General features: G+C 34.9%; 203 protein-coding genes, 4 tRNA genes, 2 other RNA genes and 4 pseudogenes. 155 read left to right on the forward strand and 58 right to left on the reverse strand.

Annotated elements, in window-relative coordinates; translation table 11 throughout:
* A pseudogene (locus ACN5L8_RS12460) lies at window positions 1-370 on the forward strand (hypothetical protein); the annotation flags it as partial.
* On the opposite strand, the gene ACN5L8_RS12465 reads toward ACN5L8_RS12460, so the two are convergent.
* A complete protein-coding gene (locus tag ACN5L8_RS12465; RefSeq protein WP_419173186.1) occupies window positions 363-1,571 on the reverse strand; it encodes a UTP--glucose-1-phosphate uridylyltransferase in 1,209 nt (402 codons plus the stop codon). The pseudogene ACN5L8_RS12460 and the gene ACN5L8_RS12465 sit on opposite strands and share 8 nt — an antisense overlap.
* Before the next feature lie 313 nt (window positions 1,572-1,884).
* Here ACN5L8_RS12465 and ACN5L8_RS12470 point away from each other — a divergent pair, with 313 nt between their 5' ends.
* Entirely contained in the window at window positions 1,885-2,136 is a 252-nt protein-coding gene (locus ACN5L8_RS12470; protein WP_199506612.1) for a helix-turn-helix domain-containing protein, read from the forward strand.
* Window positions 2,137-2,140: 4 nt separating this feature from the next.
* On the opposite strand, the gene ACN5L8_RS12475 is transcribed toward ACN5L8_RS12470, so the two are convergent.
* Window positions 2,141-4,183, reverse strand: coding sequence for a sulfatase-like hydrolase/transferase (locus ACN5L8_RS12475; RefSeq protein ID WP_419173187.1), 2,043 nt, complete (start codon window positions 4,181-4,183; stop codon window positions 2,141-2,143).
* Window positions 4,184-4,419: 236 nt separating this feature from the next.
* Between ACN5L8_RS12475 and ACN5L8_RS12480 the strand changes: the two genes are divergently transcribed.
* Window positions 4,420-5,157 (forward strand): polyprenol monophosphomannose synthase, encoded by a 738-nt coding sequence (locus ACN5L8_RS12480; RefSeq protein ID WP_419173188.1) that lies wholly within the window; start codon window positions 4,420-4,422, stop codon window positions 5,155-5,157.
* Window positions 5,158-5,564: 407 nt separating this feature from the next.
* Entirely contained in the window at window positions 5,565-5,843 is a 279-nt protein-coding gene (locus ACN5L8_RS12485) for a hypothetical protein (RefSeq protein WP_419173189.1), read from the forward strand.
* Here the strand turns inward: ACN5L8_RS12485 and ACN5L8_RS12490 are convergent.
* Window positions 5,823-7,247 carry a sulfatase-like hydrolase/transferase gene (locus ACN5L8_RS12490; RefSeq protein WP_419173190.1) on the reverse strand — a complete coding sequence of 475 codons (1,425 nt, stop codon included), beginning with the start codon at window positions 7,245-7,247 and terminating at the stop codon, window positions 5,823-5,825. The two genes, ACN5L8_RS12485 and ACN5L8_RS12490, sit on opposite strands and share 21 nt — an antisense overlap.
* 290 nt (window positions 7,248-7,537) lie before the next feature.
* On the opposite strand from ACN5L8_RS12490, the gene ACN5L8_RS12495 reads away from it, so the two are divergent.
* The gene (locus tag ACN5L8_RS12495) at window positions 7,538-8,296 is read left to right on the forward strand and encodes a hypothetical protein (RefSeq protein WP_419173191.1); all 759 of its coding nucleotides are present in this window, start codon (window positions 7,538-7,540) and stop codon (window positions 8,294-8,296) included.
* Window positions 8,297-8,305: 9 nt separating this feature from the next.
* Window positions 8,306-8,770, forward strand: a complete 465-nt coding sequence (locus ACN5L8_RS12500) for a hypothetical protein (protein ID WP_419173192.1) — start codon at window positions 8,306-8,308, stop codon at window positions 8,768-8,770.
* A 33-nt stretch (window positions 8,771-8,803) separates the two neighbouring features.
* Here the strand turns inward: ACN5L8_RS12500 and ACN5L8_RS12505 are convergent, their stop codons facing one another.
* The gene (locus tag ACN5L8_RS12505) at window positions 8,804-9,988 is read right to left on the reverse strand and encodes a hypothetical protein (protein ID WP_419173193.1); all 1,185 of its coding nucleotides are present in this window, start codon (window positions 9,986-9,988) and stop codon (window positions 8,804-8,806) included.
* Window positions 9,989-10,338: 350 nt separating this feature from the next.
* Between ACN5L8_RS12505 and ribD the strand changes: the two genes are divergently transcribed.
* The 4 genes and pseudogenes from ribD to ribE all read left to right on the forward strand — a co-directional run bounded on the left by ribD (window position 10,339) and on the right by ribE (window position 13,228).
* Window positions 10,339-11,472 carry a bifunctional diaminohydroxyphosphoribosylaminopyrimidine deaminase/5-amino-6-(5-phosphoribosylamino)uracil reductase RibD gene (gene ribD / locus ACN5L8_RS12510; RefSeq protein WP_419173194.1) on the forward strand — a complete coding sequence of 378 codons (1,134 nt, stop codon included), beginning with the start codon at window positions 10,339-10,341 and terminating at the stop codon, window positions 11,470-11,472.
* Entirely contained in the window at window positions 11,472-12,122 is a 651-nt protein-coding gene (locus ACN5L8_RS12515) for a riboflavin synthase (RefSeq protein WP_419173195.1), read from the forward strand. Before ribD ends, ACN5L8_RS12515 begins: the two co-directional genes overlap by 1 nt.
* A pseudogene (gene ribB, locus ACN5L8_RS12520) lies at window positions 12,115-12,723 on the forward strand (3,4-dihydroxy-2-butanone-4-phosphate synthase); the annotation flags it as partial. The gene ACN5L8_RS12515 and the pseudogene ribB, both read left to right, overlap by 8 nt.
* A gap of 37 nt (window positions 12,724-12,760) precedes the next feature.
* The gene (gene ribE / locus ACN5L8_RS12525; RefSeq protein ID WP_114706036.1) at window positions 12,761-13,228 is read left to right on the forward strand and encodes a 6,7-dimethyl-8-ribityllumazine synthase; all 468 of its coding nucleotides are present in this window, start codon (window positions 12,761-12,763) and stop codon (window positions 13,226-13,228) included.
* Window positions 13,229-13,385: 157 nt separating this feature from the next.
* On the opposite strand, the gene ACN5L8_RS12530 is transcribed toward ribE, so the two are convergent.
* The 6 genes from ACN5L8_RS12530 to mfd all read right to left on the reverse strand — a co-directional run bounded on the left by ACN5L8_RS12530 (window position 13,386) and on the right by mfd (window position 23,153).
* Complete coding sequence (locus ACN5L8_RS12530; protein ID WP_419173196.1) at window positions 13,386-14,120, reverse strand: TrmH family RNA methyltransferase; 735 nt, start codon at window positions 14,118-14,120, stop codon at window positions 13,386-13,388.
* Window positions 14,117-16,924 carry an excinuclease ABC subunit UvrA gene (gene uvrA, locus ACN5L8_RS12535; RefSeq protein ID WP_419173197.1) on the reverse strand — a complete coding sequence of 936 codons (2,808 nt, stop codon included), beginning with the start codon at window positions 16,922-16,924 and terminating at the stop codon, window positions 14,117-14,119. Before uvrA ends, ACN5L8_RS12530 begins: the two co-directional genes overlap by 4 nt.
* 3 nt (window positions 16,925-16,927) lie before the next feature.
* Window positions 16,928-17,770: a PdxA family dehydrogenase gene (locus ACN5L8_RS12540; protein ID WP_419173198.1), complete on the reverse strand. Its 843-nt coding sequence runs from the start codon at window positions 17,768-17,770 to the stop codon at window positions 16,928-16,930.
* Window positions 17,770-18,678 carry a peptidylprolyl isomerase gene (locus ACN5L8_RS12545; protein ID WP_419173199.1) on the reverse strand — a complete coding sequence of 303 codons (909 nt, stop codon included), beginning with the start codon at window positions 18,676-18,678 and terminating at the stop codon, window positions 17,770-17,772. Before ACN5L8_RS12545 ends, ACN5L8_RS12540 begins: the two co-directional genes overlap by 1 nt.
* Window positions 18,679-18,768: 90 nt before the next feature.
* On the reverse strand, window positions 18,769-19,575 hold the full coding sequence (locus tag ACN5L8_RS12550; protein ID WP_120403972.1) for a peptidylprolyl isomerase: 807 nt from the start codon (window positions 19,573-19,575) through the stop codon (window positions 18,769-18,771).
* Window positions 19,576-19,658: 83 nt separating this feature from the next.
* Window positions 19,659-23,153 carry a transcription-repair coupling factor gene (mfd, locus tag ACN5L8_RS12555; RefSeq protein ID WP_419173200.1) on the reverse strand — a complete coding sequence of 1,165 codons (3,495 nt, stop codon included), beginning with the start codon at window positions 23,151-23,153 and terminating at the stop codon, window positions 19,659-19,661.
* Window positions 23,154-23,305: 152 nt separating this feature from the next.
* Between mfd and ACN5L8_RS12560 the strand changes: the two genes are divergently transcribed.
* From ACN5L8_RS12560 to ACN5L8_RS12610, 11 genes are all read left to right on the forward strand, one after another.
* A complete protein-coding gene (locus ACN5L8_RS12560; RefSeq protein WP_114706043.1) occupies window positions 23,306-23,722 on the forward strand; it encodes an NADH-quinone oxidoreductase subunit A in 417 nt (138 codons plus the stop codon).
* The gene (nuoH, locus tag ACN5L8_RS12565) at window positions 23,722-24,930 is read left to right on the forward strand and encodes an NADH-quinone oxidoreductase subunit NuoH (RefSeq protein WP_114706044.1); all 1,209 of its coding nucleotides are present in this window, start codon (window positions 23,722-23,724) and stop codon (window positions 24,928-24,930) included. The genes ACN5L8_RS12560 and nuoH overlap by 1 nt, the downstream gene beginning before the upstream one ends.
* Window positions 24,931-24,948: 18 nt before the next feature.
* On the forward strand, window positions 24,949-25,482 hold the full coding sequence (locus tag ACN5L8_RS12570; RefSeq protein WP_114706045.1) for an NADH-quinone oxidoreductase subunit J: 534 nt from the start codon (window positions 24,949-24,951) through the stop codon (window positions 25,480-25,482).
* Complete coding sequence (nuoK, locus tag ACN5L8_RS12575; protein WP_120403974.1) at window positions 25,479-25,784, forward strand: NADH-quinone oxidoreductase subunit NuoK; 306 nt, start codon at window positions 25,479-25,481, stop codon at window positions 25,782-25,784. The genes ACN5L8_RS12570 and nuoK overlap by 4 nt, the downstream gene beginning before the upstream one ends.
* Window positions 25,785-25,806: 22 nt before the next feature.
* Window positions 25,807-27,990 carry an NADH-quinone oxidoreductase subunit L gene (locus tag ACN5L8_RS12580; RefSeq protein ID WP_419173201.1) on the forward strand — a complete coding sequence of 728 codons (2,184 nt, stop codon included), beginning with the start codon at window positions 25,807-25,809 and terminating at the stop codon, window positions 27,988-27,990.
* 18 nt (window positions 27,991-28,008) lie between these two features.
* Window positions 28,009-29,541 carry a complex I subunit 4 family protein gene (locus ACN5L8_RS12585; RefSeq protein ID WP_233500237.1) on the forward strand — a complete coding sequence of 511 codons (1,533 nt, stop codon included), beginning with the start codon at window positions 28,009-28,011 and terminating at the stop codon, window positions 29,539-29,541.
* 18 nt (window positions 29,542-29,559) lie between these two features.
* Window positions 29,560-31,035, forward strand: a complete 1,476-nt coding sequence (locus ACN5L8_RS12590; RefSeq protein WP_419173202.1) for an NADH-quinone oxidoreductase subunit N — start codon at window positions 29,560-29,562, stop codon at window positions 31,033-31,035.
* A 1-nt stretch (window position 31,036) separates the two neighbouring features.
* Window positions 31,037-31,336: a hypothetical protein gene (locus tag ACN5L8_RS12595; RefSeq protein WP_114706050.1), complete on the forward strand. Its 300-nt coding sequence runs from the start codon at window positions 31,037-31,039 to the stop codon at window positions 31,334-31,336.
* A gap of 33 nt (window positions 31,337-31,369) precedes the next feature.
* Window positions 31,370-32,185: a hypothetical protein gene (locus tag ACN5L8_RS12600; RefSeq protein ID WP_114706051.1), complete on the forward strand. Its 816-nt coding sequence runs from the start codon at window positions 31,370-31,372 to the stop codon at window positions 32,183-32,185.
* Between the two features lie 13 nt (window positions 32,186-32,198).
* Window positions 32,199-32,624 (forward strand): hypothetical protein, encoded by a 426-nt coding sequence (locus ACN5L8_RS12605; RefSeq protein ID WP_419173203.1) that lies wholly within the window; start codon window positions 32,199-32,201, stop codon window positions 32,622-32,624.
* A 249-nt stretch (window positions 32,625-32,873) separates the two neighbouring features.
* Entirely contained in the window at window positions 32,874-34,160 is a 1,287-nt protein-coding gene (locus tag ACN5L8_RS12610; RefSeq protein WP_419173204.1) for a hypothetical protein, read from the forward strand.
* A 70-nt stretch (window positions 34,161-34,230) separates the two neighbouring features.
* Here ACN5L8_RS12610 and ACN5L8_RS12615 read toward each other — a convergent pair whose 3' ends face one another.
* A complete protein-coding gene (locus tag ACN5L8_RS12615) occupies window positions 34,231-34,956 on the reverse strand; it encodes a hypothetical protein (RefSeq protein ID WP_419173205.1) in 726 nt (241 codons plus the stop codon).
* Between the two features lie 8 nt (window positions 34,957-34,964).
* Between ACN5L8_RS12615 and ACN5L8_RS12620 the strand changes: the two genes are divergently transcribed.
* The 5 genes from ACN5L8_RS12620 to ACN5L8_RS12640 all read left to right on the forward strand — a co-directional run bounded on the left by ACN5L8_RS12620 (window position 34,965) and on the right by ACN5L8_RS12640 (window position 39,811).
* Window positions 34,965-35,969, forward strand: coding sequence for a hypothetical protein (locus ACN5L8_RS12620; protein ID WP_133296885.1), 1,005 nt, complete (start codon window positions 34,965-34,967; stop codon window positions 35,967-35,969).
* A gap of 31 nt (window positions 35,970-36,000) precedes the next feature.
* Complete coding sequence (locus ACN5L8_RS12625; protein ID WP_114706057.1) at window positions 36,001-39,156, forward strand: tetratricopeptide repeat protein; 3,156 nt, start codon at window positions 36,001-36,003, stop codon at window positions 39,154-39,156.
* A gap of 57 nt (window positions 39,157-39,213) precedes the next feature.
* Window positions 39,214-39,299: transfer RNA gene (locus ACN5L8_RS12630), tRNA-Ser, on the forward strand.
* Window positions 39,300-39,312: 13 nt separating this feature from the next.
* A tRNA-Ser gene (locus ACN5L8_RS12635) sits at window positions 39,313-39,402 on the forward strand.
* A 139-nt stretch (window positions 39,403-39,541) separates the two neighbouring features.
* Window positions 39,542-39,811: a hypothetical protein gene (locus tag ACN5L8_RS12640; protein ID WP_419173206.1), complete on the forward strand. Its 270-nt coding sequence runs from the start codon at window positions 39,542-39,544 to the stop codon at window positions 39,809-39,811.
* On the opposite strand, the gene ACN5L8_RS12645 is transcribed toward ACN5L8_RS12640, so the two are convergent.
* Entirely contained in the window at window positions 39,808-40,689 is an 882-nt protein-coding gene (locus tag ACN5L8_RS12645) for a phosphotransferase family protein (protein WP_419173207.1), read from the reverse strand. The two genes, ACN5L8_RS12640 and ACN5L8_RS12645, sit on opposite strands and share 4 nt — an antisense overlap.
* A 220-nt stretch (window positions 40,690-40,909) precedes the next feature.
* On the opposite strand from ACN5L8_RS12645, the gene ACN5L8_RS12650 reads away from it, so the two are divergent.
* On the forward strand, window positions 40,910-41,053 hold the full coding sequence (locus tag ACN5L8_RS12650; RefSeq protein WP_419173208.1) for a hypothetical protein: 144 nt from the start codon (window positions 40,910-40,912) through the stop codon (window positions 41,051-41,053).
* A gap of 86 nt (window positions 41,054-41,139) precedes the next feature.
* The gene (locus tag ACN5L8_RS12655) at window positions 41,140-42,120 is read left to right on the forward strand and encodes an alpha/beta fold hydrolase (protein WP_419173209.1); all 981 of its coding nucleotides are present in this window, start codon (window positions 41,140-41,142) and stop codon (window positions 42,118-42,120) included.
* Between the two features lie 10 nt (window positions 42,121-42,130).
* Here ACN5L8_RS12655 and ACN5L8_RS12660 read toward each other — a convergent pair whose 3' ends face one another.
* The 3 genes from ACN5L8_RS12660 to ACN5L8_RS12670 form a co-directional block, all read right to left on the reverse strand.
* Window positions 42,131-43,624 (reverse strand): bacteriohemerythrin, encoded by a 1,494-nt coding sequence (locus ACN5L8_RS12660; protein WP_419173210.1) that lies wholly within the window; start codon window positions 43,622-43,624, stop codon window positions 42,131-42,133.
* 127 nt (window positions 43,625-43,751) lie between these two features.
* Window positions 43,752-45,041 (reverse strand): MipA/OmpV family protein, encoded by a 1,290-nt coding sequence (locus ACN5L8_RS12665; protein WP_419173211.1) that lies wholly within the window; start codon window positions 45,039-45,041, stop codon window positions 43,752-43,754.
* Window positions 45,042-45,050: 9 nt separating this feature from the next.
* Window positions 45,051-45,932 (reverse strand): phospholipase A, encoded by an 882-nt coding sequence (locus ACN5L8_RS12670; protein WP_114706062.1) that lies wholly within the window; start codon window positions 45,930-45,932, stop codon window positions 45,051-45,053.
* Window positions 45,933-46,066: 134 nt separating this feature from the next.
* Between ACN5L8_RS12670 and ACN5L8_RS12675 the strand changes: the two genes are divergently transcribed.
* The 15 genes from ACN5L8_RS12675 (at window position 46,067) to ACN5L8_RS12745 (ending at window position 57,106) form a co-directional block, all read left to right on the forward strand.
* Window positions 46,067-46,143 (forward strand) — tRNA-Arg (locus ACN5L8_RS12675).
* A gap of 28 nt (window positions 46,144-46,171) precedes the next feature.
* Window positions 46,172-46,927 (forward strand): tRNA threonylcarbamoyladenosine dehydratase, encoded by a 756-nt coding sequence (locus ACN5L8_RS12680; protein WP_114706063.1) that lies wholly within the window; start codon window positions 46,172-46,174, stop codon window positions 46,925-46,927.
* Window positions 46,928-46,998: 71 nt separating this feature from the next.
* Window positions 46,999-47,577 (forward strand): hypothetical protein, encoded by a 579-nt coding sequence (locus ACN5L8_RS12685; RefSeq protein WP_114706064.1) that lies wholly within the window; start codon window positions 46,999-47,001, stop codon window positions 47,575-47,577.
* 106 nt (window positions 47,578-47,683) lie between these two features.
* Window positions 47,684-48,415, forward strand: a complete 732-nt coding sequence (locus ACN5L8_RS12690; protein WP_419173212.1) for a hypothetical protein — start codon at window positions 47,684-47,686, stop codon at window positions 48,413-48,415.
* Window positions 48,416-48,428: 13 nt separating this feature from the next.
* Window positions 48,429-49,034: a hypothetical protein gene (locus ACN5L8_RS12695; RefSeq protein ID WP_419173213.1), complete on the forward strand. Its 606-nt coding sequence runs from the start codon at window positions 48,429-48,431 to the stop codon at window positions 49,032-49,034.
* Between the two features lies 1 nt (window position 49,035).
* Window positions 49,036-50,511 (forward strand): hypothetical protein, encoded by a 1,476-nt coding sequence (locus ACN5L8_RS12700; protein WP_419173214.1) that lies wholly within the window; start codon window positions 49,036-49,038, stop codon window positions 50,509-50,511.
* 35 nt (window positions 50,512-50,546) lie between these two features.
* A complete protein-coding gene (locus ACN5L8_RS12705) occupies window positions 50,547-51,275 on the forward strand; it encodes a hypothetical protein (RefSeq protein WP_419173215.1) in 729 nt (242 codons plus the stop codon).
* A gap of 2 nt (window positions 51,276-51,277) precedes the next feature.
* Complete coding sequence (locus ACN5L8_RS12710) at window positions 51,278-51,754, forward strand: nucleoside deaminase (RefSeq protein ID WP_114706249.1); 477 nt, start codon at window positions 51,278-51,280, stop codon at window positions 51,752-51,754.
* A gap of 45 nt (window positions 51,755-51,799) precedes the next feature.
* On the forward strand, window positions 51,800-53,068 hold the full coding sequence (locus ACN5L8_RS12715) for a hypothetical protein (RefSeq protein WP_419173216.1): 1,269 nt from the start codon (window positions 51,800-51,802) through the stop codon (window positions 53,066-53,068).
* Window positions 53,069-53,109: 41 nt separating this feature from the next.
* Window positions 53,110-53,206: signal recognition particle sRNA small type (gene ffs / locus ACN5L8_RS12720), an RNA gene on the forward strand.
* A 70-nt stretch (window positions 53,207-53,276) separates the two neighbouring features.
* The gene (dnaX, locus tag ACN5L8_RS12725; protein ID WP_419173217.1) at window positions 53,277-55,073 is read left to right on the forward strand and encodes a DNA polymerase III subunit gamma/tau; all 1,797 of its coding nucleotides are present in this window, start codon (window positions 53,277-53,279) and stop codon (window positions 55,071-55,073) included.
* An 11-nt stretch (window positions 55,074-55,084) separates the two neighbouring features.
* Window positions 55,085-55,399, forward strand: a complete 315-nt coding sequence (locus ACN5L8_RS12730; RefSeq protein ID WP_114706071.1) for a YbaB/EbfC family nucleoid-associated protein — start codon at window positions 55,085-55,087, stop codon at window positions 55,397-55,399.
* A gap of 9 nt (window positions 55,400-55,408) precedes the next feature.
* Window positions 55,409-56,002, forward strand: a complete 594-nt coding sequence (recR, locus tag ACN5L8_RS12735) for a recombination mediator RecR (protein ID WP_114706072.1) — start codon at window positions 55,409-55,411, stop codon at window positions 56,000-56,002.
* 8 nt (window positions 56,003-56,010) lie between these two features.
* Window positions 56,011-56,502 (forward strand): hypothetical protein, encoded by a 492-nt coding sequence (locus ACN5L8_RS12740; RefSeq protein WP_419173218.1) that lies wholly within the window; start codon window positions 56,011-56,013, stop codon window positions 56,500-56,502.
* Window positions 56,503-56,512: 10 nt separating this feature from the next.
* Window positions 56,513-57,106, forward strand: coding sequence for a GTP-binding protein (locus tag ACN5L8_RS12745; protein WP_114706074.1), 594 nt, complete (start codon window positions 56,513-56,515; stop codon window positions 57,104-57,106).
* Here the strand turns inward: ACN5L8_RS12745 and ACN5L8_RS12750 are convergent.
* Window positions 57,095-58,321, reverse strand: coding sequence for an esterase/lipase family protein (locus tag ACN5L8_RS12750; protein WP_120403995.1), 1,227 nt, complete (start codon window positions 58,319-58,321; stop codon window positions 57,095-57,097). The two genes, ACN5L8_RS12745 and ACN5L8_RS12750, sit on opposite strands and share 12 nt — an antisense overlap.
* A 148-nt stretch (window positions 58,322-58,469) precedes the next feature.
* Here ACN5L8_RS12750 and rsmH point away from each other — a divergent pair, with 148 nt between their 5' ends.
* The 14 genes and pseudogenes from rsmH to ftsZ form a co-directional block, all read left to right on the forward strand.
* Window positions 58,470-59,471: a 16S rRNA (cytosine(1402)-N(4))-methyltransferase RsmH gene (rsmH, locus tag ACN5L8_RS12755; protein ID WP_419173219.1), complete on the forward strand. Its 1,002-nt coding sequence runs from the start codon at window positions 58,470-58,472 to the stop codon at window positions 59,469-59,471.
* 20 nt (window positions 59,472-59,491) lie between these two features.
* Window positions 59,492-59,824, forward strand: a complete 333-nt coding sequence (locus tag ACN5L8_RS12760; protein ID WP_114706077.1) for a hypothetical protein — start codon at window positions 59,492-59,494, stop codon at window positions 59,822-59,824.
* Window positions 59,825-59,829: 5 nt separating this feature from the next.
* Window positions 59,830-61,752 (forward strand): penicillin-binding protein, encoded by a 1,923-nt coding sequence (locus tag ACN5L8_RS12765; protein ID WP_419173220.1) that lies wholly within the window; start codon window positions 59,830-59,832, stop codon window positions 61,750-61,752.
* Entirely contained in the window at window positions 61,745-63,058 is a 1,314-nt protein-coding gene (locus ACN5L8_RS12770; protein WP_419173221.1) for a Mur ligase family protein, read from the forward strand. Before ACN5L8_RS12765 ends, ACN5L8_RS12770 begins: the two co-directional genes overlap by 8 nt.
* Window positions 63,055-64,365 carry a UDP-N-acetylmuramoyl-tripeptide--D-alanyl-D-alanine ligase gene (locus ACN5L8_RS12775; RefSeq protein WP_419173222.1) on the forward strand — a complete coding sequence of 437 codons (1,311 nt, stop codon included), beginning with the start codon at window positions 63,055-63,057 and terminating at the stop codon, window positions 64,363-64,365. The genes ACN5L8_RS12770 and ACN5L8_RS12775 overlap by 4 nt, the downstream gene beginning before the upstream one ends.
* A 25-nt stretch (window positions 64,366-64,390) precedes the next feature.
* Window positions 64,391-65,467, forward strand: a complete 1,077-nt coding sequence (mraY, locus tag ACN5L8_RS12780; protein WP_114706081.1) for a phospho-N-acetylmuramoyl-pentapeptide-transferase — start codon at window positions 64,391-64,393, stop codon at window positions 65,465-65,467.
* Between the two features lie 3 nt (window positions 65,468-65,470).
* The gene (gene murD, locus ACN5L8_RS12785) at window positions 65,471-66,853 is read left to right on the forward strand and encodes a UDP-N-acetylmuramoyl-L-alanine--D-glutamate ligase (protein WP_114706082.1); all 1,383 of its coding nucleotides are present in this window, start codon (window positions 65,471-65,473) and stop codon (window positions 66,851-66,853) included.
* Window positions 66,854-66,931: 78 nt separating this feature from the next.
* A complete protein-coding gene (locus ACN5L8_RS12790; RefSeq protein ID WP_419173223.1) occupies window positions 66,932-67,396 on the forward strand; it encodes a hypothetical protein in 465 nt (154 codons plus the stop codon).
* A gap of 65 nt (window positions 67,397-67,461) precedes the next feature.
* The gene (gene ftsW / locus ACN5L8_RS12795) at window positions 67,462-68,592 is read left to right on the forward strand and encodes a putative lipid II flippase FtsW (protein WP_412473974.1); all 1,131 of its coding nucleotides are present in this window, start codon (window positions 67,462-67,464) and stop codon (window positions 68,590-68,592) included.
* Window positions 68,593-68,641: 49 nt separating this feature from the next.
* The gene (gene murC, locus ACN5L8_RS12800) at window positions 68,642-70,018 is read left to right on the forward strand and encodes a UDP-N-acetylmuramate--L-alanine ligase (protein ID WP_114706085.1); all 1,377 of its coding nucleotides are present in this window, start codon (window positions 68,642-68,644) and stop codon (window positions 70,016-70,018) included.
* Window positions 70,011-70,919 carry a UDP-N-acetylmuramate dehydrogenase gene (gene murB, locus ACN5L8_RS12805; RefSeq protein ID WP_158536792.1) on the forward strand — a complete coding sequence of 303 codons (909 nt, stop codon included), beginning with the start codon at window positions 70,011-70,013 and terminating at the stop codon, window positions 70,917-70,919. Before murC ends, murB begins: the two co-directional genes overlap by 8 nt.
* Window positions 70,919-71,656 carry a hypothetical protein gene (locus tag ACN5L8_RS12810; RefSeq protein WP_114706087.1) on the forward strand — a complete coding sequence of 246 codons (738 nt, stop codon included), beginning with the start codon at window positions 70,919-70,921 and terminating at the stop codon, window positions 71,654-71,656. Before murB ends, ACN5L8_RS12810 begins: the two co-directional genes overlap by 1 nt.
* 96 nt (window positions 71,657-71,752) lie before the next feature.
* Window positions 71,753-73,015, forward strand: a complete 1,263-nt coding sequence (gene ftsA, locus ACN5L8_RS12815; protein WP_114706088.1) for a cell division protein FtsA — start codon at window positions 71,753-71,755, stop codon at window positions 73,013-73,015.
* A gap of 14 nt (window positions 73,016-73,029) precedes the next feature.
* Window positions 73,030-74,160, forward strand: a pseudogene (ftsZ, locus tag ACN5L8_RS12820) (cell division protein FtsZ); the annotation flags it as partial.
* A gap of 509 nt (window positions 74,161-74,669) precedes the next feature.
* Here the strand turns inward: ftsZ and ACN5L8_RS12825 are convergent.
* Genes ACN5L8_RS12825 through udk form a run of 4 tightly spaced genes read right to left on the reverse strand, consistent with a single transcriptional unit; the run spans window position 74,670 to window position 77,854 of the window.
* Entirely contained in the window at window positions 74,670-75,053 is a 384-nt protein-coding gene (locus ACN5L8_RS12825) for a hypothetical protein (RefSeq protein WP_114706090.1), read from the reverse strand.
* Between the two features lie 9 nt (window positions 75,054-75,062).
* Window positions 75,063-75,578, reverse strand: a complete 516-nt coding sequence (locus ACN5L8_RS12830) for a hypothetical protein (RefSeq protein WP_114706091.1) — start codon at window positions 75,576-75,578, stop codon at window positions 75,063-75,065.
* 18 nt (window positions 75,579-75,596) lie between these two features.
* On the reverse strand, window positions 75,597-77,204 hold the full coding sequence (locus ACN5L8_RS12835) for a ribonuclease J (protein WP_419173224.1): 1,608 nt from the start codon (window positions 77,202-77,204) through the stop codon (window positions 75,597-75,599).
* Window positions 77,204-77,854, reverse strand: coding sequence for a uridine kinase (gene udk / locus ACN5L8_RS12840; RefSeq protein ID WP_114706093.1), 651 nt, complete (start codon window positions 77,852-77,854; stop codon window positions 77,204-77,206). Before udk ends, ACN5L8_RS12835 begins: the two co-directional genes overlap by 1 nt.
* Before the next feature lie 114 nt (window positions 77,855-77,968).
* Here udk and ACN5L8_RS12845 point away from each other — a divergent pair, with 114 nt between their 5' ends.
* The 9 genes from ACN5L8_RS12845 (at window position 77,969) to ACN5L8_RS12885 (ending at window position 86,523) form a co-directional block, all read left to right on the forward strand.
* Window positions 77,969-79,489: an ABC transporter substrate-binding protein gene (locus tag ACN5L8_RS12845; protein WP_419173225.1), complete on the forward strand. Its 1,521-nt coding sequence runs from the start codon at window positions 77,969-77,971 to the stop codon at window positions 79,487-79,489.
* Window positions 79,473-80,441 (forward strand): 50S ribosomal protein L11 methyltransferase, encoded by a 969-nt coding sequence (locus tag ACN5L8_RS12850; RefSeq protein WP_419173226.1) that lies wholly within the window; start codon window positions 79,473-79,475, stop codon window positions 80,439-80,441. Before ACN5L8_RS12845 ends, ACN5L8_RS12850 begins: the two co-directional genes overlap by 17 nt.
* A gap of 22 nt (window positions 80,442-80,463) precedes the next feature.
* Complete coding sequence (locus ACN5L8_RS12855; protein ID WP_114706096.1) at window positions 80,464-81,183, forward strand: RsmE family RNA methyltransferase; 720 nt, start codon at window positions 80,464-80,466, stop codon at window positions 81,181-81,183.
* Between the two features lie 34 nt (window positions 81,184-81,217).
* Window positions 81,218-81,943 (forward strand): hypothetical protein, encoded by a 726-nt coding sequence (locus tag ACN5L8_RS12860; protein ID WP_412473980.1) that lies wholly within the window; start codon window positions 81,218-81,220, stop codon window positions 81,941-81,943.
* A 1-nt stretch (window position 81,944) separates the two neighbouring features.
* Window positions 81,945-82,403: a D-glycero-beta-D-manno-heptose 1-phosphate adenylyltransferase gene (gene rfaE2 / locus ACN5L8_RS12865; protein WP_419173227.1), complete on the forward strand. Its 459-nt coding sequence runs from the start codon at window positions 81,945-81,947 to the stop codon at window positions 82,401-82,403.
* 463 nt (window positions 82,404-82,866) lie between these two features.
* On the forward strand, window positions 82,867-83,700 hold the full coding sequence (locus ACN5L8_RS12870) for a flagellin (RefSeq protein ID WP_419173228.1): 834 nt from the start codon (window positions 82,867-82,869) through the stop codon (window positions 83,698-83,700).
* Between the two features lie 474 nt (window positions 83,701-84,174).
* Window positions 84,175-85,005, forward strand: a complete 831-nt coding sequence (locus tag ACN5L8_RS12875) for a flagellin (protein ID WP_114706101.1) — start codon at window positions 84,175-84,177, stop codon at window positions 85,003-85,005.
* Window positions 85,006-85,099: 94 nt separating this feature from the next.
* Complete coding sequence (locus ACN5L8_RS12880) at window positions 85,100-85,771, forward strand: PilZ domain-containing protein (RefSeq protein ID WP_120404011.1); 672 nt, start codon at window positions 85,100-85,102, stop codon at window positions 85,769-85,771.
* A gap of 32 nt (window positions 85,772-85,803) precedes the next feature.
* A complete protein-coding gene (locus ACN5L8_RS12885; protein WP_419173229.1) occupies window positions 85,804-86,523 on the forward strand; it encodes a UDP-2,3-diacylglucosamine diphosphatase in 720 nt (239 codons plus the stop codon).
* A 5-nt stretch (window positions 86,524-86,528) separates the two neighbouring features.
* On the opposite strand, the gene ACN5L8_RS12890 is transcribed toward ACN5L8_RS12885, so the two are convergent.
* From ACN5L8_RS12890 to fliD, 11 genes are all read right to left on the reverse strand, one after another.
* Window positions 86,529-87,425 (reverse strand): NAD(+)/NADH kinase, encoded by an 897-nt coding sequence (locus tag ACN5L8_RS12890; protein WP_120404013.1) that lies wholly within the window; start codon window positions 87,423-87,425, stop codon window positions 86,529-86,531.
* 7 nt (window positions 87,426-87,432) lie between these two features.
* Window positions 87,433-87,789: a response regulator gene (locus tag ACN5L8_RS12895; RefSeq protein WP_158536794.1), complete on the reverse strand. Its 357-nt coding sequence runs from the start codon at window positions 87,787-87,789 to the stop codon at window positions 87,433-87,435.
* A complete protein-coding gene (locus tag ACN5L8_RS12900; RefSeq protein WP_419173230.1) occupies window positions 87,786-89,273 on the reverse strand; it encodes a sensor histidine kinase in 1,488 nt (495 codons plus the stop codon). The genes ACN5L8_RS12895 and ACN5L8_RS12900 overlap by 4 nt, the downstream gene beginning before the upstream one ends.
* A complete protein-coding gene (locus ACN5L8_RS12905) occupies window positions 89,222-89,845 on the reverse strand; it encodes a hypothetical protein (protein WP_114706107.1) in 624 nt (207 codons plus the stop codon). The genes ACN5L8_RS12900 and ACN5L8_RS12905 overlap by 52 nt, the downstream gene beginning before the upstream one ends.
* On the reverse strand, window positions 89,842-91,482 hold the full coding sequence (locus ACN5L8_RS12910; RefSeq protein ID WP_334677756.1) for a glycosyltransferase family 9 protein: 1,641 nt from the start codon (window positions 91,480-91,482) through the stop codon (window positions 89,842-89,844). The genes ACN5L8_RS12905 and ACN5L8_RS12910 overlap by 4 nt, the downstream gene beginning before the upstream one ends.
* 8 nt (window positions 91,483-91,490) lie before the next feature.
* Window positions 91,491-91,634, reverse strand: a complete 144-nt coding sequence (locus ACN5L8_RS12915; protein WP_158536796.1) for a hypothetical protein — start codon at window positions 91,632-91,634, stop codon at window positions 91,491-91,493.
* Entirely contained in the window at window positions 91,615-93,261 is a 1,647-nt protein-coding gene (locus ACN5L8_RS12920; RefSeq protein ID WP_419173231.1) for a glycosyltransferase family 9 protein, read from the reverse strand. Before ACN5L8_RS12920 ends, ACN5L8_RS12915 begins: the two co-directional genes overlap by 20 nt.
* Before the next feature lie 14 nt (window positions 93,262-93,275).
* Window positions 93,276-93,974, reverse strand: coding sequence for a hypothetical protein (locus ACN5L8_RS12925; protein ID WP_114706110.1), 699 nt, complete (start codon window positions 93,972-93,974; stop codon window positions 93,276-93,278).
* Between the two features lie 106 nt (window positions 93,975-94,080).
* Window positions 94,081-94,494, reverse strand: coding sequence for a hypothetical protein (locus tag ACN5L8_RS12930; RefSeq protein ID WP_419173232.1), 414 nt, complete (start codon window positions 94,492-94,494; stop codon window positions 94,081-94,083).
* Window positions 94,494-94,883: a flagellar export chaperone FliS gene (gene fliS / locus ACN5L8_RS12935; RefSeq protein ID WP_114706112.1), complete on the reverse strand. Its 390-nt coding sequence runs from the start codon at window positions 94,881-94,883 to the stop codon at window positions 94,494-94,496. The genes ACN5L8_RS12930 and fliS overlap by 1 nt, the downstream gene beginning before the upstream one ends.
* Window positions 94,884-94,896: 13 nt before the next feature.
* Window positions 94,897-96,264, reverse strand: coding sequence for a flagellar filament capping protein FliD (fliD, locus tag ACN5L8_RS12940; RefSeq protein WP_158536797.1), 1,368 nt, complete (start codon window positions 96,262-96,264; stop codon window positions 94,897-94,899).
* Window positions 96,265-96,569: 305 nt separating this feature from the next.
* On the opposite strand from fliD, the gene ACN5L8_RS12945 reads away from it, so the two are divergent.
* From ACN5L8_RS12945 to lepB, 5 genes are all read left to right on the forward strand, one after another.
* Window positions 96,570-98,030: a hypothetical protein gene (locus tag ACN5L8_RS12945; RefSeq protein WP_419173233.1), complete on the forward strand. Its 1,461-nt coding sequence runs from the start codon at window positions 96,570-96,572 to the stop codon at window positions 98,028-98,030.
* Between the two features lie 138 nt (window positions 98,031-98,168).
* Window positions 98,169-98,333 (forward strand): hypothetical protein, encoded by a 165-nt coding sequence (locus ACN5L8_RS12950; RefSeq protein ID WP_419173234.1) that lies wholly within the window; start codon window positions 98,169-98,171, stop codon window positions 98,331-98,333.
* 468 nt (window positions 98,334-98,801) lie between these two features.
* Window positions 98,802-99,407: an SAM-dependent methyltransferase gene (locus ACN5L8_RS12955; protein WP_114706115.1), complete on the forward strand. Its 606-nt coding sequence runs from the start codon at window positions 98,802-98,804 to the stop codon at window positions 99,405-99,407.
* The gene (locus tag ACN5L8_RS12960) at window positions 99,391-100,623 is read left to right on the forward strand and encodes a penicillin-binding transpeptidase domain-containing protein (protein WP_114706116.1); all 1,233 of its coding nucleotides are present in this window, start codon (window positions 99,391-99,393) and stop codon (window positions 100,621-100,623) included. Before ACN5L8_RS12955 ends, ACN5L8_RS12960 begins: the two co-directional genes overlap by 17 nt.
* Window positions 100,624-101,349, forward strand: coding sequence for a signal peptidase I (gene lepB / locus ACN5L8_RS12965; protein ID WP_114706117.1), 726 nt, complete (start codon window positions 100,624-100,626; stop codon window positions 101,347-101,349).
* On the opposite strand, the gene ACN5L8_RS12970 is transcribed toward lepB, so the two are convergent.
* On the reverse strand, window positions 101,346-103,685 hold the full coding sequence (locus tag ACN5L8_RS12970; RefSeq protein ID WP_419173235.1) for an endonuclease MutS2: 2,340 nt from the start codon (window positions 103,683-103,685) through the stop codon (window positions 101,346-101,348). The two genes, lepB and ACN5L8_RS12970, sit on opposite strands and share 4 nt — an antisense overlap.
* On the opposite strand from ACN5L8_RS12970, the gene ACN5L8_RS12975 reads away from it, so the two are divergent.
* The 15 genes from ACN5L8_RS12975 (at window position 103,684) to ACN5L8_RS13045 (ending at window position 120,425) form a co-directional block, all read left to right on the forward strand.
* Window positions 103,684-104,985 (forward strand): hypothetical protein, encoded by a 1,302-nt coding sequence (locus tag ACN5L8_RS12975; RefSeq protein WP_419173236.1) that lies wholly within the window; start codon window positions 103,684-103,686, stop codon window positions 104,983-104,985. The two genes, ACN5L8_RS12970 and ACN5L8_RS12975, sit on opposite strands and share 2 nt — an antisense overlap.
* A 40-nt stretch (window positions 104,986-105,025) precedes the next feature.
* Complete coding sequence (locus ACN5L8_RS12980; protein ID WP_419173237.1) at window positions 105,026-105,808, forward strand: hypothetical protein; 783 nt, start codon at window positions 105,026-105,028, stop codon at window positions 105,806-105,808.
* The gene (locus ACN5L8_RS12985) at window positions 105,808-106,983 is read left to right on the forward strand and encodes a class I SAM-dependent rRNA methyltransferase (protein WP_419173238.1); all 1,176 of its coding nucleotides are present in this window, start codon (window positions 105,808-105,810) and stop codon (window positions 106,981-106,983) included. Before ACN5L8_RS12980 ends, ACN5L8_RS12985 begins: the two co-directional genes overlap by 1 nt.
* Window positions 106,976-107,923, forward strand: a complete 948-nt coding sequence (locus tag ACN5L8_RS12990) for an AAA family ATPase (protein ID WP_419168927.1) — start codon at window positions 106,976-106,978, stop codon at window positions 107,921-107,923. Before ACN5L8_RS12985 ends, ACN5L8_RS12990 begins: the two co-directional genes overlap by 8 nt.
* Before the next feature lies 1 nt (window position 107,924).
* Entirely contained in the window at window positions 107,925-108,770 is an 846-nt protein-coding gene (locus tag ACN5L8_RS12995) for a DUF58 domain-containing protein (RefSeq protein WP_114706123.1), read from the forward strand.
* The gene (locus tag ACN5L8_RS13000) at window positions 108,767-109,531 is read left to right on the forward strand and encodes a hypothetical protein (RefSeq protein ID WP_419173239.1); all 765 of its coding nucleotides are present in this window, start codon (window positions 108,767-108,769) and stop codon (window positions 109,529-109,531) included. The genes ACN5L8_RS12995 and ACN5L8_RS13000 overlap by 4 nt, the downstream gene beginning before the upstream one ends.
* Complete coding sequence (locus ACN5L8_RS13005) at window positions 109,521-110,510, forward strand: VWA domain-containing protein (protein ID WP_419173240.1); 990 nt, start codon at window positions 109,521-109,523, stop codon at window positions 110,508-110,510. The genes ACN5L8_RS13000 and ACN5L8_RS13005 overlap by 11 nt, the downstream gene beginning before the upstream one ends.
* Window positions 110,510-112,285, forward strand: a complete 1,776-nt coding sequence (locus ACN5L8_RS13010; RefSeq protein ID WP_419173241.1) for a VWA domain-containing protein — start codon at window positions 110,510-110,512, stop codon at window positions 112,283-112,285. Before ACN5L8_RS13005 ends, ACN5L8_RS13010 begins: the two co-directional genes overlap by 1 nt.
* Entirely contained in the window at window positions 112,285-113,943 is a 1,659-nt protein-coding gene (locus ACN5L8_RS13015; protein ID WP_419173242.1) for a BatD family protein, read from the forward strand. Before ACN5L8_RS13010 ends, ACN5L8_RS13015 begins: the two co-directional genes overlap by 1 nt.
* A complete protein-coding gene (locus tag ACN5L8_RS13020; RefSeq protein ID WP_114706128.1) occupies window positions 113,930-114,850 on the forward strand; it encodes a bifunctional riboflavin kinase/FAD synthetase in 921 nt (306 codons plus the stop codon). The genes ACN5L8_RS13015 and ACN5L8_RS13020 overlap by 14 nt, the downstream gene beginning before the upstream one ends.
* On the forward strand, window positions 114,843-115,523 hold the full coding sequence (locus ACN5L8_RS13025) for a hypothetical protein (RefSeq protein WP_419168921.1): 681 nt from the start codon (window positions 114,843-114,845) through the stop codon (window positions 115,521-115,523). Before ACN5L8_RS13020 ends, ACN5L8_RS13025 begins: the two co-directional genes overlap by 8 nt.
* A 74-nt stretch (window positions 115,524-115,597) precedes the next feature.
* Complete coding sequence (locus ACN5L8_RS13030) at window positions 115,598-117,274, forward strand: GspE/PulE family protein (RefSeq protein WP_419168920.1); 1,677 nt, start codon at window positions 115,598-115,600, stop codon at window positions 117,272-117,274.
* A 22-nt stretch (window positions 117,275-117,296) separates the two neighbouring features.
* Complete coding sequence (locus tag ACN5L8_RS13035) at window positions 117,297-118,436, forward strand: type IV pilus twitching motility protein PilT (protein ID WP_120404032.1); 1,140 nt, start codon at window positions 117,297-117,299, stop codon at window positions 118,434-118,436.
* An 8-nt stretch (window positions 118,437-118,444) separates the two neighbouring features.
* Entirely contained in the window at window positions 118,445-119,659 is a 1,215-nt protein-coding gene (locus tag ACN5L8_RS13040) for a type II secretion system F family protein (protein ID WP_120404033.1), read from the forward strand.
* Between the two features lie 199 nt (window positions 119,660-119,858).
* A complete protein-coding gene (locus ACN5L8_RS13045; RefSeq protein WP_419173243.1) occupies window positions 119,859-120,425 on the forward strand; it encodes a type IV pilin protein in 567 nt (188 codons plus the stop codon).
* A gap of 22 nt (window positions 120,426-120,447) precedes the next feature.
* On the opposite strand, the gene ACN5L8_RS13050 is transcribed toward ACN5L8_RS13045, so the two are convergent.
* The gene (locus ACN5L8_RS13050) at window positions 120,448-121,098 is read right to left on the reverse strand and encodes a hypothetical protein (RefSeq protein WP_334677742.1); all 651 of its coding nucleotides are present in this window, start codon (window positions 121,096-121,098) and stop codon (window positions 120,448-120,450) included.
* Between the two features lie 47 nt (window positions 121,099-121,145).
* On the opposite strand from ACN5L8_RS13050, the gene ACN5L8_RS13055 reads away from it, so the two are divergent.
* The 20 genes and pseudogenes from ACN5L8_RS13055 (at window position 121,146) to lon (ACN5L8_RS13150) (ending at window position 145,617) form a co-directional block, all read left to right on the forward strand.
* Window positions 121,146-122,003, forward strand: coding sequence for an ABC transporter ATP-binding protein (locus ACN5L8_RS13055; RefSeq protein WP_419173244.1), 858 nt, complete (start codon window positions 121,146-121,148; stop codon window positions 122,001-122,003).
* On the forward strand, window positions 122,000-122,767 hold the full coding sequence (locus ACN5L8_RS13060; protein ID WP_120404037.1) for an ABC transporter permease: 768 nt from the start codon (window positions 122,000-122,002) through the stop codon (window positions 122,765-122,767). Before ACN5L8_RS13055 ends, ACN5L8_RS13060 begins: the two co-directional genes overlap by 4 nt.
* Complete coding sequence (locus tag ACN5L8_RS13065) at window positions 122,767-123,540, forward strand: prepilin peptidase (RefSeq protein WP_419173245.1); 774 nt, start codon at window positions 122,767-122,769, stop codon at window positions 123,538-123,540. The genes ACN5L8_RS13060 and ACN5L8_RS13065 overlap by 1 nt, the downstream gene beginning before the upstream one ends.
* Before the next feature lie 63 nt (window positions 123,541-123,603).
* Window positions 123,604-124,776, forward strand: coding sequence for a type IV pilus assembly protein PilM (pilM, locus tag ACN5L8_RS13070; RefSeq protein ID WP_120404039.1), 1,173 nt, complete (start codon window positions 123,604-123,606; stop codon window positions 124,774-124,776).
* Entirely contained in the window at window positions 124,773-125,405 is a 633-nt protein-coding gene (locus tag ACN5L8_RS13075; RefSeq protein ID WP_120404040.1) for a PilN domain-containing protein, read from the forward strand. Before pilM ends, ACN5L8_RS13075 begins: the two co-directional genes overlap by 4 nt.
* Before the next feature lie 26 nt (window positions 125,406-125,431).
* Window positions 125,432-126,061 (forward strand): type 4a pilus biogenesis protein PilO, encoded by a 630-nt coding sequence (gene pilO, locus ACN5L8_RS13080; RefSeq protein ID WP_419173246.1) that lies wholly within the window; start codon window positions 125,432-125,434, stop codon window positions 126,059-126,061.
* Complete coding sequence (locus ACN5L8_RS13085; protein WP_419173247.1) at window positions 126,058-126,519, forward strand: hypothetical protein; 462 nt, start codon at window positions 126,058-126,060, stop codon at window positions 126,517-126,519. The genes pilO and ACN5L8_RS13085 overlap by 4 nt, the downstream gene beginning before the upstream one ends.
* Before the next feature lie 68 nt (window positions 126,520-126,587).
* Window positions 126,588-128,393, forward strand: coding sequence for a type IV pilus secretin PilQ (gene pilQ, locus ACN5L8_RS13090; RefSeq protein WP_419173248.1), 1,806 nt, complete (start codon window positions 126,588-126,590; stop codon window positions 128,391-128,393).
* Window positions 128,394-129,254: a tetratricopeptide repeat protein gene (locus ACN5L8_RS13095; protein WP_114706142.1), complete on the forward strand. Its 861-nt coding sequence runs from the start codon at window positions 128,394-128,396 to the stop codon at window positions 129,252-129,254.
* A complete protein-coding gene (locus ACN5L8_RS13100) occupies window positions 129,247-129,681 on the forward strand; it encodes a type II 3-dehydroquinate dehydratase (protein WP_120404045.1) in 435 nt (144 codons plus the stop codon). Before ACN5L8_RS13095 ends, ACN5L8_RS13100 begins: the two co-directional genes overlap by 8 nt.
* 9 nt (window positions 129,682-129,690) lie before the next feature.
* The gene (efp, locus tag ACN5L8_RS13105) at window positions 129,691-130,263 is read left to right on the forward strand and encodes an elongation factor P (protein ID WP_114706144.1); all 573 of its coding nucleotides are present in this window, start codon (window positions 129,691-129,693) and stop codon (window positions 130,261-130,263) included.
* Between the two features lie 194 nt (window positions 130,264-130,457).
* Window positions 130,458-131,315, forward strand: a complete 858-nt coding sequence (locus ACN5L8_RS13110; RefSeq protein WP_419173249.1) for a hypothetical protein — start codon at window positions 130,458-130,460, stop codon at window positions 131,313-131,315.
* Entirely contained in the window at window positions 131,315-135,265 is a 3,951-nt protein-coding gene (locus tag ACN5L8_RS13115; RefSeq protein WP_419173250.1) for a translocation/assembly module TamB domain-containing protein, read from the forward strand. The genes ACN5L8_RS13110 and ACN5L8_RS13115 overlap by 1 nt, the downstream gene beginning before the upstream one ends.
* Complete coding sequence (locus ACN5L8_RS13120; protein ID WP_419173251.1) at window positions 135,253-138,102, forward strand: POTRA domain-containing protein; 2,850 nt, start codon at window positions 135,253-135,255, stop codon at window positions 138,100-138,102. Before ACN5L8_RS13115 ends, ACN5L8_RS13120 begins: the two co-directional genes overlap by 13 nt.
* 297 nt (window positions 138,103-138,399) lie before the next feature.
* A pseudogene (gene rplM / locus ACN5L8_RS13125) lies at window positions 138,400-138,756 on the forward strand (50S ribosomal protein L13).
* A 15-nt stretch (window positions 138,757-138,771) separates the two neighbouring features.
* Entirely contained in the window at window positions 138,772-139,173 is a 402-nt protein-coding gene (rpsI, locus tag ACN5L8_RS13130) for a 30S ribosomal protein S9 (protein WP_114706149.1), read from the forward strand.
* A gap of 114 nt (window positions 139,174-139,287) precedes the next feature.
* A complete protein-coding gene (locus ACN5L8_RS13135; RefSeq protein ID WP_419173252.1) occupies window positions 139,288-141,834 on the forward strand; it encodes a hypothetical protein in 2,547 nt (848 codons plus the stop codon).
* A 39-nt stretch (window positions 141,835-141,873) separates the two neighbouring features.
* The gene (locus ACN5L8_RS13140; protein ID WP_419173253.1) at window positions 141,874-142,557 is read left to right on the forward strand and encodes a hypothetical protein; all 684 of its coding nucleotides are present in this window, start codon (window positions 141,874-141,876) and stop codon (window positions 142,555-142,557) included.
* 73 nt (window positions 142,558-142,630) lie between these two features.
* Complete coding sequence (locus tag ACN5L8_RS13145; protein WP_114706152.1) at window positions 142,631-143,116, forward strand: hypothetical protein; 486 nt, start codon at window positions 142,631-142,633, stop codon at window positions 143,114-143,116.
* A gap of 14 nt (window positions 143,117-143,130) precedes the next feature.
* Window positions 143,131-145,617, forward strand: coding sequence for an endopeptidase La (lon, locus tag ACN5L8_RS13150; protein ID WP_419173277.1), 2,487 nt, complete (start codon window positions 143,131-143,133; stop codon window positions 145,615-145,617).
* Between the two features lie 49 nt (window positions 145,618-145,666).
* Here the strand turns inward: lon (ACN5L8_RS13150) and rpoZ are convergent, their stop codons facing one another.
* A complete protein-coding gene (gene rpoZ / locus ACN5L8_RS13155; RefSeq protein WP_021267614.1) occupies window positions 145,667-145,879 on the reverse strand; it encodes a DNA-directed RNA polymerase subunit omega in 213 nt (70 codons plus the stop codon).
* Between the two features lie 419 nt (window positions 145,880-146,298).
* On the opposite strand from rpoZ, the gene ACN5L8_RS13160 reads away from it, so the two are divergent.
* Window positions 146,299-146,544: a hypothetical protein gene (locus ACN5L8_RS13160; protein WP_120404052.1), complete on the forward strand. Its 246-nt coding sequence runs from the start codon at window positions 146,299-146,301 to the stop codon at window positions 146,542-146,544.
* Here ACN5L8_RS13160 and ACN5L8_RS13165 read toward each other — a convergent pair.
* The 5 genes from ACN5L8_RS13165 to ACN5L8_RS13185 all read right to left on the reverse strand — a co-directional run bounded on the left by ACN5L8_RS13165 (window position 146,541) and on the right by ACN5L8_RS13185 (window position 151,239).
* Window positions 146,541-146,939, reverse strand: a complete 399-nt coding sequence (locus ACN5L8_RS13165) for a hypothetical protein (RefSeq protein ID WP_114706156.1) — start codon at window positions 146,937-146,939, stop codon at window positions 146,541-146,543. The two genes, ACN5L8_RS13160 and ACN5L8_RS13165, sit on opposite strands and share 4 nt — an antisense overlap.
* A gap of 145 nt (window positions 146,940-147,084) precedes the next feature.
* On the reverse strand, window positions 147,085-148,806 hold the full coding sequence (locus ACN5L8_RS13170; protein WP_419173254.1) for an ABC transporter substrate-binding protein: 1,722 nt from the start codon (window positions 148,804-148,806) through the stop codon (window positions 147,085-147,087).
* A complete protein-coding gene (locus ACN5L8_RS13175) occupies window positions 148,784-149,359 on the reverse strand; it encodes a regulatory protein RecX (protein WP_419173255.1) in 576 nt (191 codons plus the stop codon). The genes ACN5L8_RS13170 and ACN5L8_RS13175 overlap by 23 nt, the downstream gene beginning before the upstream one ends.
* 69 nt (window positions 149,360-149,428) lie before the next feature.
* Window positions 149,429-150,541: a recombinase RecA gene (gene recA / locus ACN5L8_RS13180; protein WP_419173256.1), complete on the reverse strand. Its 1,113-nt coding sequence runs from the start codon at window positions 150,539-150,541 to the stop codon at window positions 149,429-149,431.
* 179 nt (window positions 150,542-150,720) lie between these two features.
* Window positions 150,721-151,239: a phosphatidylglycerophosphatase A gene (locus ACN5L8_RS13185; protein WP_120405629.1), complete on the reverse strand. Its 519-nt coding sequence runs from the start codon at window positions 151,237-151,239 to the stop codon at window positions 150,721-150,723.
* 44 nt (window positions 151,240-151,283) lie between these two features.
* Between ACN5L8_RS13185 and ACN5L8_RS13190 the strand changes: the two genes are divergently transcribed.
* On the forward strand, window positions 151,284-152,513 hold the full coding sequence (locus tag ACN5L8_RS13190; RefSeq protein ID WP_158536803.1) for a TIGR04552 family protein: 1,230 nt from the start codon (window positions 151,284-151,286) through the stop codon (window positions 152,511-152,513).
* On the opposite strand, the gene ACN5L8_RS13195 is transcribed toward ACN5L8_RS13190, so the two are convergent.
* The 6 genes from ACN5L8_RS13195 to ACN5L8_RS13220 are packed head-to-tail and all read right to left on the reverse strand — an operon-like array spanning window position 152,499 to window position 157,184.
* On the reverse strand, window positions 152,499-153,371 hold the full coding sequence (locus tag ACN5L8_RS13195; RefSeq protein ID WP_419173257.1) for an alpha/beta fold hydrolase: 873 nt from the start codon (window positions 153,369-153,371) through the stop codon (window positions 152,499-152,501). The genes ACN5L8_RS13190 and ACN5L8_RS13195 overlap by 15 nt on opposite strands.
* Complete coding sequence (locus ACN5L8_RS13200; RefSeq protein ID WP_419173258.1) at window positions 153,364-153,801, reverse strand: hypothetical protein; 438 nt, start codon at window positions 153,799-153,801, stop codon at window positions 153,364-153,366. The genes ACN5L8_RS13195 and ACN5L8_RS13200 overlap by 8 nt, the downstream gene beginning before the upstream one ends.
* A gap of 38 nt (window positions 153,802-153,839) precedes the next feature.
* Window positions 153,840-155,918 carry an ATP-dependent DNA helicase RecG gene (locus ACN5L8_RS13205; protein ID WP_419173259.1) on the reverse strand — a complete coding sequence of 693 codons (2,079 nt, stop codon included), beginning with the start codon at window positions 155,916-155,918 and terminating at the stop codon, window positions 153,840-153,842.
* Complete coding sequence (greA, locus tag ACN5L8_RS13210) at window positions 155,905-156,381, reverse strand: transcription elongation factor GreA (RefSeq protein WP_120404057.1); 477 nt, start codon at window positions 156,379-156,381, stop codon at window positions 155,905-155,907. Before greA ends, ACN5L8_RS13205 begins: the two co-directional genes overlap by 14 nt.
* 11 nt (window positions 156,382-156,392) lie before the next feature.
* Complete coding sequence (locus ACN5L8_RS13215; protein WP_199506615.1) at window positions 156,393-156,692, reverse strand: hypothetical protein; 300 nt, start codon at window positions 156,690-156,692, stop codon at window positions 156,393-156,395.
* Window positions 156,693-157,184 (reverse strand): hypothetical protein, encoded by a 492-nt coding sequence (locus tag ACN5L8_RS13220; RefSeq protein ID WP_114706165.1) that lies wholly within the window; start codon window positions 157,182-157,184, stop codon window positions 156,693-156,695. It lies immediately after the preceding gene.
* Window positions 157,185-157,274: 90 nt separating this feature from the next.
* On the opposite strand from ACN5L8_RS13220, the gene ACN5L8_RS13225 reads away from it, so the two are divergent.
* The gene (locus tag ACN5L8_RS13225; protein ID WP_334677720.1) at window positions 157,275-158,987 is read left to right on the forward strand and encodes an ABC1 kinase family protein; all 1,713 of its coding nucleotides are present in this window, start codon (window positions 157,275-157,277) and stop codon (window positions 158,985-158,987) included.
* Between the two features lie 4 nt (window positions 158,988-158,991).
* Here the strand turns inward: ACN5L8_RS13225 and ACN5L8_RS13230 are convergent, their stop codons facing one another.
* Entirely contained in the window at window positions 158,992-159,984 is a 993-nt protein-coding gene (locus ACN5L8_RS13230; RefSeq protein ID WP_419173260.1) for a GNAT family N-acetyltransferase, read from the reverse strand.
* Between the two features lie 243 nt (window positions 159,985-160,227).
* On the opposite strand from ACN5L8_RS13230, the gene ACN5L8_RS13235 reads away from it, so the two are divergent.
* From ACN5L8_RS13235 to ACN5L8_RS13245, 3 genes are all read left to right on the forward strand, one after another.
* Entirely contained in the window at window positions 160,228-161,076 is an 849-nt protein-coding gene (locus ACN5L8_RS13235) for a flagellin (protein WP_114706168.1), read from the forward strand.
* A 243-nt stretch (window positions 161,077-161,319) separates the two neighbouring features.
* Window positions 161,320-162,153: a flagellin gene (locus ACN5L8_RS13240; protein ID WP_114706169.1), complete on the forward strand. Its 834-nt coding sequence runs from the start codon at window positions 161,320-161,322 to the stop codon at window positions 162,151-162,153.
* Window positions 162,154-162,250: 97 nt separating this feature from the next.
* Complete coding sequence (locus ACN5L8_RS13245) at window positions 162,251-163,231, forward strand: sugar nucleotide-binding protein (protein ID WP_133296891.1); 981 nt, start codon at window positions 162,251-162,253, stop codon at window positions 163,229-163,231.
* A 2-nt stretch (window positions 163,232-163,233) separates the two neighbouring features.
* Here the strand turns inward: ACN5L8_RS13245 and ACN5L8_RS13250 are convergent, their stop codons facing one another.
* Window positions 163,234-163,764: a hypothetical protein gene (locus ACN5L8_RS13250; protein ID WP_114706171.1), complete on the reverse strand. Its 531-nt coding sequence runs from the start codon at window positions 163,762-163,764 to the stop codon at window positions 163,234-163,236.
* A 79-nt stretch (window positions 163,765-163,843) separates the two neighbouring features.
* Window positions 163,844-164,017: non-coding RNA, 6S RNA (gene ssrS / locus ACN5L8_RS13255), on the reverse strand.
* A 234-nt stretch (window positions 164,018-164,251) separates the two neighbouring features.
* Here ssrS and ACN5L8_RS13260 point away from each other — a divergent pair.
* The 16 genes from ACN5L8_RS13260 to ACN5L8_RS13335 all read left to right on the forward strand — a co-directional run bounded on the left by ACN5L8_RS13260 (window position 164,252) and on the right by ACN5L8_RS13335 (window position 177,405).
* On the forward strand, window positions 164,252-164,443 hold the full coding sequence (locus ACN5L8_RS13260) for a Flp family type IVb pilin (RefSeq protein ID WP_114706172.1): 192 nt from the start codon (window positions 164,252-164,254) through the stop codon (window positions 164,441-164,443).
* A gap of 90 nt (window positions 164,444-164,533) precedes the next feature.
* Entirely contained in the window at window positions 164,534-164,746 is a 213-nt protein-coding gene (locus ACN5L8_RS13265; protein WP_114706173.1) for a Flp family type IVb pilin, read from the forward strand.
* Between the two features lie 6 nt (window positions 164,747-164,752).
* Entirely contained in the window at window positions 164,753-165,259 is a 507-nt protein-coding gene (locus tag ACN5L8_RS13270; protein WP_114706174.1) for a prepilin peptidase, read from the forward strand.
* Entirely contained in the window at window positions 165,229-165,537 is a 309-nt protein-coding gene (locus ACN5L8_RS13275; RefSeq protein ID WP_114706175.1) for a hypothetical protein, read from the forward strand. Before ACN5L8_RS13270 ends, ACN5L8_RS13275 begins: the two co-directional genes overlap by 31 nt.
* On the forward strand, window positions 165,530-166,051 hold the full coding sequence (locus ACN5L8_RS13280) for a hypothetical protein (RefSeq protein ID WP_419173261.1): 522 nt from the start codon (window positions 165,530-165,532) through the stop codon (window positions 166,049-166,051). The genes ACN5L8_RS13275 and ACN5L8_RS13280 overlap by 8 nt, the downstream gene beginning before the upstream one ends.
* Complete coding sequence (locus ACN5L8_RS13285; protein ID WP_419173262.1) at window positions 166,052-166,567, forward strand: hypothetical protein; 516 nt, start codon at window positions 166,052-166,054, stop codon at window positions 166,565-166,567.
* 103 nt (window positions 166,568-166,670) lie between these two features.
* Window positions 166,671-167,486 (forward strand): Flp pilus assembly protein CpaB, encoded by an 816-nt coding sequence (gene cpaB, locus ACN5L8_RS13290; protein WP_114706178.1) that lies wholly within the window; start codon window positions 166,671-166,673, stop codon window positions 167,484-167,486.
* Window positions 167,486-169,012: a hypothetical protein gene (locus ACN5L8_RS13295; RefSeq protein ID WP_419173263.1), complete on the forward strand. Its 1,527-nt coding sequence runs from the start codon at window positions 167,486-167,488 to the stop codon at window positions 169,010-169,012. Before cpaB ends, ACN5L8_RS13295 begins: the two co-directional genes overlap by 1 nt.
* Window positions 169,012-171,258 (forward strand): ATPase, T2SS/T4P/T4SS family, encoded by a 2,247-nt coding sequence (locus ACN5L8_RS13300; protein ID WP_419173264.1) that lies wholly within the window; start codon window positions 169,012-169,014, stop codon window positions 171,256-171,258. Before ACN5L8_RS13295 ends, ACN5L8_RS13300 begins: the two co-directional genes overlap by 1 nt.
* 16 nt (window positions 171,259-171,274) lie before the next feature.
* On the forward strand, window positions 171,275-172,165 hold the full coding sequence (locus ACN5L8_RS13305) for a type II secretion system F family protein (RefSeq protein ID WP_114706181.1): 891 nt from the start codon (window positions 171,275-171,277) through the stop codon (window positions 172,163-172,165).
* A 90-nt stretch (window positions 172,166-172,255) separates the two neighbouring features.
* Window positions 172,256-173,887: an RHS repeat domain-containing protein gene (locus ACN5L8_RS13310; protein ID WP_114706182.1), complete on the forward strand. Its 1,632-nt coding sequence runs from the start codon at window positions 172,256-172,258 to the stop codon at window positions 173,885-173,887.
* A 13-nt stretch (window positions 173,888-173,900) separates the two neighbouring features.
* Window positions 173,901-174,098, forward strand: a complete 198-nt coding sequence (locus tag ACN5L8_RS13315) for a hypothetical protein (RefSeq protein WP_419173265.1) — start codon at window positions 173,901-173,903, stop codon at window positions 174,096-174,098.
* A gap of 191 nt (window positions 174,099-174,289) precedes the next feature.
* Complete coding sequence (locus tag ACN5L8_RS13320) at window positions 174,290-174,475, forward strand: hypothetical protein (RefSeq protein ID WP_114706185.1); 186 nt, start codon at window positions 174,290-174,292, stop codon at window positions 174,473-174,475.
* An 89-nt stretch (window positions 174,476-174,564) separates the two neighbouring features.
* Window positions 174,565-175,929 carry an aldehyde dehydrogenase family protein gene (locus ACN5L8_RS13325; RefSeq protein WP_419173266.1) on the forward strand — a complete coding sequence of 455 codons (1,365 nt, stop codon included), beginning with the start codon at window positions 174,565-174,567 and terminating at the stop codon, window positions 175,927-175,929.
* A gap of 45 nt (window positions 175,930-175,974) precedes the next feature.
* Window positions 175,975-177,045, forward strand: coding sequence for a PQQ-dependent sugar dehydrogenase (locus ACN5L8_RS13330; protein ID WP_419173267.1), 1,071 nt, complete (start codon window positions 175,975-175,977; stop codon window positions 177,043-177,045).
* A gap of 147 nt (window positions 177,046-177,192) precedes the next feature.
* Entirely contained in the window at window positions 177,193-177,405 is a 213-nt protein-coding gene (locus ACN5L8_RS13335; protein WP_114706188.1) for a hypothetical protein, read from the forward strand.
* Between the two features lie 2 nt (window positions 177,406-177,407).
* Here the strand turns inward: ACN5L8_RS13335 and ACN5L8_RS13340 are convergent, their stop codons facing one another.
* The 3 genes from ACN5L8_RS13340 to lon (ACN5L8_RS13350) all read right to left on the reverse strand — a co-directional run bounded on the left by ACN5L8_RS13340 (window position 177,408) and on the right by lon (ACN5L8_RS13350) (window position 180,645).
* Window positions 177,408-177,761 carry a hypothetical protein gene (locus tag ACN5L8_RS13340; protein WP_419173268.1) on the reverse strand — a complete coding sequence of 118 codons (354 nt, stop codon included), beginning with the start codon at window positions 177,759-177,761 and terminating at the stop codon, window positions 177,408-177,410.
* A 3-nt stretch (window positions 177,762-177,764) separates the two neighbouring features.
* A complete protein-coding gene (locus tag ACN5L8_RS13345) occupies window positions 177,765-178,160 on the reverse strand; it encodes a response regulator (protein WP_419173269.1) in 396 nt (131 codons plus the stop codon).
* Window positions 178,161-178,221: 61 nt separating this feature from the next.
* On the reverse strand, window positions 178,222-180,645 hold the full coding sequence (gene lon, locus ACN5L8_RS13350; protein ID WP_419173270.1) for an endopeptidase La: 2,424 nt from the start codon (window positions 180,643-180,645) through the stop codon (window positions 178,222-178,224).
* 206 nt (window positions 180,646-180,851) lie between these two features.
* Here lon (ACN5L8_RS13350) and glmU point away from each other — a divergent pair, with 206 nt between their 5' ends.
* From glmU to ACN5L8_RS13385, 7 genes are all read left to right on the forward strand, one after another.
* Complete coding sequence (gene glmU / locus ACN5L8_RS13355; protein ID WP_419173271.1) at window positions 180,852-182,240, forward strand: bifunctional UDP-N-acetylglucosamine diphosphorylase/glucosamine-1-phosphate N-acetyltransferase GlmU; 1,389 nt, start codon at window positions 180,852-180,854, stop codon at window positions 182,238-182,240.
* Between the two features lie 81 nt (window positions 182,241-182,321).
* On the forward strand, window positions 182,322-184,151 hold the full coding sequence (gene glmS, locus ACN5L8_RS13360) for a glutamine--fructose-6-phosphate transaminase (isomerizing) (protein ID WP_114706193.1): 1,830 nt from the start codon (window positions 182,322-182,324) through the stop codon (window positions 184,149-184,151).
* An 18-nt stretch (window positions 184,152-184,169) separates the two neighbouring features.
* Window positions 184,170-186,407, forward strand: a complete 2,238-nt coding sequence (locus ACN5L8_RS13365; protein ID WP_419173272.1) for an ATP-dependent helicase — start codon at window positions 184,170-184,172, stop codon at window positions 186,405-186,407.
* Window positions 186,408-186,424: 17 nt separating this feature from the next.
* On the forward strand, window positions 186,425-188,674 hold the full coding sequence (locus ACN5L8_RS13370) for a hypothetical protein (RefSeq protein ID WP_114706195.1): 2,250 nt from the start codon (window positions 186,425-186,427) through the stop codon (window positions 188,672-188,674).
* Window positions 188,671-189,579, forward strand: coding sequence for a hypothetical protein (locus ACN5L8_RS13375; RefSeq protein WP_114706196.1), 909 nt, complete (start codon window positions 188,671-188,673; stop codon window positions 189,577-189,579). The genes ACN5L8_RS13370 and ACN5L8_RS13375 overlap by 4 nt, the downstream gene beginning before the upstream one ends.
* Complete coding sequence (locus ACN5L8_RS13380) at window positions 189,560-190,003, forward strand: Crp/Fnr family transcriptional regulator (RefSeq protein WP_114706197.1); 444 nt, start codon at window positions 189,560-189,562, stop codon at window positions 190,001-190,003. Before ACN5L8_RS13375 ends, ACN5L8_RS13380 begins: the two co-directional genes overlap by 20 nt.
* Window positions 189,996-190,373 (forward strand): hypothetical protein, encoded by a 378-nt coding sequence (locus tag ACN5L8_RS13385; RefSeq protein ID WP_114706198.1) that lies wholly within the window; start codon window positions 189,996-189,998, stop codon window positions 190,371-190,373. Before ACN5L8_RS13380 ends, ACN5L8_RS13385 begins: the two co-directional genes overlap by 8 nt.
* Here ACN5L8_RS13385 and ACN5L8_RS13390 read toward each other — a convergent pair.
* The gene (locus ACN5L8_RS13390; RefSeq protein WP_114706199.1) at window positions 190,368-190,799 is read right to left on the reverse strand and encodes a FliG C-terminal domain-containing protein; all 432 of its coding nucleotides are present in this window, start codon (window positions 190,797-190,799) and stop codon (window positions 190,368-190,370) included. The two genes, ACN5L8_RS13385 and ACN5L8_RS13390, sit on opposite strands and share 6 nt — an antisense overlap.
* A gap of 18 nt (window positions 190,800-190,817) precedes the next feature.
* Window positions 190,818-191,243, reverse strand: coding sequence for a hypothetical protein (locus ACN5L8_RS13395; protein WP_114706200.1), 426 nt, complete (start codon window positions 191,241-191,243; stop codon window positions 190,818-190,820).
* 82 nt (window positions 191,244-191,325) lie between these two features.
* On the opposite strand from ACN5L8_RS13395, the gene ACN5L8_RS13400 reads away from it, so the two are divergent.
* Window positions 191,326-192,507, forward strand: a complete 1,182-nt coding sequence (locus ACN5L8_RS13400; protein ID WP_114706201.1) for a thiolase family protein — start codon at window positions 191,326-191,328, stop codon at window positions 192,505-192,507.
* Window positions 192,508-193,833, forward strand: coding sequence for a hypothetical protein (locus tag ACN5L8_RS13405; RefSeq protein ID WP_114706202.1), 1,326 nt, complete (start codon window positions 192,508-192,510; stop codon window positions 193,831-193,833).
* A gap of 124 nt (window positions 193,834-193,957) precedes the next feature.
* Here the strand turns inward: ACN5L8_RS13405 and ACN5L8_RS13410 are convergent, their stop codons facing one another.
* Window positions 193,958-194,503 carry a hypothetical protein gene (locus tag ACN5L8_RS13410; RefSeq protein ID WP_419173273.1) on the reverse strand — a complete coding sequence of 182 codons (546 nt, stop codon included), beginning with the start codon at window positions 194,501-194,503 and terminating at the stop codon, window positions 193,958-193,960.
* Between the two features lie 90 nt (window positions 194,504-194,593).
* Between ACN5L8_RS13410 and ACN5L8_RS13415 the strand changes: the two genes are divergently transcribed.
* From ACN5L8_RS13415 to ACN5L8_RS13450, 8 genes are all read left to right on the forward strand, one after another.
* A complete protein-coding gene (locus ACN5L8_RS13415) occupies window positions 194,594-195,466 on the forward strand; it encodes a HEAT repeat domain-containing protein (protein WP_114706204.1) in 873 nt (290 codons plus the stop codon).
* Window positions 195,467-195,582: 116 nt separating this feature from the next.
* Window positions 195,583-196,080 (forward strand): ubiquinol-cytochrome c reductase iron-sulfur subunit, encoded by a 498-nt coding sequence (locus ACN5L8_RS13420; protein ID WP_114706205.1) that lies wholly within the window; start codon window positions 195,583-195,585, stop codon window positions 196,078-196,080.
* 29 nt (window positions 196,081-196,109) lie between these two features.
* Window positions 196,110-196,892 carry a cytochrome b N-terminal domain-containing protein gene (locus tag ACN5L8_RS13425; protein WP_103218399.1) on the forward strand — a complete coding sequence of 261 codons (783 nt, stop codon included), beginning with the start codon at window positions 196,110-196,112 and terminating at the stop codon, window positions 196,890-196,892.
* Window positions 196,893-196,923: 31 nt separating this feature from the next.
* The gene (locus tag ACN5L8_RS13430) at window positions 196,924-198,000 is read left to right on the forward strand and encodes a hypothetical protein (RefSeq protein ID WP_205570963.1); all 1,077 of its coding nucleotides are present in this window, start codon (window positions 196,924-196,926) and stop codon (window positions 197,998-198,000) included.
* A 30-nt stretch (window positions 198,001-198,030) separates the two neighbouring features.
* Window positions 198,031-200,859 carry a c-type cytochrome gene (locus ACN5L8_RS13435; RefSeq protein ID WP_114706206.1) on the forward strand — a complete coding sequence of 943 codons (2,829 nt, stop codon included), beginning with the start codon at window positions 198,031-198,033 and terminating at the stop codon, window positions 200,857-200,859.
* A gap of 17 nt (window positions 200,860-200,876) precedes the next feature.
* Entirely contained in the window at window positions 200,877-201,515 is a 639-nt protein-coding gene (locus ACN5L8_RS13440) for a cytochrome c oxidase subunit 3 (protein ID WP_199506617.1), read from the forward strand.
* A gap of 48 nt (window positions 201,516-201,563) precedes the next feature.
* Window positions 201,564-201,845: a hypothetical protein gene (locus ACN5L8_RS13445; protein ID WP_133296894.1), complete on the forward strand. Its 282-nt coding sequence runs from the start codon at window positions 201,564-201,566 to the stop codon at window positions 201,843-201,845.
* Window positions 201,832-202,365: a DUF420 domain-containing protein gene (locus tag ACN5L8_RS13450; RefSeq protein ID WP_114706208.1), complete on the forward strand. Its 534-nt coding sequence runs from the start codon at window positions 201,832-201,834 to the stop codon at window positions 202,363-202,365. Before ACN5L8_RS13445 ends, ACN5L8_RS13450 begins: the two co-directional genes overlap by 14 nt.
* Here the strand turns inward: ACN5L8_RS13450 and ACN5L8_RS13455 are convergent.
* The 3 genes from ACN5L8_RS13455 to ACN5L8_RS13465 are packed head-to-tail and all read right to left on the reverse strand — an operon-like array spanning window position 202,337 to window position 205,375.
* A complete protein-coding gene (locus ACN5L8_RS13455) occupies window positions 202,337-203,128 on the reverse strand; it encodes a hypothetical protein (protein WP_114706209.1) in 792 nt (263 codons plus the stop codon). The genes ACN5L8_RS13450 and ACN5L8_RS13455 overlap by 29 nt on opposite strands.
* An 8-nt stretch (window positions 203,129-203,136) precedes the next feature.
* Window positions 203,137-204,279 carry an aminotransferase class V-fold PLP-dependent enzyme gene (locus ACN5L8_RS13460; protein ID WP_419173274.1) on the reverse strand — a complete coding sequence of 381 codons (1,143 nt, stop codon included), beginning with the start codon at window positions 204,277-204,279 and terminating at the stop codon, window positions 203,137-203,139.
* Window position 204,280: 1 nt separating this feature from the next.
* On the reverse strand, window positions 204,281-205,375 hold the full coding sequence (locus tag ACN5L8_RS13465) for a tryptophan 2,3-dioxygenase family protein (protein WP_114706211.1): 1,095 nt from the start codon (window positions 205,373-205,375) through the stop codon (window positions 204,281-204,283).
* 60 nt (window positions 205,376-205,435) lie between these two features.
* Between ACN5L8_RS13465 and ACN5L8_RS13470 the strand changes: the two genes are divergently transcribed.
* The 9 genes from ACN5L8_RS13470 to ACN5L8_RS13510 all read left to right on the forward strand — a co-directional run bounded on the left by ACN5L8_RS13470 (window position 205,436) and on the right by ACN5L8_RS13510 (window position 213,521).
* Window positions 205,436-206,428 (forward strand): COX15/CtaA family protein, encoded by a 993-nt coding sequence (locus ACN5L8_RS13470; RefSeq protein WP_419173275.1) that lies wholly within the window; start codon window positions 205,436-205,438, stop codon window positions 206,426-206,428.
* Complete coding sequence (cyoE, locus tag ACN5L8_RS13475) at window positions 206,429-208,180, forward strand: heme o synthase (RefSeq protein ID WP_419173276.1); 1,752 nt, start codon at window positions 206,429-206,431, stop codon at window positions 208,178-208,180. It abuts the gene before it with no gap.
* A 77-nt stretch (window positions 208,181-208,257) separates the two neighbouring features.
* Window positions 208,258-209,064: a cytochrome c oxidase subunit II gene (locus ACN5L8_RS13480; protein WP_114706214.1), complete on the forward strand. Its 807-nt coding sequence runs from the start codon at window positions 208,258-208,260 to the stop codon at window positions 209,062-209,064.
* Window positions 209,065-209,093: 29 nt separating this feature from the next.
* Complete coding sequence (locus ACN5L8_RS13485; RefSeq protein ID WP_114706215.1) at window positions 209,094-210,833, forward strand: cytochrome c oxidase subunit I; 1,740 nt, start codon at window positions 209,094-209,096, stop codon at window positions 210,831-210,833.
* A 17-nt stretch (window positions 210,834-210,850) separates the two neighbouring features.
* Window positions 210,851-211,420 (forward strand): cytochrome c oxidase subunit 3, encoded by a 570-nt coding sequence (locus tag ACN5L8_RS13490; protein ID WP_419168905.1) that lies wholly within the window; start codon window positions 210,851-210,853, stop codon window positions 211,418-211,420.
* A 10-nt stretch (window positions 211,421-211,430) separates the two neighbouring features.
* Window positions 211,431-212,309, forward strand: a complete 879-nt coding sequence (locus ACN5L8_RS13495; protein WP_114706217.1) for a c-type cytochrome — start codon at window positions 211,431-211,433, stop codon at window positions 212,307-212,309.
* Window positions 212,310-212,330: 21 nt separating this feature from the next.
* Complete coding sequence (locus ACN5L8_RS13500) at window positions 212,331-213,017, forward strand: SCO family protein (RefSeq protein WP_114706218.1); 687 nt, start codon at window positions 212,331-212,333, stop codon at window positions 213,015-213,017.
* Window positions 213,018-213,036: 19 nt separating this feature from the next.
* Window positions 213,037-213,321 (forward strand): cytochrome C oxidase subunit IV family protein, encoded by a 285-nt coding sequence (locus ACN5L8_RS13505; RefSeq protein ID WP_162929486.1) that lies wholly within the window; start codon window positions 213,037-213,039, stop codon window positions 213,319-213,321.
* 17 nt (window positions 213,322-213,338) lie between these two features.
* Window positions 213,339-213,521, forward strand: coding sequence for a hypothetical protein (locus ACN5L8_RS13510; protein ID WP_114706220.1), 183 nt, complete (start codon window positions 213,339-213,341; stop codon window positions 213,519-213,521).
* Between the two features lie 57 nt (window positions 213,522-213,578).
* On the opposite strand, the gene ACN5L8_RS13515 is transcribed toward ACN5L8_RS13510, so the two are convergent.
* Window positions 213,579-214,154 carry a peptidylprolyl isomerase gene (locus tag ACN5L8_RS13515; RefSeq protein ID WP_120404079.1) on the reverse strand — a complete coding sequence of 192 codons (576 nt, stop codon included), beginning with the start codon at window positions 214,152-214,154 and terminating at the stop codon, window positions 213,579-213,581.
* Between the two features lie 176 nt (window positions 214,155-214,330).
* Between ACN5L8_RS13515 and ACN5L8_RS13520 the strand changes: the two genes are divergently transcribed.
* Window positions 214,331-214,406 (forward strand) — tRNA-Ala (locus ACN5L8_RS13520).
* The last annotated feature ends 157 nt before the right edge of the window (window positions 214,407-214,563 follow it).

Raw genomic sequence — 214,563 nt, forward strand, 5'->3', positions numbered from 1 at the left:
TCTTTCTGAAAAAATAGAAATTGATTTAACTTCTGCAGAACAAAAAAGAGGCTTTATATACTATAAGGATTTATTGAATATAATACTAGAAATTTATAATAATAGAGAGAATGTATACTCTAGAGGATTTAAGAATATTCCCGTTGGTACAGGTGAAGGTTATAGGGTAAAGGATATTGTTTTACTTATTCAAGAGATAACTAATGGATTTAAAACAAAATTAAATTTCGGTAAGGTGGCTTTACGTGAAAATGAGCCAGATAAGTTAATCGCTGATATTGAAATACTAGAAAAATTAAATTTAAAGCCAAGGTATAGTATTAAGCAAGGTCTTACAGAGATTTATAATATAGCAAAAGATATTAAATAAAATGAAAAATATTAATATCTAAGCTTTGATTATTTATTATATAGTCAAAATCATCCATCTTCTTAATCGGATTAAAAAACTTTGCTCTATTTTCCTTATTAACATTGAGAATATGAACAAACTTTTTTCCTGTTTCTCTAGCAAGTCGATCCGAATTCAAAAGAACAGAGCCCAGCGCACCCTCAAGCTGTACAAATTCCCCCTTCTGATTTTTTATCAAATCCGGAAGAGTAATTTTACAGTCTCCAAGTGCATTAAAGTTTACGAGTACTAAATTCGTATTGAAAAAAGCATCATCGTCATCTTCTCTTAATCCAAGTTGTTCGAAATATTCTAATTGCCCAGCTTGTTCAGCTTGTGCTTTTTCTACAATTGTAAGAAAAGTCTTATCGCCTTCGACTTTTAGAGCAATTTGGCCACCTTTCATATCACGGTCAGTTTTTGTCGTAGTTACCATAACAACTGGAATATTCTCAGTTAGCATCCAATTGACAATAGCACGATCTGGAGTCGAACTAAGATCTTCTCCATTTCCAATACAGGCAACAATATTATCACCATCTGGACGCGGGCCTTTGAAGACTTCGTAGCCAAAGATACCATGGCCTGCAGGAGCAAGTCTCTCAGTTGTAAGCTTGCCATCTTTAATTGTTGGAAGTTTTTGTTGAACCACTGATTCAAGGCGAGAAAAGTTTTCACCCAAAAGGTGAGAATGCTTCTCCCACATCTTATCTAGGATTGGTTTTACATCATTATTAACTAGGTCCTGTAGGACCACTTTTTTAAATGAGCTAGTTTTCTTTGAAGCTTGAATGATTTGAGCTTCAGCTAGTGAGATATCTCCAAATTCTTTTGTTTCAATATAAAGATCTGTCGATTTTGAGCCTGGAGTTGTGCGGCCATATTTTTTTAGATATTCACTTCGATCAAGGCTTGAGCCAAGGCCTCCGTGCATTTTTCTAAGCCATAGAGTACAGTCGACTATTTCTTTTGTTGAATAGCGCTGCTTGATGTCTTCGTATGAATGAAAAGGAAGTTCGCGACGCATTAGTTCTCGAGGTGCAATTGCTGTAGGGTAAACCCCTGTGTCATTCTCAGGAGTAGCAATTCTTAGTTGTTCTTTTTTCTCATTAAGTTGAGAAAGAAGCCCTTCGAAGTACTCGAGTTCAATAGGATTCGTGATAAATTCTTTTAAATTCATAGACTGGAATAATACCAGATGCTTGGTGAATACTGAAATATAAAATATTCACTTAAAGGCATATGAAATATGCACTTATGTACATATTTTGCGTAAATTTTAGTAGGTTATGCACTTGAGTGAATATTGTGTGGAAAAAGATAAAGAATATTCACTTGATGGCATATCACGGTTGTCTGGAGAGAAAATATGCCATCAAATGAATACTTGATCATTTACGTATGCATTCGAGTGAATGCTCGCAAAAAATTCAAAAGATGATACAATTAAATTCATTACAACTGTTTTACGGAAGAAACGGGGAGAAACTTTAATGAGTTATGATAACTTAGACTTAGAGTTCTTAGAGTATGCCAAGACGGCCATCAAGAAGAATGACTACTACGACATCGATCTAAAAGCTTTAAGAAAATCACTTGGGCTTAAGCAGACAGACTTAATAGGTATAGATCAGCCTGATGTCTCTAAAATTGAAAATCGTCTCGATTTAAAACTTTCAACATTGAATAAGTATGCAAAGGCCTGTGGCCTAGAGATGGAAATTAAATTCCACCCCAAGCATTAATAACTTATTGAATGAGTTCTAACTTTTGAACACCTGTTACAGTTGGAAAGTATGTACGTCCAGTGAACACGTATAGTGTTTTCCTTAATAGGTTATGGATTTTTTTAATCAGCCCAGTATCATTTTTAACGAGTGTTGCTTTATACTTCTTCCCATTTATTTTTATCTCAGGTTTTTGTTTCTTACCTGAAATATAGCGATAAAAGTGATCAGGTGTTTTTGTATTCTTAAAGCTTACTCGGTTGAATGCTTGCTCGAAGTTTTTTGGAAGATGTGTATATTGAATGATTTCACCTTCTTTTGAGCTCTCCACAAGACTTTTAAGAGGCCCATTAAGATTCCAATCGATTAACTTTCGATAGTTTGAGAAATTTTTAGAATCGATCTTTTGCTTAGTTATATCGATAATATCATCATTACTTAAGTGGAAGCCCTCATCTAAAGGTTCAATTTTAAGATTCGCACTTAGCTTTCCAGAGATAGTACAAAACTCATTACTTGGGGCCTCAGTCTTAAAGAACTCTTCAAAAGTGTCACAGTAGTCAATCCACGTGAATGCTTGGTTAGGACTCCTCTTTAAAAGGTCGTTAGTATAACGTCTTTTTTGTTTTGCTCTAAAGTAAGTTGGGGTAGCCTGTCCATTTTCATCAAAATAAAGAATAATAGGCATGTTAAATTTATTGTCACCAACAAATAAATGATCACCATCAACACGAATTCCTTTGTGATTACTTTTAATCGTCCAAAGTTTTAAAAATTCATCATTCATTCCTTTAAGATATGCATCTGTTTTTTCTTGATATTCTTCATACAAGGTCTTTTCTTCTGATAAAAGATCAACTCCTAAACCTACATTGTAATCAGTTCCTAATTGGGCAAGCAGAGTTGTTGCAATATCTAAGTGGGTCCCTTCTTTTTCGATAAGACCTGTCGTTACATTGTTATGGTAATTGATCATAAAAAGGTTTTTACGATCCATAGTTATAGTTTTGTCAGATAAAAGATTTCTCATGGCAAGGTGGTCTGACATAACAACAATAAGTGTATTCTTGCTATATTTACTTGCTCTAATCTTATCAACGAATTCTTTGATGTAGTAATCAGAACATTTGAAGGCTTTAACTAAACGACTATCTCCTTCTTTGTGATTTTGTTTACAAGCTGGAAATACATGTCCTTTCGGATGATGTGTATCAAGAGTGTTCATTGTTAAAAAAAATGGTCTTTTACTTTTTGCAAGATTATCAGCAACGATCTTTGCTTCATCAAATAAATTCTTATCATAGAAGCCCCATGAATTAGTACTAGCCGTTGGGTACTTTTTCTTTAATTCATCTTTACCTTTAACGATGGTGTATTTGTGTGTTTTAAGATAGTTTTTTGTTCCTGAAAAAATGGCAGATGCACCTTTTAAGTGTGCACCAACATATCCGTTACTATGAAGAATATCTGGTAGGCAAACCGCAGCTGGATAAAAACTATAAATACCTTCCATAGAGTTTCCCTCACCGGCGGTAACGAGAGGAATACCACATTGAGATGTAACCATCCCACCGATTGTCCATGTTGCACCATAGTTCGAATACATATTAGTAAATGAAAGAGATTGCTTTTCCAATTCTCTCATATTTGGTGTCATTCCAGGGAAGACTTCGTCATTTAAATAAGTTCTTTCAAACCCTTCAGCGTAAATAATAATGAGGTTTTTCTTATCTTTGATTTCTGCAATCTCGTCGCCAGCTTTGTGAATATCTATTTTTACGCCTTGAAATTCATTAGGCTTTAAAAGAGTATAAAGATTATGTGTCAATGGACTTGAGATAATGGCCAGTAGAAGAACTACTGTAGCAAATTGTGATGCAACCTTCTTTTTCGTTATCTTATAAGTTAAGAAAATTGATAAGATGATCATTAAAGCACTTGCAATAATAATATTTGTGTACTCACCAACTCCTGCTTCTACTGTATCAAGTCTTAAGTGATAGAGGACAACATCATTTAGCCCTACACCAGTAAAGTAATTACTTACGATAAAGATATTACTCATCGTAAAAAAGATAAAAGTGAGGGAGGCCGTTATTTGTGATAATATTTTATTATTATTTTTGGAACGAAGCGTAATCGTTAGGGCAATAAGAAATAAAACAATACTTAAATAGATGTTGAAAAAATAAAACATATGAATTCCTGAAGTCTGCAATGCTTGATTATACAGGTTGTAAAAGGTGTTGAAAAGATAGTGATCTTTTCTTATAGTTCTTTCAGTCATAGGAGATGAAAAAAGTGAGCACTGGCCAACTTCCATGGAATAGATCATTGATCATTATTCCAACTTACAATGAAATCGATAATATAGAGCGTATGATTGATACGATCTTTGGAAAATACCCAGAGGTCTCACTGCTAATTATAGAAGATGGTTCACCTGATGGAACTGCAGATGTGGTTAAAAAGAAGATGGAATCAAATGAGAATCTTCATATAATTGAGCGTACTGGAAAACTTGGACTGGGTACGGCCTATATCACTGGATTTAAGTGGGCCCTCGAAAATAACTACGACTTTGTCTTTGAGATGGACTGTGACTTTTCACATGATCCAGATGCAGTTAAAGACCTTCTAGCAGCAGCACAGGAAAATGATCTTGTTATTGGTTCTCGCTATATTGATGGAATTCGAATTATCAATTGGCCATTTAGAAGACTCCTACTATCTTACTGTGCATCTATATATACGCGTTTCATGACGGGGATTCCTGTTCAGGATACGACTGGTGGCTTTAAGTGCTTTACTCGTAAGGCTTTAGAATCCTTGGATTTAGATGGGATTATCTCAAATGGATATATTTTTCAATTAGAGTTGAATTATAAAGTGTGGGCAAAGGGTTTGAGTGTTAAAGAAGTGCCTATTATCTTTTACGAACGTAGGGACGGTGAGTCAAAAATGGGAGGCGGTATCATTTTCGAAGCTTTCTTTAATGTAATTACTTTAAGATTACGAAAGATTTTTGGTATTCTCTAGAGTGCATTCGAACAAGTTCTTGAAATAATTACTTTCTTTTTGTTTTGCGTAGATCTTGTTAAGATATGAAATCATGTTTTTTACAACTAAGGCCCTATGATTACTTTACTTTTATTTTAATGCTTGGCTAATTATAAAGTGGCGTCTCTATAATGGTCTACATGTAACAGATTATCTCGTTTTGGCAGTAGGCTTTTTACTTATTTTTCTATATAGCGAAGCTATTAATAAGCTTATCAAACCAGTATTTTTGAGAGTTGGTCTTAGTATATTTCTTATTTGTCTTTATTATATCGCAGGAAAATATCATTATCGAGTCAAGACGAATTTTGATTTAGTTGTCTTTGTTTCCAACAGTTTTGGATTTAATGGGGGTTAGCACCAAGATTAATTCAGCAGGAACTTCGATGTTAAAGAATATGGGTTCTACAGCTCTTTTGGTTCAGCCATATAATGGAATTATTTTAAGTGCTGTAAAATGGCCTTATAAACTAGTTTGGCAAAAGAAGTCTGGCAGAAAACTATTATATAACTTGCTAACGGACCCAAAAGAAGAGCATCCTTTAGAAGATCAAGATGAATTAGTTACAAGTCTTTGGGATAAAATGGATTATATAATATTTACTGAGAATTATCTTATGGAGAAAAAGTCTTTAAGTAGAAAGCTACTTACTGTTTCTGAATGATGCTTCTTCTATTTTTGGAGTAAGACTTCTTAGAAAGTTATCTGTTCTACCACTGAATCTTTCAACTAAGGATTTTTCATTTCCTAGTAAATTCGTACCAAGGCCCAAGTTTACATTGAAGCCAAGTAGATGCAAAAGGGTGCTTCCGTTATCAAGAGTAGAGCCGGCTTTTGCAATACTTTGTGATCTACCGACATTATAAAAACGTAAAAGATTTCTTCTCTTTGTTTTATTAAGTAATTTACTGGCATCGTTTTTTAAGGCGAGATGATCCGAAGCTAGTATGATAATCGTATCGCTACTCCTTGGATCATTTAAGATCTCTGTAATCATATTTGAAAGATTGTAGTCAGCACACTTTATGGCGTTTAAGTATGGGTTTTTCCCATTAGCGTACTTTAGTTTGCAGTAATTGGATTTATGTCCATGGGGATAGTGAGAATCTAGTGTCGTGATAAATAATCCAAAAGGCTTGCTTTGACTTGCCAATTCTTTAAATCTCTCTTTTGCTTCAGCTAGTACGTATTCATCATATGCTCCCCACTGACTAAAATTATTCATTCCTTGATATTTCTTTTTAAAATATTTCTTTCCAATAAGTCGCGAGAATTTATGAGTATTATAAAACTTTTCGGTACTTGCAAAACTTAAGTCACCGCCTTGTATAAGCTCCATTATATAACCATGCTTACTTAAAATATCACTAATACAATTTATACCAGGCATGAATTCTTTTTTAATATTTGTCGTTGGAAAAACACCACACTGTGACGCAACCATTCCTGTCATGGTTGCATTTGTGCCGTAGACTTGGTGAATATTTGTAAAGTCGATATATGGAATATCTTTCTTTTTAAGTTCTGTTACAAGATTAGGAAAGATACTTTCATTGAAGAAGCTTCTCTCAAAACTCTCAGCGTAAATATAGATAAAGCTCTTTTTTCTTTGTGGAGGTATAATTTTAAGGTTTTTATTTTGAATATCTTCAATAGTTATATTTTTGATTTCATCGAAATGTGTATATGGCCTAACCCATTCGTAGAGATCGTGAGCCCCAGGGTTTAAACTTATTGCAAAGATACCGAGTAATGTTGCCAAAGGCACATGGTTTAATTTTGAAACTTTAATGCTCACTGAAACTATAAAAGCTGTTGAAACTATATAGATCAGTGCTCCAGCTAGTTGCGGAATAAATTCGCCATATCCCGTTCCTGTCCAACTTGTCATAAGCTGAAACTTTACAGCTTCATTAATTCCATCTCCAGTTAGGCTGTCAGCAACGATGTAGCCAGCAAAGAGAAATGTAAATATTAATATAATTGGTATTGTGTAGAAATAAGACTGCTTCTTTTTAATAGCTGTGAAATAGTAGGCTATAAATATAAGTAGTGAAACTATAAGCATTTTTTAAGTTATACCTTTATGTAATTACAGATGTTTATAAAATATATTGTATTTATTTTATAGTTGCTCTCACGTATTTACTAGTACTTATAAATTACTCCATTCCAATCTGGAATATTTCATTTCATTAGTGAAAAAAATCAGATTTTTCACTATCTAAAGTTTATTTATGCTCTATCAAATACTTAACAAGAACGCTTATTGATACTTTTTACATTGATAATGAAAAAAATTTATTGGCAATGTATGAACAGTGATCAACAAAAAAGCGAATATGAGGGAGAAGCAAAATGGACAAGGTTTTTTTAGAAAGACCTTCGGTTAACGAGGTTTTGCGGGATAAGATCAGAAAATACAAGAAAGAGCATTCCCGCTTAAGTAGTAATCAAATCGCTCGAAGATTGGGGCTTCCACCTTCGACATTCCACCGCCTTGAAATGGGTGACGTTAAAAATCCAGGACTCGACATTTGTGTAACAGTCCTCAATGGCCTTGCCAGTAAAAAGGACACGGCGGAATTCGTACGCGAGTACTTCCCTGAGGTGCATGAAAGTCTTTATGGGTATTTTGATGAAGTATCAAAACTTAAAGAATATGGTCCTGATACCTTAAGTTATTTCAGAGAGAAGCCTACTTATAAGATAATGTTATGGGCTAGTAGTAAGTTTGGAGTAAGTGAGAACGATATTCTACAAGAGTATGGAAGATCTGGTCATAAGACCTTTATGAAGTTAGCTGCTGATGGAGTTATTAAAAACAAAAATGGGCGATTCTTCATTACCGAGGATGTTAGGCGACTTGGACTATTCACAGCTTCGAAAGTCCAAATGATGATTTATGAAGAAATGTCTGAAGAAGCATTGATGACAAATAGGGTACAAAAATGTACGACATCTGTTTGGGTTGAGTCATTAAATGCTGAAAAAGTAATACCAAAACTTAGAGAATTAACTGATGAATATAATTATATGGTCAATAAGATTATGACAAATCCAGAAAACTTTGGAGAAGATCTGATTGTACATTCATCATTATTAAAAAGATTATAAGGAAAAAATATGAAAGCTTTATTAATTATCTTAATTTTTAGTTCAAGTTTTTTTGTAAGAGCGAATACTATAGGGGTTCATAAAAATACGATATCAAGAAGCGGAAATGCTGTAGATGATTGGAAAATTGATTATAGAAGTGGAAATGCAAATGACGACTGGAAAACTCTACCTATAATTGAACTTCGCGGTGGAGTAGTTGGAGACATAGATACACTAAGAAATTTAAACAATATAGGTGATTTTAATCTTGATTCTGAATCAGATAGATGGATTTTAAGAACAAGGTCTAGATTGTTAAGTGTTAGGGATATAGAATTGGTTGATAAGTTTGAAACTAAGCAATTTGAAGTTAAAAAAGTAAGCAATAGACTGAAAAGGTTAAACGACATAGTTGATCAGAAGTATTTAGAATCTATTGTAAAAAGAAGTGTGAAGTTTAAGGATTACAATATAAAAGACTTTGAATATTGATTAAATATGCGGCGACTTTTAAAAGTCGCCTTTTTATTTACAGTAATCGATTTCAAGTAAATTGTGATCCTCAGAAGAAAATTTATAACGCTCAGTTATAATTTCATTGTTAAAAGGATTCCTGAAATAATGTTTTTCAATGCTATTAATATTTTGTGTTGTAGTTATATAATTATATTTGGATGGTATTTGTGACGCTAGCTTGTGCCCGAAATACACTTTTGTTCTAGGTATATAGTGTTTCACAGGATATGTATTATCTATTGTATTTACATTCAATTCTTGAATTTTATTATCGAAAATAATTGAAGTTTCGATGTCTTTAAAAACAATGTCATTACCTCTTTTGAAACATATTAAAGACTTTTTAAACTTAAAGTTATCTTTATTAAATGTAATTCTTTCTTTTAGCTCAGGAAGATCATTTTCTGGAAATGAAAATGCTAAATAGCCGATTTGGTAAACAGCGTCAGTACCTATTTGATAACTAAGTTCCTCTATTTTTGAAAGAATATTAATACTTCTTTGTTCACCATTTAGAGAAATCCCTTCGTACAATTCAATTTCGTTATGTTTCTTTGTAAGAAAACCAATTGATTTACCGTTTTGAGAAATTAGGGCACCGTCGCGGACGCCTTCGCAATTTTTGATGTTAAGAAGTTGTGACTCGTTATCAAATGAGTTGGCATAGGCAAGGGATGCGTATGTAAGTTCACAATCTTGAGATTGAAGCTCGCCTAGTTCATTGAAATAGTTAAGTTGAACTTCGTTATTATCAATTTCTGGAAGTTCAATATTTGCTGTATTAGGTATTTCTTTTTCGAGGTTAAGTTTTAAGATCTTGTCTCCGAATTCATTTGAGAGCTCATCTTCGACAGATGTAACCTTGATTAGTTTGCCGTCTGTTGTTTGAATATTGAATGCCTCATTTTCTGTGGCACAATTTTCTGAAATCAAAACTTCGCTTTGAGATTTTACGATTCCCGAACAAGTAAGTTTCTTCTTTTCTGTTTTAACAGCAACAATTCCCTCTGGGCACTCGTGGCCATCGCAGAAGTTTCCTAATTTTGGATTGAGAATTGTTCTGTCGTTTGAGATTCCACCTAGCGTCTCCTCACTTTGAGAAGCTATATTATTGATCGCTTTTTTCGCATCATCAGAACATGACGTTACTGTAAAAGCTAGGATCAGAATGATTGGTGCAATTAACTTATTCATATTGGTAATTTATCGAAAAAATGAACGCTTATGGGCTTTAGTGAAATTTATTTATAGGGTGTACAATTTTGGTACGTCGATACTTTTCGAATTAATCGTAAGTTACGCTCGATGCTGAGTAAAATACAGTCTTTTTGGCCATGTTATTTATGTAGAACTTTTCTTCTCTTGGCCAGTAAATAGCTAATTATCTGGAATCACATAAATGCAATCTTTATGATCATAAGCTATAAGTGCTAAGTTGCTAAATGTTCGAAAAGTATCGACGTACCCCCTAGAAAAAGTTCTCGATATACTACGTAGGTAAAAGTCTGCTGGAACCCTATGGCCAAGTATGGTAAATCAGGAACATGGAAAAGCAGGATTCTCGAGATATTGCATATATGCGTATGGCACTTGATTTGGCCAAGAAAGGTGAGGGGCAAACGTCACCAAACCCAATGGTTGGAGCAATTATTGTAAAAGATGGAATTATCTTAGGTAAGGGTTGGCATAAAAAAGCGGGCCTACCTCATGCTGAGCCAGAAGCAATCTCAGATGTCCGCGACTATCATAAGGCAGAGCTAAAAGGTGCAACGATCTACGTTACCTTAGAGCCATGTTGTCATACAAAGAAAAGAACACCTCCTTGCACTAACGCAATTTTAAAACACGGCTTTTCAAGAGTCGTTGTGGCCTGCCTTGATCCTAATCCTGAAGTCGCAGGAAATGGAATTAAGATTCTCGAGTCTGCAGGTATTGAGTGTAAAGTTGGAGTACTTGAAAAAGAGGCCCGTGAACTTAATGAAGTATTCTTTAAGTCTATGACTAAAAGGCTACCTTATATTCACCTTAAACTTGCTCAAACATTAGATGGAAAGTTATCAACAATTACAGGTGATTCGAAGTGGATAACAGATGAAAATGCACGCAAGATGGTTCACGCTTATCGTAAGAAATATGATGCAGTCATGGTTGGCCGAAAAACTCTAAATAATGATGACCCAAGTTTAAATATTCGTTTTGGCCTAGATGAAAGTGGAAAAATTCCTTTTCGAATTGTGATGGGCTCAATTTCTAAAATGGATCCATTATCAAAGATCTTTAATGACGAATATACACATAAGACAATTATCATAACTACGGGGGCCGATTACCAAGGCGCGGCGGATGATGTAGTTAAATTCTTTACTGATAAAAAAATTAGAATAGTCTTTGCTAAAAGTGATGAGAATGAAGTTGTCATTGAAGATGCCTTTGCTCAGTTAAAAGCAATTGGTGTTCATTCAATTTTAGTCGAAGGTGGAGGGATGCTTGCTTCCTCAATCTTAAAGAAAAAGCTTGCAGATAAGATGACAATCTTTGTTGCACCAAAAATTCTTGGAGATGGAATCGGTTATTATGATGAAAAATTAGATTCAATGGCCGACGCTTTAAACTTTGATAATGTAGCAGTTAAAAATATTGGTTCTCAAGCAATGTTTGAGATCGACCCGAGGTCATAGTGTTTACAGGACTAGTAAAAGAAATAGGAAAAGTCGTAAGTGTTCGCTCAAATGCGGAAGGCAAACTTATTGAAGTAAGTTCAAAAGAACTTCTTCCAGAGATTGCTATTGATGATTCAGTATCTATCAATGGAGCATGCCAAACAGCTGTGAAACTAACGGACTCAACATTTGTCGTTCAAACAGTTCATACGAGTCTGGAAAAGACCACTCTAGGAAGTCTTCGTACTGGTGATGAAGTTAATCTGGAATTAGCACTTCGTGCTACTGATCGCTTGGGTGGTCACATTGTACAAGGCCATGTTAACGACGTTGGGCAAATTATCCAAATTCAAAGTCGTGGTAATAATTATTTAGTGACTATTAAAGTAAGTCCAAAGCAAATGAAATATATTGTAAAAGAAGGATCTATTACGATTGATGGAATCTCTCTAACTGTTGCGGACGTTTTTAAAGCCGATTGTTCATTCCAACTTTCAATTATTCCACATACTTGGCAGAACACTGTCTTACGAAATCGTAGAGTGCAAAGTCTTGTAAATATTGAAGTTGATATCCTTGGAAAATATATTGAAAACTTGCTTTTTAATGGTGCTAGACGTAGTAATGGTGCGAGCACACATAATTTGGAGTCCTTTTTAAATGATTGAATTTGATACTATTGAAGAAGCCATTGAAGATATTCGTCTCGGTAAGATGGTTATTGTTATCGATGATGAAAACCGTGAAAATGAAGGAGACTTCATCATGGCGGCAGACCGTATTACGCCAGAAGCAATTAACTTCATGGCAACAATTGGACGCGGTTTAATATGTACACCGATTACAAAATCACGTGCACAGGAATTAGAGCTACCACTTATGGTTGCGCAAAATGATTCTGTTCATCATACAGCATTTACTGTTTCAATTGATGCCGCAAATGGTGGTACGGGTATTTCTTGTCAGGATCGTGCTTTAACAACAAATCTTTTAACAAATAAGAATACAAAAGCTTCAGACTTTATGAAGCCGGGACATATATTTCCATTAATTGCAAAAGATGGTGGAGTGCTTGAAAGAGATGGCCACACAGAAGCAGCTGTGGATTTAGCGCGACTTGCTGGTTGTTATCCTGCAGGAGTTATATGTGAAATCATGAGTGCAGATGGAACGATGGCCATGGCACCAGAATTGGCAAAAATTGCTAAAGAGCACGATTTAAAATTTATAACAATTAAAGACTTAATAAAATATAGACGTGAACATGAGGCGCCTTCAAAAGGTGTCACAGATTTAGGAGAAACACATGCCTAGAAATTTAGAAGGTAACTTAAATGCATCAGGGAAAAAATTTGCTATTGTTGCTGGCCGTTTTAACGAGCTAATTACAAGTAAGTTATTAGGTGGTGCAATTGATTGTATTAAAAGACACGACGGAGACGTTGAAGATATGGATATTGCTTGGGTTCCAGGCGCATTTGAAATCCCACTTGTAGCACAAAAGTTAGCGGCTTCTAAAAAGTATGACGCTGTTATTACTCTTGGTGCTGTTATTCGAGGATCAACTCCACACTTTGATTTTGTTTCAAATGAAGTTGCAAAAGGTATCTCAAAAGTTTCACTTGATACTAATGTACCAGTAACTTTTGGTGTTCTTACTGTCGATACAATTGAGCAAGCAATTGAAAGAGCAGGAACGAAGGCCGGTAATAAGGGTTGGGAAGCAGCGATGTCAGCAATTGAGATGGCCACTTTACTTGGTTCAATTGAATAAGAAAAATTACATTCAGATAAAAAATAAGGCCACTAATAATAGTGGCCTTTTTTATGGAAAAACGAAAAATGATTAAAAACTCTATCGGTGTGTGGTTAGAGCTTCGAGGTCTAAATTATAGTTAAACATGATTCTTGTCAGGTTAATAAATCCTGAATTAAAAGATAGAATGATAAAGAAAAATTGATGCAGCACTTGCTGCATTTAAATGTGCAACATAGTTTGTGATAGGAATAAAAAGTTTTTTATCGCAAGCATCTATAACTTCACGATCCATTCCATTTCCCTCATTACCAATAATTAGACATGTTTTTTGCGGATATTTAAAATCATGAATTGAAATTGCACCTTCTTCATTCGCCGTGGCAATAACTGTATACCCTAGTTCTTGAAGCAGTGAGATATCGTTAATAAGGTTAAGTGATTTCGCAACACGCGCTTCAAAAGCATTACCCATTGATACTCTTATGCAACGTCTTAAATAAGGCGATGCGCTTTTAGCATCATAAATAATACTATCAAAGCCAAAGGCCATCGCTGCACGAGTCATTGTGCCGACATTTTCTGGTGATGTAACACCGTTAAATATAATGATACGATCACCAAGCTCTTTTATATTTAGAAGTCCACTTGTTCTAACCTTTGCAAGAATCCCATGATGTAATTTAATACCCGTTATATTTTGAAGTTCTTCTTTTGTTTTTATAAAGACTTGATCGCACTTATCATCAATAAGCTCTTTATTGCGTTCATAAAATTCTTGAGTTGCAATAATTTTTTCAACTTGGTGTTTTGATCTAAGTGCCTTGCAAACAACTTTCTCAGTTTCAGCAATACAGTAGTTATCTTTAATTAAATTCTTATCTTTAAGATTATAGAATTCATCAATCATTTTAAGATCCCCTTAAGAAAGCTTCCGGTATGTGACTCCTTACACTTTGCAACTTCCTCTGGTGTTCCTGTGGCGACAATTGATCCACCTCTGTGGCCACCTTCTGGGCCAAGGTCTATAAGTTCATCTGCAACCTTAAGTACGTCAAGATTGTGTTCAATAATAATAACGGAGTTATTACTATCAACTAGATTGTTAATGGCCTTTAAAAGAACATTAATATCTTCGAAATGCAGTCCTGTGGTTGGTTCATCTAATACATATAATGTATGACCTTTTGTAGACTTTGCTAATTCTCTTGCAAGCTTTAGTCTTTGGGCCTCTCCACCAGAAAGGGTAGTTGCAGGCTGTCCAAGAGTCATATAACCAAGGCCTACATCATTCATTGTTTTTAGGATACGTCCCAATCGTCTATGGTTTTTAAAAAACTCATATCCTTCTTCAATTGTCATTTCTAAGATGTCAGCTACTGATTTACCCTTATATAAAACCGAAAGTGTTTCGTTATTATAACGTCGTCCATTACATTCATTACATGTTACATAGACATCTGGTAGGAAGTGCATTTCAATTTTTTGTACACCATTACCTTCACATTCTTCACAGCGTCCACCTTTAACATTAAAGCTAAATCGCCCAGGTTTATATCCTCTAATTTGCGACTCATTAGTTGCCGCAAATAACTTTCTTACATCATCAAATAGTCCAGAGTAAGTTGCTGGGTTAGAATGTGGTGTTCTTCCAATCGGAGATTGATCTAATTCAATAACAGTTTTAATTTCATCTAGGCCTGTGATTGATTTGTAATTTGCCTTTTCATAGATTGAACGATTTGCTCTTGATAGGTGGCTTTTTACTGCTGGTATTAAAACTTCGTGAATTAGAGTTGATTTACCTGAGCCTGAAACACCGCTAACACAAACTAGCCCTCCTAGTGGGAAATTTACATCAATCTTTTTAAGATTATTATGTTGAGCACCTTTCAATTTAATATGTTTTGTTAATTTTCTTCTTTCTTGTGGGATCGGTATCGTTTGCTTGTGATTTAAATAATCAGCAGTAAGTGATTTCTTCTTTAGAAATGCTTTTGATGTGGCATGGGCAACAACTTCTCCACCATGTAAACCGGCACCAGGGCCCATATCAATTATATAATCACTTGCCTTCATTGTGTCTTCATCGTGTTCTACGACAAGTACTGTATTTCCGAGATCTCTTAATTCTTTTAAAGTCTGTATTAATCGAACGTTATCTCTTTGATGGAGTCCGATACTTGGCTCATCAAGAACATAGAGAACTCCTGATAGCGCTGATCCAATTTGTGTGGCAAGACGAATACGTTGTGATTCCCCACCGCTTAGGGTTCTAGCTGAACGATTAAGGGTTAGATAATCAAGTCCAACGTCATTTAAGAACTTTAGTCGAGAAGTGATTTCAGTTAATAACTTTGCCCCAATCTTTTCTTTGATTCCTTCAAGCTTAAGTTCTTTAAAGAAGTCGTATGTTTCACTAAGGGGAATATCACATAATTCTATAATATTTTTTTCAGCAATTTTCGTACTAAGGGCAATTGTATTAAGACGCTTTCCTTCACACTCTGAACATTTTTGAACTTTCATGCTCTTTTCGAGCTCAACGCGTACTCTTTCAGATGTGGATTCTTTATATTTCTTATTGAGCCAATTTATTAGACCAGGAAATGGCTTTGAAAATTCAAAGTTTGAATTCTCTGACTTAAATTTATAAGTATAAACCTTATCTGTTCCCTCTGATAAAATCTTAAATATCTTCTTTGGCATTTTTGAAAGAGGCTGTTTAATATCGAAGCCTTCTTCTTTTAGCATGCACTCGACCATTTTATAGAGAAAGTTATTTTTCTTTGTCAGTAGAGGAATTGCCCCTTTTAGAACAGGTAAGGAGTCATCAAAGATTAACTCACTTAAGACAAATTCTTTTGATTCTCCTAGACCATTACACTTAGGGCATGCTCCAACAGGTGAATTAAATGAGAAGAGTCTTGGTTCTAAATCAGGAAAGACTTCACCTGTATCATGAGACATATTGATTTCTGAGTATGTGTGAAATTCATCATCAATCATAACGTGGATGATCCCCATCCCTAATTTTAGGCCAAGTTCAACAGAGTCTGTTAGACGTTTTTCGATGTCCGGCTTTACAAGGATTCGATCAATTACAACAAGAATTTCATCGCTGGCCTTGAGTGACTTTATTTCGCTACTATCAAGTAGCATGATTTCATCATTTACTATAAATCGTGAAAATCCCATCGAAAGATACTTGGCCATTTGTTGCTCTAATTCTTTCTTTGTTTCATCAGTTATTTCTACCGTAATATGAAGTTTGGTTTTTTCAGGTAACTCCATTAAATCTCGAGTGATTTGACCTGGAGTATAGCTTATAACTTTTTCTCCATTATTTGGGTCGTAGAGATCTCCAACTCTTGCATAGAGAACTCTCATATAGTCATAGACTTCAGTTATTGTTCCAACAGTTGAGCGTGGATTCTTATTAGTTGTTTTTTGATCAATTGCAATTGCTGGGGATAGCCCTGTTATTGACTCTACATCTGGAGCTTGTTGCTGACCTAAGAATTGCCTTGCATAAGATGAGAGTGATTCGATATATCGACGTTGTCCTTCAGCATAGACAGTGTCAAAGGCAAGTGAGCTTTTACCAGATCCAGATGGCCCAGTGATGACTGTTAATTTGTTCTTCGGAATATCAATCGTTACGTCTTTCAAATTATGAACACGTGCTTTTACAATTTTAATTTCATCTTTCATTTTCTATACCTTTAGGGCAAGTTTTAATACGTAGTAACAGCCCATATAGTTAGCACAATCTTTTCCATAAAGATCGAAGGCCGTGCCATGGTCAACACTAAGTCTTAGAAATGGTAAGCCTAGTGTGATATTTGCACCTTTTGATTTGAACATTGTTTTAAATGGTGCAAGTCCTTGGTCGTGATACATATACACAAATAATTTATCATGAGCAAAGCAGTCATTAATAAAAAGTCCATCAGCAGGTAGTGGACCACTGACTTTCTGTTTAACTGTTAAGCCTTTGATGGCATTTGTGACTTCTTTTTCCTCATCACCGAGTATACCACCTTCACCGGCATGTGGGTTGATACCACTTATGATAATTTCATTTAAATTGCCGAAGTATTTTGTGTAGTTATCAACGCAGATATTGATTTTTTTGTGAATAAGATCAGAATTTATTTTGGTAGGAACTTCTTTAAGAGGTATATGATCTGTAATAAGTAAGACGTTTGCCTCATATGACTTAAAGAACATAACGATATTCTCGTTGTCATATCTCTTTCTAAAGTACTCTGTATGGCCTGATACATTTTTACCATTAAAGAATAATTCATCCTTTGTGGTTGGCATTGTAACTAATATATCGTTTGGCCCACATATATTACATGCAAGCTCTAAAGCATTGTGAGAATAGGGAGCCTTCACAGCTGTATAGCTAAGAGATGAAGGAAGCTCTTTTGTAAATTCTTCACCAACAAAGAGATGAAATTGTTCTTGTTGTGCCGATGATAGAAGAGAGTAGGCTTTTAAGAAAACCTCAAGGCCAATTCCCTTCTCATGTCCAGCTGTTACATAGATCATTAGTATGTTTTAACGTAGTGATTCGACTTTTCTCTTTCAAACCACATTTTTGTAACTTCCTTTGCCTTTCTCTCATAGATTTTGGCACGGATTTGTGGTTTTGATTGTTGATAAAGTGATGATTCAACAACATCACGTGTTTTTACGTAGAAAATATGTGTGGCACCCATCATCTCAATTGGTTGAGTGAATTCACCTTCTTGTGTTTTATTTAAAAGACGTTGCAGCTTCTCTGTTAGGCCATCAGCTGTAATGTCTCCTAGAGTTGATGTTTCGATCGAACCATACTCATTTGGAAGTGGTCCACCTTTTTGGAATGATTGCATCGACTTTCTAAAATGCGCATACTTACTCTTTGGTACAATTGAAGGATCAATTGAGAAGTCCACAAGTGTATAACGATATGAAACAGTCTTATTATTTACATTTTGCTTAAAGAATTCATTCTTTATCTCTTGTTCACTTACAGAGATGAGAGGAATAATAACAACTGAATTAAAATGATTAAATTCAATTGCTTCTTTGTTAAGTTCAAAGAATTCGTTAAAATTTGTATTATTCTTTTTTAAGAATGAAATTAGATCTGCACGACTAAGCCCAAGGCGTTGTTCTTTTCTTTTAATTTCTTTCTCAACTGTAGCGTCTGAAATTACATATCCTTGCTCAGCAAGTGTAGAGCGGATGATGAATTTTCTTATAAATAACTCAGCAATTTCTTTATCAGTGAAATTTTCTTGTTTGTAGATAAAAGGAGAAATGTTTTGACGAATAGGGAGCGATTTTTTAACTCGATCGATCATTGATTTTGTAATGATATGATCATCAACAACGGCCGCTATTTTATCAAGAAGTTTTGCATTGATATTTAATGTTGAAAAAGTAAGGGCCAGTAATAAAAAAAGCCTCATGAACACCTCTATTTATCGTTCTTAGTATCATTATTTACTAGAACAATAATTTATCGTGCCCATGAGGCTTGTGCAAATTATTTGCGCTATTTACTTTAGTTTTTCGTCTAAAATTTTAATTTTTGCTTTTTTACGTAAGTTCTCGAAATAATTAGCAATGATTTTATCTCTCTTTCTATCGTAAACAAACTTTTTATAAACACCCATATTGATCTCATCAAATTTCTTAACTCCTAGAACCTTTACAACATGGTAACCAAGTTGAGTTCTAACAGGGCGTGTAATGTATCCATCTTTTTGGCCTTTAATTGCTGCAAAGTATTCAGGTGCCATAAAGAATGCTGGTTGGTACCCAAGGTCACCACCTGTATGAGCATTTGGCGCTTGAGAATACTTATTAGCTAATTCAGCAAATTTAGTTGGCTCTTTTGTAACTTCTGAATGAATTTCAAAAATTTTCTTTTGTGCTGCTTCAATCTCATTTTGAGATGGGGCAACGCGAACTCTTAGAAGAATATGAGCAGTACGATATTCAGGATATTCTTCATAGAATTTTTTAACATCCTTATCTGTCACTTTAATTTTCTTAAATTCATCTTCAAGATCTTTAGAAACTTGTGCGTTAAATAAAACTTCATTCATTTTTCTTTTAACGTCTGGATCATTTTGAAGCTTTGCTTTTCTTGCTTTTTCTAAACCTAGTTTCTTATTGATAAGATCAGTTAGTACACGCTTCATTGTTACTGGGTCTTCAGAGACAACATATTTATTAAGAAGATACGCTTGATCAAGCTCTTCTTTTGTTATCTTTTCGCCATTAACTTCTGCAACGATCTTTTTAGGGGCAGCTTGAGCTCCTAAAGTGATTAGTAAACCAAGAATGATTTTACCGAACATATTGATATCCTTTTCAAATTATTGAAATTTAGTTCCTTCTTTATCTTAATTGTACCAAATTTATTAAAAACTTATAAATTTCACTAAGATGGAACTATTTTTTCCGCAATTTCCTGACAGAACTCGACTAAAGAGCTCGGAGATATCGTCGTTTTATTGGTAAAAATCAACTTAAAGTCTGGTGTGAAACGATATTTACGTGGCATACCAAGAAAATTGTTTAAAATATTATTTCTAAGCTCTTCATTGGCCTCAACCATGTCGCGATCAAATTGAAAAATGATTGAATTATCCATAAGTTGAGCAGATTTTATTCCACATGGCATCAGATATGAACGTGCTTCAAGAATTGCTATCAATTGATTAAATTCTTCAGGACCTGGCCCGTAGATATCAAAGATTGTTTCTTTTAGAGCTGTGATTTCATCAATTGATGTGGAGTTTGATAGTTGCTTGTAATATTTAAGTCTCTCACTCGACTCACTGATAAAGTGAGCTGGAATGAATGCCGCAAAAGGAGTATTGATTTCAATATCCTTTTTGATGATTTTCTTTTCTCCTCGCAATTCTTGAATGGCCTCAGTTAAAAGTTCCATATAAAGTTCGAGACCAATTGCTTCGATATGCCCTGATTGGTGAGCACCAAGTATATCTCCGGCACCGCGAATCTCAAGATCACAATTTGCAATTTGAAAACCACTTCCCATGTCTGCATAAGTTTGTAGAGCTTTTAATCGTTTGGCCGCAACCTCTGTAATATTGCGATTATTTGGAACAACAAAGTAACAATAAGCTTTTTTATCAGAGCGTCCAATGCGTCCACGTAATTGGTGTAATTGAGCAAGGCCATATCGATCGGCACGATCCACAATCATAGTATTTGCATTTGGAATATCAATTCCAGATTCGATGATAGTTGTGGAAATTAGGATCTGGTAAGCACCGTTATAAAAAGCAGAGATGCGTGATTCAAGCTCTTTTTCCGGTAGCTGTCCATGAGCGTAAACGATTTTGGCATCCGGTACTAGCTCTCTAATATATGCAGTATAGTTTTCAATATCTTGAACTCGATTGTGAACAATAAAAACTTGTCCACCTCGTTTAAGTTCTCGATTAATTGCCGACTGTATAGTGTGATCGTCTTCTTTTATAAGATAAGTTTTAATCGACTGCCTTCTTGGTGGGGCGGTCTTAATTAAAGCAAGATCTTTTAAACCTAAGAATGAAAGTTGTAGTGTTCTAGGAATTGGTGTTGCAGTTAGAGTTAAGAAATCAACTGATGATTTTAAAAGTTTTAATTTATTCTTATGGGCAACCCCAAAGCGTTGCTCTTCATCAACAACAACAAGTCCTAGGTCTTTAAATTTGATCGTTTTACCGAGGAGCTTATGTGTTCCAACGATAATATCAATTTCACCCTTTTCAAGTTTTTCTTTTGTTTCTTTTTCATCTTTACCAGTTTTAAAACGTGATAAGTAATCGATACGAACAGGGAACTTCTCAAATCTTTTAACAAATGAATTATAATGCTGAAGAGCTAGAACTGTTGTTGGAACTAGTATTGCAACTTGTTTTCCATCAAGTACTGCTTTAAAAGCTGCACGCATAGCAACTTCCGTTTTTCCAAATCCAACATCTCCACAAACAAGAAAGTCCATTGCAGACTTTGCCTGCATTTTATCAATTACTGAATCAATAGCATTTTTCTGATCAGGAGTTTCATTAAATGGAAATGATAACTCAAACTCTTTATAATCATGATCAGGTGGTGAAAATGAAAAGGCTTGTGTTGACGCCCTTTCTGCTTGTAACTTTAAAAGATCAAAAGCTAGTTTTTTTACAGAGTCTTTAGCACGTGCTTTAAGCGCAGAGAATTTATTTGTCCTTAAACTATCGACATTGACCTTGACCTCACCACCAGCGTGCTTTTGGATAAGGTTCATTTTATAGATAGGAACAAAAACTTTATCGTTACCTTTATATAGAATGACAAGGTAGTCGGATTTTGAACCGCCAATATCCATGGCCTCAAGGCCTAAGTATTTTCCAATACCATGTTTAGAGTGGATGACATAGTCGCCTTCTTTTAGTGATGCTAATTGTTCAGCAAAGAGATCAATATCTTTAATCTTAGAAACTTTTGCTTTATCTCGACGAATAGCAAAGAGATCACTGTCTGAGATAACTAGTAATTTGTCGCTAGGGTAATAGAATCCCTCAGTCAGTTTAAAATTAATAAAATCAATTCTACTTTGTATTTCACCAGACAATTCAAACATTTCAATTAAATGTTTGATCTCATTTTTTGAATTATCATTTTGAATTGTAAAAATAATTTTACCTGAATATTTAAAGTCGTTTTTTAAATAATCAAATAATCCAGATAAGAATTCTTTTTTTGAATGATAATTAATATCAAACTTAGAGATATACGACTTAAAAGGTGTAAGACCTAGATCCACTACATTAGTATCATGATCAATTTGAGCATTAATATTTAGATGATTTAAATTAAGAACATTCTCTTTACGTAAACGATCGATAGTTGATAAGTCATAGAAATATTCTGGTGAAGGAAGTAGTTCTTCAGTTTCTTCAAAATCTGTTGATAATTCATCATAATAATTTGTGAGATTGTCTTCTGTATTATCTCGATCAAAAACGATAGTTAACCAGTTCTCATCAATATAATCGAGTAATGATTCTGTTTCATTTGGTTTAAAAAATAATGGTGTGTAGACGGGGTGATTTTCAAAGAGCATTCCGTTTGAAAGTTTTGAAAATAATTCATTTCTAGCTTCAAGAAGTTCTCTTTGATTGGCCCTTGGTCTTGGTAGATTATCGCGAAGATTATTTGAATAATGAGATTCACAAAAAATCGAAGGGCCTGGAGTAATTGTTAAGCTTTGAACTTTTTTGTCTTTAATTGTTTTTAAAGTCTCTTTATCGATTTCAAAAATTTCCTCAATCATTTCATCAAAGTAGTGAATACGTATAGGGTGCATTCCTACTGGATAGATATCAAAGATTTCACCTTTTTTAGAAAATGTACCTTGCTCTTCAACAGTGAATGAAGAAGTGTAGCCAAGTGATACTAATTTTCCTGCCAATTCATCAGGAGAGATAATATCTGATTCTTCAATTTTAAAAGTTGTTTCATTAAAAAATTCTTTTGGAGGTACTTTTAAAGATAATGCTTCTATTGATGTAATGACTGTTAGCTCACTACTTTTTCTTGATATTATTTTTTTTAATGCTGAGTGTCGGGCAAGTTGTGCACTTTCTGATGAATACATTCCAGAATATGGTGATGCGTCAAGCCCAGGATAAAAAACAAGATTTATTTTTAAAAAACTAGATTTTACTAATTCATAATACTGTTCAGCTTCATCTTGATTTTCGAAAATCAATAAATTTGGTGGATGGTCATAGCTCTTATTTTGATTAAGTAAAAACTTGAAGAACGCCCAGTACTCCCTGTTTATACCATCAATAGTGAGGTCATGTTGCTTGGTGTCTAACCAAGATAATAGCTTTGTGCGCAGTGGTGTAAATAAATCCATGTCGTTTTTTAACATAATTTCATGTCATGAAAAAGAATTTATGCATTGGCCCATGCGTTACTAAATAGAAGATATTACTCAAAAAAAGAAGGGCCAATTTATTTCCAAAGTGCTAGTAATCGTGTAATATTTGGAAACTTACTTTACTTATACATGGAGAATTATCGATGTCGCAGAACTTTGACGTCTATATGCCGGTGTTAATTTTAGCAGTCGTGGCAGTAGTGGCTTTTGTTGGTACATTGCTTGTTGGTCGTTTAGTAAGACCAAATAATCCAACGGAACTTAAGCAAACACCTTATGAATGTGGTGAGGAGCCAACAGGCGCAGCGTGGTCAAACTTTAATGTTCGTTTCTACGTTATTGCCTTAGTCTTTCTTATCTTCGACGTAGAGGGCGCTTTGATGTTTCCGGTGGCAACAGTTTATAAAAACTTCGTCGACATTGGACAAGGTGGTGCAGTTCTTGGATCACTACTAATGTTCATCATTATTCTAAGTTTAGGTTTAGTTTATTGCTGGAAAAAGGGTGACCTTGATTGGGTTAAGTCTTATGAAGCAAATATAGATGGGAAGGATAAATAATGAATGAAACGATAGTATCGTATTTATCACAAGCTCCTGGCTTTTCTATGGCCGTTGATGGTTTATCAAAGCTATTAGGTTTTGATGCAACTGGAGTTGTAACTTTTTTAATCTTCTTAGTTTTTTCACTTGTGATTGTTGGTGCACTTTCTGCAGTAGGTGGTCTTGGGACTTATGCTGAAAGAAAGATCTCTGCCGATCTACAAATGAGACAAGGTCCAAACAGAGTTGGTCCTTTTGGTATCCTTCAGTTTTTAGCTGATGGTGTGAAGATGCTTTTAAAAGAAGATGTTGTACCACGTGATGCAGATAAATTTATGTTTAATCTGGCACCGATGATGGCACTTGTTGGTGTATTCATGTCACTAGCAGTTGTACCATTTTCAAGTGGCTTTACTCTTACGCATTTAAACGTTGGTGTTTTCTACTTAGTAGGTGTTAGTTCACTTGTTGGTGTTGCAATCTTTCTTGGTGGTTACGCTTCAAACTCAAAGTGGTCAATGCTTGGTGGTATGAGAGGTGCTTCACAAATTATTTCTTATGAAGTTCCAGTAACACTTTCGCTTCTTGCAATTGTTGTAATGACAGGTTCTCTTTCATTTAAGGGAATAACGGAAGCTCAAGGTGGTCTACCTCATCAGTGGTTTGTTCTACACAATCCATTTACTTTTATCGGTTTCTTTATTCTTTTCATTGGTGTTTTAGCTGAGACAAACAGAGCGCCATTTGACCTTCCGGAAGCTGAGTCAGAACTTGTTTCTGGTTACCATACAGAATTCACAGGTATGAAGTTCGCATTCTTCGCACTTGCAGAATATATTGAAGTATTTGTTGTTTGCGGTGTTGTTGCTGCTCTTTTCCTTGGTGGTTATCAAGTACCATTTGGACTTGGCACAGGTGAATTCGTAAACAAACTAGTTCCAGCCGCACATCCTATGATTGGAAAACAAGTTGGAAACTTCTTACAGCTTGGTTCTTTTGTAACTAAGACTTTACTACTTTACTACGTTGTAATCTGGATTAGATGGACACTACCAAGAATGAGAGTTGACTCTCTAATGGTACTTTGTTGGAAATATTTAACTCCAATTGCACTATTTAACTTAATTGGTTGTGCTGTATGGCTTTATCTATTTAATGGTAAGTCAATGTGGGCAATCCTTGGAAAAGTAATCGCATCTGCATCAGCTGGTGCGGGCGGACACTAATATTTAAGGATATTTGAGATGTTTATTAACACAATGTTTTTAATTTCAGCTGCGGCAACTATTATAGGAGCATTCCTAGTCGCCGTTTCTAAAAATTTAATGCATGCATGTATTTTCCTTCTACTTTCTCTTTTTGGAGTAGCTGGGCTTTATGCAACTCTAGGTGCTGACTTCTTAGCAGCAACTCAGTTAGTTGTTTATGCAGGTGGTGTTGTAATTCTTATGCTATTTGCCATCATGTTAACTGGTGGTATTGAACAAGCTTTTAATAAGTTTGGACTTAAGAAAGTTGCAGCCATGGGAACAACAAAAACTTATGCAACAGCAGGCTTTATGATGATTGTTATGAGTTTTGTTCTAATGAAGATACTTGCACCAGTTCTTAAAGTTCAAAAGCATGTTGAGCTTGAAGGTATTAAGCCAACAGTAAATGAGATTGGAACTAAATTAATTACAGACCATGTTTTAGCTTTCGAAATTTCTTCGATTCTTCTACTCGGTGCACTTGTTGGTGCAGCTGTAATTTCTAGACCAAGGAGAATTAGAAAATGATTTCACTAACATCATACTTGTTAATTTCTTTTTTCTTATTCTTGGCCGGTGTTGCGGTTATGGTTGCAAGAAAGAATATTATTGCAATCATGCTAGGAATTGAATTAATTCTAAACGCTGCAGGTTTAAACTTTGCGGCTTATACAAGATTTGCAAACCAGAATATTGACGGTCATATAATGTCATTATTCATTATTGTTATTGCTGCAGCAGAAGCGGCAGTTGGTTTAGCGATTGTGATTCGTTTCTTCCAAGTTAAAGATACGATTCACATTGATGACGCTACTGAACTACAAAGTTAATTAAGAGATATAAGGGAAGAAAATGGATTATACGATTTCTAGTATTGCTCCAATTGTTTTACTACCGTTCTTTGCTTTCGTAATTAATGCATTTATTGCATCACGCTTTACGAGAACGGCCGTTGCAATCAGTTGTGCAGCAATCGCAGGTTCGACAATTTATGCGTGGAGAATTTTTAGCGATTTCGTTTTTGGAACGTATTCAGCTAACTACCACATTCACAAAGTATTCACTTGGTTTGACCTAAATGGTGGTGGTCAAGAGTTCGCAGTTAAGATGGGATTCTACATCGATAATATGACTGCTGTTCTAGTTATGATGGTTACGGCCGTTGCAACACTGATCCACATTTTCTCAACTTGGTATATGAAAGATGACATGAATTACGGTAGAAACGGACGTTTCTTTACTTATATGTCACTCTTTACTTCAGCAATGCTTGGTCTATCACTTTCAGATAACTTACTTTCAGTATTTATCTTTTGGGAGATCATGGGATTCTGTTCATACTCACTAATTGGTCACTACTATGAAAAAGAAGTTGCTGGTGCAGCTAACGTAAAAGCTTTCATGACAACAAGAGTAGGGGATGTTTTCTTCCTTCTAGGTATTGTTGCTCTTTGGACTGTTGTTGGTTCAGTAAGTTTCGTAGATCTTTACAATGCAATTGATGCAGGTGGATTAGTTGGTAAGGCCGTTATTGGAATTCCTTTAGCAACTTTTGCTGGAATGTGTATCTTCATGGGGACAATCGGTAAGTCAGCTCAATTCCCTTTAAACGTTTGGCTACCGGATGCGATGAATGGCCCAACTCCATGTTCAGCACTAATTCACGCTGCAACAATGGTTGCTGCTGGTGTTTATCTATCTTTAAGAATTTATCCACTTCTTGATGCTGGTGGACTATTAACTTTTGTTGCTTATATTGGTGGTATCACTGCTTTCGGTGCAGCGACTATCGCTCTTGTTCAAACAGACTTTAAAGCGGTTCTTGCTTTCTCAACAATCTCACAACTTGGTTACATGGTACTAGGTATTGGTGTTGGGTCTTATAATGCTGCTTTCATGCACCTAATTACTCACGCTGTTTTCAAGGCTTGTTTATTCTTAAGTGCAGGTTCTGTTATTCACTCACTTCATGATCACCACACACATGCTCACGTACAAGAAATGCCGAGAATGGGTGGTCTAAGACATAAAATGAAATTCACTTGGTTTGCAATGTGGTGTTGTACTCTTGCAATCGCAGGTATTCCTTTCTTCTCAGGTTTCGTATCTAAAGATAGAATCCTAGGAGATGCATTAATTGAAGCACTTCATTCACCAGTTATGATTGCTCCGGCAGTACTTGGTTTCATGGGTGCACTACTTACTGCATTCTATATGTGTCGTATGATGTTCCTTGCTTTCCACGGTAAGCCAAGAGACAAAGAAGTTTACGACCACTGCCATGAAGAAAAGTTTTCATGGAATAGAAACCTTCCACTATTACTACTTGCTGTATTTACACTAGGTGTATGGTTCTCAGGTTCTTTAACAGGTCAAGGATTTGTTAAGGTTGCTGATAAGGCAAACGGTAAATATGAGTGGTTCCAAACTTTAATTCAAAAGCCTAAGAAAGGTCAGTTTGAAAATTATAAGAGAGAAGCTCTAGGCTCAATTGATGTTCGTGAAAAAGGAACATTTACTAAGTCTAAGTATGACTCTACTTACGGTCTTTCTGAAGAAGAAGCACATCACATTCACCAGGTTCACTATATTGGTGCTGGTATGTCGATTGTAATTGCTTTTACTGGTGTATTCATCGCTATGATGATGTATCTGTGGGGTAAATGGAATCCAGGATTCTGGGTTAATACTTTCAACCGCTACTACAGAACACTTCAAGGTAAATACTTTATGGATGAATTCTATATTGATGGATTAATCAAGAAAGGACTTCTTCCATTTAATAACCTATTAGCTAAATTTGACATGGGATTCTATGACAGATTTGCAATTGATGGTTGGGCCGTAGTAACTCGTTTTACAATGAGAGTTTCGGCTTGGTTCGATAATTTATTTGTCGACACAATTATGGTTGATGGAACAGGTGCAAGTGTACGTCTTTTTAACGTTATCTTGAGAACTATTCAGAACGGAAAGATCCAGTTCTACATCGCAATTATATTTTTAGTACTATTTGGTTATATTTTAGCTTTATAAGAGAATTAAGGAGTTACAGTGAACGCACATTCTAATCTATTAAGTTGGATTCTGTGGATGCCTATGATCGGTGTTCTTGGGGTACTTTTATTACCTAAGGCAAAAGAGACGGCAATCAGAGTATGGTCATTGATAAATACTGTGATCACACTTGTTTTATCAGGTTGTCTATATTTAAAATTCGACAATACTGTTCCAGGTATGCAGGAAATGTTTACCATTAAGAAAGCATGGATCCCGCAGTTTAATATTTTCTATCACCTTGGAGTTGATGGTATTTCACTTCCAATGGTTCTACTGACAGCGCTTTTATTTGCGATCTGTATCCTTTCTTCTTGGACAGTTAAGAAGCAAATTAAAGGTTACTTTGCATTACTACTAATGCTTCAGTCGACTGTTTTTGGTGTTTTCTTCGCATTAGACTTCTTCCTATTCTATGTTTACTGGGAAGTAATGCTTATTCCAATGTTCTTCTTAATCGGAATTTGGGGTGGAGAAAATAGAGAATACGCAGCTGTTAAATTCTTCTTATATACATTCTTTGGTTCAATCCTAATGCTTGTTGGTATGGTCGCTCTATACTTCGTAACAGGTCAAGGTGTTGACTCATTCAATATTCTAGCTCTTTCTGGTGGTAAGTTTGTAAACGAAACTGTTGAACTATTCGGAATGGCCCTACCATTTGCAAAAGTATTCTTCGTAGCACTTTTCATTGGTTTTGCTATTAAAGTTCCAGTATTTCCGTTCCATACTTGGCTACCTCACGCTCACGTACAGGCACCAACAGCGATCTCAGTTATCCTTGCCGGTGTACTACTTAAGATGGGTACTTATGGTTTCTTAAGAATTGCGTTCCCAATTTTCCCATCAGCTTCTGTTTACTTTGCAGATGCTATTGCGTGGCTAGGTCTTATTAATGTTATTTACGGTGCATTCTGTGCCATGGCACAAAACGATGTTAAGAAACTTGTTGCATACTCTTCAGTTTCTCACATGGGATTTGTAATGCTAGGTCTTGCAGCAATGACTGTTCAAGGTATGAATGGTGCTGTTCTACAGATGTTCAACCACGGTACTTCAACTGCAATGATGTTCCTTCTTATTGGTATTCTTTATGAAAGATCACACCACAGATGGATCGTTAGACCAGATGGAACAAAAGGTTTTGGTGGTCTTTATACACAACTTCCAAAATACTCAATTGTTTTCATCATCGCGATGTTCGCATCAATGGGTCTACCAGGACTTTCAGGTTTCATCTCTGAAGCTTTAATTTTCCTAGGGATCTACGATAGATTTACAACAATCACTGTAATTGCAGTTCTTGGTCTACTACTAGGTGCAGCTTACTTACTATGGATGTTCAAGAGAATGTTCTTTGGTGAAGTTATTGAAGAAAATAAATCTTACACAGATATGAATGCTAGAGAAATCTTCTACATGCTTCCACTTTGTGTGGCAGTAATTGTATTCGGTATTTATCCGTCTCCACTACTGAACATGATGAAGGCTTCTGTAGGTAAACTAGTTTCATTATTAGCGACTTTTTAATAGTCAATAGGTGAAGTGATGGCTTTAAATTATTTAGCGAGTATCTCACATTATATTCCGGAGCTTTTAGTATGCTTCACGATGGGGGCCTTAATCCTTATCGAAGCTACTTACGGAAATGATGATAAAGGTAGCTCGAAAAAAATGTTTTACTGGAGTTCGATGATTGGACTTTTATGTGCTCTGATTTATCAAGTTAAAGGTCTTGGTACTGATGCAACACATATTTTTACAAAGTCTGTTGTCATGGACCATTTCTCTGGTTTTGCTAAGATCGTTATGATCTTAAGTACGGCAGGGGCAATTTATCTTTCTAAAGTTTCTAAAGATCTTTATGAAGGTACGAAAGCTGAGTTTGGTATCTTAGCAATGGGAATCTTAGTTGGTGGTATGCTTCTAGCATCTGCAAACAATATGCTAATTTTCTTTATTGGTATTGAAACACTTTCAATCCTTTCTTATGCAATGGCAGCTCTTAAGAAAAATGATGAGCGCTCTACTGAAGCAGGTCTTAAGTATGTACTATATGGTGGTGCAACTTCAGGGATGATGTTATTTGGTATGAGTCACATCTTTGGAACTCTTGGAACAATTAATTTCTCTGAGATGATCCCAATGATGTCTGCATTAACTGAAGATCAAACACTTATTCTGATTCCTTCGTTCTTATTATTCTTTGTTGGTATCGGATATAAAATTGCTTGTGTACCATTCCATATGTGGTCACCAGATGTTTATGAAGGTTCACCTCTTCCAGTAACTGCTTTCTTCTCATTAGTTCCGAAGTTTGCAGGTATTGCAGCATTTACTAGATTAACTCAAATCTTCTTTGCCGGTGATGTTGGGATGCTAAAACATTCTTGGATCTTCCTATTGATGATGGTTGCAGCGCTGACGATGACAGTAGGTAATGTCTCTGCTATTGGACAAAGATCAATTAAGAGAATGCTAGCTTTCTCTTCTATCTCACACGCTGGTGTTATGATGTTAGGGGCCATTGTTCTTGGTGAAATGGGTGCAACAGCTATCCTTTTTTACGCGGTAACATACCTTTTCATGACTCTTGTAGCATTCTATATTGCTTCATTTATCCAAGATCACTATGGTAATGATCATATCGATCGTTTTGCTGGTCTTATTAAAAAGCATCCGTTTGCTGCAATCGCTATGACAATTACAATGTTCTCATTAGCAGGTCTTCCACCTCTAGCGGGATTCGTTGCAAAATTTAATATCTTAGCTGCAGTTGTTCAGCAAAAGTACTATGTACTAGCTGTTATCACTGCTGTTAACTCAGTTATCTCGCTTTACTACTACATGAAAGTTGTAAGAGTGATGGTACTGAAAGATGCTGAATCAGATGAGAAGGTTGCAGGTCTTGGATTTGTTAATCAACTTATTATTGGTGTTTACACTGCACCAGTACTGATTATTGGTATCTTCTGGCAAAAGTTACTTTCTCTTGCCAATGGAGCCCTGCTTCTAATTAAGTAGTATGGAATTAGTACTACTGACAACTACAATCTTATTTTTATTACTTGGGGTAGTCTTAGGCTACCCTTTGTTTTTCAAGCCGAAGAAGTCTGGCGGCCCATTTCGTAAAGTTCATAACGAAACTAATATTGCGAATTCAAATATTGTCCCTTTAAAATCTGTGTTTAAATACGCGATTGTATTTCTAGTTCTTGCAATGATTACAGTTATTATTACAGGTGCAGGAAACTTAGAATTTTATAAAGAAGCGTATTCAATATTGGCCGGCCTTGCTACAATTTTAATATTATTAATTTTATAGTCTTTTAAGAAATAGGGATAGTTCTTGGAGTTAATGATAACTTTGCCACTATGGCTGATCTTAATTCAATTTGTTGGTGCACTTGTAAACTCACAAGACTTTGCACCTACATACAGTCTCAAGAAGTATCTTATTGCATCTCATAAAGCAGAAGAAGTAGATGCTCTAAGTTTTAATTCTTTTTTTGTAATACTTTTATCTGTTTTATTTTTTCAAACATTATCAATTTTCTTTATATTAACAAATCAGCTCTCTTATATTCTTCCGTTCTATTTCATGATGATAATTTCAACGATTTTCTTAGGGATTTATCGTTTTAGATTATCACTGATAAGAAGAGAGGTTATAGAGATTACACAGATCACTTTGTCGCAGTTAATTTTGATTAGTATCATTGTGTTAACTTGGTTCTTAGTTCAGTCTGATTCAATTATTTTAAGGTCTATTTTCCTACTGCCATTGTGTATCCTCTTTTATTCAACTGAGCTGCAAATGATAAAGTCAGGCTCAATTTATTCAGATAAGAAATACTTAGAAATAAAATCCTCATATATAAGATTGTTATATCAATGTGGATTTATCCTTTTTGTCATAAGTTTGATACTTACGGGAAGCGACTTTTCAAAACTAATTATTTCAAAGTTTAGTCCAGGCTATATCCATTATGGAGCTTTAACTGTTTTGGTAATCGTATTACAGGTAATATCAATTATTTTGAGTAATATATATATTAAGTTTCAACCTCTAAGGGATTATCAAAGTTTGATAACTTCTTCTAAAAAGAGAGTGTTAACTTCATTTTTTATTTTTGTAATCTTTTGTAGTTTAAAGGCTTTTAATGTTTTCTAATATTATCATTATATTGCTTTTCATATTTGCGGCTTTTTCAAAAGGTCGCTACACAATGATGCTCTACTCAGTTGCCCTTTCATCTTTGTTTGTAAGTTTGATGGGAGTGTCTTCAACTGTACTTATTTACTTTTTAGGTCTATTTCTTGTTGTTTTTATTCTTCTTATAACATTAATAGAATATTGTTTTCCCACAACTCAAGTAAAGTTTAAAAAGTTCTCTTATACGCCTTATATACTATTTACCATTATCTTACTGGGTGTTTTCTCTGTTAATATTTATCATTTAAATAACGATAATAATCTTATTAGCATAATCAATAACTACAATGTTGATACCCATATTAATTGGCCAATCCTATTAAAGTTTTGTGTTTTATTAGTATTTACTGCATTTCTGTCACTAGTGAACCTAAATGGAGATGAAGAGAATGCATAATATCGATATATTTACACTCCTAACAATTGTTTTTGTTATTAATATCGGAGTTTATTTATTTACACAGAGATTTACAAAGAAGCTTTTTTCTTTGTTTTCAAATATTGCAATCTTTCTTTTACTAATCGACCTTAGAGTGCAGGAGTCTATATCTTTAAGCGATGGTGTTATGCTTTTTATCTATATAGCGCCAATCTTTCTTCTGATAAATTCTCTGTTTAAGGAATTTCGTGTAAGACAGGGGGCAAATTGATTTATTTTAATGTCTCTTTATTCTTACTTACTCTATTGGCGGTTCACTTCTCATCAAAGATTAATAACTGGGGACGCTCATTTATTTCCTTGATACCTATACTTTCGATTGTTGTCGTATATTTTTCTGGTATGGAGATAAATTACCTTAATTCTATTTTCCCGTTCATTTTATCTTTTTTAGTTATTGATGAAAAAAAACGAAATGTTTACGAAATTTTGCCATTTGGAATCTTACTCTTTCCAATTGATATCAATATAAAGATTATAGCTTTTGCTTCTTGTGTATATCTGAATTTAGGTAGCTATAAGAAACAGTCGCTTAATATTCTTAAACTAGCGATTATCGCATTTATTACGCTCGTTGATAAAACTTTAGCCTTTAAATACTTATTCTCTGTTTATTTATTATTATCTTTTTTAGACACTGATAATAAGGAGTTTGCGATTACAGATGGAGTGATTCTTTCTTACCTACTCACTAGTGATATTCAGTATGTAACACAAAACTCAAACCAATTCTTAATTGGACTCTCTTTTTTAATCTTTTTGAGCTTATTAAATAAAGAAAATATTTTTAAGATCATATTTGTATTAACTGCAATCGTGAGTGTTTTCTTAAATTCTGAATCTCAATTAATGGGTCTTATCGTTTTTTATTATATGATTAGATCTTTTCAAACATGTATAAAAATTTCTGCTAGGGAAATTGCGGTTTTTGATAAGTACGTTCTAGTTAATGCTTTATCTCATCTTGGATTGATTGGAATTCTAGCAATGTCATTTTCAACTCAAAATCCATTCTTTATTGCTCTGTCAATTATACTTACTTTCTTTGTTTATATTTTAGGTAGCGATGAATTGACCTCATTTAAGATGAGTGGCAAATGGTATGAAAGCTTTTATTCACTTGTTTTCTTTAGCGTTTTTGGCTCTCTTTTGTTTCTACTTTCAAGTAAGGCATTTTCTATTAATGACCAATTCTATCTACATGCAATTACATCTTACTTAGTGATAGGTATTACATTTATCGTGATTTGTTATAAGTTTAGAGCAGTGATTGAGCCTATTTCGACACAATTACATTTATCTAATAAAAAACGACTCATTTATATGAATAATATTTTTTATAATGAGAGAAGATCTCTTGCTCAAAATGATCAAGTAGTTAAAGGAAAGAGTATACTGTCACATATTTCAGTACCATATAAGACAGTAAGAACGATTAGTTTAATTGTTACGGCCATTTATTTCTTAGTTTTAATTGTGCAGGTGGCAGGATGAAGTATAAGAATCTTATTATATATTTAGCTGTTTTAATTGGCTCAGTTCTTATTTCATTTTTCTTAAATGGCTATACTGTGGAAACGCCGTTTCCGTATTTTAGTATGTCTTTTAAGTTTGGTCTTCCAACAATTGTTGGAACATTAATAGCCGCAGTACTTGTACGAGAAGAAAGTTTTTTAGATAGAGTTATTAGTCTGCCTCTTTCAGTGTTTGCATTCTCTTCAGCAACTATTTTACCTTTTGTTATTTTTACAGGTGCATTTTTTGCAATTTTAAAAATTGAAAATGTAAAATTCTTATTATTTGCAATTTTGAATTTATTAGCTCTTTTAATTTTTAAGAATGACATTGTTATTAGTAATCTAACTTTTGTTGTATCTGCTTTCTTAATACTTTCATTTACAAAAAAGATATCATTATTAAATTTATTTCTATTCCAATATTTTGTCTTGTTGGATATTAATTCAACGATTAGCTCAGTGCATGTATTCTTGATTCCATTTTGTGTTCTTTTACTTCTTTTCTTATATATAAGAGGAAAGGTTAGAAACTCTATCAATGTTATGTCCTTGGCCTTAATTATTCTATCGGGAGATGTAACGTTATCGGTGATATTAACATCATATAGCTTACTAGGTATTTCTATATTATTTGATAAATATCGTTCAAAAGAAGAGAAGATAATAACTTCTAATGTAACAATTGCTACAATTATAATTTCAATGTCATTTTTATCAGCGCAATCCTTGTTAATACCACTAATTGTGGTACTTACTGTGTTTGTTGAATACAATAAGAATAATGTGGAGGTTAATCATGCAGTCTAACTTCTATTTTCTTCTTCTGCTTTATCCAGTTATATATTTCTTAAATAACTTCCTTATTAAGGTTACTTCAATTAATTCAAAACAGAGAACATCTGTATTAGCTTTCGTATTCTTATCATCATTTTACTTTCTATTTAGAGATTTCATCTTTTCTTCTGTCGATAGAAGTTATTTTGCTATATGTTCAGTTTCATTTTCACTATTCTTTTTAAATAGTCGTGGAAATTCGCGAGTATTATTTAAGGCCATTACATTATTATGGTTTTCTCTTTTTAATATATGGAACTTCACGGGTGTAACAGATATCGTTCTTTTACTTGGGATGTTTTGTTTTTTTGATACTGATAAGAAAAGTGAGCATAGCTTATTTTATAACCTATCGTGGATTATAATTGCTGTAGTTTATTTCTTTGTTAAAGAGTTTCAAGGTGGAGAACTTGGAAGTCTCTTTTATGAAATACTTTTAGTGGTTTCTACTCTTTTATTGGTTCCAAAAGAGAAGGATTCACCTTTTCTTTCTATTCTCCAGTATATTTTCTGCTTATCTGTTTTAAATCGATTTATAGCTTTAAATATAGAATTAAGTCCTTATTTCTATCTATTATTTCTCTTTCTACAAGTAGCATTTTCATTTATTAAAATTGATGAGAAATACCAGGCCATTCAATTGATGTCGATTTGTATGGCCAGTGCAATTATCTTATTACCAGTATTTGGAATTGATAGTTTTTATCAACTATTTTTAATAGTTTATCTTCTTGTTTTTTCTTATAAGTCAAAGCAGTCAGAGATCGTTGCCAAGTTATTGAGTATTGTCCATGTCCTTTATTTATTTTTAATTGGCTATGTCGCATACTTACACAATACTTACTTAACGAATTTACAGCTACTTTCAGTGATATTCTTGATTGTTACACTCGCTTATCGTCAAAACCTATTTGGTATTGTGCAAAATAGTCCACGCAAAGCGATTGTTTGATTTAATTTCAATTACTTAAGATAATAGTCATATGATTAAGTTTCGTGTCAAAACCAAGTCGAACAAGGTTTTGGGCCCTTTTATATTCTCTGAACTAGTTGAATTAGGCGAAAAAGATGCTATCGATCAAAACTGCCTTTTTCAGAAGTTTCCTACAGGAGACTGGGCACCGGTGGGTGCAATTCCAGAGCTTTCAAATCTCTTTGAAAAAATAAATTCAGATGAACCTTTAAAATTAAGTGAGAATACTGACAAAGATGAACCTCAAGAAGAGGTTAGATATGCGCAAACTGATAGTGAGCAAAAGCATCACACATTAATTGGTGAAGATAAAACAGAGTTCAATGAATTCAAGTTCTCTAAGGATAAGAAGCTCGATATTAACTACGATGAAATCGAAGAGAAGTTTAAGGCCAAGAAAGAACAGGAAGAAATTGAAGCACAAAATGCAGGTGTTGAGAAAACAGTAGTTGTTAAAATGCCAGCTTTTAAGTCACCAGAGAAAGAAAGTGATGAAATAGAAAAAACAGTTGTTGTTAATAATCTTCAAGATGTACTTGATGAATCTGATGATGAAGAAGATGAGAAAAAAGAGAAAGCTGAAGAGGTTGTAGAGGAGCCAGAAGAGGTTGTCGAGGATGATGCAGCTACAGCTATGTTCAATCTAGAAGAGCTTAAAAAAGAGCAATTGCCAACTAAGACTGAAGATTACAGTGACTTAGAATTAAAGATTAAACAAGAAGAGAGAAACCTTAAAAAGAAGGGGAAGCCAAAAGAGCAGCCTAAGCTTGAGTCTAAAAAGACAAAGAAAGAAGCCAGTAATAAGAGAAGAAATCTTACGATGGCCCTTTTCTTAGTTGTTACCCTCATTTTTTTAATGCCTGATGAGAAGAAAGATATCGAGACAGTTGTTGTTCCAAAGATTGTCTTTCCTGTCGCAACAGAGGTAGCAGCTCCAAAGAAGGCCCAAGAAAGCTATATTGCGGGGCTTAAACTATTTCAAAAAGATGATTATATCTCACGCGTAGCTGCGGCCCAAAAGTTCTATGAGTCTCTACGTTACAAGTTTAACAAGAACCCAGCATCAGGAAAACTTATTCATGTTTATAGTGATTTGTTGATAGACACTCAAAAAACAAAGAAAGCTGGGCAAGTTATTTCTAAGCTTTTGCGTATTGAGGAAAGTAAATTATTAAATGATATTGATGTTGTAATAGGTGCAGCACAGTTTTATGCCTTTTTTAAAAAGTATGAAACAGCAATCTTTACAATCGAGAGATATAATTACTTAAAGTCTAATAAACCCTCTGTAAAACTATTTTCAATATATCTAAATTACCTATTAAAAGCAGGGGAGTTAGACAAAGCAAAAATCGTTTACGAAAAACTAAGTGGCGCTAAGGTGAAAACAGTAGAGTCAATCGATGCAATGGTTAATTACTTACTACTTAATGAAAATAGTACCGATGCTCTTAAGCTTATTCAAAAACATGAAAATAAGTTTAAAAATAATTATCGATTCTTAATAGTATATGGAGAGCTTCTCTTAGAGCTTGAAAAAATGGATACCTTAAAGAAAGTTGGTGCTATTTTAACAGCAAAATATGGTGGGGGATCTCCTTATAATTTTGCACAAGGTCTCAAGTTTATGGGATTTGTAAAAGCATATGATAAGGATATCCAGGGAGCAACGAAGCTTTTTCAACAATCATTAAAAATTTATGATGATGAATCTCTTAGAGACACCCTCGCTACTTTAGACGTTGCCGGAAGTGATCTAACACAAAAGGTTATTTCAACAAGTAAGATTAAAGTTCTGATTAGACAGTCTAAAGATGAAGCTATGCTTCTAAATTGGGATCGAGCATTTGAATTGGCCCTAAGAGCAGTGTCTTTAGATGAAACAAGTATCGATGCAAAATTATATTTAGCTGAGTTACAAGTTAAGCGTGGATACTTTGATTTTGCTATAAAAACACTTACAAAGCTAAGGGCTCTTCACCCTGTTAATCCTAGAATTAATTATGCTCTAATTATGGCAAATCTGAAGTCTTATAAGAAAGATGAGGCCAAGAGATTATTATCTGCACTTTCAACTAGTGAGGAATTTAGAGAAACATTTGAATTTCAAATGCTACTTGCTCATTATTATAACCTAATTGCTAATGATAAAATGGCATTTGATAAGTTTAAAGCAGCTTCTCAAATTAACCCGTTAAGTGATGAAGCATTCTTTGAAATGGCAAAGATTGCATTTAAGAATAAAAAGTTTAAACAAACAAAATTATTCTTAAATGAGGCCATGAGTTTAAACCCTTCAAATATTGATTATAAAATTCTTAATAGTAAGGTTTTATATGAAACAGATGGTGTAAGAACTGCCATTGGTTACTTAAGACAGGAGCTTCTCGAGCATAGAGATAACCCTAAGTTATATGGTCAGATTGCAGTTTATTATTACCGTGATCAGGACTTTGAAGCATTTAAAGAAATGAAAGAAGTTCTTGATCGTCTTAATAAAAAAGATGGTGCACTATATGCATACCTAGTCGAGGTTTCTGAAATAGAAAGAGATTATAATGACTTGGTTGAAAATGCTTTAAAGTTACTTGTGTATGAGCCAGGAAATTTATTAATACGTGAAAAACTTATCATTACTTATATTCATTTAAAGCAATATGCGAATGCAACTAAGCATATCAATATCTTAGAAAAGAGACTTCCTACTTATCCTCGTATTAATTACTACCGATCAAAAATATTCTTTGAGCAAAATAATTATAAGCAGGCCGAGGCATTTGCTAAGAAAGAGATAGAAATGCATCCAAACTCTGAATATGGGTACTATATTCTAGGCGAAATTTATTTAAGGGCCAAAAAAGTTCAAGAGGCCAAGGCAAATCTTTCTAAAGCTATTCAGATTAATAAACGCTATTTTGATGCGATATTTTCAATGGGGAAGCTTACATTTCAAACACGTGAGTTTGTGCCTTCTCTGCAGTTCTTTCAGCGCGCATACCGCTTAAATCCGACTGATGCAGACTTGAATAAGATGATGGGTTTCCTATATAAAGAGCTTGGACAACCTAATCTTGCTATCGATAAATTTAATCGTTATTTAACATTAAGTCCTAACGCGCTTGATCGTAGAAATATTATGAGCTTAATAAATCAATTAAAGCGTTGACAAATGTATGCAAGAATCTTAATAATATATCTCACGAATGCAAAATTTGTATTTTGCGGAGGATTGGCTGAGTGGTCGAAAGCGGCGGTTTTGAAAACCGTTGAGCGCGAGCTCCGCAGGTTCGAATCCTGTGTCCTCCGCCACTTTTTTCTATGTGGAGAAGTGGGAGAGTGGCCGAATCCAGCACCTTGCTAAGGTGTCGTACCCTTACGGGTACCGCGAGTTCAAATCTCGCCTTCTCCGCCATTTTCGCACCCGAGAAAATCGACTTAAGGGTATGAAATAAAAGAGAAAACTCGAATCACCATATTTGGAACTCTTTACTCTCGGTTTCGTGGGGTACGTTATGAGCGAAACGACAATCAAAGTAAATTAAAAATCCTTTTTGGATCAGGACTTGATAAGCCAAGGAATTGAGCATTTCAATAGCTGCTTGAATGGTGACTGGTACAAAATTCAAGATGATGTTTTGCAAATCAATCCCACTGATTTTGCTACCCTTCTCAATTTCTTTTTGAAAGACAAGATGAGTGAGTTCGACTGGCACAGGCTTAAACGTGAGGCTGAAAAGCTGTTGCAGGCAAAGTTGGACTCAAAGGTCGGTGATGTTCAAGAGTATGAACACGCCTTGGATTCGATTTGTTGGGAAAATTAGAAAGAAGAAAGTTGATCTAGAGTTGTTTTTAGGAAATCTTCAGATTCCTTTTCTGTGAAGTGAAGTTTAGCAACAGAGCATAGCTCTAAATTTTTAATCATTTGATATATTTTCATTCTTTGTTTTTCGTCTTGTGTAAAATCTTGAAGCCCATATCCCTTAAAAAACGCTTCTTGGCTTCCAGGGTAGTCTTCATCCCCTGTTCGCCATCTTGCAAGGTCATAGAGAGGGTCTCCTGCGAGGGCCCATTCAAAATCAACGACTCCTGTTATTTCATCATTTGAGAAAAGAAGATTTCCGAAATGAAAATCAACGTGAATGAGACTAGCGACTTTGACTTGATCGAGAAGATGGGTATTTGTAGAAAGGACGTCATTGAATTTACTTTCTATATCGCTCCCAATTAGTCCAAGCTCAAGAGCTTCATCAAGATGAAATTGTAGCTTTGCTTTTAGATAGTTAGACCACGAACTTGTTTGTGGTAATGGGCCCTTGTTGGGTATCTCTCCAAAGAACTCAAAATGAATTGAGTGAAGTTTTTTCAAAATACTGCCAGCTTTAGTTGCAAGAGTAGTCTTGAGGCTGTCTTCAAGGTTATTCCACTTTGATTCTAGATTTTCACCTTTAAGCATTTTAGAAATTAAAACATCGTATTCTATTTCTCTTTTTGAAGTATCTAAAATTACTTTTTGTGGCACAGGTACTTTAGAATTGTTTAACAAATCAAAAATGATTTTTTCTCTATTGTATTTTGGTAAATGAGGGTCTCTTGCATTGAATCGAAATACATATTGGTCATTAACAAAGAAGCAGGGATTTACCCACCCTTCTGTATCAAGTCGAATTTCCTTTACTTCGCCAAGAGCGTGAGTCTTCATCAAGGACTTTATAGACTTTTTACATTGTTCTTTTATTTTAGATTGCTTTGGATTTCTCATAATTAACTATCTCATAGTAGGACAAAAAATTATAGTTAATTGCCCTCTGAAATTTGAGACCAGCTAAAGCTATCGTCGCCAAATCCAGAACGAATTTCTCTCTCCATTATCTCGTAGACGTGAATGTACTTGTTGAAAACTCTCTCAGTGACGCGACCCATTGGCGGATTTTCCACATGCTGTCTATTTTCGTGGAAGCCTTGGTTCAAGTGATATAAAGCCAAAGAAGAATCTTTGGATTTTAGAAATTCATATTCGCCATCCTGAGAATGAATACGGTGCCTTCTTTGAAGATCTAATTTGAACAACTGTTTCGTCATATTTGTGTAGGCCAGCTTTACACAAATACATGTTTCCTTTTAAAATTTTAAAATAACAAAAGGACAGAACATGAAAATATTCAATCTTCTAATCATATTAATTTTTATATCTTCTTGTGCTTCTTCATCTAAGAACGAACTCTCATTTGATGCAGAATTATCTCAATTTAAATATCCATTTCCAGTTAAAACATATGAATTCTCAACTCAAACGCAAAAGTTAAAAATGAGATATATGGATATTGGTAAGTCAAAGTCAAAAGTTGCTGTTTTACTTCACGGCAAAAACTTTGCAGGATTTTATTGGGAGAGAGTTGCCAAAGATCTTGTTAAGAAAGGTTATCGTGTCATTATCCCTGATCAAGTTGGATTTGGAAAAAGCTCGAAACCAGATAATTATCATTATAGTTTTCCTCAGCTAGCAAAGAATACTCATGGATTAATAAAATCACTAGGAGTGCGTAAGTATATCGTTGTTGGTCATTCAATGGGGGGAATGCTTGCTGTGAATATGGGGGCCATGTATCGAGACATTAGAAAGGTTGTACTCGTAAATCCAATTGGCTTAGAAGCATATCTTGATTATGTCGAATATAAAGACCCTGAATTTTTCTTTAAAAGTGAAATGAATAAAACAGTCGATAAGGCCCGCGCCTATCAGCGAAAGAATTATTATGATGGAGCTTGGTCAGATTCATATGAAGCATTATTAACTCCATTTAAAGGTCAATTAAATGGACCAGATTATGAAGTTGTTGCTTGGAATGCGGCCTTAACTTATGGACCTATATTTGAAGATAATATCGTTGTAAAATTTCCAAAAATCAAGGCCAAGACGGTTTTAATATTAGGTACTCGCGATCGAACAGGTCCTGGACGAGGATGGAAAAGAAAAGGTGTTAAGAGAAAGTTAGGACAGTATCAAAATTTAGGTCGAGAAATAAAAAAAGAAAACCCTAAGCTTAAGCTCATTGAGCTAAAAGGCTTAGGGCATATGCCTCAGTTTGAAGACTATAATCGTTTTTCTAAAGTGTTCTTTAGAGAGTTTTAATTTCTCTTAGTTAGGCAACGAGTTTAATACCTTGTTGCCTAGCATGATCTGCATACTTCGTATCAATTCCCATAATATGTGTGAATAGCCAGTTTTTAAGGAAGCTTGCAAGCTTATCTTTTTCAACTTGTCCACTCTTGAGCTGTGCTTCAAACTTTGCAACATTTGAAAGAAGCTTCTCGTGTACTCTCTTATGAGATTCATAAGATGGATAGTTTATTGAACGCATATATTCTTCTTCTTCATCAAAGTGAAAGACTACGTATCCTTTTAAATCCTCAAAAGCTTTAGCGATACCTTGTTGAGTGTTCATTGCACGGATAAGAGTATTGATTCTTTTTAATAATTCCTCGTGCTCGCTATCTACCTTAGGTATACCAATTGCATATTTTTTATCCCAAGGAATCTCTTCAATTGCTGATGAAGTAACAATATGCTTTTCAGTCTTAGCTTTATGAATTGAGTGTCTTAAATCTTTTAGGTAATCATTAATAGTACTTGCTAGTTTCAGTGTTTGCGAAACGACAAGTGTACTTCTTTGAGTTGAGTTATTGATTAAGTGAATAGCATCTCTTAGTTCAATAACACCATTTTCTTGCTCTCTAGCAGCGACTGTAATTTCTTCGATCTGCTGATTCATTTTTAAAGTTTCTTCATTTGTTTGATTGAAGCTATTTTTAAACTCTAAAAGAGTGTGATCGCAAGAATTGGCCGTTTCATCTAATCTTGTTCCAAGTGATTTACTGCTTTCTTCGATCTTTTCAATAAGTGTATTTAGTTTTGTTTGTGCTTCAGAAAGAGTGTAGTTAATCGCATCCGCACTATCACCACTTGTTGTCGCAAGCTTTCCAATCTCCTCGGCTACAACAGAGAATCCCTTTCCATGCTCTCCTGCTCTGGCCGCCTCTACTGAAGCGTTAAATGATAAGAGCTTAGTCTGGAAAACAATGTCGTTGATAAGTTGTGCCTTACTTTCGACTTCGCTAAAAGTATGTAGAAAGCCATTTAAATTTGTGGCTATGTCACTTAGTGACGCATTAATATCACGACTTGTGTCTAGGCTGGCTTCAATATTTTCTTCAAGCCTTTCAAGGGACTTATCACTATTTCCAATAAGCTGGTTAATCTCTTTAATATTGCTTTCAAATGATGAAATTGATTCAGTTGTTCTTGTGATCATTGCACTAATTTCGTCACTGGTAGCACTTGTTTCTACGACAGCGCTTGCTTGTTCATTAGTACTATCTTCAAGCTGCTCACATGAATCAAAGAACTGAGAGTTTGTCCCAATGATGTTTCTTTGAAGATAATCAAGTTTCCCCATTAATTCGGTAAGTGAATCCCGATGCTTTTTTTGCATAATGTAGAACATGACCAATGTTGGTATTGTTGCGAGCACAAATGGTAGTGATGCAATGATACCTGAATTAGTTAAGTAACCAATTAAACAAGTAATAGTTAGTGATAAGGTAAATGTAGTGGCGATAATATAGTTAGTTTTCATATTAACAATATCGGGCAAGAATCAGTTTTTCGTTAGAAAAAATTTAATGACCTTTGTCACTTTTCGCTAAGAATTATTGTTTAATTTCAACAACTTCCATTAAAAATATTGGAATTTTTCGATTGTTCTATAGTTCTTGTTGAATATATAGTCCAAGATAATTGCTTCCGCCTTTAATTCTTCCAAATACAGATGAAGATTCGAAGATTGAAGAGCGATGGTGAATCAATAACCCGGCCCAAGAATGCTTGAGGCCAAACTTTTCAAGATTGAAGTCGATAGAGAAGTCGAGGTAGTTCATAAACTTGCTATCACGGTATCCCTTTCCAGCTATATCAATTTCTTCAATATAGGTAATTTCATCAACGTATGAAATACCTTCTGCTAATCCAAGTCGCCATTTTGTTGGCCAATTAAATGGAATGAATATTTTTACAGCGATGACGTATTCATTACTATAACCTTGTACTTCACTCTTTAGATGTCTTACATAATTTGGCAGTAGGTATACTGGAATATCCCCACCCATAAATGTGTCTGAGAGAGGGATCCCGTAGGCCAGTGATACCATGTCATTGTTGTATTCATCAGTGGCAGTATGAAATGATAATATGTCGCTTAAGTTTGAAGGTGTTGCTTTGGTGTATGCGGCCCTAATGAACTCTTTGCTTTTAAGCTTTTTCCTTTTTGGAAATTCAATTGCATTACTCTTATGTAGTCTATCTGAAAGAAAAGCGATTCCAAGAAATGTTTCAGTGTTGACTTGGCTGTTTATAGCATCGGTACTAGCTGTGTGATTATCAAGAGTACTTACTTTTGCGTGGGCCAGGAGGTTAAAGTCTCTATGGATGTGTATTGTCGTTTCAACACCTGCTCCGACTTCATAACCAGGGCCAGGCTTAGCAGTTCCATTATAGCCATAGTAACGGTTATTAAATTCTGTACTTCTAATTTGGGCATAGGCAAAAGGTTCAAAGAAAAGACTCTTCCAACTGAAGCCCGCTTTTGTTTCGAAATTTATATAGGGCCTAGTAGAGCTATCAACTAGGATCTGAGCATTCGATTGCCAAAATGTGTTGTGAATAAATTGAAATTCAAGGCCGTAATCAAAGGCAGAGCCACGAACTTCATTTTGAAACTCTTTGGGAATATCAAAGAAACGATAGGTTGTATAAAGGTTGGCGCGCCATTTTTCATGTTTTATTAGTTTCCCTCTAGCGCTTAATCCATCTAGTTCGAAGTCTCCTCTTTTATAGTAAAATAGAGGAATGATATCTGAGACATATTTGTCATCTGAAGTGTATGGAATTCTAGCATTTCTATACCCAAACCCAATTCCCCAGTAATAAGGCTCCTTGCTTTTTGAAAGTACTTGGGAAGAGAGTATACATATAAATACAATTAGAATATTTTTCATCTAAAAAGCCTATAACCAATCTGTAAATGCGACACCTAATCCAATACGTGTCATCTTATAATTATAATCAATTAACGATTCACCATATCCATCAAAATATTGAACATATCCTTTAAGTCTGGTTTCAGGCAGAGGAAATGACCAAGATAACTCGACAGCACCTTTATTATCGCTTCTAAGATTATTTCTTAACATTAGAGAAAGTGTGTGACCATTAACTTTATGAATCGTAGTTAATTCAAAATTACCCATATACTCATTAATATCTGGATTATCGTCACCAGTGTAGTCTGTAGGACTTGTCTTTTTTTCCTCTGGAATTCGATACCACACTTTCAACATGAAAAGTGTTTCACGGTAGTCAAAGAATGTTGTGAAGAAGACTCGATTCCAACTTCTTGATTGTGGGATATCTTTCCCATTAGATTGATGTGCAAAACCAAGGTGATAATAATTTCTAAAGATCGTCCAATTATCTTCAAATGGCATCATGGATAAAAATATCTCTGGTTCGTAATTAGTATCCCTAAATGCTGCTGAGTTTTTCTTGTTAAATAGTTGCCATACGGACTTTTGTGTATAGGCAAAGTTTAAGTCTGTATTTGAATTAAATAATTTTGAAAATACAGTAAATTTAAAGCTTAATTGAAACTTTGTTTCCTCGTTCTTTAATTCGTCGTCATCGTTTATCGAAGACTCATTAGGATCATGCATATAAGTCACAGGCAGGACATAATTTGGTCGATGGGCAGTTACAAGTGAAATGGTATTATTAGAGGCCTCATCTTCTTTTTGTCTCTTTTGTATCGTTTTCTCAAGTGAGTCCTGGGCAAAGATTGAGATCGTGAAATTGAGTAATAAGGCGCAATAAATGCTTCTTTGAAAAGTCATAGTCGTTGTATATTAAAGGGTTTTTAGTTGAACGTATTGTCTAATGAATAGGGCCTCTCTGACAAATAATTTCCATAGACGAAATACTAGATTGACAATATACGACGTTAGGGGCTATAAATACCCCTACATGCGCACTCGTAGCTCAGCTGGATAGAGTGTCTGACTACGGATCAGAAGGTCGCAGGTTCGACTCCTGCCGAGTGCGCCATGTCTTAAGTATTTGTAATCACAAGCCTATGTCAAATCACGAACAAAGATTTAATGGAATTGCTGCTTTATTAGGGGAGCGAGAATTCTCTATTGTTAAAGACTCTCACATTATGGTCATTGGACTAGGTGGAGTTGGTACGTGGTGTGTCGAGTCCATTGCACGATTAGGTGTGAATAAGATCACTCTCGTTGATCTTGATGATATCTGTGTTTCAAATACAAACCGACAACTTCATGCCCTTGAAGGAAATTACGGTAAAATGAAGGCCGACGCTTTGGCCGAACGAATTGCAAAGATTAATCCAGACTGTAAGGTTACATGTCATTATTGCTTCTTTAATGAAAAGAATATGGAAAAGATTTTTGCAGAGAAGCCTTCGATTATAATTGATACGATTGATGCCCCTCGTGAAAAAGCGATTCTTATTAATGAATGCTATAAGCGAGAAGTCAAAGTGGTGAGCTCTGGTGCGATCGGTGGGAAAGTTGATCCTACAATGATCACTGTTGCTGAGCTCTCAAAAACTAAGCAAGATATGCTGTATCGAAAAGTAAGGCAGGAGCTAAAGAAAAAACATCTCTATCCTCTAGGCAGATCAAAAGCAAAGGTTCAGTGTGTTTACTCGCCTGAGCCATCAAAGAAGATTAAAAAGTGCGATCTTGAGCAAACATCTAAGGCTTTAAAGTTAGATTGCAATGGTGGACTAGGAACGGCCACTTATATGACAGGAACAGTAGGTTTCTTGCTTTCTCATTTAGCTATCAAAGAGCTTTTAAAGTAATTTTTCATTGATTTAATCTCGTCGTAAAGTAAAATTAGTTGACTTTAAACAATCAAAAAATGGAGATATCTATGATCAGGCTCGCTTGTCTTTTGGCATTATTACTAACAATTACTTCGTGTTCATCTGGCCCTAAAGAGCGTGAATTTGAATTAGATTATAAAGTCATAAATGCTTCACAAAAAGTTGAACCAGTATGGTTAGAAGATATTAAAAAATATGAAGGAGATAGTGGTTATCATTATTTTTTATCTCAATCTGAAAATAGAAATAGAAGACTTTGTATTAAATCAGCTACCGCAAGGTCTACAGCAGTTATTGCAGCAGAAGTCTCTCAAGAAATATCAAATGACTATACTGAAGTAACAAGTCTAGATAATGACTCAGAAGAAGTTAAAACTTTTTATGAGAAGCTTACACAAACTGTTCGCACCAAAGTTTCTGGAGTACGTGTAAAAGAGCAATATTGGGAAAAGCGTCAGAAAAAATCAGGTGAGGAATTAACGGGTTCACCATACTATGCTTGTTTCTCTGTTGTGGGAATAAAAGAGGAGACTTTAGACCGCGCTAAAAAAGCAGCACAGGAAAGTGCAATAGTCTTAGCACCATCAGATAAGAAAGAAGAGTTGAGAGAGAAGTTTGAAGACTAAAGTGTTCATTCTCTTATTTTTTGCCTTTTCTGGTTTCGCTCAAGTGAAATCATGTCCAGCTGACTTTTTGTGTGCAAAGGCTTGCAGTTTAAGTGAGGCGGAGGCAGTGGAAGATGCTCGAGTTGAAATCGCAAAAAACTTTCAAGTAAAGGTTAAGGCAAAGTTTCTCTCCATTGAGTCTTCTGATGGAAAGTTGGATGAATCTCAGTACTCTGATTATGTCAGTGAAGAAGTAAGTGAAACTCTCTTCGGTGTAGAGACAATTGAAAGTTTTGTTGATGAAGAAGATTATCATTGTGTTCTACTTGGATTGAATAAAAGTCGTTTTCGTCAAAAACTTAAAAGTGACATCACTAATCTTAAGGCCGAGAACGAAAGTATCTATAAACAAGGTCATAATCTATCGATATTAAAAATCAATGCAAATAATAATATTATTAAAAAGCTTGATGTTTACTTAGCTGTATTATCAGACAAGTATAAGTCTAATGTTGTTCAATATAAGAAGAGAGCGAAAAAAGAAATTAATATCGCTATTTATTCACAGCCTAAGTTTGAATCAATTGATAAAATGTTGATAAGTGAACTTAATAAGGCAAATGTTTACGATAATAATGACATTGAGAAGAAACTAAATATCGCAATTGCGCTAAAGAACGAATATCTAAATGTTGAAGGTTTCGTAAAAAGAACTTTGGAAGTTAACTTCATTTATGGAAAGACAAATATAACCAAGAGATATACACAAACGGGTCGTACAGAGCAGGATATAATACTAGATTTACAAAAAGAGTTGTTTGACGATTTACCAGATGTATTTTTAGAACTTGAAATTTAATAATGGAGGATATATGAAGAACTTACTTGTAATAACGCTTATGCTTTCACTGTTTTCATGTGGAGGGTTTCAGGCACAGAGAGTATCTGGAGATGAATCTGATGAGAAGTCTCTCGAGATTACAGATGCATGGGTAACTCGTGATACAGAAAATGCTGTTGAAGATATCTTAAAGAAAATGAATGATCACCGTGGCTTTAAAAATTATCGACTTAAACTAGGTCGAAGACCAAAAGTTTTTATTGCAGATTTTGGTAACCAAACGGCTGAGCCATATTTTCCAGTTGATGATATTTCAGACGAGTTCCTAACTCAGATCAGTGAAACAGGTGAGTTCATTCTGATTGATGCCGCTGCTAGAGAGTCTCTTTTAAAGGAAATTCAGTATCAAAATGACGGAATGGTAAGTCCTGCAGAAGCGAAGAAGATTGGTAATGCTGCTGGAGCGGATATCATGATCTTTGGAAATGTAAGAATGAACCCACGTAAGAGAAATGGGAAAACATTAAAGGAATATACCGTGAACCTTCGCATGACAGATATCTCAAGAGGGGTTGAGGTTATGAGAACAAGGACTCGTGTAAATAAATATTCGGAGCAATCTAAAGTAGGTTGGTAGATTGCATAAAATATCAAAAAATAAATTCCTAAGTTACACCTTCATCTTAATTAGTCTTGTTAGTATCTTAAGTTGTGCTGCAAGAAGAGTTCGAGATGAAGGTGATATCATTGCTTCTTTATATAAAGAAAAAAAGTATCAGACTGTCATTGATCGAATCACTAAAAAAGAAGTTTACGAAAGGCAAGAGGATCGCTTTTTAAAGCAGGCCGAACTTGGAATAGCATATTTTAATCTTAAAGATTATAAGAAGGCCCTCTTTCATCTTAATAAGGCAAAAGAAATAGCTAATAGTTTATATAAGGTGAGCATTTCAAATAAGGTTGAGTCCTTATTTATTGGAGAGGCTACCGATATTTATTATCCAAATCAATTTGAACAAATAAGTATTCGCTTTTATGAAATCTTATCTCACTACATGTTAATTCAATCCTCAGAGTCCTCAAAAGATAAAAGATTTCATCAACAGGCAATGGTCTCGACTCTTAGAGATTGGAGCTCATATATTGATAATTTCAAGGAGCAAAATCGCGGAAGGGCAATATATAAAGGATCGACATTTATCGATTTAATGGGAGTTATTGTTCACGATGTTTATGATCGTTCTAAGGACCGATCTGTAATTAAAAGTTTTAAAAAATTAGGACAAAAAAACTTAGTGGAGCAGATGGGGATTTATCCAAGTTATAATGAATTACATGAGAAATATAAAGATGATTACAACGAGCTTCATCTTCTTTCTCAAAAGAAATTAGCAAACTATATCAGTGAAACACAAACCTCAAATAACATTAAAAAGTTCTTTCAAAATAAAAAGCGCTATAATACCTACATCATAATTTTAGATGGGCATGTTATAAAAAAGACGGCCAATGTATACGAGTTTCCTCTAGGTCTTCCTGTCGGTGTTTATATATATAATGATGAGGGTATGGACGATTTTGTGACCTTCTCTCTTAAAATGCTTTCAATCACAAGAGGAACAGAGCCAAAGATTAGTTTTGAATTACCAAAAATAGATTCTGTACCGATTACGAATACTGAAAAAGTTACTCTCACAAATGCAGATGGAAATGAAGTTCTATCGGATAATCTAATTCTTATGGCCAATACATCAGAAGTATTAAGTGAATCATTAAAAACAGATGTTAAAACTTTAGAAGCAAAAGTAGGTGCTCGTCTGGCAGCCAAGCATATTGCTTTATTAACCTCTGCATACCAAACTTATCGATCTCTTTATAATAATGGTGCATTTATCGCCTACCTGTCGGCCAGTGCCGCCTACGCTGCCGGCAATAAAGCAATTGCTGAGTCTGAGTTAGCTGACCTACGTTCTTGGTATGGTATTTATGATCATGTGTATATGCTTCCAGTTGATCTTAAGCCAGGTGAATATGAAATAACTTATAAAGGAAAAAAATATAAGTTAACTCGATCAGATTCGCCTAAGCAAATACTGCCACTTGTACTCAATTAATTGTTCTTTATTCCGAATTTGCTTAAAATAAATATATGCTTATAGGAATTAACAAATTATCAATTAAAACAGATTTTAATAAGGCCCAGGCTTTATTTACTCTTCATTTCTTTTTGTTCTTTTTAGCGAAAGGATATGAATTCTTTAAATATCAGTTTAATTTCATAGCGTTATTTGGAATTATCTTCTTCATTTTTTTCTATCGCTTATATTATCGTACACAAAAAAATCTTAAGTATTCATTTTGGTCGCTAACGGCCTTATCTTTTTTTATTATCATTTTTCATATTTTAAGATCTCTTTATCATTATAATGATTTCTCAATTTTCTTTTTATATACAATGTCCTTTTTTATCTTAGGGGTCCTTTGTTTCTCTCTATACTCACCTGTTTTTTTCCCGATTATTAATTGGTGGGAATATGACTTCCGTTATCGCAATGACTTAAAAGCAAGCGTGTATATTGATGATGACAAGAAAGCAGACGCAAGGATTGTTGATCTTAGAAGACGCGCTGGTGGATTAAGTATGTTTGAAGAAGTTGAAATCGGTCAGCGTATTGATATTGAATTAGAATCTTCAGGGCTTGATGGACGTTTACAGGTTGAGGTGCTATCAAAAAGACAATACTCAATTGGTCGCCCTTATACTTATGGAGTACGATTCGTCATTACAGATGATGTTGTAAAAAGGAAGTATAACGACTTAGAAAAATATTGGAACTTTGAGCGTAAGGCCAAGAAGAATAAAAAGTTTAAATCATGAAAATGAAGTCACATATATGGAATATGAAGCTAGCTTTAGATGAAGCAGAACTGGCATTTAAGGCCGGAGAGGTTCCCGTTGGAGCAATTGTTGTCGATGAAAATGATAATGTTATTGCTAAGGCACATAATTTAAAAGAACAAAATAAAGATACGACAGCTCATGCAGAAATCCTTGCTATTAAAGAAGCAAGTGAGAAATTAGGTGATTGGCGACTTATTAATTGTACTATTTATATTACGCTTGAGCCTTGTCCAATGTGTTTATATGCAATTTTACAAGCTCGTTTTAAAAATGTTGTTTTTGGTGCTTACGATCATAAAGCTGGAAGTATCTCTTTAGGGTATTCATTTCAAAAGGATAAACGCTTCAATCATAAATTTTCTGTCATTGGTGGAATTGAACATTTCAAGTGCTCGAAAGTATTATCAGATTTCTTTAAATTGCGTCGAAAAACCTATCGAAAAGTTAAATCCTAACTATCCTATATTTACATTGTTTAAAATATTCTAGATCATTAATATATGATCAGATTACTAATACTATCACTTATCTCAACGATATGTGCCGCTAATTCTATGCTATTTGAAGTAGACTCTTTCGATTTGAAAAGAGAGGTGGGGCAAGAGTTTTTAGCGGGAAGTGCATACGCTCGCGATATTTATATAAAGTATGATGCTGTCGAGTTTGATTTAGCACAAGACGGTGAGCTATTTTTAGTTGATGCAGCTTTATATAATAATAAATTCAACTTCAGAAAAGATAATCTAAATTTAACAACGTATATCCCGCAAATAGATGAGATCGACTTTCTCGACTTTATTTATGCAAATCAAGCATTAATTGAATTTACAGAAACAGGATTCAATGCGAATGGACCTCAATTAAGTATCGGTGCTGCGAGCTTCTTGTTTGATATAAGAAATGTCCAAATTAATTGTGCTAGCAATGGCTTTACATTTAGGCTTGATCAAATTTGTTTAAAGAATATGCTCATTAACCCAAGTAAAGGAAGTGAGTTTGCTAAAGTTGAAATAAAGCAAGAAAGCCAAGATACATCTTTTATAAGTATACTTGGTAAGAAAGTTTTATTCACGAATGATCGAATTAATATTGATGCTCAAAGTATTAGTGGAAATATTCTTAATAGTGAAATTGGTCTTAAGGCCATAAATGTTGATTGTTTTAAAGATAGTGAACTTAAAAGCTTTAATCTAGATCTTATTTTTGCTGGTTGTTTAGAAGAGTCTTTAATTGCAGGAAGCGAGATAAGGCTGTTACGTGAAGGTCGCCCTTTCGAAATCTATGATGGTGTTGTTTATTTTAACGAAAATCATGTTGGGGTTGAAGCGGATAAATTATTAGCAGAAACACAAAAAGGTCTTTTTACATTTTTTGATATAGAAGCAAAGTGTTTAAAAACAATCAATGATAAGCGAATAATTTCAGCAGATGCTTTCTATCTTGGTTGTTTAAAAAGCTCATACTTTAAAATAAATAAAATTAATGAAGATCAAATTGAAAAAGATAGCAATCGTATTAGTGACTTAAATATTCACGTTACTGATGGTGAATTTAAGTTGAATGCAAAGCTTCGTGCGCTATTTACACTGCATTTCAGAGCTAGTGGTACGTTAAATATCAATGAGACTCAAAGAGAAGTTAGGGTACAAGTGGCCAAGGCGAAGGTTGCGGGTATGACTGCTACAAAAATGGTTCTTAAATTTGTGATGAAGTTCATAAACTCTGACTCGGTGAGTCTGGAAAATGATACAATTATCATAAAATACTAGCTTTAATTGACATCATGCTTTGAAAAAAATATATTCATTTCGGTGGCCGGCCAGACAAGCGTAACGAGGTGAACTCCGCCAGGTCGGGAACGAAGCAACGGTAGCTTTTGCTGCGTTGTGTTTGTGTCGGCTGCCCCTTTCCAATGCCTATTATTTTGCCTATAGTTAATAAGTAAAAATTTAAAATCATATAAAGTGATGGTGCTCAATGTCATATCAGGTTCTGGCCAGAAAGTATCGTCCTACAAAGTTTCAAGACTTTGTTGGGCAAGAACATATTGTAAAAACAATAGTTAATTCTTTAAGAGAAGACCGTTTTGGTCATGCTTATATTTTTTCTGGTACACGTGGAATTGGAAAAACAACTATTGCAAGAATTTTTGCAAAGGCACTACGTTGCGAAAACCGTGATGAACAACAGAATCCATGTGGAGAATGTGGTGCTTGTCATGACTTTGATTCAGCTGCTTCAATGAATGTCGTTGAAATTGACGGGGCATCTAATAATAGTGTTGATGATATTAGAGAATTAATTAGTAATATTTCTTATCTTCCATCAAATGGAAAATATAAGGTCTATATTATTGATGAAGTACATATGCTTTCTAACAGCGCTTTCAATGCTCTTTTGAAAACACTAGAAGAGCCGCCTGAGCATGCAATCTTTTTAATGGCCACGACTGAGCCTGAAAAATTATTGGGAACTGTTCTTTCGCGATGTCAGCGATTTGATTTCATCAACGCAACAGTTGAAGAGCTAAAGTCACATATTATTAATATCGCTCAATTAGAGAATATTACTTTCAGTCAAGATGAGCTTATTGAAACACTTGCAAAACTTGGTAATGGATCGTTTAGAGATACTCTTTCTCTTTTTGATCAGGTTTTAAGTTTCTCTTATGGCCAAGATATAACAGAGGATATTTTTGCAAGAGCGTTAGGTATTGCAAAATTGAGTTCGATTAAATCTTTAATTGATAATATCATTGCAGGTCAAACTCAAGAGTTAACTAATACTTTTAATATGCTTATTTCACAAAACATCGGTTTAAATAATATTGTTAAATCGATGTTAGAGAATCTTTTTTCTATTATTATCGCAAAAGACTTCAACGATAAAAATCGTATTCAATCTAAAGTAGATGGCGATCTTTTTGATAAGACAACTAGAGCAGAGCTTTATTGGATTTATGAAACTCTTGCTAAAGACTTTGCTTGGACAATGGAATCGATTATACCAGCAGATGCTACTCTACTTGCCATGAGAAAGGTAAGCTTAAGACATCAGTTAATAGCTGATACTGCTGAAGTAGCTGCAAATACCTCTACTGTGGAGGATGCTGCGGGAAAGCCTGAGGCCCCAAGGGCCGCTGAAGTTGAAGAAGTGGCCCAAGAAGAAATCATACCAGAGGAAAAACCAGCTCCAACTAAGATTATCTTTGATGAACAAGAGGTTGAGCAGAATACAAATTTCTCTGCTAGTGAAAATACAGCTGAAGAAGTTGCTATTGAGCCAGCTTCAGAGCCTGAAGAAGTAGTTTCACAAGAAATCACACCAACAATTATTCCTGAAGGGAATAAGACGTGGGATGGCTTCTTAGAGTTCTTATCGAGCTCATCTCCTGTTATGAGTGCGAATATGGAGCAGGGGAATCTCTTAGGGGAACTCGTTGTGGTAGGGAATAAGGCTACCATAGCAATTGGTTATCCTGTTAGTGCAAAAGTTTTCTTTGATCATATGAATAATCAAGAAACAATTGAAAAGGTTAAAGCAGAACTTAGAAATTACTTTTCTGTTGAAGAAATTGATTTAAAACTTGAGTTAGTTGAAAGAGAAAAAGCGCAAGAGACTCAATTTAAATCAAAATTTGACATCAATATTGAGAATGAAAATATTGAAAAAGCAAATATGAGAAAACAAATTGAAGAAGATGAGATGCTCAAAGTTGCAGGATCTCTTTTTAATACAAAAATAGATAAGATCGTTTTAAATAACGACGAATAAACGGAGTATATATGGCAAAAGGTATGCAAGGGCTAATGAAGCAAGCTCAACAAATGCAGCAAAAAATTAGCACTCTTCAAAAAGAACTAGAAAAAAGAGAACTAGAAGTTTCTTCAGGTGGTGGTGCCATTAAAATTACAATCACTGGTAAACAAGAAATACAATCAATTAAAATTGATCCTGAAGCTGTCGATCCATCTGATGTTGAAACATTAGAGGACCTTGTATTAACGGCCGTTAATCAAGCAGTTAAAGAATCACAAGATATGGTTTCAAATGCTATGGGGAAAGTAACTGGTGGTTTAAATATACCAGGCCTTTTCTAGGAAAGATGAATGAAACTACCTGAAAGAATCACAAATTTAATGGACTCCTTTTCAAAAGTTCCAGGAATTGGAGAAAAGAGTGCATTAAGACATGTCTTAAGTCTTACGAAATGGACAGCTGAAGAATTAGGTGACTTTTCAAATGCTCTAAATGATTTGGCAGAACTTAAAAAATGTAAGCAGTGTGGCGTTTTCGCAGATGAGGACATTTGTGATGTTTGTAGTGACATTCATCGTAAAGAATCTACTGAAATCTGTGTTGTGGAATCAATAACAGATTACATGGCAATTGAAAGAAGTGGCCAGTATCGAGGTCTTTATCATGTTTTGGGTGGTGTCCTAAATCCTTTATTAGGAGTTGGGCCAGCAGAACTGAATATCGACAAGTTAAAAAAGAGAGTTACTGAACTTGGAGTTACTTCGATAATTTTAGCGATAGGGCCATCAGTTGAAGGTGATGCAACTTGTAGTTATATCAAATCGACACTTCCTGAAAATGTAATGGTTGATAGAATCGGATTTGGGATTCCTATGGGTGGGAATCTTGATTATTTAGACACAATGACAATCTCTAAAGCTTTAGAGAATAAAACAAAAATGTAAGGAAGCATATGGATAACATCGAATACGTTATTCAAGAATTTTTTAAAGAGTATAGCGGTCTCGATTCTCTTGTGAATAGTGGCCTTGTTGTTTGTAGACAAGATGGTATACCTTTATATTCTTTTAAAAGTACTCAAACTGAATTTGATAGTGATACTGCAGGAGCCTTAATCGCTGGTGTATGGCAAGCTAGCTCTGTTCTATCTCAGTTCATTCCTTATGAAACAGAGGATGATTTCCGATTCAATTATGCGACTTCTTCTAAGGGAATTTATATAACAAAATTATCGGGGCCGTTTGAAGATATTTATCTCAGTCTGATTTATTTTGATGTAGATAACCCTGCTAAGCTTAAATCTCGTGTTAGGCTTATAGAAACAAAGCTAGCTGAGTTCATAGAGGCACATTTAAGTGATGACTTAAACCCAAATGATGTTTTCCTCTTTGATGATATTAGTGACAATGAAGTAGATGATCTATTTTCAGGTGTAATGGGATAGTGGGGGACTTATGTCTTTTGTAAATTATAATACGAAGGAAATTAACTGTAAGATCGTCTACTATGGGCCGGGCCTTGGTGGAAAGACGACTAACATTCAATATATTTATCAAAAAACTGCCGGTGGGAATAAAGGAGAGATGGTAAGTCTCGACTCTGAGAATGAGAGAACAATTTTCTTTGATTTTCTTCCGCTTGATCTTGGAGAAATACGTGGCTACCGTACACGTTTTCACTTATATACCGTGCCAGGTCAGGTCTTCTATGAATCTTCACGTAAGCTAATTCTTCGTGGTGTTGATGGTGTTATTTTTGTTGCAGATTCTCAACTTGAGAGAATGGAAGCAAATATTGAATCTTTAAAAAGTCTTGAGGAAAACCTTAAGGAGCAGGGATATGATATTGATCAAATTCCAATAGTGTTTCAATGGAATAAAAGAGATTTACCAAATGTTACACCAGTCGAAGACTTACAACAGACATTAAATGCAGATGAGCGACCAGCTTTCGACTCTGTTGCTGTAAAAGGTGTTGGTGTTTTTGAAACACTAAAGGCGATGTCTAAATTAGTTCTTATGAATCTTAAGGGGGGACTAAAAGAGTAGTCCTTTGTATTTTAAGAAATGTATATGAGCTTCAATTAGTGCTTCCTGACAATAGAAGGATGATCTTCTTCCAACAAGATGATGTCCTTCTAGAATACCTAAACTAATTCCTTTTTGAAAGTAATATGGAAAAAGGGTGCTTTCAGTATCAACGACGCCATCATTTTCATTTTTACTTCTGATGATGAGCTTCATAAGCATCATCCATAAGTGGCTGTCATACCATTTTGATGAAAACCCAATCGATGTATAAAAAAGATTTGGGTTTAGTTTCTCGTGATTATTTCTAAGCCATGGCCTACGATAAGTAGATGAGAGTGATTTTTGCATTTCTTTAGCAAGTATATCTCTTCTACTATCAATTAATTTATATAGTTTAGAATCAGAGAAGTTATGAATGAGATTAAGAGTTTTAATTAATTTCTTATTAAAAGAATCTGAACCAAGAATTGGACTAGCAATTGTTGAGAGACCTAATATTGAATCTTGTTCTTCGCTATACTCACTTAAGTAGTGAAGAGTATCAAGACCACCTTTTGAAAATGCTACGAGCCATAATTTTTCATTAGGATGCTCTTTCATGTAGTCGTTGATTTGAATTTTTAAAGACTCTGCATTCTTATTACAATTGTCAAAACCATTAATGCTTGGAGTGAAGTATTTAATACCATAATTCTTTTTTAAATGAAGGCATGCCCTTTCAAAAGAAGGGGTAGAAAATAGTTCATTAAATACTCCTGGAATTAATATGATCGTTGCATTTGTTGTTGGAGCTTCTAAATTTGAAATATAATTTGGATGATATTTTGCATATTCAACTTCGTTGTAAATGATTTTGAAAATTTCATCATCTTCTAAATCAATTTCTTTTTTATTTTTTAGATCATTAAAAAAGCGGTAGTTAATAAAGTTGTAATCAAATTTGTTATCAAAGCTTTTAAAATTAGTTAGAGAGTGTAGGTAGCGTGCCGTTGAAAAACTGATCCACGCTGAAGAATTTAAAAGATTTCTCATTAACTTAAGAGTGTCATTTGGTGAGAGATTTTCTTTTGCTTGTAAAAAACGTTGTCTTATATCCGACTTCGTAAGTTCTTTAGCTGAATCAAGAAAAGTTTTAGAATAATTTTTACGTGCATTATAAGCATTAAAGCGACTTTTTAAGTTTAATACTTTTGATTCTATATATTTGTTTAAAAATAAATCAGTATCTCTCATAGTTCTTTCAAATTCCTTGTGCTAGATGTAAAATTTTGTCATTAGGTGCATGTCCAAGTCAAATAAATGAAAGACAATAAAAGATCGTTCATAAATAAATTAACATCTTTTGAGTAAACAACTGATTAATGCATAAATTGGATATAGATTGGAAGATTATAAAGAACACTATTCAGTATTAAAGAATGAATGCCTCGATTATCTTTATTTAAATAATGAAGATAAAGAAAGTTTAGTATTTGCTGACTGTACTTTTGGTGCGGGTGGTCACTCCATGGCCATCGTAGAGAGGAATCCGAATGCAAAATTGATCTCTTTTGATCAAGATCCAGATGCTCTTGCAAATGGCCGAAAGCTTATCGAAAAAAATGGTGTTCAAGATCGACTTTTTCTACATGACTCTAACTTTGTTCACTTTCATGATGTCGTTACTGGAAACCATCAAGAGCTACTTGATGAGAACGAAGGCCTTGACGGAGTACTTTTGGATTTGGGTGTTTCTTCCCATCACTTTGATGAAGGTTCTCGTGGGTTTTCATTTCGTGTTGATGCACCGCTTGATATGCGAATGGACTATGATAACGATGAGATAGAAACGGCAAAAGATATTATCAATAAGTATTCTAAGCAAGAATTAGCTGATCTATTTAGAGAATATGGTGAAGAGAAATTTGCATGGCGCATTGCGGAGCAGATTGAGGCCAAAAGAGAAAAAGAAGGCCCGATTGAAACAACTTTTCAATTAGCTGAGCTCATCAAAGATTGCTATCCAAAAAAACTACAATTTGGTCGAATTCATCCTGCAACAAAATGCTTCCAAGCACTGCGTATACAAGTAAATAAAGAGCTTGATGTAGTATCAGATGTAATTGCTCAGGTGCTACCATTATTAAAGATTAATGGTAGAATATTAATTATAAGTTTTCATTCTCTTGAAGATAGAATTGTTAAGAGATTGTTTAAAGAGTTTGAAAAAAATGGGCTTGGTGAAATGCTTTTTGAAAATGAAGTTAAAAAGCCAATTATACCAAGTGAAGAAGAGATTTCAGAAAACCCACGTTCAAGAAGTGCTAAGCTTCGAATTTTAAAACGAGTGAGTGAGAAGAAATCAAAGAATAAATACGAAAAGTTTTCGAAAATACAGAATTAAAAACAATAGGAGATTGTTTTATGGCCTCTAGGATGAGTCGATCAAAGTCTAAGAAGGAAAGTATTGGGAATAAAATTAAAGGGGCTCTATTAAGCTCACAAGGTTTACCAATTGTTCTTAGCTTAGTTGTGATTACAGTTTTATTTGTACTTTTTAGAATGAAAGGTATTGAGTTAAACTATGAGATTGCAACTGTAAAAAAAGAAGTTGAGAGAGTAAAAATTGAAGGAAAGGAATTAAAGGCCAAAAAGGCACGCCTTCTTTCAGTTTCAAATTTAAGGAAAATGGCCCGTCGTTATAATTTAGCACAGCCAAAACAACATCAAATTATTGTTGTTCCAGCTAAGAAGTAAATAAAGTGAATGAGAGTAACTTAAAGAATAGATTAAAAATAGTTTATGTCGTCTTTGCATTTGCTTTTGTAGCAATTCTTGTGAAGGCATTCCGCATTCAAGTTGTTGATCGCGGTCATTTATTGTCACAATCAAAAAAACAATTCTTCCGTGAACGCAAGGTTTTCCCAAGACGTGGTCATATCTATGATCGCAATGGGAATCCTCTCGCAATTAACATAAGAACATACTCTCTTTTTACCATTCCAAAAAATATTAGAGATAAGAATGTCTTTAAGAAGTTAACGCAAATCATGCCAGAGGCCGAGATTGAAAATATTGGCTCAAAGGCAATGAAGCGAAATCGCTTTACTTGGATTGCAAGAAAGATCAACTTAACAGAAGAACAAGTTCATGCAATTAAAAAGCTCAAGGGTGTCTATATTGAAGAAATCCCAAAGCGTATTTATCCAAATCATGAATTAGCAGCGCAAACACTTGGCTTTGTTGGCCTTGACAATAATGGCCTTGCAGGAATAGAACACCGCTTTGATGATGAGCTTAGAGGTGAGCCACAAATTATAAAATACTTCAAAGACAATAAAGGAAGACCTGTTCGCTATGTGAGTCAAAATATTCCGACGGAAAGATCAAAAGATATCTACCTTTCTATTGATAAAGAAGTTCAGGCCGTTGCTGAGAAGGCCATAAAAGAAGCTGTCGAAAAAGTCGAAGCGAAACGTGGTGGCGTTGGCGTTATGGACGCAGAAACTGGAGAAATTATTGCTGTTGCAAATTATCCTACTTTTGATCCAAACGATTTAGATGGATCTAGAAGTATTGACCGTAAGCTCTCTTTCATTTCAGATCCATTTGAGCCAGGTTCAACAATGAAAGTTATTACAGTGGCCTCGGCCCTTGAAAATAATGTTGTACGTCCGGATACAAATTACTACTGTGAACAAGGGCGCCTGAAAGTTGAAGATCATATAATTAAAGAAGCAGAGTCGAGAAAGAAATTTGAATGGTTATCTGTTGAAGAAATACTCATGCACTCTTCAAATATTGGAACGACAAAAATTGCATTTGACCTAACTTTTCCAAAACTAAAGTCAACTCTAACTAAGTTTAGAATTGGTGAGAAAACTGGAATTGAATTGCCTGCTGAGTCCCGTGGTATCTTTACAGACGATAAAAATGTTTCTCCCCTATCCTTAAGTAATATTAGTTTTGGTCAGGGAGTTGCAACGACAGGAATACAGATGCTTGCGGCATTTGCGGCCATCTCAAATGGTGGGAAATATGTTAAGCCTACAATTTTAAAAGTTGATGAATCTAATAAAACTGAAGCTGAACAGATTATCCCAGAAAAAGTTGCAAAATCACTTACTGATATGATGATTAAAACGGTTGAAGACGGAACTGCTCGTAATGGAAAAATTCCATATTTTAAAATTGCGGCCAAAACATCCACGGCACAAAGAGCTGATAATATGGGACGATATACTGGCTACATTCCTGGTTTCTTAGGCTTTCCAGTTGGCGTTAAGAAGAAGTTTGTCGTTTATGCCTATGTGGATAAGCCAGCAAAGGGAAAATCATATTATGGTAACTCTGTCGCTGGACCAGTGTTCAAGAAAGTCACAGAGTATTTATTGTATAAGAATAAAGAGTTTGAAGGTCTTGCAGAGAACGATCTATTTGAAAATGACATGGCCTTTGATTCTGTTAAAAGAGTTCATTCTGCTAAAAGGTATACTGGTCGTGGACTAGTTCCTAATTTCGTAGGCCTTGACAAAAAATCTGCTATGAAGCTTGCTCGTAAATTAGATATTGATCTTACTCATAGTGGTGTCGGGGTTGTTAATGAGCAGCTACCAGAACCTGGAAGTGAATATACAAAAAACACTATCATTAAATTAAGATATGCCCCACCAACATATGAATAGCCTAATTTCAAAATACAACATTGTCACAGATCAATTTGTTGATTTAACAGTCAATCTAGATCAAGCCAAAAAAGGTGATATTGCATTTTATCGTCTTTATGAAAACGAAAAATCAATTTCTCTGTTCAAGCAAAGATACGAAAAGGGAAATGCAGGTTTAGTAATAACAAATTTAGAAGTTGAAGGCCTTGATTGTCTTGTTGTTGAACTAGAAGACTTTTATCAATTACAAGAAGAGTTAGTAGAAGTTTTATACCCTTTAGACCGAGAAGTCTCATTAATTGGTGTTACTGGAACAAATGGCAAGTCTTCTGTAACTCACTTATGTCAATTAATCTTAAATCGAAATAATTTTAAAGCGTGTTGTATTGGCACTGTTGGTATCATTCGTGAAGATAAAGAGATTATGCCTTCATTATCAGCGACCACACCATCATATCTTGATTTGAGACGAGTAATATATCGATTAAACGATATTGATTATTTTTGTATTGAAGTTAGTTCTCACGCTCTAGAGCAAGGACGAGTTAAAGGAATGGACTTTAGCTCAATAGGTTGGACTAACCTGACACAAGATCATCTAGACTATCATGGGACAATGGAAGCTTATTTCAATGCTAAGGCAAAGCTTCTTAATTATTGTGAAAATGAAGTAATTATTCCAAGTTCACAGGCGGAATATTTTAAAGATAAAATCAAATATAAAGTTGCTCGCGATGTTGATAATAAATACGGTGAAGAATTTAACCTCAGTTATAATAAAGATAATCTTGATTTAGCTTTTGCCCTTTGTGATGAAGCTGCTGGTGAAGAATTAAACCGAGAAATAAAACTAGAGCTACCTAAAGGTCGTTTTAATTTAGTAAGAGACCAGGAAAATATTTATATCATCGATTACGCTCATACTCCTGATGCATTAATAAATATTTGTCGTGAGACTAAGTCATTATTTAAGAACCATCATTTAATCACAATTTTTGGATGTGGTGGTGATCGTGATAGAACCAAAAGGCCTCTGATGTTACAAGCGGCTCTCGAGTATAGTGACAGCGTCGTGGTCACTAGTGATAATCCTAGATTTGAAGACCCTGAAAGAATTATTGAAGATATTCTTAAAGATAATAGTAATGATGTTGATGTTATTGTTAGCCGAGAAGATGCAATTAAAAATTATGTAAAAAGATATAAAGGTCCTACTGCCGTTATTATTGCAGGTAAAGGTCATGAAGAGTACCAGGATGTAAATGGAGTGAAGTCTTTCTTTAGTGATATTGAAATAGTGAAAAAGGCAATTGAAGTATTATGAAGATAACAGATTTAAAAAACATTAATGGTTTAATAAAAATAATCGGTACGGTAAGTGAAGATGAAATTTCTTTATCGACAAATTCTAAGATGCCAAATGGTGAAAACTTATTTGTCGCGCTAAAGGGCGACAGGTTTGATGCTTATAACTTTATTGAGGATGCTATCTCTAATAAGGCAAAGGCTTTTGTCGTTACCAATGAAGAAGGGCGAGAGGAAAAGCTTAAGTCTTTATATGAAAGAGATAATGAGCTTATCTTCTTTCTTGTAAATGATAGCCTTAAATTTCTCCAAGAAGCCGCAAAGTTTCGTATTCAAGAATGGAAAAATAAAGATGGTATCGTCTTTGGTCTTACTGGTTCTAATGGTAAGACTACAACAAAAGAGATCCTTTTTTCTTTGGCCAAGAGTTTCTTAAACGATGCTGTTGTTTGTACTCAAGGTAATTTAAATAATCATATTGGAGTACCTCTTACAATATTCTCGCTAAAAGATGAACATAAGTTTGCCATTATTGAGATGGGGACAAATCACTTTGGTGAAATTGAAACGCTCTGTGAAATTGCACAGCCTGACTTTGGTTATATAACTAATATCGGTCATGCCCATACCGAATTTTTAGAAAACCTTGATGGCGTTTTAAAAGAGAAGTCTGCTTTATATCGTTGGGTTTTAAAAAATGGTGTTAAATTTTATCTGAATTGTGAAGATGCTAAACTAGCAACTCTTGCGCAAGATGATAAAGTTGTGCTCGTAAATAAAGAGGTCGTACATCCTTTTGAAAGTGATATTATTAAAGAGTCATATAATCAATGGAATATTCAGGCTTCAGCTTTCATCCTAGAAAATATCTTTTCAGTGTCTTTGGCCCATGAATTGAAATCAGTACGTCTACCTAAGAATAAAAGAGCACAGTGGATTGATGTTGATAAGACAAAGATATATTTAGATGCCTACAATGCAAATCCTACCTCAATGAATCTTGCGATAAGAGAATTTGCAAAAAATGTACCTAGCGATAAGAAGGTTCTTTTTGTTCTGGGTGATATGAATGAATTAGGTAGTGAAACACAAAAACATCACGAAGATATTTCAAATGTATTAAATTCTGTTAACGCAAAGCACGCTTTTTTTATTGGTCAATACTCTCAATATTATAAGAATATCTTTAAAGGTGAGGCTGAAATATATAAAAATCTTGATGATCTTTGCACAAAGTGGTTATCGGTATTAAATTCGTACGATTATATCTTTTTAAAAGCTTCTCGTTCTTTACAACTAGAGAGGCTAATAGATATAACTATGTAATATAATTTAAAACACGGATAATTACATGTTGTATCATTTCCTATATCCCTTAAGGGATGAATTCTTTGCATTTAATATTTTTAAATACATCACATTTAGAACAGTTGTGGCGTTTTTGTTGGCGACGGTGATCTCAATTATTTGGGGGAAGTATTTCATCGGCTTCATGCAGCGAAAACAATTCGGACAAGTTATTCGTGATGATGGGCCAGAATCTCATTTAAAAAAGGCCGGTACTCCAACAATGGGTGGAGTATTTATTTTAGGAACAATTCTTCTAACCCTACTGATAACAGGGAATTTCAATTCAATTCCTGTTCTAATCACTTGCGGAGTTACAGCATCATATTTTGTTTTAGGCTTCATCGATGATTACGCAAAAATTTCTAAAGGAAATACAAAGGGTGTGTCCGCTAAAGGTAAATTACTTTGGCAATTTGTGACAGGCTTAATTGCTGTCTATGCCATGGTTCACTTCGGTGTGATTGATACTCAACTTTTTGTACCATTTGTAAAAGGGCCAGTATTTAACTTAGGCATGCTATTTGTCTTATTTGGTGCAATTGTTATCGTTGGATCTAGTAATGCTGTTAATTTAACAGATGGACTAGATGGATTGGCAATTGGTCCAATTATTACTTCTGCTGCAACTCTAGGATTTATTGGTTATGCCACGGGGCACAGTGAAATCGCTTCATATCTTTTTGTGCCATATGTTGAAAATGTTGGTGAATTGGCCGTAATTGGTGCTGCAATCGTCGGTGCAGGCGTTGGTTTTTTATGGTATAACACATATCCAGCTCAGATATTTATGGGTGACGTGGGGTCCCTTGCCTTAGGTGGTACACTAGGGACGATGGCCGTTTTAACGAGAAGTGAATTACTTTTTGTCATTATTGGTGGTGTTTTTGTTGCTGAAGCTGTTTCAGTAATATTACAAGTTGGTTCTTATAAAACTCGTAAAAAGAGAATTTTTAAGATGGCACCGATCCATCATCATTTTGAGTTGATGGGATGGGCCGAACCGAAAGTTATTGTTAGATTTTGGATTATAAGTATATTTTTAGCGATTCTTGCTATCGCTACTTTAAAAATGAGGTAATAAATGGAGAGATTTAGAAACAAGAATATCCTAATCGTTGGTATTGGAAAAACTGGTTTCAAGCTCATCAATTTCTTTAATCGTCTTGAGTGTAATATTAGAGTTACTGATATCAAGCCGATTTTTGATTTAAATAAGGCCGTAAAAAAGCTACGTAAAATTAAGCCAGCAGTTGAAATGACTTTTGGTGAACATTTAGATGATGACTTTTTAAATGCTGACGTTGTTGTTTATTCAAGTGCAGTAGATCCAAACCTACCTCAGCTTGAATTAGCAAGAAGAGAAGGTAAGCAGGTTTATTCTGAATTTGCACTTGGTAATACTCTTTGTCGCAAGCCTATTATTGCTGTTTGTGGATCACATGGTCGTACAACTGTAGCACATATGATTGGTTTCACACTGAGACAAGATGGTAAAAATGTATTCGTAGGTGGTACAAGTGATAGTCCATTTATTGAATACTCAATGCTACCTAATAAAGATGAAATCGATTACGTTGTTGTTGAGGTTTCTGCCGTTCAAATGAGAAAGCTTGATGACTTCCACCCTAAGATGGTTGTCTTTACTGATATTGCTGACACTTATCCACAGAATCATTTCACTTCTATGGGTGAGTATATGGAGACTAAGCTTAGTATTATTAAGACTCTTTCTCCAGATGATACTCTTATTGTTAATTTTGATAAGCTTGCAAATAATAGCTTCTTTAGAAATGCTAATTGCCAAACTTATTGGTACTCAAGAAGATCGTTCGTTAAGCTTGGTGTAATGGAAGAGATTCAAGGAACGCATTTCCACGATCGTCGAATCCACTCAAATATTTCATACCATTCAGAATTTACAGTGAAGAAGATGAGAATCATTGGTCAAAACAATCGTGAAAACTTACTTGCTGCAATTACGGCATGTAAGGCCCTTGATCTTTCAGATGAAGCAATTCAAACATGTGTAACAAAGTTCCCAGGAATTCCACATCGAATTGAATTCTTAATGGAAAAAAATGGCGTTAACTTCTATAACGATTCAAAAGCAACTGATATGAAGACTCTTTGTGAAACAACAAAGTCTTTCAAAACTCCTGTGATTCTAATTGCAGGTGGTAAAGACATGGAAGAACTTGAGTACGAGCAATTCAGTGATGAGTTATGTTCAACTACACGTATTATCGTTCTAGTAGGTGAAGCAAAAGAGCGTATGAATCGTGCTCTTGGTGAGCATCCACAAACTTTCATTGTTGGTTCATTTGAAGAGTCAGTTCTCTTTGCTTATCAAAAATCGAGAACAGGTGATACGATTATTCTTTCACCGGGGAATCCTGCAACAGACTTCTTTAGAGATTATGAGGAAAGAGGGAATTACTTCAAAAAACTAGTATATCAATTATAATTGTTTCAAATGCCTGCTTTATGCAGGCATTTTTGTTCCTGCTAATACAGAACAAGTACACAGGAATATGATGACTGCATGAAAGTTGTCTTATTCTTTATCTTCGTCAGTATTATTACCTCTCACATTAAGGCCAATGAGTTCACGCATGATTGTCGTGAAGTCGTTGAGAAACGTTTATCTAAAATGAATCAATACCGCTTTAGAAAGCAGTGTGAACAGATTACTTCTTCCTATCAGCTAAATTGTATTACCGATGTCTTGAATATGAGAAGGGCCATTAGTCTTGTTGAATTTAATGCGTGCACTTATGTGAAATCCTCTGTGGGACTTGAGGCCGTACGAGAGATTACAAGTTATTATAATTCACAAGTAAATAGCTTACATGTGACTCTTGCTGCGCTCGTTAAGAATAGAGGAGAGAAAGCATGTCTTTCACACATCGTACATCATGAAGGGATTACGCCACTTAATGTATATAATTGTTTTGAAAATCGAAAAATCGACTCTCTTCGTACTTTTGCTCAAATGTATATAAAGTAGGGTAACGCTGCACAGCTTCTTTATTTTCTAATGCATCGAATAGCAAATTCATATATGATAAATATATGAACTCATTGGAAAACACGGATCGTTTTGGCAAATTCTTCTTAATCATTACTTCAATTATTGTCGCATTTGGCGTGGTAATGGTTTATTCGTCATCGTATATGTTTTCAAAAGAAGTGTATGGAACAAGTTTACACTTTTTCTCAAGGCAAATTTTCTTCGCTCTTTTTGGAATAGGATTGGCCTTTATCGTCTCTAAGACTAAATATCAATTTTGGTATAAATTTTCATTTCATCTCAATATTGTAATCGGTTTTCTACTTATATTAACTTTTATCCCTGGACTTGGTGTTATCGCTAAAGGTGCAAATCGCTGGATCAATATTGGAGTGGGATCACTTCAGCCCGGAGAATTTGCTAAATACTCAACTCTTATGCTTTCTCTCTTTTTCTTTGAAAGTTATGAAAAGCTAGATCTTAAAAACCGTTTAAAATTCGCTGCCAATATTTTCTTCGTTTTATTGCTTCTTATTTTACAACCAGACTTTGGAACATTCTTTATCTGCGCCTTAGGAATCGGTTTTACATGTTTCATTTCAAATTTTAATCGTAAATACTTTTATATCTTAACTTCAGTCGGAACAGTTCTTTCTGGTCTTATTCTTATTGCGCAACCTTATCGAGTAAAAAGGTTAATGGCCTTTCTTGATCCTTGGGCAAACCCTAGGGGAAGTGGATTTCAGGTTATTCAGTCATGGATTGGTTTTGCCAATGGTGGCTTTTTCGGTAAAGGGATAGGAAATAGTTTAGAAAAATTATTCTTCTTACCAGAGGCGCATAACGATTTTATCTTTTCTGTCATTGGAGAAGAATTTGGTTTTCTAGGAGTTATCGCATTTGTTGGCCTTTTTATGGCCTTTACTCATTTCGGTTTCAGACTTGCTCTTTCATTAAAAGATGTCATTGCAAGAAAGATGGTAACTTCAATTGTTTTCATTATCTGTGTTCAAGCATGTCTAAATATGGGAGTTGTACTTGGACTACTTCCAACAAAAGGTCTTAACCTTCCGTTTGTAAGTTATGGTGGATCATCACTTCTATCAAACTTAATTGCCATAGGTGTTATTTTCTCTTGTGTGTCACGTCAACACACTGATAATGCTCAAAAGCCGTTTTTTTCTCAACAATAGCTCATAGATAGGCTAAATTTATGAGAGAAATTATTTTAAAGGATTAGAAATGAATATTAATATTCAAGATATCTCAGTTCATTTTATTGGGATTGGTGGTATCGGTATGAGTGGTATCGCTGAGATTTTACTTTCACTTGGCTACAAAGTAACAGGTTCTGATATTAGTGACTCGGCCAATGTTGTTCGTCTAAGAGAGTTGGGAGCACAAGTTTATATTGGTCATAATAGAGAGAATATAACAGATGAAACGACAGTTGTTGTTTATTCTTCAGCGGTAAATGATACTAATCCAGAGATGCAACAGGCCCGCGATAATCAGGTTCCAATTATGAGAAGAGCAGAAATGCTAGCAGAGCTCATGAGACTTAAGCGTGGAATTGCAATTGGTGGAACTCACGGGAAGACAACGACAACAAGTTTTCTTGCGACGATTCTTCAAGCAAGTAACTATGAACCTACATATATTATCGGTGGAATTGTATCGAATCTTGCTGGTCATGCAAAAGTTGGTACAGGGGAATATCTTGTAGCAGAAGCAGATGAGTCTGACGGATCTTTTCTAATGCTTAATCCTATTATGTCAGTAGTTACGAATATTGATCTGGATCACATGGATCATTATGGAAGTGAAGACATTCTTATGGCAAGCTTTGAAGAATTCATTAACAAGGTTCCTTTTTATGGACTGTCATCTTTAAATGCAGATGATGATCGCTTAATGAGTCTTGTTCCATTTATTAAAAAACCAATTGTTACTTTTGGTATTAAAAATGAAGCTGATTATCAAGCAACTAATATAACAATGGATGGTCTAAGTTCAGAGTTTGATTTAATCGTAGGTCCTGAGAACTTAGGACGTATTAAAATTAATCTACCTGGAAAGCATAATATTTTGAATGCTCTAGGTGCAATTTCTATTGCTCATAAAATGGGTGTGCCAGTTGAAATGATTCAAAGCTCGATTAGAAGCTTTGAGAATGTTGGACGTCGTTTTCAGCTTCTTTATAAAAATGACAAAATTGAAATCTTAGATGATTACGGACATCACCCAACAGAGATTTCTTCCACACTTGGTACTTTAAAAGAGATTCGAGATCACAAAAAAATTGCAATTTTTGAACCACACCGTTTTTCGAGAACAAAAGATTGTTGGAATGAATTTCTACACTGCTTTAACGATGTTGACGAACTTTACATGTGTCCAATATATCCAGCAAGTGAAGAGCCAATCGCAGGTATTACTTCAGAAAGATTAGTAGAGGATATCAATCGTCTACATCCAGGTCTTGCTAAAAATATAGAATTAAAAGATTTAGATTCAATTATTAAGTCAAATGAAAAAGCAACTATTATGACTCTTGGTGCTGGTTCAATTGGTCGTGTTATCAGAGAGTGGGTTCTTGATAATGACAGAAATGAATAATCTTAAGTTATTACTTAAAGACATTTCAGATATTGAAGTTGAAATCAGAAAGGATCTTTCTCGCTATTCAACGATGAAAGTAAAGTCCTTTGGTAATTTAATTACTATAAAAAGTGTTAACGCCTTAAAGTCTGTTGTTAAAAAATTAAGTGATAATGGTATGACTTATCATTTGCTTGGTTTAGGTGCGAATCAACTATTAAATGAAGAAATAAAGAGGCCAATAATTCATTTAGATTTTTCATATGATAAGACTATATTTGATTCATATCATGACTCTTATATTTTACCCGCATCTATAAAGCTTTCAACTCTAACTTCTCATGCTTCAAAATTTGGAAATAAACGTTGGGAAGTCATTACGGGAATCCCGGCCACTTTAGGGGGCGCTGTTTTTATGAATGCAGGAACAGGTCTGGGCTGGATAAATGAGATCGTAAAGCGCGTCTGGTATATTGATAAAGAAGGCACTGAGCATATCTATGAAGTAGATGAAAGTAGTTTCTCATACAGGCAGAATAATTTTTTAAGGCCAGGTGATGTTGTTTACCAAGTTGAATTAGTTAGTCATGGACAAGATCCGGAACTTGGGAAAAAAATTAGAGATTATTTATTGGTTAGAAATAAAACCCAACCTTTACGAGAAAAAACCTGTGGTAGTGTCTTTAAAAACATCACAAATAAAGAGCGAACTTGCACTGCGGGACGATTTGTTGATATACTAAATTTAAAGGGACTACAAGTTGGTGGTGTTAGAGTTAGCAATCTTCATGGAAATTTTATGGAAAATTTTAATGAGGCAAGCGCTTCTGATGTTAAAGAGCTGATAAAACTAGTCCAAGATGAATTACTACTCCAGTATGGATTAAGATTCGAACCAGAAGTCAGGATAGACAACTAATGAAAAAAGTATTTGGTATTATAACTTTCTTAATGATGAGCACGTCGATACTTGCGACATCACGTCCAATGGAGAAAATCAAATACAAAACGGCTTTTGGTAAATGTCCTTCTCGTGCAGCGGGAACCCTAACTCTTAAACTCGTAAAAGATTTCGAAAAAAATAGTTCATTACGAAGTATGAAGAACTTAATTGATCACGATAAGTTAAAAGAAAAACATTTCTTATCTGATTACACTATCAAGTACGATCCACTTCAAGGAATGCTAAATTTTATATACGAATGTCCATCTCCTCTTATGAAAGTACAAATTTATAAAGAGAATGGAATGGAATCTTACGAAGCGATTCTTGTTGAAAATGGTCAACTATTTGATCCAACTTATGAAATACTTCTTAGAACAGAAAAGAAGTTGAGTTACTCACTACCTTATCTCGCTATTCCAGTAGGAGAGATGGATAAGGACGTTCAAAGAAAAATAACGAAGATTGTCTCAGGACTTGATTTAGTATTTAGGAAACTAATTTCAGAAGTTATTGTTAGTGATAATAAAGAATTAACAATGATTTTATCGATTAAAGGCAAGCCATCAAGTGTCTTTATGGGTAAAGATGAATGGCCTCTAAAGGTTGATAAACTTACTCAGATTATTAGTTACATGAATAAGAAAAAGAAAGTTCCATCTGTAATTAATATTACAAATTCCAAAAAAGTTGTTGTCAAGTTCAACGACTAATCCTAAAATTTCATTATACACGGTAAAAATTGCCGTATTATTTCTTGAAAAAAAGCAGAATGATTCTGTAAGAAAAAACTAGAGAAAGGATTCTCAATGAAAGAAAAAAATATCGTAGTCGGTCTAGACGTAGGTACAACTAAAGTTTGTACAATTGTCGGAATTCAAAATAGCTCAAATACACAAACAACTATTTCTAATCCTTGTGAATTAGAAATCATTGGTATTGGTACACATCCAAGCCATGGCCTTAAAAAAGGTAGTGTTGTTAATATCGATAAAACAGTTCGCTCAATTCAAAACTCATTAGAAGAAGCGAGACTTATGGCCGGAGTTGATATCCATAGTGCTACTATTGGAATTGCTGGAAGCCATATTTATAGTTTCAATAGTTCAGGGGTCGTTGCTGTTAAGGGTAATGAAATCTCGGAAGATGATGTTGAAAGAGTATTAGAGGCTGCAAAGGCGGTCGTAATGCCAAGTGATCGTGAGATTATTCACGTTATCGCTCAAGAATACAAAGTAGATAATACAACAGGAATTAAAAACCCTATTGGAATGTGTGGTACTCGCCTAGAGGCACATGTACATATTGTTACGGGATCAATTTCATTAATTCAAAACCTTGTTAAATGTGTTGAACATACAGGTGTTAAAGTTGAAAACGTAACACTTCAACCGATTGCTTCATCGGAATCAGTTCTTTCTCCTGAAGAAAGAGAAATGGGAACTCTTCTAGTTGATATTGGTGGTGGGACTACAGATCTTGCACTTTGGAAAGATGGTGCTCTTGTTCACACTCAGGTTATTCCAGTTGGCGGTAATCATTTTACTAATGACTTAGCGGTAGCTTTGAAAGTTCCTCACGCAGAAGCAGAAAGAATTAAAATTAATCATGGATCTGTTTTACCAGAGCAAGTAAATCAGTCAGCGCATATTACAGTTCAAGGTATCTCTGGAACTAAGCCACGTGAAGTTCAATTAAATACTGTGGCCAATGTTCTTGGAGCTAGAGCTGAAGAATTATTTGATCTAATTAAAAATATTATTAAAGAAAAGAACCTGGGCGAAGACATCAGTGGTGGTGTTGTTCTTACAGGTGGTGGTGCAATGATTAAGGGTATGCCAGAGATTGGTGAGTACCTTCTTGATCGTCCATTAAAAATTGGTTATCCAATCGCATTTGGCGGGATGACAAACATAATGCAAAATCCAAAGTTTTCAACAGTGCTTGGACTTCTTCTTGAAGCTACTAAAGGTAAAGAAGTGGATGCGGAAGTTGAAGAAGATATTAATCAAATCGATATTGTCGGAAAGTTATCCGGATCGATTAAATCAGTATTTAGAGAAATTTTTTAAATAAGGGGGAACTTATGTTCGAAATTTCTGATAACAATGAATTAAAATTAACTGAAGGCGCGAAGATTCGCGTAGTTGGTGTCGGTGGCGGTGGATGTAATGCCGTAAACACTATGATCAAGGCCGGACTTACTGGTGTTGAGTATATTGTTGCCAACACAGATTCGCAGGCTTTATCTGTAAACCTTGCACCAACAAAAGTTCAACTTGGAGTTGAATTAACAAAAGGTCTAGGTGCTGGTGCAAATCCAGAAGTTGGTCGCAAAGCTGCTCTTGATGAGTATGAAATGTTAAGCCAAGTACTAGAAGGTTCAGATATGGTTTTCATTACTGCTGGTATGGGTGGTGGAACAGGTACTGGTGCAGCACCTGTTATTGCAAAACTAGCAAGAGAGCTTGGAGCTTTAACTGTTGGTGTTGTAACTAAGCCATTTATCTTTGAAGGTAGAAAGAGAATGAGACATGCCAAAACTGGTATTCAAACTCTTGAGGAAAATGTTGATTCACTAATCACAATTCCAAATCAAAGACTTCTTCAATTGGCAGGTGAGAGTTTATCTCTTGTTGAAACTTTCATGAAAGCAGATGAAGTACTACTTAATGCGGTTAGAGGTATCTCTGACCTAATTAATACAACAGGACATATTAATGCTGACTTTGCAGACGTGTCGACTGTTATGTCTAATAAAGGTTTAGCACTAATGGGAACAGGACTATGTTCTGGACCAGATAGAGCTATTAAAGCTGCTAATGAAGCAATTTCTTCACCACTTCTTGAAGATATTTCAATCGATGGTGCAACTGGAATTATCATCAATATTACTGGTGGTTCTGGAATGACTATGCATGAAGTAAATGAAGCAGCTACTTTAATTATGGAAGCAGCTGATGAAGATGCTGAAGTTATCTTTGGATCAGTTGTAGATGAAGAATTAGAGGACGATATCAAGGTTACTGTAATTGCTACAGGTCTTGGTGGTGAAGACTCATCAACTAGAGTTGCTCCTCAACAAGAAATGAGAAGACCTGTTCAAACAGAAGCTCCACAAACATTTGCTAAGCCAATTGTTGAAGAGAGAACTGTTGAAGTAAAGCAAGAACAGAAAGTCGAGCAACCTATTGAGCACAGAACTGAAACAATTTCTCGTCCAGCTTACTATGAATCAACTCCACAACAAGATGAAAATCTTGATGCAATGAGAGAGATTCAAATGGAAGCTCAACGTGAATCAGTTAACTACGAAACTCAAGTTGAAGAAAAACAACAATTGAGATCGAATGGGTTTGATGGAGACACAACTGATACTTCAAGTCGTCCAAGCTTAACAGATTCAATTCGTGAGGCAGCTTCTCAATATGAAGCTTCAAAATCAGAAGTTGATCCTTGGGCAAATGAAAAAGCATTAACTGGTAATAATTCAAATGCTGAAAAGTCAGAGCGTCCTAAGTCAATTGCTGAGAAATTGGGATTTATTAACTTTGATGAAGAAGAACTAGATACTCCATCTTATTTAAGAAAAGATGAAGGTCAAAACACATCAAATGAAACTTTTCGCCAATTAGAGCGATAGGATTCCCCCGAGTATATTGATGGTAACATCAAAAAAAGGGCCCTGAAAAGGGCCCTTTCTTTTTTTCTATATATTAAACTTCTTTAAGATACTAGTTTTGCGATATTTGATTTAAAGGCATCGATTAGCTCGGCCGTATCTATTTTAAAGTCTTCTGGAAGTTTTATTAGTAATTTTGAGTTATCGTGAGGAATATTTCTAAGGACTAGTCGAAAACTTCCTTCCCAGTCTTGCCAGCTAAGCTCATATTGCCAACGAGCAAATTGTCCAGAACCAAACTTTTGCTCACGCTTTTGAGGATCAAGAGAGTCAATTGTGTAAGATACTTTTTGCTTAAGTCCAGATGCAGTGAGTTCTTTCTCGCATTCACGAATAACTCTATCGTACTTGGCATCGAAAATAACCTCAGGTTTATTTTCTTCAATGATTTGATTAATTTGACCTCTAAGAATCTCCATGTCTGTCATAATTACCTCTTACTTTTCGAGCTGTAGCCTTTCTCTTAAATCCAGCTCTCTTTCTTTTTGAACATATAACTGTACGTATGTTTCAATAAGATCATTTGTGACATCAATCTTATATTCACATAGTATGAATGTAGGAATTTTATCATCCTTCCAAACTTTTTTCTTAAAGTTATATATGTAGACACCTTTTTCCGGGGTCTCGCTTGTCGTTCTTTCATTTGTTATGGGGATCCAGTCGCTTGCAGAATATGTGTCGAAGTGCTCACGGCAAAGGTGTAGAGACTCAACATTAAAATAATCGTTTTCAACAAGTTCTTTTTCACAAATACTACATAGCCCCAAGATTCTTTCTTTGGTTTTGTTTTTTTCAAGCATCTGACTTATCTTATTTGTAATATCACCATCTTTTTCTTCTTCATTCTGAAAGTCTCTTTTAAATACTAAATATGCAAAGAAGCCAATAAAGGCAAGTAAGGCCAATACGATGATTGTTAACAACGCTATAATGATGATTGAATTATCCATAATAATATTCTAGATGACTTAACAAATATGAACAATGGCCAGTGGCCTATATCCTAGAATATTTTGAAAATACCGACGTGTCGCAATCCTGATTTTCTCTGATCGTTGATCAAGAGTGCCTTTTTCTTGATAGATGTTAAAGCATAATTCTTTAAGTTGGTTAAGTTGATCTTCTTCGTATGGTATTCCAAGTGCCGTGATATGAACTCTTCCGCTTGCTTTCTTTATACTGTTATTAGCAATTGAAACAAAGACAGAGCCTAGTGTTGCCATCTTTCTTCTTTCTGAGATTTTTTCGCGCTCGATTTCAATTCGATTACCATGAATTAATATTGGTGGTACTTCTTCAGTTTTATTAAGTTTAACTTCTCCATTTGCAAATATCGTTACAACATCACGATTAGCAATCTCAAGAGCTTTAGATTTTGGAAGAATCGTATTTAAAAATTCAATATGCTTTCTTATAAAATAAGTTTCACCGTGAATGGGGATTGCGATCGTTGGCAGATATGCTTCGTAAACGTCTTTTAAGTCTTCTTTCCCTGGGTGACCAGAGGCGTGAATTAAACCATTGGCATTAGTGATAACTTCTGCACCAGAACTTGTTAGTTCGTTATAAAGAAATGCAAGTTTCTTTTCATTTCCAGGAATTGCTTTTGAACTGAAAATGAATGTATCTTTTTCATTCACTTTAAAAAACTTATCGTTACCACTTGAGATTCGTTTAACAGTACCTCTAAACTCACCTTGGCTACCTGAGCAGATTATAATCTGTTTCTTTGAGAGGTCTTGTACGCTTTCTACTTCTCTAATAAGTCCATGATCATCAAATATCTCACATTCACTAGCAATTCGAGTGTATTTTAATAATGATCGGCCATAAGTGATAACTTTAAGATTCTGTTCTTTGGCGATATCAAATATTGTTTGAATACGATGTATGTTTGAAGCAAAGCAGGTGATAAAGACTCTTCCTGGCGCATCTTTTATAAACTTAGAAAGATCGCTTTTTAACTCAGATTCTGAAGTCGTTCTTAAGGTTGAGCTCGTTATATTTGTAGAATCAAGCATTGAAATTCTATTGTTATACTTTCTTGCTAGTGATTTCATTTGCTCGAGATCAATAGGACCTTCGTATGGGCAGTTGAAGTCACTTTTAAAATCAGAAATAAAAAGAATGCCAGTATCGATCTCTTTTATTCCCAGATGTAGTCCTTTTGTATTTGGAATAGAGTGATTCACATGGACTGCATTTATTTCTATTTTATCAATTATTAATGTGTCATCTAAACGATGGATTTTTTTTGAGAGATCGAGATAATTTAACTTATCTTCTATTAATTCTTTGGCAAATTTTGGTGCGTGTATTTGGGCCTCTGGAAATTTTTCTATATAGTGAGAAATCGCACCAATGTGATCTTCGTGTCCATGTGAAATAATAATATTTGAAATTTTTAATTTTACGTCAGAGAGATCAGGGATTAAATAATTAATGTCAAAGCAATCTTCTGAAGGAAAGAGGATTCCTGCATCAATGATGATATTTGTTTCTTCGTAAGATATCAGAGTTGCATTTGATCCAATTTGTCCAACACCACCAAGTGGAGAGATTGTTAATTTTGACATTAATTGCCTTTTGTCGAATTTAGTAAAAGTTCAAACTCTTTATTTTGATCAATAAATTGTAAGAGGCGTGCAGATAAGATCTCTGATGCAACATCAGTTTCTTCACCGACTATAAAGTCAGCGTGTTGTCGTTGAGGTGCAAGAAACTTTTCATACATTGGCCTAACACTATCGTAGTATTGATTAATAACACTTTCAAGGCTTCTGCCACGTTCCGCTACATCTCGGTTAAGACGACGTGTGAATCTTATATCTGCTTCAACATGTAGAAAGCACTTTATATCTAATTGATCGCGAATGATTTGATTGAAAAGTGTGAAGATACCCTCAAATAAGATAACAGGAGTAGGCGTTAATGTAGTTGTTTTATCAAGTCTTCGACTTGTTTTAAAATCATAGTTTGGAACTTCAATTGATTGTCCTTCTTTTAGTTGGACAATGTGTTCTTGTAAAAGATCCCAATCAAAAGCTTTGGGATGGTCGTAATTTGGACGCCCTGATTTTGTATAATACTCTTTTGGTTGTTCTGGTAAGTAATATGAGTCCATAGATAACATGGATACTTTTTCTTGAGGAAGTTTTGAAATAACTTTAGAGGCAAACGTTGTTTTACCCGAGCCTGATCCGCCTGTGATCCCAATTAGCTTCATAGATTACCTTTTGAATAATGTTTTCAGTAACTTAACACGGATTTATTTCACATCAAATAAAAGAGGTGATAATCTTATAATAATTACATTTCATGCTAGTTTGAGGAATAATTAATGCCAAGATATCTGCTAATATCCCTATTTTTTATCGTAACTTCAATAGTTTACGCAGACCCATTGAAGATCGCTATTTCCTCTTCTCCAAATAGTTTAAGCCCATTTTTTTCTACTGATGCAAATTCGCAAAACATTAATCGCCTGGTTAATGGTTCATTGATAGATTTTGATATTAATATGAAGCCAATTTGCCAGCTTTGTGAAAGTTACGAAGAATTTAGAACAATCGATAGTTATAAGATCCGTTTTAAGCTCAAGGAAAATATTTATTTCTCAAATGGTGAGAAAATAACGGCAAGAAGTGTTAAGCAATCTCATTACTACTTCACTGAGACTGAAAAAATTAAATCGATATTTCGATTTGCTTTTTCAAATATTACAGAAGTTAAGATTTTAGATAAATATACATTCGAATTAATATACAAATCATATGGCCTTGATCATTTACCAAATCTTGTGCTTTTTAAGATAATACAGATACCTAATTATAAAACCTTAGACCAGGTTGAATTAAACGATATCGTAGGTGCAGGTGATTATCGAATTACCGATATTAAACCACTTCAAATAGACTTAAAGTCGAATATAGAAGGACGCCAAGACTTAAGCTTTGTGGTTGTTAAAGACGAAACAACACTTGCTCTTAAATTAGTAAAGGGTGAAATTGACTTATCTGTATCAAATATTTCACCACGTAAGGTTAATTATTTAATCAATAAAGGTAGTGTGAAGGTTAAAAAGGTTCTAGGTACAGATTATAATTATATTGGTCTAAATCAGCGCAAAGAACAATTACAAAATCTTAAGGTTAGAAAGGCATTAAGCCATTTAATACCTCGTGAAAAGATTATTAAGTATAAGTTTAAAAACTACGCAGTCGCTTCAAATGGTTTATTTGCTAAGTCTTTTGAGAAGTTCTATTTAGATTCTCCTGTTGATAATTATGACCCGGCCAAAGCTAAGTCTTTGTTTATTGAAGCAGGTTATAAGCATAAAAATGGTTTCTGGTATAATGGTGATGGTAAGAAGTTTAAGATTACTTTTAAAACGAGTAGTAATAAGTTTCAACAAGAGTTAGTTACAATCATTAGAAATGAATTCGTCGACTTTGGAATTGATATCCAAATTGTTCCTCAGGAATGGGGGACATTTCTTAGAGGAATAAAACGTGGTGAATACGATCTCTACCTTGGACGTTGGGTCGGATTTACTGGTCAAGATATGCTTAAATTTGCTTTTCACTCTGAAAATATGGCACCGAAAGGGGCAAATCGTGTTTTCTTTGATAATAAAGAGTTCGATAGTTTAATTGCTCAAGCGGAAGATACTATTAATAAAAGCAAAGAAATTGAAATTTATAAGAAAGCAAATTCTGTCGTTAATAGAGAATACCCTTATATAAGTTTATGGCATCCAGACGTTATTTGGGTCATGAATAAGTGTATTCATCTCGATCAGGTATATCCAAACGGAAACTTTCTAGTTCTAAAGGAAATTAAAAATGTCTGTAAAAACTGAAGTTTTTAAAATTGTGACAATTGAGTTTAAAACAAGTTCTCAATGTGAGGAAGTTAACAAAATCGCTCTAAATGATTTCGAAGTTGATGGGATTGAAGAATTCTCAATGGAAGAAGAGAGAGTAGATGAGATTCTAGGGGAAAGAGCATACTCTGGTGGTGATGTACCCGAGTCAGTAATTGATGAAGTCGTAGATATTTCTGCAAATGAAGATGTGAAAAAGTTTAATTACTTCTTTTTCCAAGGTGACATCTCTAGAGCAGAGGAGTTTGCAAACACTCTAGATCAAATGGACCTTTCTTATGAAATAAAAGAAGAAGAATATTCAGATTGGAATGAAGTTTGGAAAAAGCACTATGCACCGATCGAAGTTACAGATGAGTTGAGTGTCATTCCAGAGTGGTTTAAGGAAGATGATTATAAAACAAATGATAACAATATTTATATAATCCCTGGGATGGGATTTGGTACTGGTGAGCATGAGACAACATATTTATGCTTAAAGCACTATATGGCCGTGAAAGATGATTTCAAAGATAAGGATCTTTGCCTTGATTTTGGTTGTGGTTCAGGGATCTTGGGTATAGGTGCAGTTAAAAAGAATAATATGTTGGTGGACTTTGTCGATATTGATCCAGCGGCTCTCGATAATTGTCATGAAAATTTAAAATTAAATCTCGTTGAAGATCGGTTAAATGGACATCGCCTTATTGCAAGAAAACGCTTTAGTGTAGATGATAAATATAAGCTAGTTTTTGCTAATATTTTAAAACATGTCTTGTTGTCTGAGAAAGATCTCCTTCTGGAGTCTCTCGATGATGGTGCTTATCTAATCTTATCTGGAATTTTAAACGAACAAGTTGATGATATTCTTGAAGAGTACAAGAGCTTGAAAAAAATTGATGTACTTTCTAAAGGGGATTGGTCTGCCATCTTAATGAAAAAAGATTAATCTCAAATATAAAGGAGTCCTTATGCGTGCGATTTACACAAGAGACGATTTATCACCATCTATTGATGGAATATTGAGAATAAATGATGATCGAAGCCATCATTTAATTAAAGTTGCGCGTGTAAAAAATGGGGATGAAGTACTAATCCTTGATGGTCAAGGTGGCCGTTATCTTAGTGAAGTTATTAATTGTACTAAGAGAGAGGTTTCACTTAAGGTGAAGTCTTTTGATAAGGAAGAGAGATATTCAAATATTGATTTGGCCCTTGGCCTACCCAAAAGAGAAGCTTTTGAAAGTGCAATCAAGAATGCTACACAAGTTGGTATTAGTGCCATCTACCCATTTCGTGCAGAGTATTCTCAGTGGTCAATTAAAAACTTTTCTAGAGTTGAAACAGTCATAGAAAGTGCTCTTATACAATCAAATAACTGTTACTTTCCAAAGATAAATGAAGAAGTTAATAGTTTAGATGCGCTATTTGAGATTTTTAGCAGTTATGACTATATCTTTCTGACCACACTTTCTGATGCTGCAAATACAACTAAAGAAGCAACTAATTTAAGGAATAAAAAAATATTAATTATTATTGGTCCAGAAGGTGGACTTTCACCCAAAGAAGAAGAACTTGTATTAAAACAAAGTAATGTTTTTGGTTTAAAGTTGTCGACACCAATTTTAAAAACAGAGACTGCGGTACCAACAATCGTTGGATACATACTCGGAAAATTTGATGTTAAATAAAAAATGTGTCATCCTATTATAAGAGGGATTTGGGATGAATATTGATACTGAACAACTAAATAAAAATAAGTACAACTCAATGAATATAAATAATTTAGATGATATCGATAACTTCGATATAGAAGACATTCCATTTAAACCAATAAATGAAGGCCTCGGTTTTCATCATGGGCAAAAAGAGAAGAGAACTCTTAAGCAAACGCGTGTTGAAGTTACACCTACGCAAGCTCATGTAAACAATTTTAATAAGGTCTTAGGTCGAGAAAAGGAAATGAGTGTTCCATCTGAATTGGAAGCTTTTTACCGTAAAGGACAAGAGTCTGATATCCCTCAAGTTAATCGTGAAATTGAAATTAAAAGTAAATCGAAAGAAGTTTCTATCGTTAGAAGGTTCTTCTCTTATGTAATTGACATGAGTGTATCGACAGTGATCTTTACTGTTATTATTTCTTCAATGTTCTTCATGACATCAATTCCATTAGAATCTTTTGTTTCATTAACACTTAAAAACTCTAGCTACCGTTATTTGATCGCTCTATTTGTTTTAATTCACTTAATTTATAGAATCACTTCTGTTTATCGACCGACTCTTGGTCAATATATTTGTGGTGTTAAGCCAAAGCAATCAAATGAAGCAGCTTTTAATACGATAATTGAAAGAACGCTATTTGAGTTTTTATCAATACCTCTTCTTGGGATTCCATATATCTTTGGACTGGATAAGAAGTTCTTTGGTAACAACCTAAAGAAGAATAAGTAAGATGAGTTACGAAGACGCTAAAGATTATGTAAATAAACATTTCAAAGACAAGAAGGTTGTTTTTACTAATGGATGTTTCGATATTCTTCATCGAGGTCATTTAATGTATTTAAATGAAGCTCGAGCGCTAGGCGATGAGCTTATTATAGGGTTAAATTCAGATGCTAGTGTAAAACGTCTTAAAGGTGATGATCGTCCTGTTAATAATGAAGATGACCGTCTTTATATGCTTGAAAATCTAAAGGCCGTAAGTAAGGTTTTTATTTTTGAAGAAGATACTCCTTATGATCTCATAAAAGCAGTAAAACCAAATGTTTTAGTTAAAGGTGGCGATTGGGCCGTTGATCAAATTGTTGGACACGATATTGTGACTGGCAATGGTGGTAAGGTTTTAAGCTTAAACTTTGAAGATGGTTACTCAACGACTAATCTAATTTCAAGAATTCAAGGCCGCTCATAGGTGTATCTACACAAGTTTACAGACCACTATCAGATATCAAACGAAGTTTCACAAATATTGATTCCCTTTGAACATTTATTAGTCTCAATAAAAGCTTCGTTAAAAACAGGCTTACCTGTAATTATTCTTTATCATGATCATGAATACGATTTAGCAAAAATTAAGAGTAAACATTTTATACACAATGATAAATTTTCATTTATTAATACATCTCTAAAAAATCGATTTGAGACTCATTGTAAAATTAGTAACCTTAGTGAAATGCTCCAGTATATGCTTGAGTTGAACACTCGGCTATCTTAAAAAAACTTAACTTTTTTTCCACTTTTATCTCAAGAATATTTCCGAGTAACCGTTATGGGTATTACAACCAGTTGGGACTGGTTGTTTGGGATTTAATTGTTGAGACAAGGAGTTTCAACGCAAATTACACAAGGAGGTTGCTTATTCGAGGAGAATAGTAATGGGATTAAGAATTAACACGAACACACAGTCAATTGCAGCACAAAGAAGTTTAGGTCAAGTTAAGAGAGCACAAGGTGAATCTTTAAATAAGTTAGCATCTGGTTCTAGAATTAATAAAGCCTCAGACGATGCTGCAGGACTTGCGATATCTGAAAAGTTAAGAGCAAACATCAGAGGTACTCAACAAGCAGCTCGAAATGCTGGTGATGGTATCTCAATGATTCAGATCGCTGAAGGTGGGATGAACGAAGTATCTAATATTTTAGTTCGTCTAAGAGAGCTTTCAGTACAATCTGCATCGGATACAATTGGTGATACTGAACGTGAATTTACTGATAAAGAATTCCAACAACTAACTAAAGAAGTTGATAGAATTGCAGAGTCAGTACAATTTAACGGTACATCACTAATCAATGGTGAAGGTTCAGAAAAAGAATTCCAAATTGGTCTTAATAATGATGAGACGAATGACAGAATTAAGTATGATCCATCAGCAGTATCAGTAAAAACAGAAGACCTAGGAATTGGAGGACTTTCTGTTGCTACTAAAGGTGATGCTCAATCTAACCTTGAGGCTATCGATAAGGCCATGACAACTGTATCAGGTGGACGTGCGGAGCTAGGGGCTTTACAAAATAGACTACAGTCTACAATTAATAACCTAGAGATCTCTAACGAGAACATGAGTGCCGCAAATTCACGAATCAGAGATACTGATGTCGCAGCTGAATCAGCAAACCTAGCGAAGTCAAATGTACTTACTAGTTCTGCAACTTCAGTTCTAGCTCAAGCTAATACTTCGAGCCAGTCTGCACTTAGACTAATCGGTTAAGAAAAAAACCAAAATCGAATGCAACACTTCAAGGGCCCTCTAACGAGGGCCCTTTTATGTTCAGGATGAACGGTATGTCGCGGGAGGCAGGAGCCGGAGCCGACCTCAATGCAGTCTAAAAATCTATCTTAAAAACAGCAAAGCCATGCTTTCGCATGGCCCACTAGAATCTTGAAAGAGCTGAATCTCAGGAGAGAGGTTAAGCTCATAAAAAGTATAACTAACAAACCTGTTCATAAATATGAGATAAGTCATAGAATAATGACAAATTTATGAGTCACTTTTTGCGATTATATGCAGTTATATTTATTGAGGTTGTGGTTTTTAAGTACTTGAATTTATAGTAGTGGCCATATTTTTCTCCAAATATTCGAGGGATTTACTAAAGTATTTACCCGAGTGTTCCGAACAGGTATCTGTGAACACGAGTTTCCCTGAATGGTATTTCAGTAGGACGTAGGAAAGGAGAATAACATGGGTTTACGTATTGCTACTAACACTGCAGCTCAAACGGTGCAGAAAAACATTAAACAAACAGGTAAGGCCTCAACAGAAGCCTTGGAAAAATTATCAAGTGGTAAGAGGATTAATAAGTCCGCCGATGATGCTGCCGGTTTAGCAATTGCTAAGAATATGGAAGCACAGGTAAAGGGTTTAAGACAGGCCTCTCGAAACGCAAATGATGGTATCTCAATGGTGCAAACTGCTGAGGGTGCCATGAACGAAACAAGTAATATTCTAGTTCGTCTAAGAGAGCTTTCAGTGCAGGCAGCATCGGATACTATCGGTGATACTGAACGTGGTTTCTTGGATAAAGAATATCAGCAATTAGTAGAAGAGGTTGATCGTATTGCAGAGTCAACAAAGTTTGGTTCTATTAGCCTCTTAAATGGATCTGGTTCAGAAATGGACATTCAGGTTGGTACATTTGCTGGAGAAAGTGGTCAGATTCAATACGACCCTTCTCAAACGAATGCAACAGCTTCAGCTCTTAATATCTCAGGGCTAAGTGTTTCATCTAAGGATGATGCTAGATCATCGATGGAAAATGTCGATGAGGCGATTACAAGTCTTTCTGAGCAACGTGCAAATTTAGGTGCGATTCAGTCGAGACTACAGTCGTCAGTTAATAATTTAGAGATTCAATCAACGAATCTAGATGCTTCTAGGTCTGTTATTGAAGATGCTGACGTGGCATATGAGTCATCACAATTAGCGTCGGCTAATATTTCTAAGCAAGCTGGTGTTTCTTCATTAGTACAAGCGAATAACCTAAATTCGCAAGCGCTTAGATTAGTAGGTTAATAATAACTTTGGAGTAGCGTGGGGGAAGATCCTCCCTCCTTTCTTAAATAGGCTCAGGAAAAGTTCTTGGGCCTATTTTAATAGACGGTTTGATATGGATAAAAAGAAGTTTGAACAAGATATTATTGAGTCAATTAACGAGGATAATGAAGTTATTATCTGGGATGTAATTGAAAATAATATTCTTAGACTTCCCGTTAAGTTTAAGAGTCTCAACTCCTTTGCATCTAAATTATTTCTTACAATAGAGGATGGACTTAAAGATAGCTTGGCCCATTTTTTAAGAGGTCCGGGACTACTTAAGTTTTACATACCTGAGCTTCAGTTAGCATTTGTGAGTGAATTAAATGCTGTTCATGGGACATCCTTAGAAGTTTCATATCCAGTAAAAGAAAAACGACTCGAAAGAAGGGAGCATAAGAGGTTTGAGCCCTTAACTCCACATTATGCAAAATTTCAAAACCTTAAATATGAAATATACGACATAAGTAAAGGCGGACTTTCTATTGTATTAGGCTCTTCGCAATATGAACAATTATTTCAATTAAAGAATGATACTTTGAATTTTACAATCGAATTCGCAAAAGAATCAGTTCATGTAAAAGGGAAGGTTGTTGATACGAAGAAGATTAAGCCCTATCAAATTTCACGATTTCCATATGGTGCATATCGTTTAGCTGTTCAAGTTGAGGATAATCCAGGATACAAAAAGGAAGTGAAAAAGCTTCAAGATGGCTGTGATAAGCTTTTAAAAGATCTTCTTTGATTATTGGATGAAATCTTCTATGATTAATTAATATGGCCGATTATGTAATTTCAGATATTCATGTCAAATGGGATATGACCAATTCTGAACCACTTAAAAAATTCTTAGAAATTGACTTTAAACCAGAAGATCGTATTTATTTTCTAGGAGATATATTTGATTTAATGGTGGGAAGCTATGATGAGTATGAGGGACACTATGATTGGTTCTTTACTCGTGTAAAAGAATTAGCAAAGGCCGGTCTTAAAATATTCTATATCCAAGGTAATCACGACTTCCATATTGAAGAGCTATTGGCCAAGAGTGGGATAATAGTAAAATCTAAACCTTTTGTTGAAATTATCAATGGCCAGAAGGTTCTCTTTTGTCATGGTGACGAAATTGAAATTGAAAATTTCAATTACAAAATATGGCGTGCATTTATCAGAAGTTATCCATTGGCCTTAATCTCAAAATATATTTTCAATTATAAAATTGTGAAAAAAATTGGGGATTATTTATCTCAAAAAAGTAGAAATAGAAATGAGAAACGCTACGGAGAAACTCAAAAAAACGATCATATACGTGATAAGTTTCGTCAATCTGCTTTGATTGCCAGTAAAAGTTATAATGTCGACATTATAATATGTGGCCATAGTCACTATATGGATAGTTACCAAGGTGATAGTTTTGAATATTATAATTGTGGTTTTGTACCTGCTACAATGAAATACTTAAAAATTACAGAAAGGTATGAATTATTACCGCTCTAAGCTTTCTAGCGATGTCCATACTTAAACTTTTCTTTTAATGTCCTAAAATAATTTCTTTCTTCATTAGCATAGAAGTTTACATAATGTGTTCTTGATTTTTTAATGACAACTTCATCTTTGGCCTCTAAGCGAAATTCTTCCTGCCCATCAATTGTTAAGTAGATATCGTCATGTCCTCTTGGAATTATGATACTGATTACTTCACTGTCAGGTAAGACCATTGGCCTATGTGTTAAGGCGTGTGGACAAATAGGGGTAAGGACAACTCCTTTTACACTAGGGTGAAGAATTGGCCCGTTGGCCGCTAGTGAATAGGCCGTTGATCCAATTGGTGTGCTCACGATTAGTCCGTCACCTGCAAGATTGTATATACTTTGACCATTGGACTCTAGTTCTAAATTAAACATTCTAGAAATACCCGATTTAGTTATAACGGCATCGTTAAGAAAGTTGAACGTAAACGGTTTCTTACCCTTTCGTTGTATCTGAGCTTGATACATTTGAACTTTTCTTGTCTTAAGTTTGCCCTTTAGAGCAAGCTCTAGTCCATCGTAAAAATCTTGTTTGGAAAACTCTGCAATAAAACCAAGGTTGCCCATATTGATTCCAAAGATATTAACTTTCTTAATGTTTTTACCTCTGGCTATTCCAATGAGTGTGCCATCGCCACCCATTGTTATAATTAGTTTACATTTTTTAGATATTTCATCTCGATGAATATAATTAAAATTCTTAGTTGTTGAGCCTTTGAATATCTTCTCTATCCTGTTTTTTTGGGAGTCTTCAAAGAAAATATCAACCTTTCTTCTCTTAAGCCAATTGGTAAGGTTAGGTAGTACTGTATTAAACTCAGTAATTACTTTTGGTTTTAGAATGATAGCTACTTTATTTATTGTGGCCATGCTTACCTCAGCTTAGAACTTCATTTATAAATTGATTGATATCGTTAAAAGGTTTTTGTATGACCTTACAACCATATAATGAAGCTTTTTGTACAATCTGATCAGAACTATATGCCGTAATAATATAAAATAAATTGGCAATCTCATCTTCGTTATACTTTGTTTTCGATTCTTCTATTATATCAAATCCAGTGATATCTTGAAGCATTAAATCACAAATGATTTTGTCGTATGAATTATTTTTAATTAATTCAATTGCTTCTTTGCCGCTAGCGGTCGATTCAACCTCTGCACTTTTACGCTTTAATAAAGTTGAGATGGTTTTTTGTATTAGTAGTTCGTCTTCAATGACTAATATTTTCAAAACGATACCTTTGGAAGTGTTAATCTAAATTTCGCACCAAAGTCTACATCCATTAGATTAATATCTCCATTAATCTTCTTTAAAAGAGTTTTACATATGGCAAGTCCTAAGCCTGTACCTGTTTCTTTAGTTGTAAAGAAAGGGGTGAAAATCTTATTTTTTATATTCTCAGGAATTCCGTTACCATTATCCATAATGTCGATATGTATATCATTACTATTTTCAATGACTTTAATTTCGATTTTACCATTATCAATATTTTCATTTGTGAGTGCTTGAGAACTGTTAATAAGTAGATTAAATATAACCTGACTTAATAGAGTACCATTGCTTTTTATTTCAATATCATTTTCCATCTCAAAGACAACTCGATGTGCTCTAGACTCAGACTTAGTTAATGTTATAGTTTCGTTAATTAAACTTTTTAAAGAAATCAGAGCTAGTTTCTCATCGTCTTTATAGAGATTTGAAAATTCTTGTATAATTGCTTGTGATCTTTTTACACTATTAGATATGTGAGACAGCGTATCTTTAACATCAAAGTCATTAGTTTGATCCATTAAGAGAGTGTGTGAAAGATCAATTCCAAACAGAGGATTACTCAATTCGTGTCTGAGAGTATTTAATAACTCACCCATGAGAAGAATTCTTTCATGGTGAAGAGAGCTCGTATCGTGTTGTGCAGCTTCCAAGTCCTCTACTGTGATTGAATTACCTTCATCGTTAAAGATCACTGTTTTTATGGGGAAGTTATTTATTACATTTGCTTTTTCAAGTTCTACTTTCTTCTTGCTTACACTCGTTATGATTTTAAAGATTTTTGGTATTTGCTTAATTATGTAATTGTTAAATTTAAGGCGGTCATCGTCTGATAAAGGAAAGAGGTCATCTCTTGAGAGTAAAAATATTGTATTAAAGTCTCTAAATGAGAGCTCTTTAGCAAGAAAATGTCCATCAAGCTTTATATGTTTATTAAGCAGCTCTTTTTGATCAAAAGACTTATTTTTACTTTTTCTAACCTTGGTAAAAAGAGTGTTGAAAAATGCTGGGTCTTCAAAGCTTTCATAATACTCGCTATTTTTATATGAAAGAGAGTAGATATTTGTAGTTCCCTTTTCGTGAATTAGTACCTGTGAAGAAGAAAAGCCTGGAAGCTCTGGTGTATTTGTAAATGATTTAACTAGGGTGCGAAGATTGTCTTTCTTCTTAAATTCGTACTCTTTTGAGAAGTCATTTTCAAGAATAGAGCTTGTATTAATAATTTTTATGAATAAATCATGTACGTTTTGTAAGGTGAATTTTTGATCATTTATCTTTGCTACAACTTTATTGTTCTTAGCAGATAAGAGAAGTTGAGAGTTCTTTTTCGCAAGTAAATTAGAAAGTCCATCTTGATTTAAATACTCCAAGATGGACTTTTCTAAATAAATATTTAGATGTTGATTTTCGATTGTTGAATTAGAGGTATTGCTTTTTCTTTCCACTGTTTTAGATTATCCATTAGTTCGTACTCTAGCAAGTCAGAAAGCATAACGATATCGTTCTTCTCTCTAGCTGGAACTAGGGCCTTAATAACTGAAAACAGGTGGATTTCAAGGTTTTTAACCATTTCATTGTCTGCGAAGAATTCTGGATTACCTTTTCTGGCAGTAGCATGAATTCTTGTGATTAAATGGATATATAGCTCTAAAACTTCAATTAGATCAGCAAAGTATAAATTTGCTTCATCTATATTGCCTTTGTTAAATTCTGCAGTTGTAATGATTATCTTATCTAATAATTGATCAATATATCCAAGACAGTCATCAAGTGCTTCAAATGCAATCTCATAAGAGTTTTGAATTCTAAGGCTTGGGTAGTTTAATTCTGCAAGAGTATTATCGAGAACCTCTTCAACGTGATTTAACGCATAAGTTTCTCCATCAATTACAACTGCTGTAATTGATTCATTATTAGACAGTCCTCCGTCACTTTCAACTGCGCTAATCGCTTGGCGTAGCGTGATAATATCCCCATCGAGAGAAAAGCTATCATTTCCTAGTTCTAAAGTAATCATACGTTATCCCTTGCAGCTTCCGGCTGCTTTTTAATAAGAGAGCACTTTTCAAAAAACTCATAGAGCACACTACAAAGTAGTGAGACTTCGTTGTAAGTAAAGAATGCTGACTCTGATAATTTTACTAAATTATGTCCTTGTAGATTGTTTTTCGCTACTTTAGCGTAATCGACAACTGGTGCAAGTAGAGGATATGAGCTTAGTATCATATCACTAAGAGTGTCGACTTCATCAAGCTTTGCAGAAAACTTCTTAATTTCTTCGAGGCTTGGTGTGTTTTTACTGATTTCCTCAATAATGTATCTTGAATACTTTTTACCAAACTCTGAAAGCTCAAATAGTGCCTCAATACCTTTCGTATGAGACATTAACTGTGCTTTAGCTTCACTATTAATAACAGGGATATCCATGCTAATGTTAGCTTCAGTAATAATGCTAGACCACGCAATGTGATAGAAATTTCGCATAATCTCTTTTGCATTTTGTTCCTTATGTAAAAGTTCGTTAATTGTTACATCACCATTTGCAAGCATATCTGTTTTATAGAGATTTAACTTGTTTATAGAAAGTGTAGAGCAGCTATTGTGTAGCTCTTCTATATTAATTAAGTTCTTTTTAAGTAGTTGCTCAATGCATTGATAAGTTACGTTATATGGTAATTCATCACTTTTTTGTCTTGGTGCCAGGTTGTAGTTATCAAGTGCATAGGGAGTGGTTTCATGAGGTCTAACAGGTCCTAGTGAGATTGTAAGAGACTTTACATTCTTATAGCTTAATAAGTTACCAATCATTGAATCGTGTCCAACGAATAGGTAGTTTTGATCAACTTTTTCATAAAGCTCTTGTAGCTCTAAACCTAACCATTGATCGATTCTATCTTTAAATGAGGATAGAAGTTCTGAGTTTACGATCTCTTCTGTTTTTGTCTTATCTAGAGAACTACCACAGATAATCACTTTAGTGTCTTTGTTTCTTTTTAAAGTTTGATAGATTACTTCCACCCATCTATTCGAAGTCCATTGTTTAGACTCTTGTGAAGTGAATGGGTGAATAAGAACATGACTTTTTTCTTCATTTGAGTATTCTTTATTGCTCAAGTGAGTCATTTTCTTATTAACACCAATGATATTTGCAAATAAATCAACAAGGTTAAAAGGGTTGAGATCTCCTCTCATAACTGTTGAGTATAGGTATTGTGACCACTTATCCTGAAGTACTCTTTCATGCATTAGGTTAAAGTATGGTCCAACTTTGTTTTCAGATTTAATAAGAGTGTGAAGATATGTTGATGATTTAGAAAAAGCAAGATTGATAGATACATCAATTCTTTCATCGTTTATTTCGGCCATTTGTTTTTTAAGATTAGATAGAGCATCTTTCGTACTATCAGCTCCAACCATGGCAGATTTGTGATCAATTTGAATGATCTTATCAAAATACTTATTAAGGATGAATTTAATTGGTTCACTAAACTTCTTTCTTGCAATTAAGATGACTCGAAATTCAGGATGATTTTCTTTCATGAGTCTTATTGCATGTGTTGTTTGTAGAAGATCTCCAATTCTTGTCGTTTGGATGATCGCAATTGTCTTTTTTACTTCATCAGAATGATCATTTTGTGTTTTGATTGCGTTCATAAATACCTCTATTGCTCTTCTTCTAGGATTGAACATAGGTATAAAAAGGCCATGTCGTCCTCTTTTAGCGTCTCACGCTTTATTTGCAGCTCTTTTATTCTTTCTAATTCAGAAAAGAAGTCTTTTTTAAAGTTATTCTGATCTTGATTCATGTATAAAGTCCTTTGCCGATTCTGTACGAATCTTGCTGCGATTTTCTCTTATGAGATTTGAAACTTCTTTGACTTGTTCAAATTGAATTTGTAAGTCGTTTTTAAGTCCAATTAGTGTATTTTCAATTTCTTCTATAGTCGGATTGTCTATATTACTTATTTTTGCTTTATAAAATAAGAAAGGTAGTGAACAGTAGTCAGACGCACTAGCTATATAACGACTCATTTCTAACGACTTCTCATTCAGCTTTTGACTGTCTTTAGCTAAGGCCGTTTTTATTGCTGCTAATACATGACGAGATGATTTGATTAATTCACCTTGTGTTTGCTCTAGCCAGCTTGAAGTGAAGTTCAAGTTAGATTCGATTATCCCATGGCTAGAAAGGCTTTTTCTTTCAATTTTTCTTAATATAAAGTCTCTTGAAAGATAACGAGAGATCTCAATTTCTGCATCAAAGCGTCCTTCAATATTTTTATAGAAAGTACCAACCTCGTCATTTTCAGGTCGATAGACTGAGATTTCTTTGTTTTCTAACTTTGCATCTGTGAAACCTAGATAATATTTTTCAAGGCCATAAATGATATCATTAGCTTTTATAACTTCGTTACTTCTTACTTGTTTTTCAGTGTGAACACTTGCTGTATATGTGAAATCACGATCTTTTAACCTTGGAGTCATAATAATGCTCTCTGGGTTTACTGTTCCTTGTTTTAAAAATGGTGAAGGACCCATTGATAATTCTATTAAAGGAACATCGAGTATATCAGCGACATGCTTAATAGCTGTATCTGGAGTTACTAAAATATCGCAATTAATTAATACAGAAGGAAGCGCCGTGAAGGGAGCCTCTATCGTTACTGCTTTCTTATCAAGTTCTGAATTAATTTTGTTCGCAAAATTTCTTTCTTCCGACGTTGGAGCAATTAATAGAAGTGGAATAGTATCAACTCGATTATTTAATTCATTAATAAGTTTGATAAGCTCACTTCTTTCGATCATTTTGCTGAGGTTAGATGCCGTAAGCTGTAAACCAATTATTTTAGGATTATTTTTACTCTCTGATTTGCGCATCTTTAGGAAGTTTTGATGGCAAACCTTATTGTATTCATTTGAAACATTTAACGAGTTAAATGAGTTGTTTTCTTTTAAACAGCACATCTTGTGGTAAGTATCGTTAAAGTTTATAGGTGTATATTTTTGTTGAGTTAAAATATCATTAAAAACAATAGACCATTCATTTGAATAATTTACATTACAATGTGTATCAAATTTTATGCCTTTGTATTCCTTTGCTAGGTAAGATGTAAGGCTTGTTGAAATTCGATCATTAGAATAATTGATAACTAAATTCCAACCCTTGTTAATTTCCTTAATCGTTTTACCAAATTCATCAAGAGCAAAGCCATCAGAATATATTTTATTCTTTTTATAACTAACAATTCTTTTGCGATCGAGAGTGAAGATTTGCTTTATGCCACCTAGTGTTTGAGCAGAAGTTTCAAATTCTTTATTTATTAGAATTGAAATATTTGAATCTGGGTGTTTGTATTTTAAAGAAGAGATGAGTCTTCCCATCTGAAAAATGTCACCATGTCGCTTGAAATTTATTATTAGTATATCTTTCATCTTATCCTCGTGCCTTATCCTTGCTTAATGATTGCATCAAAAGCAAGTAGCAGAAAGTCGTTCTTATTTTTAAATTCACTTGTTTGATAAATATTTTCTTCAATATATTCGTCAACGCTTAAGTTTTGATTGCCATTATAAAGTAGGGTCTTAAGCTCTGCTGATTTTATATGTTCAACACATTCAGAGATTCTCTTATCTGCTTCAAAGTCTAGAAATGCTTTGTAGAAATCTGTGTATAAAGAAAATGAAGGAGCATGTGTAAGAATCGTTGGTTTCGACGAAAGGAATGTAACGACGCTTTTTTCTTTATAAATATTTGCAACTGAGTCAGTTGCATAGACTTCGATATTCTTATTTGGAAATAGATTGTTTTTAATGCATTCAGAATATGTTTGCTCATTAGGCTCTATAACGATGACCTTATAGTTTTGACCATGATAGCTCTCAAGTAGCTTACACGCTTCATACACATGATAGGCAAAACCTAGCCCTAATATTAGAAGATGATTATTTTCTTTAAGTTGATGTTCGATGTTGGCGATTATCTTTTTAGCTTCTTTGGCTGGATGATAATTAGAGTGTAGGTGAACACCATTAATTACTGGAACCTTTAAATTACTTCGAGATTGTTTTATCTCGTAACTTTCAATATTTAAAAATGATAAAGACTTTGGATTAATTTCCTGACTTGAATTTTTTGCCAATTCCATAATTTCCTCTTCCTAAGGGATAATGGGTAAATATAGGTGAAGCTCTTTCCTAGAGCTCCACCAGATTATACTATACTTTTGATTAAGCGGGCAAACAGGTCGAGTATTACCTAGTCTTTGTATTATTTAGGTTATAACCCTGAAACTGTTTACGTGTTTTGTAGACGTTAGAGATTTCTCTTGTAGTTGACTCTTTTGCTTGGGATAGTTCTTCGAGACATTGACGATCAAGCTCATCATTTTTTTTAACTATTTCTGTTACATCACTAATCCAGGACTTGAATACATCGATTTCAGAACTAGTATAATGAGTCGAAGCGCTCTGTAATTTACTTTCGATTTCATCTTGAAGTAGCCTAACGATATTGATTAAACGCTCTCGGTTATCAGCGATCTGCTCCACGCTTTCAAAATTACCTGATTGACTATTCTTTAGCATGGATTGTGTTGCATCCACGAGTACATTCATCAGGTCAAGGTGACGCATGATTTTTCCGGCGAGGCTATCAAAATTGGCCATTATTTTGCCTTCTGTTCTGCTCTTAATTGCTTGATGGCCTGTTGCCAACCTTCATATAGAGTCGTTAAAACATCGAGTACACCTTTTAATGGTTCTTTATCGATCTTGATATTAGCTTGTGTACTTGAATGTAGCATATAGTCATAAAGTGACGACAATTCATTGGCAACATCTCCACCAACTTCAAAGTCTAGACTACTGTTAAGTTCAATAATAATGTCCTGCAACTTTCCAATGTATTGGCCCTTTTCTGCAATATCCTTTTTTTCAATTGCTTCAATGGCCTTCTTACAATTCTTAATTGCAGCTTGATAAAGCATTAGTAGGATTTGTTCCTTACTTGCTGTTTTTACAGATGTTTGTTTGTAAGCACCTAAACCGTAACTCATTTAATTCTCCTTACTATCCCATTGGCGAAGGTGCGCCACCTAGGCCAGCACCTTGTGCCTTAATTCTTGACATTGTTCCTTCTAATCGAGCGAACTTATCTTTTAAGTTTTTTTCTTTTTGCTGTAGCATATTTTCTCGCTGAGCAATTCTTCGGTCGATTGTTTCAATATTATTATCTAATGAACGTTTTCTTGATGATAATAGACCATTTGGAAATTGTAGAAGCTGACCAACAGTTTCTTTAAGATTATCAATGAAACCATTCGTTTTAGTTCCATCTTCATAGCGTCCAGTTAAAACCTCCGCTACGTGATCATAATCCTTTTCCATCTCACTTTTAAATTTTTCTTGATCAAATTCTAAAAGACCTTCTCTTGTAAATTGAATACCGATATTTCCTATACGGGATGTTCTTCCATCAACTTTAATATCTTTAAAGATTGTATTTCGAATTCTTGATTCAATAGACTGTAGTAGGATATCCCCACCTAGTGTTCTAGATGTATCCGTATTCTCATCCATGGTATTTTGTTGTTTAATAAAAGAAAGAACACCGTTGATTTGTTCAATTAGTGAGTTGATCTTTTCACCAACTTTCCCAGCATCTTCACTGATATTTATTGTAAACTCTTCACCTGGCTTCGCTTTTTTTAGATCAATTGTTACACCCGGAATAAGTTCAGCTGCTTTATTTTCAGGGAGTTCAATTTCAAAACCATCAAGGGCAACAATTGCATCTTGGGCCTCTCTTTCAAACTCAATATAAAAGTCTTGCTCTCCATCGACAAAGTAGAAGTATGGAAAGTCAGCCTTATTGATATCTCCAGTGTCTTTAAGGGAGAGAATTAGTCTCCACGGTGTATCTGAGCCGGAGCCATCATTAACAACACTTGCTCTAAGGCCTGCATCGTCATTTTTATTGATTAGCTTTGCAACAGACTTAAGTGAAGCATTATCTGCATCAATATAAATCTCTTTATTTTCGCCGTTTGGTAATGTGTATTGGATAAATCCTACACCGATATAGCTCTCGTCTGGATCAGCAAATCCAGAGGTCATTGCCGATGACTTTTGTGCAAGCTGTTTAACTTCAAATTGATAGGTCGCAGGCTCTGCGATGTTCTTGTCAGCACTGATTTCTACGATATCATCGTTACCAACAACTTCCAGCTCTCTTAGGGATCTCGCACTACCGTTTTGGAGGAGTGTACCACGCATGGCCTCAACAAGAGATGAGAGTTGTTGAACAAGAGCTTTCTTGTCCTGAATCTTTCCCTTGCGCGCTTCCATATTATTAATAGGTATACGCTCAGCTTTCATGATTTGCTGAACAATATCCTTTGGAAGGCCGGTGTTAATGGAGCCCATTGCTATAGACAAAAAATCCTCCTGATTTTCTACGTGAAATTCCTTTTCACGCAAGTCTCCAACACTGATTTTATCATACTTGAGGTTTTTTTTCCGCTGCATCATTAGTGGAAGAATTTTCTTTGTCTGAGATCTTCGTCAATTGGCATCTTGGAGGTTATAATAGGTAAATCCCTGAAAATAAAAAACCCGCCTGTTAAGACGGGTACTTTTCGAGAAAGTAATTTTGGGATTGGGATTTTGTACTAAATTTATCGGGTATTATGGTGAAAACTTTAGAAAAAAAGTCGGATATTTTCGTTGAAAAAACTAAATTCTTGTCATTTCGGCTAGTTACATACTTTACGTTTCTGCTACTTCCAATTTATTTACAAAAAGAAGTGAACTTAGCACCAATTTGGCAAATTATAGCCATGATCTTCTTTTCTATGTTCATTGTTTCTCAATGGTTTCTTCTAGGTAAGGAAATTGATCATCGTTTAAAAATTTATTTTAAAGTGAACTCCTCAATCGATAGGGTGGTTTATCGTCTCTTTATGGGGATGTTCTTTATGGCCATCTATTTTAACCTACTAAGTCTCCTCCCTCATAAATGGAGCTATAATATATTTTGGGTTACGTGGGTTGTTATGGGCCTATTTTATTCATGGCCCACTCGTGGAAAAATTATTAAAGAGTCTGTTTCGACTAACTTTCATGAGTATCGCTATTTAGATAAATTCGAAAAGACAGTTCTATTTTTAACTGTTGTGATGTTCTTTACATCACTTCCTGAACTACCAAACCTTTTTTCAACTGGCTCACTTCGTTTATTCTTTGATCCAGGTGAAAAAGTATCGGGTGCCTTTTGGAACTTTATTTCTATCAATTACATTCCTTTTAGTAAGTATCCACAACTTCTAAATTTATCTTGGTCTGTTCATTTTTACTTTGTGACAATGTCTTTATTTTTGATGACCTTCTATGCTCTGCTGAGAAACTTTGTCTCTCGTAGGCTTTCGTTACTTGGGGTTTTTGCCTTAGTATCTTCGTGGTCATTTTCTAAAATCTTGGCCAATAATTTTGGATTTACGCTTCTAACAACTTTCTCTGTTGTGTGGGTATGGTCAACTCTATGGTCGACTAAGAGTTCAACTTATCGCTCAGGTCTCTTTATTGGTCTACTCGGTGCCTGGGGTACTGTTATTGATAAATCCAATATTATCTTATTGGTTGTACAACTTCTGCTAATTCACTTTGTATTCTTAAAAGAAGAGACATACTGGTATCGCAGACAATTTTTCAAATATACTTTATTAGGTGTTTTTCTTTCAATTTCATTATTCTTTTTCTCAACAAGTAACGTTTCTGTACAGATGATTGAGAGTATAAACATTATCTATGCGGAGCTTACGAGACTCTTTTTTAGAAAGTCATTTTTCATACTTTCTATCTTTGGCCTAGGTGTATTTATTTATAAGTTAATTGGGCAAACTAGAAGTGAAAAAAAACAAGTTTTAAATATCTCGCATGATTTATCGATGAAGGTTGCTATATCAATTCTATGCCTTATCTTGATCGATATTCTATTTAGTTCACGAACATTTCAGGACTTTTCTATTTTATGGCCACTGGCCTTCTTCAGCGTACTCTTAATCGAAGTTATTTTTCAAAAAATTCGCCACCTTAGAAGTCGTCGCAATATGATCTATGCTGTCTATATCATCATTTGCTTATTGGATTCTCACTTTGAGGGACGTGTGAAGATCTTATTACGTACAATAGGAGCAATTGACTAAATTGCTCACTCTTAAATCGCTATCTTTATTTGAGATTTAATTTATAATTAAGATAACGTTAACGATGAAAGGGAGTTTCATCTGTTTAAATCTCATATAACAAGACAGTTATTTGAAGAGTTTTCTGAGTCCTACAAGATGCGAAGAGAAGCATCTAATTCCAACGAGCCATATGTTTTAGTTGATCCACTTGATGGTAGCATCAAGCTGATTGCTAGTTCATTCACATATGATGATGGTGAAGAGTACGGTGCTATTTTAGCAAGTACTGATGAGTTGGAATATATGGTAACGTCAGAATAATCTTATGGGCCAGAAATGGCCCTAAGACCTTTAAAATAAGTATTATTGTACATTTCGTACAAGGGGAGTTTATCCCCAAATTTCTTACAATAAAATTCTAAAAATATTGTTGACAAGCTTTGAAAGCACTTTGAAATGTGTATATGTTGATAACTTGGTGTTTTTTGTTGGTAAGTTGGTTCGCAACCTGTCAAAGTATGACATCACTACGCAACATAGATGGTAAAGTATTGAAAATAAGGGATTTCATTAGTAAAAGTAAAGACAGTGAAAAATAACCAACGATTATAGTCAAGTGTGGATAACTCTGTTAATAATGTTAGTAAAAAACCTGAGTCAATAAGTTTTTTCACAAAATAAAAAAATATTTTGCTCTCAGATGTAAGAAAATATAGATGCGCTTACAAATAAGCATGAATTCAGTTCTGCAAATAATGTTTAGCTAATAGTAAGTATAAGGTTGAGGTCATGACGTTTAAAGTTAAGGATTACTATTATAAAAAGGCCAAGAAAGAGAACTTTCTTGCTCGCTCAATTTATAAATTAGAAGAGATTGATAATAAGTATAAAGTTATTAAGAAGGGTAATAATGTTCTTGATTTAGGTTATTTCCCAGGCTCGTGGATGCAGTACACGAGTAAGAAGATTGGGCCAGATGGCTTTGCTGTCGGTATCGATATCAAACCAGTCAATAAGAAACTTTTAGGGGTTAAGAATATTAAACTCTTTGAAAAGAGTATTTTTGATGTAACGACAGTAGAAGAGCTTGATTTTGATGATCGCTTTGATGTTGTTATTTCTGATATGGCCCCTAATACAACGGGTGTTCGATCAGTTGACCAGTTAAGGAGTTTAAACCTTATTGAGCAGGTTTTTCATCACTTACCTGTCTTTTTAAAGCCTGGTGGAAACTTTGTTATTAAAGTATTTGATGGCCATGAGGCGCAAGTCTTTTTAAAATCACAAAAAAACATTTTTAAAGAATTCCATTTTTTAAAGCCAAAATCGACACGATCGGTAAGTAAGGAATTCTTTGTGATTGGTAAAGGCTATAAAGGTGATCAAAAAGTATAAATTTATCTATAAGTATTTACTAATCTTGGCCCCACTTGCCTTGATTGGTTTTTTCTTTTTAGGAAAAGAAGAGAATAAAAAAGCAAAAGTTGAAAGTAAACCAAGTGTTATTAGTGATCAGCAACTAAAGCACTATCTCTCCAGTCAATTATTGGACCCGGTTGAACCATTTCAACAATCAATTCAACACAATGGCAAATTGTATAATATTGAGTACGCAACAGATAAGAAGCTTGAAAAGTTTGTTCGCTGGAGGTTGCGCTACTATCGTCCTGATAAAGCAGCTGTTGTTGTAATGGATAATAATAATGGAAATCTTTTAGTTTCCCTCGGTTTTACTAGAAAAGGGAAAGTCTTTGATTATTTACTGCCATTTACTGGGACCCATCCCGCCGCCAGTGTCTTTAAGATTGTAACTAGTGCGGATCTTGTAAATAATGCTGACTTCGATATTCATGATAAATTTAAGTACCGAGGAAGAGGGACAACTCTTTATAAGTACCAGCTAAAAAATAAGAAGACACGTTGGCAGAGGTCGACTTCTTTTGATCGTGCCTTTGCATATTCAAATAATGTAATCTTTGGTAAGGCCGCCATTAACAACACAACTCCACAGGAGCTAGAGCAAATGGCGCAAAAGTTAGGCTTTAATGAAGACCTTATGAGTGAAATCGATTTAGCTCGCTCAACATTTGAAGTTCCAAAAACTGATTACGCCTTGGCCGAGATAGCGTCAGGTTTTAATAAACGCACACAGATGTCACCTGTTCATTGTGCTGTGATTTCAAGCATTGTGGCAAATGAGGGAGAGCTGACTTATCCACGTTTGGCACTGCATTTAAGTGATAATAAGAGCGAGGATGTCTGGACAAACGAAATAAGAAAAGAACGAGTTATAAATAAGAAAGTTGCTGATGAGTTATCTGAACTAATGCAGGGAACGATTAAAAGGGGGACAGCAAGAAGAACCTTTAGACGTTATATGAATCGTCGCCTTTCAAGCAAGCTTGAAATGGGAGGTAAAACAGGTTCTATTACAGGTGGATTCCCCTATGGAAAACGAGACTGGTTTACTTCTTATGCAAAACCTAAAAAGGATAATAATGACAAGGGCATCTCTGTTTGTGTTATGATTATTAACTATGAAAAGTGGTATGTTAAATCCACAAAATTAGCACAGGAAATAATCTCAAGATACTATAGAGGGCTTAAGTAAGTGAGTGAATTGATAGAAGAGAAGATTTTAAATCGTAAGAAGACATTTATTAAGATGACTCGCGATTCATTCATTATAATCATTTCACTTTTAATCTTTCGCTCAGTTTTATTTGAACCATATAGAATCCCTTCTGGGTCAATGATACCAACCTTAGAAATTGGAGATTTCATCCTTGTAAAAAAGTTTCAATATGGATTGAAAGTTCCATTTTCTGATATCGCTCTTGGAAATATTAATTTAACACCTACTTATCTCTTTCGTACTAATGAAGTTGAAAGAGGGGATATCATTGTATTCAAGTATCCAAATGACTTGAAAATAAATTACATAAAAAGAGTTATTGGCCTACCAGGTGAGACTATTGAAATTAAAAATAAGGAAGTCCTCATTAATGGTCAAAAAATGTCTGAGAAATTAATTGCTACAAAAAATAATGATAATTATGAATATTTTCAAACAACAGTTAATGATAAAGAATTTGTTGTTAAAAAGGATATGGATAATATCTATAAATTAAATTTCAAAAAAACTAAAATCCCTGAAGGCCATTATTTTGTAATGGGTGATAATCGCGACAATTCCTCAGATTCTCGTGCTTGGGGTTTTGTACCATTTGAAAATATAAGAGGTCGCGCCTTCTTTGTATGGTTTTCGATGAAACAAGATAGTTATTCAGGACAAATGACAATAAACTTTGATCGAATCTTCAAATCAATAAATTAATTATTATTTACCAAGTCAATTCTCGTTGCGCCGTCATTGCCTTCATCAGGTGTCCAAGTTAAGTCTTTGTGCCTTCTCATCTCATTTCTAAGCCATTTCTTAAGTGTTCCATCACCATGGCCATGGACAATGATTAGATATGGTATATGACCCATTCTTAAATCATCAATACAAGAGAAGACTTTTTGCTGAAACTCACTTAGTCTCATTCCACGACAATTAACTTCAGTTGTATAATTAATTGTTTTGAAGACATTGATTTGTACTTCTTTCTTAGGCTTTGCCTTTTTATTGCGATCAATACCTTGTTGATCAAAGAGAGAATTTTTAGGAACTGTTATTTTTTTTCCATTGACCTCGACAATACAATTCTTACCCTTAACCTCAGAAACTACACATGTTGTGTTTAGGCGATCGCAAAAATAGCGGTGCCCCTGTTTGACCTCTTTTGCTACGGTACGTACTTCTTCTTTCGCTTTCTTCTCGTCATGATCAGGCTTTAGCTTTTCAAACTGTTTACTTAGATGAGTAATTTCATTGCTTAGGCTTTTGGCCTTAACGTCATTTAGGCCTTTAATGATTTTTCGTATCTCTTTTTCATAATTATCAAAAGCTCTCTGCTTTTCGAGAAAGAGAATACCTTCTTGGGACTTCTTTTGATTTTTTAATTCAAAGTTGAGCTGTTTATTCTCACGTAGTGTTTTATCGATTTTTTCTTGTTTACGAGATAAATCCTGTAGCAACTTTTCATATGTTACATATTTTGTATCTAACATCTTCTTAGCATTATCGAGAATTTTTGTAGGGATTGAATGTTCATGACTTAAGCGTTTGAAGATTTCAAGGGCCATTGATGAGCCAGGGGTCCCCATAGCAAGTTTATATGTCGGACAATTCTTTTCAAAGTCATAACCAACATGGGCCGAAAGGAAGTCAGGATTGTCTTGCATTTTGGTTTTTAAAAGTTGGTGGTGAGTTGAAATAAGTACATCACATCCAAGCTCATGTGTAACATAGTTAATTATAGAGTATGCAAGAGAAGATGCTTCATCTGAAGATGTTGAATTAAATATCTCATCAGCGGCAATAAGTGAGTTATTTTGAATATTTTCAAGCATACCGAGAATGACTTTAACTTCACCAGCAAAAGAACTAAGTCCCATCTCTAGATCTTGATAGTCGCTATCAAAATAGAAGATATCTGTTTTGTACTGTAATTTTGCCTTTTGTGCAGGAATGAAAAGCCCAAGTTTAAAAAATAGATGAGATATGACAATACTCTTTATACTTACTGTCTTTCCACCTGTATTAGGCCCAGAAATAATTATGCCTTTATGATTACTTTCTAGTTCAATACTATTTGTGACACACTCATCGATTAAAGGATGATAGAAGTCTGTAATGATGGTTTCACCATCAGCACTGATTTCTGGATAGCAGAAGTTTTTTGCATGTGAATAACTTGCTAATGTATTTGTATAATCAAGTGAAATATAGAAAGAATAAATATCTTTCATTACTTGAATATCATTACTAATTTGTTCAGAGTAGCCTTTACAGATCTGAGATAGTGCATAATCTATCTTGGAATTTATTTCGATTAATTCGTTGGCCATTTTTCTCGTCGATACAGGTTCGACAAAAAGTGTATTTCCAGTTGATGATCGAGCGACAATGCTTCCAAGATCACTTCGGTAAGAATCACTTCTAATAGGAATGACAAATCTTTCATTTATGATGTCAAATGTATCCATTTGTAGACGTTTAGAGATATCTTCATCTTTCAATATAAAGTTAATCGTCTCACGTATTCTTCTTTCAAGTGATATTTGTTCCTGAATCAAAGGTGCAATAATTGGATGTTTTTCAAGGTGTACGCTTCCATCGGCATCAACAAACTTTCTAAATGGGTTGATGAATTTACTTTTTAGGCGTTGAGTTTTATTAATGAAATCTTCAAGGATTTCTCTATAGTCTCCAAAGTTAAGTGTTCGCTTAATTGGAAAAAGATTCTCAATAAGATTTGCTAAAAAGTTAAGTTGATCTATTGTTGCAACGCCGCCTTTAGAGATGTAGTTAAGTGCGTTATGATTTTCTTGATTATCTCTTAGATTGCTAAAGAATATCTCATGTAAACTTCCTGTCTCATCAATCTTTTTAATTAATTCGTTTAAATTAGAAAAGTGAGAAGCTAAGGATTCAAATTCGTAAACCTTTGGGTTTTGTTCTATAATGTTTTTATTGGTATCAAATTTCGCATACGTTGTAATTTCTGAAGCAATTTTACTCCAGTCAATATTACTAAGCGTTTGTGACAAAATAGTTGGATTATTCATGAATTTAAATTTCTCAGAGCTTGGACAAAATGTCGATAAAATTAACAAGCAAATTATGGAAAATGGGGAATCAACATGTCCTAAAATCCAAAAGATTTTTTCATCTGGCAAGATGCTATTACTTCAACTTAGGCTTAGGGGAAAAAACCTTTGTATAACGATTGGCAGAGGTGGAGAATACTGTGGGGTTTGGGATACGATTCAAACTATACCTTCAGAATATCGTATCCAAAGAGATCAGTTCCTCGAGTTTTTAAGATCAAATATAAGAAATGCGAGACTCGTTAAAATAGAAGCAGATACACTTGATAAGTGTTTATCCTTTCAGTTTCTAGATAAATCTAGGCTTTTGTTATTTTGGAAAGGCCGACAGCTATATTTCTCATATATTTTTCAATCTAATAACAAATGGATGCACTTCTCTCCATGGATTTCACAAAAGAAACTTGAGTTTAATGAAGAGTCTGATTTTGATTTATTTGATGAAATAGGGCGTAAACAATTAGATATAAAGAATATTAAAGAATCAAAACTTGTTCTAGAGGCGAATGATGTCTTTAATAAAAAAATTGAAACTGGTTACAATAAGAAACTACTACGTAAAAAGTCTCTTATCTCTAAAGACCTTGAGAATTGTAAAATTAGACATGAAATCGAAGAAAAATTAATTAAAGATGACTTAGATTTATCAGGTCACGTTTTTAAATATAAGAACTTCAAAGTTAAATTTGATTATAGTGCAAATTATTATCAAAAAAAGAATAGTGTTTTCACTAAGATAAAGAAATTAAAAAAAGGTGAGGAGTTTCTCACTAAGAGATTACAAGATGTGATCGAAGAATTAGAGAATAAAAAACAAACCTTTGTTCAGGAAAAAGTAAATACTCCAATATGGAAGAAAGTAGCACAAAGTAGTAATGAACCTAAAAAGTCGGATGATCATGTCATTGTAAAATGGGGCGAAATCTCAATCGCCATTGGTCTAAATACGAGAGGAAATGATTATATCAGAAGTAAATGGTCAACTAAGGGAGATATGTGGTTTCACCTAGATGGTGATAAAAGTGCACACCTAATTGCAAAAAATGCTGATACCTTTGATTTTGATACTTATAGTGTCCTTGCTTCAATGCTTGCTGAGTACAGTGAATTTGGTGCAGATCAAATACCTGTGGTTTTTACTCAGGTAGAAAACTTGAAAGGAGTCAAGGGAGCACAAGGTAAGGTCATTTATAAGAAAGAAAAGCATTTAATACTTCCAAAAGTCAATTGGAAGGAAATAATTTCAACTAGTTGGTAATGCTGTATGTCCCTTTTAAAATAGCTTAAAAGGACGTTTTATGCTTAAATTTAATATTTCGCTAATTGTTGTATTACTTCTATCTGTATCTTCAGTTTTTTCAAATAATGAAAAAATTTTTGAAGACCATAAATTAAGAACCTACACACCACTAGCAGGTGAAATTAAAGATCTATTCTTTGATATTAGGGAACCTAACTTGGAAAGTTACGTTAAGTCGAATACTGCATTGGTACCGGATGATGTCTACTATCGAGTGTATTGGTCATTTCCAAATAACATACGTGTTCGAGTCGAAGGACTACCTGAGAAAGGATTTGATTTATTAAAGCAAACACTAATTGCTAAGGTTAAGCCATATGTTGAGTTGATTTTAGCTAAAGATTTAACAACTGCTTTAGAATCAAGTGTTTATAAAAAAGATACAAAAGAGTCGGCCCGATATATTAGGGTGAAATCAAAGAAAGAATTACTAGATTTAGCTGTATCGTTCTATTCAAGTGGTCATATTAAATCAATTGAAACAAAGAGCCCAAACCTTATCACTACAACCGCTTTTTCATACTCTAAGAAGTCGTGGGCCAAAGGCAAGAGTGTTGTTTCTCAAATCGTTATTAGTGAAGGTCGTGGGGTGTCTTCAATTAAAAAAGAAATTGAAATTGAATACGATAAAGTGAATACGTTTGGTCTTCCAAGTGAAATTAATACAGTCTCTTATGCCATCAATGGTGATAAGAAGATTGATCTTGGAAAAATGAATTTGAAGGTGAATAATTATCATATCAATACAGGCAAAGCTAAGAAGTTTATGGGTATTGAATAATGAGAACAATAAATATAAAGAAGAAAATAAATCTTCGGTTTGAAGAAAAAGTAATACTGCTTTCTGAAAATGATATTGAAGATAGTTTGAAATCTTATCGACCTGGTGAATGGTGCTTCTTTGAATTTAATAAAGCTAAGCACATAGGCTTTGTTAATCCAAATTCTTCTCGTAAAAAAAATATATGTGTTTATAAGTATTCACAAGATGACCCCTTATCCTTAATTAAGAACTTAATTAAAAATGCAGTTTCTTATAGAAAAGAGATTGGCTATGCTCTAGATTCGAGACTCATTTACGGAGAAGCGGACGGTCTGCCTGGTGTTATTGTCGATTCCTATGAAAACTGTGCTATTTTACAAATTAACTCAGCAGGTATGGATCAGTTTCGAAATGATATAAAGACATATCTTAATGAATTGATTGATAAAGATGTTTTACTTCTAGATAACGAAAAATATCGAAAGATTGAAGAACTTCCCACTTTTAAAAAAGATGATTTGCCTGAAGTTATAAGTGTAACTGAAAATGGATTCAAATATAAAATCGATAGAGAGTTGATGCAAAAAGTAGGTTACTACTACGATCATAGAGAAAATCGTCGTAAATTTGAAGAGCTAACGATAAGAACTGGGCAATCATTTAAGAAAGGCTTAGATCTGTTTACATATGTTGGTTCTTGGGGACTGCATCTACTTAGAGCAAATGTTTCAAAAGTCGATTTTGTTGATCAGGCAAATATGCAAGGTGTCGTCGATGAGCATCTCAGTCTTAATAATTTTTCGGGCAAGGGAACATTTATTAGAAGTGATGTATTTAAGTTTCTTGATGGTGCAATAAATAGCGGTAATGAATATGATATTATCGTTTGTGATCCTCCAGCATTTAGTAAGAACTATAAAGATAAGAAAGCTGCACTTAAAGGTTATGAAAAATTATATAACAAAATTTTTCAAATAATTGAAAACGGTGGCCTTCTTGCCGCTGCATCATGTACCCAAAATATTAGTATGAGTGAATTAGATCAATGTGTTCTTAAAGCTGCTAATAAAATAGGGGTAAGTGTAAAATTAATTGATACAGGTATTCAAGGGCTTGATCACCCAATATCAAATTTAGATTCAAGATCAAATTACATAAAATATTTAGCTTATAAGGTGGATAGAAATGACTGATAATTCAAGACAAAAAGTACTAAGTGTCTTAGACAGAGCAAAACGTATTGTTTATGGACAAGATGAAATGCTTGATAGCATTATCGCAGCTCTTGTTTGTGAAGGACATTTACTAATTGAAGGTATGCCTGGGCTTGGTAAAACTCTTTCTGTTTCTACAATGAGTAAGCTCTGTGATTTAACCTTTAAAAGAGTTCAATTTACACCAGACTTACTTCCATCGGACTTAGTGGGGACTATGGTCTACTCTCAACAAAAAGAAGAGTTTTCTACTAAGTTTGGCCCAATCTTTACACAACTTTTACTCGCAGATGAAATAAACCGTTCCCCTGCTAAGGTACAATCGGCTCTATTAGAGGCCATGGCAGAAAAGCAAGTAACAATTGGAGATTCTACACATAAGCTATCGAGCCCATTTGTCGTTCTTGCGACACAAAACCCGATAGAGCAAGAGGGTACATATCCTCTTCCTGAAGCACAGCTTGATCGTTTTATGATGAAGGTACAAGTAAATTATCCAGATTTTGAAGCTGAAAAATCAATTCTTGATATGGAAAAAATTAAAGATGAAATGGCTTCGATTCTTTCAACGGATGACATTCTTTCAATTAGAGAGGAAGTCGAAAAAGTATATGTTGATGATAAAATGAAAGACTTAATTGTAAAGATTGTAAGAGCAACAAGACCTGGTGATCAGCACTTTTCTCCTGACTTTAAAGGGTTGGTTCAAGCAGGTGCTTCTCCACGTGCAGCAATTTGGCTACACAAGCTTGGAAGATTTAATGCCTTTATGGCCCAAAGAGACTACGTTTCACCAGATGATATTATGAAAGTTGTTGCCTCTGTCTTAGGGCATAGAATTATTCTTACTTATGAAGCCACTATTGATGGCCAAAACGCAAGGGATATTGCAGTTAAGATCGCACAAAAGATGATTTAATATGAAATCAGTTGAAGTACATAAAATTGTCCAAGGAATGAAGAATAGTCTTTTTAAAAGGGCCAATTCTTTTTCTATTGGAATGCTTAAATCTCACTTTAGAGGCACGGGGCTTAAGTTTAAAGAACATCAAGTGTATGTTCATGGTGATGATGTACGTTTTATAGACTGGAAGATGGTGGCAAAAACGAATACACCATATATTAAGACATTTGAAGAAGAAAGAAATGTTGAAATAACAATATTATTAGATTGTAGTCCCGGAATGGTAATTGGTCATAATGGCGTCTCTAAAATACAGGCGGCTTTTGAAATTATCAGCCTTTTATACTTACTTTCAGAAAAAACACATGACTATATTGAAACAATAATTTGTTTAAACGATAAAGTTGTAAGAGTTCAAAAGAAAAGAGGAGAAGCAGGTCTCGTCGCATTTGTCGACAGCTTGAGAAAATCTAAAGTTATTGATGAAAATGGTGAAGTGAATACGGAATTTCTTGTGAATCAAAAAGAAAGAAATTTCGCAAAATTTGATAAAGAGTTAGTAAGAGAGTTTTATAAAAAAAGAGAGGTCGTTATACTAAGTGACTTCTATGAATTTCTTTCTCCTGAGACCTTAAAGAGGTTAACGGTTAGAAGGCACGTTCATGCCTTCAGGCTGTTAACTCCCTTAGATACTTCTGATGAGTTTAGATTTACTCTAGTTGGACGAATCGCAGGAAAGGGGAGTGGACGAGTTAATACTCGCTTTAAAGGGAAAAATGAAAAGTTAGATTATGATTTTCGTTTGAAAGATATTGATGTTAGTGATCGTTATTTAGATGTTTTTGTAAAGGAGATGCTATGAGATTTCTTTTACTTATTATTTCTATTCTGTCTCTGTCTACGTTTGCACTTGATACAAAGCTAACACTTGAGCTTATCGATAAAGAGAGTTCATGGGATGTTGGTGAAATAAAAGACTTTAAAATCATGCTACATCCAATTAGTGAAGTAAGTGATCAGGATATTAAAAAATCATTACTTTCTAGAAACTTTGTGGACATGATTAAAATCCTAAAAATAAAGAAGCAATTTATTTTAAAAGAAAATCCAGAGTATTATATTGTTGAAGCTAGAGGTGTGCTAATAAGCGAACCTAAGCCTAACTTTCCAAAGATTTGGGACTATCGCGGTATGGCAGTCGCTGTGGATTATTCTGCTATATCATTTTCTAATACTCCGGTTTCAAGACAGGACTTCTTTGTTTTTGATAAGAGTGTGCCTGGCCAGTTAAGTCCTTTAATGATTCTGTTAATTTCTATAACTGCAATCGTTATTCTTATTTTAATCTTTATATTCTTTCGTAAGATTCAAACAAAGAATGCTCAAAAGAAGCATTGGCAGAATATTGTCGATGAATTTAAAAAGGTATCAGATCGTAAAGGTCACGAGTATATATACTCAAATCGTCATAAGTTTTATGAAATATTTTCTAATAAAGATGCTTATGTCGAATATTTAAACTTAACTAATAAAGTTCAGTATAAGAAGAATTGGGATCAGAGCGACTTAATAACATTAGAGGAGGCCCATCGTAAGGCCAAGGAGAATATTGTTGTTAGATAGTTACGTGTTTCAAAATAAATATTTATTTATTGCTGGTCTAGTAGGATTACTCTTTTGGATCTTAGACTTCTTCAGTATCATGAGAAAAGGGGAGTTAATTCTACCTCCAAAATATCGTACACAAAATGCCTTCTCAATTATGCGAGGTATCTTGTTAGTTCTTGGTGTTATCTCTTGGCTTCTTATTAGCTTCGCTCTAATGGGGCCCAAAACCCCGATGGGTAAGAGTAATGTAAAAAAAGAAATTAATGACATCTATTTTGTTGTGGATGTTTCACGTTCGATGCTCGCAGAAGACTTTCCTCCAAATCGCTTGGAAGCAGCTAAGGAACAGATACGAAAGTTCGTTGAGCTCTCGCCAGTAGATCGTATTGGAATTATTATGTTTGGAGATAAGGTCTTTACTCTAATTCCTGTTACAACTGATTTAAAGCTTGTGGAGCAATCAATAGAACAAATTAAAATTGGTTTTTTAGGTTCTGGTACAAATATTGGAGACGCTTTAGGTCTGGCACTTGCAAGATCTGAGACGAGTATAGCGGCGAATAAGTCAATTGTTCTTCTAACTGATGGTAGTGCTAATGCTGGTCTAATGTCACCTATGCAGGCCGCTGAAAAAGCAAAAGAGCTTGGAATTAAGATCTATACAATTGGTATTGGTGGTGATCCTAATGCCAAACTACCGGTTGGTAGAGATGCATATGGACGTAAACGTTATCAAAATATGCCAGGCCAAAGCATGGACTTTGAAACTCTTCGCAAGATTGCACAAGAGTCTGGTGGAAAAGACTTTGTGGCCTCAGACAATGACTCTCTTAATGAAGTTTTATCTGAAATTAATAAGCTTGAAAGGAAAGGCCTCGAAATTAAAGGACGAATAATCTATAAAGAGGACTACTATAAATATCTGATGGCCGGATTCTTCTTATTAGTTTTTGTTGAATCTGTTCGACGTATTGGATATAGGGAAGTTGCGTAATGGAATTTGTTAATATTAAATTATTAGTGATTTCAGTTGTGGTTGTAGCAATTTTTTCTTTGGTTTCACTACGAATTAGAAATAAGTTTTCTAAACTAGTGCAGTCTATTTGGTCATTAAAAATCAAGAAAAGACAAAAAGTTTCAATTATCTTCTATTTCTTATCATTTTTTATTTTTGCTTTTGCTGTAGGTGATCTTAGAGGTCCTGAAGAAGTCGTTGAATCTAATATACCAAATCAACGAACACTCATACTTATTGATAATTCTATGAGTATGCTTGTAGAGGATGTAAGGCCGAATCGAATTTCTAAGGCAGCTATTATTGCAAAACATTTTGTTAAGAATGCCTTTGGCCACCAAATATCATTGAGTATATTCTCTGATATTCAAAGAAAAATTGTTCCATTTACTGATGATTTAGACATACTTGAGTCGCGTCTTGAAACAATGTTGTCGGCAGCACCAGATGGGGGCTCAAATGTTAGTTTAGCTCTAAAGGAAGCATTTCAATACTTTAAAACTTCTAATGGGTACACAAAGGGAAATATCCTCTTAATTACTGATGGTGAAGAACATGGAAGCATTGATGTTGAAATCCCTGAAGAAATTAGTCTTGGAATTGTAGGTGTCGGAACACCAGATGGTGGTAAAATTCCTGTTCGTGATAAGCGTGGAAACTTTAGACGATATAAAAAACATAACAATGTTGAAATCGTATCAAAATTAAATAAAACTTTCTTTGAGGACTTAGTAGAGAAGTCAAAGTATTCAAAAGTATGGTTTATCGAATCATACAGTTTACCAACTCAAGAGATATTGGACTTTTTTAAAAATGTACATTTAAATGCCTTTTCTAAAGGAAGTTTCAGATCTCGTCCTGTTCTGGGGTATTGGATTATTATTAGCGCAATTATTTCATACGTTATCTTCGTGATACTAAGTCGCTTTAAAATGTTTAATGCAATGACAGCAATCTTCATAATGTTAATTGTTGTTGGCCCGAAAGATAAAGCGTTTGCAAATCAAGAAGATCTAGCAGCGCAGCCGAACCCCTATCAAGATGAGCTAGTTGAAAAAATGCGTAGAGGAGAAATTACTCATAACGAAAAGTTAAAGCTAGCTGAACTGTATTTAAAGCAGAAGAATGGTCAAGAGCAGTCCGTAGAAATTTATAGTGAAACATTAAGTAATTATGAGAATGAAAAGGATGAAGACCTTTTTAACTACGCTACAGCTTTACTCAAAAACAATCGACTCGAGGACTCATTAAACTTATTTGATTATATAAGTACACGTACTCAAAACAATGATTTAAAAAAGAAAATTACTGAGCAAATTAAGTTGGCCTTGAAGAAACAAGAACAAAAGAAGAAACAAGATAAGAAAAATAAGAAAGATAAAAAGAATAAGGATCAAAAAGATAAGAATAAGGATCAGAATAAAGACAATAACGGGAACTCTGAGCAGAAGAAAAAGCAGGGTCAAAATAAAGACGATAAAGGCCAAGAGAAGAAAAATAAGAAGTCTGGTCAAGGTAAAGAGGATCAAGAGAAAAAGCAGCAGAGTCAAAAGAAAGATTCTAAAAATGGTAATAAAAAAGAACAAAAAACTAAGCAACAGCAATGGAAGCAGATTGAGAGTCAGGCAAAACGTAAAAAGAAGATGCGTAAGGCCAATGGTGTTTTTAAGCAAATTATGAATGATGACGCTCAGTTGCAACAAAAATTTATAGATACTTCATCTGAAGGTGATAATAATCGTAAGGACTGGTAATGATAAAATGGATTTTAATTTCACTTCTTGGTTTATCTACTTTTGCACAAACAATTACAGCAAAAGTAAATTCAAGTCAGGTAGCATTAGAAGATTCCTTCAAGTTAACGATTTCTTTTGAAAGTCAAAGTAATGTTGAGCCATATGTAAGTTTCAAACTTAATAATGGAGAGATAATTTCTGATAACACTAATGATGCAAGCCGTATGATGGTTAAAGGGATTTTTGCTGGCGGTAAAATGATCCAGAAGAAGATCTATAATTATGTCTACGAAATAAGAGCGAGAAAGCCTGGTACTACTGTTGTAAAAGATATTGAAGTCGACTTAGGTGGAAGCGTTGTAAAGCATCGCTCACTCTCTGTACGAATTTTAAGGCAAAGAGCGGCCCTGCAAGATTATTTTGTTAGAGCGGAGGTTGATAAGTCACAAGCCTATGTTGGTGAGCGCATTGATTTAAATTACTATGTATATTTTAAGGGTGAGATTACAAACCCTGAATTTGTAAAGTTCCCAGTACAAAAAGGTTTTTTAAAGAGATTCGAATTACCTCGCACTAATGTAGAAAGAGTCAGTATACAAGGTGAAGTATATAAAAGGTTACTAGTCTATAAGTCAGTATTGTATCCAGAAAAAACAGGTGATCTTTCAATTGATCCAATTGAGCTAAGGATTCAATATCCTGATTATAAAAGTAGAAGAAGAAATGCTTTTGGAATGTCATTTTCTTTTTCAAGCGCAACTTATAAAACAAAGGTTATACGAAGTGATCGCGTTAAAATTAAATCGATCCCAATACCTACAGAAAATATGCCAAAATCATTTACTGGCCTTGTTGGACAACATCGCTTTGAACTGAGCTTTAATAAGTCTAAGGTTGTTGTAAATGATGTTTTAGAGGCTAGGTTAAACGTTGTCGGTGACGGTGCGTTGGAGAAATTTGAAGCACCTCGTTTAATTAGCTCAGATGCTTTTGAAGTATTTGAGGCCCGTGCAGAAATGATTGAGAAAACACCTCTTGATAAGAATAAACGTTTTGATTACACATATCTTGCAAAATATTCCGAAGATATTCCAAAAAACTCATTGGAACTATCGATTTTTAATCCACTAACACATCAATTTGAAACGACGAAGTTAGAAATTGATGCTCTTTCTATTATTGGTTCGGGAACATCTTCTTCAAATATTTCTTCAAAAGAAGCTACAACTGTAGCCAAAGAAGCAAAAGAAAATATTAGAAGCACTGTCGAAAAGAATATTCAACAAAATGTTATGGCACCTGTCTTTAAACCATCACAAAAACGCAACATTTGGACAATTATAAATTATTCACTCGGTGCGATTGCTGTGTTTATACTTGCCTTAACCGCTTTTCCATATATTAGATTATTTAAGAGAGATCCTCTTAATGATCTTAAGAAAAACTTTGTTTATTCTCAAATCTTTCACTATATCTGTACCTATTCAAATAATAAGTCAGGTGATAGTCTGGGAGATAAGATTGAGAACTCAAACTTAAGCAGTGAAGCTCGTACTTATTTTAGTGATTTAGTTGAGAACGCAAGTAAAAACGAATACAAGGGTGCAAAGCTTCCATTGAAGTTCGAAAAGAAATATTGGAACGAACTAATAAGAGAATCAAATGAAAGTAATTAAATCTTTGAATGAGTTAAATGAACTCGACTATGCTGTCACTATTGGTAATTTTGACGGTGTCCACTGTGGCCATCAGAAAGTTATAAGAAATATTAAGGACGAGTGTGAAAACTCCAACTTAAAATTAGTTGTTGTTACATTCACACCTCACCCAATTCAGATCCTAAATCCCAAGGAGCATTATCTAATTAATAGTTATTCAGAAAGGCGTGAACTTTTATCTGAATTAGGAATTGATTATTTATTTGAAATTGAATTTAATCGAGATATTTCTCTAATGCCACCAAAGGACTTTTTGGATGAGTTTATTTTTAATGCAAAGGCCCCTGCTAAGTTTTATCTTGGACACGATTTTGCATTTGGTGCACAAAAAAAGGGTAATCATAGTTTTGTAAAAAAATACTGTGAAGATATTAATACAGAAGTAATTGTTTTATGCTCTTTTGATGTTGAGGGAGGAAAGGTCTCAAGTACAATTGTAAGAGAGGCCCTTGCTGATGGAGATGTTGAATCAGTTAGAAAGTATCTAAAGCGCGACTACTTTATAAGAGGACGCGTCATTAAAGGTGCTGGACGAGGACGTCAAATCGGGATTCCTACAGCTAATCTCGATCTTGATAGATATCGTCGATATCCCAAAAACGGTGTCTATATAACAAAGACAAAATTTGGTGAGTCAACTTGGTATTCCGTTACTAATATTGGTCATAATCCAACTTTCACTGATGGTATGGGGGTTTTTGTCGAAACTCATATCCTTGACTTTGATAATGATATTTATGGTAACGAGATCGAGGTATCTTTTATTAAAAGGCTTCGCGATGAAAAGAAGTTTGATTCTGTTAACGATCTCATTGAGCAAATTAATTTAGATGTTGATAAAACAAGAGAATATTTCAATGATTAAACTCGCTCTCTTAGGAAAAAGTATTCATCATTCTAAATCTCCGGATATTTATGCTGAACTTTTTAATAATGAAGTCGAATATACTCTTCTCGATATAGCAAAGCCTCAATCAATTCCTTCTCTTGATGAAATTTTTAAAGAGCAGATGGGCCTATCTATTACTGCACCCTATAAAACTCATTTCATTAATGCTGTGGAAATGGATACTACCGTTAGAAAGATTGGCGGTATAAATTGCATTAAAAAAGAAGGAAGTCAGTATATTGCTACAAATACTGACTATTTAGCGGCAAAAGAAATCTTTTTAAGAGAAAACTATAATGAGAGAGAAGTTGTTGTTCTTGGAAGTGGAACAATGGCAAAGATGTTTAATGTCTTATTTGATGAATTAAATATAGATTATGTTCAGTACTCTAGAAAAGTTGATGGAAACTTGAATGATATCAATTTTGAACAAGAATTTAACCTCGATAAATTGTTGATAATAAATTGTTGTGCCCGCGTATTTCATTTTAATTTATCATTATCAAGAAATACTATTTTCTGGGATATGAATTATAAACATTCGTTCCATGAGTCTTCCCTGACAAATAAACTCACTTATATTGATGGAAGTGAACTTCTTTACCTACAGGCAGTGGCCGCAAAAAAATTTTGGAACTTTACGTTATAATATAAACAAATAGTTAATAATTATTTGTTTGTAAGTAGTTAATTTTCAAAGAAATTTATACTGGGTAAAGTAAAGTGATAAGAAAAGAATTCCTCGAAGTTATTGCAAAAACTGGAATGGTTCCAAGAAAAGACTTGGTTCCTCTTTCAGCAAATAAGAATCCTGGCGTTGTTTCTGAGTTAGATTTATTAAAGTTTAACTTCTTTGATGATGTGAAGTTTGCAAAGGCCGTTGCAGAAAATAGTGGCCTTACATATGTTGACCTTTCAGAGACGAAGGTTCCGGGCTCAACTCTTCAAATGATTAAGAAGGGTGTTGCAACAAAGTATAGAATTGTTCCTTTAAAAAGACAGGCCGGCTCTCTTGTTGTTGCTATTTTTGATCCTTCATTAATAGAAGTTAGAGCAGAAATTCAAAAAGATATTCAATCCAATGTCGAGTTTGTCCTTACCTCATTATCAGCATGGAAAGCTCTTTACCAAAATATTACCGCATCAATTGATGAAATTCTTGAAACAGTTAGAGAAGTTAGGGCCGATCAAGCTCAAGGTGATGAGAATGTTAAAGAAGAAGATATTGGTGAAGATGTAATTTCATTTGTAAATAAGATCTTAGCAGAGGCATATCTTAAAAAGGTTTCAGATATTCACGTAGAGCCTTATGAGAATAACTTTAGAATTAGATTCCGTCTTGATGGTTCTCTAATTGAATACGCACAGCCTCCAAAGTCGATGCTTATGCCACTGGTTTCAAGAATGAAAATTCTAAGTCAGTTAGATATTTCTGAAAGAAGAATTCCTCAAGATGGACGTATTAAATTAGAGATCGATGGGAACCCAATCGATTATCGTGTTTCAACGCTTCCAACTTTATTTGGAGAGAAAGTTGTAATGCGACTTCTCGATCAATCAAACCTTCAGCTTGATATGACAAAGCTCGGATTTGAACCAAAGCAATTAGAAGTTTTTCTTGAGGGGATCAGGCAGCCATATGGGATGTGCTTAGTAACAGGGCCAACTGGTTCAGGTAAGACAACAACTCTTTATTCGGCACTATCAGAACTTAATAGTATTGAGAAAAATATTTCAACAGCTGAAGATCCTTGTGAGTTCAACTTAGAGGGGATTAATCAGGTTAACGTTCGAAAAGACATCGGTTTAGACTTTGCTCGAGCTCTAAAGGCCTTCCTTAGACAAGATCCTGATATTATCATGGTTGGGGAGATTCGAGATGAAGAAGTTGGTGAGATTGCTATTGAAGCAGCACTAACTGGGCACATGGTTCTTTCTACTCTACACACAAACGATGCACCATCTACTGTTACAAGACTTTTAAATATGGGACTTGAGCCTTTTCTTATTACAGGCTCATTGAATGTGGTTGTCGCCCAAAGACTTTGTCGAAAGATTTGTGAAAATTGCAAAGCTGTTGATGAATCAGTCGGCGTTGAAGAAATTATAGCCTGTGGTGTTACCCCGAACTCTGCAAAGAATTTAAAAGTCTACAAAGGTAAAGGCTGTGAGTTCTGTGATGGAAGTGGATATAAGGGGCGTGTCGCAATATATGAAGTCTTAGAAATGACTCCAGGTGCACGTGAGCTAGTTTTAAAAAACTGTTCATCTGATGACTTAAAAAAACAGGCCATTGCTGACGGTATGAAAACACTCCGAATGTCGGCTCTCACTAAAGTTGCTGAGGGTGTTACGACATTAGAAGAAGCAGTTAAAAACTCAAGTATCGATAAACTATAGTAGGAACTACAGGAACCAAAAGATGAGTAACGATAGTACACAAACAAAAACTCAGACCGAAACACATGCAGGTGGTGCTGCAATTACAGAATCGCTAAAGATTCAGCAACTATTTAAGTTAATGGTCGATAACGGTGGCTCTGATTTACACCTTACACCGGGAACGGCTCCAGCAATGAGAGTAAATGGTGATATTGTTCGGGTAAAGCTTCCGGCCCTCGATGCCTCGACAAGTAAAGCTTTGATCTATCAAATCTTATCAGAAGAGCAAAGAAACGAATTTGAAAAGAACTTAGAACTCGACTTGGCCTTTGGGATTAAAGGATTAGCTCGATTTCGTGCGAATATATTTTATTCTAAAGGTGGTGTAGCGGCCGTTTTTAGGTTAATTCCAAGTGCTGTACCAGATTTTAAAGCTCTAAATCTTCCAAATGTTTTAATGGAGATGACAGATGTAACTAATGGTCTTTTCCTCGTTACTGGTCCAACTGGTTCCGGGAAGTCAACAACACTTGCGGCACTGATTAATCGTCTCAATGAAATTGAGCCTGCACATATTGTTACACTTGAGGATCCTGTTGAATTTGTTCACCCACATAAAATGAGTATTGTGAACCAAAGAGAAATTGGTCGAGATACACATTCATTTGAAAATGCATTAAAGGGTTTATTAAGACAAGACCCGGACATTGTGCTCGTTGGTGAGATGCGTGATGTTGAAACAATTGAAGCGGCTTTAACAATTGCAGAAACTGGTCACTTAGTTTTTGGTACTCTTCACACAAACTCATGTGTTCAAACAATGAATCGTCTTGTTAACGTTTTCCCATCTGATCAACAAGATCAGGTTCGAACTCTTTTATCTTTTGTTCTCCAAGGGATTGTTTCTCAGCAGCTGATTCCAAAAACATATGAGCCAGGTCGAGTGGCCTGCCTTGAAATCTTAAGACCAACTTCTGCCATTAGAAATCTAATTAGAGAAGATAAGATGCACCAAATTTATTCTCAGATGCAAATTGGACAGGATAAAACGGGAATGACAACCATGAACCAGGCCATAAAGAAGCATGTCGATTCAGGTGCCATTGATGTTGAAACAGCAATGTCTTATTCAACAAACCCAGAAGAGCTAGGTCCACAACTTGGTATTAAGGAGAGATAGAGTAAGTTATGCCACTATATAAATGGGAAGGACTCGATAAAAATGGAAAGAAAGCTAATGGTCAAATTCAGGCCAATAGTGAGAAAGATGCAAAGAAGCGTTTGCGCGCTCAAGGTAATCGTGTCCGAAAAATTATTCCACCATCAATTCTTGAATTTGATATCAATGCTTGGCTAATCGAAAAGGGAATAGGCTCGGCCTTTGGTGCAGCAGAATTAATGAATTTCACTAAGCGTTTATCAATTATGATTAATGCAGGTGTACCGATAATTTTATCATTAGAAATTATCTACAAATCTGAAAAAAATCCCGCTCTTAAAAATGCTATTAAAAATATTGCAACGGATGTTGCTGAAGGTAATACTCTTGCTGAAAGTATGCGTAAGCAGCAAGGATTTGATAATCTCTACTGTAACCTCGTTAAGGCAGGTGAAGTTGGTGGTATTTTAGATGAGATCTTATCAAAGCTAACTGAACATTTAGAAAAACAAGAGAAGATTAAAAAGCAGATTAAATCTGCTATGAGTTATCCATTAATTGTTTCTGGCATCGGTGCTCTCGTTGTTTGGGGTCTTATTACTTATGTTGTTCCTCAATTTACTTCGATGCTAACAGATACTGGTCAAGCCCTTCCCTGGATTACTCAATTTGTCATCGACACCTCTGATTTCTTCGGAGAATATTCTGGAAAAATGATTTTATTTGGAATTGCTGCTTCAATGTTTTTTACCTACTTTGTGAAAACACCACAAGGTAAGATTTTATTTGATAAGTTCTCCATGAATGTTCCAGCTTTTGGAAATGTAATTATTAAAGGAAGTCTTGCTCAGTTTTCAAGAACGCTTGCAACTCTACTTGGTTCAGGTGTGGCCCTTATTGATGCCTTAGAAATTTGTATTGAAACGATTGATAATAGTGTTATCTCAAATGATATCAAAACAGTACGAAAAAAGGTTGTTGAAGGTAAGACGTTAACTGAACCATTAAGTAAGATTGACTACTTTCCAGAAATGGTTGCGCAAATGATTAAAGTTGGTGAATCGACAGGTTCAATTGATCAAATGTTAGCAAAAATCTCTGATGTTTTTGAGGACGAGGTTAATGAGGCCATCACTGGAGCAACAAAGATGCTTGAGCCATTAGTGCTTGTTGTCTTAGGTGGGATTATTGGTGGAATTATGATCGCAATCTACTTGCCAATGTTTATGTCAGCAGGAGCTTAGTAAAAGACAAGAATTGTGGGCAAATTAGTTAATATTTATTGGTATGTTAACTATTTAAGTTGTTGATATTATATAAAGTTAAGATTTTTTTTAGTTATACCGTAAAGTTATACTGAGGGATAAAATGGGTCTAAATTCCATTTATGAACTCAATAAACATTATTAATCTATCTAAATTAGATTAACGAGGAGAACAGAAATGAAATTTACACAGGAATTAAAAAACTCGAAGGGGTTTACCCTGGTTGAGTTGATGGTCGTTGTTGCCATCATCGGAATTCTATCTGCGGTAGCAATTCCAAACTTTAAGAAGTACCAAGCAAAAACAAAAACTTCAGAGGCTAAGCTTCAACTAGCAGCAATTTATTCAGCGCTTACATCACTTCAAACTGATTATGATGCATTCGCAGAATGTCTTGATTACGCAGGTTATGTTCCACCAACTCAAGGTAACTATTATGCAGTAGGTTTTGATTCAGCTGATGATGATAGAGGTGGACGTGCAATTGTTGATGCCAACTCTGGTACTGGTGATTGTACAGCTGATCCTATTTCAGGTGTTGCACAGAGAAAAAGTGTTGCCGGTAATAGTGCAACTCAGGCAAACTTAAGTGAAGTGACAGCTGTTGTATCTGCGGATGGTTCGACATTTGTAGCCGGTGCAATTGGTTATATCTCAGCCGACTCCGCTGCAGACATTACTGAAGCTGATAGTTGGACAATTAACGAAAACAAGTCTTTAATTCATACCAATACTGGTTACTAATTAAATAAATGTAAGGGGCCATCTAAGGCCCCTTTTTTATTTTAAGTTTTCTTCTTATTGCCTCTTTTAATTCTTCGTCTTTAGTTTCACGATAAATTTTTAAAAGTGCTTCTCTTTTCATATTGATATTACTTTTTCTTAATTTGGCATCTGTAATAAGACTGTCGATATTCTTAACTTTGTATGGATCAATTTCTTTGAGTTTTTTAAATTGCTCTAAGGACTTCTCATAGTTATTCAACTCAAAATGATAATTAAATGCAGAGTAGTACAGGAGGGAGGTATCATTTGAAAAATATGTTAAACCTTTATCAAAGAGAATTCTAGCTCCTTCAATATCATCTTTGATAATTGATAAATATATACCGCCCTGTAAGTAATTTTCGTAAAAAGTCGGATCAAGACTGGATATGAGCTTAAATCGATAAAAAAGCCAAGATCTTCTATCTCTCGGTGTATGAGAGGTATCTGCATCGAGTAGTGTTTTAGTCCAAATGAAACTAGAAATAAATCGGTAGTTTCCAAAGGAAAATATTTTGGTAATGGGTGCTGAAAACGTAGTGAATGACTCGGGATTATGTGGTTTCTTAAACTGAAGATAATTATTAATTGTTACAAGACAAATGATAAGTATTGTTGAAAAGATAAAGTTTGATATTACTGTTTTTTTCATATGCATTAATGATTATACTATTATTATAAAAATAAGAAAGGTTTCAAATGTTACAATGTACTAATATATCTAAATCATTCAAAAGAGACTTTTGGGCCAAAGAGTTTATTGCTCTTCGAAGTATTAACTTTGATTTATCTCAAGGGAAGATCGTTGGATTTCTTGGAGCAAATGGAGCAGGAAAAACTACTCTGATAAAGATTATTTTAGGCTTTATTCGCCCAGACTCTGGAAGTATTAATATATTAAACAAAGATTGGCTTGATGAGTCAGTACATGCTCAAATCGGATATATGCCAGAGCGGCCTTTTTACTATCAAAACTTAACGGGTCTAGAATTTTTAGAATATTGTGGAAAGCTACAGAATATAAACAAGAACGATCTCGAAAAAAATATTGATAAGTGGACAACAAAATTTAGAATTAAGTTTGCTCTTGATAGACAAATTAAAGGTTATTCTAAGGGTATGCTTCAAAGACTAGGCTTTGCTTCAGTTCTTCTCCATAATCCAAAATTAATTATTCTAGATGAGCCGTTATCAGGCCTTGATCCAGTAGGAAGAAAAGAGTTTAAAGATGTAATTAGGGAAGTTAATAAAGATGGCGTAAGTGTTTTCTTTTCCTCTCATATCGTTTCAGATGTTGAGGAGGTATGTGACGATGTCGTTGTTTTAGAAGATGGCGTGATTGTATATAATGGACCAATCAAGAAACTTGTTGAAGAAAACACAAGTAATGAATTTATCATAAAATACTATAATGAAGATAATTTAGAGAGTTTAGTAGTAAGTAGTACAGATAAGGATAAGAAAATGTATGAACTACTTAAACAAGGCATGAAAATCGAAAGAATTGAAAGAGTCTCTTCTTCACTAGAAGAAATTATTTATAGGTTAAATAAATGAGAAATATCATAACAATTTCTAAGTTTACTTTTAAAGATATTATTAAAAGTAGAGTGTTATATTTAACTTTATGGATCTCACTATTTATTTTGGTAATGAGCTATGTAACTTCTGAGTTTGCATATGGAAATATATTACGCGTTTCTATCGACTTTGGACTTGGTGGAGCTTCTTTAGCCGCAAATATTTTAGCAGTTTTTGTAGGTGTAAATATTCTCTCTGATGAAATAGAATCCCGAACAGTATATATTTCTCTGTCTCGTCCTGTTTCACGTGTAAGCTTCTTGATTGGTAAAATGGCCGGTGTTTCATCTGTCCTTGTTTTAGCTTCACTTCTTATTTTTAGTGTTTCTTTGATCCCATTCCTCTCAAGAGGCGGGGTAATTGATTATATGATAGTTCACTCATTGTTACTTGGTATTATTGAATCATTATTATTATTTTTGATTGTATTATTCTTTAGTTTGATTACTTCAAAAGCTTTGAGTGTTATTAATACTGTAGTGATATATTTTATAGGACATGCTGTTACACATATATCGGAATTAACGTTTGTTAAAAGCAGGGAGGGGCTTAATTTCATCATTAAGATCTATAAGTTATTTCTTCCAGACTTAAACTTATTAAATTATAAACCATTTGTTTTTAATTCTGAGCTAGTTTCAAATAATATTCTTTTAAAAAGTTATGCCTATGGAATCTCTTATGTCCTAATTTTAGCTTTTATTAATTCCTTAGTCTTTAAAAACAAAGAGTTAGCATAATGATCCTCTTATATAAGATTTATGCTTTTATTTTTGGTGCAATGGTTGGAAGTTTCCTTAATGTGCTTATTTTGAGATTGCCTAAGGGGGAGAAATTCTTCGTTGATCGCTCAAGATGTCCAAAATGTGGATTTCAATTAAAGTGGTATCATAATATTCCAATCATAAGTTATATTTTACTGAGAGGTAAGTGTGCAAGCTGTAAATCAAGGATAAGTTTACAGTATCCAGTAATAGAATTATTAACAGCTGTGATATCTTTATTACTATTTGGAAATGAGATCTCACTCCATACAACTACATCCTATTTATTCTTTTTTACTATAGCTTGTTGCCTGCTAGTACATTTTGTAATTGATATCAGACATCAGATTTTACCTGATTCAATCAATATCTATTTGGGTGTAATTTTCTTTATACATGCAATATTTTTCTTTCCTATTCAGCATTGGCTTCTTGGAGGAATAATAGGTTTTGCAATACCTTACTTAATTACTTTTGTATTCTATAAGTTAAGAGGAGTTGTCGGTCTTGGTGGTGGTGATATCAAGCTATTTGGGGTTTTAGGAATTTATCTAGGTCCTTTGGGAATCATTCACAATATGTTGTTTGCCTGTGTTTTTGGAAGTGTGCTAATGCTACCTCTTTTAATCTTTAAAATTATTAAAAGAGACCAAGCGATTGCTTTTGGCCCATTTATAATTCTTGTTGCAGTGATACAAATATTCCTTCCAAATATTTTTAAAATGATGCTGGGGGTCGTACTCTTTTAAATAACTTCTTGAAATGACTGGACTGTGCAGAGTATAATAAAATAATACTTTTATAGGTCATGGATGAATAAAAATATAGAGATACAGGATGTTATATTCAAAATACGCGAGGCGGTCGGTTTAGTTCCAAAGGAATTAATAGGTGTCGATATTGGTCAAAGTTCAGTTAAGGTAAGTAAAATTACGACAAAGAACGATACTTATACCTTAACTAAATACGCATCAGTTCCTCTTCCTGAAGCAACGATTATTGAAGATGAAATTCAAGATGAAGAAGCATTAAAAGATGCTTTAAGTGAAGCATTTGCAGAAGCAAAGATCACTGAGCCATATATCTGCCTCGGCCTATCTGGTCCAAATACAGTTATTAAAAAACTTCAGCTTGCCGGGGGCGAGGATGAAGAGCTAGAGGATCAAGTTACATGGGAAGCAGAACAGTATCTTCCTTTTCCTGTCGAAGATTGTAATATTGATTGGTATGTAATCGGTGAGAATATGGGTGGTGGTTTAGACGTAATTGTCTGTGCCATTAAAAAAGATGTACTTGAATCATTTCGTTCCATTTTAACCTCTTTAGGTAAGGTTGTTAAAGTTGTCGACCTTTGTCCTCTTGCAATTACTAATATTTTTGAACTAGCAGGTGAAGAAGCGGTAGAAAACGATGATGAACTTGAGGATGAAGAATCTGAAGTCTTTGAAGGAACGTCTGCAGGGACTTCAACCAAAATTTTAATACCCTCGAGACTTCTTATCGATATCGGTTCACAGGCGACCATATTCACTGTTCTAAAAAAAGGTGTACCGGTCTTTGTGAAGGAGATTATTCTCGGTGGTGCAAGTATTACTGAAGAAATACAAAGACAGTTAGGTGTAAAATTTGCTGAAGCTGAAGACTTGAAAAAGATGTCAGCTGGAGGCGGAGTACCAGATGATGTCTTAATGATTATTAATGAAATTAATTCGTCTATTGTAAATGAACTTAAGAAAGCTCATGATTTCTACATAAATGCAACTTCTGATGATTCTTTGAAAGATATTACTGTCACAGGTGGATCCGTAAGGCTACCTAATCTATTGGAAGAAATACGAACTTCTTTTGGAGTCGATGTTAATGTATTAAACCCTTTTAATGAAATTGAATTTGATGAAAGTAAGTTCTCTGATGAGGAGTTAACTGATATGGCCCATGAAGGGGTTGTTTCGTTTGGTTTAGCAATAAGGGAGTTTCCTAAATGATAGAAATTAACTTATTAGAGAAAAAGAAACCATTCGAACTACCGGTTGTTCTAGGTGTTGACTTAAATCAAGTTAATAAGAAGTCTCTAGTTATTGGCTATTTAATTTATTATATCCTAACGGGATATGTTGTACCTGGTTTCAAAGACGAGAACAAAGAGTTTCGTGCGCAGATTTCACAAGCTCGTAGTGAATATAATAAAGTTAAAAAAGAAGTGGATTCATATGGTTCCTTAAATGAAGTAATGAATGCATTTTCGAAAAGAATTGAAGAGCTGAAGTCTCGTGAAGAGCTTGTTGCGAAGGTTATGTCTAAAAAGTCTAACCCTTATAAGGTGTTAAGAGGATTATCTAGTTCGTTAAATGATGATATTTGGTTTAATCAACTATCGATAGATAAAGATCGTGTTATTAAAATTGAAGGAGAATCTATTTCATTCTCTTCAGTTGGTGACTTTGTTAATAATGTGAAGGAGTTAGAATACTTTATATCTAGAGGGAACTTTACTGGTGAAACTTTTGGAATGAAGGAACTTAAAGAAGTTCAAGACGAATTATATGGTGAAACAGTTACACTTCAGAGCTTTACAATTGAGGGTAAAATACAATCTTATGGGGATCTAAATTAATGCTATCAATTGTTAATAAGTTATATTTGTTATTAATTCTTTATGGTTGTTTCTTAACATATGAAGCATATAGTGAAATACAAATAGAAAGAGAAGCGTTGCAAAATGAAGCACAAAGTTTTGAAGCTAGGATTAATAAGAAAAAAAGAGAGCTCAAAAAGCTTAAAGATTATGAGAAGGATGTAGAGCGTAAAAAAGAAGAAATCGAGATAGTCGCTCAGAAGCTTGAAGAGACACAAAGAAGATTACCTAAAGATATTAGTGATAACGAGAGTATTAATTTAATTAAAAAAATTGGGGAGTCTCTAAAGATAAAAGAAGTACAGATTATCCCAAGTGGTCAAGAAGAGAATGGTTTTTATATTACAAAATTCTATACTTTCTCAGGAAAGGGGACATATCTTCAATTCTTATTACTTTTAGAAAATATTTCAAAACAGGAAAGAATTTTAAATGTTAGAGATATTAATCTAAGTAAAATATCAAAAACAAATAAGTCGAGATATGAAATTATTAATTTAGCAGCTACGATTGAAAGTTATATCTATAATTCTAATCACCGTGAGAATCGTGGAATTGAAGAGATTGAACGTCGCATTGAAGAAGCGAGCTCAAAAAAGAAAGTAAAACCTAAACGTAAAAAGAGGAAGAAATGATTAAAGTTTTAATGATAACATTTCTATTCGCTCTACCTGTAGTTGAGATATATTCTCAATCTTTAGATCTGAATTCAGCTCGTAGTATTAGGGATCCCTTTAAAGTTAAATATCGTAAAAAGTTTGGACAAAAAAGAACTCGACGAGAGAAGTTTAAAGGTTTTACTAATAAATTATCAACAGACAATCTTCGAATTGATCGACTTCGCGTAACTGGGATATTTATGGGGAAAAACCCTAGAGCAATTGTTACTGAAGTAGACGAGAAGGAGAATGAGAATAATGGTGCTGCTGCAGAGAAGCGTGAAGTTGTAATTATAAAAGAGGGAATGAAGATAGGACCAGACCAAGTAGAGGTTAAGGCAATTCTTCCTGGTGGTGTGGTATTAGTTGAGAAAATTATTAATGTATATGATGAAGAAGAATATTTAGAAACGATTCTTCCACTATCGGATTGATATAACTTTTTAAAATTCAAAAATATGATAAGATAATTATATAACTATTTTACTTAGGATGAGTAAAAATGAAGAAAATAATATATGTAATAGTAGTCTTGTTTTCATTTGCAGCATTTGGTGCAAATTTAAATATGATAGACTTTCAACAAAAGAATGATCTCAGTTATCTAAATTTTAATTTTGATAATTCAGACTTCAAAATCAAAAAGTTTCAGATTGTAAAAGACAAGCAAGTTGTAATAGACATTGAAAATGCTGTTTCGACAGACCGTGTACTTAGAGCATTTGATACTTCTGAATTCTCCGGTAGTGTAGTTTTTGTTTCAGCCTTTAAGCAACCAGGAAATAAAAAACAAATACGAGTGATTGTTCAGTTACGAGATAATGTAAGGTCAAAGACTCAAACTTCGGGAAATACTGCTAGCGTAATATTTGAAAATCGTTATGGTGCCTTTGCTAGTACTTCTACAGAAGATAACAGTGTTGCAAGACTTGAAGACGATAAGGAAAACGAATCGGCCAAGGTTCTTAAACCGAAGTCGACAAGCTTAGAAGATATTCTAGAGAATCTAACTCTTTCTGGTCAAAAAAAGTATGTTGGAAATAAAATTACATTAAACGTAAAGGATATGAAGGTAAATGATATCTTAGATCTTATTGCAGATGCATCTGGATTTAATATCATAATGACAAATGAAGTTGCTGAGCTTCATCCACTTTCGTTAAATCTTGTAAATGTACCATGGGATCAAGCCTTAGATACCGTTCTTTCAATTAATAAATTGGTTGCAGAGAAAAACGGAGCTATCTTAACAATCAAAACGTTGGCACAAGCAACAGAAGAAAGAAGAAAAGAAAGAGATGCAAATCAGGTAAAAGCAGTAGCAGAGCCTCTTGTAACTAAAGTTCTACCGATCTCCTACTCAAAAGCTAAAGATCTTACTGGACTATTAAAGGATTATGTAACAGTAAATAGAGGATCTATTATAGCTGACGATAGAACTAATAATTTGATTATAAATGATACTCTAGAAGTAACAGAAAAAATCGCTAAGATAGTCAGTTTACTTGATCGACAAACTCCACAGGTTTTAATTGAATCAAAAATTGTTGAAGTAAACGAGGGATATCAGAAACAAATTGGTCTTCAAAATGGTCTTAACTTTGGCTATGACCCTGTAGGGCAAATTCCACCGACCACAGAGTTAACAGGAACCCCGAGTACAACAGCAATCTCTGGTCCTGGGTTAAGCTTTTCTAGTGCTCCTGCCGCAGGGGAAAATGCGAGAAATCTCTTGGGCTTAAGCATTTCAAGATTTGGAAGATTATTCAATTTAGACTTTCAATTACAATTACTTGAAAGTGAATCGAAAGGGAAAATTATTGCAACTCCTAGAGTTGTAGCAAAAAATAATGTTAAAGCAGAAATTATTTCAACTGATACGACATCATTTGAAGAGCGACAAGGTACAGGTGAAGACGTTGTTATTACTTTCAAGGAAACATCTGTAGAGCTAAGTTTAGCAGTAACTCCTCAGGTTTCAAATGATGGTGCAATTGATCTTACTGTCGAATTGTCAAAAGAACAATTTGGGACAGCGCCGGCTGCTGGAGCACCGCCTGATAAAGCGAAAAGAGAAGTTAAAACAAATGTACTTGTTGAAAATGGATCAACGATTGTACTAGGTGGTTTATATAGTTATTCAAAACTAGAAACACATTCAGGGGTACCTTATTTAAAAGACATGCCAATTGTTGGTTGGCTATTTAGAACTCCTTATAATCCACAAGTTTCAAAAACAGAGCTTGTTATATTCATGACTCCTCGTATTATCAATCAGGATCGTGCAGGACTTACAAGTAGTTTATAAATGAAAAACTATAAAACTCTTATAACAAAATATAAAACTCAATTAGATAAAGACCCTCGTTCGAGGGCCTTTGCTCCTCTTGCTGAAATCTATCGAAAAGTTGGAATGACAGATGAAGCATTAAGAATCTTAAAAAGAGGAATTTCTTTTCATCCTAATTTCGGTGCAGCGATCATTATTTATGGTCAAATCCTACTCGAAGAAAATGAACTTGAAGAAGCTTATACAACACTAAAGCCTCAATTGAATCTTAATGGTGACAACTTAAAGTTCTTAAAAACTTTTGCTCAAGTTTGTTTTCGTAGAAATTTCATTCTTGAAGCTTTAAATACCTATAAGCGCGTTTTATTTATCTCTCCAAGAGATGAGGAAGCTAGTGAATTTGTTTCAAAATATGACAACTTTGATAGTCTAGAAGAAGAGGATCTTACTCAGCAGACTTTTGATATTTCCAATCTCGATAATGAAATCGAAAGCTGGAATACTTTAAGTCTTGTACCTAAAGAAGAACCAGAAGTTGAAGAAGTTATTGAGGAAGTACAAGAAACAAATACACCTCAATTCTTTAGCCACACTTTAGTTGATCTGTACTTGAAGCAAGGTGCAAAACAAAAAGCAATTGAAGTTTTAAGTTCAGCACTTCAAGAAAATCCAGATGACCAAAAAATCAAGATGCGACTTGATGAGCTTCAGCATGAAAACGATGCTAGCACTGGCCATGATAGTTTAATGGCCGCTTTTGAAGCAAGTGCGAAAAAATTAGAAAGTAAGCCAAAGCAAGAGTTAGATAAACTCACAATGGCCTTTGATCTTTTTGATTCATATATCAAAAAAAGAAGTAGTGAAGTATTAAATGGATAAGTTTTTAGTAATAAATGGACCTAATCTGAATCTTCTCGGATCTAGAGAACCTGATATATATGGAAAGTACAGTCTTACAGAAATTGAAGACTTAACTAATAAGAGACTTGAAAATGCTGGCCACAAGGTTGATGTCGAATGGTTTCAGAGTAATGGTGAAAAAGAGATTATTGAAAAAATCCAAGCAGCATCAAATGCTTCATACAAAGCAGTAATCATTAATCCAGCTGCTTTTTCTCATACAAGTATCGCAATCTTGGACGCGCTGCGTGTTCTCTCGTGCCCGGTTGTTGAAGTACATTTGTCTAATACTAACCAACGAGAGGAATTTAGAAGTAATAAAATTACTGCAAAATCCTCAACAGCTGTGATAGAAGGTTTAAAAGAAAAAGGTTATTTTCTCGCTATTTTATCTCAACTAATTTAAAGGGTTTTTATGGAGTATCAAACTACTGATTTTAGAAAAGGTTTAAAAATGGAAATCGACGGCAAACCATATGTTTGCATCAAGTGTGATTTCACAAATCCAGGTAAAGGTTCAGCTTTTTACAAGTTAAGAATTAAGAATCTTGAAACTGGTGCAGTAATTGAGAGAACTTTTAAATCAGGTGTTGCTACTGGAGCACTAAAGCCAGATCTAGATGAAAAAGAAGTAGAATATCTTTATGCAGATCCAGATGGATTCAATTTCATGGATCAATCTACATATGAAACGATTCATGTAGCTAGTGAATATATCGATGATTCAGCAAATTATTTACAAGAAGGTATTAAAGTAGGACTACTTTATTATAAAGGCAAGCCTATTTCTGTTGAATTACCGAATTTTGTTGAATTAAAAGTTACAGAAACAGACCCTGGTCTTAAAGGTGATACAGCTCAAGGTGGACTTAAAAAGGCCGTTATGGAAACAGGTCTTCAAGTAAATGTACCTCTGTTTATCAAAGAAGGAGAGATCCTAAAAATTGATACGAGAAGCGGAGATTACGTGGAAAGAGTAAACAAATAATTTTCTTATAAAGGGTCATTTTTATGGCCCTTTTTTCTTAGATTTTCCCCCATTTTTAAAAGGTAAAAAGTACGCTTAATATTATTAAATTTTATAATTTGATATAATAATTTTAGGTAGTTAGTAAAACTTTTGGCCGAGGTAGCGTGTCTAAATTAACGGAATTTCACATTCAATTGAATGAGAGTCTTCTATTGAAAAATTCGATTGAATTCAATTCATGGATCGATTCAATTTTAAAAAACTATAAAAAGATTCCAATAGAAGAATTCAATATCTATAAGAATTTTTACTTAAAGAGTTTAGTTGAAATTATTTATGCAAATCAATTAGGTAAACTACATCGCTTAGATAAATTACAAGAAAAATTATTCCATAAACTATTTAATCAAAAAAAAGTTAATCGTCTCATTGAGTTAAAAGAATTATTTCAAAGGCTTGGTATTTCAACTACTGTTGAACTAGAGAATTTGATAAATAGTTTAACCTTTTTAAAATTTGATAATGAAGACAGATTAAGTACTTCAATTAATACTGCAATTTCAAATCCTGAAGTATATTTAAAATTTGAAAATATTAGAAAAACTCTTGTGGACAAGGTCGAACTACTTGATCCTTTAAACTTCATTGAAAATATCTTTAAAGTTATTCCTGTGATTTTTGAATCTAAGGAGTGGAAGGATTTATTTTATAATTATGCACTCAATACTAATGATCAAGAGTTTGTAGACTCTTTAAATTCAATTTTAGATGATGACGAAGTTTATAAGAAGATAACGAAAAAAGAAAAAAACACAAAGAAATCCACAGCAGAAGTGAGTATACATATGGATTGTTCTGATAAAGGCAAGAGGGACTTTCTTGGAAGTATTGCCACTCTTCGTGAGAAATTGGTTGAAGGATGTGAAACCAAGCAGGAATATGTAAATACACTCTATGAGATTTCGTATAATTATAAAAAAATTGGTGCATTTGAAAGGTCTTACTTCTTTGCCGTAATCGTTAATCGTCTCCATCCTGGTTATCGCAATGTAGGAGATCTTCTAAAATAATGAAAGTAATGAATAAATTCCTCATTGTCTTTACCATTGTTTTCACGATTATTGGTGTCGGTGCTTGGAATTTTATTCAGTCTCAATATGTTTCCACTATCTTGAGTGAGTATATAAATAATAATCTAATCTCTAATGAAAATATCCAGTTGAAATTCTCAAAGGTTTCAGGGGGCTTCTTTCCTCCGCGTACAATACTAAACAATGTAAATCTAGTCGTTAAAGATGAAGTTGAGATACAGGTTAAGGATGTGTCAGCTGTTTTTTCTATTATGAGTTTATTCTCATCTGAGATTAAGTTTAGTCGTGTGTCTTTCGATGATGGGTATATTGTCTTAAATCAAATTAATACAGAAAAAGAAAATGACGAAAAAGATGACATTGGCTATTTTGAAAGATTAACTCAGATCACGAAGAATCTTCCTTTTCAAATTAATCAAGTTCAAATCATGAACTCTGATTTTTATCTTGAACAAGCTGATGTGAATATTCCTATAAGCTTTCTTTCAATAAGTCCTTATGAGAGCAGCTTTGATATTGTTCTTGATATTGAGCGATTTTATTGGAACGGCCTTGCTGTCGATAACCTTTTTCTTGATGCCGAGATTGTTGAAGAAAGTATTAGGCTAAGGAATGCATACGTATTTGTTAAAGACTCAAAAATTACTGGTACAGGTAAGTATGAATTTAAATCGCGAAAGATAGATGCAGATATTGAATATCGTGTAAACTTTGATAGTTTCTATTCTTTACTTAAAAAACATAATTTAAATCTAAATGGGCTAGTTGAAGGGAAAGCAGACCTAACGGGTGACTTAAGTCTTGAAGGGCTATACGTCAACGGTAATGTGGTTGGAGACAATATTAGCTCTGATTACGCTATTGCTGAGAAAGTAAATACGTATTTCACTTATCATAATAAATCTCTTGTGCTTAGAAAGTTAAAAGGTTCAGTGAATAAAGGAACATTCAAGTTATTAAATGATCTCACCTTAGACTTTAAGTCAAAGAAAGTTGTGGCAACGAATACAAGTGTTGAATTAAGTAATCTTCATCTCAACGATATTCTATATTTTTTAGGTGATGATCTGAAAATGTTAAAAGGTCGAATTAACGGCGTTGTAAATTTAAAGATGAATGGTGGTGGCGACTTATTTATTACAGCAGATTCTTCAAGGCGCTTAAGTTTTACTAATCTTTCATTGAGGCCATCGAATACAAATATTCTTAATATGAAAGAAGGGAAAATTAATTCTTTATCAATTATTATTGATAATCGTTTCGCAATAGAGATTGATGCAAATATTAATAAATCGCACCTCTTAGCGAATGGAACTATTAAAGGAAAAGCTGTCGACTTTAATGTTGAGGGACGAGGGCTTGAATTATCAGACCTCGGTGGTGAGGTCGGCGCAATTGGTAGTGGCCGCGGTGATATTGATATAAGAATAAGCGGTAAAGACGAAGTCTTTATTGATGTCACATCTAAAGATGTTAATAACCTTAAAGTATATGACTATTTATTTGAAGGAGCATCAAGTGTTAAAGCTCGTTATTCAATAAATAGCAATAAGATATTCATAGATAGTATTTCAAATGAAGTTAATGGAAAAACTGATTTAATGGGCTTTGTCGATATTCCAAAAGAGTTACTTAATCTTGATTTGAAGTTTACAGAATTAGATATTGCTACTTCTAAAAGAAGATTAGATCCAATCTGGAAAGATGTAAAACTATATGTAGAACCATTTGCTGGTATATTTAATGGTAATGCAAATATAAGTGGTAGCTTCAATAATATTATAACTACTGCAAATCTAACTTCTTCAAAAGTAAGCTTATATAACGAAGCAATGGATAATTTCGCGATAGAAATGGCCGTTGATAAAAATCAAATTGATGTTAAAAACTTATTCCTAAAGAAAGGGGGATCGAGTTTGTCATCTGATTTTGCCTATCGTTATGATAAAGGTTTTGATCGAATCAATCTTGTAACTACTCCTATTAAGTTAAATGACTTCTTCAGATATAGAGATATCGGTCTAGGATATAATGGCTATTTCTCAATTAATTTAAATGCCAAAAGAGGTAAGAACTTTAAAGGGAATGGATCGGCATATTTAACTAGAACTAAAATTGGTAACGAGGAGATTGGATCTTCAGAGCTGGAATTTAAATTCACAGATAGTGTTATTGATTTTGATTCTCAGTTTTTAAATGGAGAAATTGATCTAGAAGGAATATTAGACCTTAGTAAACAATACCCTAAAGTTGATCTAAACTACGACGTCGATATACCAAATTTAAGAACTTTTCTAAGTGTTATTTCTGAACATAATGCATTTAACAATCAACTAAATGGTTTTATGCAAATGGCCGGTCAAATTTCATACGACTTCAACTCTGATATGCCAGTTAGTGCAACTTCTATAATTAATCAATTTCATCTGAATAATTACGGAAGAGATCTTACCTTAAGAAGACCGACGCAAATTGAAATTGAACAATCAGAAATTAAAAAGTTAAACTTTCTACTAGAAGGTTCGGGGGGACGCTACTATGTCACAGGAACAGGTAACGTTGACAGTCGATTTGAACTTATACAAGAACTTGATATAAATTTAAGCTATTTAACATTACTCACAAGTGAGATTGAGCGAATTCTTGGTAATATTAAAGGAAGGGGTATTATTTATGGTAATCGAAGAAATTACGATATCTCTCATTCTTTTTCTACTTCTGGATTTGGACTAAAGTTAAAATCCATCCCATTAGAGATAGCCAATGCAAATGGTATCGGTGCATATCGTGATAAGAAGATCCTAATAAATTCATTAAGTGGTGAATTAGGCTCAGGACGATTTGATCTTTCAGGTTATATTAAGGCCAATTTCCCGTTCCCTGAAGTTTACTTAAATGCTGACTATAGTGATGTTGGCTATCAAGTTGAATCTCGATCTCTCATAAATACAGACGGAAAGTTAAGCTTTTCAGGTAAAAGTTTTCCATACCTTGTTAAGGGAGATGTATTTGTAAACGGTGGTCTTGTTGAAAATGAGTTCAATGACTTTAAATCCACATCTGAATATAACAAAAGCTTAAACAAGTATATTACCCAAACAAAGAGGGGTATTCCCGACTTAATTAACTTAGATATCGATCTAAAGATCAAAGAAACTGTGCGTGTACGTAATCGACTTGCTGACCTTTTAGTTGCAGGTGATCTTTCCATAAAAGGACAATTCAATAATCCTGAAATGCAAGGACAGCTAATTATAGTTCCTGGAGTCAGTAAGTTTAAATTTAGAGGTAATGACTTTATCCTATCGGAAGGCGTTGTCTATTTTACAAGACAAGAAAATCTCGATCCAATAACTTTAAATCTTTTGGCAAACTCTACAATTGGACAATATGATATTGAAATGGGAATTACCGGTTCTGTCGAAGATATTTCAATTAACCTAGAGTCTAATCCGTATTTAACTCGCGATAATATATTCTCTCTTCTCACTTTAGGAGTAACTTCAGACTTTTCGAAGAACTTAGAGGATAGTCAACGAACTAACTTAACAACGATTGGTATTGGAACCTTCTTAGTGGATCAATTAAATATTAATGAAGGACTTGACTCTGCTCTTGGATTAAAACTTAGTGTTCTTCCTGAATTTTCTGAAAGCTCTGATAGCCCGATTGAGGAAGCTACAAAGTCTGAACAATCTGTTAAAACTGCTACTAAGTTACAGATTACTAAAAAGGTTAACGAGAATATTGACTTAAAGTTTTCAAATACCTTTGATAGTGAGAATACAAGACAGTCTATTAATGTTGATTATAGTATAAGTGATAAGCTTTCGATTGAAGGTATTTTTGAAAGTGAAGATGATACAAATAATAAAGAAAGGACAGATGGTTCAGCTGGAGCCGATATAAAATATAAATGGTCATTTTAAAATTATTCATATTCACATTGTTTTGTTTTAGCACTTTTGCTGCTAAGACGATTCATATTGACAATGTCGATGTCGATTGTACTGGTCGCGAGGAATGTCTATTTATTATTGAAAGCTTCAAGAAATACGAAGGTAAAGACTTAACTCGTTCGGAGATTGAGTCGGCGGTACGTTTTGAATTGAGTAAACCATATTATAAGTCTTTCTTTTATGAAATAAAAAATAACAATCTGAAAATTGTCGCAGTGACTAAACCTAAAATATCTAAACTAAACGTTGTTGGAACTGATTCCGTCCTTAATCGTCGTATAAAAAATGAATTTACACTAAAAGAAGGTGATTACTACGATGCTATTAAAGTCGAAGAAGGACTTGAAAAAATTGGTGAGTCGTTCTTTAAGAAAGATGCAAAAGTTGGAACAGTTAAAACTAAACTTACAGAAGATGGGTTAAATTTAGAAATTACTTTAAATAAGAGTGGAATAAGGCTTTTAGAAATAATTAGTCTTGAGGGGATTGATGGTGCAAATCTTGATCAAGCTAAAAAGTTTTGGAATAGGATTAAAGGATCCTCTCTCGACTTCACAAATTATAAGAAGATGTTACAGGAGTACCGAAACCTTTTAATCACTGAAGGCTTTTGGTTATCAAATGTAAAAGAAGAATTACATGTCTTAAATACTGGAAACTATAAATTAGTTTTTAAAATAAAATTAGGTCATCGTTTTGGGATTAGTTTTTATAATAATAAGCGCTTAAGTCACAACGAACTTTTTAATCATGTTAAGAAGTATATTCAGAATAATAAAGGCCGATTTGATGACATTTCATTGAATCGCCACTTAGTTAATTTTTATCGTGAGAATGGATACTATTATGCTAAATCTCAAATTAACGAAGCTAGAGGTAAGGACAGATTTGGTAATAGTGTTATAAACTTTTACATTACAATAGATGAAGGCCGAAAAGTTGAAATAGCTAAAGTTAACTTCACTGGCAATAATTTCAAAAGTCTCGATGAATTAGAAAAAGCTTATTCAGAAAGTAACTCTGATTTATTAAAAGCCGATTATTTACATGAGAAAGGTCTTGAAGATGCTTCTGAAAAAATTAAAGAGATCTATGTTAAAGATGGGTTTATATTTGTAAATATTGAAAAACCTAAAATTGACTTCATTGATGGTGGTGATTCGGCCATTGTGTCCTTTTCAATTTCAGAGTCAGCACAATATAGACTGAGTAAAATAAATATTGAAGGTGTTGATGATAAAGAAGCAGTCTATTTTATTAAGGATGCACTTAAAAATAAGATAGGAAAACCATTTAATGTTGTTCATATCGATGAGGATCTCAAAGCTGCAATTAATACACTAAAGAGTCGAGGGTTTTATTTCAGCTCATATTTAGAAAAGCGTCCTAAGAAGATTGTGACCGTAAATTCCGCTACTAATGAGATTGAGCTTAACTTAAAGTTCTCACTTGGAGTTAAAACATATCTTGGAAATGTTATCGTTACAGGTAATTCGAAGACAAAGGATGTTGTCGTTAGAAGAGAGCTACCTCTTAAAAGAGGGGATCTCGTCACACCAAGGGCGATGAATGAGTTTGTTAATCGCTTAAGAGAGCTTGGCCTATTTTCAAATGTTAATATCTCATCATTTGTTGGTGAAGAAGTTTCGGAAAGTGAAAAGTATTTAAATTTTGTTATAAAAGTTACTGAAAAGGACTTTGGACAAGCAGAAATTGCTCCAGGGTTCCGAACAGATCTCGGTTTTAAATTTTCGACAATGATTGCCTACAATAATATCCAAGGGATGAATCGATCTGTTATTTTCAAAGCACAAACAAACTGGAGAACAGATTTTGACTATTTAGATGAGAGAAGATTTGATGAGTCAAAGAAGTTACTTGAGGGACTCGTGCAGTTTCAATTCATCGAACCATATCTTTTCTATGATTGGCTCGGCTCCAAACTAACTTTTAAAACAACAGTTAAGTTTGAAAGAAAGCGCTATTCAGATTTTGATGCCGATATTTACAGTATTGCCCCTCAACTTTATAAGCAATTCTCTGATGTGCTCTCTACTAGTCTCACATACGAGTTTGATAATGTTAGGCAATTTGATGCCACAGATGAGATTGATGAAGATAAGTACTATATTGGGGCCATAAGACCTGAAGTCACTCTAGACTTTAGAGATAACTCATCAATGCCTAGAAAAGGTTCTTGGTTTAACTTCTCATGGGAGTTTGCAAATCCGTATCTTGGCTCTCAAAAAGAAAATGATCTAACAATCAACTATAATAAGGCGGTTATTAGAAATTATAATTATATTCCATTGGGTGATATTACTCTAGCAACATCGATTACCCTTGGATATGAACATAATTTTTCAGATGATCTTATTACTGATGATAGTGGAAATATAATTATCGATGCTGATGGTAAGCCACAAACTTCAGGTTATATTCCACCTTTAAAAGTTTTTAGACTAATTGGACGAGACTTTCTGAGAGGATATAGTGATTTTGAAAGTGGACGATTATCAGATAATTCTTATATTACTGATACCACTGTAAGAGGTAATGCTTATTTATTTAATTTTAGAGTAGAGCCTCGTTATTATCTTGGTGACTATTCTGCTATTGCAATCTTTTTTGACGCAGGTCGCGTATTTGTTGATAAAATAGATGAATTTGAATTGTTAAAATCTGTTGGCCTAAGTTTCAAATTATTCACCCCAATTGGATCACTAGATTTTGATTACGGTGTTAAATTAGATCGAATCGGTGGAGATTCATTTGGCCGTTTTCACATAACAATTGGCCAATTCTAGCCATTCATTTAAAATCAGTAACTTATAGCCGAAGAAAATATTACGCATGGCCAAAAAAAATAACATTTACCCATTGTATTATTGGTCTAAATTGTTTAATATCTGCCGAAACCCGTTACCCCACAAACAACGGAATTATGGGCCTTTATAGGTCCTAAGTGTTGTAAACAAATCATTTTATTCTGATGATGCGTTTACGTTTTATTGATTTTTAACATTATTAAAGTGGAAGGTTACTATGTACACTGAGAAATCATTTGTGTTAAAGCCAGCAGATGCTGACAAAAATGGCACTTAATTGATGCTACCGATAAGGTAGTTGGACGTTTAGCAACTGAAATCGCTAATGTATTAAGAGGAAGAAGCACCGAAGTACACCTCATACAGATTCTGGTGATTTTGTTGTTATCAACGCAGAAAAAGAATTTACTGGGAATAAGTGAACGATAAAGTTTACTACAGACATACAGGTTATGCTGGTGGACTTAGAGAAAGAACTGCTGTGAGCAACTTGAAAGAAAACCAGAAGCGATTTTTATGAACGTTGTTAGCGGCGTTTCAAAGAACTCACTTGGTAGAAACAACTAACAAAACCTAAGGTTTTGGGATCGGCACGCACATAGCGCTCAAAACCCAGTAGAATACAAATTCTAGTAAGAGGTTATTATTATGGCTAAAGGAAAAACTTGGGATTCACAAGCAGTTGGTAGAAGAAAATCTTCAGTTGCTAGAGTTTATATGGCTGCAGGGACTGGTAAAGTTGTTGTTAATAATAGAGATATCAAAGAGTACTTCACAAAAGGTACTGACAGATATGTTGTTAATCAACCACTAAACCTACTTAAACTTGCAGATAAGTATGATGTTAAAATTAACGTAACTGGTGGTGGAACTACTGGTCAAGCCGGTGCTGTTCGTCTTGGTATTGCAAGAGCAATCCTTAAGATTGATGCAGAGCTTAGAGGCGAGCTTAAATCAGCAGGATTTCTTACAAGAGATCCAAGAAAAGTTGAAAGACAAAAAGCTGGTCAGAAAGGTGCAAGAGCAAAGTACCAATTCTCGAAGCGTTAAGATTTATCTTACAAATTTTCGAATATACAGAAGGCCCTCTTATTCAGAGGGCCTTTCTTTTTTATAGTTAACTGTATAATATTCAAAAAGAACTCAAATATGCTATAAGTCCATATGGCAAAATCAATTAAACTCAAAGGTGTACGTACAAATAATCTTAAAAATATAGATGTCGAGTTTCCTATTAATAAGATTACTTGTGTATCAGGTGTTTCTGGCTCAGGAAAATCATCACTTGTATTCAATACGCTGGCCAATGAGTCTAAAAGACGATTTTTAAATTCAATGCCATCTTCAATGAACTTTTTTGAAAGAGTTCCAACAAGTGCTGAAGTCGATTTAATTGAGCCAGTATTGCCAGTGTGGAGTCTTGCTCAAAATAATCCTATCGTGGGTTCAAGACTCAACTTGGCCGATCAACTTGAAATCAGCTACGAACTAGCACAACTATATTTTGATCAACAATCTTCAAAGTGTTTAATTCATAATGAAGAATTTATTGATGGGCTAGATTTAGCCATACGAGAGATTAAATCAATAATTTCAGATAAGACAAAAGTCTTACATATCCTTATCGGTAAGGATCATTATCAAGAATGTATATCAGGAATGCCTGCTAGAAGTTTTAATTCTAATGAGCAGTTAATTCGTGAATTTAATGAAGAGGATGCCCAATGGGAAATCTTTCGTCTTAAGCCCAATAAAATATCGAATTTTAAAAAGAAATGGCTTGAGCTTATTAAGAACTCGGCAGTTATGCAATTAAGTGTTTACTTCACTGGAGATGATCAATTACATCACTTCAGCTTAAACGCAAAAGAGTTTTGCCAAAAATGTGATGAAGAGGGATTACAGAGTGCAAGACAGATTAGTGACCTCCTTCCTTACAATGGAATAGGTGCCTGTACTGAATGTAAGGGTTATGGATCTACACTAAGTTATGATGTTAATAAAATTGTAAAGTATCCCAAAAAGAAGATAAAAGACAGTGCAATTACTTTCTTAGATTATTCTAAATATAGTGCCTACTACAAGACTTTTATAACTGAAATGAAGAAGCTTGGTGTTAGTGATAATGAACGTTATTGTGATGTAAGTGATCAGGTTGAAGATCTTCTTCTAAATGGTGGTGGAAGATTCTATGGCGTTCTAAACTTTCTTTATGCTTTAGAGGAAAAACGTTATAAGCGATCTGCTAGAATTTTTCTTCGAAAGATGCAAAGTGAAAAAGTCTGTCATATTTGTTATGGGAGAAGACTTTCTCAAAGTGCAATGGCCCACTGTGGACAAGTTGAGAATATATCTACTTATGGTGATTTATTATCTCTTACAGTCGAGGGATTATTAATCGAATTAAAACATCTTAATGAAAATAATATTATTAAAAAAGTTAAAGATAAATTGGCCGTTGCAGTTGAATTAGGTCTGGGGGATTTTCCCTTAATGACAAAATTAAAGTCATTAGAAACAAGTGAATATCAAAAATCATTACTCGTTCGTTACTTAAGTTTTAAAGGAAGTGGCTCTTTATTTGTACTTGATGAGCCGAGTCTTGGGATGACTATTGAAGAACAAAAAGTTCTCTTAAAATATCTAAAAAATCTTTCAAAAAATAATACTGTAGTAATGGTTGAACATAGTACTTATTTACAAAATGGAAGTGATAAGACGATTCATATTGGTCCAGGAGCAGGGCACCTTGGCGGTGAAGTTGTAGAGATTAAAGGTAAATCAAAGAAACAAAAAGAATTAGTCTTAAAGAAGACGAAACCGAGTGGAAAGCTTACTTTTAAAGATATTGAGTTTGAGGACAAAAAGTATAAAAAGATAGAATTCAAATTAGGCACAATCAATCAGGTTTTAACGAATGTTGAATCTTTCGATAAAAGACTAATTATAAATGCACTATTTAATGAATTAAACGAAGAGTTATTTAAAGAAAAATATAATTTTGAGACTGATTATGAGATCGGTTCAATTGATATCACAAATGAAGTTCAAGATATTCATATCTATGAAACTCGAATTGAAAAATCTACAAGTCGCTCAACGGTGGGAACGACATTAGATCTAACTGGCAATGTTCGAAACTATTTCACTAAACTTCCAGTTTCAAAGTCCTTAGGTCTAGAAAAAGGGCATTTTTCTAAGAATTCTAAACTTGGTCAATGTAGTGTTTGTGAAGGAAAAGGTGTTCAAGAGATTGATATGCAATACCTTGAAGATGTGAGCTTTCCTTGTGATGAGTGTGGTGGAACTGGTTTAAAGAAGTTTTACGCCTCAATTACAGATGGTAAATATACAATCATTGAAGCGAGTGAAACTCCTGTATCAACTTTATTTGAGACAATACCAGCTACACCAAAAATAAAAAGAACACTTGGTTATTTGAAATTACTAAATCTTGATTATCTAACATTAGATCGAACAATACCCTCGCTATCAGGTGGTGAACGTTTAAGAGTGAAGCTATTAAAGGCCATTGATAAGAAGGTTAGTGATTCGATTATCGTACTAACAAATATTTCATATGGTTTATCAATGAATGAGCTAACTTCTATTTGTGAACTTCTTCAAGGACTTACAGATCAAGGAAATACATTAATTATTTTAGATAACCACGAAATCTTCAGTAATTTCAACCAGATAAAGCTTGATTAAAAGGTTAAAGTATTAGGCTTAATAACCGATAAGATTGGTATGATAAAGGCCTTTGTGACTCTATTTTTTACTATCTTTTCTCTGACATCATATGGTGCAGAGTTATTTGAAATTCCTTTAAGTAAACAACTATCTGAATCAAATGCCATTATCATGGGCGTTTATCAAGATAGCTACGTGAAAAAGCTAAAAAATGGAAAAATTGTTACCAATGTCACATTCAAGCTTGAAAAGTCTGTTGGGCTTGGAAATAGAAAACAATTGAGTAAGAATTCTTTTAATTTTGTCTACAATGGTGGCCAGTGGCAAGGAATCAACTATCCAAATGAAAATATGCCTCGATTTGTAAAAGGTCGTCGTTATATAGTTCTTCTCGTAAAAGGTGAGCAAGAGTTCTATCCTTTCTATGATCGCCTCGGTGTCTATACTGTCATAGGGCGAGAAGGTGAGGAAGAGGTTGTCTCACAGGCGTTTCCAGCAAATGATACATTTGGTGCAAACTCTTTAAGCACCTTCAGTTTATGGGTAAGTACAGTCTTTGGAGAGAGCTTAGAAGGGCTTGGTTCTGATAAGGATATTTATAAGAATAAAAAGTCAGGCCGTCGAATCGCCTCAATCAATGAAGAGAAATCAAAGAATACCGCATATAAAATTCCTGTATATTGGCTTGTTATTATTTTTGGATTGCTTGGTGCGGCACACTTAAGAAAAACAAAAGCCTAATTCTGAAATTTACTATTCTTTTTTCACGACCAATTTAGTAAAATTTTAAGTAGTTATCCCATGGAAGGTAAATATGATGAATATTTTAAAAGTACTTTTACTAATTTCAATTTTTTCAATCTCAAACACGGCAAACTCACAAGACCTATTAAATGAGAGAATTCGAAAAATTCCAGAAAAGAAGAGATCAATCTTCTTTAAGAAAGGAATTTTCCATTCAACAAATAGCAATACGAGTTCTGTTTTAAAATCAATTAGACATGGAAATGGTTCAAGTCGAGGTTATGAAAGACTTGTTTTTGATTTTAAGACGAAAGAGGCTCCTCGTGTATATGGTTACAAGAGTGAGAAAGAAAATAAAATCTATATTGATTTCTTTAAAACTAAACTAGATAAGAAAGTTGGCTCTTTTGGAACATCTAAGCTTGTTAAGAAAGTTGATTTCTACCCAGTAGGAGATGATACTCTTTCAGCAGAGCTCGTTATTAGTGGCCAACATTCAATTGATGTATTTACTTTAACTAATCCAGGTCGTCTGGTTATTGATATTAAAAAATAAATGGTGTGAAAAATATGAATGAATACGAAGAATATAATGTACAAATAAAAGACTCTTCAGGAGAGGAAAAGTTTCCAGAAGATGTTGTGATTATCCCAATTATGAATAGTCCAATCTTTCCTGGAATGATTGCACCGATTATTTTAACAGAAGATAAATTCACTGCAGAGTTAGATGAGTATCTTATTAAAAGTGGATATCTTGCTCTAAACCTTGTTAAAAATGATCTTAAAAATGATGATGGCGAAATAGATCCAACAATTCAGGATGAAATTGATACTCGTGAAATTACTTCAAAGGACATCTATAAAGTAGGTGTGCTTTGTAAAGTTGTTAAGCGATTAAAACTTCCTGATGGTTCAGTTAATGTCCTGGTTCATGGTATCAAACGCTATCGTGCTTCAGATATTTATGAAGAGTCACCATTACTTAGAGCTAAGTATGAGGTCTTTGATGACATCTTAGAAGAGGATGAGGAACTTGATGCATATACTCGTTCTATCATTAATCAGGTTAAAAAGCTTAGTGAAGTAAATGCTTACTTCAATGAAGAAATGAAGTTAGCAATGATTAACTCATCTTCACCGGGGGCGCTTGCTGACCTCGTTGCATTTGCTTTATCTCTTGATATTCCTGAAGCTCAAGATTTTTTAGAAACTCTGGTTGTTAAGAAACGTTTTGGTAAGTTACTTGTTTATTTAAAACGTGAGAAAGATGTTGCAGATATTCAAAAGAAAATCTCTGATGAAGTTAATGACAAAGTTAATAAGTATCAACGTGAATATTTCCTAAGAGAGCAGCTAAAAGTAATTAAGGCGGAGCTAGGTCTTGAAGAAGATGATAAAGCACGTGATATTAGTAAACTCAAAGAGAGAATAATCGAAGCAAAGCTTCCTGAAGATGTACTAAAGTCTGTTAATGAAGAGATTGAAAGATTAGAGGTTATTCCTGATTCATCTCCAGAATATAACGTAACTCGTACATATTTAAATTGGATTGTTGATTTACCATGGTCAAAGTCGACAAATGACCATGTGGATATGCCAAAGGCCCAAAAGATTCTTGAAAAAGATCACTATGGACTAGAAAAAGCGAAAGAAAGAATCATGGAGTTCTTAGCTGTTCGTAAGCTTAAGCCTCAATTTGATGGTACTATTCTCTGCTTAGCAGGTCCTCCTGGTGTTGGTAAAACATCAATGGGAAGAAGTATTGCAGAATCATTAGGACGTAAGTTTTATCGCTTCTCTTTAGGTGGTATGCGTGATGAAGCAGAAATTAAGGGACATAGACGTACATACGTTGGTGCAATGCCTGGTCGTTTAATTCAAGCGATGAAGCGTGTCGAAGTGAATAATCCTGTTATTATGCTAGATGAGATCGATAAGCTTGGACAATCATTCCAAGGTGATCCAGCGTCAGCTCTCTTAGAAGTTCTAGACCCTGAGCAGAACCATACATTCATTGATCATTACTTAGATGTGCCTTTTGATTTATCAAAGGTTTTATTTATCGCTACTGCAAATTATATCGGTGATATCCCTGAGCCATTATTGGATCGTATGGAAATCATTGAGCTTAGTGGTTATACAATGGAAGAGAAGCTCTCCATTGCAACTAAGTGGGTAATTCCAAAGCAGATCAAGAAACATGGACTTGAGAAGAAAGATATCAACTTAAGTAAAGCAACACTTAAGAAGGTTATTGAAGATTATGCCCGCGAGCCTGGTGTTCGTGTTATGGAGCAAATGGTTGCTAAACTTTGTCGACGTGCAGCTTTAGAAAAAGTAAATGCAAAGAGAAAGAAGGTATTTGCACCTAAGCCAGCTGACCTTGAAGATATTTTAGGAACAGCAAGATATCAGAGTGAAAAGGCCCTAAAGAAATTATCTCCAGGTATGACGACTGGACTTGCGTGGACAGGTTATGGTGGTGATATTCTTTATATTGAAACACTTTCTTTAAATGGAAAAGGTTTCAAGTTAACAGGCCAGCTTGGTGATGTTATGAATGAGTCTGCTAACCTAGCTTATAGTTATGTTAAACAACTTCTTCAAAATGAAATGGATGAATTTTTTAAGATGAAGCCTAAGAGAAAGGCATCCGATGAAAATGAAGAAGAATTAGAAGACTTTTTATCTGAAAGAGAAGTTCACCTGCACTTACCTGCCGGTGCAACACCAAAAGATGGACCAAGTGCTGGTATAACAATGGCCTTAGCTCTTTATACACTTGCTCATAATGTGAAAGTGAAAAGTAACTTGGCCATGACTGGAGAGTTATCTCTTACTGGTAAAGTACTTCCAGTTGGTGGGATTAAAGAAAAAGTTCTTGCTGCAAAAAGAGCAGGGATTACAAATATTATTTTACCAATTGATAATGAAAAGGATTTAAAAGAAGTTCCTGAAAGACATAGAAAAGGAATGAAGTTTTATCCAGTAGCGCACTTTGATGAAGTATTGAAGATCGCACTCCCAAAATTTAAACCTAAGTTTAAGAAATAAAAAAAGCCTCTCGCATGAGAGGCTTTTTTTTATGAAATTTAAATATAAATTAAAATTCGTCTGAATCGTATTCACTTACTGGAGCATGCTTAACTTTTCCAGCTGCAATTTCTCTAAGTGCTGTTACAACATCTTTGTTTTTGCTCTTAACAAGTTGGTCTGCACCATCTCTTAATTGCTTAACACGCTTTGCTGCTAAGTGAACTAACTCGTAACGGTTCTCAACTTTTTCTAAACAGTCTTCAATTGTAATTCTTGCCATTTGTGCACTCCGAAAAATTAAATGTGACTTAAGTTATTTTTATAGGACAAAGCGCTGTTTTTGTCTAGATACTGGACGTAAATATTTAAAATATTTAAAGTATTATTACGATGCACTACGTGATTTCAGCGACTTATGTTGGTTGTGAAATATCGTCCTTTTGCATATCAATTGGGTATGAACAATCAAATATTTATATTTACAGAAAACATAAGAGTGAGACCATCTGCGTTGTTTTTCAAACAGAAATTCAATGGCGTGTGCTGTGGCCATAAATTGAAACGAATCGAGCTGAGTTTTAAAGATGAAAAAGTTAATTTGGCAATCGGCTATTATATTTTTAAGATTGTGGTGAATAGGATAGACTCTCATATACTTTATGGCGATATTGTCAGTTATAAGTTTTTTAAAGAGTAGATATGGATGAAAATACAGTTTTAGAACTTGCCCTTGAAGAAAGAAAGTTCTTACATGAGATATCAAATAAGTTAGCTGTTGCAGATGGAATGGCCGCAAAGGTTCTAAGGCTTATGGAATCTTCTAATGCAGATGAAGACTTAATCCGTCGTCAAAAGAAAGCTTTAAAGGCCATTAAAGATCAAATTGAATTGGTTAAAAAACGTCGTTTTATCCTTCATGAGAGATCAAACGTTAAAAGCATTTAATTCAGATTCACACTTACTTGGTCGCCAACCATAAATGAAGATATTTCAAGTATAGGGCGCTTCTCTTCGCTATTGAAATTCTTTGTAATTGCAATTGAAGTATCTCCATCATGATGGATGACTTCGAGTTGACCTACTTTCATTTTGTGACGATAGCGTCTTTCTTTATCATAAGGATCGTTGAGAATAATAATTCTGTAAACGTCTAAGAGAGTACCGTTTTTGATACCTTGTTTCTCTCCGATATTAACATAATAATTTTTTTGAATTTCAGACACATCGTTGGTCATTGGTAATTCGTGCTCAACAGAGTAGATCATATAATCATTGGCACAGACTTGGATTTGTAGAGTTAATCCAATGACGACAAGTATGAAATGAGCAAGAGTCTTCATAACTAATTATCCTTTGTTGTTGCAGTCATATACTTTTTTACAAGCATACTGATCTACTATTCGGAAATTAGAGGAAAAAAATGATAGTGAAGTGAAGGAGAAGGACTGGGGGAAATATATTCCCCCGGAATTATGTCGAACTTAATTATTTCAATCTTAAGTATTTAACTTTATTAACCACGAGATCATTATATCTGAAGTTATTTAGTCGGTTATGATAAACAATATAGTCTCGAGAGTAGTAGAGAAGTACCCATGGTAAGTCCTCGAGGACAATTTCTTCAACCTCGGCCATCAAGTGATACTTTTGATCATTGTCAGAGAGTACCTTTATTTTTTCAAACTTCTTATCAAATTCTTTATTTGAATAATTAGATACATTTGGCCCTGGTGCTTGGTTTTGTGTTGTTAGTAATTGAAGAACATTTTCACTATCTGGATAATCGAGAGTCCAACCATCAAGCCAAATTTGGAGTTTTCCCTCTTTGGCCTTTTTTAGGAAAGCAGGAAATGTATTGAGTTTGATTTCAATTTTTATCCCAATTGCTTCCAGATCTTGTTTCAATAATTCGGCCCTTTGTCTTTGAGTCGTTGAAGAGGCCCTCGTGTCGTAAACAAGTGTTGGAAGACCTTCTCCGTTTGGATAGCCAGCCTTTTTTAAGTATTCTTTAGCTTTTTCAATATTGTAACTATAAGGAAGCTTACGAGATGGATCGTATCCTGGAATACCTGGAGGATAGATCGAGTTAGCTTTCAGTCCGATATTATTAGTAAATGTTTTAATATACTTTTCAATATTTACTGCATGAGCAATGGCCAAGCGAAGATTCTTATTAGTTCCGACGATAGGGTCTTTCATATTGAAAGAAAACCACCAGTAAGTGAAAGAAGAGAAGATGTCGAGTGTGATATCTTTATCTTTGTACTCTTCAGTTAACTCACCACTAGGTGATACTAGTGAATGATAGTTATCTTTTGGAACTCTTAGGAAGTCGAGATTACCAGACATAAATTGTAACCATCGAGTTTGTGCTTCTTTAATTATATGAAATTCAATTTTATCGATAAACGGAAGACGTTTTCCGGCATCTTCTAATAATTCTTTACTGTGGGCGAAGCGATCACCTTTTCCAGGATAAAATTCCTTATGGTAATTTTTGAATCGACTCATGAATAACTTTGAGCCGCGAAACCACTTATCTAATTTATAAGGGCCAGTACCAATAAGTTCATCAATAAAAGTTTCTTCTTTCATTGCTTCAGCTGGCATTGGGGAAGTAAAACTCATGGCCAATGCATTTAACATTTGTGGATATGGCTCTACTAATTTGATTTGAAGAGTGCGATCATCCAATGCCTTCAGTCCTTCAACATCTGTTGAGAGGAGTTTACTAAAATCACTTCCGACCTCTTCTCTAAATTTATTAAGACCAACGACACGGCCATCAAATAACCACCAACCATTACTACGGTATGGCCTAAAGGCTAGTCGCTTAATCTGGTTAATAAAGTCTTCTGCTTTAACAAACCTTGGTTTTTTAAAAGCCGGATGATCGTGATACTGGATATTTTCTTTGATCTTTATTGTATAAGTGAGGCCATCTTCAGAAACTTGTGGCATATCTTCAGCAAGAAGAGGAACTAGCTTTAAGGGTTTTCTGAGATAGTGGTATTCATATAATTGTTCATAACCTTGATAAACCACTGACATTGAAACAGAGTCATATGCGTTTACTGGGTCAATTGTAGAGATAGATTCTGTAAGTGGGAATCTAAGTGTATTCTTATCAGTTTTTGAAACACGACATGATGTAAGAGTGAGTGTTACAAGTATTAGTAATGTACTAAATAGGGTAATCTTGCGCATTGCTTTCCTCGTTTTGGACATAATTTATTTCTGTTTTTATTTTGTCGTATGAATGCCCTTTTGACAAAAGAAAGCGTATCAGCTTTTGTTTAAAATTAAAATCTTCCAAGGCTACAATGCCTTTAGATCGAATCTTTTTATGGATTAATTCTCGAAGCTGATTATTTTCTGTGTATCGATATTCTTCGAATATTTCCTCGATGATATGACCTTCTACGTTTAATCTTTCCGCTCTTAGCTTATTGATTATATTTCTCTTAGATTGACCTTTGTACATGAAGGTTTTGATACGGGTACGGATATATTGTTCTTCTTGTAGGTATTTGGCCTCTTCAAGGAAGTCGAGGAGTTCGTCTACATATGGAGTGTACTTTTTTTCGTATAATTTACGGGAAAGTTTAAAGCGGGAATAGTCTCTTTTTGAAAGTAACCAGATGCAGTAATGATAAGCTCTTTTAAATGAACGAGTTAAATCGGCCTTGCTTTCATCTTCTGCAAGAATATAATCTTCATTATTAAAGGGAAGCTTTTCGATGGTTTCTTTTAGAGTCATTTAAAAAGTTGCCCCTTAGGTCACTGTCTACAATTCTGTAGGATAGAAATCTAAGAGGCTATAATTTAATTATTGAACAACTTTTTTTGACTTAGACTTTGATTTAGTCTTTTTCTCTTCTACTGGAGTTTCTTCAATAATCTCACCAGTTGCTTCATCAACTACTGAGTTATCTTTAATCAGTCCATGTAGAGCAAGAATTTTATTTTTAATTTCTTGAGCAATCTCTGGATTGTCGGCTAAGTACTGCTTCGAGTTCTCACGACCTTGACCAATTTTTGCATCATTGTAAGAGAACCATGCACCTGCTTTTCCAACGAAATTATTCGCTACGGCCAGATCTAATAGGTCACCCATTTGAGAAATACCTTGTCCGTACATAATATCGAACTCAACGATTTTAAATGGAGGTGCAACTTTATTTTTTACAACCTTTACTTTCGTTCTGTTACCAATAACCTCATCACCATTTTTGATAGCACCAGTTCTTCTGATATCTAGTCTTACTGAAGAGTAGAATTTAAGAGCGTTACCACCAGTTGTTGTTTCTGGGTTACCGAACATAACACCGATCTTCATACGAAGCTGATTAATAAAGATTACTGTCGTATTTGAGCGATTAATTGATCCTGTTAGTTTTCTTAGTGCTTGAGACATTAGTCTCGCTTGAAGACCCATGTGTGAATCTCCCATATCTCCTTCAAGTTCTGCACGTGGAGTAAGGGCCGCAACAGAGTCAACAATTAGAAGATCAACTGCTCCTGAGCGAACTAGCATATCTGTGATTTCTAATGCTTGCTCACCACTATCTGGTTGAGAGATTAATGTGTTTGGAATATCAACACCTAGCTTCTGAGCGTATACTGTATCAAGTGCGTGTTCTGCATCAATGAATGCAACTGTTCCACCTTGCTTCTGTGCTTCAGCAGCAATATGTAGAGTAAGAGTTGTTTTACCTGATGACTCAGGTCCATAAATTTCAATGATACGTCCCTTAGGTACACCGCCAACACCTAGTGCAAGGTCTAGTCCTAGACAGCTTGTAGGAATTGCAGGAACTTTCTCTGGTCCGTTTTCACTATCAAGTTTCATGATGGCACCTTTACCAAATTGCTTCTCAATAGTTGAAAGTGCTAGATCTAGTGCTTTTTGCTTGTTCTTGTCAGTTGATGTTGTCGCCATAAGCTCTCCGTGTTTTTGTATTTAGAATTATTTCTACCAAATTAATCTGCTATCAGCTAATGCAAAAGTTGCTTGTTTTAACTTTCTTTTAAGTTGATGAAATCAAAACAATTCCAAAAAGCTAATTCTAGTTTTTTACATTTTGCTTATTTATATTTTTAGCGTAAGTTTTGCGTAAGTCAAGCGTAAATTTCTAACAATTTGAAAGTAAGAATATAGAGAATACCCGCCATTAGACCTGCTGCGACATCGTCGAGAATAGTTCCTAGAGCGTCTTTACGATCATCGAAGACTCTGACTGGCCAAGGTTTCCAAATATCAAATATACGAAAGAAGATAAAAATAAATGCGTAACTTACAAAAGTTGGCTCAAGAATAAATAATGACGCAATCCAAATACCAATAACTTCATCAATAACAATCCATGATGGGTCAATGCAGTCATATTCTTTTTCAATTACTGAAGTAATAAAGACGGCACCAATTGTAAGCAGTATAAGAAATGGAATAAAGAAAAAGAAAGGTGCATTTAATTTCCCAACAAAATATAATGGGATAATAGTTGCTAGGCTTCCTACTGTACCAGGTGCTTTTGGAGCGAGTCCAGTTCCAAAGAATGTAAGAAATACGATTCTAAGATCAGTTAGTGACTTAAATGTCAGTTTTTTTGTATTTTTTAGCTGATTTTCTGTATTCATGGCCTTATGGTAGCATTACTCAACACTTAGAGAAAAGAAACTTTATGAATCGACCAGATTATTTAAAAAATTATATTTTTGATTGGGATGTCTTCGACGTTGTCGTTGGTGGCCGTTCTGCTCTTGATTCAAATTTCTTTGTAGCGAAGCTAGATGATATTACTGAAGTTAATAAATTCTTAAAAGGTTATGGGCTCGATCCTGATAATCCTGTCGCACGTGCTGAGTTATTTGGTAACTTTCAAGAGGCGATTCAATTTATCAAGCGCTACTTCCTAAAAGATGGCAGCCCTGACGGCCTAGATCTTGAAATTCCAACATCACTTTTTACAGTTACTGATATTAGTGGTCTCTTCTTAATGGCCACAGGTAATTCTGAGCATACAGTTGAAGAGCAGTTATGGGCCGAAATTGTTTTAAAAGTAATGCACACAATACTTCATGCTGACAAAGATTTACGTTCAAATTACTTCAACCAAATTCAAACACAAATCTTTGATAAGTTTTATCGCTACTTACATCGTGATAACGACAACAACCTTTACTTAAAGTCCGGTGAGATTTCGATCCCACTTGTAGACTTTGAAACTAAGTCAAAGAAATCTCGTGATAGTGTTATTATCAAGTTGCTTCATAAAGCAGAAAATGTTGCAGAAGAACTTTTTGATAGAGTTGGAGTAAGACTTGTTACGAAGAATAAATTAGATATTATTAAGGTTCTTCAGTTTTTAATTAGAAATTACATCATTACACCACATAATATTAAGCCTTCTCGATCTCTAAATACTATTTTTGATATCAGTTTATTTAGATCAAAATATTCAAGCTTAGTAAAAATGGCCCTTAGGAATAATCTTTCAGAGGAGCGCTTTGTTTCTGCTGTAAATCGAGAAATTGATGAATGCAGCTTTGAAAATATTGAAAGTGAGCATAATCTTCACTCATCTGCTAAGTATCGTTCAGTACAATTCACTTGTCGCCAATTGATTAAGTATAAGAATCCTTTCCTTGCGGAGTTTTTTAAATTAAGAAAAATGGCCAAGGACGAAGACTCTGCAGTTGCTAAAGAGCTATTAGGTTTAGACTTTTCATCACTTTCTCGAGATGTACGTTTCTTTTATCCATTTGAAGTTCAGGTCGTAGATGAAGCATCTTATAAAATTAATTCAGAAGGGGAAGCATCTCATTCTGAATATAAGAAAGCTCAAAAAATCTATGCAATGAATCGCGTATTTAAAAAGCTTTTATTACATAAAGGCTTAATCCAAGAATAATTCTATTCTCTCATTTATAAATTCTGGGAAGTCTACTTGCGGCACATGGCTTCCATTTTTAATGATATATAATTCAGAATTAGCTAGGCCCTTGTGTAGAATTTGTTGAAGGTAATTTGGGATGACTTTATCTTTATCTCCACCAATTATTAGGGCAGGAGTCTTAATTTGTTCAAGATCCTTAATAACTCTTTGTTCTCTCATTTCATCAAGTAATTGAAAGAAGATATCTGGTGAAAGCTGCCCCAATTTCTTCATATAGTACTGAACGAAGTCGAGATTCGTTTTCTTTGTGTTAAATCCTCCGCGCCAAACCATAAATTTTGCGAGGGGATTGAGATATGCATTTTTCCAAATAAGTTTGAATTGGTTTTCCCATTTATCTTTAATCTCTTTAATATATGGCTCTGATATATCAACGAGATTTGAATCAAACATAACATCTTGTGGAGGAAAGATTGTTCCTGAAATTAAAATCATCTTTTTAACTTCTGTAGGGTACTTGAATGCATATTCAATTGTTACATTAACACCCATTGAGTGTCCGATATGGATTGTCGTTTCAATATTTAGATGATTAATCAATGTATTTAAGTCACTAATAATATTTTCGAATGTAATTGTTTCGATACCTTCTTTCGTCTCTGATTCGTAATGACCGCGATAATCATGCAATAGGATCTTATATCCTTTATTGTGGAAGAAATCGATTTGATATTCAAAATGACGGATATTACAGACAAGGCCATAATTGAAGACTATGACATCTTGGTATTTTTCTCCTTCTACTGGTTCAAAATTTGTCCAGTATTGAATCTTTGTACTTTCATCAATATTTAGAAATTTAGACTTATTCATCCAAGAGGTCATTATCGTATTGTCCTGTTAACTTTATATAGTGTTGTTCAAGTGCTTGTATCAACTGATACTTTTTTGGATCCTTGTGCTTAATATCTTCTAAGTATTGATAATAATCTTCGTGGTCATTATGTTTATTCTCATCAAAGTCGACTATTTTAAATTTTAGATTTTGAACTTCAATAATGTCATTCTTATTTAATTTAACAATGCCTTCAATTCGTTTCTCATTTAATTTAAAAGGTTGCGCACAAACAAATGTAAGTGAGTTTGCCATATGTTTTATGACGCCAACGTAGAGATCTAATGTAGTGTCTTCGATAGGAATATTATTATGAATTGAGCTTCCAATAAAAACACGTGGTAGATTCAATGTATAATGACCAATAGATAGTAAGTCTGGGCTATCAAGGACTTGGATATGTATCATAAAAGTATTTTATCCTGTAACGTGAAAAAATGCGAAAATTAAATTGTAGTAAAGACTTTCTCGTCAACTTCAATTGATTTAAGTACTCCATTGAATTCATCTGGATACTTCTTAATATCCTCAATTGCCTCATAGAGAATATCTTGATTGAGAACAATATTTGCTAATTTCTTTTGAGTGACCACTCCGGATTGTTCCTGTCCAAAGAGATCGCCCTCTCCTCGGATCTTTAAGTCTTCTTCAGCTATCTTAAAACCGTCGGTATACTTTTCAATGACTTGAAGTCTTTGCATGCTTTCAGGTGATACTTCACGATCTGTGACAAGAAAGCAGAATCCTGGTTTATCTCCACGTCCGACTCTTCCCCTCATTTGGTGTAGGCTACTTAATCCGAAACGTTCTGGACTTAAGATTGCCATAATCGTTGAGTTGATAATATTAATTCCAACCTCAATAACAGATGTCGCAATTAAAATATCAATTTCATGTTTTTTAAACTTTGTTATGGCCTCTTCTTTTTCATCAGGTGACATACGTCCATGTAGTGGAGTAATTCGAAAATCTGGAAAATATTTCTTATAAAGTTCAAAAGTATGTTCCAGGTTTCTTATATCTTCATTTTCTGATTCTTCGATGGCCGGAACAACAACATAGACTTGTTCTTTCATTTCAAGTCTCGTTTTTACAAAGCTTAAATAATTTTTGAGGTTTTCATTTGTAACGATTCTTGTTTTTTGACCTTTTCGACCTTTTGGCATGGTCTTAATGATTGAGATATCGAGGTCACCATATTTTGTGAGGCTCAATGATCTCGGGATAGGTGTTGCAGACATGATTATACAATGTGGATTTTCACCTTTTTTCATTAATTTAATACGTTGTTCAACACCGAATTTATGTTGTTCATCAATAATAGCTAATTCAAGATTCGCAAAGCTTACACTATCTTGAAAGAGAGAGTGTGTACCAATAACAATATCAATATCGCCATCTGCTAGTTTTTGATTGATAATTTTTTTCTTACTGGCCTTAGTGCTTCCAACTAATAACTCAACATTAAACTCACTGCCTAGGATTTCTTCTATTTCACGAAAGTGTTGAAGGGCAAGGGTTTCTGTAGGACACATTAATGCGACTTGACCACCTGACTTTAAGATTAAAAATGCACTTGCCACCGCTACGGTCGTCTTACCACAACCTACATCCCCTTGGATGAGTCTCATCGACGGCGTTGAATTTTTAAAGTCTACTATAATATCATTCAATGCTTTTGTTTGGTCTTCAGTAAACTGGTACGGATAAAGGCTTTTCGCCTTTTCAATATCGTCTTTTGAAATATCTATGTATTCACGACTTAGCTGATCTCTCTTATTTTTTCTTAATTTAATTTTCAATTGATCATAAATAAACTCTTCGTAGATGATAGATCTTTTTGCGCGATCAAATTCTTCTTGGCTCCACTCGTTTGGAGGAACTCTTCCATGAAGATATTTAAAAGCCTGGCTACGAGAGAGTAGTCCTTTTTTATCTCGAATTGAGCTTGGAATAATTTCTGGTATTTTATCCCAGAAACCTTTTGGTATTTTATCAAATACTTTTTGAATATGGTGTGACTTTATACTGTCAATTGTCGGATATGTAATTCTAAGACCAGTTTCGGAATCAGACTTTCCAATATCAAATATTTCAGGATTAACGATTTGTAAGCTTTCATTAAAAACTGAAACAACACCTAAGAATTCAAAATGTTTTAATGACTCGATTTTCTTTTGGATTGATTGATATGCATTAAACCATTTCAAGGTAATAAAGTTTTCACTGAGGTCATCTTTAACAGTTACAGTAATATTTAATAAAACAGCGCGACCTTTTCCACGTGCTTTAAAGTTTGGTCTGGCCTGTATTGAGACAACTTCACCACGACCTCGAAAGAAGTCACCGATATTGGCATATTGAAACTTAGCGAGGTCAGGTAATTTGACGATCCGCCTTGGCAGAAGCCAAAGCAAATCGTTTATTGTGGTAATATTTTTCTTATTAAGCGCTTCGAGTGTTTTAGTCGGCTTGCTATAGAGGTCGGCAATCTTCGTATAGAGTGAGTTATTACTTATACTCAATTGACTCCACCTCGTATTCGATATTTCCCTTTGGTGCACGAACTACGACTTCATCGCCTTCTTCTTTACCGATAAGGGCCTTACCAAGTGGACTGTTGTATGAGATTAGGCCTTTCTTCATATCTGATTCTGGCTCTCCAACAATTTTATAAGTAACAGTTTCATCAGTATCAATATTTAGGATTGTTACTGTCGCACCAAATACAATTTTATCTGAATTTACATTACTTGGATCAATCACTTCGCTACTTGCAAGGATCCCTTGAAGTTGAGAGATACGACCTTCAACAACACCCTGCTTTTCTTTTGCTGCATGATATTCTGCATTTTCTTTAAGGTCTCCAAGTTCACGAGCTTCTGCAATTGTTGTTTTTAGCTCTTCTCTTTCAACCTTAATAAGTTGATCAAGCTCTGCTTGAATTGCATCGTATCCTTGTTTAGTAATTGGTTGTTGATTGGCCATTAGTTAATCCTTTATTTAAATAATGCATTTGCAGCAGCAAGGAGATCATCTTTTCCATCTCCGTTATCGCTACCACCTTTTAAAATGAAGTAGTCACAGAAGTTTGCTTTTTCTTTTTCTACAATACGGTCTGCGCTTGATTCACGACATTCATTATATGCTGATTTGTCATAGAACTTGCACATTTTACAACAATGTAGGCTTGCATAGCAATACGGGCATTCTTCCTTAAGTGAGATTTTTTGTCCCGCTTCAAGTCCTGTTACTTTTTGACACGCGTAGCAAGTTACTTCATTACTATTAGTTAACATTTAAAAGCTCCAGCTTTTCTCTATATATACGTCAGGTGAATTGATTTGATCATCTGACTTTAAATAAATTTTAGGCTCTTGTCTTTTATTGTATTCGTCTATACTGCGATACAGAAGCTCTTCATTACCAGTTTGAATGGTCTTTGATAAGAGATAGTTTAACATAAGTATGACAGTTCCAGAAGCAATGAGACTACGCCTTGTGTTAGAACTTGGATTTGTTAAGAAAGCAGAAAGAATTAGTCCACTTCCAACAGTTCCCATAATCGCAGGGCGCCAAATATCCTCTTGTGCATCTTGATAGTCATTTAAGTAAGTTAGTGCAACTTTATCTTTTTCTAAGTGATATCTTAACCCTTCTCCTTTTAGAGAAGAACTTGGGTCAATAAGAATCTCTTGTTGATTAATTACTGCAATGCGAGAGCATGTCTCATCATTTGCTATTGAAGTCGTTGAAAAAAGTATAAATATAGTGAGTAGTATATGTTTCACGTAATATTTTTACCATTTTTCTGGCAATAGGGCTATGCACCTTTTGTCGTTAGCGTGATAAAATACTATAATTTTAAGAAAGGATATTGTGTGGGGCTAATTACAACTAGTTTTAAGATTACTAAAACCATTAGAAATATTTCTCGATTAAGGGAGATTGCAACAGTTTTTGCTAAGAATGGACTAGATGAATTTATTTCACAGAATGTTCTAAATATTATTCCAAATTTTGTTTTTCCTAAAAAAAGTGAAAAAGTAAGACAATTGCCAGAGCATGATAACTCTTGGGGCGATGTTATGGGATATCGTCTAAAGTTATGCTTTGAAGAGTTGGGACCTGCATTTGTTAAATTTGGACAACTATTAAGTACACGTGAAGATATATTTGATGAAGACTTTATCAAACATATGAAAAAGCTTCGCGATCAAGTTAAGCCGCTGCCTTTTTCAAGTGTAAAAAAAGAAGTTGAAGAGTCACTTGGAAAGAAAGTCGAAGAGATATTCAAGTCAATAGAAGATAAACCAATTGGTACGGCCTCTATTGGTCTCGTCTATAAAGCTGAGCTTTTAACAGGCGAAAAAGTTGTTTTAAAAGTTAAACGACCAAAAATTGATAGGCTAATCGAAACAGATCTTTCAATTCTTATTTTTCTGGCCAATCAAGCTGAAAGAGCAACAGATGAAATTAAGTTTCTGGGCTTCTCTAATGTCTTAGAAGATTTTTCATATTCATTACAAAGTGAATTAAATTTTAATGTTGAGGCCTTGAACTGTCAGAAGCTTAAGAAAGTTATTGCTAAATATGATGAGAAAGAAATTTTCTATCTTCCAAAAGTTTATAACGAGTACACATCTGAAGATCTTCTTGTAATGGAGCTGATAGAGGGGATATCTTTTAGTGATTCAGTTGAAATAAAGAAGCACATCTCTCGCTTAGAGCCAAAAATAGATGAAAGTTTAAGTATCTTTATGCGTTGTTTTCTTAACGAAGGATTCTTTCATGCTGATCTTCATGGTGGGAATTTCTTCTTTTTAGAAAATGATCAAATTGCACTGATTGATTTTGGACTAGTTGGTAGCTTATCAAAAACAGGCCGTCAGAACTTTATTGCAATTATTTATGCTATCTTAACGCAGAATTTTGAAAATCTCGTTTATGAGTTTTTAGATGTCGCTATTTATAATGATGTGCCAGATGTTGATAAATTAATTGTCGATATAAAGAATGCAATTGGTCCTCAGATTGGATTAACAATTCAGCAAACAAACTTTGCTCTTATCATTCGTTCCATAATTACAACTTTAAGAGAACATCATATCTTTTTACCAAGAGAGTGGTTTGTCGTCTTCCGAGCATTAATAACTTTAGATGGTGTAGGGAAGTCATTAGATCTTGATTTTGATATCTTTAATCTTTTAGAGGGAGATATTAATGAGATCATTCAAGAAAGCTTCTCAACAGAAAGTTTTGTTGAAGATGGGATGTGGATCGCAAAAGATCTTTTAGGAGCTTCGCGAGTGATACCACGTCACTTCAAATGGTTTTTAAAAGAGTTCTCTAAAAATAATTACGCAATTAAAGTTAGACATAAAGGAATTTGGAAACCAATTCTATCTGTTGCTAGTTCAGTACGCCTTTTGTCATTTTACATACTAGGTGGAATTCTCTTTTTTGCAGGTAAAAGTTTTGTGTCCCAACACTATTTAACAAATCGTGACCTCTTAGATTATCCAACGATTACGTTAGTTTTATGGGCCGCTTCATTATTTTCAATTGGCTACGGTTCACTAAGGCATCGATAATTGTTTAGATACTATCAGCACCAGTTATGTAAATAGAAGGTAATAGATGGCCAATCTCTTGAGCTTTTCCTGGTCCAAATAAGATTGTTAAGATTTCATTTTGATCAATTTGATAAGGTCTCGTTTCGATTTTAAGCTCATCTCTTTTTATCTCAATAGACCCTTTACTTAACTTGTGGATAAACTTTGAAAATATATCATCATTAATAATTTTACCCCAGGCGAGATGAATAAAGAAAGAATCTTCATCCAATGTGCTTGGATTAAGAAGTTGGAGAGGCTTAAATTTCTTTAATTCTTTTTGATTAGAAGAAAAAGAAACTTCATGAATTATTCCTTTTAAGTCCTGTCCTTTCTCAAAAAATAAATATTCATTATTATCTTTATTTCTAAATAGCTTCATTGAAGATATTTGCTTGATATCTCTCCAGTCATTAAGTGTTCTTTTTATTGATATCGTATTCTTATAAGACTGATTATATAATTCATTTAATTGACTTAGTTGAGAATCACTATAGTTTGCAATATTGTCTTTTTGATAACCTCTTTTGATAATCTCTTCTTCAGTAACAGTCTTTTCTCCTATTACAGAAGTGAGTCCGAATTGGCGAAAGCCTAGCTTTTGATAGAAGTCATTCTTATCAGACCAGAGAATAATCATTGAATACTTATCTTTATATAGCTTACATATATATTCATATAACTTCTTAAATTGCCCCTGACCTTGGAATTCCTTCTTTGTAAAGATTCCTCCAAGAAGAAGTACATTAATATTTGCATCATTATAATGTAGTGTTACGGGACGAACTCCAATATGAGCAATCAGCTCTCTATTATCATTTAGAAGTAAGTGGCAATTTTCAAGATTACTATCTTTTATAAGTTGATGAAAATCGATAGCGAAAGAATTCTCTTCATTATATTGAAAAGCATCTTCGATTTCATTTAGAACTTCGCTCTTGTACTGTGAATGTTTCTTTAAATTCGTGAAAATCATGTCTATTTATTTTACATTTTTTTTGAAGATTGATGTTGAGTGAAATACTCTGCTTTCCTCGAAGCCTATTAATACTGACTTCTTTGTCTAACTAGGCAAAAAAGTTCGTATAAGAATTAGACAATTTTTTTCTAAAGAGTTTCATATTTCTAGCGATAAGGAGTTGTAACAATTGTACAGCTGTATGGATTTCAGCTGACTGACAGGAAGGAATCTTGTCGGTACCCAGTCAAGGAGGATAGAATGGGACTACGAATTAACACGAACGTTGCATCTCTAAACGCACAGAGGAACCTACGTGGAACACGTCTTGGTATGCAACAATCTCTAGAAAAATTATCATCAGGTCAAAGAATCAACAGAGCAGGTGACGATGCCGCAGGTCTAGCGATTTCTGAAAACTTAAAGGCACAAATTAGAGGTCTTGGACAAGCAGAAAGAAACGCAGAAGATGGGATCTCTTTAGTTCAAATTGCTGAAGGGGCTTTAGGGGAAGTTTCAAACATCCTAATCCGTCTTAGAGAACTGTCTGTACAAGCCGCTTCGGATACTATCGGTTCAACAGAAAGAAAGTTTCTTAACGTTGAATTTGAGCAACTTACATCAGAAATTGATCGTATTGCTAACTCAACAGAATTCAATAGAGTACCACTACTAAATGGTACAGGTGCAGTTTTTGATATTCAGATCGGGACGCGTAATGACCCTATATCTGACCGTCTAACATTCGATGCTTCATCAGCAGATGTTAACGTCGCTGCCCTAGGTCTTAACCTTGCATCAGTTGCTGATAAGATTTCTGCACAGAACTCTCTATCATCAATCGATCAAGCAATTATTTCAGTTTCTGGTATTAGAGCAGACTTTGGTGCCCTTCAAAACAGACTTCAATCAACGGTAAACAATATCGCAACGTCGATTGAAAACTTAAGTGCAGCAAACTCTCGTGTAAGAGACACAGATGTCGCAGCAGAAACTGCAAACTTAACGAAACAAAATATTTTAATGACTGCCGGTACTTCGGTTCTTGCGCAAGCGAACACAAGTACAAATAGTGCACTAAGCTTAATCCAGGCAGCATCTCAAGGGTAATAAACCCTGAGATCGCCGGATGGCAAAGTGATTTAAAACTAATTTAAACGGAGTCAATATGCAAACTACTGGATAGCTAAGTAAAAGCAATGACAGACTGCAACCTTGATTTGCTTGTTAATACAATACAAGAGGAATGATTGGTTTATCCGTAGAAGCATTATTTAATTATTAACGAATTTATTGAGCTGGACGCTCAATTATCAAACAGGAGGTTTATATGATGATTGAAGGAGACTAATCATGGGAATCAGAATTAATACAAATGTGGCATCAATCGCAGCACAAAGAGCAATGTCACTTACAAATAAAAGAGTTGGAGATAACTTAAGAAAACTATCATCAGGTGAACGTATTACGAGGGCCGGTGATGACGCCGCTGGACTGGCAATTAGTGAAAACTTAAAAGCACAGATCAGAGGTATGAGGCAAGCAAAGAGAAACGCAAACGATGCTATCTCTCTTGTCCAAGTAGCAGAAGGTGGATTAAATGAAGTATCAAATATTATCATTCGTCTTAGAGAGCTTGCAGTGCAGACTTCCTCTGACACGATCGGTGATACTGAACGATCATTTTCAGACATCGAATTCCAACAGCTTAAAGAAGAGATCGACAGAATTGCTAAGTCGACTAACTTTAACGGAGTTCAGCTACTGGATGGAACAGGTGGTAGACTTGAGTTTCAAGTCGGGATTCACAATGATCCAACGCTCGATCGACTCACGTACGACGCAGCAGGATCAGACGCAACAATTACCGCTCTTGGGCTTGCCGCTGACAGTATCGCAACTAAAGAAGGATCTCAATCCGTTCTTAAGAAACTTGATGATGCGTTGGTTGAAATCAACGGACAGCGTGCAAATATGGGTGCGCTCCAAAACCGACTTTCGTCAACTGTTAACAACTTGGGAATTAGCGATGAGAACCTAAGTGCAGCTAAATCGCGAATAAGAGATGTGGACGTGGCCAAGGAAACAGCAGATATGGCCAAAAATAACATTCTTATTCAGGCGGGAGCCTCTGTTCTTGGACAGGCAAACCAAGTGCCAAATGTGGCATTAAAACTAATTGGATAAATCAATCATATAGGCGACTATGGTCCTGAATAGGACATAGTTGCCTCCTCTTATTTCTACTTATCAATTTTTTCATCTTACCCTTATAATAAAGACTATGAGTGAACTTAAACCTAAGACTATTCTAATCTTTGGGATCTCTTCTTTTGTAGGATCATCTTTAGCGGAATTCTTTAAAAGAGACTACAAGGTCGTGGGGACATATTGTCAAAACCCCGTATCAATCAGGGGAATTACGACTTTGCCTTGTGATGTTTTAAATAAGCAAGAAGTTCAACTTGTCCTTTATACTTTTAAGCCAGATATCACTATATATGCGGTAGGGAAGTCGTCAATTGTAGATTGCGCACTTTCTGAAAGAAGTGCCGACGCATTGAATACGAGTGGTCTATTTAACGTTTCAGATTCTTGTCAGCGATATAAGTCTCAAGTTGTTTATCTTTCTTCCAATTTTGTTTTCTCTGGTGAGTCTGATGAATATATGGAACTTGATATTCCTGATGCGACAACTACATATGGAAAGACTCAAGCAGCTGCTGAGTTTTATATTCAAAAATCATCTTTAAACTATTTAATCTTTCGCGTGTGTCGACTATACGGTCGTGGTGGCGTGCACACTCGAAGAAATCTCTTTGAAAAGATACAGTATAAGCTTCATTTGAGAGAGGAGTTTGAGCTCGATGATTATGTTAAGACAGGCTTTCTCGATGTGGACTACTTAGGGATGGTTATAAAAATCTGTATTGAAAGAAAGCTTAAAAATAGATTATTGCAAATAAGCTCATCTGACTTTATGTCGACCTATGCATTTGGAAAGCTATATTGTGAAAAGTTTCACGAACCTGCAAAGTTAATTAGCTCAGGAAAATGGCCTTATCCGATTATGAGCAGTGCTAAAGTTGGAGATAATCATAGTGGTTATCTAAACTTTAATATGAATATTGCCAATGCCGAAGGCTATCTTCACTTAAGACTTCCAACCGTCGAAGAATCACTCGAGTATTCTGCGCAAAAAATGCGAACTCTTGCTGATAACAAAGAAGCATCAGAGTCTAAGGATTCAATCAACTATATTTAAGTCTATCTTGCAGATAATTTTATGAATTCACTAAGGTAGTGCTTCACTAATGCATCACAATTAACTTCTTCATTCTCAAATCGCCACGTAATTTGATTAAAAGGACCAATATGAGCGCGAATTTCGTGAAGATTTCCTGCTCCGTGGTTTTGCGATTCACTCATTCTGGCACTAAAGATGTCTTTTCCATTTGCTAAGAACCCAATTGAAATTAAATCATCAGACTTTCTAGCAAAAATAAGACGTAGTGAGTTGCGATAGATCATGAAGTCATTAATCGTATTAGCAATCTTAAAGATTTTAATCGTATTAGTGTCACCACGATATTCATTGAATTTATGGACATAGATCTCAAAGAGATCTCTTAATTTATTCATAAAATTAACAGATGACTCTTCTAGCTGAAAAGCTGGGTTTAAATGATCATTGAAACTTACGACACCGCTCTCATCCATATTGATCTCTTCAAGAGCGAGATTTTCGATCCATTTCGTTGATACTTCCGTGTTTCTTTCGAATTTTGTAATATCCATAACTTAAATTCTACTAGATATTGGCGATTTGAAAAGATTTTTTTGAAATGCGTAATAATAAAGGGCATTTTGGAGATGTGAATGAGCTAGATGAGCGATTTGAAAGTTTCCGCCCGTCATGTGACAGGTGGATGCAGTGATAATCACTTTAGGCTTCCCACTGATTCATGGGCCTGCTCACCGTAACCAGTGACCGCTTCCTTTCTAAGCTTTGTAGGGCGAAACAACTTTATAGATGCCCATCTAGCTCACCCATAAATTATACCCGAAATTTGTAAACGGCAACAGAAATAGGCACATTTAAATCACCTTGACGAACGTATTTTCAGTCATTTATGAACATAAACCTAAAATATTAGGCCCTGTGAACGCGAGGTGTTAAAATAAACTTAAGAAAAGTTAAAGCTCTGGGCCATTTCAGCCGAAAAGTTGAGATAGTTACTGAGTTTTGTCCCCACGTTTGGGGTTAATTGAAAGGAGTGCAACAATGAAAACCTTACTAGCGTTTCTTAAAGACGAAGAAGGTCAAACATCAACAGAGTATATCTTACTTGTTGCTGTTGCTGCGATGTTAGTTATGAAGTTTAGAGAGAAAGCTTCTCAAGGGATTGAACAGCTTACAGATGGTGTATTTGGTAATACATCTAATCTACTGCAAGATCTCCAAGGCGGTAATTAATATATTTCCCCGCTCCCCAGTTTCTTCTAGGGAGCGGAGGAAAATCTTTCTCACCAACTTCAAAGTCGTACTTAATGTAAAATATTAAGTATGTTACGTCAGTCACAAAGCGGTCAGGCTTTAATCGAGTATATATTTATCTTAGCTTTCTTTGCGGGAATTTCTATTGCTATGGCAAGAGGGATTGGTACGTATACTACTGGCTTCTTTAAAAGTTTTGCATTTCATTTATCGCAAGAACTCTCTACTGGAGCATGCCCAAGAGGTTGCTGGCATTCACCTTTTGTAAATGGAAATGAGTAATTCGATATGCCAGTTAGTGTTTTTATTTTTCTTCTCGTTCAATTAATTTATATTTCTTATATTGATATTCAATCAAGAAAAATAGCCAATGCATGGTCAATTGGAAATATCTTTCTCTTTATTGTGTTGTTATTCTTCTTTCCAAATTCTTATAACCTAAGTGTTCAAACTTTTCTTTTTCCATTGGGGATATTTTGTGCCGGTTTTCTTCTTTTTATTTTAAAGATAATGGGAGGGGGAGACTCGAAATATCTAGCAAGTTTGTTTCTTATTATTCCAGTTGAAATTCAAGAACAAGCATTCATCTCTTTGGCCGTTGTTACAGTGATTGTGGGGCTATCCGTATTTATTACTAATATACTCAAGAATTGGGATTTTATAGTAAAGGCTTTCAAAGAAGGTAACCTGTTTCAGATAAAACGTATATTTGGGAAGAAATTTGCATTTGCTCCTGTTATACTAGTTTCATGGATTTTTCTAGGATGGAAAATAAAAGAACTCATTTACTTCTAAATAAGAAGGGGCAATCAACAGTAGAGTATATTCTGCTCTTTGTTGTCGTCACGACTTTTGCCATGACTATATTTAAAAGCGATGCCTTTCAGGACATGATTGGTGAAGGTATGTTTGGGACACTTGCAAGATCAATGGAGTACTCTGCTCGTTATGGAACGAAGGGAACTGTAGATGGTTATGGAAGCAATTATTCAAATCCAAGACACCCATTATATTATAATGAAGCAAAAGGGCAGACGCATTTCTTCTCACCAAGAGAGCCTTATAATGAATAAGTTATCAAAGAATAATAAAGGTCAGTCGACGATTGAATTCTTATCGACATTCACTTTTGTGATCGCCTTCTTCTTTGTGTTTGCTAAAATTGGCCTAAACTTTACGCATTCTTATTTACTACAATATGCAAATTTTATGGCCTCTCGTGCATACCTTGTTGCAGATAATAAGATACCTGGTGATAGCTTAGCACGCTCAAAGGCAAACCAGGTTTTTCAATCTTATAATGTTGTTAATTGTGGTCCTGAATGTGCTTTAAAGTTCAACTCTAAACAAACAACGGACTGGTTTTTAACAGGAACTTACCTCGATTATAAAACAAAGTTTTCTCTAATGAAGGTTTTAACAGGTGATATCGATATGAGCTTTCGTATTGAATCATTTTTGGGAAAAGAGCCCACGATTAGAGAATGCCTAGTTCGTGTTTGTCAGTCGTTTTCAGAAATTACGACAGCAAGTGGCGCTGGAAATTGTTCGAGTACACTGACAACAATTTACGATAATGGATGTTAATTGAAGAAGAATCGCTACAAAGACATATTCAACAATGAAGAAGGTCAGGCATTATTTGAGGCCATGATATTTATTCCTATTCTTCTCTACTTAGTTGTAATGATGATCACAATCGGTAACTCCATTAACACTGCAATAAATCACAATAAAGCAGCTCGTACCTATACTTTCTATATTATGCGAGGAAACTCTGATGCAGCCGGAAAATTCGATATTAATCGACTAAATGGAACATTAAGTGAACTTGGTAATTTTATGATTGGTTGGAGTGATGAAATGGGTGGCGCTGGTGGAGAAAGTCCGATAGCTCCTACTTTTCAAATCCCAACACTGCCATGGGCCCCAGCAGCTGAGGAAAATTGTCAAGATAGAGGGGATCCAGAGGATACGACATGTATAAAAGTGTTCACTTTATTTGGTGTTTGCGGAGAAACATTTAATAAAACAGGTGATGCTTTATTTAGAAATACAGATCCTGGTATTGCCACACTAAATTCGTCGTGTAATTTCAAGTAGAATTACCTCACTTCAAGTAGCCAAAAATGCCTCTTGGCCACCAACTCCTTGTTTTTTGATAAAATATTAACTGATTACTTAACTAAGTAAAGCAGGATGTTTTATGAATACAAGAGCTTTTACCCTGGCCCTAGTTATTGCAATGGTCGCAATGTTTATGGTCCATACATATATTGAAGACCAGCAGTCAGCGCTAATTAAAAAGTACGGAACAATGAGTTCTGTTCTCGTTGCAAAAGAAGATATTCGAGAGTTCGATCTACTGGATGAAACGAAGGTTTCGATTGTAACTGTTCCTCAGAAGTTCTTAGCACCTGGAAGTTTTAAAACAGTTAAAGAAATTGAAAATACAATTGCCACTGTTCCTATTTTAAAAGGGGAGCAAATCACAAAACCTCGTGTAACTTATCCAGGAGAGAGTACTGGACTTTCTAGAGAAGTTACTGTTGGTATGAGGGCCATCGCATTTCAAGTTGATGAAAGAAGCTCTGTAGGAAAACTTATTCGTCCAGGTGATCGTGTCGATGTACTTGCACCAATGGATTACACTGGTGGAGCGAGAATGGATCGTCAAAAAATTGTAACTATTCTACAAGACGTAAGAGTTCTATCAACAGGTAAAAGTGTATCTAATAATATTCCACTCATTGGTGTGAAGACGGCCGATGTCGTTCGAAAAATGAAGCTTAATACTTATTCAAATTATACAACAGTAACGCTTGAATTAAGTCCATTCCAAGCACAAAAGCTAACACATCTTTATCTCTTCCAATCAAATAAACCGATCTTAACTTTAAGAAATATTAATGATGGAGAGAAACAACTAATTGAAGGAACAAGGCTATACGATATTTTATCAGATGCAGATCGTAACGAGGCAAGAGCCTACTTTAATGAAAAGTATAAGAAGAAAAATTAATGTATATATTTAAAATCTTAATCATATTCTCAATGACTTTTATGAGCTTTGCGCAGCAAAGCTCTTCAGGTATTGGTGTACAAGAAGAAAAAGTCGAAGTTGTTCTGGGTATTGATAAAGTACTTCCAATAGACTTTCGTATTACTTCAAGAAGTGTTCAAGTTGCAAATCAAAGAATCTTAAAAGTTCAACCTGTAAATACAGCAGCAGGAACTAGTGAGCTTGTTTTAAAAGGTGAGGCTCCTGGTATTACTTCCGTGACAGTTCGAGATCGCCTTGGTGCTATCAAGAAGAGATACCTTGTTACGGTAACAGCAACAGAGAAGTCAAAACTTATCTCTGAAATTAAAGAGCAATTAGGGCCAATTGAAGGACTTGAAATTAACCTTCGTGGAGGAAAAGTCTTTGTTGAAGGAAAGATCATTGTTCCAGGTGATATTGGTCGAATTGTAAAAGTATTAGAAGATTACCCTGATGTGAAAAACTTAGTTGAAGTTTCACCTCAAACCTATTTGATTATCTCTCGAGAAATGCAAGAAGGATTACGTCGTAATAATTTAAAAGATGTAACAGTTAGGTTTTTTAATAACTCTTATCTGCTTGAAGGGATTGTAAATTCAGAAGAAGAAAGTGCTCTTGCTGTGAAAATTGCGGCCACTTATTTACCGGATCGTATTGAGAGTTTAGCAAGACGTACTGACTCGGTTCAACAGTTGGGTCGTGATGAAATTATTAAAAACTTTCTTGCAATTAATAGAAAACCACAACCACCTCAGCCTTCAAAGCTTATTAAGATTACAGCTCAATTCGTCGAGTTGTCTAAGGATTATAATCGAGTCTTTGGCTTTAAGTGGAATCCAAGCGTTGGAACCACTGGTGGTCAGATCATTTTTGGCCGTGGTGAAAACGGGGGAACAATTACAACTTCTTCAAGTGGAAACTTCGGTGGAACAATAAATCAATTATTTCCTAAGCTAAGTTCTGCTAAGGCTGCTGGCTATGCACGTATCGTTCAATCTGGAATGGTGATTACAAAAGATGGTGAAAAAGCCAAGCTCTCTAAAGGCTCAGAACGAAATGTTGCGGTAGGTACTGGAGAGTTTCAACAGGCAAAAGTAATTGAAGCAGGCTTTAACTTAGACGTTACACCAAAGATTCTTCAGGAAGAGAAGATCAATCTCGATATTGTCCTAGGTGTTTCTTCTTCACAAGGTACAGATAAGCAAACAAATTCATTAGATACAAAGTTGATTGTTAAATCAAGAGAGTCAGCTGTTGTAGGTGGTATTTCCATTAATAAGACAGCAACAGAATACGATAAAGATCCGCCAGATGGTGTTTCAAGTACTCAGAGTGATGACTCTGACTCATCAGTTCAGACATTTTCATTATTCTCATTTGTCCGTTCAAAAGATGTCTCAAAGTCAAAGGAACAATTTGTTGTTTTTATTACTCCTGAGATTATTGAAAGTGCATCAACTGGAACTGAGGATATAAAAAGAAAGTTTAGAAAGAGGGGGCCATAATGGCCGAAGGTCATATTATAGCAGTTATTGGTGGTAAAGGCGGTGTCGGTAAGTCACAGGTCGCCACGAATTTAGCATTTGCTTTTAGTGGTGAAAAACGCTCAAAAACACTTTTATTGGACTTTGATCAAAAGGCCAGTGGAGATTTAAATCTTCTAACTGGAATAAAGACTAATAAGAACTTAAAAGATCTTTTCAGTTTTAATGGGAATATCGATCCTCGCTCCTTCCAACCATTCGTTAATATGCATCCAAGTGGTGTTCATTATATTGGTTTACCAAATGATCCCGTTGCAACCGAAGGGATGAGTGTTGATAACGCTGGTAAGGTGTTAAAAGCTGCAAAAAATATGTATCCCACTACGATAATTGATGTGGGAACTGAGATTAATGATTTAACAGCTAAAGCTTTAGAGCACGCTACTATGATTCTTGTGGTTATTACACCGGATCTTTTAGCACTTAATCAAACAAAGCGCATGGTTTCAGAACTGATTACCATGATGTTTCCAAAAGAGATGATTCACTTTGTTTTTAATCAGGCACAAAAAGGTCATCCAGTCTCTGCTGATGTTGCAGGTAAGTCTGTGGGAAGGCCAGTATTAGCTCAAGTTCCAAAAGATGATCAAACTTGTGCAATGGCATTAAATCAAAAGAAGCCAATCATGCTGGCAGCAAAAAATAGTGCTTTTGCTAAAGGTATTATCGAGTTAACTCGTACTATTAATGGTAAGGGAATTCTCAATCAGCTTGCTAAGCTAAATAAACCATCGGGTGTGGGTGTAAAGAAAGAGCGATCAGCAACTGGTGCAGAGGCCAATTCATGGAGAGATTTAAAACTTCGAATTCATAAGGCCCTTGTCGAAGAGATGGATCTCTCAAAAGATGATGATAACGATCCTAAAGCTAAAATTATTCTAAAAGAAAAAACAAAGAAGATTGTAATTGAGCTTCTTGGTAAAGAAGATACTAAGGGAATTGTTAATAATCGCGATGAAATGAATAGTATTGTTAAGGAGATTTTGGATGAGGCCCTAGGTCTTGGTCCTTTAGAGGATCTCCTTGCTGACCCACTTATTTCTGAGATTATGGTAGTTGGCCCTAGTAAAATTTATTATGAAGAAGATGGGAAGGTTAAGCTGTCAAAAGTGACCTTTTCCAATGATAGACAAGTTCTAAATGTAATTGAAAGAATCGTAGCACCTATTGGTCGTCGTATTGATGAGAAGACTCCATATGTTGATGCTCGATTACATGATGGTTCAAGGGTTCACGCTATCATCCCTCCCTCTGCCATTGATGGGTGTTGTATTACAATTCGTAAATTCCCTGAAGAAAGGCTAACTCATAAGCACCTTGTGCAATACGGGTCGATTACCCAGAATATGGCCGACTTTATGAGAATTGCCGTTGAAGGGCATAAGAATATTATTGTCTCTGGTGGAACCGGTTCTGGTAAGACGACACTTGTAAATGTTTTAGGAAGTTTTATTCAAGCAAACGAGCGTATCATTACTTGTGAGGACTCTGCCGAACTTAGTTTTCCTCAAGAGCACGTTGTTCGACTTGAAACAAGACCTCCGTCACTTGAAGGTGATGGTGAAATTGATATTCGTTGTCTCGTTAAGCAGTGTCTGAGGATGCGTCCCGAAAGAATTGTCGTTGGTGAGTGTCGTGGGGGTGAAACTCTTGATATGTTACAGGCCATGGGGACAGGTCACGATGGTTCGCTTACAACAGTTCACTCGAATAATCCAAGAGAGTGTATTGGAAGAATTGAAACCCTTGTTCAATATGCAGGAGCAGGACTTACACCAAAGGCCATTCGCGATATGATTGCTAATGCCGTTCACCTTATTATTCAGGCATCAAGACTTGATGATGGTTCAAGAAAGATTACCCATATTACAGAAATAGGTGGAATCCAAGGTGATGTCGTAACACTACAAGATATTTTCTTATTTCAACAAAAAGATATTGATAAGAATGGGAAGATTATTGGATCCCATCAAGCAACAGGGTTTATTCCTAAGTTTATCGAAACACTAGAAAGACAAGGTTATAATATCCCACGAGGTTTATTTTCTAATGCTCCTAGTGGAGGAGCGCCAGGACAAAAGCCGGCAGCACCGCCAAAGGCCCCTGGGAATCGTCCACCACAAAAGGGACAAAAGCCAGGGCAAAGACCACCGCAAGGTAAACCACAACAGCGTCCAGGTGTCCCACCGGTGAAGAAGAAAGCTTAAGGTAGAGGTTTAAACAATGAGTTTCTTTATTGAATTATTAGGTCGAAATGGAATGATAGCCTTCATAGGTCTTATCTTCTTTCTATTTTGTTACCGCTATTCAGTTGGGATCTTTGACCTCATCGAGAAGCAGACTTTCGGAACGCGTACATATATTTTAGAAAAGTTTGAATTACTCTTTATTGATGTAAAACCTGAGCATGTCACATATGCTCTTTTGGCCTTATCTTTTGGACTTGGAACACTGACACTACTTATTTTTGGTGTTTTTGGAAAATGGGGAATCGGTGCATTTGTAGGTTTAATCCTCGGTTTTATCGGATTTAAGGCACCAAAGCCAATTGTCGACTATATGGTCAATAAGAGAGTTACAGATTACCAAAATCAAATGGTCGATGGCCTAACTCTATTATCTAATGGTCTTAGGGCCGGTTTATCTGTACCACAGGCCTTAGGAATGGTTGTGGATGAGATGCCGCCACCTATTTCTCAAGAGTTCGGTGTAATCCTTCAACAGAACCGAGTAGGGGTAACTTTAGAAGAGTGCTTCGAAAACTTGGCAGCTAGAGTACCAACACAAGACAATGATATGTTCGTTTCAAGTGTTAATATTTTACGCGAAACAGGTGGTAATCTTGCCGAAGTTTTTGACACTATCGTCTCTGTTATTCGTGAAAGGATTCGTTTAAAGCAGAAAATTGATACTGCTACGGCCCAGGGAAAGTTCCAAGGACTGACTATTGCGGCCATGCCCTTTGTCATTCTAGCTATTTTCTCATCAAATGACCCAAGTCTATTACCGAAGATGTTTTCGACACCAATAGGGATTGTCTTATTTGTAGTCGCATGTATTTTAGACGGTATTGGGACCTACATTATCCTCCAAATCGTAAAAATCAAGGAATAAAGTTAATATATGTTTAAGTTTTGGTTATTGGATACCGATATATCTAGGGAGAGAATTTAGGATTCTTTAAAACCAAAAAGGAAATACGTCATGAGAATCAGTTTAAAGTTATTAGTACTATGTTTGTTTTCGCTGGCATCGATTGCTGGTGTGAACTTGAAGAACGGAAACTTCTACATCACGTACACGGACATTATTGTGCCTGGTGGTGGGAACGATCTCGTTATTGAAAGAACTTATAATTCAAAATCTCCTGGAAAGGGATGGTTTGGTTATGGTTGGGGTTCTGACTATGAAACACATTTAGTTGTTTCGGCAGATGGGTCTGTAACGATTCATGAAAATGGGTCAGGTGCAAAAACACGCTTCACACCAAGACAGGCCGTTGATCCTAAGGCAGCAGCACAAAAGATTGTGGATGTGATGAGAAAGAAAACATCGCTTTCAACTACAGTTGCAAGTACTCTTGTTAAGAAGCTAACAAATGATGCTGAATTAAGACAAGCGTATGCTAAGAAATTCAATGTTTCTTCAAACCTTGCTGTAGGAACTGAACTTTACTCGAATGTTCGCGGTCTTCAAAAGGTTGTGAAAACTAGAAAGGGTTATATTAGAAAGTATAATGATGGTAAAGAGAACCATTTCAATGAAGATGGTAAGCTTATCGAAGTTAAAGATAAGAATGGTTATGTTGTAAGACTTGATTATTCAAAAGCTGGAACTCTTCAATCAATTAAAGATTCAATGGCAAAGCAAATTTTCTTTAAGTGGTACCCGAATGGACTTGTAAAGTCTGTTGAATCAGGTGCAGGAAAGAAAACTGTTTATACTTATGATTCAGCTTATAACTTAAAAGAAGCAAAAGATGTTTCTGGAAACAACTTTAAATATGATTACGATGCTAATCACAACATGACGAAGATTACATATAAAGATGGTACTTTCCAAAAAATTGATTATGAAAAGAAAACACAATTTGTAAAAGAACTTACAAAAAGAAGTGGTGAGGTTGTTAAGTATTCATATGAAAGTAATCCAAAGAATCCAGATTTCCATTACTGGACTTTAGTTGCAAAGAAGTCACCAACTAAGAAAGAAGTTGTAAACCGTTATGAGTATGAAATTAAGAAAAAACCAGACGGGTCTCATTACACTTACCGTATTCTTACTGTAATTAATGGACTTAAGACTGAAACTATTTATACAGAATGTTGTTCTCTTCCAAAGCAAATTAAAAGAGGAAAGCATGTTACAAACTTTGAATATAACAAAGATGGACTACTTGTTAAAAAGAGCTCTTCAAGAGGTGATTTTGTAGAACTTGATTACCACAAGAAGTTTAAGAAGATTACAAAAGTTGTTAATTCAAGAGGTTGGACTGAATTTGATTATGATAAGAAAGGTAACCTAAAGAAAGCTAACAACTCAAAAGGTATGTCAGTTGTTCTTCTTTATGATTCAAAAGGTCGTATCTCTAAGATGATGGACTACAATAAGAAAACAAAGAAGAAAAGAGCACTTGAATTCCAATACAATGCTCAAGGTAAGCCAGTTGAGATTACTATGAATAAAATTGGTAAGATCAATGTTAAATATGATAACTACGGCGAAATTTTAAAAGTAGAGTCTAAAGCAGGACATAAGATGGCCTTACAAGTAACAAGGGCCTTCCAATCACTTTTAGCAATTGTTAAGCCTGCTGGTGTTAACTTAAATATGTAATTGGAGGGAATATATGAAAAAGTTATTAATGGTTTTATTTCTTATGAGTACTCTTTCTGTTCAAGCAGAAATGTCAGAGGGGCCAACTCCTTGTGATGCAAATAATAACGAGGCTAAGTGTGAAAGTGGTGATAACTGCTTAACTCTTGACTCTGAGTCTGGAGAAAGTTCTCAAACAGATACGTCATCTTCTACAGGTGATGGTCAGTAAAAGAAGTTATTAAAATCGATTATAATGAATGGGCCCTCTTTATCAGAGGGCCTTTTTTTTGACTAAAAAGTGATCACTGTATAAAAATCTACACTTGGAACGCTCTTAACTGTCTAATATTACATAGAAAAAGTTGGCACTTCCCTTGCTTTATATAAGACATAGAAACACACAACCATAATGGGGGAATTATGAAAAAGTTAACATTAGTATTTTTATTAGTTTTAAGTGCCACAAACGTATTAGCTCTATCTGAGACAGAAACGAATTGTGATGAAATGTATGCAAGTAGTGATAGCGTTGCAAGCGTTGAGAGTGCAGCTCCAGCAGCTTCAGGCTCGACTTCTTCATCTTCATCTTCTGCAACAGGACAGTAAGAAGCACAACAAAACCAAACTCAAAAATTTACCCGCACTCCTTATAAAAAGCCTAGTCACGAACTAGGCTTTTTTAGTATACTTGGCCCATGGACAATAATATAGCAACGATATACACAGCTCAGAAAGGGCGAAAAGAACTTAGTTATAATGATCGCATATCAGTTTTAGAAGCCTTAGAAGAGAGGATAAAGGACTTAGAGCCGAGAATCATAGATGCATTAAAAGCTGATCTGAGAAAGCCTCGATTTGAGTCTTTTTTATCTGAGATCGATTTTTGTTTACACGAAATTAAAACTGTAAAGAAGAAGCTAAAAAAGTGGATGAAGCCACGTAGGGTTTGTTCACCGTTACCTTTTATGCCTGCTAAAAGTCGTATTCATTTTGAGCCCTATGGGCAGGTTCTAGTTATCGCTCCGTGGAATTATCCATTTCAATTGGCCATCGTTCCTTTGATTGGAGCAATTGCGGCCGGTAATAAAGTTATTCTAAAACCATCTGAGATTGCCCCCAATACTTCTAGCATCTTAAATGAACTCATATCAAGTGCCCTTGATAGCGAAATCGCTGCTGTTGTTGAAGGTGGTGTTGATGAAACGACTGAGTTATTAAATTTAAAATTTGATTATATTTTCTATACAGGAAATGGCCATGTCGGTCGTATTGTCATGGCCGCAGCAGCTAAGAATTTAACACCGCTAACACTAGAACTCGGCGGTAAGTCTCCAGCGATTGTTGGAACTAAGAATCTTGATTTAGCGGCCAAGAGAATTGTTTGGGGTAAGTTCTTCAATGCAGGTCAAACTTGTGTTGCTCCTGACTATGTTCTTTTACGCAAAGAGGATCAAGACGAATTTATTAATTCAGCAAAGAAATACCTAGTCCAATTCTACGGCGACAATGTTAAGAATAGTCCTGACTATGGACGCATCATCAATGAAAGACATTTTGATCGTTTAAATGCTCTTGTTAAAAAAGATGACGTTCTTATTGGTGGAGATGTTGATAAGAGCGATTTATATATTTCACCGACATTCTTAAAAGCAAATGAATCAAGTGAAATTATGCAGGATGAAATTTTTGGACCAATCCTTCCTCTTGTGAATATCAATAATCTTGATGAAGCAATCGCTTACGTAAAAAGACATGATAAGCCTCTTGCATGTTATGCATTTCTTGATAAAACAAGTGAAAAGAATCGTGTCATCAATGAAATTAGCAGTGGTGGTATGGTAATTAATGATACGATCATTCATCTGTCAAATGACCAACTTCCATTTGGAGGTGTTGGTGAGTCAGGAATGGGAGCTTACCATGGGGAGCATTCTTTTGAACTCTTCTCTCATCGCAAGTCTGTTATGAATAGGGCCTTTTTCTTAGAAAATGACTTACGCTATCCACCATATAGTAAGAAAGAATCATTTATTAGAAAGTTGATGAACTTAATCAGTTAAATTTATTTTACTTATTTATTGGAAATCGCATGCTAGAATTTTCTTATGAAAAATCTAGCATTCTTTATTTTTATCACTTTGTTAAATCCGTTCTACTCCTTTGCTAAGTCCAATGTTAAAGCAAAAGAAGTTTTTAAAACCAATGAAATCATCTGGGGTCTAACATTCATTAATGAAAATGAAATTCTTTTCACCGAAAGAGAAGGTAAGATTAAATATCACAACTTTCTTACTAAAGAGACGAAGTCCTTAATAGCACCTAAAGTCGTTGCTTCAGGACAAGGGGGGATGCTTGATATCGTGATTAAGAATATCGGTGAAAAAACTTATGCTTATTACACTTATTCTGGAAAGGTCGGCAAAACGGTTGCAACGATTCTTGCTAGAGCGCAGTACAAGGATAAGAGTTTATCTCGTCCAGAAGTACTACTTGAAACTAAGGTATATAGTGATACTTCAAGACATTTTGGTTCACGTTTACAGTTCAAAGATAACTATTTATTTATGACTGTTGGTGATCGAGGTGAAAGGGATTATGCTCAAAAACTTAATTATCACAACGGTAAGATCCTTAGGTTAAATCTCGACGGAACTCCTGCTAAAGGAAATCCTTTTGAAAAAACAAAGGGCGCATTAAAAGAGATTTGGAGTTATGGGCATCGCAATCCTCAAGGGATCTTTATGGATGCTAATAAGAGAATTTTTAGCTGTGAATTTGGTCCTCGTGGTGGAGATGAGTTAAACCTAATCAAGCCTGGGCTCAATTATGGATGGCCAATCATTACCTACGGTAAAGAATACTGGGGACCTAGTATAGGCGAGGAAAAAAAGGCCGGTATGGAGCAACCAATTGTCTATTGGACACCAAGTATTTCTCCTTCTGGTATGACCATATATAACGGTAAGAAATATAAAGACTGGAAAGGAAATGTCTTACTTGCGGCCCTCGGTAGTGAACACCTCAGAAGGCTTGTTTTAGAGGGTGAAAAAGTGGTTAAGCAAGAAGTCTATCTAGAGGATTTAGACGAGAGAATGAGGCAAATAAGGGTCTCTCCAGCGGGAGAAATCTACCTCACCACAGATTCTGGAAAGATATTGAAAGTACTTAAAAACTAGAGACTTATGAGTTGTTTAAAAGATGAACACCTATGAAAAAATGTCTATCTTTTTTACGCTTTTATGTCCGTAAGTATTTAATATTACTATCTCGTAAGTTGGCACATGTTATGCATTAATATTAGTGACTAGCAAAGGAGAAGTATTATGAAAAAGCTATTTTTAGTATCAATTTTATCACTATTAACAAGTTATGTTCTGTCTGCACCACGTGAGACACCAACAGAAACTTTTGATGATTCAATTTGTTTAACTAGAGGGTTAGATTTAAAGCAAAAAATGAAAGAAGTAGATGAGTTAATTGCGAAATCTGCTGGTAGTGTTATTGAGAGTGATAACTCTTCAGCAACTAGTCAGTAAGCTTAATTATCTCGTAATACTTTTAAAAGGGCCTCGCGTTCTTCAACAGTGTATTCACCATGTTGATACTCATCAAGAGCGTCGAGGTCCTCAGCTCTCTTTATTTGTTCCTTTGTCACACCTGAAGATTCTCTTTTTACATAATCAACTTTCTTAGCAGTGTTATTAAATAACTTAACTGTCATTTCTTTGCCTTCTGATAGGCTTGTATTTAAATAAAAAGAAATCGTAGAATAAACTTTTTGTGTATAAGGGCGCAGTGGCTTATTGATTGATTCAAAGATTGTTTTCTTCTGACTTACAGGAAAGGCCAATATTAAAAAACTAACTGTAAAATAAATTGCAAAACGAATCATCTTCTAGCTCGCTTGTTCTTGGATCATATCGTGCATCATTTTTTCAACAGACTTCAGCAAATCTTCCTTTTTAAAAGGTTTTACTAAGAAGTCTTGTGCACCAGTTGATATTGAGTCGATACATACAGTTTCAATATCAAGAGAGGACATCATAATTACCTTAGCATCCATAAAGTTATTAACGATTGACTCTGCCAATTCAAGTCCACTTACTTGCGGCATAACAACATCAATTATGAAGAGGTTTGGACTTAATTCAAAAGACAGCTTTAGGGCCTCTTGAGCATTTCCTACAGTGGCAACGACCTCATAACCTTCTTGCTCAAGAATATCTTTTGTTGATGTTCTTGCCATCTCTGAGTCATCCACAATCATTATTTTTAGATCTGTTTTTTCCATACATCTCTCATTTTAAGTGATACTTACCTAAAAAAAAAGAGGGCCAGTTAGGCCCTCTTTTCTATGCAGCCTCTGAGGCCATTGTTTTTTCTTGATGTTTTTTCTCTGTTTTTTGATGAACCTCTTTTTTGTACTCATGCCATCCGACAAGAGCTATATCGAGTACTTCATCAATAGTTTTAACAGGTACAAAGTTGATTTTCTCTCTTAAGTTCTCTGGAATATCTACTAAGTCCTTTTTATTACCCCATGGAATAACTACTGTAGAAATCCCCATTCTAAGAGCAGCTAGGGCCTTTTCTTTTAGGCCACCAATTGGAAGAACTTTTCCTGTAAGAGTAATCTCACCAGTCATTGCTACATCACGACTTACTGGAACACCTGTGCAATTAGATACAAGTGCTGTTGCTAGTGTGATACCGGCACTTGGTCCATCTTTTGGAGTTGCACCAGCTGGTAAGTGAACATGAAATTCATGGTTTTCAAAAATATCCTCATCAATTCCCATATAAAGTGCACGAGAACGGATGTAGTTAATTGCCGTTTTTGCTGACTCTTTCATTACGTCACCAAGTTGACCCGTAAGAGTAAGACCTTGTCCTTTCATCTTAGTTGTCTCAATGTAGAGAACTTCACCACCATGAGATGTCCAAGCTAGTCCTGTTGATACTCCAACTTCATCATCTTCTTTATGATCTTCTTTTACAAAGATAGGTGGACCTAGGTATTTAACAACAGTATCTTTTACGATATGTGTTTTTGCCATTTCGCCTTTTGCAATTCTCATTGCAACCTTTCGACAAAGAGTTCCGATTCTTCTTTCAAGATTACGTAGACCTGCTTCTGAAGTATAGTGCTCAATTACACTTTCTACACCTTCATCAGTAAAGACAACGTGCTCATCGTTAATACCGTTCTCATCCATTTGCTTAGGGATGATGTATCTCTTAGAGATTTCAACTTTTTCTTCTCTTGTATAACCTGAAAGGTTAATAACTTCCATACGATCTCTAAGTGGACCAGGAATATTTTCAAGCATATTTGAAGTAGCAATAAACATACAATTTGAAAGATCAAATGGTACATTTAAGTAATGATCTCTAAACTCAACATTTTGTTCAGGATCAAGTACTTCAAGAAGTGCTGCTGAAGGATCACCCTTGTAGTCACCTGATAATTTATCAATCTCATCAAGTAGAACCACAGGGTTATTAGTTTTTGCTTGCTTCATCGCTTGAATAAAACGACCTGGCATTGCTCCAACGTAAGTTCTTCTATGACCTCTGATTTCAGCTTCATCTTTTACACCACCAAGAGAAATTCTAACAAACTCTCTTCCTGTTGCACGAGCAATTGACTTCCCAAGTGATGTTTTACCAACACCAGGAGGACCTTGGAAACATAGGATTGGCCCTTTCATATCATCACCTTTAAGTTGTCTAACTGCTAGGTGCTCAAGAATTCTTTCTTTGATTTTAGTTAGCTCAAAGTGGTCTTCGTCTAGAATTTCCAGAGCTGCATTAAGATCAATGTGCTCTTGCGACTTTTTATTCCATGGAAGATCACACATCCACTCAATATAATTTCTCATGATGCTAGCTTCTGATGAATCTGGGTGCATCTTTTCGAGTCTAGTGAATTGCTTCATTGTTTCTTTTAAAACATCTTCTGGCATACCCGCTTCATCAATTCTTCTTTTAAACTCTGCGAATTCATCTTGTTCTTGTGATTGCCCATCACCAAGTTCTGACTTTATTGCCTTGATCTGTTCTTTAAGGAAAACATCTCTTTGGTTTGTTGATTCAGATGAAGTATTGTTCTTCATCTTTTGTTGCATCATTAGAATCTCTAATTCACGATTTAGAATATCGTTGATTGCATGTAGGCGATCAACTGGATCTAGTGTTTCGAGAATTGTTTGAGCTTCTGAAACATGGAGGTTTAGATTTGATGCAATAAGGTCTGCAAGTCTAGAAGGATCTGTAATATCTTCTAGTACCATTAGAATATCTGGAGAAAGAACTTTTCCAAGTTGGATAACTTTCTCAAGCTGCTCTTTAATCGTTCTCATAAGAGCAGTTGTTGCAATATTTGCATTATCAGCGATAACATCTTCAACTTTCTCAACTTTTGTAACATAGAAAGGAGACTGTTGTTCAAAAGAAGTAATTCTCGCTTTAGATAGACCTTGTACTAAAATTTTAATACGTCCATCAGGCAGCTTTCTCATTCTCATGATCATGGCAACTGTTCCTAGCTCATAAATTTCTTCAGGGGCTGGATGTTCTGCAACGATGTCTTTTTGGCTTGATAATAATATTAATCTATCTGAATGATTAATAGCATGGTCAATAGCTTTGATTGATGCTTCTCTACCAACAAATAGAGGTAAAATCATAAATGGATAAATAACTAAGTCTCGGATTGGTAAGAGGGCCAATTCTTCCTTAAACTCAATGTTCTCACCCTCGTAATTTGTAACCATAAATCTTTCCTCCAACAGGTCGGCGCAATATAGGCAATATGTTCTTAAATAACATCGGGCAATAAAAAAAACTCTTTAATAAAAAGAGCGAAAATGCGTGATTTTTTTGAGTTTTTTAACTGATTTTTTTGCTATGATTTAGTTAATGTGTTGTAATTCCATAAAGAGTAAGTGGACCTTTATAGTCGGTTATTAGGAGATTAAATATGTCAGATAATTCATCAAAAAAAGTTGCAATTGTTGTTCTTGCTGCAGGTAAGGGAACGAGACTTAAGATGGACATCCCAAAACCACTAGCGCCACTTCACGAAAACACATTAGTCGATTATGTAATCGATACATTTAAAGATTTTGGTGACATCACTTTAGTTACTGGTCACCAGCGTGAGTTGGTGGAAGGCCATGTTAATGAACGCTTTGAAAATATTAATTATGTTTATCAAAAAGAGCAGCTAGGCACTGGTCATGCAGTCCAAACATATTTAAATAACTTCGATAATTCACGTGAGTATGATTACACAATCGTAACATGTGCTGATACGCCTTTAATTACGAAAGAAACAGTTAATATTTTAATTGAAGAAATAGAGAAAGGCTCTAATGCGGTATGTGCAACTTTTACGGCAGAAAACCCTGCTGGTTATGGACGCATTGTTCGTAAAGGGGATGGGTTTCAAATTGTAGAAGAGAAAGATGCTAATGATGACCAAAGACAAATTGATGAAGTTAACTCTGGTCTTTATATCTTTAAGACTCTTTATTTAATGGATCATATTTTTAATCTATCTGATGATAATAAGTCTGGAGAATTTTACTTAACGGACACATTCTCTCCTGAAGCAAATGTTACACCACTTCTATTTGAAGATCCTCGTGAGTTTTTGGGTGTAAACAACTTAATTCAACTTTCTCAAGCGGATATCTACTTAAGACGCTCAATTGCACGCTTCTTAATGCTTGAAGCTGGGGTTCGTTTTACAGATCCTTCTCATACGTATTGTTATTCGAAGAATATTGGTCAAGGAACACATCTATTTCAAAATGCTTTTATCGATGACAAAACAGTAATCGGTAAGAATGTTATTATCGAACAAGGCGTGACAATAAAGAATTCAATTATTGAAGACGGTGCCATTATTAAGGCCAATTCATATATTACTGACTCAAAGGTCTCAAAAGGTGCTTCAATTGGACCAATGGCACAACTTAGACCTGGAAGTAATATTGGTGAAGGGGCAAAGCTTGGAAACTTTGTTGAAGTAAAGAAGTCAAATATTGGTAAGAAGTCTGCTGTGTCTCATCTAAGTTATGTCGGAGATGCTGAAATTGGTGATGGTGTAAATATTGGCTGCGGATTCATTACTTGTAATTATGATGGGGCCAATAAGAATAAGACAATAATCGGTGATGGTTCATTCATCGGCTCTGATACACAAATGATTGCTCCTATTGAAATTGGGAAAGAGTGCTATGTTGCGTCAGGCTCTACGATCAATAAAAGTATGCCTGATGGATCTTTTGCTATTGCTAGAGGGCGTCAAGAGACGAAAGAAGGCATGGCAAAGCGTTTCATTAAGAAAAAAACAGATAAATAAGTCATCCAAAAATTTTAATTTCGCCTGCAAAATGGTATCTTTTCCTAATTAGTATTGTTTTAAACATATAAGGAAGTGACTATGTGCGGAATTGTTGGGCATTTAGGGCCATCAAATTCAGTTGACGTTGTTCTAGAAGGACTTAGAAGACTAGAGTACCGAGGGTACGATTCAGCTGGAGTTAGTTTCATTAATAATGATGACAAGCTCCTCGTTTATAAGAAAGAAGGAAAAATAGCTAACCTTGAAGCAGAGCTTGAAGGAAAAGATATCCATGCCAGATCTTGCATTGGTCATACACGTTGGGCCACTCATGGTGGAGTAACCGATTACAATGCTCACCCTCACGTTTCTACGAAAGATGGTATTGCTATGGTTCACAATGGAATCATTGAAAATGCATCTGAAATTCGTGAAGAACTTAAAGGTCAAGGAATCTATTTTGAATCTGAAACTGACTCTGAAACATTTTTAGGACTTCTTATTTATCATAAACGCCAGGGAACTCCAATTCGCGAGGCGATTGTAAAATCATTTGAAAGAATTGAAGGCTTCTCTGCATTTGTTGTTTTAAACCGCGAAACAGATGAAATCTTTGCCATTAAAAAAGGTGCACCTCTGGTATGTGGGAGTAATGAAGTAAACTCGGAAGTTTTTGTTTCAAGTGACCCTTATGCTCTTGCTGGTATGGCAACACGTATCTATTTTCCAGAAGACGGTGTTCTTTGTCATTTAAGTGTTAAAAATAATCAACTACTAAACTTCTATGAGCTTAGTGGTGAAAAATGTCATCGCTATATGTCTAAAGAGCAAACGATTGATCATGATCCAGCTTCTAAAGGTGACTTTGAGCACTATATGCTTAAGGAAATCTATGAGCAGCCTGAACTAATCCGCTCACTTACTCAATATTATTTTCAAGGTGAAGGGAAAGAAAGCTTAGAAGAAGCGACAAAGCTTCCTATGAAAGCAGTTAATATCTCTGCCTGTGGTACGGCCTTTTATGCAGGCTTAGTAATTAAAGACTATATTGAATCAAAAAACCGCGTTCGCTGCTTTGCTGATATTGCTAGTGAGTTTCGTTACCGAAATCCAATACTAGATAAAGAAGAGTTAGCAATGTTTATCTCTCAATCAGGGGAGACGGCAGATACTCTTGCTGCCCAATCAATGTGTAAGGAGAAGGGCCTTAAGTCACTTTCTATTGTTAATACAGAAGGTTCAACTCTATATCGTGATTGTGATGTAAATCTTATGATTCGCGCAGGTGTTGAAATTGGTGTTGCTTCAACAAAAGCATTCACTCAACAAGTCCTTACGGGAAAGACTCTTTCTGAAGTTCTAGCGCATGGTGGAATTGATGATGAACTAAGAAATACTTTAGCTTCTCGATACAGCTTATTAGCTGAGAGAGTTGAGCAATTACTTGATAATACAAAACCAATTAAAGATGTTGCGGATGCAATCTATAAGCATAAGGGATTTTTCTATACTGGTCGTGGAGCATATTTTCCAATCGCTATGGAAGGGGCACTTAAGCTTAAAGAAATCGCATACGTACATGCTGAAGGCTACGCCTCTGGTGAGTTAAAGCACGGGCCAATCGCTCTTATTGATGAAGAGAAAGTAAATGTTGCTCTCGTGGGTGAAGAATTATTTGAAAAAACGGTTTCAAATATTCAAGAAATTAAAGCACGTAAGGGGCTTATCGTTTCAATTGGTCCTAAGAATCGTTACGAGCTTAAAGAAGTATCAGACCATTATATTGAATTAGATTTTGAAGGACTAGGAGACCTAGCTCCTTTATATGTAAATGTTGTAAACCAACTGTTAGCTTATTACATTGCTAAAAATTTAGGTACAGATATTGATAAGCCAAGAAACCTGGCGAAGTCAGTTACAGTTGAGTAAGACGAAATAGGAATTTTAATGAAGTTAGATCACCTCAATATTCAACAACGACAAGCTGTTAAAGAGATTGATGGCCCAATGATGATCCTTGCTGGTGCAGGGTCTGGAAAGACGAGAACTCTAGTAACGAAGATAGCGTACCTTTTAGAAGAGAAGAATATTTCTCCCTTTCAATTATTGGCCTTAACTTTTTCAAATAAAGCAGCAAAGGAAATGCGTGACCGTGTCGGCCGCGATGTTAGTTGTGATGTTGGGGCACTTCAAGTAACAACATTTCACTCTTTTTGTGCAAGACTTCTAAGAGCAGAGGCCAATTACCTAGGACTAAGTCGTAATTTTACAATTTACGATACGGCCGAACAAAAGAGTGTGGTTAAAGCAATTTTAAATCGCCGAGGTATCTCTCAAAAGGAAACATCTCCATTTGAAGTAATGTACTTCATTGAGGACTTGAAAAATCACGGTCATTATCCAGATAGAGATATTTCAGATAAAGATTATGAAGTTGAAGATGATGACATCTTCTATGATATGTATCTTGATTATGAGAAAGAGCTTCATAAGGCCAATGCGACTGACTTTGGTGGCTTAATTGGTGGAGTTATTCAGCTTTTTGAAAAATTTCCTGAAGTTCTTGAGCGCTATCAGGATCGTTTTCGTTATATCTTAGTGGATGAGTATCAGGATACAAACCGCGCGCAATTTGATCTTGTGACAAAGCTTGCAAAGAAAAGGCGTAATATTTGTGTCGTTGGAGATGAGGATCAATCGATCTACTCTTGGCGTGGAGCAGATATTAGAAATATTTTAGACTTTGAAGAAGTCTATAGCGATGCTCAAATTCTAAAGCTTGAACAAAACTATCGTTCTTCAAAGAATATTATTGAAGCAGCTGGAGCAGTTATTTCCCGGAATACCCAGCGTAAGGGAAAGAGTATGTGGACAGATAATCCGGAAGGAGACTCTATCGACATAATTGAATGTTCTAGTGATCGTGAAGAAGCAGACTTTGTTTCAAAAGAAATCATTAATCTTCATAATGAGCATGGAGCTAGTTATGATGAAATGTCTGTTTTTTATCGTACTAATTCTCAGTCTCGCCAGATTGAAGATGCTTTAAGAAAATCTAATATTCCATACCGAGTTGTTGGTGGAATCAAATTCTATGAAAGAAAAGAGATTAAGGATCTTATTGCTTATATTAGGTTACTTGTTAATGATAAGGACTCGCTTGCTTTAAGTCGTATTATAAACGTACCAACACGTGGTATTGGGGCAACAACCTTAAGAAAAATAGAAGAAGAAGCAATCAAGACAGATAGCTCTCTTTGGGAAGTTGTTAATAGAATTGTTGATAACCCTGAAGATTTTAAACATATTCGTCTATCATCTCGTGTTAAGTCCTCAATGTCACAATTTGTTCACCTAATTACTGAAGCTAAGATAGCTCATGATCAAGGTGAACCACTTGAAACAGTATATGAAAAACTTCTCTACGAGTCGGGATATTGGGAGATGCTAAGAGCATCAAAGGATTATGAGTCTCAGGCGAGAATGGAGAACCTTGAAGAACTAGGTAGTGCTTTTACTCAATTTGAAGACCAGAACCCAGAAAGTCGCTTTGGTACTTTTCTTGAAACGATTACTCTAGATAACTCTGTCGTTGGAAAAGAAGAAGAGAATCAGGGGGAAGTTTCTTTAATGACTATTCACGGGGCCAAAGGTCTTGAATTTGAATACGTCTTTGTTACAGGAGTCGAAGAGACTGTATTTCCTAGTTACCAATCAATGGAAAATGGAGAGGCTGCAATTGAAGAAGAGCGTAGACTTTTCTATGTTGCCATGACTCGTGCCATGAAACATTTGTATATTACATTTGCTCAAGGGCGAATGCTTTTTGGTCAGCTAAGGTTTAATGGTTTTAGTCGCTTTATCCAAGAGATCCCAAACAAATACTATACTTGGAGAAAAATTGGTGGTGGAATCCAGGCCAATGAAAAAGATGATTGGGATGATCTATGTGATCCTGTTTATGATGATGAGCCGGTTTATCGAGTGGATTCATCGGCATCAAAAAAAATGCAAGAAAAGAAGGCCACTTATCCAAAAGGATCAAAAATTGTTCACTCTCTCTATGGTGAAGGTACTGTTTTAGATTGTATTGGGCCAAGTGGGGATGAAAAAGTAACAATTAAGTTTAATGATGGTGCACAGAAGAAGTTTATGGCAAAGTTCGCACCGTTGACTTTAATCTAAATACCATTGGAGGGTATGTGAAAACTAAGTCACCATTAAAAATAATTTTTTTATTTTTAGGAGCCGCTGTATTATTTGCAGCGATTATTCTCTTTGTGGCAAAGAGAAACTTGAAACCAGATGCTATTAGGCAAGTCTTTACTGAGCAATTACAAAAGGCCCTTCCTAATGCACAAGTTTTCACGCAATCTCTTGATTACTCGCTAGGAGTAACTTCTAAGGTAAATATTAGAAAAGTAGAAATACTTTACCCTCATGCTGGAAGAAAGCTTCCTTTAAGTTCATTTGATAATCTACAAGTTGAAGTTCCTTTTTGGACGATGCTTTTAGGTTATGGAACGATTTCCATTAACATTAACAAACCAGAAGTCAGCTATATTGAATTTAAAAAGGGCTCCAATTGGGAAAACTCTTTAGAGAAAAAAGAAGTTGTTAAATTTGGAACAGAAGATAAAGAAAGCAACAAAGCTTCATCAAAAGAAGAAAGTAAGGATAGTAATGACTCGTTTGGAGCATTAGGCTTCTTTGCAAATGCAAGTATCAACTTAAATATCAATGATATTAAGGCAAACTATGCTCTTAGAGATGGTGATCACGGTGAAGTTATTATTAATCGTTTTGCCCTTAGAGATGTCGGTCTAAATACGACAACAACGTTCGAGCTCAAGTCTCGTTTTGACCTGTTAAAAGATAAGCAAAATGCAATGTCTTTTAATCTGGCAATCTTAGGGGAGTCGAAGCTTGATAAGTGGCTTACAGAAAAGAGATTAGACTTTAATGCGGAAGCCTCGATTACAAATATAAAGTCGAATCTTTTTATTAAGCCTTTAAATAAAATACTTTTAACGATTAATGGTGGCCTAAAAGATAAGCAGTTCTCATCGGAGTTAGCTGTTGCGCTTGAAGAGCAGCAATTTATGAAATCTAAACTTGATTATGATTTAAAAAATGGAAGACTATTTTTACATAATCTAAATCTCGATACAGATTTTAAAAACTTTATCTCTTACTTTATCGATTTAACGACTCTCGACATTTTAATTAATGATGGAAGACTTAAGGTTGAAGGGAAGCTAAGCAGTCAAAATAATAAGCTCAATCCAAATATTACAACTTCAGTAAATGGAAATGTTGTTGCATATAATATCCCTTTGAAATTAGATGTAAAAAATAATCTTAATAATAAGCAGATTCGTTCTGCAATTGAGGTCAAAGCTTTAGAGGGAAGTGCAAAAATAGGCCAGTCAACACCATATGTACTTGGAGTTGATCGTTTTGATTATTTAAAAACATCTATTGTAAACGTTCATTTAAAAGATGTTGTTATTCCTACACAGATACAAAGCAGACCAAGAGAGGAAGAAAAGAAAAGCTCCGAGACAGATAAAGATGAAAGTGGTGAGACAAGTAGTAAAAAGTCACTATCCAATACTGAAGGAGAAATTTTTACTCAATTTCCACTAAAGTCCAAAGTTCGATTCTCAAATGTCATCTTAGGAGAGTCACCTATAAATGGGCAAATTTCTCTTAGTGTTAATAGGAAACAATTAAAGATCAGATCTAATAAGTTAAAACTTGGAATTGCTCCTTTGATGCTGAGTTATGATTCTCAAATAAAAGAGAATTCAAAAACTTCACAAGTCAAAAGCTCATTTAAGAACGTTGATATTTCAAGCGCTGCACTCTTTATCCCTGAAAATATAATTGATTCAATAGAAGGAAGCGCAAGTGGTGCTATTGATGGAAAGACTAAGGACCAGGAATACGACTTTAATGTTAATTTAAGAGTTAAAGAAGCAAAACTTAATAAAATAAACCTGACAAAGGTCTTAACCAGTTTATTTTCAAAAGTTGAAAAAATAGCCAAAAAGGATTTCCAAATTGATGGGAAAATAAATGAGATATCATTTAAAGGACGTTTTGATGATCGTCTTCATCAAATTCAAGAGTATCGTGTCATTATTGATGATGGCCTTTACGTTCTAAGAGGTAAAGGAAAGATAGACTTTAAAACGACTGGTGAACTACTTGGAGAAGTTGTTATTAATAAACCAGATTTGAAGCATGATCTTGAAAGAGATTATGGTACATCTAGTATTCCTTTTCGTTTAGAAGGTGTTGGTTACCAATTAAGAAATGATTACGAATATACAGTAAAGAAGCTTGCTGAATATGCAGGTAAGAATTTATTAAAGAAAGAATCAGATAAGATTCTTAAAAAGAACAAAAAGAAAGTAAAAGAATTATTTAAAGGTTTATTTCAATGAGTAAAGATTTAATTGGATCAATTGATATTGGTTCAAATTCAACTCTTCTATTAGTTTTAAATACAAAGACGAAAGAAGTCGTTGAAGAAGTTTCAACTATTACGGCACTTGGTAGAGGACTGGATAAAAATGGTGTGTTCCAAGATAAATCTATGGAAGATACATTCCGTGCTTTAAGTGAATATAAAGATAAATGTAAGTCTCTTGGTTGCGAAAAAATAATCGTTACTGCAACAGAGGCCTCTCGAGTTGCCAAAAATGCGCAAGAATTTTTCTCAAGAGTAAAAAGAGAATTAGGTTTAGAGATTCAAATTATTTCTGGTGAAGGTGAGGCTTATTACACTGCATTTGGAATAAATGAAATGATGAAATCAAAATCGAAGATACAACTTATCTTAGATGTGGGTGGAGCTTCAAGTGAGTTAATACTTATTAAGCCAAAACCTTTTGAAATATTAAAAACAGTCTCACTTCCAATTGGATCAGTACGAGTTGATGATTGGATCAAAGACGGGGAACTAAAAAAGAACCTAGATGCTATTTTCGAAAAATATAATGTTGAAGATTATAGTGGTTACGATGTTATTGGAGTAGCTGGAACATTAACTAGCTTAGCTCTTATGTTTTCTGGGGCCAATGAATTTTCAAACGATGCAATTAATAATTTCTCACTAGCACTTGCTGACTTTAATGAGAGTGTGGATCGTATACAACTGGTTGATGCAAAGGCATTAGGAAAGCAGTTTTCTTTCTTAGGAAAAAGGTCTAAGACAATTCAATCTGGAGCGATTTGTTCTCAAACAATCTTAAATAAGATCAATCCAAGAGAAATAAAATTTTCAACTTACGGCCTACGTTATGGAACGGCCATTTCTGGAGCAATAGATGAAACTTACCTCGTATGAATTATCAACTTTAGAGGCCGAGTCTTTGATTTTTAAAGAAGGGCAAAAAGCGGATTATATTGTTCTTGTGAAGTCTGGTACAGTTGTCACTGTAAAAGATCATAATGGACGTCTTGTTCCAACTGGAATTCATAAAAATGGTGACTTTCTTGGAGTTTCAGGTGGAATAAATCGCGGTGTATATGATGAGTCAGCCTTTACTGTTGGTCAGGTGGAGCTTATGCCTATTCCTATTAGTGAAGTTGCAAAAATTATCGATAATAATGAGTTATGGCTTAAGAAAATTATTAATACGACTATTGATCGTTTAGATAGCGCTGTAAATATTCTTGCTGAACATAAGATTTTTGATACTGCTAAAAGTAGTGATTTTTCGTTTGATGATGAAGCAGAGGCCAAGTTTAGGAAGTTAATGAATGCATAAGTTTATAATTGGAATTTTATTCGTCTTTCTTTTAGGCTGTCAGCAAGAAGAGACTAATTGGCAAGGTGGAGTTGATCAAAATAGTAATGGTATCCGTGATGATATCGATACTTGGATAAAAGAGAAAGCAGGGGATTCAAATCGTCTTAAAAAAGCACTTGAAACCCTGGCCAAAGTAAACCCTGCTGATTGTGAGTATTCTGTTAAGGCAAAATGTTTAGAGCAACTTAGTGAAGATGGAATTTTTCTTCAAATCGAGTTGTTGGAGCTACAATTAAATACGAGTGAATTAAGAGAGAAATTCGAGGACAACCTTAAAAATTGTCCCCGTATTGATGATCGAAAAATTAATTATAAGTGTGATTTATAGGCTAAGTCTTCCACGGTTATTAAGAGCAACAATTGTATCAGTAACTCTTTTTCTGGCCCTTTGAATATCTCTTGTTTCGTTTCCACCAAGATTCTTTACAAGGTAAGAGTATGCCTCTTCAGCACTTTCTCTTGGAAGAAGTGTAAGAATTTTCTTCTGAAATGTTTTTTCACACTCTTTAAGTGCAACACCTAGAATTGGGGCCTTAATAAACTTTAGGACTTGTGCTAAATCAATATCATCTAATGAGTAAATAGTATTGAATGTGATACTTTCAGCATATAGCTCTTTGGCCAGCGTAGGATTTCTCATCTGGATATTTTTAAGTAACGTTGCCCTTTCTTCTGCTCCCATAAATTTGAGCATTTCAATAATTTGAGCTTTACCGTTAATGAATACTCCACCATTTTCTTTGCTAGCTTCCATTTAGTTTCCTTTGGGAGATTAAGCCTCTTCCCATTTCATTTTTTCTTTCATGTATTTTTCGCGAGCTTGTTCAAGTGTATCGCGGTGAGACTCTGTCATTTGCGAAATCTGATTGTCATGGGTTTCTTTTAATTCTGCAACCCTTGCTTCATGGGACTTTTTCATATTATTAAGCTCAAGCTCCATGCGCTCTTTTTCTTCTTTAACAAGTTCAGATTGCTTGTCTCTAATTTGTTTTAATTTAAGTTCCGTCTTATTTTCAAGACTACTGATCTCAGTTTCATAGTGTTTATTAAGTCTTTTAATGTCTGCAAGATGCTTTTTCTCAGTCTTTTCATATTCACGATTATTCTCGATCTTCGCCTTCTTTAATTGATGGGCGTGTCTCTTGTATTCTCGTTGCTTGAATCTTTCGAGCTGCTGACGGTTAATTTCTGTAGACATAATATACTCTTCTTTGACTAGGACCTAAAAGCGTCCTAATATATTTTATAAAGGATTTAACCGTAAGTGAATGGAGGCAAATATGTCCTTAAATAAAGGCCGTCGTGTATTTTTAATAGAGGGAAAACGAACACCATTTGGTAAATTTGGTGGCTCATTAAAAGATATTAAGCCTGTGGACCTAGCGGTGTCTGCCACAAATTCACTACTTAGCGAAGTTGGTCTTAAGGCCGAGCTGATTGATCAGGTAATTCTCGGTAATGTCGTCCCTTCGTCAACTGACACTATGTATGGTGGAAGACATTTGGCCTTAAAGGCAGGATGTGATGAAAAGACTCCTGGAATTACTATTAACCGACTATGTGGCTCGGGTATTCAGGCAATTTTAGATGCGACTAGGTTAATTAAATTAGATGAAGCTAATTGTGTACTGGCCGGTGGAACTGAGAATATGTCGATGGTTCCTCATCTAACATATGGTGCACGTTTTGGTACGAAATACGGATCACTTAAGAATGTGGATATGCTACTCGATGCCCTAACTGACCAACATGCAGGTTGCCCAATGGGGATAACGGCAGAAAACCTTGGTGGGAAATATGAAGTATCTAGAGCTGATTGTGATGAATTCTCACTACTTTCTCACCAAAGAGCAGCTGATGCCTATAACGATGGACACTTACAAAAAGAAATATGTGAAGTCGAAATCAGAAAGGGAAGTGTTTCAAAAGATGAACACTTAAGAGCTGATGCGTCTTTGGCCGATATGAATAAACTGCGTTCAACTTTTGTAAAAGATGGCCTAGTTACTGCTGGTTCTGCATCCGGAATTGTCGATGGTGCTGCTGTGGCCTTAGTTGCTAGTGAAGACTTTGTAAAAGAGCATGGTTTAAAACCTATTGCAGAAATTATTGATGGTACAGTCGTTGGAGTTGATCCGACAATTATGGGAATTGGCCCAGCTCCAGCAATTAATCAAATCTTAGAAAATAATAAAATGGAACAATCACAGATTGATCTATTTGAAATTAATGAAGCTTTTGCTGCACAAACATTAGCTTGTTTAAAAGAACTTTCATTAGATGTGAGTAAAGTAAATATCTGGGGGGGAGCAATTGCACTAGGACATCCTCTTGCTGCTTCTGGAACTAGAATTACAACAACACTTGCACATCAATTAAAAACTGAAAATAAAGAGTACGGTATTGCAAGTGCATGTATTGGTGGTGGCCAAGGAATTGGTATCCTTATCAAAAGAGTATAGATGAATAAGGTAAGTGAAGAATTAAAATTCTTTCATAATGATTATGTAGCTTTTCGTGACTGGCTTTGTCTCGATATTCAAAATGTAACGTGGCAAGGTAAGTACCGTGAGGATTTTGAAAGATTTTGGCAGGCTTTCTTTGATGAGGACTTAACCTTATTTCAAATCTCTAAGCGCTTCACTTATTTAATCGAAAATATAAATGTAGGTCCTCTAGAATCATGGTTCATTTGGCTTAGAGATAAGTTTAATTGCTATGTTTTTATTTCACGTGGAATTACAATTGAAGAGCTTGCACAAAACCTTCACCAAAATGAAAGAGATATTGCAATTCTTTTAAGAAGCTTCTTTGTTGAAGTTTTTCCTGAACATGAAGAGTATATAAACCGTAACTTTACAATTAACGATATCCTTTCAAGCAATAAATCTACAACAGTTCAGAAGTTAGTCGATGATCTCGGCGTGGATCTCACTTTTTCAGGAAGTCATAACCATGAAATTCTAACCTCAATGGAGGTAACACTTTATCAAGAGTGGGTATACTTTGTTAGAAAGATGGAAAAAGACTTTAAAGTTAGAAATTTTAATCTTTCACGTATTAAGTTAAGAGATAACTTAAGTTCAAAAATTCAAACTATGGCACAGATATTTGCCTTTGTCGGTATTGCTATTTTTCTTGTTTGGGCCATTGAGTATGCGAATAAAACTTATGAAAGTTATCTAGCGGATAAAATTAGTGTATATGAACCACAGTTTCGTTGGGAAAATGAAGGTTTAAAATTCACAGAAGAAACAATCGCTGATCAAGAACAGATTGCACAATTTGAATTAGATATTAAAGATATTGAAAATGTTGATGATTCAGAAAACTTTCTTGGTGAAACATTAGAAGACGAAGAACGTGATGAAGTTGAATCAGAAGTTGTTCTAACATCAATTGATACACTTCCAAGAGATATCTCGTCTGCTGATCGCGAGCAGTCGTCTTTTGAAGAAGATATTAAAGGTGGTGGTTATCGTGATTCTCGCTACGGTAATACAAAAGTATATCGAGTGATGATGAACTCTGCTGATACTGATGAAACTCGTCGAAGATTATCAAGACTTTTAGATCTATATAAAGTTACACAAGTCGATAACGTAAAGCCTGGCCTCGCTGTTCCTGGTGGTTTTTATTACAACCTCTATGTTCCTAGATCTCACTTAAAAGATTTCATGGCACAAGTTAAAGGTGATGATGCTGTTGTTATTTATGAATCTCGTACAAGAACACGTCGTAATCCACCTGGTAAAAATAAGGTATTTATTTGGCTTAAGACAATCTAGCTGTCTATATTTCGATAACTTTCCCATTGTTACAACACGCGTTTAAAAGTTGCCCAAAGGCAAGTTTTAATGCGAAGTTGATTCGAGGACTTTTAAGTTGAATTACAGGACTATGAATTGGATACTACATTTGCCCATCTGGAATGCTAAACAATGTCTTTACTTCACGAAGTAGTTGGTGAGTCTGACCAAGGAAGTGCCATTGCCTAACAAATCCAATCAGCATTGAGGCAATAAACCCATACGCAACACCTGAGTGAGTTGTTTTTTCCACCATATTAGTGTCATGGGCACCACCTAGGAAAAATGCAATCATTCCTAGAATGATCATGAGCATTGTCCAAGGAATAGTTTGTCTCTTGGCCAGGTCGGCTTTATGAACATAGCGTTTAACTTTATCTTTATATGGAGTTAGGTCTGCCGGTGCGTCATCAAATAGCTCGTGTAGATTTTTTTCACTCGTAATAATCAGATTGATATTATTAACAAGTCTCGAAACACCAATGAAATAGAACATTACGAATGCTTGTGCGAAGATTGTATAAAGGTAGGCTGGAATGGCCAACTTTATGTGACTGATACCTACATCAATAAATCCTAGTGCTACGCAAGTAGTTAGGCCGATTGCGGCAACCATGATAACGATCAGTCCTCTTAATAGATAGGCCATAATTTCACCTTTTATAATTGTCAACTATACTCTAATTTGCTAATTCTTATTTCATATTTAATAAAACATTTACTATAAGGCAATTTCTTCGTGAGCGAGAAAAATCAAAATAATAAACTAGATAAAAAACTTCTTGAAAGTAATCCGGTAATGGGCTCTTTAATGGTGCCTATTGCAATCGTATTAGTTGGAGCATTAATTATTTTTGGTGTGACTAAAATGCTTTCAAATGATCACTCTTATAAAGATCTTGTCCATGAGATGAAGTCGAAAACCTTTGGTAATAAGTGGATTGCAGCACTAGAGCTTTCAAAAGTTATTTCTGCTGGAGCAATTGAAGAAGAAGATATTCCTTGGGTTGTAGAAAATCTAAAAGATGTTTATCGAACTAGTGTTGATCCAAGAACTCGTGACTTTGTTGTTGTGGCAATTGGGGCCCTTGGTAATGAAGGAGGCCTTCCTGTACTTGAAAGTGCCTTAAAAGATAAAAATCATCCTGAAATTAATTTTCATGCAATGGTGGCACTGTCAAAAATGCCTAAGGGTATTTTGTTTAACTGGGATCTCGTAAAGTCTTTTTTAGGACGAGATGATGCGGCGCTAACTCAGGTGACGATACTGACTCTTGCTACTCACGAAGTGAAAGATACAGAAAATTTATTTGTTGATCAGCTTAAAAGTGAGCTCGGTTTCACTGTTAGATATGCCGCAGCTACAGCATTAATCGCGTATAAGAACGATGAAGCGAAAAAAACGATCAATGAGATTTTAATGCTAAATGATGAGTCTTTAGGCAAAAGATTAACTGTACAGGAGATCCGTGGCCTTAAATACAATGTACTCACTGCGTTGAAAAAGTACGGTTGGAACGAAATGTCGCCAAGCGTTGAAAAAATGATAAATATTGAGAAGGATATAAAAGTTGTCAGCCTTGCAAAGGAAGTTTTAAATTCGTTGAAATAGTGATAACATCCTTCAAAGAATAAATTGAATTTGCAGTAACTTATGAATCACAATTTGAGTCATTGCGACTTAAATTAGTGCATTTTTGAATAAATAAGAAATAGAGGTTTCTAAAAATGTCTGAAAAAAAACAGCTAAACCGAAGAGAGTTCTTTAGCTTTGTAACTGTTGGTTGGGTTGCGTTTACTTCTGCAATCGCAGGTTTCTTAACATTAGCTTTTCGCTATACTTACCCGAACGTTAACTTTGAACCAGAAATGGACTTCGTTGCCGGAAGGCCTAACGATTACGAAGAAGGCGTTGATGAGCGTTGGAAGAACGGTTACGGTGTTTGGATTGTTAAAATGGAAGGGCGATTATTTGCACTTTCAAATATCTGTACGCACCTTGGTTGTGTACCAAACTGGTTACCTGCTGAATTAAAATTTAAGTGTCCATGCCACGGTTCTGGTTATTACCAAAATGGTATTAACTTCGAAGGGCCAGCTCCAAGACCACTTGAAAGATATAAAATTTCACTGAATGCTGAAGGGAAAATCATCGTCGATAAAACTAAGATCTTCCGTTATGAAAAAGGTCAGTGGGATAACCCTCAAAGTTTTTTAAAGGTTTAATTTAGTAAAATATATAGGAAGGAATAACAATGGCTAAAAGAGGTGTTGTTGATTACATTAGAGAGACTCAAGTCTGGAAATCAATCTTTAGACACGGTCCTCCGACAAACGCAAGAAATAGAGCAGCAGTAGTTGCTGGTAACGTGTTTTTACACTTACACCCAATCAAACTTAAGAAATCAGGGGTTCAGCTTGGTTATACTTGGTGTATGGGTGGACTTACTTTCTTTATTTTCTTAGCACTTACTGTAACTGGTGTACTTTTAATGTTCTATTACAGACCAACTGCTGAGTACGCATATAACGATATTATCGCACTTAAAGAGCACGTACCTTTAGGGATTATGCGTGAGATTCACAGATGGGGTGCCCACGCCATGGTTATTACTGTGTGGTTACACATGTTCCGAGTCTTTATGACTGGTTCATATAAACCACCTAGAGAGTTCAACTGGGGTGTTGGTGTTATTCTTTTAGTATTAACTCTTCTTCTATCGTTCACTGGGTATCTTCTACCTTGGGATCAGTTAGCGATTTGGGCGATTGCCGTTGGTTCAAACATGGCCAAAGCAACTCCATTCCTAGGGCATGGTGGTCCAGGTGCAGCGCTAGCGCAAATTGGTGACTTCGTAATGGTTTCTGATAAAAACGACGTTCGTTTCCAGCTTCTAGCAGGACGTTTCGTTGGAGAGCCAGCACTACTGAGATTTTATATTCTTCACTGTGTATTCATTCCACTTGTTGTAGGTGTTCTAATTGCAGTTCACTTCTGGCGTGTAAGAAAAGACGGTGGGATTTCAGCACCACTTTAGAAAGTATATTTTGAGAGAAAGGGATATATAAATGAAAGAACTTATCAACTGGCTAGCCGATCCGATTAGATCATTCCCGATTGTGTCGGTCTTATTCTTCTTCATGATGAAATATTATCGTGTTGTTGGAAGTAAAAAGTTTGCTAAATGGTCGTTAATCGCAGCTGCACCAATTACGGTTTGGTTTTGTATGGATGCGAACTTTAGAGCAATTATTCTTTGGCCAGATAACATTCCTATTAACATTATTATTGTTCTTATTGCTTGGCTTACTTGGTATGCACTTTATAGAGCTGCTGAGAATGATAAGAGAATTGAAAACGGTGAGTGTCCAATTGAAGCACTTCCAGAAAATAGAGAAAAAGTATGGGTATGGCCTAACTTAGTTTTCACTGAACTTATGTGTATGATCGGTTGTACAATTTTCTTAGTTGTATGGGCGATTGTTTTCAAGGCACCTCTTGAGGAACCTGCAAATACTACTTGGGCACCAAACCCTGCTAAAGCACCTTGGTACTTCCTTGGTCTACAAGAAATGCTTGTATATTTTGATCCTTGGATGGCAGGGGTTGTACTTCCTGGACTTATTCTAGTTGGACTTATTGCAATTCCATATATTGATACGAACCCTAAAGGTAATGGTTATTTCACAATTAAAGAAAGACCAATTGCTATGTGGGGATTCCTTTACGGTTGGATTGTTCTTTGGATGTATCTAATTATCGTTGGTACTTTCTTACGTGGTCCAAACTGGACATTCTATGGTCCATTTGAGTACTGGGACTTCCATAAAGTTGTTTCTGAGTACAACGTTAACCTTTCAGAGTTTGTGTGGCTTAAGTGGCTAAATACACCAATGCCTTCAAATATTATTGTTAGAGAGATTGTAGGGATTATCCTAACTCTTGTTTACTGTTGTGTACTTCCAGTTGCAATTGCTAAGTCAAAGTACGGGAAGAAGATTATCGAAAACACTGGTCAGATTAGATATTATATTTTCATTATTCTAGTACTAGGTATGACATCTCTACCAATTAAGATGGTTCTGAGATGGCTATTTAGCTTGAAGTATATTATCGCTCTGCCTGAGTGGGAACTTAACCTGTAAGAAAGAAGAAGTAATAAAGGGTATATAAAAATGTCAAAGAAACATGAGCCAGGCATGGCCTATGATATGAAAAAACTGAATAAGATCTTCGCGATCTTTTCACTAGTTCTTTTGGTCACTGTGATTTGGGTTTTTCTCGATGATTACTTAAGACCTTGGAAAGCTATTCAAGTCGAAGCAATGAAGATCGAAAAAGAGAAGATTGCTAAAGACATTGCTGAAGAAGAAGCAAAGATTTCAAAAGAAAAACTTGAGATCTTAGAAAGAGAACTTGAAGTAGCTAAGAAAGCAGTTGCTGAAAAAGAAAAAACAATTGCTGAAGTAAATGAACAACTTCATAAAATTGAAAAAGAGATTAAGAAAGAACAGATTGTTAATGGTCGTCTTAACTCTGACGTTGCTGCCTTAGCATTTAATTATGGTGTTGCTCATGCTGAGCACGCTCCAAATGCTGGTGAGTTATATTCAAAACTTCAGGAAAAGAAGAAGTTATTTGCTGCATCTACAGATCGCAAGAAAGAACTTCAAGCAAGTGAAAAAGCTCTTAAGAGAAAAGCTGCTTCTTTTAATTCAGATATTGAATCAATTAAGAAGCAGATCAATAGCATCGTAGGACGTAAAGAACTTCTTAAGAAAGCTGAAGCTAGAAAAGAAGTAACTCCTATTTTCGCTTTAAGAAACTTACCATTTATCGACTTTATGGACCCAACAGTTAAGGTTCAACAAGTTGTACTTGAAAACATTACAGATGATCGTTTCTTTCAACAGGTTCCTAAAGTTGACCGTTGTATGACTTGTCACACATTTATTGATAAGCCTGGTTACGAGAATCAACCAAACCCACATAAGACACACCCTAACTTAGACTTAATGGTTGGTGCACAAGGTAAGCACCCAATGAAGAAGTTTGGATGTACAGCTTGTCACGGTGGTGAAGGTCATAGAGTTAATGACTTCAATGCAGCAGCTCATATGCCTGCTACAGAAGAGCAAAAACAAGAGTGGATTGCTAAGTATAATTGGCATGAGCCACACAAAGTCCCAATCGTTCAGTTTAGACGTGGTGACTATGAAGCTGGTTGTGTTAAATGTCACTCAGATGTTCAATATATTCCACAAGCAACGACTCTTAATGAAGGACGTCGTAACCTTGAAAAATTTGGTTGTTATGCTTGTCACAAAATTGAAGGTTGGGAGCATAAGAGAAAACCAGGTCCAAGTTTAGAGAAGATTGCAGCGAAAGTTGATAAAGAATTCTTTAAAAATTGGGTATGGGAACCAAAGGCATTCAATAAGCATGCAAAAATGCCTCAGTTCTTCCAAAATGATAATAACTCAACACCAGAGTTTACAAAGAAGAATATTGCAGAAGTAAATGCAATGGCCGAACTTATCTATGAGCAATCAGAGAGTTACAAGCCATTCATGAAATACACTGGTGGTAATAAAGAACGTGGTAAAGAACTTGTTGGTTCTGTTGGATGTTTATCTTGTCACGGCGCTAAGGACTTCCCACTTGAGTCTCAAAAAATTGATGCTCATAAAGGGCCATATTTAGATGGAATCGGTTCTAAGATTAAAGATGCTAACTGGATGGTTTCATGGCTTAAAAAACCAAGCCACTTCCAACCAGATACAATCATGCCTTCTTTCAGACTTACTGATAGAGAAGCAAATGATATTACTGCTTACTTAATGAGCTTAAAGAATGAAAAATTTGAAAAGCTTAAGTTTGCAAAAATGGATAAAGAAGCAAGAGATGAAATGCTTGTTACTTACTTCTCAGCGTTTGACACTGTAGAAGTTGCAAAAGCAAAACTTGCGACAATGAGTGATCATGAAAGAACAATGGAACTTGGTCGTCGTTCAGTTGGTAAGTACGGTTGTTACTCTTGTCACAGCATTAAAGGATTTGATGGAAGAGCTCCTATTGGTCCTGAATTAAGTAAAATTGGTTCTAAGCCTCTAACTCAATTTGGTTTCTCTCATGAGAAAGTTGAGCACTCTAGAGAAGCTTGGATTAAGGCACACTTACTAAACCCAAGAAGATGGGATAACGGTGTTGATAAGCCATTCAAAGATCTTTTAAGAATGCCTCAATTCCACATGAAAGAAGAAGAGGCCGCAACAATTACAACTGCTCTAATTGGTATGGTTGATCAAAAAATCCCACTTAAGGGTGTTAAGAGATACGATGCTGATGAAACTGTTGTTAACGAAGGTATGAAAGTTGCTGTTAAATACAACTGTATTGGATGTCACCAGATTGATGGACGATTTGGAGATATGCTAGAGATTTACGATGATGTAAATGCTGCACCTCCAAGACTTGTTGAGCAAGGACATCGTGTACAAGCTGATTGGTTCCATTACTTCTTAGGAAATGTTTATCCAATTAGACCTTTTGTTGATGTAAGAATGCCTTCTTTTGATCTTACTGATGAAGAAAAAGAAAAGCTTGTTGATATGTTCCGTGTAAAAGCTGATCAACCTTTCTTTGATAAGAATGAGAAAGTTGTTTGGGAAAGCAAGGAAGAAAGACGTGCTGCAGTTAAGTTATTTAATGACCTTGCTTGTACATCTTGTCACACTCAAGGATTCAATAATGATGAAGCACTAGCTCCAGATCTTCGCTACGCTAAGAGAAGACTTAGAAAGAGCTGGATTAAGAAATGGCTAAGAGGACCAGACCAAATTATGCCTGGTACAACAATGCCTTCTTTCTGGCCTGAAGGTATGGCAGCTGATCCAGATCTTCTTGATGGAGATGCTGAAAGACAAATTGAAGCTGTTACTAAATACGTTTTAGAATTAGGAAGTGACTTTTACTCACCAGAGCACAAGAAGCAGAGTAAATAGGTAAAGGGAGTTAACAAATGGCAGGACATGCTAATACAAAAGATTTAGTTCATGATGGTGTAATTGCTTACCCTGATGATCCACAATTCGGTAAGGCTAGCCCTAATAAACTTGGTATGTGGCTGTTTCTTGGAACAGATGCCATGTCGTTTTCAGGTCTACTAATTGCTTATGCTGTACTTCGTGCAACTAAGCATTGGCCAAATCCTGTTGAAGCACTTGGTGGTGTTCACCTTTCAGGGATTATGACATTTATTCTTATTTGTTCTTCTGTTTCAATGGTTATGGCAATTGATGCTGTAAAAATGAGACAACCTAAGCAAATTAGAAATTGGCTTCTAGCAACGATTATTGGTGGAGTTATCTTCCTTGGTATTCAGGCATATGAGTATGTTCACTTAATGACTGATATGGGAATGACTTTCTCAACATATGAGCACGGAAATAACCTGTTCTCATCAACATTCTTTGCTATTACTGGTTTCCACGGTCTTCACGTACTTTCTGGGGTTATTTACCTAATTTATATGTATGTACTAGCACTTAGAGGTCGCTTTGATAAAGGTGATTATGGACTACTTGAAGTTTGTGGTCTTTTCTGGCACTTTGTTGACCTTGTTTGGATTCTAGTATTCACGTTCATTTACTTAATTTAATAGAATATATGTAAAAAGGGCCCCAGTTAATCTGGGGCCTTTTTGTTTTTGGCCAAAATATTAGACGAAATCAATCGAAAAGAGTATAAGGTCAAGTATATGAAAGCATTTATCGTTCCCTTACTTATACTAATAGTCGTTCTATTTTCTGATTATGTGATGGCATGTCCAGGCTGTGCTGGTTCGATGGATAATCCAAAAGATGCTCGTCTCGTGTGGATTTTAGTTATATTTATTGGGCTAATTTATATTCCATTTTTTATTCTCTATAAAACGATTTACAAATATCGCAAAAATTCAAAAGTTGCTATTGCCAATGAAGAAGAATAACAGCAACTTCATTTATACACTTCTATTTATTTTAAGCGGCTTTATTGCGCTTTTTCTTGTTTGGTTTATTTATTTCAAACCAGAAGCGGCCGTAAAGTTGTGGTGGGTAGATCATCTTCCACTTGTAAACGCTATCTTAAATACAATTTCGGCGACATTACTTTGTATGGGGTATTACTTTGTAAAAACAAAGAGGGTTTCCCTTCATATAAAGAGTATGTCAGGTGCGACCGTAACATCAGCACTTTTTCTGATTTCATATCTACTTTATCATCACTATCATGGTGATACGAAATTCATCGCACAGGGAATGGTAAGGCCAATTTACTTTGCAATTCTCATCTCTCACGTACTTCTGAGTATTGTGATGTTACCAATGATTTTAATCACTCTTTGGAACGCTTTTTCTGGAAATTTTTTAAGTCATAGAAAATGGGCAAAGTGGACTTTACCCATTTGGCTTTATGTTTCAGTAACAGGTGTTCTTATTTTTATTTTCCTAAAGTATCTGAATTTTTAGTCGTTCTACGTTTTTCAATATCAAGTCGTGATTTTGGAAGAACCACTTCATGTGGGGCAACTAGAACTTTTTCACCAATAACGGTGTCACCAAAGATCGATGCTTTCAGTCCTACTGTTGCACCTCTTTTTATTACTGTCGGAGCAATAACGAGATAACCTGCTTGCGCGTAGTGAGCAAAAATTGTAGCAGAGCCACCAATTGTTACATAGTCTTCAAGAGTGATGAGGCCAGGATCAGATATATTTGTTGTATTGATGACACAATTTTTTCCTATTTTCATTCCCATCATTCGATAGAAGAGAATAATAATTGGAGTCGCTTGCCAAAAGTCTAAAACAGTATAACGAACAAGTTGAGTTAAGGCATTGTGATAGTACCAAGGAAGAGTTTCAAGAGAGATCCAACTTCCTTTAAACGGCTTCATCTTTAATGGATAGAGCCAATTGAAGAAGGGAACAATAAAGATCAACGTTATAGTATATGCCCCGTATGACATCACAAAAGCAAGGGACATAGAAAGGCCTTGTACAAGGATATTACTATTGGCAACCATGGCATATGTTTCAGTAAGAAATATATAGCCCGGAGTTAATGCAAGTGTAATACAAATTACATAAGTAATTGCCGGAGGTAACATTGCCACGACATATCCAATGGCATTACTTTTTCTAAAGATATTCTCAAAAAACCTCGCAATTCCCTTTTTGTCAGATGCGCCTGAGCCAAGTTCTTCATGGCTCTTTTTTTCTTTTGTACTCATTAATCAACCTATTTGATATTATTAATAATATTTGTAGCCCTTATTATATCATCAATATCTTGGTAAATGCTAAAGCCAAACCTTAAAATATTTTGTCGGTAATCAGTTTCAATACTTTCTTTTCTCAGTTTTTGAGCAAAAGATTCACATTCTTTAGAGTTTGGAAACTCAAAGGCCAGGAAGTGGCCCCTTGTATCCATTGGGATAAGGTTCTTAGATAGATCAGTATCAGAAATACGATTGAGAAACTCATTCATATTTGTTTTTACGTGATTATGAATTTGTTCTACTGAAATATTCTCTTCTTTCCAAAGTTGTAAAACTGCATTCATTCGATAAAGGGCAGAGAAGTCCATTGTGGATCCTGCAAAACGAAACCCTTCATTGCTAAAAGGAACCTCATTTTCTTTGTAGTTTGTTAGTTCTCCCATTTGAGCAAACCAGCCAGTATTCTTGGGTTTAAGTTTCGTGTTTCTTGGTGAAATTAAGAAACAAGATCCTTCTCCTGAACCACAATATTTATAACCGCCGGCCATATAGAAAATTCGATCCTCAATGGCCGATAAGTCAGTCGGTAATGCCATGAATCCATGGTAGGCATCGATAACGATGGGGGCTTCGGTTTTAATTTCGTTAATAAACTCCGTTAAATTTGGAATTGCATAACCAGAATTAAAGAAGACATGACTAATAAAAATTAGGTCGTATTTATTAGAGTTTGCTTCTTTGATGAAGTCATTTATGAAAGAGTTATCTCTTGTATTTTTTATTTTCGTAACTGATACAATATTTTCTTCTGCAAGCCTATTGATCTGTCGGTCAAATGAATAAAACTCACTATCTGTTGTTAGGATTTTTGCTCCATTAGGAAAACAAGATAATAAGCGATATGTCAGTTCATGTGTGTTAGGTGCAAATGTAATTTGCTCTGGACTTGATATGTTTAATATTTCAGCTAATCTCGTTTGAAGCTCGCGAAATGTGTTTGAGAAAAATTCTCCCCATTTATGGTCTGCGTACTTTGCACTGTCATCCCAATACTGAATCTGTGCCTCTCGCGTGACGTTTGGCCAGTAATGATGTGAATGTGCTGCAAAGTGAAGCTTTCCCTCGTTTGCTTTTAGAAATTTTGAAAAGTATTTCTTATACATTCTAGTCCTTATAATTAAAGTTCATTTCGTCTCGCAGTTCCTGTGGAAGACTTGGCCTTTGAGATCTTGGAATTAAAAATGTTGAAAGATTAAATAAATCAATAAAAGACCTGTTATTTTCAGCGGCATCCCTTAAGTATTGATGTCCAGATGATCCACCTGTTCCAATCTTAGTTCCTAGCATTCTGTGGGCCATTAATGCGTGCTTATATCTCCACGTTGTAAAATTCTCATCAATATCCATAAGGTGGGAAAGTATTGTATATGGAAGAGTTAGAATAGGCTCATCTCGATAGAGAAGCACAAATAAAGCATTAAGAGTTGCTTTTTGTGAAAGTCTACGTTTGCCCTCTTTGACAAGATTGGCATATTTTTCTTCATTAAATAGTGTATCAAAAGTTTCTCTCGTACTTTGTAGATTTGCTTTTTGAATCTCAAGTGCTTTAGGAGTCATATTTGCAACATTACTAAAAATTGTAATCTCATCCCCACAGAGCATATCTTCTACGCAAGCTTGGTATTCTTTCCAAAAATCAAAATCTTCTTTAAAAGTAAATGGCATTCTTTCTAGCCATTTTTCAAGAGCTGAGAATAAAGTGTCTTCTTTTTCGATTTTTAAAAGTCTTTCTTGATCTTGTTTATTTAATCGACCGAGAAAGTATTCTCGATCCACTTCCTTACGGTCACTTGTTGATAACCCAAGTAAAATCTCAATTTCTCTAAACTGAACACTTTGAAAACCAGAAGCTGGAACAAGAAGCTCTCTAAACTCAAGGAAGTCCATCGGAGTCATTGTTTCCATGACTTCTAATTGACCAAGTAGTAATGTTTGAATCTTTTTAATTCTTTCTAATCGAGAAGATACCGTTGAAAGTACTGACTCTTGAACTTTTTCAACTGAGAAAATCTTCTTTATTGAGTTGAGCTCGTGTAGAATCTGTTTAAACCATAATTCATATACTTGATGCACTAGTATAAATAGTGTTTCATCGTGGGCCTCGTCACCATATTTTTTTGACAGAGGATTTTGAGTATCGAGTAATTTATTTAATTCTAAATAGTCACCGTAATAGACAGGTCCTTGATTTTTGTGCATATTGACTCCTATAGAGAAATACTATCCTATCCCATCGAAATTGGAAATTATTGATAGCTAATGTTGGGTAAAGAAGTTGTAAAAGTAGAAGACATAATGATGGATAAGAATCGATTTAAAAAGTTTTTGCCTATAGTCATAATCACCGTTTTTACATTGATTTTCATTGGAGGAATGGTTCGTAGTACTGGTGCAGGTATGGGATGCCCTGATTGGCCGACCTGTTTTGGAAAAGTCATTCCACCTACTAGTGTTGATCAACTTCCCGATGACTACCGTACACGTTTCTCTAAACCAGGACGAATTGTTGCAGTCTTTAATCCTGTACATACTTGGACGGAATACTTCAACCGTATGGCCGGGGTTTGGACTGGTATCGCTTCAATTATTTTATTCGTCTTATCTTTTGCCTATAAGAAGGATAATAAGAAAGTTGTCTGGCTTGCAGGACTTTCCTTATTCTTAGTTGTTTTAAATGGAGGAGTCGGAGCAATGGTTGTCCGCTCTCATCTTCATCCAAATGTCATCACCGTTCATATGCTACTGACAATTTTTCTAACTTTTGCTCTGGCACAGCTGAAATATGAAACCAAGCCAATTTCATTTGAACGAATTTATAATGTTGATAAGTACAAAGATTATTTATGGGTTTTAGTTACTTTTCTCGTAATCCAGGTTGTCCTAGGGACACAGGTAAGAGAGCAGATTGATGTGATCACAAATACTGAGCCAAATTTAGCACGTACTAATTGGCTTGAGAGACTTGATATGATTTTTTATATCCATCGCTCATTCTCGATTCTAATACTTTTAGGCTTCTCATATACTCTGCGAAGAATTATGCAGGAATTTCAAGACCATGCATTTGTCCAAAGAAAGTGTATTTCTATCATGTTAACGCTGATAGGAGTGGTTGCTGCCGGTGTAATTTTAGCATACTTAGCATTTCCGGCCGTTGCTCAGCCTATACACCTACTCTTTGCAATCTTACTCACATACTTTATATATGAGTTAATCGTAATTTTAAAAAAAGCAAAACAGGTGAGTGTATAAGTGTTTCGTACTTTGGCCTTTATCAATATTGTTCTGACTTTAGGGCTAATTGTTATTGGTGGGCTCGTTAGTGCAGACTTTACTGGTTTAGAGTGTACTTCTTGGCCTATTTGTTACGCATCAACTGTTGATAAGGCCTCAATATATCCGATTCTCCATAGAATTTTTGCTGGAATCATCATTATTTTAAATACGATTCTTTTTATAAAAGAACCAAAAGAGAGAGCAGTTCGTTTAGGTTTATTCCTACTTATTCTTCAGTCACTTCTTGGTGGTATAAATTTTATCTATAAGTTACCTACATTAGTTAGTGTTTTTCACTTAATGCTAAGTTTTGCGTATATCGCAATCTTTGCTCAGCTATTTGTTCCTGATATTGAAAAAATCAGTGAAAAAATCGTCAGTTATAATCCCAAAGCTAAAGACTTTGTTTTTGTAATGCTCCTAATTGCATTGGTACAATTTTTCTTTGGCGGTGTAATTCACCAAACAGCAACAAAAGATGTTTGTGGTATGGGTGAGAATATTAATATTCTTTGTAATACAGCAAATGGTATTAAGTTTTGGCCTAGTACTGTAGCGGCCCAAATTCACTCGCTACATAAGTATCTAGGGATACTTTTCTTACTTACATTAATTGTTTATCTATTTAGTATTATTAAGACTGCACTAAGTCTCCATGGGAGAGCTTTTAAGCAATTTTCATTTTTAAGTTCAAGTTTAGTTATCTTATTTTTAATCCATTTATTTAATGCAAAGAGATTGTTCTTATTAACTGATACGACTTACTTCCAAGTTCTTCACTTGTTATTGGCCGTACTAATAAGTTTAAACTTAATCTTTTTATTTCAATGGTTTAAAAAGTTCGAAGAAGTAAATCTTGGTGGATACCAGCATACATTTGCAAGTGATATGTTAAGCCTCACGAAGCCTAGGCTTGGGTTATTAGTCGTTTCGACAATCATTTCTGGAATCTTGTTAACTGGTGAGTATATCGACTTTTTCTATCTAGTTAATGCACTAGTCTTTTCGATTTTAATTGTAATGTCGGCTACGACTATTAATTGCTATATGGAAATTGATGTTGATGCCAATATGGTTAGAACTAAAGATCGAGCGCTACCTGCTGGAAGAGTAAAGCCGATTTATGCTCTTATTCAGGGATGGATTTTATTTATAGTTGGTTTTCTCGCAACGTACTTTTTTGTTAATACTGCGACGGCATTACTCGGTGCGTTGGCATTTTTTTCTTACCTATATGTGTATACACCTATGAAAAGAAAGAGTCCTGCCGCGTTATTTGTAGGGGCATTACCGGGAGCAATTCCACCAGTTATGGGCCGCACAATTGTCACTGGTGAGATTGATGGCCTTGCCATTTTACTCTTTACAATTTTATTTGTTTGGCAGATTCCACACTTTATGGCCATCTCAATCTATCATAAACAAGACTATGCTGAAGGTGATATTAAGGTCTATCCTCACTTCTATTCAATTACTAAGATGAAGATCTGTATTGCTGTTTGGACATTTTTGTTAGCACTATCTGCTGTCAGCGGATACTTTTTCGATCTCAATTCAAAGAACTTTTTTATAGCTTCGATAATTGTTAATGGATTATTTTTTGCTCAAAGTTTGCAAAGTTTTTTCATTGATGACGAGGAGAGTTATGTGGCTTGGGCCCGACAATATTTTTGGGGTTCTATAATCTATTTACCTCTCTTGTTATCCTTGATGATTTTCCTTAGCTAAATCGTGGAAAATGTTATAAAAAAGGGTTAAAATTTAGCAATTCAATTTAATTAGGTATTTCAATAGAAGGAAGGTCTATGGGATTTTTGACACCTGTTTATGCTGCAGTTGTTAGCACAACTTCTAAGCAGATGAGTCTTTGGGAGAGAATGACTCCTCCAGAAGACATCTCAGTTAACGGTCATTTAATTGACTGGTTATTTGGTTACACGACTTATATGAACTTATTTTTCTTTGCATTAGTTTGTATTGGTCTTTTTGGTTTCTCTTATAAATACGCAGCTAAGAGACACCCGAAGCCGTATTACACTTACGGAAACAAGAAAATTCATATCATCATTGCGACTGTAATTGGTCTATCGGTATTCCTAGGAATCGATATGAACATTACAAGAATTTCAAATGATGATTATGTAAACGTTTTTGCAAAGTGGCCAAAGGCTGATGAGAATCCACTTCGAATTCAAGCTCTAGGTCAACAGTGGGCATGGCACTTTAGATATGCCGGTGCAGATAACGTTTTCAACACAGAAGACGATGTTGTGCAATTAAATGATCTTAGACTTCCTACTGATCGTAAGGTTGTTATTCAAGTTCTTTCTAAAGATGTAATTCACTCTCTATACTTTCCAAATGCGCGTCGTAAAGTTGATGCTATTCCTGGTCGTTTAACTCGTATGTGGTGGGAACCTACAAAAGCGGGAACTTGGGATATTGCATGTGCAGAGATGTGTGGAACATATCACTATAGAATGAAAGCTTCTCTGACTACTTATTCACAAGAAGACTTCGCAGTATGGCTTGCAGAAGCACAAGAGAAAGCTCTTCAAGAGAATGATCCTGAAAACCCTGAGTTATTCTGGGGTTGGAAGTGGCAGTATTAATTTTAAAATAATTTTTAGGAGAATATAAAATGGCATTTTTCGAGCAACATATTCACTCAGAGCCAAAGACTTTTATCTCAAAGTATATTTTCTCTTTTGATCACAAAGTGATCGGAAAGCAATTTCTTTGGTATGGAATCATTGGTCTAGGTTTAGGTGGGATGATGGCCCTAATGATTCGCTGGACACTAGCGTTTCCAGGAGAGGCATTCCCAGTACTTGGTCACCTTCTTTTCCCTTCAACGGGAGGAGTTGTTCCACCAGATACGTACGCGATGTTATTTACAATGCACGGTACGATCATGATTTTCTACGCAATTACACCTATTCTTATTGGGGCATTTGGTAATTACCTTATTCCTCTACAGATTGGTGCGCGAGATATGGTTTTCCCACTACTTAATATGCTATCTTTTTGGATTGCAGCAGCTTCTGCATTAATTCTTGTGGCATCTTTATGTTTACCATTAGGTGCAGCAGCAGGTGGTTGGACTTCATACCCAACGTTATCAACACTGATAGGATCACCAGGTGCAGGTCAAACTCTTTGGTCTTTAGCGCTTTTCCTACTGGGTGTTTCTTCAACAATGGGTGCTGTTAACTATATTACTACGGTTATCGTTCTTAGAGCTCCAGGTATGGGATATTTTGATATGCCACTTTCTGTTTGGGGGCTATGGCTTACAGCTATTCTAAACGCGATCTTCCTTCCAGTTCTTGGTGCAGGTCTACTTCTTCTTATTTTTGACCGTGTATTTGGAACGACATTCTTCCTAGCTGGTGCAGCAGCAACAACTGGGACAGGTGATCCAATTCTTTACCAACACGTTTTTTGGATCTTTGGTCACCCTGAAGTTTATATTCTTATTCTTCCTGCTTGGGGGATTGTATCTGATTTACTTTCTTTCTTTGCAAGAAAACCAGCATTTGGTGCGAAAGCAACTGCGCTTTCAATGACTTCAATTACAATTCTTTCAACGCTTGTATATGGTCACCATATGTATACGACTCAAATGAGTCCACTTTTAACTCAAACGTTTATGACTCTTACAATGACGATCTCGATTCCATCAGCAATTTTCTTTGCTAACTGGTTAGGAACAATCTGGAAAGGGTCAATTAGATTTGATACACCAATGATTTTCTCTCTAGGTGTTGTATTCGTATTTGGTCTTGGTGGTTTAACTGGTCTATATCTAGCTACAGTTACAACTGACCTTTACCTTCACGATACTTACTTCGTTGTAGGTCACTTCCATTACACTATGGCCGCTTCAGTTCTACTTGGTGGTTACGCTGCTATTTATTTCTGGATGCCAAAGATGTTTGGTAAATTCCTAAATGAATTCTGGGGTAAGGTACACTTTTGGATCACAATGATTGGTCTAAATGGTGTTTTCATGGGAATGATGATTGTTGGTTACGCTGGAATGCACAGACGTCTATACAATCCATTCGTATATGAATTCATGGAAAAAATGATTCCTATTAATACATTTATTACTTACTCAGCTCTACTTATGGGGCTTGGGCAGATTCCATTTGTTATTAATTTTGTGTACACAATTTTCTTTAAGAAAGAAAAAGAGCCAGTACCTAATAACCCATGGAATGTAGGTACACTTGAGTGGACTATCCCATCACCATCACCGGTTTATAACTTCAAGGAAATTCCTGTTGTTAAATGTGGGCCACACGAGCTAGGAAACCCTAATCTTCCAGAAGGTAAGGATTTCCAATACCAAACTGAAGAAATAGTTGAGGCATAATTAGAATGAGCCAGGTTATGACGAGTAAAGACATTGAGGCAAGAAAACTAACATCATCAATTGCGATGATCGTTATCCTTGTTTCTTTTACGATGCTCTTTGCTTCGATGTTACTTGGCTATTCTGTATATCGCTTTACTGTTGATGTATGGCCACCAATGGGAATGCCGAGAATCCCTCTGACAATTCCAATGGTGAGTACGTTTATAATTGCGTTAAGTTCTGCAACTCTTGTTCTTTTTGAGTCTTCTTTTGAAAAAAAGAACCTTAAGGCCATGAGAGCTTACTTTAGTTTAACGTTCTTATTAGGACTTGGGTTTATGTTTGTACAGTTACAACTATGGAACTCAATGGCCGCAATGGGATTGCACGCCTCAGGCGGTGTCTTTCCTTCATTATTTTATGCATTAACTTGGACACATGCTGCGCATATTGTTGCAGGTTTAATTGCATTATTATTTCTACTTCCTGTAGCTGCAAAAGGTTACAGTGTTGAGAAAATAACTTGGGTACAGAATGTATCTAAGTTTTGGCACTTTCTTGGTGTCGTATGGTTAGTAATGTTTATCGTTATGTTTGTATTTTAAGAGGATAGCTATGAAGAAAATGGCATTAACTTTAACAGCAATGTTTACAATTTTATCTTTGGTTTCATGCCAGGAAAACCATTTTAAAGAAGATAAAGTATTCGCAGGTGGTCTCTATGTTAAGAGTGAAGTTCTTAATAGAGGGAAACAAATTTATACTGAGTACTGTATGGCCTGTCACGGTGTTAACGGTGATGGAAAAGGTGTTGCAGCTAAGTCAATGAAAGTTCCACCGCGTGACTTTACAAAAGGTGTCTTTAAATTTGGTCTTGTTCCATCAGGAGAACTTCCACATGATAAACATCTTTATACAATCCTTGAAAAAGGACTACATGGAACAGCAATGCTTCCTTGGGACCTTACAAAAGATCAAATGTTTGAAGTAGTTCAATACATCAAGACATTTGCTCCAGATGTTTGGGAAGGTAAAGATAAGAAGCTTGGTGAGCAAGTTATTTTAACTAAAAATCCATATGGTGTAGCTCACTTAGAAGCTGCCATTGAGGAAGGTAAGAAAGTATATCACGCCGATGCAATGTGCTGGTCTTGTCACAGAGCTTATGTTCCAAAAGAGGAGCTAGCAGAGCTTACTGGAATGGGGGAAGATGACTTCACTGAACTTGACTACCAAGTTAAGCTTCAAGAAACGGAATGGGGATTTAAATCACTTCCACCTGAATTCACTTGGAACTCAATTCGTTCAGCAGATACTGTTGAAGAAATCGCTCTACGTTTAGCTGCTGGTGTTGGTGGTACAGCAATGGCCGCTTGGAAGGGAACAATAACTGATGATCAAATTTGGGCAGTTGCTCATTACGTTCATTACTTAAAGAGTTTAAAGAATACAGATGCTCGTAAAGAGTTAATGGATCGTATTAAAAACCAATAACAAAAAAAGAGAATCGATAAGATGGCAACTCTAGGTATAAAAAGATCAAATAACTTATTCGAAGTGCTTATTTCAAAGAAAGCATTTTGGTTAGTATTTGTTCTTTATTTCTTCTCTGTTCCGGTTATTAAGTCGGTAACAAGAGAGTTACCACAAGAGCTGCCTGTCTTAAAGAAGCTTCCAGACTATTCACTTGTGAATAGTTTTGGAAAAACATTTGGTTCGAAAGAACTTGCAGGTCGTGTTTATATTGCAAACTTTATTTTTACAACATGTCCTTCAAGTTGCTTGAGATTAACAGCTGAAATGCAAAAGATTCAAAAAAGAGTAAGAGGACTGGGACAAAAAGTTGCTCTTGTTTCTTTTACTGTTGATCCAGATACTGACAAACCAAAAACTCTTTTTAAATATGCAAGAAAACATCAAGCGAATCCTTATGTTTGGACATTCTTAACTGGTGAAACTAAAGACCTTCAAGCTACAATTATTGATGGCTTCGGAGTTGCCATGGGTGAGATGGAAGAAGTTAAAGGAAATGTTAACGGTGAAACTGTTACAATGTTTGATATTGCACACTCTGAGAAGTTAGTTCTAGTTGATGGAACAGGAAACGTCAGAGGTTATTATGATTCAACAAAGAAAGACATTAATAAATTAATGATCGATGTTGGCTTACTAGTAAATAGAAAAGAATATTCAAAAAACTAATATAAAAATGGAGAATAAAATGGCCGAAGGTGCACATCATTCACATAAGAAACTTTATATCTTTATTTTCTTCGTACTTGCGTTTCTAACTGCTGTAGAACTTATCATTCCTGGTATGACTAATATTGCAAAGATCTACCGCGACTCTGCTTTAATTCTTCTAGCATTAGGAAAAGCATTTCTTGTTGCTTATTACTTCATGCACTTAAACGAAGAAACAAAGTGGACTCGTTTTATCGCAGCTATTCCAATTTCAGCTGGTGTATATGCGACAGTACTTATTTTAGAATCAATGTTTAGATAGGACAAAAAGGAGTTTGTATGTCTGAAAATACAAATACGAATACAACGACTGAAACACAAGCAAGTAAGAAAGAACCATTACCAGTAAAAGATGGCCAATTCACTGCAAAGACTACTTGGATTATTGGTTTTTTAATCCTTATGCTATTAGTTCTAAAAACCTTCATCTACACAAAAGATAAAAAGAGACATGGAAAATAATAAAAAAGCCTACTAAACAGTAGGCTTTTTTTATGCACAAATTTTTTTTTAAAAACTTTACTCTATATATTCAATACTAATTATCTTATCGCCCTTTCTGACTTTATCTAAAACATCTAATCCATCAACAACTTGTCCAAATACAGTATACTTTTTATCTAAGTGTGGAAGTGCTGTTAAAGCAATGTAGAACTGCGAGTCTGCACTATTTTCATCTGTTAAAGTACGTGCCATGGCCATTGTTCCTTTAACATGACTTAATTTATTAAATTCTGCTTGTAACTTTTGACCGGAACCCCCTGTACCAGTACCTGTAGGGTCACCTGTTTGTATAACAAAGTCAGGCACAACACGATGAAAAGATAAACCATCATAAAAACCACTTTGAATAAGTTGAATAATGCGTGCAACGGTATTAGGAGCCACTTTCGGGTAGAATTTAAAGGTGATTACACCATGAGAAGTCTTAATAATACCTTCAGATTCAGATAATCCAGTACGATCAACTTTTATTTTAAAGACATCGACCTTTTTGTCCGATGTATTTTCTTGCGGGTTTTGCTCTGTATTTTTAGTACAACCTAAAATAAAGCATAGAAATAGTGTTATTCTTACAAACTTTGCAATAGTCATTATTGAGAAACTCCTTGTATATATGAAATTATGATAGGGAATAAAAAAAAATGCAAAAAAAAGTTAAAAAAAAGAAAAAAGTGTATTGACATATAAAACGAGAAGACATAAATTACGTTTCACCTTGAGAGATGAACGACAAACATCACTGCAAAACAGTTGATGCGAAATCTTGTGGGCGTGTAGCTCAGTTGGGAGAGCACCTGCTTTGCACGCAGGGGGTCGCAGGTTCGACTCCTGTCATGTCCACCATTTATTTCAAGAGGCTCTTTAACATTTGAATATAGTATAAAAGATTTGCTGCTTCGGTAGCAATCAAGATGAGAAGAAATCCAAAAAAAGTTTTAAACGGTTTTTGAAAGATCTGACGTAACTGAATCATTGAAGTTACTTCAATCAGTCAGATGCC

Source organism: Halobacteriovorax sp. (assembly GCF_048381875.1).
In the GTDB taxonomy this organism is placed as follows: domain Bacteria; phylum Bdellovibrionota; class Bacteriovoracia; order Bacteriovoracales; family Bacteriovoracaceae; genus Halobacteriovorax_A; species Halobacteriovorax_A vibrionivorans.

Coding starts and splice junctions, on each gene's coding strand:
- ACN5L8_RS13425 (WP_103218399.1), top strand. CDS start 196,110: ATGGCTAAAAGAGGTGTTGTTGATTACATTAGAGAGACTCAAGTCTGG.
- ACN5L8_RS12925 (WP_114706110.1), bottom strand. CDS start 93,974: ATGGAATTGGCAAAAAATTCAAGTCAGGAAATTAATCCAAAGTCTTTA.
- ACN5L8_RS13265 (WP_114706173.1), top strand. CDS start 164,534: ATGTTACGTCAGTCACAAAGCGGTCAGGCTTTAATCGAGTATATATTT.
- ACN5L8_RS12750 (WP_120403995.1), bottom strand. CDS start 58,321: ATGAGAGATACTGATTTATTTTTAAACAAATATATAGAATCAAAAGTA.
- ACN5L8_RS13015 (WP_419173242.1), top strand. CDS start 112,285: ATGATAAAATGGATTTTAATTTCACTTCTTGGTTTATCTACTTTTGCA.
- ACN5L8_RS13025 (WP_419168921.1), top strand. CDS start 114,843: ATGATTAAACTCGCTCTCTTAGGAAAAAGTATTCATCATTCTAAATCT.
- efp (WP_114706144.1), top strand. CDS start 129,691: ATGGAGTATCAAACTACTGATTTTAGAAAAGGTTTAAAAATGGAAATC.
- ACN5L8_RS12465 (WP_419173186.1), bottom strand. CDS start 1,571: ATGAATTTAAAAGAATTTATCACGAATCCTATTGAACTCGAGTACTTC.
- ACN5L8_RS13340 (WP_419173268.1), bottom strand. CDS start 177,761: ATGATTCGTTTTGCAATTTATTTTACAGTTAGTTTTTTAATATTGGCC.
- ACN5L8_RS12790 (WP_419173223.1), top strand. CDS start 66,932: ATGAAAGTTGTCTTATTCTTTATCTTCGTCAGTATTATTACCTCTCAC.
- ACN5L8_RS13270 (WP_114706174.1), top strand. CDS start 164,753: ATGCCAGTTAGTGTTTTTATTTTTCTTCTCGTTCAATTAATTTATATT.
- ACN5L8_RS13260 (WP_114706172.1), top strand. CDS start 164,252: ATGAAAACCTTACTAGCGTTTCTTAAAGACGAAGAAGGTCAAACATCA.
- ACN5L8_RS13055 (WP_419173244.1), top strand. CDS start 121,146: ATGTTACAATGTACTAATATATCTAAATCATTCAAAAGAGACTTTTGG.
- ACN5L8_RS13140 (WP_419173253.1), top strand. CDS start 141,874: ATGATAAAGGCCTTTGTGACTCTATTTTTTACTATCTTTTCTCTGACA.
- ACN5L8_RS12500 (WP_419173192.1), top strand. CDS start 8,306: ATGAAAGCTTTATTAATTATCTTAATTTTTAGTTCAAGTTTTTTTGTA.
- ACN5L8_RS13275 (WP_114706175.1), top strand. CDS start 165,229: ATGGAAAATAAAAGAACTCATTTACTTCTAAATAAGAAGGGGCAATCA.
- ACN5L8_RS13505 (WP_162929486.1), top strand. CDS start 213,037: ATGGCCGAAGGTGCACATCATTCACATAAGAAACTTTATATCTTTATT.
- ACN5L8_RS12950 (WP_419173234.1), top strand. CDS start 98,169: ATGCGAAGAGAAGCATCTAATTCCAACGAGCCATATGTTTTAGTTGAT.
- ACN5L8_RS13495 (WP_114706217.1), top strand. CDS start 211,431: ATGAAGAAAATGGCATTAACTTTAACAGCAATGTTTACAATTTTATCT.
- ACN5L8_RS12880 (WP_120404011.1), top strand. CDS start 85,100: ATGGATAAAAAGAAGTTTGAACAAGATATTATTGAGTCAATTAACGAG.
- ACN5L8_RS13120 (WP_419173251.1), top strand. CDS start 135,253: ATGGTCATTTTAAAATTATTCATATTCACATTGTTTTGTTTTAGCACT.
- ACN5L8_RS12860 (WP_412473980.1), top strand. CDS start 81,218: ATGAATATTGATACTGAACAACTAAATAAAAATAAGTACAACTCAATG.
- ACN5L8_RS13510 (WP_114706220.1), top strand. CDS start 213,339: ATGTCTGAAAATACAAATACGAATACAACGACTGAAACACAAGCAAGT.
- recR (WP_114706072.1), top strand. CDS start 55,409: ATGAAACTACCTGAAAGAATCACAAATTTAATGGACTCCTTTTCAAAA.
- recA (WP_419173256.1), bottom strand. CDS start 150,541: ATGGCGACAACATCAACTGACAAGAACAAGCAAAAAGCACTAGATCTA.
- ACN5L8_RS13175 (WP_419173255.1), bottom strand. CDS start 149,359: ATGACTCTAAAAGAAACCATCGAAAAGCTTCCCTTTAATAATGAAGAT.
- ACN5L8_RS12550 (WP_120403972.1), bottom strand. CDS start 19,575: ATGTTCGGTAAAATCATTCTTGGTTTACTAATCACTTTAGGAGCTCAA.
- ACN5L8_RS12930 (WP_419173232.1), bottom strand. CDS start 94,494: ATGGCCAATTTTGATAGCCTCGCCGGAAAAATCATGCGTCACCTTGAC.
- glmS (WP_114706193.1), top strand. CDS start 182,322: ATGTGCGGAATTGTTGGGCATTTAGGGCCATCAAATTCAGTTGACGTT.
- ACN5L8_RS13280 (WP_419173261.1), top strand. CDS start 165,530: ATGAATAAGTTATCAAAGAATAATAAAGGTCAGTCGACGATTGAATTC.
- ACN5L8_RS12620 (WP_133296885.1), top strand. CDS start 34,965: ATGTGGAGGTTAATCATGCAGTCTAACTTCTATTTTCTTCTTCTGCTT.
- murC (WP_114706085.1), top strand. CDS start 68,642: ATGAATATTAATATTCAAGATATCTCAGTTCATTTTATTGGGATTGGT.
- ACN5L8_RS12590 (WP_419173202.1), top strand. CDS start 29,560: ATGGCTTTAAATTATTTAGCGAGTATCTCACATTATATTCCGGAGCTT.
- ribE (WP_114706036.1), top strand. CDS start 12,761: ATGCCTAGAAATTTAGAAGGTAACTTAAATGCATCAGGGAAAAAATTT.
- udk (WP_114706093.1), bottom strand. CDS start 77,854: ATGAAGCTAATTGGGATCACAGGCGGATCAGGCTCGGGTAAAACAACG.
- ACN5L8_RS13045 (WP_419173243.1), top strand. CDS start 119,859: ATGAAATTTACACAGGAATTAAAAAACTCGAAGGGGTTTACCCTGGTT.
- nuoK (WP_120403974.1), top strand. CDS start 25,479: ATGATTTCACTAACATCATACTTGTTAATTTCTTTTTTCTTATTCTTG.
- rfaE2 (WP_419173227.1), top strand. CDS start 81,945: ATGAGTTACGAAGACGCTAAAGATTATGTAAATAAACATTTCAAAGAC.
- ACN5L8_RS12955 (WP_114706115.1), top strand. CDS start 98,802: ATGACGTTTAAAGTTAAGGATTACTATTATAAAAAGGCCAAGAAAGAG.
- ACN5L8_RS13430 (WP_205570963.1), top strand. CDS start 196,924: ATGAAAGAACTTATCAACTGGCTAGCCGATCCGATTAGATCATTCCCG.
- ACN5L8_RS13435 (WP_114706206.1), top strand. CDS start 198,031: ATGTCAAAGAAACATGAGCCAGGCATGGCCTATGATATGAAAAAACTG.
- fliS (WP_114706112.1), bottom strand. CDS start 94,883: ATGAGTTACGGTTTAGGTGCTTACAAACAAACATCTGTAAAAACAGCA.
- ACN5L8_RS12560 (WP_114706043.1), top strand. CDS start 23,306: ATGTCGCAGAACTTTGACGTCTATATGCCGGTGTTAATTTTAGCAGTC.
- ACN5L8_RS13305 (WP_114706181.1), top strand. CDS start 171,275: ATGAGTTTCTTTATTGAATTATTAGGTCGAAATGGAATGATAGCCTTC.
- mfd (WP_419173200.1), bottom strand. CDS start 23,153: ATGTTAAAAAACGACATGGATTTATTTACACCACTGCGCACAAAGCTA.
- ACN5L8_RS13040 (WP_120404033.1), top strand. CDS start 118,445: ATGCCACTATATAAATGGGAAGGACTCGATAAAAATGGAAAGAAAGCT.
- ACN5L8_RS12730 (WP_114706071.1), top strand. CDS start 55,085: ATGGCAAAAGGTATGCAAGGGCTAATGAAGCAAGCTCAACAAATGCAG.
- ACN5L8_RS13170 (WP_419173254.1), bottom strand. CDS start 148,806: ATGCGCAAGATTACCCTATTTAGTACATTACTAATACTTGTAACACTC.
- ACN5L8_RS12915 (WP_158536796.1), bottom strand. CDS start 91,634: ATGAATCAAGATCAGAATAACTTTAAAAAAGACTTCTTTTCTGAATTA.
- ACN5L8_RS12835 (WP_419173224.1), bottom strand. CDS start 77,204: ATGTCAAAATTAACAATCTCTCCACTTGGTGGTGTTGGACAAATTGGA.
- ACN5L8_RS13315 (WP_419173265.1), top strand. CDS start 173,901: ATGAAAAAGTTATTAATGGTTTTATTTCTTATGAGTACTCTTTCTGTT.
- greA (WP_120404057.1), bottom strand. CDS start 156,381: ATGGCCAATCAACAACCAATTACTAAACAAGGATACGATGCAATTCAA.
- ACN5L8_RS12745 (WP_114706074.1), top strand. CDS start 56,513: ATGTCTTTTGTAAATTATAATACGAAGGAAATTAACTGTAAGATCGTC.
- ACN5L8_RS13075 (WP_120404040.1), top strand. CDS start 124,773: ATGATAGAAATTAACTTATTAGAGAAAAAGAAACCATTCGAACTACCG.
- ACN5L8_RS12545 (WP_419173199.1), bottom strand. CDS start 18,678: ATGAGGCTTTTTTTATTACTGGCCCTTACTTTTTCAACATTAAATATC.
- ACN5L8_RS12855 (WP_114706096.1), top strand. CDS start 80,464: ATGCGTGCGATTTACACAAGAGACGATTTATCACCATCTATTGATGGA.
- ACN5L8_RS13035 (WP_120404032.1), top strand. CDS start 117,297: ATGAGTAACGATAGTACACAAACAAAAACTCAGACCGAAACACATGCA.
- ACN5L8_RS13245 (WP_133296891.1), top strand. CDS start 162,251: ATGAGTGAACTTAAACCTAAGACTATTCTAATCTTTGGGATCTCTTCT.
- ACN5L8_RS12655 (WP_419173209.1), top strand. CDS start 41,140: ATGAAAATATTCAATCTTCTAATCATATTAATTTTTATATCTTCTTGT.
- ACN5L8_RS12670 (WP_114706062.1), bottom strand. CDS start 45,932: ATGACTTTTCAAAGAAGCATTTATTGCGCCTTATTACTCAATTTCACG.
- ACN5L8_RS12530 (WP_419173196.1), bottom strand. CDS start 14,120: ATGATTGATGAATTCTATAATCTTAAAGATAAGAATTTAATTAAAGAT.
- ACN5L8_RS12490 (WP_419173190.1), bottom strand. CDS start 7,247: ATGCTTATAGTTTCACTACTTATATTTATAGCCTACTATTTCACAGCT.
- ACN5L8_RS13190 (WP_158536803.1), top strand. CDS start 151,284: ATGAATCGACCAGATTATTTAAAAAATTATATTTTTGATTGGGATGTC.
- ACN5L8_RS13050 (WP_334677742.1), bottom strand. CDS start 121,098: ATGAAAAAAACAGTAATATCAAACTTTATCTTTTCAACAATACTTATC.
- ACN5L8_RS13325 (WP_419173266.1), top strand. CDS start 174,565: ATGGACAATAATATAGCAACGATATACACAGCTCAGAAAGGGCGAAAA.
- ACN5L8_RS12625 (WP_114706057.1), top strand. CDS start 36,001: ATGATTAAGTTTCGTGTCAAAACCAAGTCGAACAAGGTTTTGGGCCCT.
- lon (WP_419173270.1), bottom strand. CDS start 180,645: ATGGTTACAAATTACGAGGGTGAGAACATTGAGTTTAAGGAAGAATTG.
- ftsA (WP_114706088.1), top strand. CDS start 71,753: ATGAAAGAAAAAAATATCGTAGTCGGTCTAGACGTAGGTACAACTAAA.
- ACN5L8_RS13065 (WP_419173245.1), top strand. CDS start 122,767: ATGATCCTCTTATATAAGATTTATGCTTTTATTTTTGGTGCAATGGTT.
- ACN5L8_RS12695 (WP_419173213.1), top strand. CDS start 48,429: ATGAAGAACTTACTTGTAATAACGCTTATGCTTTCACTGTTTTCATGT.
- ACN5L8_RS13300 (WP_419173264.1), top strand. CDS start 169,012: ATGGCCGAAGGTCATATTATAGCAGTTATTGGTGGTAAAGGCGGTGTC.
- ACN5L8_RS13185 (WP_120405629.1), bottom strand. CDS start 151,239: ATGAATACAGAAAATCAGCTAAAAAATACAAAAAAACTGACATTTAAG.
- ACN5L8_RS13420 (WP_114706205.1), top strand. CDS start 195,583: ATGTCTGAAAAAAAACAGCTAAACCGAAGAGAGTTCTTTAGCTTTGTA.
- ACN5L8_RS13375 (WP_114706196.1), top strand. CDS start 188,671: ATGAGTAAAGATTTAATTGGATCAATTGATATTGGTTCAAATTCAACT.
- ACN5L8_RS13100 (WP_120404045.1), top strand. CDS start 129,247: ATGGATAAGTTTTTAGTAATAAATGGACCTAATCTGAATCTTCTCGGA.
- ACN5L8_RS12665 (WP_419173211.1), bottom strand. CDS start 45,041: ATGAAAAATATTCTAATTGTATTTATATGTATACTCTCTTCCCAAGTA.
- pilM (WP_120404039.1), top strand. CDS start 123,604: ATGAATAAAAATATAGAGATACAGGATGTTATATTCAAAATACGCGAG.
- ACN5L8_RS12475 (WP_419173187.1), bottom strand. CDS start 4,183: ATGAGTAATATCTTTATCGTAAGTAATTACTTTACTGGTGTAGGGCTA.
- ACN5L8_RS12705 (WP_419173215.1), top strand. CDS start 50,547: ATGCTTATAGGAATTAACAAATTATCAATTAAAACAGATTTTAATAAG.
- ACN5L8_RS13215 (WP_199506615.1), bottom strand. CDS start 156,692: ATGTTAACTAATAGTAATGAAGTAACTTGCTACGCGTGTCAAAAAGTA.
- ACN5L8_RS13115 (WP_419173250.1), top strand. CDS start 131,315: ATGAAAGTAATGAATAAATTCCTCATTGTCTTTACCATTGTTTTCACG.
- ribD (WP_419173194.1), top strand. CDS start 10,339: ATGGAAAAGCAGGATTCTCGAGATATTGCATATATGCGTATGGCACTT.
- ACN5L8_RS12495 (WP_419173191.1), top strand. CDS start 7,538: ATGGACAAGGTTTTTTTAGAAAGACCTTCGGTTAACGAGGTTTTGCGG.
- ACN5L8_RS12875 (WP_114706101.1), top strand. CDS start 84,175: ATGGGTTTACGTATTGCTACTAACACTGCAGCTCAAACGGTGCAGAAA.
- ACN5L8_RS13380 (WP_114706197.1), top strand. CDS start 189,560: ATGAAACTTACCTCGTATGAATTATCAACTTTAGAGGCCGAGTCTTTG.
- ACN5L8_RS12680 (WP_114706063.1), top strand. CDS start 46,172: ATGTCAAATCACGAACAAAGATTTAATGGAATTGCTGCTTTATTAGGG.
- ACN5L8_RS13470 (WP_419173275.1), top strand. CDS start 205,436: ATGTTGGGTAAAGAAGTTGTAAAAGTAGAAGACATAATGATGGATAAG.
- ACN5L8_RS13160 (WP_120404052.1), top strand. CDS start 146,299: ATGGATGAAAATACAGTTTTAGAACTTGCCCTTGAAGAAAGAAAGTTC.
- dnaX (WP_419173217.1), top strand. CDS start 53,277: ATGTCATATCAGGTTCTGGCCAGAAAGTATCGTCCTACAAAGTTTCAA.
- ACN5L8_RS13060 (WP_120404037.1), top strand. CDS start 122,000: ATGAGAAATATCATAACAATTTCTAAGTTTACTTTTAAAGATATTATT.
- ACN5L8_RS13455 (WP_114706209.1), bottom strand. CDS start 203,128: ATGAGTACAAAAGAAAAAAAGAGCCATGAAGAACTTGGCTCAGGCGCA.
- ACN5L8_RS13515 (WP_120404079.1), bottom strand. CDS start 214,154: ATGACTATTGCAAAGTTTGTAAGAATAACACTATTTCTATGCTTTATT.
- ACN5L8_RS13500 (WP_114706218.1), top strand. CDS start 212,331: ATGGCAACTCTAGGTATAAAAAGATCAAATAACTTATTCGAAGTGCTT.
- ACN5L8_RS13310 (WP_114706182.1), top strand. CDS start 172,256: ATGAGAATCAGTTTAAAGTTATTAGTACTATGTTTGTTTTCGCTGGCA.
- ACN5L8_RS13385 (WP_114706198.1), top strand. CDS start 189,996: ATGCATAAGTTTATAATTGGAATTTTATTCGTCTTTCTTTTAGGCTGT.
- cpaB (WP_114706178.1), top strand. CDS start 166,671: ATGAATACAAGAGCTTTTACCCTGGCCCTAGTTATTGCAATGGTCGCA.
- ACN5L8_RS12775 (WP_419173222.1), top strand. CDS start 63,055: ATGAAGATAACAGATTTAAAAAACATTAATGGTTTAATAAAAATAATC.
- ACN5L8_RS13145 (WP_114706152.1), top strand. CDS start 142,631: ATGATGAATATTTTAAAAGTACTTTTACTAATTTCAATTTTTTCAATC.
- ACN5L8_RS13250 (WP_114706171.1), bottom strand. CDS start 163,764: ATGGATATTACAAAATTCGAAAGAAACACGGAAGTATCAACGAAATGG.
- uvrA (WP_419173197.1), bottom strand. CDS start 16,924: ATGAAAGATGAAATTAAAATTGTAAAAGCACGTGTTCATAATTTGAAA.
- ACN5L8_RS12885 (WP_419173229.1), top strand. CDS start 85,804: ATGGCCGATTATGTAATTTCAGATATTCATGTCAAATGGGATATGACC.
- ACN5L8_RS12970 (WP_419173235.1), bottom strand. CDS start 103,685: ATGAATAATCCAACTATTTTGTCACAAACGCTTAGTAATATTGACTGG.
- ACN5L8_RS13165 (WP_114706156.1), bottom strand. CDS start 146,939: ATGAAGACTCTTGCTCATTTCATACTTGTCGTCATTGGATTAACTCTA.
- ACN5L8_RS13335 (WP_114706188.1), top strand. CDS start 177,193: ATGAAAAAGCTATTTTTAGTATCAATTTTATCACTATTAACAAGTTAT.
- ACN5L8_RS13410 (WP_419173273.1), bottom strand. CDS start 194,503: ATGGCCTATCTATTAAGAGGACTGATCGTTATCATGGTTGCCGCAATC.
- ACN5L8_RS12995 (WP_114706123.1), top strand. CDS start 107,925: ATGAAATCAGTTGAAGTACATAAAATTGTCCAAGGAATGAAGAATAGT.
- ACN5L8_RS13020 (WP_114706128.1), top strand. CDS start 113,930: ATGAAAGTAATTAAATCTTTGAATGAGTTAAATGAACTCGACTATGCT.
- ACN5L8_RS13295 (WP_419173263.1), top strand. CDS start 167,486: ATGTATATATTTAAAATCTTAATCATATTCTCAATGACTTTTATGAGC.
- ACN5L8_RS12570 (WP_114706045.1), top strand. CDS start 24,949: ATGTTTATTAACACAATGTTTTTAATTTCAGCTGCGGCAACTATTATA.
- ACN5L8_RS13235 (WP_114706168.1), top strand. CDS start 160,228: ATGGGACTACGAATTAACACGAACGTTGCATCTCTAAACGCACAGAGG.
- ACN5L8_RS13440 (WP_199506617.1), top strand. CDS start 200,877: ATGGCAGGACATGCTAATACAAAAGATTTAGTTCATGATGGTGTAATT.
- ACN5L8_RS12710 (WP_114706249.1), top strand. CDS start 51,278: ATGAAGTCACATATATGGAATATGAAGCTAGCTTTAGATGAAGCAGAA.
- nuoH (WP_114706044.1), top strand. CDS start 23,722: ATGAATGAAACGATAGTATCGTATTTATCACAAGCTCCTGGCTTTTCT.
- ACN5L8_RS12920 (WP_419173231.1), bottom strand. CDS start 93,261: ATGAAAGATATACTAATAATAAATTTCAAGCGACATGGTGACATTTTT.
- mraY (WP_114706081.1), top strand. CDS start 64,391: ATGTTGTATCATTTCCTATATCCCTTAAGGGATGAATTCTTTGCATTT.
- ACN5L8_RS12645 (WP_419173207.1), bottom strand. CDS start 40,689: ATGAAGACTCACGCTCTTGGCGAAGTAAAGGAAATTCGACTTGATACA.
- ACN5L8_RS12740 (WP_419173218.1), top strand. CDS start 56,011: ATGGATAACATCGAATACGTTATTCAAGAATTTTTTAAAGAGTATAGC.
- ACN5L8_RS12850 (WP_419173226.1), top strand. CDS start 79,473: ATGTCTGTAAAAACTGAAGTTTTTAAAATTGTGACAATTGAGTTTAAA.
- rpsI (WP_114706149.1), top strand. CDS start 138,772: ATGGCTAAAGGAAAAACTTGGGATTCACAAGCAGTTGGTAGAAGAAAA.
- ACN5L8_RS13095 (WP_114706142.1), top strand. CDS start 128,394: ATGAAAAACTATAAAACTCTTATAACAAAATATAAAACTCAATTAGAT.
- ACN5L8_RS12825 (WP_114706090.1), bottom strand. CDS start 75,053: ATGACAGACATGGAGATTCTTAGAGGTCAAATTAATCAAATCATTGAA.
- ACN5L8_RS13400 (WP_114706201.1), top strand. CDS start 191,326: ATGTCCTTAAATAAAGGCCGTCGTGTATTTTTAATAGAGGGAAAACGA.
- ACN5L8_RS12580 (WP_419173201.1), top strand. CDS start 25,807: ATGGATTATACGATTTCTAGTATTGCTCCAATTGTTTTACTACCGTTC.
- ACN5L8_RS12485 (WP_419173189.1), top strand. CDS start 5,565: ATGTTAAAGAATATGGGTTCTACAGCTCTTTTGGTTCAGCCATATAAT.
- ACN5L8_RS13000 (WP_419173239.1), top strand. CDS start 108,767: ATGAGATTTCTTTTACTTATTATTTCTATTCTGTCTCTGTCTACGTTT.
- ACN5L8_RS12810 (WP_114706087.1), top strand. CDS start 70,919: ATGAAAAAAGTATTTGGTATTATAACTTTCTTAATGATGAGCACGTCG.
- ACN5L8_RS12600 (WP_114706051.1), top strand. CDS start 31,370: ATGATAACTTTGCCACTATGGCTGATCTTAATTCAATTTGTTGGTGCA.
- ACN5L8_RS12595 (WP_114706050.1), top strand. CDS start 31,037: ATGGAATTAGTACTACTGACAACTACAATCTTATTTTTATTACTTGGG.
- ACN5L8_RS13390 (WP_114706199.1), bottom strand. CDS start 190,799: ATGGAAGCTAGCAAAGAAAATGGTGGAGTATTCATTAACGGTAAAGCT.
- ACN5L8_RS13480 (WP_114706214.1), top strand. CDS start 208,258: ATGGGATTTTTGACACCTGTTTATGCTGCAGTTGTTAGCACAACTTCT.
- ACN5L8_RS12870 (WP_419173228.1), top strand. CDS start 82,867: ATGGGATTAAGAATTAACACGAACACACAGTCAATTGCAGCACAAAGA.
- glmU (WP_419173271.1), top strand. CDS start 180,852: ATGTCAGATAATTCATCAAAAAAAGTTGCAATTGTTGTTCTTGCTGCA.
- rpoZ (WP_021267614.1), bottom strand. CDS start 145,879: ATGGCAAGAATTACAATTGAAGACTGTTTAGAAAAAGTTGAGAACCGT.
- ftsW (WP_412473974.1), top strand. CDS start 67,462: ATGAACTCATTGGAAAACACGGATCGTTTTGGCAAATTCTTCTTAATC.
- ACN5L8_RS13085 (WP_419173247.1), top strand. CDS start 126,058: ATGATTAAAGTTTTAATGATAACATTTCTATTCGCTCTACCTGTAGTT.
- ACN5L8_RS13395 (WP_114706200.1), bottom strand. CDS start 191,243: ATGTCTACAGAAATTAACCGTCAGCAGCTCGAAAGATTCAAGCAACGA.
- lon (WP_419173277.1), top strand. CDS start 143,131: ATGAATGAATACGAAGAATATAATGTACAAATAAAAGACTCTTCAGGA.
- ACN5L8_RS12980 (WP_419173237.1), top strand. CDS start 105,026: ATGCTTAAATTTAATATTTCGCTAATTGTTGTATTACTTCTATCTGTA.
- ACN5L8_RS12830 (WP_114706091.1), bottom strand. CDS start 75,578: ATGGATAATTCAATCATCATTATAGCGTTGTTAACAATCATCGTATTG.
- ACN5L8_RS13460 (WP_419173274.1), bottom strand. CDS start 204,279: ATGTATAAGAAATACTTTTCAAAATTTCTAAAAGCAAACGAGGGAAAG.
- ACN5L8_RS12715 (WP_419173216.1), top strand. CDS start 51,800: ATGATCAGATTACTAATACTATCACTTATCTCAACGATATGTGCCGCT.
- ACN5L8_RS12505 (WP_419173193.1), bottom strand. CDS start 9,988: ATGAATAAGTTAATTGCACCAATCATTCTGATCCTAGCTTTTACAGTA.
- ACN5L8_RS12470 (WP_199506612.1), top strand. CDS start 1,885: ATGAGTTATGATAACTTAGACTTAGAGTTCTTAGAGTATGCCAAGACG.
- ACN5L8_RS12760 (WP_114706077.1), top strand. CDS start 59,492: ATGGCCTCTAGGATGAGTCGATCAAAGTCTAAGAAGGAAAGTATTGGG.
- ACN5L8_RS13135 (WP_419173252.1), top strand. CDS start 139,288: ATGGCAAAATCAATTAAACTCAAAGGTGTACGTACAAATAATCTTAAA.
- ACN5L8_RS13365 (WP_419173272.1), top strand. CDS start 184,170: ATGAAGTTAGATCACCTCAATATTCAACAACGACAAGCTGTTAAAGAG.
- ACN5L8_RS13465 (WP_114706211.1), bottom strand. CDS start 205,375: ATGCACAAAAATCAAGGACCTGTCTATTACGGTGACTATTTAGAATTA.
- ACN5L8_RS13195 (WP_419173257.1), bottom strand. CDS start 153,371: ATGAATAAGTCTAAATTTCTAAATATTGATGAAAGTACAAAGATTCAA.
- ACN5L8_RS12985 (WP_419173238.1), top strand. CDS start 105,808: ATGAGAACAATAAATATAAAGAAGAAAATAAATCTTCGGTTTGAAGAA.
- ACN5L8_RS12990 (WP_419168927.1), top strand. CDS start 106,976: ATGACTGATAATTCAAGACAAAAAGTACTAAGTGTCTTAGACAGAGCA.
- ACN5L8_RS12845 (WP_419173225.1), top strand. CDS start 77,969: ATGCCAAGATATCTGCTAATATCCCTATTTTTTATCGTAACTTCAATA.
- ACN5L8_RS13330 (WP_419173267.1), top strand. CDS start 175,975: ATGAAAAATCTAGCATTCTTTATTTTTATCACTTTGTTAAATCCGTTC.
- ACN5L8_RS12975 (WP_419173236.1), top strand. CDS start 103,684: ATGAATTTAAATTTCTCAGAGCTTGGACAAAATGTCGATAAAATTAAC.
- ACN5L8_RS13320 (WP_114706185.1), top strand. CDS start 174,290: ATGAAAAAGTTAACATTAGTATTTTTATTAGTTTTAAGTGCCACAAAC.
- ACN5L8_RS12540 (WP_419173198.1), bottom strand. CDS start 17,770: ATGATCTATGTAACAGCTGGACATGAGAAGGGAATTGGCCTTGAGGTT.
- ACN5L8_RS12660 (WP_419173210.1), bottom strand. CDS start 43,624: ATGAAAACTAACTATATTATCGCCACTACATTTACCTTATCACTAACT.
- ACN5L8_RS13450 (WP_114706208.1), top strand. CDS start 201,832: ATGAAGAAGAATAACAGCAACTTCATTTATACACTTCTATTTATTTTA.
- ACN5L8_RS13405 (WP_114706202.1), top strand. CDS start 192,508: ATGAATAAGGTAAGTGAAGAATTAAAATTCTTTCATAATGATTATGTA.
- ACN5L8_RS13010 (WP_419173241.1), top strand. CDS start 110,510: ATGGAATTTGTTAATATTAAATTATTAGTGATTTCAGTTGTGGTTGTA.
- ACN5L8_RS12890 (WP_120404013.1), bottom strand. CDS start 87,425: ATGGCCACAATAAATAAAGTAGCTATCATTCTAAAACCAAAAGTAATT.
- ACN5L8_RS13240 (WP_114706169.1), top strand. CDS start 161,320: ATGGGAATCAGAATTAATACAAATGTGGCATCAATCGCAGCACAAAGA.
- ACN5L8_RS12905 (WP_114706107.1), bottom strand. CDS start 89,845: ATGATTACTTTAGAACTAGGAAATGATAGCTTTTCTCTCGATGGGGAT.
- ACN5L8_RS12910 (WP_334677756.1), bottom strand. CDS start 91,482: ATGAACGCAATCAAAACACAAAATGATCATTCTGATGAAGTAAAAAAG.
- ACN5L8_RS12685 (WP_114706064.1), top strand. CDS start 46,999: ATGATCAGGCTCGCTTGTCTTTTGGCATTATTACTAACAATTACTTCG.
- pilQ (WP_419173248.1), top strand. CDS start 126,588: ATGAAGAAAATAATATATGTAATAGTAGTCTTGTTTTCATTTGCAGCA.
- murB (WP_158536792.1), top strand. CDS start 70,011: ATGAATAATCTTAAGTTATTACTTAAAGACATTTCAGATATTGAAGTT.
- ACN5L8_RS13490 (WP_419168905.1), top strand. CDS start 210,851: ATGACGAGTAAAGACATTGAGGCAAGAAAACTAACATCATCAATTGCG.
- murD (WP_114706082.1), top strand. CDS start 65,471: ATGGAGAGATTTAGAAACAAGAATATCCTAATCGTTGGTATTGGAAAA.
- ACN5L8_RS13230 (WP_419173260.1), bottom strand. CDS start 159,984: ATGATTTTCACGAATTTAAAGAAACATTCACAGTACAAGAGCGAAGTT.
- ACN5L8_RS13345 (WP_419173269.1), bottom strand. CDS start 178,160: ATGGAAAAAACAGATCTAAAAATAATGATTGTGGATGACTCAGAGATG.
- ACN5L8_RS12770 (WP_419173221.1), top strand. CDS start 61,745: ATGAATAGCCTAATTTCAAAATACAACATTGTCACAGATCAATTTGTT.
- ACN5L8_RS13200 (WP_419173258.1), bottom strand. CDS start 153,801: ATGATACATATCCAAGTCCTTGATAGCCCAGACTTACTATCTATTGGT.
- ACN5L8_RS13485 (WP_114706215.1), top strand. CDS start 209,094: ATGGCATTTTTCGAGCAACATATTCACTCAGAGCCAAAGACTTTTATC.